We start from the raw sequence: 227,778 nt of genomic DNA, 5'->3' as shown, positions 1-227,778 counted from the left end.
GCCGTCGCTGGTCGCTGGTCGCTGGTCGCTGGTCGCTGGTCGACTTGGTGACCGGTTCGGCGTCAAGAACCTCTACCTGGCCGGATTGGCGGTGTTCACCGTCAGCTCATTGTGGTGTGGCGTGTCGGGCACCATCGAAATATTGATAGCGGCTCGGGTGGCCCAAGGCATCGGCGCCGCGTTGCTCTACACACAGACATTCACCATCGTCACCCGGGCTTTCCCGCCGGAACGTCGCGGAGCGGCGGCGACCGTTTGGGCTGCGGCCGCCGGCTTTGGCAATCTGGTCGGTCCGCTGCTCGGCGGCGCGCTGGTCGACACCCTTGGGTGGCAGTGGATCTTTTTCGTCAATGTCCCCGTCGGCGTCGTCGGATTGGTGCTGGCCGTGCGGTTTGTGCCCGCACTGCCGACGCACACGCGCCGGTTCGACCTGATCGGTGTGGGGCTATCCGGACTCGGCTTGCTCCTCATTGTCTTCGGGCTGCAGCAGGGCCACGCGGCCGGCTGGTCGCCATGGATCTGGGCGATGATCGTCGTGGGCGTCGGGTTTGTGACCGTATTTGTCTACTGGCAATCGGTGAACACCAGCGAGCCACTGATCCCGCTGCGGATCTTCGGCGATCGCAACTTCGCCCTGTGCAGCTTCGGTGTGGCGGTGATCGCGTTCGTAGCGGCGGCGATGATGCTGCCTGGCGTGTTCTATATGCAGACGGTGCGGGGCTTGTCGCCGACTCGTACGGCGCTGCTGATGGCGCCGCTGCCCATTGTCGTCGGCTTGTTGACCCCGTTCATCGGCAAGATCCTGGATCGGGCACACCCGCGGGCGGTGGCCGGTTTCGGCTTCTCGGTGGTGGCCATCTCGCTGATCTGGTTCGCGATCGAGATGGCCCCGGCAACCCCGGTTTGGCGGTTAGCAGTGCCGATCGCTTTCCTTGGCGTTGGAATGGTGTTCGCCTGGCCTGTGTTGACGGTTACCGCCACCCGTGACCTGCCGGCAGAGCTGGTCGGTGCGAGTTCAGGGGTGTACAACGCGGCTCGGGCGTTGGGCGCCACGCTCGGCAGCGCCGGGATGGCCGCGTTGATGACATCACGCATTGCCGCCCAGGCCCCGGCCATCCACGACGACGCGTATACCTCCGCGGCGGCGGCAACCGAAGGCGTCGCCCTGCAGCTGCCCGAGTTTGCGCGTGAGCCGTTCTCGGCCGCGATGTCGCAGTCACTGCTGTTGCCCGCGTTGATCGCACTGCTCGGCGTCGGCGCCGCCTTGCTCATGTCCGACTTGCGCGCGCCGCGGTCAACCCTTGCGCAAGGGCTTTGATGGGTCGGCGTCGATAGTCTCGAGGTAGTGGTCCAGCCAGCGGTCCAGCTGACGATAAGCGGTCAGTCGAGGTTGTGGCAGGGACAAGAACACATCGTGTTTGGCGTCCGGCACCGGAATGACGGTGCTGCGGTTCCCGATGCAGCCGGCCCAGCGGGCGATTTGTGTGACGTCGAGAACCGCGTCGCCGCGTTCCACGGCGGTCGGGTCGGCGCTGTCGGGCACGCTGTGGTCCGAACGCAGGATCAGATTGGGCACGCCGACGTCCAGCCCCCGATGCAGCCGCGCCTGGCCGCGGCGTATGGCACTGAACCAGCCGGCGGTGACGGGAAAGCCGCCCAGCGGTTTCCACTGCAGGTTGAAGTCGAACTCACCGTGGTAGTCCCGGTGCAGGCCGGAGCCGTAGCCGGGCTCACTTCGCGCTCGGAGCACCCACATGGGGCGCACCCGCGATACCGCACCGATCGCGGCGGAAATCACGCCCAGGCGCAGGACCGCCGCGCCCTGCAGGTCCAGCCACGGGCTGTTGAGCACCAGGCCGCCGACGCCCCCGTACGCACCCAGCCGGCGCCGACGCAGCCGGTCCAGCCATAGCGACACGATGAGCCCGCCGGCCGAATGCCCGTAGACGAGGACCTTGGCGGCACCTGCCGAGCCGGTGCGCTCGCCGATGACCGCCAAGGCGCGCTGCAGTTCGACGTCGTATTGCGCCAGGTCGGTGGTGAAGTGCGGGGTTTGGCCAGGCCGGTGCGAGCGGCCGCACTTTTGCAGATCCAGCGCGTAAAAGGCGAAGCCGCGGTCGGCGAAGTGGTCGGCCAGAGCGGTATTGAAGAAGTAGTCGGTGAAGCCGTGCACCGCCAGAACCGCGTGTGCCGAGGGCGCGGCGTTCGCCCGGCGGACCAGGGTCGCGACGATGTCGCCCTCGTCGACGGGATCGGTTCCGAGCGGGATCGTGTACTGCTCATAGCCAGGCAGTACATCGGGTACCCAGCCGCTCACGAGGTCAGCTTAGAGGCTGATCACCGAAGCGCGGGCGACTAGGTGGGGCAGCGGCGTTTGCTGGTCTGCGCCGTCGCAATTGCTGCTTGCGCCCCGAGGTCTGCCGGCCCGACGGCAGCGGTTTGGGTGGGGCCCATACCCGGCGGGATAACCTGAGAACCTGCACAACCGCGCGAACACGAAGGACCAACGATCCGGTGTCAGAGTCAGCCAGAACCGACGTCGTGCTGGTGGGCGCGGGCATCATGAGCGCCACGCTGGGCGCGATGCTGCGACGACTGGAACCGGACTGGTCGATCACCCTCATCGAGCGCCTGGACGCCGTCGCAGCAGAAAGCAGTGGCCCCTGGAACAATGCCGGCACCGGGCACTCCGCGCTGTGCGAGTTGAACTACACGCCACAGCGACCCGACGGTTCCATAGACATTTCCAAAGCGGTGCGGATCAACGAGGAATTTCAGGTCACCCGCCAGTTTTGGGCGTACGCGGCGGAGAACGGCATCCTCAACGACGTGCGCAGCTTCCTCAACCCACTCCCGCACGTGAGCTTTGTGCACGGTGCCGAGCGGGTCGACCAGCTGCGGCGGCGTCGCGACGCGCTGGCCGGCAACCCGTTGTTCGCCGGCGCCGAGTGGATCGACGACCCGGACGAGTTCGCTCGCCGACTGCCTTTGATGGCCGCCAAACGTGTTTTCTCCGAACCGATTGCGCTCAACTGGGCCGCTGACGGTACCGACGTTGATTTCGGCGCACTGTCTCGACAGCTCGTTGGCTATTGTGTGCGCAACGGCGCGGTGGCCCTGTTCGGTCAGGAGGTCCGCAATCTGGTTCGACAGCCCGACGGTGGTTGGATGCTGACCGTGGTCAACCGTCGCACCGGCGAAAAGCGCAAGCTGAAAACCAAATTCGTGTTTGTCGGTGCGGGGGGCAACGCGCTGTCGTTGCTGCAGCGGTCGGGCATCAAGGAAATCAACGGTTTTGCCGGCTTTCCCATCGGCGGCCGCTTCTTGCGTACCGCGAACCCGGCGCTCACCGCGGCACACCGGGCCAAGGTGTACGGCGTTCCGGCGCCGGGGGCCCCGCCGCTGGGTGCGCTGCACCTGGACCTGAGGTATGTCAACGGTAAGTCCTGGCTGATGTTCGGGCCGTTCGCCGGATGGTCGCCGAAGTTCTTGAAGCGTGGCCACTTGCGCGACCTACCTGGTTCGATCAAGCCCAACAACATACTGTCCATGGTTGGAGTCGGTGTCACTCAAGTGACACTGTTGAACTACCTGATCGGCCAGCTGCGTCTCTCCGAGCCCGACCGAGTCACGGTGCTGCGCGAGTTTGTTCCCAGTGCAGCGGATTCGGACTGGGAATTGATTGTGGCAGGTCAGCGAGTGCAGGTGATCCGTCGGGACAAGCGCAAAGGTGGTGTGCTCGAATTCGGTACCACGGTGGTCGGCGAGGCCGACGGCAGTATTGCGGGACTACTTGGGGGGTCGCCCGGGGCCTCGACGGCGGTGCCGATAATGCTTGAGGTGTTACAGCGATGCTTTACCCATCGGTACCAGTCCTGGCTGCCAGCACTCAAAGAGATGGTGCCGTCGTTGGGGGCGAACTTGTCTGAAGAGCCGGTTTTGTACGACGAGGTGCGGTCCTGGAGCAGCAGGGCGCTGCAGCTGGATGCGTCATGAGCGAAGCGCTGCGCCGTGTCTGGGCCAAAGACCTTGACGTACCAACCCTTTACGAATTGCTCAAGTTGCGGGTCGAGGTGTTCGTGGTCGAGCAGGCCTGCCCCTATCCGGAGCTGGACGGCCGTGATCTGCTCGCCGAGACCCGCCACTTATGGCTGGAAACCGCCGATGGCGAAGTGATTTGCACGTTGCGGTTGATGGAGGAACACGCCGGGGGCGAGAAGGTGTTCCGGCTTGGCCGGCTGTGTACGAAACGTCAGGCCCGCGGGCACGGGCACTCCACCCGGCTGCTGCGGGCAGCCCTGGCCGAGGTTGGCGACTACCCGTGCCGGATCGACGCGCAGGTCTACCTGGCCGAAATGTATGCGCGGCACGGATTCGTTCGTGACGGGGACGATTTCATCGACGACGGTATTCCGCACCTGCCCATGTTGCGGCCCGCGCACGGTCCCGCGGCGCAGTCATGAAGGCCTATCCATTCAGCGCGATCGTTGGACACGACCAGATGCGACTGGCGTTGCTGTTGTGCGCCGTTCGTCCGGAGATAGGCGGCGTGCTCATTCGCGGCGAGAAGGGCACCGCGAAATCAACAGCCGTGCGCGGGCTCGCCGCGCTACTGTCCGCCGCTACCGGCAGTTCGGGTCCCGGGCTGGTCGAAATGCCGCTGGGAGCCACCGAGGACCGGGTGGTCGGCTCGCTGGACCTGCAGCGCGTCTTGCGCGATGGCGAACACGCCTTCGCGCCGGGACTGCTAGCCCGCGCCCACGGGGGAGTGCTCTACGTCGACGAAGTGAACTTGCTGCACGATCATCTGGTCGACATCTTGCTCGACGCCGCCGCGATGGGGCGGGTGCACGTTGAACGGGACGGCATCTCACATTCGCACGAGGCCCGTTTCGTCCTGATCGGCACGATGAATCCCGAAGAAGGCGAACTGCGTCCACAACTGCTGGACCGGTTCGGGCTGACCGTCGACGTGCACGCGTCCCGCGATGTGGACGTCCGCGTGGAAGTCATTCGCCAGCGGATGGCTTTTGAAGCCGACCCGGACGCCTTCTGTGAACGCTATGTGGGCCCCGACGCCGAGCTGGCCCGCCGTATCGCCGAGGCGCGGGACATCGTCGACACGGTCGTGTTGCCCGACCACGAATTGCGCCGGATCGCCGCGTTGTGCGCGGCGTTCGACGTCGATGGCATGCGAGCGGATCTGGTGCTGGCCCGAACGGCCACCGCTCATGCGGCGTGGCGCGGCGCACCGGCCGTCGAAGAACAAGACGTGCGGGTCGCCGCGGAACTGGCATTGCCCCATCGCCGTCGTCGGGACCCATTCGACGATCACGGTATCGACCGCGACCAGCTCGACGAGGCACTGGCACGGGCCGGAGCGGAGTCGCAGGGTTCGCCCGAGCCGGAGCCCGACCCGCCGGGTGGAGGCCAGTCAGCCGGCCAGGATTGCCCTCCCCAACAACAGAACTCGAACGCCGGGCCCCAGCAGGCGCCCAAGCCCAGCGCCGGGCCGTCCAAGGTGTTCCGCACCCGCGCGCTGGTTGTGCCCGGGGTCGGCGAAGGTGCGCCCGGGCGGCGCTCGCGGGCGCGCAACGGCTCCGGCAGCGTGGTAGCGGCCGCCGACGGTAGTGACAGCAATTCCGGCGCCCGTGGGTTGCACCTGTTCGCCACCTTGCTCTCGGCCGCCGAAAACGCCACCGGATCGGGGCCGCTGCGCCCGCAGGGCGCCGACATCCGCCGGGCGGTGCGCGAGGGGCGTGAGGGCAACCTGGTGATCTTCGTCGTGGACGCTTCGGGATCGATGGCTGCCCGGGATCGGATGGCGGCGGTCGGCGGCGCGACCATGTCGCTGCTGCGCGATGCCTACCAGCGCCGGGACAAGGTCGCGGTGATCACGTTCCGCCAGCATGAAGCCAAGATCCTGCTGCCACCCACCTCGTCGGCGCACATCGCCAGCCGGCGGCTGGCCCGGTTCGACACCGGCGGCAAGACTCCGCTGGCCGAGGGGCTGCTGGCCGCGCGCGAGCTGGTGATCCGGGAGAAAGTGCGCGACCGCGCCCGCCGCCCGCTGGTGGTGGTGCTCACCGATGGACGGGCCACCGCCGGGCCGGACCCGTTGGGCCGCAGCCGAATCGCCGCCGCTCGGCTTGTCGCCGAAGGCGCCACCGCGGTGGTTGTGGACTGCGAGACGTCGTATGTGCGGCTCGGACTGGCCCAGCAACTCGCCCGCCATCTCGGCGCGCCGGCGGTACGGCTCGAACAGTTGCACGCCGATTACTTGGCGCAAGCCATCCGCAGCGTGGCCTGAACTCGCGGAAGGCAACTGTTTATGCCACAGGGAAATCCGGCTCAGGTCCCCGACGACGGTCTAACTACCCGACAGCGGCGCAAAACCCCGGTGCTGGCCGTGCATACCGGTGACGGCAAGGGCAAGTCGACCGCGGCGTTCGGAATGGCGCTGCGGGCTTGGAACGTCGGCTTGGATGTCGCGGTATTCCAGTTCGTCAAGAGCGCCAAGTGGAAAGTGGGCGAGGAGACGGCGTTCCAACACCTCGGCCGGTTGCACGACCAGCAGGGGATCGGCGCGGCCGTCCAGTGGCACAAGATGGGCGCGGGGTGGTCCTGGTCACGCAAGGTCGGCAGCGACGACGACCACGCGGCCGCAGCAGCGGACGGCTGGGCCGAGATCGCGCGGCGACTGGCGGCGCAGCGCCACCAGTTCTACGTGCTCGACGAGTTCACCTACCCACTCAAGTGGGGCTGGGTGGACGTCGGGGAAGTGGTGGACGTACTGCTGGCGCGGCCGGGGTACCAGCATGTGGTGATCACTGGGCGTGATGCCCCCGCGCAGCTGATTGCGGCCGCCGACCTGGTCACCGATATGACCAAGGTCAAACACCCGATGGACGCGGGGCGCAAGGGGCAGAAGGGCATCGAGTGGTGAGCATTGCCCCGCCCCGGTGCCGCGAGCGTGCGTGTCGGCACAGCGACACGCCGCTACAAGTGGCATTTCGTGCACGCTCGCACCGGGTGCCTCGGTGAACTCAATCCCCGGCGTGGTGATCGCCGCCCCGGCGTCGGGCAGCGGAAAGACCACCGTGGCCACGGGTCTGATCGGAGCGCTCCGACAAGCGGGCCGCAGGGTCGCCCCGTTCAAGGTCGGCCCGGATTTCATCGATCCCGGCTACCACGCCCTGGCCGCGGGACGCCCGGGCCGCAACTTGGACCCGGTATTGGTGGGGGAGCGGCTCATCGGCCCGCTGTACGCACACGGCGCACAAGGTGCCGACATCGCGGTGGTCGAAGGGGTGATGGGCCTTTTCGACGGGCGTATCGAGCAAGCCGTGGCGGGCCCGGCGACGGGTTCGAGCGCACACGTGGCAAATCTGTTGGGAACACCGGTGATCCTGGTGGTCGATGCCCGCGGCCAAAGCCACAGCATCGCCGCACTGCTACATGGCTTTTCTACGTTCGACTCCAAGACCCGCATCGCCGGGGTCATTCTCAACCGGGTCGGAAGCCCCCGCCATGAGCACGTCTTGCGGCAGGCGTGCGAGCAAGCCGGTGTGCCGGTGGTGGGCGCCACCCCGCGCAGTGCCGAGCTGGAGCTTCCGACGCGGTATCTGGGTCTGGTTACCGCGGTCGAATATGGCCGTCGTGCCCGGCTGGCGGTCGAGGCGATGACAGCGTTGATCGCCCGCCATGTCGACGTGGAGGCGGTGCTGGCCGCGGCCGGCAGCAGTGTCGGCGATGCGCCCTGGGACCCGGTGACCGCCATTGGCGGGGCGCCGGCCGGCCACGCCACCATCGCGATGGCCGCCGGCAAGGCGTTCAGCTTCGCGTACGCCGAGCACGCCGAGTTGTTGCGGGCCGCCGGGGCCGATGTGGTCGAGTTCGACCCGCTAGGCGAACCACTGCCCGTGGATAGCACCGGCGTCCTGCTACCCGGCGGATTTCCCGAGCAGTTCACCGCGGAGCTGTCCGCCAACGACCAGGTGCGCCGCCAAATCAAAGAGCTGGCGCACGCCGGCGCGCCCCTGCACGCCGAATGCGCGGGCCTTATCTATTTGTCCTCCGAACTCGATGGCTACCCGATGTGCGATGTGCTGGCCGGATCGGCACGGTTCACCCCGCACCTCACCCTGGGATATCGCGACGCGGTCGCGGTTGCGGACTCGGCGTTGTATGCGGCCGGCCATCGAGTTGTCGGACACGAATTCCACCGCACCACCGTCACCTTCTCCGATCGCTACGAACCGGCTTGGGTGTATCGCGGCAACGATGCGGCAGCGGTGCGGGACGGAGTTGTACATGCCGGTGTGCATGCGTCATACCTGCACACTCATCCGGCTTCCACGCCGGAGGCGGTAGCACGTTTTGTCGCGCACGCCGCCCGGGCCGGCCACGGGATTTGATGGTGGCGACCCGCTGCGCCCGGCTCCCCGCCGCGCTGGCGGTCACCACTAAGCTTTCCGGGTGTCCGAGAGCCCCTACCTTGTCGGACTGCGTCTGACCGGCAGGAAGGTCGTCGTGGTCGGCGGGGGCACCGTTGCTCAGCGCCGTCTGCCCCTTCTGATCGCCAGCGGCGCGGATGTGCAAGTCATATCCCGTAGCGCCACCCGTTCCGTCGAGGTGATGGACAAGATCACCTTGACCCTGCGGGAATATCGCGACGGCGACTTGGAAGGCGCCTGGTACGCGATAGCGGCCACCGATGACCCCGCGGTGAACGCGGCCATCGTCGCTGAAGCCGATCGGCGCCAGATTTTCTGCGTGCGCGCCGACATCGCAGTGGAAGGAACCGCGGTCACCCCCGCGACCTTCAACCACGCGGGCCTGTCGGTAGGAGTTTTGGCCAGTGGCGACCACCGTCGTTCGGCGGCAATCCGGTCGGCGATTCGCGAGGCGCTGCAGAACGGCCTTGTCACCTCGACGAGCTATCAGAGTTCCGACGTCATCCGGGGCGGGGTCGCGCTGATCGGCGGTGGTCCGGGGGATCCGGAGCTGATCACCGTCCGGGGTCGACGCCTGCTCGCCCAGGCGGATGTCGTCGTCGCCGACCGTCTCGCGCCACCTGAACTGCTCGCCGAACTGCCGCCGCACGTGGACGTCATCGACGCGGCCAAGATCCCTTACGGCCGGGCCATGGCCCAGGACGCCATCAACGACGTCATGATCGAGCGGGCCAAGGCGGGGCGCTTTGTCGTCCGCCTCAAAGGGGGCGACCCGTTCGTCTTCGCGCGGGGCTACGAAGAGGTGTTGGCATGCACCGAAGCCGGGATTCCGGTGATTGTGGTGCCAGGTGTGACGAGTGCCATAGCTGTGCCCGCTTTGGCGGGCGTTCCGGTCACTCATCGGGCCACAAATCACGAGTTTGTGGTGGTCAGCGGCCATATCGCGCCCGACCATCCCGAATCGTTAGTGAATTGGAATGCGTTGGCAGCAATGTCAGGCACGATTGTTTTGCTGATGGCGGTCGAACGAATCGAACTTTTCGTCGAGGCGCTGTTGAAAGGCGGCCGACCTGCGGATACGCCGGTGCTTGTCGTTCAGCATGGAACGACGCCCGCTCAGCACACGTTGCGGGCGACCCTTGCCGACACGCCGGAAAAGGTCCGCGCGGAGGGGATCCGACCTCCTGCGATCATCGTCATAGGGCCTGTCGCGGCATTCGGGGTTTAAAAGATTCTTAAGATTACTGTAAGGTAACCCGCTATGACGGCTCTCAACGACACAGAGCGGGCAGTCCATAATTGGACGTCCGGACGGCAGGAGCGTCCGACCTCCGCTCGCGCAACGCACGAGACGGAGACCGCCTCAGAGCGCGCGAGCAGGTATTACCCGACGTGGTTGCCCTCGCGCCGCTTCATCGCCGCGGTTATTGCGATCGGCGGGATGCAGCTGCTGGCGACGATGGACAGCACCGTCGCGATCGTCGCGCTTCCTAAGATTCAAGACGAGCTGAGCCTTTCCGACGCGGGTCGGAGCTGGGTGATTACCGCATACGTGCTGACCTTCGGCGGGCTGATGCTGCTCGGCGGCCGGCTTGGCGACACGATCGGGCGTAAGCGGACATTCATCGTCGGCGTCGCGCTGTTCACCATCTCGTCGGTGCTGTGTGCGGTCGCCTGGGACGAGGCGACATTGGTCATCGCACGGCTATCACAGGGTGTGGGATCGGCGATCGCCTCGCCGACTGGTTTGGCCCTGGTGGCCACCACGTTCCCGAAGGGGCCGGCGCGTAACGCCGCGACGGCGGTATTCGCCGCGATGACTGCGGTCGGTTCGGTGATGGGCCTGGTGGTAGGCGGGGCGCTGACCGAGGTCTCCTGGCGGCTGGCGTTCATGGTCAACGTGCCGATCGGTCTGGTCATGATCTACCTGGCTCGCACCGCGCTGCGCGAGACCAACCGCGAGCGGATGAAGCTGGACGCCGCCGGTGCCATTCTGGCCACATTGGCGTGCACCGCTGCCGTATTCGCCTTCTCGATGGGCCCGGAAAAGGGCTGGCTCTCGATCACCACGATCGGCTCGGGTGCCGTGGCGTTCGCCGCCGCTCTCGGCTTCGTTCTGGTGGAACGTACCGCCGAAAACCCCGTCGTACCGTTTGACCTGTTCCATGACCGCAACCGGCTGGTCACGTTCATCGCCATCTTCTTGGCCGGTGGCGTGATGTTCAGCCTGACCGTCTGCATCGGCTTGTACGTGCAGGACGTCTTGGGCTACAGCGCGCTACGTGCCGGTGTCGGCTTCATCCCCTTCGTCATCGCGATGGGAATCGGCCTAGGCGTGTCCTCGCAGCTGGTTTCGCGATTCTCGCCGCGGGTGCTGACGATCGGCGGTGGATACCTGCTGGTGTGCGCGATGATCTATGGCTGGGCGTTCATGCAGCGCGGTGTGCCCTACTTCCCGAACCTGGTGGCCCCCATCGTGATCGGCGGCATCGGTATCGGCATGGCTGTCGTCCCGCTGACGCTGGCGGCGATCGCCGGCGTCGGCTTCGACCGCATCGGTCCGGTATCGGCCCTCACGCTCATGCTGCAGAGCCTGGGCGGGCCGCTGGTGCTGGCCGTCATTCAGGCCGTGATTACCTCCCGCACGCTGTATCTGGGTGGCACCACGGGCCCGGTCAAGTTCATGAACGACGCACAGCTGCACGCGCTCGACCACGGATACACCTACGGCCTGTTGTGGGTCGCCGGAGCGGCCGTGATCGTCGGCGGAGCGGCAGTGTTCATCGGGTACACCCCGGAGCAGGTGGCCCACGCGCAAGAGGTCAAGGAAGCGATCGACGCGGGAGAGCTGTGAGCCTTCGGCGGGGCGCCGTAGCCGCGCGTGAGCACACGCCGGCTCGCCGCCCGGAGGTGGCCCGCTTGGTCACCCGCGGACGCACCGCCACTAGGCTAGCCGCCTGTGATTACCCGGATGTCCGAGCTGTTCCTGCGCACCCTGCGAGACGACCCCGCCGATGCGGAAGTGCCTAGCCACAAACTGCTGATTCGGGCCGGATACGTCCGGCCGGTAGGGCCTGGCCTGTATAGCTGGCTGCCGTTGGGGCTGCGAGTGCTGCGCAACATCGAACGCGTCATTCGTGAGGAGATGAACGCGATCGGTGGGCAGGAGATCCTGTTTCCCGCATTGTTGCCGCGGGCGCCCTACGAGACCACCAACCGCTGGACGGAGTACGGCGACGGCGTATTCCGTTTGCAAGACCGCCGCGGCAATGACTATCTACTGGGCCCGACCCACGAAGAGCTGTTCACCCTGACCGTCAAGGGCGAATACAACTCCTACAAAGACTTTCCACTCACGCTGTATCAAATCCAGATCAAATACCGCGACGAGGCCCGACCGCGCGCCGGCATCTTGCGGGCCCGCGAATTCGTCATGAAGGATTCCTACTCCTTCGACATCGACAGTGGCGGCCTCAAAGCGGCCTACCACGCCCACCGAGAGGCCTACCAGCGGATCTTCGATCGGCTGCGGGTGCGCTACGTCATCGTGTCGGCGGTGTCCGGTGCGATGGGCGGCAGCGCCTCAGAGGAGTTCTTGGCCGAGAGCCCAGTCGGCGAAGACACCTTCGTGCGGTGTGTGGAGTCGGGGTACGCGGCCAACGTGGAGGCGGTCGTCACCGCGCGCCCGGAAAGCCTGCCGATCGATGGGCAGCCCGACGCCGTGGTCCACGACACCGGCGAGACCCCCACCATCGCCACCCTGGTGGCCTGGGCAAACGAGGCGGGTCTGGGGCGTGAGGTGAGCGCCGCGGACACGCTGAAGAACGTCCTGATGAAGATCCGTCAACCGGGCGGGGAGTGGGAGCTGCTGGCGATCGGCGTGCCGGGCGATCGCGAGATCGACGAGAAGCGGCTGGCCGCGGCGCTGGACCCGGCCGAGTACGTCTTCCTCGATGACGACGATTTCGGCAAGTACCCGTTCCTGGTCAAGGGCTACATCGGTCCGAAGGCGCTACGAAGCAACGACGTTCGATATCTTCTCGACCCGCGGGTGGTCGACGGCACCAGCTGGATCACCGGGGCCGACGAACCCGGTCGCCACGTGGTCGGCCTGGTCGCCGGCCGCGACTTCACCGCCGACGGCGCCATCGAGGCCGCCGAGGTGCGCGAGGGAGATCCCGCCCCGGACGGCGCCGGTCAGTTGGTCATGGCCCGCGGAATCGAGATCGGTCACATTTTCCAGCTCGGCCGCAAATACACCGACGCCTTCACCGCCGATGTGCTCGGTGAGGACGGTAAGCCCGTGCGGCTGACCATGGGCTCCTACGGCATCGGTTTATCGCGGCTGGTTGCGGTCATCGCCGAACAGCATCACGACAACCTGGGCTTGCGCTGGCCGGCGGAGATCGCGCCGTTCGGTGTTCATCTGGTGATCGCCAACAAGGACGCCGAGGCGCGGGCTGGGGCCATCGGGCTTGCCGGCGAACTGGATGGCCTCGGCGTCGAGGTGCTCCTCGATGACCGCCAGGCGTCGCCGGGAGTCAAGTTCAAGGACGCTGAGCTGCTGGGAATGCCCTGGGTGGTCGTCGTCGGGCGTGGTTGGGCGGACGGGGTGGTGGAGCTGCGCGACCGCTTCGGTGGGCAGACCCGCGAGTTGACGGTTGGAGATTCGCTGGCCACCGACATCGCGGCGGCCATTTCGGGCTAAGCCAACGCCTGGCTACTCGTCCCCGCCCGGAAAGGCGGTGGTGATCGGCCAGGCGCCCAGCACCTTGCTCCAGCGGGCGGCCAGCACCGCGCTCTGGGTCAGCGCCGTGCTGGCGAATGCCCGATCACCGGCGGTGTCGGCGTATTCGACGACTGCGCGCCAGGCCGTTGCACCGTCGTTCTCCATCCGGGCGGCCAGCCGCGCGGCGTCGGCGGCACTGCTCACCACGTTCGGCAGCTGGTACCCGGCGGCGGCGACCGGTGCGTTGACCTTGCGGGAGGTCAGCATGGCGATCACGTCATCACGGCGTTGACGGTGTTGGTTGTGCGCCTCCACCACCAGGTCGTTGACGCTGGGTGGCGATAGCGCTGACACGATGCCGTAGCCATAGATGGTCGCGTGCTCGACGGCGAGCGCATCGCAGAGCGCCGCGGTGTCGCCGTCTTTGTCGGCGGGGGAGCGCTTCGGGTTGGCGCCGAAGCTGGGTTCGGAAGAGGTCATATCGATGGCCCTCCGGGCAGCAGCGCGACCTGGTAGGACGCGGTGCAGGATGCGGCGATCGAGGCGAGCAGCCCGGCACGGTAGCCCTCCGTCGTGGTGACCAGGCGATTGGCGTCCTCGGCGGACTGGCGCAGTGTGTCGACCACCTCGGACAGGGGCGGGGGCGGGGGCGGCGGTGGTGGCGCCGGCGGCTCGGTGGCGCTGGGGCTGGGACTCGAGCTGCTCGTTTCGCTGGTCGCCGATACCAGCTTGCCGGCGGCGCGGGCGATCTCGGTGGCCAGCGCGCGCGCATGGGCGGCCCGTTGGTTGGCGACCACGGTCAGGGCGGCGGCGATCTGTGGTGGATTGCCGATCGCCCCGGCGGCGGCCGAGGCCAGCGCACTGTCATGGCGGGCCTGCTCCAAAGGCGCCAGCAGCTCTTCGACGGCTGGTGGCTTGGGCGGGGACTCGCCGCAGGCGGAAACGACCACCCCGAGTGCAGCGAGAGCGGCACCGCCGGCGAGCACACCCCGCCTGTTGAGGACGGTTACTGCTCGGGACACAGCAACATCCTGCCATTGAGATCAAGCGGGGCTCGATCAGGGACGATTAGCTTCCGAGCTTGACGGCGGGATCTGCGCGCCGACGCGGATTCCTGGCGTATCGTTGGTAGCTGGTTCCGGTGAATCGTCGGCTTTTTGGTGCCGGTGGGACGCTGGTACCGCCCTGGCGGCGCCATCCGCCAGATGACCGGACAACTCAAGATGAGGAGCTCGCCGTGACCACCGGGCTACCTTCGCAGACGCAGGTGATCGAGCTACTCGGTGGAGAGTTCGCGCGCGCCGGTTACGAGATCGAGGATGTGGTCATCGACCACCGCGCTCGTCCACCGCGGATCACGATTGTCGCCGATGGTGACACCACCCTGGACCTGGACACCATCGCCGTGCTGTCGCGCTCCGCGTCGAGCTTGCTCGACAGCCTGGACAACATCGGCGACAGTTACGTGCTTGAAGTCAGTTCGCCCGGTATCGATCGCCCGCTGACCAGCGAGAAGCATTTCCGCCGTGCTCGTGGCCGCAAGGTCGAACTGACCCTGGCGGACGGATCGCAGCTGACTGGCCGCATCGGCGCGCTGCAAAGCGGTTCGCTGGATCTGGTGGTTCGGGCCGGGCGGGAGTGGAAAGTCCGCGAGATCCCACTTGCCGAGGTGGGGAAAGCGGTTGTGCAGGTGGAGTTTTCGCCGCCGAATCCAGCTGAACTGGAACTCGCGACTACAGGTAGGGCCGCTGGGACGGAGGTCGAGGCATGAACATCGACATGGCGGCACTGCATGCGATCGAGGTCGATCGGGGCATCTCGGTCAATGAGCTGCTCGAGACGATCAAATCGGCGCTGCTGACCGCCTATAGACACACCCAAGGCCATCAGACCGACGCGCGCATCGAGATCGACCGCAAGACCGGCGTCGTGCGCGTGATGGCCCGCGAGACCGATGACGACGGCAATGTGATCAGCGAATGGGATGACACGCCCGAGGGTTTTGGCCGCATCGCTGCGACAACCGCACGCCAAGTCATGTTGCAGCGGTTCCGGGACGCGGAAAATGAGCGCACTTACGGGGAGTTCTCTACCCGCGAGGGCGAGATCGTCGCGGGTGTGATTCAGCGCGATAGCCGAGCCAACGCTCGTGGGCTGGTCGTGGTTCGGATGGGAAGCGAGACCAAGGCCTCCGAGGGCGTGATTCCCTCTGCCGAACAGGTTCCTGGCGAGAGCTACGAGCATGGCAATCGGCTGCGCTGCTACGTCGTGGGCGTTAGCCGCGGTTCTCGGGAGCCGCTGATCACGCTGTCTCGTACCCACCCCAATCTGGTGCGCAAGCTGTTCTCCCTGGAAGTGCCCGAGATTGCGGATGGTTCGGTGGAGATCGTGGCGGTCGCCCGCGAGGCCGGACATCGCTCCAAGATTGCGGTTCGGTCCAACGTTCCGGGGCTGAACGCCAAGGGCGCCTGCATCGGACCGATGGGTCAACGCGTCCGCAACGTGATGAGCGAACTTTCCGGAGAAAAGATCGACATCATCGACTATGACGAGGACCCGTCGCAGTTCGTCGCCAACGCGCTGTCCCCGGCGAAGGTGGTCTCGGTGTCGGTGATCGATGAGACCGCACGGGCGGCTCGCGTCGTGGTACCGGACTTCCAGCTGTCCCTGGCCATCGGCAAGGAAGGCCAGAACGCGCGGTTGGCGGCCCGGCTTACCGGCTGGCGGATCGACATCCGCGGCGATTCGCCGGAGCAGTCGGCGGAGCACCCGGAACGGGGCGCCAGCCGCGGCTTGGCGCACGACTACTAGGGGACATGCCCCGGTTTTGGCGCCGGCCCGGACAACGGGTCCACGGGCGGTTCGGGCAATCGGTTCGGTGACGCTAGACTGAGCCGTGATCCAGCGCAAGCCTTCGGCCATGGCGCACGGGCGTCCGGATATCCCCTGCGGACCGGTGCGGACGTGTGTCGGGTGCCGGAAGCGAGAGTTGGCCGTCGAACTGCTTCGAGTGGTGGCTGAGTCGACCGGGAACGGCAACTATGCCGTGATCGTTGACACAGCTAGGGGGCTGCCGGGACGGGGTGCGTGGTTGCACCCGGTGCCGCAGTGCGTACAACAAGCGATTCGGCGACGGGCTTTCACCAGGGCGCTGCGCATCACCGGGTCACCGGATATATCCGCGGTGGTCGAGCACATCGGTGGTTTGGACGTGCCCGGTCCGCCGAGCAACAGAACAGGTAGCAAAGAACATGAGCACACCGTGAAGTCCCGATGACAATGTGTCATAGCTAAACCCCGAGGCGCGGCCCACGACTGTCGCCTCATGGACAGGAGATGTAGTGGCAGGTAAGGCCCGCGTACACGAGTTGGCTAAGGAACTCGGTGTAACCAGCAAAGAAGTGCTCGCCCGGCTGAGTGAACAGGGCGAATTCGTCAAGTCGGCCTCGTCGACGGTGGAAGCTCCCGTGGCCCGCAGGCTGCGTGAATCGTTCGGTGGCGGTAAGTCGGCGCCGGCGAAAGGCTCAGACACGGGTGCCGCCAAAGGTGTGGCCAAGGCCCCGCAGAAGGTGCCGGGTGCCAACCCCGCGGCCAAGGCTGCGGACAAGTCTCTGGACGCCGCTCTGGACAAGGCAGTAGGCAACGGTACCCCGGCGCCCGTTCCGGCCCCCGCGCCGACGGCTACGCCTACCCCTGCGCCCGCGCCCGTGCAACCCGCGGACTCCGGTGTGGCACCGCCGGCCGCGACGCCGGCGGCCCCTGCTGCTTCGGCAGCGCCCGCGCCGCCGAAGGCGCCGCTTCCCGGGCAACGGCCTGCGCCGACACCGGGCAAGCCGGCCGCTCCGCAAGCGCCTCACCCGGGCATGGCTCCGGGGGCACGGCCGGGTCCGGTGCCCAAGCCGGGAGTTCGTACTCCCCGCGTCGGCAACAACCCGTTCTCCTCGGCGCAGCCGGTTGATCGGCCCATTCCGCGCCCGCAGGCGCCGCGTCCCGGGGCGCCGCGCCCAGGGGCGCGGCGCCCCGGTGGCGCTTCTCCCGGCAACATGCCTCCGCGTCCCGGCGGCGCTTCCGGTGGGCCTCGCCCACCGCGTACCGGCGCGCCGCGGCCCGGTGGTGGTCGTCCTGGTGGGCCAGGTGGCGGCCGGTCAGATGGTGGCGGCGGTAACTACCGCGGCGGAGGCGGCGGCGTTGGCGCCGCACCTGGAGGCGGCTTCCGCGGCCGTCCCGGTAGCGGTGGTGGCGGTGGCCGTCCCGGCCAGCGCGGCGGTGCGGCCGGTGCTTTCGGCCGTCCCGGCGGCGCGCCCCGGCGCGGCCGTAAGTCCAAGCGGGCCAAACGCGCCGAGTACGAGAACATGCAGGCGCCGGTCGTCGGCGGTGTGCGGTTGCCGCACGGCAACGGTGAAACCATCCGTCTGGCGCGCGGAGCATCGCTCTCCGACTTCGCGGACAAGATCAACGCCAACCCGGCGGCACTGGTTCAGGCGCTGTTCAACCTCGGCGAGATGGTCACGGCCACCCAGTCGGTCGGCGACGAGACCCTCGAGCTGCTCGGCAGCGAGATGAACTACAACGTCCAGGTGGTCAGTCCCGAGGACGAGGACCGCGAGCTGCTGGAATCCTTCGATCTGACCTACGGCGAAGACTCCGGCGACGAGTCCGAGTTGCAGACCCGACCGCCGGTAGTCACGGTGATGGGTCACGTCGACCACGGCAAGACCCGACTGCTGGACACCATCCGCAAGGCCAACGTCCGCGAGGGCGAGGCCGGTGGCATCACCCAGCACATCGGTGCCTACCAGGTCAGCGTGGACCACGATGGCACCGAGCGGTTGATCACCTTCATTGACACCCCCGGTCACGAGGCGTTCACCGCCATGCGTGCCCGTGGTGCCAAGGCCACCGACATCGCCATCCTGGTGGTCGCCGCCGACGACGGTGTGATGCCGCAGACGGTTGAGGCCATCAACCACGCACAGGCCGCAGACGTGCCGATCGTGTTGGCGGTCAACAAGATCGACAAGGAGGGCGCCGACCCGGCCAAGATCCGCGGTCAGCTCACCGAATACGGTTTGGTCGCTGAGGATTTCGGTGGCGACACGATGTTTGTCGACATCTCGGCCAAGCAAGGCACCAACATCGAGGCGCTCGAGGAGGCGGTGCTGCTTACCGCCGACGCGGCCCTGGATCTGCGGGCCAACCCCGACATGGAGGCCCAGGGTGTGGCGATCGAAGCGCACCTGGACCGTGGTCGTGGCCCGGTGGCCACCGTGCTGGTGCAACGCGGCACGCTGCGGGTCGGCGACTCGGTGGTCGCCGGCGACGCCTACGGCCGCGTGCGCCGGATGGTCGACGAGCACGGCGAGGACGTGGAAGAGGCGCTACCGTCGCGTCCGGTCCAGGTGATCGGCTTCACCTCGGTCCCCGGTGCCGGTGACAACTTCCTGGTCGTGGGCGAGGACCGGATCGCCCGCCAAATCGCCGACCGGCGCAGCGCTCGCAAGCGCAACGCGTTGGCGGCGCGCAGTCGCAAGCGGATCAGCCTGGAAGATCTGGATTCGGCGCTGAAGGAAACCAGCCAGCTCAACCTGATCCTCAAGGGCGACAACGCCGGTACTGTCGAGGCGCTGGAAGAGGCCCTGATGGGTATCGAGGTCGACGACGAGGTGGCCCTGCGTGTCATCGACCGCGGTGTCGGTGGCATCACCGAGACCAACGTCAACCTGGCGTCGGCTTCGGATGCGATCATCATCGGTTTCAACGTGCGTGCCGAGGGCAAGGCCACCGAGCTGGCCAACCGCGAAGGTGTGGAGATTCGCTACTACTCGGTCATCTACCAGGCGATTGATGAGATCGAGAAGGCCCTGCGCGGCATGCTCAAGCCGATCTACGAAGAGGTCGAGCTCGGGCGCGCAGAGATCCGGGCGCTGTTCCGGTCCTCGAAGGTCGGCCTCATCGCGGGCTGCATGATCAGCTCCGGTGTGGTTCGCCGCAATGCGAAGGCCCGGTTGTTGCGAGACAACATCGTGGTCGTCGAGAACCTCTCGATTCACTCGTTGCGTCGGGAGAAGGACGACGTGACCGAGGTCCGCGAGGGATTCGAGTGCGGTATGACGCTGGGCTACTCCGACCTCAAAGAGGGCGACTTCATCGAGTCCTACGAGCTGGTCCAGAAAGATCGCTCCTGATGGGGCGCGAGCATGGCTGACCCGGCGCGAGCGCGCCGGCTGGCCAAACGGATCACCACGATCGTCGCGTCGGCGATCGAGTACGAGATCAAGGATCCGGGGCTGGTCGGGGTGACCATCACCGACGCCAAGGTGACGGCCGATCTGCACGATGCGAGGGTGTACTACACCGTGATGGGGCCGACGTTGGACGATGAGCCGGACTACGCGGCCGCCGCGGCGGCACTGGAACGGGCCAAGGGGGTGTTGCGCACCAAGGTCGGAGCTGGCACTGGCGTGCGCTTCACCCCGACCCTGACGTTCACCCGGGACGTCACGTCCGACACCGTGCACCGGATGGACGAGTTGTTGGCCCGTGCCCGCGCCGCCGACGCAGATCTGGCGCGGGTGCGAGTCGGTGCCAAGCCGGCGGGGGAGGCCGATCCCTACCGCGACAGGGGATCGGCCGACGAACCGTCGGATGCCGGGGGACTGGTCATTCGAACTAGCGACGGGCTCGAGGCTGAGAACACCGGTGACGACTACCAAGCCGAAGATTGAGCAGATGCGATGTCCGGGGGTGCGCGTCGACGCCGTCGGCGCGGCCGAGCTGCTTTCGGCCGCCGACAGCATCGCGGTAATCGCCCATGTCCACCCCGACGCCGACACGATCGGCGCGGGGCTGGCCCTGGCGTTGGTGTTGGACGGGTGTGGCAAGCAGGTCGAGGTGAGTTTCGCCGCCCCCGCCACGCTGCCTGAGTCGTTGGCGTCGCTGCCCGGTTGCGCCCTGCTTGTCGATGCCGACGAAATGCGCCGCGACGTCGACTTGGTGGCGACCGTCGACGTCCCCAGCATCAAGCGTCTCGGTGGGCTCAGTGACCTGGCTGATCCGGCCCGCAGCGTGCTGGTCATCGATCACCATGCGTCCAACGCCGAGTTCGGCACGGCCAACTTCATCGATTGCTCGGCCGACTCGACCACCATGATGGTGGCCGAGATTCTCGATGCGTGGGGCAAGCCGATCGGTCTGGACGTCGCGCACTGCATCTATGCCGGTCTCACCACCGACACCGGGTCGTTTAGGTGGGCGAGTCCGCGCGGCCTGCGGCTGGCGGCCCGGCTGGTGGACATCGGCGTGGACAACGCCGCGATCAGCCGATCGCTGATGGATACCCACCCGTTCATGTGGTTGCCGATGCTCTCCCGGGTGCTCGGCTCGGCGCAGCTGCTGCCCGAGGCGGTAGCCGGTCGGGGATTGGTCTACGCGGTCGTCGAGCACCAGGAGTTTGCGCGGGCGCGCGCCGAAGAGGTGGAGAGCATCGTCGACATCGTGCGCACCACCCGGCAGGCCGAGGTCGCGGTCGTTTTCAAAGAGGTCGACCCCCAGCAGTGGTCGGTGTCGATGCGGGCCAAGAAGGACATCGATTTGAGCGTGGTCGCCTCAGCGTTCGGTGGTGGGGGCCACCTACTGGCGGCGGGGTATTCGACCACCGGCTCGATCGATGACGTCGTGGCGTCGCTGCTCGCAGCGCTGGGCTGACCCTCTTTGCGGGAAATGGGGCCCGACGCCGTGCGGCCCGACGCCGGCGGCCGCAAGATCGCAGCGCTGGCGTTGCCCGCGCTGGGTGTGCTGGCCGCCGAGCCGCTGTATCTGTTGTTCGATACCGCAGTGATAGGTCGGCTTGGGGCTTTGGCCCTGGCGGGTCTGGCCATCGGCAGTCTGGTTCTGGGCCTGGTCGGTTCCCAGGCGACGTTTTTGTCCTACGGCACGACGGCGCGTTCGGCGCGCCACTACGGGGCGGGCGACCGGGTGGCGGCGGTCGCCGAAGGCGTGCAGGCGACCTGGTTGGCGGTGGCGCTCGGGCTGTTGACCATCCTCGTGGTGCAGACCGCCGCGGTGCCCCTGGTGTCGGTGATCGCCGGGGCCCGCGCGGGTAGCGGCGATATCGCGGGGGCGGCGCTGCCCTGGCTGTGGATCGCCATTTTGGGCACGCCGGCGATCCTCATCTCGCTCGCGGGCAACGGCTGGATGCGGGGCGTGCAGGACACCGTTCGGCCGCTGCGCTACGTGGTTGCCGGTTTTGGGTTGTCGGCACTGCTGTGTCCGCTGCTGGTGTACGGCTGGCTGGGCTTGCCGCGAATGGAACTGGCCGGCTCGGCGGTGGCCAATCTGGTGGGGCAGTGGCTGGCGGCGTTGCTGTTCGGGGGCGCGCTGCTCGCCGAGCGGGTGTCGTTGCGACCCGACCGCCACATAATGCGGGAGCAATTGGTGCTGGCTCGCGATCTGATCGTGCGGACGATGGCGTTCCAGGCGTGTTTTATCTCGGCCGCGGCGGTGGCTGCCAGGTTCGGCGCTGCCGCTCTGGCTGCACACCAGGTGGTGCTGCAGCTGTGGGGCTTTTTCGCCCTGGTTCTCGATTCACTGGCCATTGCGGCCCAATCGCTGGTGGGGGCGGCGCTGGGGGCCGGGGACGCCGCACACGCGAAGTGGGTGGCATGGCGGGTGACAGTGTTTTCGCTGCTTGCCGCGGGCATGTTGGCGGCGGCTTTGGCGCTGGGGGCCCCGGTGCTGCCCGCGCTGTTCACCGACGATGCGGCGGTGCTCGCGGCGGTCACCGTGCCGTGGTGGTTCCTTGTTGCGCAGTTACCTTTTGCCGGAATCGTTTTCGCACTCGACGGGGTGTTGTTGGGTGCTGGTGACGCCGCCTTCATGCGTACCGCGACCGTGGTCAGCGCGCTGGCGGGGTTCTTACCGCTCATCTGGCTGTCGTTGGTGTACGGCTGGGGGCTGGCGGGCATCTGGTCGGGCCTTGCCACCTTCATCGTGCTGCGGCTGATTTTCGTCGGATGGCGGGCGATGAGTGGTCGGTGGGCTTTGACGGGGACGGCTTGACTCGCCCGGCGCCGATCTTGGATCTTGACGAGAACTCCCCGGCAACCGCCGATACACTGCGCCGGTGACGACGACGCGGCCACGGCGGAACCGGTCGTGGCGGGATTACGCGCTATTCGTCGCTTTGGTGGGCCCCAACCTGGCATTGTTGTTGCTGTTCGTCTACCGCCCATTGGTCGACAACATCAGGTTGTCGTTCTTTGACTGGAATATCTCCGATCCCACCGCGGAATTCGTCGGACTCTCCAACTACATCGAGTGGTTCAGTCGTCCGGACACCCGCCAGATCGTGGCCAACACGGCGATTATCACCACCGCAGCGGTGGCCGGATCGATGTTGCTGGGACTGTTGCTGGCGATGCTGCTCGACCAACCGTTGCGCGGGCGAAACCTGTTGCGCTCAACGGTCTTCGCATCGTTTGTGATCTCGGGTGCGGCCGTCGGTCTGGCAGCCCAGTTCGTGTTCGATCCACATTTCGGTCTGGTGCAAGACTTGTTGCACCGGGTCGGGGTCAACGCTCCGGACTTCTAGCAGGACACGCCCTGGGCGTTGTTCATGGTGACGGTCACCTATGTGTGGAAGAACCTCGGATACACCTGCGTGATCTATCTGGCGGCGTTGCAGGGCGTGCGTCGAGATCTATTGGAGGCCGCAGAAATCGACGGCGCGAGCCGGTGGACGAGCTTTCGGCGGGTACTGCTGCCGCAGTTGCGGCCAACCACCTTCTTCCTGTCGATTACCGTGCTGATCAACTCGCTGCAGGTGTTCGATGTAATCAACGTCATGACCCGCGGCGGACCGGAAGGAACCGGGACCACAACGATGGTGTACCAGGTGTATCTGGAGACCTTCCGAAACTTCCGCGCCGGCTACGGCGCCACCATCGCAACGATGATGTTTCTTTTCCTGTTGGTCGTCACCTACTACCAGGTGCGAGTCATGGATAGAGGGCAGCAGCAGTGATGTCCTTGCGCCCGCGCGGCTCGAGGGCCATCGTTCGTGCGCTCGGCTATGTCGCCATGTTGTTGGTGATGGCTGTGGTGGCCGGGCCGCTGCTGTTCGTGTTCTTCACCTCGTTCAAGGAACAGGCGGACATCTACTCACAACCGACCAACTGGTGGGCGCCGCACTGGTATCCGCAGAACTATTGGACGGCCACCCGGCAGATCCCGTTTTGGACCTTCCTGCGTAACTCGGTGATTATCACCTCGGTGCTGGCTGTGGTGAAGTTCGCCCTCGGTGTGTTCAGCGCATTCGGCTTGGTGTTTGTCCAGTTCCCGGGCAAAACCCCGGTGTTCTTGTTTATCATTGCCGCGCTGATGGTGCCCAACCAGATCACCGTCATCTCCAACTACGCGCTGATCGCTCAACTGGGGCTGCGCAACACGTTTCCCGGCATCATCTTGCCCCTTGCCGGAGTCGCGTTCGGAACCTTCCTGATGCGCAATCACTTTTTGTCGCTGCCCAGCGAGGTCATCGAGGCCGCGCGGATGGACGGGGCGCGTTGGTGGCAACTGCTATTTCGAGTGGTGTTGCCGATGTCCGGTCCCACCATGGTGGCCTTCGGCATCATTACAGTCGTCAACGAATGGAATGAATACCTGTGGCCATTTCTGATGTCCGACGACGAATCGGTGGCGCCGCTGCCGGTGGGGCTGACCTTCCTTCAGCAGGCCGAGGGCGTGACGAACTGGGGTCCGGTGATGGCAGTGACACTGTTGGCGATGTTGCCGATCCTGGTCATCTTCATCGGATTGCAGCGGCGCATGATCAAGGGCCTCACCTCGGGTGCGGTTAAGGGTTAGTGGGCCATGAACTCCATGCATCGCAGACGGTTTCTGTCGCTGGCAAGTGCTGCCGCGGCCGGAGTGACGGCCGGATGCGCCGGGATCACCAACAACGTCTCGATCAAGTCGGGGCCCGGACCGATCTCGTTCTGGTCCAATCATCCGGGTCAATCATCCGGCGTGGAGAAGGTTCTGATCGACCGTTTTCAGCAGCAGTTTCCCGGCTTGTCGGTCAAATTGGTCGATGCCGGCATGGACTACGACGAAGTGGCGGAGAAGTTCAACGCCGCACTTATCGGCGACGACGTGCCCGATGTGGTTGTACTGGGCGATATCTGGTGGTTTCACTTTGCCTTGAGCGGCGTGATTTCCCCCCCTCGATAAACTATTTCGCCAGATCGGTGTGGACACCTCTGATTATGTGGACACACTGCTGGCCGACTACGAGTTCAACGGACGGCATTACGCGTTGCCCTATGCGCGCTCGACGCCGCTGTTCTACTACAACAAGGCGGTATGGCAGCGTGCCGGATTGCCCGATCGCGGGCCGAACAGTTGGCAAGAATTCGATGACTGGGGTCCGCGGCTACAACGCGTCGTCGATGAACGGCAGTGGGCCCACGGCTGGGCCAATGCCGAATTGATCTCGTGGACGTTCCAACGAGTGAACTGGACCTTCGATGGTTCTTACTCGGATCTGTGGACGCTGCGATTCACCGACCCCGACACCATCGCGGCCGGCAACTTTTACCGGGACAGCATCCATACCAAGCGTTATGCGGCGGTCGCCAACAACATCGCCAACGAATTCGCCACCGGAATCATGGCCTCCGCGGTCGCCTCGACCGGCTCGCTGACCGGCATTACCCAGATGGCCAAATTCGACTTTGGTGTGGCGCCCATGCCTACCGGCCCGGGCGGAGCCCCCGGATGCCCGACGGGTGGGGCGGGCCTGGCGATTCCCACCAAGCTCTCCGACGAACGCAAGCGCAACGCACTCAGGTTCATCGAGTACATCACCAACCCGGTCAACACCGCCTATTTCAGTCAGCGCACCGGATATCTGGCGGTGCGAAAGTCGGCAGCCGATGTCCCCAGCGAACAGAAGTATTTGGCGGATCATCCGCGCGCCAGAGTTGCGATCAACCAGCTTCCCCACACCCGCCCGCAGGACTACGCGCGGGTTTTCCTGCCCGGTGCCGATCGAATCATCTCCGCCGGGCTCGAGTCCATCGGGTTGCGGGGAACAAACGTGGCAAAGACATTCGCAAGTATTGAAAGGCAGCTGCAGATCATTCTGGACCGACAGATCGTGCGAAAGCTTCGCCAGCATGGCTAAAGTGCAGTACTCCGGGGTCACCTATCGGTATCCAGGCAGTGGTGCGCCCGCTGTGAACAACCTGGACCTCGAGATCGCCGACGGCGAGTTTCTGGTGCTGGTCGGCCCTTCCGGTTGCGGCAAATCTACCATACTGCGGGTGCTGGCCGGACTGGAATCCGTTGAAAGCGGTCGTATCACTATCGGTGATACGGATGTCACCGACCTTCCGCCGCGGGCCCGCGATGTCGCGATGGTATTCTAGAACTACGCGCTTTACCCGAATATGACGGTGGCGCAGAGCATGGGATTCGCGTTGCGCAATGCCGGCATGTCGCGAGCGGACACTCGGCAACGAGTTCTCGAAGTTGCCAGCATGCTGGAACTGACCGAGCTGCTGGATCGTAAGCCGTCGAAGCTCTCGGGTGGACAACGCCAGCGGGTGGCGATGGGACGAGCCATCGTGCGCCGGCCGCGGGTCTTTTGCATGGACGAACCGTTGTCGAATTTGGATGCCAAGCTGCGAGTGAGCACCAGATCGCACATCTCGGGGCTGCAACGTCAGCTGGGCACCACCACCGTGTACGTCACACACGACCAGGTGGAGGCCATGACAATGGGCCATCGGGTCGCCGTACTCAAAGACGTTGTGCTGCAACAGGTTGACACGCCCCGGGAACTGTATGACAACCCGGTGAACACTTTCGTCGCCACTTTCATCGGGGCGCCGGCGATGAACCTCATCGAGGCTCCGGTCGCCGATGGGGTGGCGCGACTGTCCGGTCTGGTGATACCGGTTCCGCGCGGCGCCGCCGATCGGGTGCTGATTGGCGTCCGGCCGGAGTCCTGGGATGTGGTTGGAGGCGATGGGACCGCAGCATTGGGTGTTCGCGTCGAACAGGTCGAGGAACTGGGCTTCGAATCGTTCATCTACGCAACCCCCGTCGCCCAGGACGGGTGGTCGTCACGGACCCGGCGGGTCGTGATCCGGTCCGACCGCCACACCACCGTCGGTGCAGGGGACTCGTTGTCGATCGCGGCCGATCCGCAGGAAGTGTGCTTCTTCGATAGTCGAACCGAGTCGCGCATCCGTTGAGCAGTACCGGTGCTATCGCGGACCCGATGTCATCGGTCAGCAACCCCCAGAAGTGCTTGCTCGGTGTCCTGGTCGACCAGGTCGGCGTTGATGGCCATAGCGGCGAGCAGGCCAGAAGACGCCGAGTTGACCACGTGAGCCGAAATATCGGCCGCGTTGCCGGCGGCGTAGACGCCGGGCACCGAGGTACGGCCGCTGCCATCGGTCTGCAGATTCTCGCCGAAACCCGACGGGTGGGTCACCAAGCGAAGCCCCAGCGGGTCTAGGAAATCGGTGTTGGCGACCATCCGCGGCAACAGCGCGAGCGCTGCCAGCGCGACGCGGTTGCCGTCGGCGAGCGCGACGGCCTCTAGCCGCCCGTCGCTGCTGACAACCTCGGTGACCGGCGAGGTTACGACTTCGATCTGGCGGGCGTGCAGCCGGGCTCGCTCGGGTTCGCTCGGATCGACTGCGCCGTTGAGAAAGAGCGTGATCCGCGGACTCCACTGTCGGAACATGAGGGCCTGATGGACCGATTCGGGCCCGGTCGCCAGGACGCCGATCGGCTGGTCTCGCACCTCCCACCCGTGGCAGTACGGGCAATACAGCACATCGGTGCCCCATAGCTCGGCCAGGCCGGTGATGTCGGGCAAATGGTCCACCAGCCCCGAAGCGATAAGCAGCTTGCGTGCGCGAATCGTGCTGCCGTCTGTGATGGAAAGCTCGAACATCGATCCGTTGCGGTGTGCCGCCACGACCTGGCCCTGGCGGAGTTGGCCGCCATAACCCGCAATCTCGGCATGACCGGCGGAAATGAGATCCGCGGGGGCACAACCGTCGCGGGTCAAGAAATCATGGACCCCGGCTGACCGCGCATTGCGCGGTTGCCCGCCATCGATGACCAGGACGGATCTTCGGGCTCGGGCGAGCGTTAACGCACTGCTCAATCCGGCTGGACCGCTACCGATGACGACGACGTCATAGGGATCGGTCATCTGGCAAGGATCCCTGCAGTTCTGCGTTCAGGCAAGCGCGGTGTGATCGCTACCGCACTTGGGAACGTCCGCGATTGAGGACAGCCTCGCGGTTGGCCGCGATATCGTCGCCGCTGGTCCGGAATTCTCTAGCGGCAGTTGCTTCCAGCCACAGCCCCTGCGCGGTCGAAGACTCATCGATGCGGTGGTAGGACGCGAGTAGCGCTCGGACCGCGTTCTGGTTGTTGCCAACGATGGACGCCGCGACTTGGCGCGCGGCGGGCAGCAGTTGCTGGTGCTCCAAGACCTCGGTGACCAGGCCCGCGCGCAGCGCGTCGGTGGCCGAAAGGTAGTCCCCGGTGAGGCTCATGCGCCGGGCCAGGCCCACGCCCACCTTCTGGGGCAACCGCACGCTGAGGCCCCAGGTGGGCAACAGCCCGACTCGCGCGTGGGTGTCGGCGAAGCGTGCCTGCTCGGAGGCGATCAGGATGTCGCAGTACAAGGCGAGTTCGAGTCCGCCCGTCACCGCGGCACCGTTGATGGCTCCGATCACCGGCTTGGTGAGGGCCGGCCAGCGCGGCGAGATGTCGGGCAGTGCTGATTGCCCGCCGAGCTCCTTGAGATCCAGTCCGGCGCAGAACACCGGATCGGCGCCGGTGAGGATGATGACGTCGACGTCGTCGTCGGTCTCGGCCGCGGCGAGAGCCGCGAAAAACTGATCCCGCAGGGCCGCCGATAGAGCATTGCGTGACTGCGGGCGGTTGAGGGTCAAAGTGAGCACCCGCTCAGCAGTATCAATCAGCAGGATTTCTTTGGTCATGATTTCACCGTAGTCGGCGCTGGCAAGGACCCCTATCCGGCTGGTTGGCAGGAAGGGGCCGCAGCCCTCGGCGCCGAATTTGGAGTGGCTGGGTGGTGTATCAACGGTGAACAGTGTTGAACCCACTTGGGTTTCGCGTGAATAGACGCTACCATTTCCTGCGAGCGGCCAATTACTGCATATAGCAACTGTTTTTTAGGAAAACTGTTGACGGCCTCGCTTTTTGGGTGCCTGCGGCACAGCCGGCGCAGATCTCGTAACCGCTGCTACTTCCGAGGTGAGGAGACGAAGAGATGGATTTTGGGCGCAGACCGCCTGAAGTCACCTCCGCGCTTATGTATATGGGTCCGGGGTCGACGTCGATGACCGCTGCGGCATCGGTCTGGAACCGCGTTGCCGCGGAGTTGGATTCGGCGGCGACCAGCTATGAATCCCTGGTCATCGGGCTGGTCGAGGAAGGGTGGCTGGGCCCTGCATCGGTGGCGATGGCAGATGCGGTCGCGCCCTATGTGGTCTGGATGCGGGCCACCGCCGCACAGGCCGAGCACACGGCGATGCAGGCCAGAGCCTCGGCGGCGGCCTACGAGACCGCGTTTGGTGCGGTGGTACCACCGCCGCTGATCTCGGCGAATCGGGTGCGGTTGGCCGAGCTGATCGCATCGAATGTCTTCGGTCAGAACATCGCGGTGATTACCACCTTGGAAACCGAGTACGGCCAGATGTGGGCTCAAGACGCCGCGGCCATGTACGAGTACGCTGCGGCCACCTCGTCGGCCACGGAGTTGACCCCGTTCACGCAGCCGCAGCAGATCGTTAGGGCCGGCGCCGGTTCCGGTCAGATCGCTGCGGTCGCACACTCGGCGGCAACATTGGCCGGCACCAGTCAAACAACGCTGTCGCGGCTAATTTCGGAGATCCCCAAGGCGTTGCATGGCATTGTTGCGCCAATTGCAGCCTCGACCACACCAGACTCCCCGCTGGGTTGGCTGTGGCAAATCTTGTTCGGAACGACTTTCCCCACCTCGATTTCGGCGCTGCTCACCGATTTGCAGCCATATGCCAGCTTTTTCTACAACACCGAGGGCTTGCCCTATTTCAGCATTGGGATGGCGAACAACTTCATTCAGATGAGCAAGACCCTGGGATTGCTCAGCGGCACTACCGCGGCGGCCACTGGCGGCGCCGCCAGTGGGTTATCCGGTCTGGGCGGCCTGATTGACGGCGGCGGGCAGGTATCGGCACATCTGGGGCACGCCGCGTCGCTGGGGCGGTTGTCGGTGCCGCCGTCGTGGGCGCAGTCCGTCCCGGATCTCGAGTCCATGCCAGCGCGCATGCCGATCGAGACGCTCAAGTTCGCACCCGATGGTGGAGGCGCCGGGAACCTGTTGGGGGGCATGCCGCTTGGCGGTCCCGGGCTCGGCGCGTCCGGTTCGGGTCCCCGATACGGTGTCCGCCCCACCGTGATGGCACGCCCACCCTTTGCCGGTTGAAACGTGATCGCGACCAACGTGATAACGGTCCCGCCCGACGGCCAGGACATAAGTGCTGACCCAACCTATGGCGATGTTACCGATGCAGACGTTCCTGTATTCAGGCGACCGCATCCAATCAGGAAAGCGCTGATGGCGCATGCCGACTATGGGGCACGACCACCCGAAATCAACTCTGCGCTGATGTATTTCGGCCCAGGCTCGCGATCCATGCTGGCGGCCGCGGCGGCATGGGATGCGGTGGCCTTCGAGCTTGGTGTGCTGGCCTCCGGCTATACATCGGTGATTTCCGAGCTGACGAGTGGGCCGTGGGTCGGTCCGGCGGCGGCTTCGATGGTGGGTGCGTCCGCCCCGTATGTGGCATGGTTGCGCGCCAGCGCCATCCGGGCCGAACGGACCGCCAGTCAGGCGCGGTCGGCCGCGGCCGCCTATGAGGCGGCATTCGTCATGACCGTGCCCCCGCCCGTGGTCGCGGCTAACCGGGTCTTGTCGACGAAGCTCATCGTCACCAACTTCTTCGGTCAGAACACCCCGGCGATCGCGGTCACGGAGGCCCAATACGCCGAGATGTGGGCCCAGGACGCCGCCGCGATGTACGGCTACGCCGCATCCTCGGCGACCGCCACCAGGCTGACTCCCTTCGTGCCGCCGCCCGCGACGACCAACCTGCCTGGACCACTGTGGCAAGCATCCGCGATGGGAAAAGCCGCCACCACAACCGCGGTGGCTGGCGGGTCAGCGCTGTTGGCGGCGACCCGGCGACCCGTCGCCTTCCCGCGGCTCGCGGCGTTGGCGCAATGGCTCGAAGCGCACCTGCCCGGCATCACGCCCGCCGAAAGGACCACGGTGGTCCGGCTGTTGGGGCAAAGCTACTTCGCCCTGGGGATGGTGCAGTTTTCCACATCGATAGCGCTGCAAGCCATTCCCGGGACCGCCAGTGGCGCCGGGGGCTCGGGATCCTCTGTCGTTGACAACTGGGGGTCGATGCTGCACGGCGCCCATGGCGGGGCCGCCGCGGAGTTCGAGGAGGATTTGGGCACGCTGACCCGCCCGGTGTCGGCGGCAATGGGCAAGGCGCGGTTGACGGGATCCCTGTCGACGCCGAGCAGTTGGGGTGCTGGGGTTCGAGAATTCGCCAACGCCGCCGCCGATGAGCAGCTCGACCTGGCCGGCTCGGTGGCGAGTGCGAAGTCGAACGCATACCTGCAGGGCATGCCGATGACAGCGGCCGGCAGGAATACCGCCGTGGCTGAGCAGAAATACGGATTCCGCTATCGGGTGATGCAACGCACTCCTGCTGGCGGGTAGCGGGGTCGCGCGGACCCATGGTGCTTATCGTGGAGTTATGTGCCGGAACATCACCGAACTGTGCGGGCTGGAGCCGCCGGCCACTGCCCAGGATATCGCGGCCGCGGCGCGCCAGTATGTGCGCAAAGTCAGCGGGATCACCCATCCCTCGGCTGCCAACGCGGAAGCGTTTGAAGCCGCGGTCGCCGAAGTCACTGCGACCACGACACGGTTGCTCGCCGGGCTAGCCCCCCGGCGGCAGCCGCCAAAGACGGTTCCGCCGTTGCGCCGACCAGAGGTGGTGGCGCGGTTGGCGGGCTCGCAATCGCCATGACGCCCGCGCTGAAGGAGTGGAGCGCCGCGGTGCACGCGCTACTGGACGGGCGCCAGAAGGTGCTGCTGCGCAAGGGTGGCATCGGTGAGAAGCGATTCGAGGTTGCGGCGCAAGAGTTTTTGCTGTTTCCGACGGTGGCGCACAGTCACACCGAGCGGGTTCGACCCGAGCACCGGGATCTACTGACCGCCGCCGCTGCCGATAGAATCGACGACCACCTGCTGATCCGTGCGGCAGCGAAAGTTGTTGCCGCACTGCCCGTCAACCGTCCGGAGGGGCTGGGAGAAATCGAGGATCTGCATATCTGGACCGCAGAGTCGGTACGGTCCGAGCGGCTCGACTTCCGGCCCAAACACAAGCTTGCCGTGCTGGTGGTGCCGGCGATCCCGCTCGCCGAGCCCGTGCGGGTGCGCCGTGTTCCGGAGTTCGGGGGGTGCACCAGTTGGGTCCAGCTACCGATTGCGCCGAGCAACGCGTCGCCGGTGCACGACGAGGCGCTGCTATCGCAGGTCGCTGCCCGCGTCCGTGATGCCGTCGGCTGACTGGCCGGCGCCTGAAACCCGCAACGTCAACTCCGATCGGTTACCACCAATTCACGCAATCCGACATGTTGCTGCGCTGGCCCGGTGACTTCCAGTTTCACGTAGCGGGCTAGGTCCTGTCTGCTAATTGCGGACGCGGTGGTAGGTGATGATGGCGGCCAGGGTGGCACCGCTGAGGTAGGTCAGGGCGTATTTGTCGTAGCAGGTGGCGACCGCGCGCCAGTGTTTGAGCCGGTTGAAGCTTCGCTCGACGGTGTTGCGGTGCTTGTAGATTCGGCCTGAGAACCCCGGAGGCCGTCCTCTGTTGCGGCCTTTGGCTTTGCGGCGGGTGATCTGGTCGCTGCGCTCGGGGATGGTATGGGCGATCTTGAGCCGGCGCAGCTGTGCCCGCGTCGAGTCATGGGAGTACGCCTTGTCCGCCAGCAGGTGAAACGGGGCGTATGAGTTGCTGCACCGGGCGGCCAGCAGTGGCCAAAGCATCGGATTATCACCGGCTTGACCGGCCGACAGTGCCAGGGTGACCGGACTGCACAGCTGGTCGGTCAAGGCGTGGATCTTGGTAGTCAGCCCGCCGCGGGAATGCCCAATGGCGTGGTCATCGGGCTCATGGAGATATTTCTTGTAATTCGACAGATCCCCCTGTGCGGCGCCCGGGCGCGCTCCGGCTGCGTGTTGGTGGGCGCGCACACTGGTCGAATCGACCGACAACAGTGCGCCCAGGTCGGCGTCCTCGGCGTCGAGGTCAGAGGCGATCGCCGCGAAGATCCGCGCGTAGATGCCATCGACCGACCAGCGTAGATGCCTCTCGGCCACCGATTGCCAGGGACCGAAGTGCTCGGGCAGGTCACGCCACGGAGATCCCGTACGGTAACGCCAGATAATGCCCTCCAGAGTACGTCGATGATCGTTCCACGGCCGGCCACGCCGCCGCCCCGCAGGCAACACCGCCACGATCAGCGACCACAAATCATCAGAAATCGCATGCGTCCGCATCACCCAAACAGCATCAGCCAAAACACCATTCACATTAAGCAGACACGCCCTAGCCGCGGCGGCGTAAGCTCGGTCCCCGTTTCGCTGAAATGCTCACCATCAACGGAGGTGAACAGGCGCAAGGAGCTCGGCGCAACATCAGTCCACGTCGTCGCGATCTTGGTGAGCTGCCGTGGCTGGCCCAAGTCGACGGTGAGGGAGCCCGCGGTTCCGTTGGGCGCCCAGCTGGTCGCGTTGTTGCCGTCGACCGCAGCCTCGGCGTACCGTCCCGGCTCCTCCGATGTGGCGGTCGCGGGTCGGCACCGAGCGACATCGCTGGTCGGTGTGAGATCCGGGCGCCGGGTCTCGAGGACCAGCGGCTCTTGCGCGCTCACCACATGGTCCCGGTCCGTGGCGTGCACCGTGAATGGCTCACCGTCGCGAAGGCTGACCTGTGTGGTCTGGGGCCCGATAGCGATGTCGAAGGTGCGGCCCTGCCAATGCAGGTTGGCAACTTCCACGCCGTCGGCGAGCTGCGGCGGCAGCATCGGGTCGACGACGATGCCGTCGGCGCGCAATCGCAGGCCGGTCAGACCGAAGGTGAACACCTGCGTGAATCCGCCGCCGCCGGTCAGGAAGCTAAACGCCGGAGGCCCGGTGCGCGCACTGCCACTGTCATCGCGAGTTTCCGAAAGCTGCGCGAATGGCGCTCTGAGGTATGGCAGCACGGAACGGTCCAGGTAGGTGTTGGTCGCACACCCCGGTTCGCCGGTGGCGGCCGCGTCGATTGCGTGCACGGCATCCGTCATGGCAGGACCGTCCGGGTCGGTGCGCGGTGCGTAGAAGTCGAGGGTGTTGGTCGCGGCTTCACGTGACATCGGCCACTCCAACGGATATTGGAGCAATACGGAGTCGGCCTGCTTGATCGTGCTGTCTCGGTAGCCGTCGTACTGCATAAAAACCTTGTGGCTCGGGTCGAACGGAATCCGCAGGTGTTCGGCGATCTGTTCCCATCGCGGGGGCGCCGTTTCGCCAATCAGCCGCGCCGCTTCGGTGGCGCGGGTGAGCGCCATAGCGGCGCCCGCGTTGGTGAATACGCCATCGGTGACACCGTTGCTGTACTCGTCGGGCCCGGCGACGTTGGCAACCGAGTAGCTCCCGTCACGATTGACCCGCACGCGGCCGGCCCAATACTCGGCGACCGCCTGCAGGACCGGCCAGCCGTCGTGGCGTAGCCATCGCCGGTCGCCGGTGGCCAGGTAGTACTGCCACATGGCAAACCCGACGTCACTTTGCAGATGGTTTTGGGTCAGGCAGTGTGGCGGATCCCAGCTGTGGCAGTCGGCGTATACATCGCCGGTGTCCGCACTCGTCCACGGGTAGAAAGCGCCCTTCTCGCCGATCGATTGCGCGTTACGGCGCGCTGCCGGCAGCGTTGTCACCCGGTAATCGATGATGTTGCGCGCGATTTCGGGGTGCGCGAGCAGCAGGTTCGGGTACATCCACAGCTCGGTATCCCAAAAGATCAGCCCGGCGTAGTTGTCACTGCTCAGCCCGGCCGGCGCGACGCTGCTGGCCTGACCCTCACGGATGCTGGACAGCAGGGCGTAGTTCGTTGAACGCAACGCGTCCTGCAGCTGTGGACGCCCGACAACTTGGACGTCGCTTCGCCACAACCGCGACCACTGCTCGGCATGCGTCGCGAACACATTGCCCCAACCGCGCTCGGCCGCATCCCGGGAGAACCGCACCGCGGTCGAGGCATCTCGGCGCCTGGTGTCCACACCCACGAACTTTGCGAATTCGTAGGTGTGACCCGGCTCGACTTGGAAATCGACGGCATGCTCAGCGGTCAGACCGTCGGCGCGGTGGTGGTGTTCGCGCACCTTTGCTGACGGACCGGCCTGCAGCGTTGACGCGACCGCGCCGTTCACACCCACCCCGTCGGTGGAAAAGCCGACATGAATGGTGTTTTCGTTGGCACCAGACCCGGTCGGCTGTACCCGCCGTGCTCCGGCCCCATCGATTCGGTCGACGACCTGAGCCGGTCCGCTCCAGTGCGGCGTCATCTTCAGGCGCACCGCCCCGACGTGCGGGTTCGCTCGATCGGCCAGCACCTGGTACTCCAGGTCCGTCGCACGCCCGTCTGGTGTCGTCCACGTCAACGACGTGCGCAGTAGCCCGCACCTGAGGTTGAGCGTCTGCCGAAAATTCGACACCTGCTTCGGGGACACTTCGGGCGAGTACTTGTGGGCGCCTTGCTGTACCTCCAACGTCGACCACGTGGGTATCGCCGCGATGGCACGCCGGGGCACGGAGCTCTGCTTGGTCGGAGCCACGGAGTACAAGCCCGCGGTGAAAGCGCCGCCGAAACGCGGTGTGAAGAGGGGGAATCCGGTCTCCTCACCGGTCTGCGCATACCCCATGCCCGCCGGCGGCACTTGTTGCGACAGGTAGCCGTTGCCGACGAAGGCGTGCCGGCCATACGAGTTGTCGAACTCGTCAGACGTGAACTCCCAACCTGGTCCACCATCGCAGCGATCGGCCGCTGCCGGGGTCGCCTGGCTCGGTGCCACGGCGGAAGCGGTCAGCATCCCGGCCGCAACAACGGTGCAGAATCGGGTGAAGAGCCGACCGCGGCGCGCTCGAGTCTGAAACGCCGGGGTCACATCGGCCCGGTGGGCATTCTGGTCGGCCTTCACGTGAGCGAACCCCCAGGTGAACGTCGTGCGCCCGGCACGGTGGGCCGTTCGACTCCGAAGTCGGCTGCCCTGAGGGCGGATCGCGCGGCGGTGGGCACCACAGCGCCCGCGCCGCCCAGCGAACAACTGGTCAATACCTCGATCATGTAACGCACCAAATCGTCAATAGTTCCATCATGGGTGGGCTTGACCCCGTCCAATCGGTACGGGTCCGGCGGCTTGCGCCGTGTGAGCAAGTCGGTCTTGAACTCGACGGGAGCCGAGCATACCCAGAGCCGGTCGCGGACGCGAACCACACAGGCAGCGCGGGTCTTCACCTCAGCCAAATCGCGCGACGCTGCAATCAATGACGGGCAGATATCCCAAATGCTATGGAAAGCAGTGCTATTGAGGTGCAGAGGCGGAAACGGCCGGCTCCAGATTTTGCTGACCGACCGTGCCGCGGCGGAGGAGTTCAGGGATGCTGGCGCCCGCGTTGGGCGCTCATCGATCGTTGACGTGCTGCACTGCGCTACTGCGCATTTCAATCCGCGGTCGGCGCATCTCCGGGCCAAGCCCGTCGAGCCGCCATTTCGGCTCTCTCGGCCGAATCGCATTGACTGCCAGGCTAATTCGTCTCAATCCCAGATCCCGTGCGGACGCGTCATTCGGGTGATTCGTCGCTGCCCGCGTCCGTGATGTCGTTGGCTGACTGGTCGACACCGAGCAGCAGCCGCGACTGGCCGAAGTACACCGAGTGGGTGGCCGGTTGCACCTGCCGTCCGGTCAGGGTCGGCTCGTCGGTGCCCAGGTGGCGGGCATAACGCGGGAACCAGCTGCCCGCAATCAAGACGCGAATACGCGAGCCGGCCTTGAAGCGGTGAGCGATCGGATCGAGTTCGATGCGGACCGTTTCGGGCGCGTCGCCCAGTCGCTGGTAACCGTCACTGACGTTGCGGGATCGCCCGTTGCTGTCGACCTCACTGATCCGGACAAACACGTCGACGTTGGGATTGTCCGAGCTGTGGGTCAACTCGATCACCGGGTGCCCGTGAATCCACAGATCATGGGTCAGCGCGGAGCCGGTGAAGGTGAGCACGTCATTGCGTGAAGCGAGCCGACTGTCGTTGCGATAGCCGGCTTTGGAGGACAACAGCGGGCCGCCGATGGTCGGGGTGGGATCGGTGGGGTCGTAGCGGAACGTTGCCGGTGTCGTTGCGTCGGGCGGCGCGATCTCGCTGAGGCGGCCGGTGGGGTGCAGGTAGAGCTCATGGTCAGTGGTTTTCGGCGGCCAGTCCGAAAGGTGGCGCCAGCCCTCGCCGGTCACGTAGACGCGAACCGCGTCGGGCCGGCGCAACTCGCCCGTGCCGCCCAGGTGGGTGTCGAGCCAGTCCAACGTTTCTTGTGCGCCGACGGTCAGCCCTTTGCTGAGTAGCTGCGAGTGGGTCCATGGGCCGATGGTCAGCGCGACGTCCACGCCGCGGTCGCGCAGATGCCGATACTGCTGCAACGTCTGTTGCACAAAGACGTCTTGCCAACCGCCGACCAGAAGTACCGGAACCTGCACCCGGTCCAATGCGTCCTGGGAGCGCATCCGGTCCCAAAACGGATCGCTGTGGTCGGTGTGCTCGACCCACGATTCGAACCACGGCGCCCCCGTACCGAGCAGCTTCCTGGCCGATTCACCCATCGGTAATTCGGCCGCCGCTCGCGCCACCCGGCGCGGGGCGGTCAGTTGGCGGATTCCGGTCCGGATGCGCACCGGATCTTCCTGGCGGGCGACCAACTCGCTCCAGCCCAGGAAGTCGTTGATGGCAAACGAGCCGGTTCCCCAGACCGAGGACCGTAAGTCGTGGGGGCCCGCGGTGATCACCGCCGCGGCCAGCTCCGGAGGCGGATCCTGCAACAACGCCCACTGGGTGAACCCCAGGTAGGACACCCCGATGGTGGCGAACCGGCCGGTGAACCAGGGCTGCCGGCGCAGCCACTCGACGGTGTCCGCGCCGTCGGCCGCCTCGTTGACCATTGGCTCGAACTGCCCGGCGGACCCGAAGGTTCCCCGCACGCTCTGCAGCACGACTTGGTAGCCGCGGGCGGCATACAGGCGGGCGAACACCAACGAGAACGGAAATCCGCGCCCGTAGGGTCCGCGGACCAGCACGGTCCCGGCAGGTCGCGACGTAGTGGGGCAGTAGTGGTCGGCCACCAGGTGGACACCGTCGCGCATCGGGACTCCGACGCGGCTCACGGTGTAGCGGGTGGTCGCGCGCGGTAGGCCCAATAAGCCGCCGAGAGCGCCGCCGGCCGCGCTGCCGCCGACTCGTTTGGTCAAGGCGCGCAGCGTGGGCTGCCCGACGTCGGTCGAAGTGATGCTCATATCCCCAGGTTAGCCACGCTCGCTAGCGGAGCTAGAAAACGTAGTAGGGGGCAAGTTCATTTGCCCGCTGCAGGTTGGTTGCCTGGCAGTCGACATCGGGCTCGGAGTAGACGGTGGAGTAGTAGAGCGACTGCTGGATCACCCCGTAGCTGGTTTTGAAGGTGACCATGCAGGAGGAGAACCAGAAGTTGTTGTGATAGGTCGGCTTCATCACCCAGTACTGAGCCGCCCGGTGGCCCGCGATAGTGGTCTCGATGGCATCCGGCGGCAGGGTCTGAGCGTAGCTGCGCCAGACGATCGTTTCGACGGCCATCTGGTAGTTGCCCGCATCGAAGTGGCACCGCAACCCATCCTCGTGTTCGGGCGGCGTGTAGGCCAGACCGAGTCGCTGCACGGCGTCGAACGGGATGTCTTCGCACGCGTCGAACGGGCGTACGTTGTTGGTCTCCACGATCGGGCTCTTCATCGTGCTCGACAGCGGCGCGGTGGTTGAGCGCAGATCGATGCTTTCGCCTCTGGTGGGGGCCGGCGCGACGCCCTGCCAGCCGATCACCGCCGCTGCGACCAGTGCGCCAAGCGCTCCGGCCAGACGCACTTTGGTAAGCACGACACCCCCTGCCTTTGGGCGGTCCCTTTGCCCGGAGTGTACAAGTCGGCTCCGCGCCGCCACAGTCAAACGAGAACTTGTTCTAGTCCGGGGGGTTGATTTCTTGGTGGCCAACTCGAGCGTGGCGCAGCTCGAATTTCGCCCTGACCCGCGATGAAGTGCGCTTGGTGGCGCCCAGCGCAAGAATGTCTGGGTGTTTGAGATCAACCCGGAGCAATGGGTGCGCTCAGCGGCGCATGTCACCGGGCAGGGGGAGGACTTGGCGGCCGGACATTTGTCGTCCGATCATCGGATCCAGGCCGCTCAGTCCGGGTGGCAGGGCGCGTCGGCGCTGGCTCTCAATGCCGCCATGGACGACTGGCTGGAAATGTTGAGGGCGTTGTTGAGCAGAATCGGCGATCATGCACGCGGCCTGCATCAAGCCGCCGTCGCGCATACGGCGGAAGAGGAGGAGCGGGCCCGCGCGCTCGCCCAAGTGGGCGTTGGTTGTGATCGGTGTCGCTGACGGTCGCCGATATCGATCGGTGGGACGCGCAAGCGGTTCGGGAAGTGTTCCACGCGGCCACCGCCCGAGCCCAGGTAAGCTTGGAGGTGTCGCGTCAGCTGGCCACGCTGTCGATTTTTGCCAACTCCGGTGGCAAGACCGCCGAGGCTGCCGCGCGTCAGAACGCGGGACTTCGCCGCGATCTCGACGCCCACGGTAATGAAGCGTTGGCAGTTGCGAGGGCGGCGGATCGGGCCGCTGATGGGATTGTGAAGGTCCAATCGGAGTTGGCCGCGTTGCGCAAAGCCGCCGCGGCCGCCGAACTGCAGATCGATGCGCTGAGCAACCGGGTGGTGCCGATTCCGGGCTTGCGCCACACCGAGTCCGAATGGGCGCGGGTGCTTGCCAAGCAAGCCGAGCTGCAGGCTGACCTGGGGGCGATTGTGGTTGAGGCGAACACCATCGACGAGGAATTGGCGTCAGCGGTCAACATGGCCGACGGCGATTCGCCCATCCCGGCCGAGGCTGGTGCGCCGGTCGGACCCGAGGGGCTGACACCGACTCAGCGGGCCAGCGATGCCAACGAGGAGCTGTTGCGTGAGGAACGCGCCAAGCTGCGAGCCCGGATTGGGCAGTTGCAGGGGCGCTATGACCAGCTGGCGGCGCGGGCCGCCAGCGACTACAACAACGGCATCCTCGACAGCGATGCGATGGGCCAGCTCGCCGCCCTTGACGATCAGCTGACCGCCGCCAAGGGCCGGCTGGGCGATCTCGATGCGGTTGATCAGTCCTTGAGCCGCGCCCCGGAAACGTACTTGGCCCAGTTGCGGCTTCCGGACGACCCGCACCAGCAGGTGCTGGCGGCGGTGGCTGTTGGCAATCCGGACACCGCAGCCAATGTTTCGGTGACCGTGCCCGGAGTCGGTTCCACCACCCGGGGCACCTTGCCGGGCATGGTTTCCGAGGCACGCAACCTTCGGCTTGAGGAAATGCGGCAGTTGAAGAATTCCGGCAAACCGACGTCGGTCGCCACGATCGCGTGGATGGGCTATGAGCCGCCCCCCAACCCGCTCGATACCGCAAGTGCGGGTGACCTGTGGCAGACCATGACCGATGGGCAGGCACGTGCGGGCGCCGGCGATTTGTCCAGGTATTTGCAGCAGGTGCGCGCCAATAACCCCTCCGGCCACCTCACCGTGTTGGGGCACTCCTATGGCTCGTTGACGGCGTCGCTAGCTCTGCAGGACCTCAACGCCCATGGCGCGCATCCCGTCAACGATGTCGTGTTCTACGGTTCACCCGGCCTGGAGCTCTACAGCCCGGCTCAGCTGGGACTCGAGCACGGGCATGCTTATGTCATGCAGGCGCCGCACGATTTGATCACCAGCGTGGTGGCCCCGCTGGCCCCGCTACACGGTTGGGGGCCGGACCCGTATCTGACTCCCGGGTTGACGGAGTTGTCGTCATAGGCCGGTTTCGATCCCGGCGGGATCTGGCGGGACGGGGCGTATGCCCATGGCGATTATCCGCGAGTCTTCCAAGATGCCGCCGGGCAGCCACAGCTGCGGATGTCGGGCTATAACCTGGCGGCGATCGCCGCTGGGCTGCCGGACAATAAGGTCGGCGCGCCGCTGCTCCCGCCGGTTCTGGGCGGCGGGATGCCGGCAGCGCCCGGCCACGTATTGGCGGGAGGGCATTGATGCGGTGGCGGCTGGTGGGGTTGTTGGCGCTAATTTGTGTGCTGGTGCTGGGGTGCGGTCCCAGTGGTTCTGGTGGTCTTGGGCGTGGTGGTGAGCAGGAGGGCCCGTTGAGTCCGGAGAAGGTTGCTGAACTGGAGAACCCCTTGCGGGCCAAGCCTTCTTTGGAGGCGGCCAAGGATCAGTACCGCGCGGCGGTGACCCGGATGGCCGATGCGATCGCGGCCCTGGTGACGGGGTTGACCTGGTCGATGGATGTGGACAGCTGGAATCATTGCGGTGGCGAGTACGTCTAGACCACCGCCAAAATGGCGTATTTCATGGTCGGATTCAGCGGGCCGATTCCCGACGACAAGTGGCCGCAGGCTGTTCAGATTGTCAAAGATGGTGGGCAGCAATTCGGCGCCACCACCTTTGGGGTGATGAAGGACAAGCCGGGCGACCATGACGTCTACCTCGCTGGGCACGGGGGCGTCGAGTTCAAACTGGGCACCCAGGTGGCCTCATCGCTCACGGCACAGTCGGACTGCCGGATCAGTGAGACCCACACACCCAGCCCACCGCCGACCCCTTAGCCTGGGGCCTTGAACCCCGCCGCTGCACCCGAGGTGTGCGGGACCCAAGGATTTCGTCTCCACTTCACCGGGTCGTTAGGCTGGTGAGTCGTGACAGGACACGAATCGACCGGCGGGGCGCAGCCGACGTTGTGGGCTGTCTCCGATCTGCACACCGGTCACATGGGCAACAAGCCGGTCACCGAGTCGCTGTACCCCTCCTCGCCAGAGGACTGGCTGATCGTCGCCGGCGACGTTGCCGAGCGCACCGACGAGATTCGTTGGTCGCTGGACTTGCTGCGGCGGCGATTCGCAAAGGTGATCTGGGTGCCTGGAAACCATGAGCTTTGGACGACCACCCGCGATCCGATGCAGATTTTTGGCCGGGCGCGCTATGACTACCTGGTCAACATGTGCGACGAAATGGGCGTGGTGACACCCGAGCACCCCTTCCCGGTATGGACCGAACGGGGTGGCCCGGCCACCATCGTGCCGATGTTCTTGCTGTACGACTACTCGTTTCTGCCCAGCGGCGCGACCACCAAAGCCGAGGGCATGGCCATCGCGAAGCAACGCAATGTGGTGGCCACCGACGAATTCCTGCTCTCGCCCGAGCCCTATGCCACCCGGGATGCCTGGTGCCGCGAGCGGGTTGCCGCTACCCGCGCCCGCCTCGAACAGCTCGACTGGATGCAGCCCACCGTGCTGGTGAATCACTTCCCGCTGCTGCGCGAACCGTGTGACGCGATGTTCTACCCGGAATTCTCGATGTGGTGTGGAACCACCAAGACGGCCGACTGGCATACCCGCTACAACGCGCTGTGTTCGGTCTACGGCCATCTGCACATCCCGCGCACCACATGGCATGACGGCGTGCGCTTTGAAGAGGTGTCGGTGGGCTACCCGCGGGAATGGCGTCGACGCAAGCCCTACAGCTGGCTGCGTCAGGTGTTGCCGGACCCCCAGTACGCGCCGGGGTACCTCAACGACTTCGGCGGTCATTTCGTGATCACTCCGGAGATGAGGGCGCAGGCCACCAAGTTCCGGGAAAGACTGCGGCAGCGGCAGGATCGGTGACAATCAGCATGTTGGTGTCGTCGGTTCTACCCGGCACCGTGGTCGATGATCTGGCGTATGCGGAGCTGTACTCGGACCCGCCCGGCCTGGTGTCGCTGCCCGAAGAGGAACCACTGATCGCCAGGTCGGTTGCCAAGCGGCGCAACGAGTTCATCACCGTCCGCCACTGTGCTCGCGTCGCGTTGGGCGACCTCGGTGTGCCGCCGGTGCCGATTCTCAAGGGCGACAAGGGGCAACCGTGCTGGCCCGACGGCGTGGTGGGTAGCCTCACCCACTGCTCGGGCTACCGCGGTGCCGTGGTCGGTCGCAGCGCCGCGGTGCGTTCGGTGGGCATCGACGCCGAACCGCACGACGTGTTGCCCAACGGCGTGCTCGATGCGATCAGCTTGCCCGAAGAGCGCGACGAGATACCGTCGGCAATGCCGGACGGCCTGCACTGGGACCGAATACTGTTCTGCGCCAAGGAAGCAACCTACAAAGTATGGTTTCCGCTGACCAATCGGTGGCTGGGATTCGAGGACGCGCACATCACCTTCGAGGCCGATGCCTCGGGGCGGACCGGCCGCTTTGTCTCCCGCATCTTGATCGATCCGAGTGCGCTGTGGGGCCCGCCCCTGACGACACTTCACGGTCGATGGTCGGTTGAGCGCGGGCTGGTGCTGACCGCGATCGTGCTATGAGCCGGCAGAACGCCGGTCCCGGCTTTGGCCCGGGCATCGTTGTGGTCGACAAGCCGGGGGGAATGACCAGCCACGACGTGGTTGGGCGCTGCCGCAGGATCTTCGGCACCCGCCGGGTCGGCCACGCGGGAACCCTGGACCCGATGGCCACCGGTGTGCTGGTGATCGGCATCGAGCGTGCCACCAAGATCCTTGGCCTGCTGACCGCCACCTCGAAGTCGTACGCTGCCACCATCCGGTTGGGCCAGACGACCTCCACCGAGGACGCCGAAGGCGAGCCGCTGGCCTCGGCGTCCACCGAACATGTCGCACCCGAGGCGATCGCCGCGGCGATCTTGGATTTGACCGGCGACATCAGACAAGTTCCGTCGGCGGTCAGCGCGATCAAGGTGGACGGCCGGCGCGCGTATCAACTGGCCCGGGAAGGCCAGACGGTCGAGCTTGCGGCGCGCCCGGTGCGCATCGACCGATTCGAGCTGATGGATCTGCGACGCGGCGCCGATGTGGTCGATATCGACGTCGAAGTCGACTGCTCGTCGGGGACCTACATCCGCGCCCTGGCGCGCGATCTTGGTGCGGCGCTCGATGTGGGAGGTCATTTGACGTCGCTGCGGCGCACCCGCGTTGGTCACTTCGACCTGTCCCAGGCCGCGTCACTCGACGAGCTGGTCGAGCGGCCGGCGCTGAGCCTGACCCTCGATCAGGCCTGCCTGCTGATGTTTCCGCGCCGCGACCTCACCGTCGACGAATCTCAGTCCGTGGGCAACGGTCGTCCCCTTGAACCGGCCGGAATCGACGGCATCTACGCCGCCAGCGATGCCGATGGCCGGGTGATTGCGCTGTTGCGCGACGAGGGACGCCGCACCAAGTCGGTGGTGGTGATCCGCCCGGCGACGATGTAGGGGACCCGCCCCTAAAGTCGATGCGGCCGGGTTGCACACTGTGCAAGAGGGGTCGTTCCGGCCTTTCAGCCGCTAAGGGGGGCCTGGAAGGGTAGTAGGGGTAAAGATGCCTAACAACGGTTCGAACAGGGTTTTTGTCATCGGCGTCGGCATGACGAAGTTTGAGAAGCCGGGTCGTCGTGAAGGCTGGGATTATCCCGACATGGCGCGCGAGTCGGGAACCAACGCGCTCAATGACGCCGGCATCGAGTACCGCGAAGTCGAGCACGCCTACATCGGCTATGTCTATGGAGAGTCGAGGTCGGGCCAGCGGGCGCTCTACGAACTGGGTATGACGGGCATTCCGGTCGTCAACGTCAACAACAACTGCTCCACCGGTTCCACCGCGTTGTTCCTGGCGGCACAGGCGATCCGCGGCGGACTCGCCGACTGCACCGTCGCGCTGGGCTTCGAGAAGATGAAGCCGGGCTCGCTGTCCTCGTCCTACGACGACCGCACGCAACCGATGGACAAACACGTCAAGGTGCTGGCCCAAATAGCCGAATTCGCGTTTCTGTTGGCTCCCTGGATGTTTGGGGCCGCCGGACGCGAACACATGCAGCAGTACGGCAGCACGGCCGAGCACTTCGCCAAGATTGGCTTCAAGAACCACAAGCATTCGGTCAACAACCCGTTCGCGCAGTTCCAGGAGGCCTACACGCTCGACGACATCCTGGCGTCGCGGATGATCTACGAGCCACTCACCAAGCTGCAGTGTTCGCCGACCTCCGACGGTTCGGGGGCGGCGATCCTGGCGTCGGAATCCTTCGTCGACAGCCACGGGCTGGCTGGGCGAGCGGTCGAGATCGTCGGCCAGGCCATGACCACCGACTTCGCGTCGACCTTCGACGGCAGCGCCAAGAACCTCATCGGATACGACATGAATGTCCAAGCGGCACAGCGCGTTTACCAACAATCTGGACTTGGCCCCGAAGATTTTCAAGTGATCGAGCTGCACGACTGCTTCTCGGCCAACGAGTTGTTGCTCTACGAAGCGCTGGGCCTGTGCGGCCAAGGTGAGGCACCCAAACTGATCGACAACGGCGACACCACCTACGGCGGACGTTGGGTGGTCAACCCTTCGGGTGGGCTGATCTCCAAGGGGCATCCGCTCGGTGCGCCCGGTCTGGCCCAGTGCTGCGAGCTCACCTGGCAGCTTCGTGGCACCACCGACAGGAGGCAGGTCGACAACGTCACGGCCGCGCTACAGCACAATATCGGGCTCGGTGGCGCCGCCGTGGTCACCGCCTACCAGCGCGCCGAACGCTGAGCGGCGAGCGGGCGGCGAGGCGGCTCCGATGATCGAGTGGTCTGACACAGATCTGATGATGCGCGACGCGGTTCGTCAATTCATCGACAGGGAGATTCGGCCAAATCTGGATGAACTGGAAACCGGTGCGCTATCGCCGTATCCGATCATGCGCAAGCTGTTCAGTCAGTTCGGTTTGGATGTGCTGGCAGCCGAATCGGTCAAGTCGATATTGGACGCCGAGCGCGCCAACCAAGGCGAAAAGCGGCACCGAACCAGCGGTTCGGGTGGCCTGGGGCCCCAGGCGTCGATGGCCGCGGTGCTGGTGTCCGAGCTCGCCGGAGTCAGCATCGGCTTGCTGAGCACGGTCGCGGTGAGCCTTGGATTGGGCGCGGCGACCATCATGAGCCGCGGCACGCTGGCGCAGAAGCAGCGCTGGTTGCCCGAGTTGATGACGCTGGAAAAGATCGCGGCGTGGGCGATCACCGAGCCGGATTCCGGCTCGGATGCGTTCGGCGGCATGAAGACTCACGTCAAACGTGACGGCGCCGACTACATCCTCAACGGTCAGAAGACTTTCATCACCAACGGTCCTTACGCCGACGTGTTGTTGGTGTACGCCAAACTCGACGAGGCCGGAGCCACGTCCTCGGACCGGCGGGACCGGCCGGTACTCATCTTTGTGCTCGAATCGGGTATGGAAGGCCTCACGCAAGGCAAGCCATTCAAGAAAATGGGCATGATGTCCTCGCCGACCGGCGAGTTGTTCTTCGACAACGTGCGGCTGACTCCGGACCGTCTGCTCGGCGAGAGTGAACACCACGGCGACGGTGACGGACGTGAGAGCGCCCGTGCCAATTTCGCTGTGGAACGTCTCGGGGTGGCGCTGATGGCGCTGGGCATCATCAACGAATGTCACCGGTCGTGCGTGGACTACGCAAAGACTCGTACGTTGTGGGGCAAGAACATCGGGCAGTTCCAACTGATCCAGCTCAAGCTGGCCAAGATGGAGGTGGCCCGAATCAACGTCGAGAACATGGTCTTTCAGACACTCGAGAAGCTCAAGGCGGGCAGGGAACCGACACTGGCCGAAGCGTCGGCGATCAAGCTGTACTCCTCCGAAGCCGCCACCGACGTCGCGATGGAGGCCGTCCAGTTATTTGGCGGCAACGGCTACATGGCCGAGTACCGGGTGGAACAGCTTGCGCGCGATGCAAAGTCGCTGATGATCTATGCCGGAAGCAATGAGGTCCAGGTAACTCACATCGCCAAGGGCCTACTTGGCTGAGGTCGGATCAGACCGATCAGGCCACCACCCAGATCGCTCGCGCCGCGGGGCTCCCCAAATCGACCGTGTTCGCGGCGCCTTCGGCCGATTCGATCGCCACCGAGATCATGCCGGCGAATTCACGCCGGGTCAGGACCCGCAGCTGCGAGTCGAGGTTGATCCCGACACTGTCGAAATACCGCAGCATCTCCGGGTCGGCATCGGATATGCGTGCCACGGTCGCGGTGTCACCATCCCGACAGGCCCACAGCTGGCGGGCCGGTGGGGTGGGCACTTGCCCGTCGGAGGCGGGAATGGGATCACCATGGGGATCCCGCCGCGGGAAGCCCAGCTTCGCGTCGATCCGGGCCACCAGGCGATCCGATACCGCGTGCTCGAGCACCTCGGCCTCGTCGTGCACCTCATCCCAGCCGTAGCCGAGCTCATTGACCAGGAAGGTTTCCAAGAGCCGGTGCCGGCGCACCATCGCCAGCGCGGCTCGCCGCCCCGAGTCGGTCAGGGTCACTGCACCGTACTTTTCGTGGTCAACCAGGCCCTGCTCGGCGAGTTTGCGTATCGACTCCGAAGCGGTGCTGGCCGACACGCCGATCTTCTCCGCCAGCATCTTGGTGCTGACCCTTTCCCGCGACCACTCCTGAGCCGTCCAAATGACTTTCAGATAGTCCTGGGCAACCGTGGTGAGACCGCCAGGCTCCTCGTCAGCCCTCACAAGGAGAAAGTTTAGGCAACCCACGCCTGATCGGCGGTCCAGCCCGCCAAACGAGCGTGTCCCGGTGGGCCCCGATGACCGTCCGAGCGCGCGCCGAACCCGCTCGGACAGCGGCGCCAAGACCCGCCAACCCCAGCGATGCTGTACGCCGCGGTCCCATCGCGCCGTAGGCTTGCGGTTGTGCAGCGGTGGCGTGGCCAGGACGAGATCCCCACGGACTGGGGCAGATGCGTGCTCACCGTCGGGGTATTCGACGGTGTGCACCGCGGGCATGCCGAGTTGATCGCGCACGCCGTGAAGGCCGGTAGGGCGCGCGGCGTGCCGACCGTGATGATGACCTTCGATCCACACCCGATGGAAGTGGTCTACCCCGGCAGCCACCCGGCGCAGCTGACGACGCTGACCCGTCGCGCTGAGTTGGTCGAAGAGCTGGGCATCGACGTGTTCCTGGTGATGCCGTTCACCACCGATTTTATGAAGCTCACACCGGATCGCTTCATCCACGAACTGCTGGTCGAGCGCCTGCGCGTGGTCGAGGTCGTGGTCGGTGAGAACTTCACCTTCGGCAAGAAGGCGGCCGGCAGCGTCGACACCCTGCGCCACGCCGGCGAGCGATTCGGGTTCGCCGTGGAGGCCATGTCGCTGGTGTCCGAGCACCACAGCAACGAGACCGTGACGTTCTCGTCCACCTACATCCGGTCGTGTGTGGACGCCGGTGATGTCATGGCGGCCACCGAAGCCCTGGGCCGCCCGCATCGCGTCGAGGGCGTCGTGGTCCGCGGCTACGGGCGTGGCGCCGAACTGGGGTTCCCCACCGCTAACGTTGCGCCCCCGATGTATTCGGCCATACCGGCCGACGGGGTCTACGCCGCCTGGTTCACCGTCCTGGGACACGGCCCGGTGACCGGCGCGGTCATACCGGGGGAGCGTTACCAGGCGGCCGTCTCGGTCGGGACCAACCCGACTTTCTCCGGACGCACCCGCACGGTCGAGGCGTTTGTCCTGGACACCGCCGCGGACCTCTACGGTCAGCACGTGGCGCTGGACTTCGTTGCCCGCATCCGAGGCCAGAAGAAATTCGCTTCCGTGCCCGAACTGGTCGCCGAGATCGGGGCGGATACCGAACGGACCCGGGTCCTGCTGTCGACCGGCTGACCCGCGGCGTTTGTGTCTGTCGGCCACACCGCTGCTAGACTGCCCGACGACATCGGCGCGTGCTGCGGTTCGCGGTGGCCGCGCCGGCTAATCCCTGATCGCGGACCAATTGATGGAGATGTTTCGTGGCGCTGACTGCCGAGCAGAAAAAGGAAATTCTGAATTCCTACGGTCTTCATGAGACCGACACCGGATCCCCGGAGACGCAGATTGCGCTGCTGACCAAGCGGATCTCTGACCTCACCGAGCACCTCAAGGTGCACAAGCACGACCACCACTCGCGGCGTGGACTGCTGCTCCTGGTGGGGCGCCGGCGCCGGCTGATCAAGTACATCTCCCAGATCGATGTGCAGCGCTATCGCTCGCTCATTGAGCGGCTGGGCCTGCGTCGCTGACCCCCGGCGCGATGCGCGCCTTGTTCTTGGCCGTGCTGATGGCTCTGGCGGTGCCGGCATCCGGCGTCTTGGTGGGTTGCTCGTCAACCACCAAGACCGCTGACCTGGCGGTGGGTGACTGCCTCAAACTTGCCGGACCGCCGGACCGGCCGCAGGCCACCAAGGCCGCGTGCGGCAGCGAGGACTCCAACTTCAAGGTCGTTGCCGTCGCCAAGGATGGGACCGACCGCACGGAGTGCCCGGCCGACGTGGATTCGTCGTACTCCAGCCGCAACGTGCTGGGCGGCGCAAACAGCACCCTGTGCCTGGACGTCGACTGGGTGCTGGGCAGTTGTATGAGTGTCGACCCGGACCACAAGACCGACCCGTTTCGAGTGGGCTGCAACGACGCGTCGGCGCCGCACCGGCAACGGGCTACCCAGATTCTCCAAGATGTCGCATCCCCGGTCACCGTGGATCAGTGCGCCAGCGGTGTGGGCTACACCTACACCGAACGGCGGTTCGTTGTCTGTGTGGAGGACGTCGGCGGCAGTTCCCAGACGTAGTGGGTGAGTTTGATCGTTCCATCAGGAGAAGTCGATGCCCTTCCCGGTCGCTGAGAAGTACATCCTCGACACCGAGGAGAAGCTCGGAGTTACCTTCCCCGCGGCGTTCCGGGCGAAGGTGATGGCCGATAACGGTGGAGCTGTCGAGACGTCCTCGGACGTCTGGGACTTGCACCCCTTCTTCGACACGAGCGACTTCTTCGACACGAGCGACAAACAGCGGCTGAAGCGGACCTGCAATGACATTGTCCGCGAGACGGCAAGCTCCAAGGAATGGTTCGGCTTTCCGATCAACGCCGTCGCCATTGGGGCCAACGGTTGCGGCGACCGGCTCGTCTTGTTGCCTGGTGTGAATGGTTCGGCATTGCGCGACGAGGTGTTCTGCTGGGACCACGAGTTGGGCGAGCTCGAGAAGGTCGCCGACGATTTCGCGGAACTGGAATTGGCTTAGACCCGGAGCCCTTGATAATCATCGACAGGTTCCCATCATGGCCGGGCATCGTGGCGAATTGGCCGGTGTACAGTGAGGAAGTTCTGGGCCCATTCGGCCCAGGCACTGTGGTGCGGTTCACGCAGATCCGCGTGCGCCGTTCCAGCGAGTCGCTACGTATGTCCGAGGGAGCAGCCCTGCCTGTATCGGGCGGTCTTCGGTAGTGGCTGCCGGGCACCCCGGATCTGGGGAAAGTCCGGCCGCTTCGATCGACGGCCGTAGCCGCATCCAGGCCGGCCCATCTGGGTCCGCGAGGAGTCCTGCAAACTCATCGGGTTACGTGTGACGCCGCGAAACAGCTGAATAACCCAGAGAGGGCCGCACGGACGTTATGTCTGTAGCTGAAACTGAAGAAGGCGTGTTCGAAGCAACCGCCACCATCGACAACGGGAGCTTCGGCACCCGCTCCATCCGTTTCGAGACTGGCCGATTGGCCCAGCAGGCCGCCGGCTCGGTGGTCGCATACCTCGACGACGAGAACATGTTGCTGTCGGCGACCACCGCCAGCAAGAACCCCAAAGAGCATTTCGACTTCTTTCCGCTGACCGTCGATGTCGAAGAGCGGATGTATGCCGCCGGCCGCATCCCCGGTTCGTTCTTCCGTCGTGAGGGCCGCCCCTCCACCGACGCGATCCTGACCTGCCGGCTCATCGACCGCCCGCTGCGGCCGTCGTTCGTCAACGGACTGCGCAACGAGATCCAGGTCGTGGTGACGATTCTGAGCCTGGACCCCAACGACCTCTACGACGTGGTGGCGATCAACGCCGCGTCGGCCTCCACCCAACTGGCCGGGCTGCCGTTCTCTGGTCCCGTCGGGGGCGTGCGGGTGGCCCTCATCGACGGCCAGTGGGTCGCATTCCCCAACGTGGAGCAGCTCGAGCGCGCCGTGTTCGACATGGTGGTTGCCGGCCGGATTGTCGGCACCGAGGAAGACGGCACGCCCGACGTCGCGATCATGATGGTCGAGGCCGAGGCCACCGACAAGGTCATCGAGCTGGTTGAGGGTGGCGCCCCGGCGCCGACCGAGAGCGTGGTCGCGCAGGGTCTGGAAGCGGCCAAGCCGTTCATCGCGGCGCTGTGCACCGCGCAGCAGGAGCTGGCCGACGCATCTGGGGCCACCGCCAAGACCGGTGCCGAATATCCGGTGTTCCCCGAATACGGCGACGACGTCTACTACGCGGTGTCCTCGGTGGCTACCGATGGACTGGCCGCGGCGTTGACCATCGGTGGTAAGGCCGAACGAAACCAGCGCACCGAGGAAATCAAGGCCGAGGTGCTCGAACGGCTGGCCGACACCTACGAGGGCCGGGAAAAAGAGATCGGCGCCGCGTTCCGCTCGCTGACCAAGAAGCTGGTACGGCAGCGCATCGTCACCGATCACTTCCGCATCGACGGCCGCGGCATCACCGACATCCGCGCATTGTCGGCCGAAGTCGCCCTGGTTCCGCGGGCCCACGGCAGCGCGCTGTTCGAGCGCGGTGAGACCCAGATTCTCGGCGTGACCACGCTGGACATGGTCAAGATGGCGCAGCAGATCGACTCGCTGGGGCCGGAGACCACCAAGCGGTACATGCACCACTACAACTTCCCGCCGTTCTCCACTGGTGAGACCGGCCGGGTCGGTTCGCCCAAGCGACGGGAGATCGGGCACGGTGCGCTGGCGGAGCGGGCGCTGATGCCGGTGCTGCCCAGCGTTGAGGAATTCCCGTACGCCATTCGCCAGGTATCCGAAGCGCTGGGTTCCAACGGCTCGACCTCGATGGGGTCGGTGTGCGCTTCGACGCTGGCGCTGCTCAACGCCGGTGTGCCGTTGAAGGCGCCGGTGGCCGGTATCGCCATGGGCCTGGTGTCCGACGATGTCGAGGTGGACGGCAAGACCGAGCGCCGTTTCGTCACCTTGACCGACATCCTGGGCGCCGAAGACGCGTTCGGTGACATGGACTTCAAGGTCGCCGGAACCAAGGACTTCGTCACGGCACTGCAGCTGGACACCAAGCTCGACGGGATCCCGTCGCAGGTTCTGGCCGGTGCGCTGGCCCAGGCGAAGGATGCGCGCCTGACCATCCTCGAGGTCATGGCCGAGGCCATTGACACGCCCGACGAGATGAGCCCGTACGCGCCTCGGGTGACCACCATCAAGGTTCCGGTGGACAAGATCGGTGAGGTGATCGGGCCCAAGGGCAAGGTCATCAACTCGATCACCGAGGAGACCGGCGCGCAAATCTCCATCGAGGACGATGGCACCGTGTTCGTCGGCGCCACCGACGGGCCGTCGGCTCAGGCTGCCATCGACAAGATCAACGCCATCGCCAACCCGCAACTGCCCACCGTTGGTGAGCGGTTCCTGGGCACGGTGGTCAAGACGACCGACTTCGGTGCGTTTGTGTCGCTGCTGCCCGGTCGCGATGGCCTGGTGCACATCTCCAAGCTGGGCAAGGGCAAGCGCATCGCCAAGGTCGAGGACGTCGTCACTGTCGGCGACAAGATGCGGGTGGAGATCGCCGACATCGACAAGCGCGGCAAGATCTCGCTGGTGTTGGTGGCCGAGGACGACGATTCAGCCGCTGCGGCGGCCGCCGATTCCCCGGCGCCGGCCGATGCCGCCACGGCAAGCAGCTGACCCTGCGGCCGTCCCGGCACTGCGCCGCACCACACTGCCGGGCGGTCTGCGGGTCGTCACCGAATACCTGCCTGCGGTGCGCTCCGCGTCGGTCGGGGTCTGGGTAGGGGTCGGGTCGCGGGACGAGGGCACGACGGTGGCCGGTGCCGCGCACTTCCTCGAGCACCTGCTCTTCAAGTCGACCCCGACCCGCACCGCGGTGGACATCGCTCAGGCGATGGACGCCGTCGGCGGGGAGCTCAACGCGTTCACCGCCAAGGAGCACACCTGCTACTACGCGCATGTGCTCGACAACGACCTAGAGCTGGCCGTGGAACTGGTGGCCGACGTGGTGCTCAACGGACGCTGCGCCGCCGACGATGTCGAGCTGGAACGTGACGTCGTTCTCGAGGAGATCGCGATGCGCGACGATGACCCCGAGGACGCACTGGCGGACATGTTCTTGACGGCCATGTACGGTGACCATCCGGTCGGCCGGCCGGTGATTGGCAGTACACAATCCGTCTCGGCGATGACGCGAGCCCAGCTGCACTCGTTTCACATGCGCCGCTACACACCGGATCGGATGGTCGTCGCGGTAGCCGGCAATGTCGACCACAACCAGGTGGTCGGGTTGGTGCGCGAGCACTTCGGGCCACGCTTGGTCCGCGGCCGCCGGCCCGTCGCCCCGCGCAAGGGCACGGGCCGGGTCAACGGCACCCCGCAGCTGGTGCTGGCGGACCGGGAAGCCGAACAGACCCACGTGTCGTTGGGAGTCCGCACGCCCGGACGTGGCTGGGAGCACCGCTGGGCTTTGTCGGTGCTACATACCGCGCTGGGCGGCGGATTGAGCTCGCGGCTGTTCCAGGAGATCCGCGAGTCCCGCGGTCTTGCCTATTCGGTCTATTCGGCGCTGGACATCTTCGCTGACAGTGGAGCGCTGTCGGTGTATGCCGCCTGTCTTCCGGAACGTTTCGCCGAAGTGATGCGCGTGACCAGAGAGGTGCTGGAGGCGGTGGCACGCGACGGCATCACCGAGTCCGAATGCCGTATCGCCAAGGGCTCGCTGCGTGGCGGGCTGGTGCTGGGGCTGGAGGATTCCAGCTCGCGAATGAGCCGTATCGGCCGCAGCGAATTGAATTACGGTAAGCACCGCACTATCGAGCACACTTTGCAGCAAATCGATCGGGTCACGGTCGACGAGGTCAACGCACTGGCCCGCCGGCTGCTGGTGAAACGATATGGCGCCGCGGTTCTCGGCCCGTATACCTCGAAACGACAGCTGCCGCAACAACTTCGAGCGATGGTAAATTAGGTCGATGGTACTGGGTTTCTGGGACATCGCGGTACCCATCGTGGGTGCTCCGATGGCGGGCGGCCCAGGAACCCCGGCCTTGGCCGCGGCCGTGTCGAACGCGGGCGGGCTGGGCTTCGTCGCTGGCGGGTATCGGACCGCCGACCAGTTCGCCGATGACATCTCCGCTGCGCGGGCCGCCACCACCGGCCCGATCGGAGCCAATATCTTTGTGCCCCAGCCCAGCGTCGCCGACTGGTTGCAGCTGGAGTACTACGCAGAAGAACTCGCGGAGGTCGCCGAGTACTACCACGTCGAGGTGGGACAACCCATTCACGGCGATGACGACGAGTGGGAACGCAAGCTCGAAGCCGTGGCCGACATTCGTCCGGAGCTGGTGTCGTTCACCTTCGGTGCGCCGCCGCCCGATGTGGTCCGTCAGCTCAGTGCGCTGGGGTTGTTGGTTTCGGTCACGGTGACGTCGGCTTATGAGGCCGGGGTGGCCATCGTGGCCGGCGCTGACAACCTGGTGGTTCAGGGCCCCGGCGCGGGCGGGCATCGCGGTACGTTCGCGCCGGATACGGAGCCGGGCGAGGAGTCCCTGCACCAACTACTCGATCACATCGGCCATACCCACGATGTGCCGCTGATCGCGGCGGGCGGTCTTGGTACCGCCGACGAAGTCGCAGCCGTGCTGCGCAGGGGAGCGGTTGCTGCACAGGTGGGGACGGCGCTGTTGCTTGCTGATGAAGCGGGTACCAGCTCGGTGCACCGAGTTGCCCTGAAGAACCCGGAGTTCGACTCCACGCTAGTCACCCGTGCTTTCTCCGGCCGCTATGCACGAGGGCTGGCGAACAACTTCACTCGACTGCTTGACCGGGTCGCGCCGCTTGGCTATCCGGAGGTCAATCAGATGACCAAGCCCATCCGGGCGGCGGCGATCGAGGCGGACGACCCCCACGGAACAAACCTGTGGGCAGGGACGGCCTACCGGGCGGCCCAGGCGGGACCGGCGGCCGACATCGTTGCGGCCCTGGCGCCGGACGTGTGGTCGCTGTAGGTCCGGCCCAACGGCCCCGACGCGACACTGGCCACCTGCATGGTGGGCAGGTGGCCAGGGTCGGTTGTGATTCGGTTAGCCGAGCACGCTCGCCGGGTCGGTGAATGGCAGGTCGAGGTCGGCGGCCACGTGATCTGCCAGCAGCGCGCCTTCGTGAGTCGAAAGGCCTTTAGCCAGTGCGGAATCCGAGAGGCAGGCCGCTTGCCAACCCAGGTCGGCGAGCTTGAGCACGTAGGGCATGGTCGCGTTGGTTAGCGCGTAGGTCGACGTGCGGGGCGCGGCGCCGGGTATGTTCGCGACGCAGTAGAACACCGTGTCGTGGACGGTGAACGTCGGCGACGTGTGCGTGGTCGGCCGGGAGTCCTCGAAGCAGCCGCCCTGGTCGATGGAGATGTCCACCAGCACGGCGCCCTTCTTCATCCGCGCTACCAGCGAGTTCGGAATCAACTTGGGTGCCTTGGCGCCGGGCACCAGCACGGCCCCGATCAGCAGGTCGGCGTTGACTGCCGCATCCTCGAGGTCGAGGGTCGACGAGTAGCGGGTCCGGACACGACCGCCGAACTCCGCGTCGATCTGGCGGAGCTTGTTGATGTTGACATCCAGCACGGTGACCATCGCGCCCGTGCCGTTGGCGACGCGGGCGGCGTTGTAGCCGGCCGTGCCCGCGCCGATCACCACGACGTCGGCCGGCTTGACGCCGGGGACGCCGCCCATCAGCACGCCGCGACCGCCGTGGGTGCGCATCAGGTGGTAGGCGCCAGCCTGGGCGGACAGGCGCCCGGCGACCTCGCTCATGGGGGCCAGCAGCGGCAATGCGCCGTCGGCGGTCTGCACCGTCTCGTAGGCGATGGAGGTGGTGCCGGACTGCAGCAGGGCATCGGTGCAGGCGCGCGAGGCGGCCAGGTGCAGGTAGGTGAACAGGGTCTGGCCCCGGCGCAGCCGGCCGTACTCGGACTCGATCGGCTCCTTGACCTTGAGCAGCAGGTCCGCATCCGCCCACACCTGGTCGGCGGTGCTGATCAGCTGGGCACCGGCGGCCTTGAAGTCGGAGTCGGAGATGGCGGAGCCTTCTCCGGCACCGGCCTGGATCAGCACCTCGTGGCCGCGCTTGGTCAAGGCGGCGACGCCGGCCGGGGTGATCGCAACCCGGAATTCGTTGTCTTTGGTTTCGGTTGGAATACCGACTCGCATATTCGCTCCTGCCGATTTGGTGGGGGTTTGACGGGCTTGTGTGACGCGGTTCCATAAGTGTGAAAAAACTTCGGAAGTTATGCAATTACACTGATGATAATTCTGTAATGTGGATGCATGTCTGATGACCTAACGGGATCTAGCGGCCGAGGGGGAGACTCGCCGAAGGATGTTCGGCCCGCTGCTCTTGACGACATGGACCGCAAGATCCTGCTGCTGCTGCATGGCGATGCCAGGATCACCAACAATGCCCTGGCCCAGGCGGTCGGGATCGCGCCTTCGACATGCCACGGCCGGGTTCGCCGACTGGTCGATCTCGGCGTGATCCGCGGGTTTTACACCGATATCGACCCCGTGGCGGTGGGCCAACCGCTGCAGGCGATGATCTCGGTCAGCCTGCAGGCCAACGCCCGTGGCAAGATCCGCAGCTTCATTCAGCAGATCCGCCGCAAGCGACAGGTGATGGATGTCTACTTCCTGGCCGGTGCCGAAGACTTTCTGTTGAATGTCGCCGCTCGGGACACCGATGACCTGCGCTCATTTGTGGTGGAGAACCTCAACGCGGACATCAACGTCGCGGGCACCCAAACGTCGCTGATCTTCGAACATCTACGCGGGGCCGCGCCCCTTTAGGCCGGTCCGCCCTGGTTATGATCACCCAATGACCAAGCCTTCTGTGGCGGCCACTGTCGAGATCGATGCCACCCCCGAGCGGGTGTACGGACTGATCAGCGACCTGAGGACACTGGCGTCGCTGGCCGAGGAGGCGGTGGCGATGGAACTGCAGAAGGGCGATGGAGTCGGTAAGGGGGCCGTGTTCGTCGGCCACAACCGAAACGGTGGCCGGCGCTGGAAGACGACCTGCACGGTGACCGACGCGGAACCGGGCCGGATCTTCGCGTTCGATGTCCACTCCATCTTCATTCCGGTGTCGCGGTGGCAGTACGACATCGTCGGTGCCGATGGCGGTTGCCGGGTCACCGAGAGCACCTGGGACCGGCGGCCCGGGTGGTTCCGCAAGGTGGCCGGCCTGGCGACCGGGGTCAAGGATCGGGCCGCAACAAACGCCGAGCACATCGCGACCACGCTGCAGCGCCTGAAGCAACGTGCTGAGGCTGGCGACTGAGTTCTTCACCATCGGGGGATTGCATCACTATACTTGCGAGCACGAGTTGTCTATTGAGGCGACATTTGAGGCGTTAATGTAAACGTCCAAGGCAAGGGGGCCTTATGTTCACCGTCGATAACCGCGCAGTGGGGCCGCACTCTGGAGAATCGGGTGCGGCAGACCACGAGCGTCTCGTTCTGGAGGCTCGCGATGTCGAGTTCGACTGGGCGAACCTGCCGTTTCATTACGTGCCCAACGAGCCGCTGCCGACCCATGTGCTCAACGTGCTGCACCTGCTGCTGCCCGCCGGCGAGGAATTCTTTGTCGAGGTGTTCAAGAAGACGTTGCCATTGATCAAGGATGATCAGCTGCGGCTGGATGTGCAGGGGTTCATCGGCCAGGAGGCGATGCACTCCCAGGCACACTCCGGTGTGCTGGCCCACTTCGAGGCCCAGGGCGTGGACGTGACGCCTTATACCGACCAGATCAGGTGGCTGTTCGGGAAGCTGCTGGCGGAGAAGCCGGGACGCAATCCGCGACAACGGCACCGCTGGCTGCTGGAGCAGGTCTCCTTCATCGCGGCAATCGAGCACTACACCGCCGTATTGGGGGAGTGGATTCTGAACTCGCCGCAACTCGACGTGGTCGGCACCGACCCGGTGATGCTGGACATGCTCCGGTGGCACGGCGCAGAAGAGGTCGAGCACAAGGCGGTGGCGTTCGACACCATGAAGCACCTGCGCGCGGGGTATTGGCGGCAAGTGCGTGCGCAGCTGGCCGTGACGCCGGTGATGCTGTCGCTGTGGATTCGCGGGGTCCGGTTCATGTATACGGTGGATCCGCTGCTGGCGCCGGGCACCAAACCACGGTGGCGGGACTACGTCAGGTCCGCGCGTCGCGGTCTGACGCCCGGCCCGTGGCGACTTATCCGGGTGGTAGGCGACTACTACAAGCCGGGCTTTCACCCCTCGCAGTTGGGTGGACTCGAGCGGGCCGTCGACTACCTGGCCGTCTCTCCCGCCGCCCGGGCGTCGCACTGAGGTCAATGAACACCGCTTCGCGAACGGGAATCACCGCATCCGACGGCGCCACCCTGGCCGTGTATCACTACACGCCGTTAGATCCGCAGCGCCCGACCATTTTGGCCATTCACGGCTGGCCCGATAACCACCACCTGTGGGATCCGGTGGCCGAGCTGCTCGGCGATCGCTACAACGTGGTTGCCTATGACGTGCGCGGCTCCGGCGAACCATCCTGTCCTGCCAGTCGTTCCGGATACCGGCTGGAACAGCTGGTTTCTGACACCGGCGCGGTGATCGACAGCCTGGGCGTCGATCGGGTGCACCTGCTGGCACACGATTGGGGCTCGATTCAGGGCTGGGCTGCGGTGACCGCCGACTCGGTCATGGAAAAGGTTGCCTCATTTACCTCTATCTCGGGCCCGCACCTGCAGTACGCGGGTGCGTTCCTGCGCTCGGGGCGCACCCCCCCCCGCTCGGTGGCCCAGGTTGCCAGGCAGCTTGCCAGTTCGGGATACATCGGGTTCTTCTTGTGCCCGGTAGTGCCGGAACTCTTCTTCCGTTCCGGCATCGGGGTGAAACTCGTTGGGGTGTTTGAGCGTATCGGTCAATCGAGCACCCGCAGTCAGCGTGGTCAGACGCCGCGCTCGATCGGGGACTATGTGAACGCGCTCAACCTCTATCGGGCCAACATGCCCGCCGGATTTGTCACCGATGGGTCGTCACTCCCGCAGACCAGCGTGCCGGTTCAGGTGCTGGTGCCCAGGAAAGACATGTTCGTGACACCGGCTCTGCAACGTTTCACCGGCGCGATTCCGGGCGGCGGCAGGGTGGTCCCGATCGAGGGCGGGCACTGGGTGGTGACCTCGCGTCCGGACGTGGTCGCACGGCTGACCGCCGACTGGGTGGACCGGGTCGTTGCGGGTACGGGCGACGCCGCGGCGACCGTGGTGCGCGCGGGTCCGGGTGAGGTGCGCGGTCAGCTCGCTTTGGTCACCGGGGCGGGTGCGGGCATCGGCCGGGCCACCGCGGTGGAGCTGGCGCGCCAGGGCGCCCGCATGGTGATAATCGCCGACCGTGACCTTGCCGCGGCCAACGAGAGCGCAGCACAGGTGCGCGCCGCGGGCGCGGCGGCGGCCGTGTACCGGGTCGATGTCAGCGACGAAACGGTGATGAACGACCTTGCCGCGCAAGTCCTTGACGAACATGGTGTCGTCGACATCCTGGTGAACAACGCCGGAATCGGGATGGCGGGCAGGTTTTTGGAGACGACCCCGCAGCACTGGGACGCGATCCTGGGGATCAATGTCGGTGGCGTCATCAGCGGGAGCCGAGCATTCGGCGCCCAGATGGTGGAGCGCGGTCAGGGCGGAACGATCATCAACATCGCGTCGGCCGCCGCGTATCTCCCGTCGAAATCGATGGTCGCCTACAGCACCACGAAGGCCGCCGTGCTGGGGTTCAGCGAAGCGTTGCGCGCCGACCTAGCCGACGAAGGCATCAGCGTCACAGCGGTGTGCCCGGGCTTCGTCAACACCAACATCGCCAAGAGCACTGTCTACGCCGGGATGTCGACCGAGCAACAAGAGCGCGCCCGGCAGAAGGCGGACGCGGCCTATCGGCGTCGTAATTTCACCCCGGAAGCGACCGCAAAGGCGATCGTGAAGGCCATCAGGTCCGGGCCGGCCGTGTTGCCGGTGGCCGCGGAATCCAAGGTGGGCTACGCGATGCGGCGCATCAGCCCGTCGATGATTCGGATGTTCGCACGCTTGGACATCCGGCAGCGGTAGAAAGTTGGGGGATATGGCGGTGTCGGAGAGCAGCTGGACCAGCAGGCCCGCCGATCTGTACGGTCGCAGCCACCGAGATCGCTTTGCCACCGCATTGTGGGGTGTGCGCACCATGTTCGGTGGATTCGCCCGGTTCTCGCGGTGGAATCCGTCGCGGGTAACGCCGGTGGGCCGGACACATCGCGCCAGGGTGGTTGAGCGCGAACTCGTCGCGCCCGACGTGGTCGCGCTGACCCTGGCAGACCCGGACGGCGGATTGCTTCCGTCCTGGTCACCCGGGGGGCACATCGACGTGCAGCTGCCCTCTGGCCGGCGCCGCCAGTATTCGCTGTGCGGCCCACCGGGGCGCCGCATCGACTACCGCGTCGCGGTGCGCCGCATCGCCGACGGGGGCGGCGGTTCCATCGAGATGCACGCCGCTTACCAACCGGGAGACATCCTGGTCTTCGAGGGGCCGCGCAACGCGTTCTATCTCGGTGCTGCCGAGCACGACATGCTCTTTGTGATCGGCGGCATCGGGGTGACTCCGATTCTGCCGATGGTCGCGCTGGCCCAGCAGCGCGGCGTCAATTGGCGCGCGATGTATGCCGGTCGCAGCCGCGAGTACATGCCCCTACTCGATGAGCTCGTGGCTGTCGCACCGGAGCGGGTGTCGGTGTGGGCCGACGACGAACACGGCCGCTTTGCCCAAGTGGAAGATCTGGTGGCCGGGGCCGGACCGAAGACGGCCGTCTACGTGTGCGGGCCACCCCCAATGCTGGAGGCGGTACGCGCGGCGCGTGCTGAATATCCTTGTGCACCTTTGCACTACGAACGATTCAGCCCGCCGCCGGTCGTGGACGGGGTGCCGTTCGAGCTGGAGCTCGCGCGCACCGGCGAGGTGCTGAGCATCCCGGCGAATCGGACAGCGCTGGACGTCATGCTCGACCGCGATCCGACGACCGCGTACTCCTGCCAACAGGGATTCTGCGGCACGTGCAAGGTCAAAGTGCTTGCCGGACAGGTTGATCACCGTGGCCGGGCGGCGCAGGGTGACGACGAAATGCTGGTCTGCGTTTCGCGGGGGCACAGCGCTCGGGTCGTCATCGACGCCTGAGCGACTCAGGGTGTCCGAGAATTCTTCAGGTAACCCGCCAGCGCATTGGTGAGCGCGCGTCGTGCCAGCTCGAGGTCGGCGTAGGAACCCAGTTGTCGCTCTGACACCAGCCCCCGCATCGCGCCGGGAATGAGGGCGGCGACCTCACGCACCCGGTTGGGGTCGACATCGAGATCGGCGAAGGCGTTCTGGCACGTGTCGAGCCAGCTTCTACCCCAGGAGAACAGCTCGGCCGCGGTGCGGGGATAGAGGCGCTCGAGTTCGCCTGGGTCTCGGGGCAGCGCGGCGCGCAGGTTCTCTATTGTGCGTGAATCGGCCGATGCCAGGCCGTGAAACAGGGTCTCGATGACGGCGGCAACTCGCTCCTGCAGGGGCCGGCCGGACTGCAGCGGCTTCGACAATGCCAACATCGACCCCGCACGCCGCTCGGCGGTGCGGTGCAGTACGGCGGCCCAGAAACCGTCGACGTCGCCAAACTGGTATTGCACCGCACCCCAGGTGGCTCCGATCTCCTTGGCGATGCGGTTGGCCGAAACCGAGCCCGGATCCCCGGAAGCAAGTGACGTCAGCGCCGCTTCGAGCATGCTCTCGCGGGTGGCGTTGCCGCGCCGGTTGGGGCGTCTGCCTGCGACTCCGGCCCGAGTCATGTGCCGATGGTATCGGCTGTCGCGATGGCAGTAGGGGCAAATTCACATTTTCATAGAAGGTGCTGTGATGTTTTGGCGGGGCGGCCTATCATTCGTACGAAGCCGCCAAGGAGGACTGCTCAGATGGCCAAGCCGCCGCTGTCGATGAAGCCGACCGGATGGTTCCAGGTCGCCTGGTCCGACGAGATCGGCGTGGGTGACGTACGCACCATGAAGTACTTCGACCAGGAATTGATCGCCTGGCGGGCCGAGTCGGGCCAGCTCATCGTGATGAACGCCTATTGCGAACATCTTGGCGCCCACCTCGGCTACGGCGGCAAGGTCGTCGGCGAGGTGCTGCAGTGTCCGTTCCATGGGTGGCAGTGGAATCAGCTGGGTCGCAACGTGTGCATTCCGTATCAGGACCGGCCAAATCGAGGGCGCCGCATTCGTACCTATCCCGTGGTAGAGCGCAATGCGTCGGTCTACCTTTGGCACGATGTCGAAGGCCGTGCGCCGTTCTTCGACGCCCCGGATGTGTTCGCCGGCTTCAACGATGGCAGCAGCGCCGCCGACTACTATCCGCAGCAGCGCCTCTACCGGCAAACATTGGAACTGCATCCGCAATACGTGCTCGAGAACGGGGTGGATTTCGCGCACTTCAAGTACGTGCACAACACTCCGATAGTGCCGGTGTTCACCCGCCACGACTTCGACGGCCCAGTGTCTTTCGTCGACTTCACCATCACCTTCGAAGGCGATGACGGCCAGCGGATCGAGGACATCAACAGCGGCGTGGAGGCGATCAACGGCGGCCTGGGAGTGGCGGTCACCAAGAGCTGGGGCATGGTCGACAATCGCACCATTTCGGCGATCACGCCGGTCGACGAATCCACTTCCGATGTCCGGTTCATGGTCTACATCGGCCGTACCCCTGGTAAGGATCCGGCCCGAGCCGAACTCAAAGCTGCCGAATTCGGCCGGGAAGTGATCCGTCAGTTCGAGCAGGACATCCAGATCTGGGCTCATCAGCGTTACTGCGACCCGCCAGCGCTAACCACTGATGAACTCGCCGGATTCACCGCAATTCGCCGATGGGCCAAGCAGTTCTATCCCGACGGCGTCGGCGGCAGCGCCGCCGAGGTGTATGCAGCGTTGCAGAAAGGCTGAACCGAATGAGTGCACGGCCCCAACCGATTCGGGTCTTTCAGGTCGCCACCGGCAACGTCGGTCGCGAGATGATCAAACGGCTGCAAACCCGGCCCGACCTGGAGCTGATCGGGCTGCACTGCTATTCGCCAGACAAGGTCGGCGCAGATGCCGGGGAACTGGCCGGTATCGGCCCGATCGGCGTAACGGCCACGGGCAGCGTCTCCGACATCGTCGCGGCCAAGCCGGATGTGCTCACGTTTCACGGTGTGTTCCCCGACGAAGACCTCTATGTCAAAGTGCTCGAGGCGGGCATCAATATCGTCACCACCGCCGACTGGATCACCGGGTGGCACCGCGATCACAACCATCCACATCCATCGGGCAAGCCGGTGACGCGGCTGTTGGCCGAGGCGTGTGAAAAGGGCGGCGCCACGTTCTACGGCACCGGCATGAACCCCGGCCTGAACCAGATCCTGGGTGTGGTGTGCTCAGCTGATGTGGCCGAGATCGAGAACGTCACCACGATCGAGTCCGTCGACGTGTCATGCCACCACTCCAAGGAGACCTGGATCGAGGTCGGTTACGGTCAACCGGTTGATGACCCGGACATTCCGGCCAAGCTGGAGAAGTACACGCGGGTCTTCGCCGACAGCGTGCTGATGATGGCGGACTGTTTCGACTTGCCGCTCGACGAGGTCAAGTTCAGTTACGAACTCGGGGCCTGCACCAAGGACGTCGACCTGGGCTGGTACACGCTGCCCAAGGGCTCACTCGGCGGTAACTATCTCAAGTATCAGGGCATGGTCGGCGGGGTGCCGCGAGTGGAGACACACCTGGAGTGGCAGATGACGCCGCACACCGACCCGAGCTGGAACATCAAGGGCTGTTACATCACCCAGATCAAGGGCGACCCGTGCATCTGCAACAAGCACATGATCTTCCCGAAAGCCGGTGTGGACCTGTCCAACCCGGACAACTTCGCCTCCATCGGCATGACGGTTACCGGGATGCCCGCCCTCAACTCGATCAAGTCGGTGGTGGCGGCACGGCCCGGCTTGATCACCAGCGCTGAGCTTCCATTGCGCGGGTTTGCCGGGCGGTTCAAGAACTAGCCCCGGTCAGGGCCCCTCGTCGTCGAAGAGGCGTTCGGGGTGATGGTAGTCATTGGTGCGTGCGCCGCGGTCGAGCTGTGGGGGCGGGATCCATGCGGTCCGTCCGTTGGGGAATTTCGTTGTTCGCCAGCCATTTCCGGCCAGCTTGTGATCGGGTTTGCAGGCAAAGGTGAGTTTGTCGACGTCGGTTGGGCCGCCGGCCGCCCACTCGTCGGTGTGGTGCACTTCGCACCATTAGCCGGGCACGTCGCAGCCCGGGTGGGTGCAGCCGCGGTCCTGCGCGTAGAGGACCAGCCGCTGATCGGCCGAGGCCAGTCGGCGAGATCGTCCGAGATACAGGGAGCGATTTGAATGTTCGTCGAAAACCGCCAAGTAGTGATATGCGCGGCTGGCCATCCGGATCACGTCGCGCATGGGCACAAACGTCCCACCGCCGGTCACCGCGCGGCCCGTGCCCGAAGTTAGTTCCCGCAGCGTGGTCGACACGATGACCGTCACCGGCATTCCGTTGTGAGCATCGAGTTTTGGATCGCCCAGCCGGCCGTCGAGCAGGGCGTTGAGGGCGTCGTGGCGGCGCTGGGCGGGGCTGCGCAGATCTTTGGCGGTGCCCTCGTCGGTGGGTTCGCCTTTGACGCAGGGTGTTTCGTCATCGGGGTTGCACATGCCGGGTGCGGCGAACCGGGCCAGCCACGCATCGAGATGGGCACGCAGTTGCGGGGTGGCGATGAGCTTGCCGATGCTCATGCCGTCGGGGCGTTGAGCGCACCAGGTAAAGCCACGCTGGCGGGCCCGGTCGGCGTCGGAGAACTTTCCGTCGGGATTGATCAGCACCGCGGCGCGGTTGGCGACCTTTTCGAGTTGGTCGGGCCGCAGCTGCACCGCTTGCCGGGCCAGAAATTGTTCTGCTTGTCTGACCGTGTCGGCCGGTGTGTCCCGGGGGAGATCGCGCACGAAGGCCGCTATTACCTTTACGTGCTGGCCATCCAGCAGGCCCCGGCGCCACACCTGTGCCGTGGCGGGCAGTTCCGCCGGCAGTGATTGGCCGGTCAGCGTGATGCGCGGTGATAGTTGTTGGGCATCGTGAACCCGGCGACGGGCTTCGGCGCAGCTGATGCGCAGCCAGTCGGCGACCACCTTGTAGACCGGGCCGCCGATGTCGGCCGGATCTTCGGCGGCCAGGCCCGCGATTACGTCGTGGCTGACCACCGCTTGGCGTCGTCGCGCGTTCTCCAGCCGCTGCAGCGCGCGCAGCCGAGCGGCGGGCTCGAGGTGGCCAAGGTCGGCTTCACCGATCGCCGCCACCGCCGCATCCAGCGCGTCCAACAAGGTGGCTATCGAATTCATGTTCGAATTCTATGTGTGCGTGGCAACACGGGTGCGGCGGTCAACGGCCGCTGTGGATGAACGCCGGACTGTGGATAACGGTGCCGGGTCTAGGGTGAAGGCCATGCGAGTAGGCGTATTGGGAGCCAAGGGAAAAGTCGGTGCGACGATGGTTTCGGCGGTCGAGTCCGCTGCGGACTTGACCCTGTCCGCCGAGGTGGACGCCGGTGATCCACTGAGTACCTTGACCGAGACAAACACTGAGGCCGTCATCGACTTCACCCACCCCGACGTGGTGATGGGCAACCTGGAGTTCCTGATCGACAATGGAATTCACGCCGTGGTCGGAACCACAGGTTTCACCGCCGAGCGGATCGCGCAGGTGCAATCATGGCTGGCCAAAAAGCCCAGCACGGCAGTGTTGATCGCGCCGAATTTTGCTATCGGGGCGGTGTTATCCATGCATTTCGCCAAGCAGGCTGCGCCGTTCTTCGACTCCGCTGAGATCATCGAACTGCATCATCCACAAAAGGCGGACGCACCATCGGGCACGGCCACCCGTACCGCAAAGCTGATCGCCGAGGCGCGGGAAGGCCTGGCGCCCAACCCCGATGCCACCAGCACCAGCCTGCCGGGAGCTCGTGGCGCCGACGTCGACGGGATCCCGGTGCACGCGGTGCGCTTGGCCGGACTCGTCGCTCACCAGGAGGTGTTGTTCGGTACGCAGGGGGAGACGCTCACAATCCGCCACGACAGCCTGGACCGGACATCGTTTGTGCCCGGTGTGCTGCTGGCGGTGCGTCGGGTCCGGGAGCGTCCCGGCCTGACCATAGGTATTGAGCCGCTGCTCAACCTGCAGTGAGTGACCATGAGTGACACTGTGCGCACCGTGCGTGTTCAGGTGCTGATCGCCTTCATGTGCGTAGCCCTGCTGGCGTATTTCGTCATGCTCGGCCGGCTTGCGTTCGCGATGATCGGCTCGGGTCGCGCGGCCGCGGTGGGGCTGGGGTTGGCGCTGCTGATCATGCCGCTGATCGGGTTATGGGCGATGGTCGCGACGCTGCGAGCTGGATTCACGCATCAGAAGCTGGCCCGCCTCATCGCCGAAGAGGGACTGGAACTCGACGCCGACGGGCTGCCGCGGCGCGCGTCGGGCCGGATCGAGCGCGATGCGGCTGACGCGTTGTTCGACACGATGCGCGCCGAGTTGGAAGAGGACCCGCAAAATTGGCGGCGCTGGTACCGGCTGGCCCGTGCCTACGATTACGCGGGGGACCGCCGCCGTGCCCGCGAAGTCATGAAAACCGCTGTCGAACTGCAGGCGCGGCAGTGAGCAAGCGATTGTTGATCGTGCACCACACCCCGTCGCCGCACTGCCAGGAGATGTTCGAGGCGGTGGTGGCCGGGGCGACTGACCCTGAGATCGAGGGTGTGGAGGTCGTCCGGCGGCCCGCGCTGACCGTCTCACCGGTAGAGATGCTCGAGGCGCACGGGTACTTGCTGGGCAGCCCGGCGAACCTTGGCTACATCTCGGGCGCGCTCAAGCACGCGTTTGACCAGTCCTACTACCAACTGCTCGACTCGACGCGAGGTCGGCCCTTCGGGGCCTGGATGCACGGCAATGAGGGCACCGAGGGAGCCCTACGTGCCATCGACGGCATCACCGCCGGGCTCGGGTGGGTAAAGGCCGCCCAGACCGTCGTGGTGATGGGTAAGCCGACCAAGGCAGATGTCGACGCGTGTTGGAACCTCGGCGCGACGGTCGCGGCGCAATTGATGGAGTGAGTCCCGTGCTGCCGTGATGTGCGTGTCGGTCGCATCCGTTGTCGGGCAGGTGCTCCGTGTCCGCGGTGTCGAGGGCCTCCGTGTCGCAGACGCCTCGGCGCTGCCTCGCATTCCCCGCGCCAACACCAATGCCCCCTCGATCATGATCGGAGAGCGCTGCGCGGACTTCCTGCTCGCACAATCGGCGACAGCTACGCCGAGACGGCAATTGTGTCCGGCAAGGAACTCGGGTGCAGGCAAACTTCGAGTGCGTTGCGATAAGAAGCTGCAATCGGCGCGCTTGAGCCCGCATTGGCGGGCAGGCTGTTGGATAATGGATGCCACACCTGGAGCACAGAACGCCAATATCCCCGGCTAGAACGAGAAATGGAATCCCAAGTGGATTTTGGAGCTCTACCTCCGGAGATAAACTCCGCGCGAATGTACTTCGGCGCGGGAGCGGCTCCGCTGCTGGGGGCCGCGGCGGCATGGAACGACATTGCTGTCGAGCTGAGCACCGCCGCGTCCGCCATCGAGTCGGTCATCACCCGGCTCAGTTCCGATCAGTGGTTGGGCACCGCGTCGCTGTCGATGGCCGCCGCGGCACAGCCGTTGCTGGCCTAGGTCCTGTCTGCTAATTGCGGACGCGGTGGTAGGTGATGATGGCGGCCAGGGTGGCACCGCCGAGGTAGGTCAGGGCGTATTTGTCGTAGCAGGTGGCGACCGCGCGCCAGTGTTTGAGCCGGTTGAAGCTTCGCTCGACGGTGTTGCGGTGCTTGTAGATTCGGCCTGAGAACCCCGGAGGCCGTCCTCTGTTGCGGCCTTTGGCTTTGCGGCGGGTGATCTGGTCGCTGCGCTCGGGGATGGTATGGGCGATCTTGAGCCGGCGCAGCTGTGCCCGCGTCGAGTCATGGGAGTACGCCTTGTCCGCCAGCAGGTGAAACGGGGCGTATGAGTTGCTGCGCCGGGCGGCCAGCAGTGGCCAAAGCATCGGATTATCACCGGCTTGACCGGCCGACAGTGCCAGGGTGACCGGACTGCACAGCTGGTCGGTCAAGGCGTGGATCTTGGTAGTCAGCCCGCCGCGGGAACGCCCAATGGCGTGGTCATCGGGCTCATCGAGATATTTCTTGTAATTCGACAGATCCCCCTGTGCGGCGCCCGGGCGCGCTCCGGCTGCGTGTTGGTGGGCGCGCACACTGGTCGAATCGACCGACAACAGTGCGCCCAGGTCGGCGTCCTCGGCGTCGAGGTCAGAGGCGATCGCCGCGAAGATCCGCGCGTAGATGCCATCGACCGACCAGCGTAGATGCCTCTCGGCCACCGATTGCCAGGGACCGAAGTGCTCGGGCAGGTCACGCCACGGAGATCCCGTACGGTAACGCCAGATAATGCCCTCCAGAGTACGTCGATGATCGTTCCACGGCCGGCCACGCCGCCGCCCCGCAGGCAACACCGCCACGATCAGCGACCACAAATCATCAGAAATCGCATGCGTCCGCATCACCCAAACAGCATCAGCCAAAACACCATTCACATTAAGCAGACACGCCCTAGTTGAGCTACACCGCTGAATCCTCAGCACTTGCTGCGGCGCAGGCCGCGGCGTCGGTGGCTGCCTTCGAAACCGCATTCGCCATGACAGTGCCCCCGGCCGAGGTTGCGGCGAACCGAGCGCGGCTGGCGGCACTGATGGCGACCAACATCTTTGGGCAAAATGTGCCGGCTATCGCGGCTACCGAGGCACGTTACGGCGAGATGTGGGCCCAAGACGCGTCGGCCATGTACAGCTATGCGGCCTCTTGCGCGGGTGCCGTAAGACTGAATCCACTGACCCGGCCGTCGGAGACCACCAATCCGGGCGGGATCGCCAGCCAGGCGGCCGCGGTCAGCCACGCTGCCGCCTCTGTTTCGGTGCAGCAGGCGGGTTTCGAGAACCTGATCAGCACGGTCTCCGATGCCGTCATGAGCCTGTCGGCTCCCGTGACATCCTCACCGCATGTGACGTCACTCGGCGCTTTCATAGAGGACATCATCTTTCTGGATATTCCGCGGTTCGTAGAGTCCGCGTTTCACGGCCTGGGCGCGACCGCGGACTATGCCACCATGATCGCTGCCAATCTGCTGACCCTGCAGACCAGCGCCAATACCGCAACCTCCGCGGGCGGGGTCGCCCCGGCGGCCGCGGCGGGATCCGCACTGGCCCAAACGGTCACCTCCGCGGGCGTTGGCGATGCATCCTCGGTCGGTGCGCTGTCGGTGCCGGTGGGCTGGACTACCGCGGCACCGGCTGCGACCGGCGGCGCCGCCTCCGACGGCACGGGCTGGGCGGTTCCCGACGAGGACGTGCCGAGCCCGGCGGGGATGGTCGCCGGCACCAACGGTGCTGGTGCGCGGCCAGGCCCGCGGTACGGAGTCAAACCGAGGGTGATGCCGAAGAAAGTCCTCGTCTGACCTGAACCTGGACTACGCAGCCGGCCGCTCCTACCGTTTGTTGATATGGGGCAACAACGACACCGGTGAGCGCTGATGTAGTAGCAAAAGGATTGGGATATGAGTTCGGTCATCGAAATCTCCCGCGACCACAACCCGTTCCCGCGGCTAGGGGTTTGCGTCGATCGCAACGGTGTCGCGCGCTACGACGAACTGCCGGCCACCCTGCTGGAAATGCTCGCCGAGCAGTTCGACAGCCGTCCCGACGCCATGGCGGTGATCGAAGTCGGTGGCGACCGGTTGACCTACCGCCAGTTGTGGTGCCGCGCATCGCGAGTGGCCGGAGGGCTGCGGGCCGACGGCCTGAAACCAGGTGACCGGGTGGCCGTGCGATACCCGGCGGGCATCAATTGGGTGCTGGCATTTTGGGGGGTACTGATGGCCGGGGGGATCGCGGTTGCGGTCAACACACGCTCGGCCCGCCCCGAGGTCGAATTCGTGCTAAACGACTGCGGGGCACGCATCGACCTGGCACCACAGGACGCGCTGCCCGATGGCGATCCGTATCTCACCGAGCAACTCGGCCCGCGTGATGTCGCAGCGCTGTTCTACACGTCGGGCACCACCGGACACCCCAAGGGCGTGCCAACAACTCACGAGGCGTTCCTGGCCAACACCGAGAACGGGCTCAGATGTCTCGGATTGGCAACGGATCTCGGTGAGCAACTGCGCACCCTGATCACGGTGCCGTTGTTTCATGTGACAGGCTGCAACTCACAGCTGTTGACGGCCGCCCGGCTTGGCGGCGTCGCGGTGATCCTGCCTGCACTCGACCTTGACCAGGCGCTCGTAACGCTTCTCGCAGAGCGGATCTCGCTCCTGGTGACCGTCCCGGCGGTGTATTCTTTACTGCTGCGGCACAAGGATTTTGGCGCTGCCGATGTTTCGGGAGTCCGCCAGGTCTGCTACGGGGGTGCGCCGACAGCGCCGTCGCTGGTGCGGCGGGTGAAGGAAGCGTTTCCGCGGGCCACGGTGTTGAATGGATACGGCATGACGGAGTCCGCCTCGCTGATGACCGTGCTGCCCGACCCGGAGGCCGTCGAGCACGCCGATTCGGTCGGATATGCGGTTCCTTCGGTGGACCTGGGGGTAATTCCGTTGCGCGACGGCGGGACCGGTCCAGGTGGGCTGGTAGGCGAGCTGGTGGTGCGTAGCGCCAATGTGACGGCGGGCTACTGGAATCGGCCGGAGGCCACGTCGGCGACGATCGTGGACGGCTGGTTGCATACCGGCGACGTGGTCCGCGTCGACGATGCGGGTCGGGTGCACGTCATCGATCGACTCAAAGACATCATCAACCGGGGTGGGGAGAACGTCTCGAGTGTCGAGGTCGAATCCGTGTTGTTTTCCGCGCCCAGCATCGCCGACGCGTGTGTGTTGGCCGTGCCCGACGAGGTGATGGGGGAGAAGGTCGGAGCGGTGCTGTTCGGGGGCGCCGACCCGATCGATGTGGCCGCGGTGCTGCAACACTGTCGGGCCCAGCTCGCGGACTTCAAAGTTCCGCAATACGTGACCGTGGTGACCAATCCGTTGCCGCGCAACGCCGGAGGCAAGCTGCTCAAGGCCAAGCTTCGCGAGCAGATCCAGTGGGGCGCGGCCTTGCGGTGACTGACGCGCGCGCACGGCCCGCAGAAATTTTTTCGCCACAAGGCTCAATTCGGTGCGGTCGGCCGTGCCAAGGTGACACGCTCGAATGGACAGTGTTAGCGCTGTCGGCGTCGGCGTTAAGAAACCGTAAATGGATTCCTCGCCTGCGTCTTTGGGCCGGAAGTTCGGGGGTGCATATCACTAGCCTTATCTCAGTGCACAGGAGCCAATCAGAAAATAATCAGAAAGTATTTAGCAAATGTACAGGAAATTCGGTCGCGGCACTGAGCCGGAATGTTTCACAAGGAAGGAGCAATAGATGTCTTTTCTGACTACACAGCCCGAAGAGCTGGCCGCAGCGGCGGGCAAGCTGGAGACCATCGGTGCGACGATGGATGCGGAGAACGTGGCCGCCGTGGCTCCGACCACGACCGGAGTCATTCCCGCGGCAGCAGACGAGGTGTCGGCGCTGCAGGCGTCACTGTTCACCGCCTACGGAACCCTGTATTAGCAGGTCAGCGCCGAGGCGGCGACCCTCTACGACATGTTCGTCAGAACGCTCGGGGTCAGCGCTGGCACCTATGCGGCCGCAGAGACGGCCAATTCGTCGGCGGCCGCCTCTCCGTTGTCGGGGATCATCGACGCGCTCGGCGCATCGACGCCCGCATCAGACATCGCGAACATCGTGAATATCGGGGCGGGGAACTGGGCCTCGGCTTCGTAGGACTTGCTCGCGCTGGCTGGTGGCGGCTTGCTTCCGGCCGCGGTTCAGGCTGCCGAAGGCGATGTCGCGCAAGCCGCCGGCAGCGCGGAATCCGCCGCTGCGGCGGCCGGGGCCGCCTCACTCGGCGAGGCCCCGATCGTGGCCGGTGTGGGCGGGGTGTCGGCCATGTCCGCGGCATCCGCGTCGCCCAGTTGGGCCGGGCAGGCGACCTTGGTCTCCAGTACGAGTGCCGGCGCCCTGCGGGGCGCGGGCTGGACGGTTCCGGCGCCACAAGCAGCGCCGGGAACCGTCATTCCCGGAATGCCGGGACTGGCCGCGGCTACTCGCAATAGCGCGGGATTCGGCGCCCCACGCTACGGCGTCAAACCCATCGTCATGCCAAAACCGGCGGCCGTCTAGCAAACGAATAACTAGACCACTGCCAGCAACCAAGAACGCCGAATTTCGGATAATCAGGGGATAGGAAAAATGGATTTCGGAGCTTTACCACCTGAGATCAACTCCACACGCATGTACGCGGGCGCGGGTGCGACACCAATGATGGCCGCGGCGGTGGCGTGGAACCGGCTGGCCGTCGAGTTGGGTACCACGGCCGCCTCCTTCGAATCGGTGGTCACCCAGCTGACCACCGAACAATGGATGGGGCCGGCATCCACGTCGATGGCGGTCGCGGTTCAGCCGTACCTGGCCTGGCTGACCTATACGGCGGAATCCGCGGCACACGCAGGTGCGCAAGCCACGGCATCGGCGGCCGCGTTTGAGGCGGCGTTTGCCGCGACGGTTCCCCCGGCCGCAGTGGCGGCCAACCGGGCGCAGTTGGCGATGCTGGTATCGACGAACATCCTGGGCCAGAACACGCCCGCCATCGCGGCCACCGAGGCCCAGTACGGCGAGATGTGGGCGCAGGACGCGTTGGCGATGTACGGGTACGCGGCGTCCTCGGCGGCCGCCGGCACGCTGAATCCTTTGACCACGCCCGCGCAGATCGCCAACCCGGCCGGGCTGGCGAGCCAGGCGGCCGCCGTGAGCCAGGCCGCCGCGGCCACCACCGTCGACCAGGTGGGCCTGGGCAATCTGATCACCAACGTGCCAGGGGCGGTCATGGGTCTGGCATCCCCGGCGGCATCACTGGTCGATGCGACCGGGCTGAGCACCCTGGTTCAGGACATCAGCAGCGTGCTGGGGACACCCTTCCTGCAGAACGCCATCAACGGTGCGGTCAACACCGCGGCATGGTTCGTCATGGCGGCCATCCCCAATTCGGTCTTCCTCGGCCACACCCTCAACGCCATGGAGACCGCGGGCGCGCCCGTGGCTGCCGATCTTGCCCCAGCCCTCGCGCCCGCGGCGGGCCTAAGGCATGCGGTGGCGCCGTTGAGCCTCGGTGGGACCGGCGTTGAGGCGGGTCTGGGGCAGGCCGCTGGGGTGGGCAAGTTGTCGGTTCCGTTCGGTTGGTCCAGCGCCGCGCCCGCGCTGACCTCTGGCACCACGGCGCTGGACGGCAGCGGCTGGGCCGTACCCGAGGAAGCCGGGCCAATAGCGGCGATGCCGGGTGGACCGGGAATGGCAGTGGCAGGCAAGGGCGGGGGCTTTGCCGGGCCACGCTATGGATTCAAACCCACCGTCATGCCCAAGCAGGTTGTCGTTTGATCCCCACTGACCTGAAAAACCGACGGGACTCATGACTCTGCTAATCGCGAACCGCGGTGAGATTGCGCTGCGAATCATCCGCACGGCAAATGAATTGGGAATCGCGACGGTGGCGGTGTATGCCGAAGACGACGCCGAGACCCCACACGTGCACGCTGCCGATGAGGCGATCGGTTTGCCTGGCAAGGGCGCATCCGCCTACCTGGACCGAGCGGCGATCCTCGCGGCGGCCGCGAAGGCCGGGGCCCGCCTGATCCATCCCGGCTACGGATTTCTCAGCGAGAACTCCGAATTTGTATGGGCCTGCACGGCCGCGGGATACACGTTTGTCGGGCCGGACGCCGACGTACTGGACCTGGTGGGCAACAAGGCCTCTGCCCGTGGCGTCGCGACTGCCGCCGGAGTGCCGGTATTGGCCGCGACCGAAGGGCCGAGCAGCGGCGAGGACGTCCGTGCCTTCTTCGCTGACCAGGATGGCGGCATCATGATCAAGGCGCTGGCCGGCGGTGGAGGCCGCGGAATGCGCAAGGTCGAGTGCGGTGACCAGATCGACAACGCATACCGGCAGTGCGCGGCCGAAGCGCAACTCGGATTCGGCAGTCCCGCGCTGTTCGCTGAGGCGTTGCTGCACAACGCGCGCCACATCGAGGTCCAGGTGGTCGCCGCCCCCGTCGGGCACCAAACACGTGCCCTGGCTCTTGGGGACCGGGACTGCAGTATCCAGCGGCGCTACCAGAAGCTGGTTGAAATAGCGCCAGCCCAGCAACTTTCGGACCTGCTGCGGCGTCAGCTGCATCAGGCCGCCGCGCGGTTGTGCGCCAGGGTAGGCCCGCGCGGGGTCGCCACGGTCGAATTCTTGGTTGCGGGGGACAAGTTCGTTTTTCTCGAGATCAATCCGCGAATTCAGGTGGAACACACCATCACCGAAGAGGTCACCGGGGTGGACCTGGTGGCCGCACAGTTGGCGATCGCCGGCGGCGCCTCCTACTACGAACTGGGTCATCAGCTCGGACTACCCGCCGGTATCGCCTCTGACGGCAGTGAAGTCATCGGCGAGCCCGCCGTGCGCCGCGGGATCGCCATCCAGACCCGGATCAACATGGAGACCCTCGCCGCTGACGGCTCGGTCTCGCCCGCTACCGGCACCCTGAACGTGTTCTCGCCGCCAAGCGGTCGGGGCGTGCGGGTCGATACCTATGGCCGGCCAGGCCTGGTCCCCAGCCCGCTCTACGACTCGCTGCTGGCCAAGGTGATCACCCACGTACACGGTTCTTCGTTTCCGGCAGCGTTGCGCAAGGCCCGGACCGTGTTGTCCGATTTCAGCATTGAGGGCATCGCGACCAACGCCGGTCTGTTGCGAGAAGTGCTCTCGGATGACCGTCTTGTGTCCGGAGTGGTGCCGACGACCTTCCTCGACGAGATACTCCCGGCGCTGGTAGAGGAGGCGCAGTCACAGCAGCGCGAGGTCCGTGTGGTGGCCCTCGAGTTGTACCCCGGTGAACAGGCGATGCGCGCCCAAATGGCGGGCACCGTCGTCGAGGTTCCGCCCGAGGGCGTCGATATCGGCGCCGGTGACCAACTGGTGGTTCTGGAAGCGATGAAAATGCAGCATGTGCTGGCGGCGCCGGATCGGCTTCACACGGTCCGGATACTGGTGACGCCCGGTCAGGTCGTTGCGACGGGCGACCCGCTAGTAGTCTTCAGCCGCACCGATGCTGGAGAAGACGTCGAATCATCCTTGGCGGCAGTCGATCTGGATCGCTCGCGGGCCGATCTCGAGGAGGTCCGCGCGCGCCACCGGCTGACTCTGGACGAGGGCAGGGAACTCGCCGTCGGCAAGCGGCACAAGCAAGGCCGACGCACGGCGCGGGAGAACATCGCCGACCTGGTGGATGCCGGAAGCTTCGTCGAATACGGTGCACTGGCGATCGCGGCGCAACGCAGCCGGCGCTCCGAGGAAGACCTGATCGTGAGCACTCCGGCCGACGGCCTGGTGGCCGGGCTGGCAACCATCGGGGCGGATCGCTTCGGAAACAACGCCGCCGAGGCGGTGGTGGTGTCCTATGACTACACCGTGCTGGCCGGAACCCAAGGCATGCGCAACCACGCCAAGACCGATCGTGTCTTCGGACTGGCCGCTCGAAAACGGATTCCGGTCGTGCTGTTTGCCGAGGGCGGTGGTGGCCGGCCGGGGGACACCGACCTCGGCAACATTTCCGGACTCGATGTGCCGACCTTCCGCATGCTGGCCGGACTCAGCGGGCGGGTGCCGTTGGTGTCGATCGTTTCCGGCCGCTGCTTCGCCGGCAATGCCGCACTCGCCGGAGTATGCGACGTGATCATTGCGACCCCGGACGCCAACATCGTGATGGGTGGTCCCGCAATGATCGAGGGCGGTGGGCTCGGGGTGTACCCCCCGGAGGCGATCGGCCCGATCGACGTTCAACGACGAAACGGCGTGGTAAGTCTGGTCGCCCGCGACGAAGCCCATGCGGTGTCGCTTGCCAAACGGTATCTCGGCTACTTCCAGGGCAAGGTCGAGGGTTGGCAGGCGCCGGATCCGCGGTTGGCCCGCCAGGTGGTGCCGGAGAATCGGTTGCGCGCCTACGATGTTCACCGTGCGATCGAGTCCATTGTGGACGTCGGTTCGGTATTGGAGTTGCGCGCCGACTATGGGGTGGGCATCGTCACCGCACTCGTTCGGATCGAGGGTGTTGCCTACGGGTTGATCGCCAATAGCAGTCACCACCTCGGTGGTGCCATCGATGCCGAAGCATCGGATAAGGCGACCGACTTCCTCATGCTCTGCGAATCGTTTCGGTTGCCGGTGATCTCACTGTGTGACACGCCCGGGTTCATGGTTGGGCCAGACGCGGAAACGCAAGCCTCGGTCCGCCGGTTCGGTCGGATGTTTCTGGCCGGCGCACGGTTGACGGTGCCGCTCGGAATGATCATCTTGCGCAAGGGATATGGGCTGGGAGCCATGGCGATGGCCGGCGGCTCCTTTCATGCCCCCGAATTCACCATCGCCTGGCCCACCGGGGAGATCGGCGGCATGGGCTTGGAAGGGGCGGTCCGCCTTGGCTTTAGTAAAGAACTCGCGGCGGCCGCCGACGACATCGAGCGCCAAGAACTCTTCGATCGTCTTGTTCAGGCCGCCTACCAACACGGCAAAGCGCTACGGTCGGCCACCACATTCGAACTGGATGACGTGATAGACCCGGCAGAGTCCCGGGCCTGGATCACCAGACTGCCGGGACGCTGACGGTTCGCGCGGCTAGTTATCCGTGGCCGGAGCCGCAACCGACGCCGGGGATGCAGCCCTGGCCGCCCGGCACGCCACCGGGTCCGGAGAACTGGCCTCCGGAGCCGCAACCGACGCCGGGGATGCAGCCTTGGCCGCCCGGCACGCCACCGGGTCCGGAGAACTGGCCTCCGGAGCCGCAACCGACGCCGGGGATGCAGCCTTGGCCGCCCGGCACGCCACCGGGTCCGGAGAACTGGCCTCCGGAGCCGCAACCGACGCCGGGGATGCAGCCTTGGCCGCCCGGTCCGCCGCCGGGGCCACCGTTGACCCCTCCGGATCCGCAGTTGCCGTTGCTGTCGCAGCCGCTGCCGCCGGGCTGTTCGGTGGCGAGGAAAGTGATTGCTGTGGTGGTCGCTGCCGGGCCGGCCGCCGCGACGGCATCGGCTGTGACAACCGGTGCTGCGGCGATCGCAGTAGCGACAGCCCCAGCCACCACCAGTGGTTTGATGAGGTGTGATTTCGCTAACATCCTTATCGCATACCACGCGCGCGCCTGCCCGAAACATGGCAGCAGGGATTGAGTGCAACAGGTGCCCGTCAACGATGTTATTGACTGAGTCCGGCTCACCGACAACCGAAGGCACACCACGATGACCTCACTGGATCTGACCGGCCGCACCGCGATAATCACCGGAGCCTCAAGGGGTATCGGGTTGGCCATCGCACAACGTCTCGCCGGCGCGGGCGCCAACGTGGTGCTCACCGCGCGCAAGCAGGAGTCCGCCGACGCCGCCGCCGCTGAGGTGGGTGAGCGGGCGGTGGGCGTCGGCGCTCACGCGGTCGATGAGGAGGCCGCGCGAGGGTGCGTCGACCTCGCGCTCGAGCGCTTCGGCAGCGTGGACATCCTGATCAACAACGCGGGAACCAACCCGGCCTACGGTCCGCTGATCGAGCAGGACCATGCCCGGTTCACCAAGATTTTCGATGTCAACCTGTGGGCCCCGCTGATGTGGACCTCGCTGGTGGTCAAGGCCTGGATGGGCGAACACGGCGGCGTCGTGATCAATACCGCCTCGATCGGCGGAATGCACCAATCGCCGGCCATGGGGATGTACAACGCCACCAAGGCCGCCCTGATCCATGTGACCAAGCAGCTCGCGCTGGAATTTTCACCGCGGGTGCGCGTCAATGCGATCTGCCCCGGTGTGGTGCGCACCAAGCTCGCCGAAGCGCTGTGGAAAGACCACGAGGACCCGCTGGCGGCCAACATCGCGCTCGGACGGATCGGGGAACCGGTGGATGTCGCCGAAGCCGTCGGCTTTTTGGTGTCGGACGCGGCGAGCTGGATCACCGGCGAGACCATGGTGATTGACGGCGGTCTGCTGCTCGGCAGCGCGGCGGGTTTCCAGTCCCGGCCGGGCAGCGCCTCGTGACGGCCGCCGACGACCTGCAATCGCGGGTCCAGACTCTGCTCGACGCGCACCCCCCGGCCACCAGTGACCCGCGCGAGTTTCTCGGTGCACGATTTGACGCCGGGCTGGCCTGGGTGCATTTTCCGGTCGGGTTCGGCGGGCTCGACCTGCCGCACACCTACCAGGCGCAGGTCGACAAGCAGCTGGCCGCCGCCGGTGCACCGCCGGCCGGCGGCGGGCGAAACATCATCGGCATCGGCATGGCGGCACCGACCATTGCCGCGTTCGGCACCGCGGAGCAGAAACAGAAGTTCTTGCGCCCGTTGTTCACCGGAGAGCATCTCTACTGCCAGTTGTTCAGCGAGCCCGGGGCCGGATCCGACTTGGCCGCCGCGGCAACCCGCGCCGTTCGCGATCCACACCGCCCCCAGGACTGGATTGTCAACGGGCAAAAGGTATGGACGTCGATGGCGCAACATGCGCAAATGGCGATCCTGGTCGCGCGAACTGACCCCGACGTGCCCAAACACGCCGGTCTGACCTATTTCCTGTGCGACATGACCCAACCGGGGATCGACATCCGGCCACTGCGCCAGATCACCGGCGAAGCGGAGTTCAACGAGGTGTTCCTGACTGACATCCGGGTGCCCGACGCGAACCGGCTTGGTCCCGAAGGCGGTGGCTGGCGGGTGGCGACCACCACTCTCAACAACGAGCGCGTCGCTATCGGCTCCCGAACCGGTGTCCCGCGGGAGGGCGGCATGATCGGCAAGGTCACCGAAGCGTGGCGCGCCGAACGGGCACTGCGCAACCCGGCGATGCACGACGACATGATGCGGCTGTGGGTCGAGGCGGAGGTGCTGCGGCTGGCCGGTGAACGGCTGCGCCAGCAGGCCGCCTCGGGTCAGCCCGGGCCGGAGGGGGCGGGCATGAAGGTGGCGTTTGCCCGGCTCGCGCAACAGATCTCGGGCTTCGAACTGGAATTACACCCCGAATCCGGTCTGCAGTACGACGACTGGACGCTGCGCAGACCCGACACGGTTGATCTCACCGGACGCGGGCCCGGTTACCGCTACCTGCGGGCTCGCGGTAACTCGATCGAGGGAGGCACCTCAGAAATCCTGCGCAACACCATCTCCGAGCGGGTCCTGGGATTGCCCGGCGAACACCGCGTGGACAAGACCCTCGCCTGGAAGGACCTGGACCGATGAGCACCGGGGACTTGCTGTACTCCGACACCGAGGAGGCGCTGCGGGCCAGCGTTGGGCAGTTGTTCGCCGAGCGCTGCCCACCCGAATCGGTGGTGGCCGCCTACGACTCGCCTCCGGCGGATTTCGCCAAGCTGTGGCGCACGCTGGCCGCCGAGCTCGGGGTCGCGGGTTTGCTGGTGCCCGAGTCCCTTGGTGGGGCCGGCGCCAGCGCGCGCGAGGCGGCGGTAGTCATGGAGGAAGTCGGCCGGGCGGTAGCGCCGGTCCCGTTCCTGTCCAGTGCGGTACTGGGCACCGTCGCGTTGCTGCATTCCGGGGAGACCGAGACCCTCTCGGAGCTGGCGCAGGGTGAGCTCACCGCGGCCCTGGTGGTGCCGTTGGCCACGGCGCCGGGTGACCCCGTTGCCGGGGTGAGTCGTGGCAGCGCCGGGCTGTCCGGGCGAGTCTGCGGCGTGGCGGGTGCCCGGGAGGCCGACGTGCTGGTGGTGCCGGTCGCCGGGGCCGACGGAGTGGAACTGCATACGGTGCGCGCCAATGCGCCCGGCGTCGAGATAGTGCCGTTGCTGGCCTTCGATATGACCAGACCCCTTGCCGACGTTGTGTTTTCGGGGGCCGCGTCCGCACCGGTCGGTCTCGGCTCGGCGGAGGCCGCGCTGGCTGAGGCGTTGCAGACAGGTGCCGCGCTGCTGGCCTCCGAGCAGCTCGGGATTGCGCAGTGGTGCTTTGACACCACGCTGGCTTACACGAAGCAGCGCAAACAGTTCGGCCGTGCCATCGGTTCCTATCAAGCGATCAAACACCGGCTGGCGGACCTGTGGCTGGAAGTCGGCTCAGCGCGGGCTGCGGCCCGCTACGGCGCCGACACCTGTGCTCGCGGTGATGAGGACGCGGCGATTGCGGCGGCGATCGCCGCGGCCTACTGCGGTGATGTCGTGGTGCACGCCGCCGAGGAGTGTGTGCAACTACATGGCGGCATCGGGATGACCTGGGAATATCCGGCCCATCTCTACCTGAAGCGAGCCAAGAGTGACCAGTTGGCGCTCGGCACCGCGTATCGCCACCGCGGTCGACTGGCCAAGCTGGTCAACCTCCCGGTGAGCTGAATCCTGCGGCGGGGCCGGGGGGCCTAGCGGGACAGCGTCGCGGCGAACAGGTCGGTCATCGCGGTCCAGTGCCGCTGCGCGCAGGCTTCGTCGTAGGGCGGGTTATCGGGAACCGCGAACCCGTGCGCGCCCGGGTACCACTCGATGGTGTGCTCGACACCCGCAGCCGTCAGCGCCTTCGCCAATTGTTCGGCGTGGTCGGTGGTGAACGACGGGTCGTTTTGGGCGCCGCCCACATACAGCCTGGCGGTCATCCGGTCGGCCAACAGATGCGGGCTGTCGGGATTGTCGGTCACCAGGCCACCGCCGTGAAAGGACGCCGCGGCGGCCACCCGGTCCGGCTGCCGGCCGGCCAGCAGCACCGAGATCCGCCCACCCATGCAGTAGCCGCATACACCGAAACGCTCGCCGCTCACCTGCGGGCGAGTGGCCAGGTAGTCGAAGTATGCGCCCGCGTCGCGGGTGACCCGGTCCGGCGTCAGGGTTCCGAGCATGAACATGAGTCGAGCGCGCTCGTCCGCGTCGCCGAACACCGTTTCCATGGCGAACGGCGTCCAATCGCCCTCGCGGTAGTACACATCGGGCAGCAGCACGACGTAGCCGTGGCCGGCCAATGTGGCCGCCATCTGCTCGAAGGTCTCGCGCACCCCGCCGGCGTCGGGAAACATGATCACGCCTGGCCAGGGACCCGGGCCGGCAGGAGTGAACAAACGGACCGGGCAGGTGCCGTCGGGAGTGGAGACGCTGTCACTGATTATCGGCATGGCACCCGTTCTACTCCTGGTAGATCGCCCCAGCTTCGGCGGCGCCGTCGCGCCGTGCCTGGCTTCGTTGGGCTCGCGATCACCGCTAAGCTGACCGCGTGCCGATCGCGACGCCTTACGAGGATCTGTTGCGCAGGGTGCTCGAAACGGGCACCGCCAAATCCGACCGCACCGGCACCGGGACCCGCAGCCTGTTCGGCCAGCAGATCCGGTACGACCTCGGTTGCGGTTTCCCCTTGCTGACCACCAAGAAGGTGCACTTCAAGTCGGTCGTTTATGAGTTGCTGTGGTTTCTGCGCGGCGACTCCAACGTGGGCTGGTTGCAGCAGCACGGTGTGACCATCTGGGACGAATGGGCCGGCGAAACAGGCGATCTCGGCCCAATCTACGGAGTTCAGTGGCGATCCTGGCCGACTCCGTCGGGTGAGCACATCGACCAGATCAGTGCCGCATTGGAACTGCTGCGTACCGACCCCGATTCGCGGCGCATCATCGTGTCGGCCTGGAATGTCGGCCAGATCCCGCAAATGGCGCTGCCGCCGTGTCACGCCTTCTTCCAGTTCTACGTCGCCGACGGCCGCCTGAGCTGCCAGCTGTATCAGCGCAGTGCCGACCTGTTTCTGGGGGTGCCCTTCAACATCGCCAGCTACGCCCTGCTCACCCACATGATGGCCGCTCAGGCCGGTCTTTCGGTCGGCGAGTTCATCTGGACTGGCGGCGATTGCCACATCTATGACAACCACGTCGAACAGGTCGCCGAGCAACTGCGTCGCGAGCCCCGGCCCTATCCGAAACTAAGCTTTTCGCAACGGGATTCGATCTTCGACTACACTTACGAGGACGTCGTCGTGCAGGATTATGATCCCCATCCCGCGATCAAAGCTCCCGTCGCTGTATGAGGCGCAGATGACGTCGGTGGGCCTGATCTGGGCTCAGTTCACCTCCGGGGTCATCGGCCGTGATGGCGGCATCCCGTGGCGACTGCCCGAGGATCTCGCGCACTTCAAACGGCTCACCATGGGGCACGCCGTGGTGATGGGCCGCCGGACCTGGGACTCCCTGCCCGCCGCCAACCGGCCACTGCCGGGCCGGCGAAATGTCGTAGTGACCCGCCAGACTGGTCTGGTGGCGCACGGAGCGCAGGTGGTGGGTTCCCTCGAGCAGGCGTTGTGTCCGGCCGAGCCGGATGCCGAGACATGGGTGATCGGTGGTGCCCAGATCTACGCGCTGGCGCTGCCCCTGGCGAACAGGTGTGAAGTCACCGAGGTCGACGTCGACTTACCGCCCGAGGACGAGGACGCCCTGGCCCCCGTGCTCGACCAGACCTGGGCTGGCACCTCGGGGGAGTGGCTGGTCAGCCGCTCGGGACTGCGATACCGGATGCACAGCTACCGCCGACTATGAGCACCTTGACCGTTGCCCAGGCCTGCCGGGTGGCGGTCGCCGCACAGGGGTTCGCCGAACCCAAGCCGGCCGGCCGGATCAACAAGGCACACCTGAGGCGGCTGATCTCCCGGATCCAGGTGCTGCAGCTGGGTTCGGTGTCGGTGGCGGTGCGCGCCCACTACGCGCCGGTGTTCAGTCGGCTCGGGCCCTACGACCGGGAGGTGCTCGACCGGGTCGCGTGGGGCCCGCCCTCGTCGCGGCTGCTCGCCGAATACTGGGCGCACGAGGCCGCGCTGATGGCCGTCGATGACTGGCCGTTGCTGCGCTGGCGGATGCGGCAGTACCGGCACGGCAGGTGGGGCACCGAGATCGTCAAGGCCAACCCGCGCCTGGTGGACGACGTCGTTGCCGCCGTTGCCGAACTCGGCCCGTCTAGCGCGGGACAGATCGAAGCTCACCTGGCAGCGGAGCCGCGCGGGGGCAAGGGGCCATGGTGGAATCGCAGCGACACCAAATGGGTTGCCGAGGCGTTGTTCGCGTCCGGCGTGCTCACCACCGCCACCCGGTTGGGCTTCGCTCGTCACTACGACCTGGTGGAAAGGGTGTTGCCGCCCGAAGTGCTGGCCCGGCAGGTCGACGATGACGAGGCGGTTCGCGAACTCATATTGCGGGCGGCCTCCGCGCTGGGGGTGGGGACCGAGGCCGACATCCGCGACTACTTCCGGCTGTCCGCGCAGCAGGTCAAGCCCGCGCTCGCCGATCTGGTAGCCGCCGGTGAGGTCGAGCCGGTGCAGGTGCAGGGTTGGTCGGCCCCGGCATATCTGCGGGCGGGCCGATCCCTGCCACGACCTGATCGCGGCACCGCACTGTTGTGTCCGTTTGACCCGCTGATCTTTTTCCGGCCCCGGGTGCAGCGCCTGTTCGACTTTCACTACCGCATCGAGATCTACACCCCGGCCGCCCAACGCCAATACGGCTACTACGTCTGGCCGCTGCTGCTGGACGGGCAGCTGGTGGGACGGGTGGACCTCAAGGCCGACCGTTCCACCGACACCCTGCTGGTGGTGGGCGCGTTCGCCGAACCCGACGCATCGGGGCCGCGGGTCGCCGCGGCACTCGCCGGTGAGTTGGCGTCGATGGCGCCGTGGCTGGGATTGAGCGGGATCAGCGTGTCCGGACGGGGTGATCTGGCCGGGGAGCTGGCGATCGCCGTCAGGCGGACCGGCTGATGGCACCGTCGACGATGAAAGAGCTCAAAGACACGCTCTGGAAAGGCGCCGAGAAGCTGTGCGGGTCCATTCCGGCCAGCCAGTACAAAGACGTCATTCTCGGCCTGGTCTTTCTCAAGTTCGTTTCCGATGCCCGAGACGAGCGCAAGCAATTCGTGGTGCCCCCGGCAGCGCGCTGGGAAGCGTTGGCCGGCAATGCGAAATCACCGGACATCGGCCAGCTCATCGACACGGCGATGCTGTCGGTAATGACGGCCAATCCGTCGCTGGCCGCGACCCTGCCGCAGCTGTATCACAAGGGCGATCAGCGGCGGCTCGGCGAACTGGTCGAGGTGCTCGGCGCGGCGCGATTCAGTGGCCGGCCAAGCCATCTCGCGCGTGACCTGATGGGTGAGGTGTACGAATACTTCCTCGGCAACTTCGCGCGCGCGGAGGGACGACGCGGCGGCGAATTCTTCACCCCACCCAGCGTCGTTCGAGTGATCGTGGAGATTCTCGAACCCTCGAGCGGTCGGATCTATGACCCGTGCTGCGGATCGGGCGGGATGTTCGTGCAAACCGAGCGCTTCATCTGCGCCCACGACGGGGACCCCGCGCAGATATCAATCTACGGTCAGGAGAGCGTCGAGCAGACCTGGCGGATGGCAAAGATGAACCTGGCCGTCCATGGGATCGATGATGCGGGCCTGGGCGCGCGTTGGGGCGACACCTTCGCCACCGACCAACACGACGGCGTGCCGATGGACTACGTGATGGCCAATCCGCCCTTCAACATCAAGGATTGGGCCCGCGACGAACAGGACCCGCGTTGGCGGTTCGGCACTCCGCCCGCCGCAAATGCGAATTTCGCCTGGATTCAGCACATCCTGTCCAACCTCGCGCCGACAGGTCAGGCCGGGGTGGTGATGGCCAATGGCTCGATGTCATCGAAAACCAATGGAGAGGACAGGATTCGCGCTGGAATCATTGATGCAGACCTGGTCTCATGCATGGTCGCCCTGCCGACGCAGCTGTTTCGCAGTACCGGAATTCCGGTGTGTCTGTGGTTCTTCGCCAAGGACAAGAAAGCTCGTTCGGGCCAGGTGCTGTTCATCGACGCGCGCGGGCTCGGGAGCATGGTGGACCGCTGCGAGCGAACCCTGACCGATGACGACGTAGCCCGCATCGGCGATACCTATCACGGCTGGTTCGGATCCGCATCAGCCGTCGCGAAAGGTACTGTTTACCAGGATATTCCGGGATTTTGCAGGTCAGCATCGTTGGATGAAATCCGCGCCGAGGGGTACGTGCTCACGCCGGGGCGCTATGTGGGGACTGGAGCGTCCTGTGCTGACGGCGAACCGATCGGCGACAAACTCACAAGGTTGACCACCCAGTTGCTGGCCGTGCTGGATGAATCGACAAAACTGGACGAGGCGGTGCGTGCGCAGTTGGGGCGGGTGCGGTGGAGGTGAGGCTCGGCGAGCACCTCGAATTCCGCAGCGGCAGTTGCTCTCCGCCGCGACGCGCCCGGGGCCGGTTTCCCGTATACGGTGCGAACGGGCCGATCGGCTTCGCGGCCGAACACAACGTCAGCGGTCCGCTGATTGTGGTGGGGCGCGTTGGATCCTATTGCGGCAGTGTGCGCTACTGCGATTCCGATGTCTGGGTCACCGATAACGCCTACGTTTGCCGTGCCAATGACCCTGCGGAAACCCGGTACTGGTATTACGCACTGCAGACGTGCCGGCTCAATGAACACCGGGCGGGATCCGGACAGCCGTTGCTGAATCAGCGGACTCTTCGCGAGGTCTCGGTCCACGTTGCCCAAGCACCTGAGCGTCGGCGAATCGCCGAGGTGCTGGGCGCCCTGGACGACAAGATCGCCAACAACGAGCGGGTCATCGAGGCCGCCGAGGCCCTGATGGTCGCGATGGTCGGGTCGGTCGATGCGCGCGTCGCGCTGTCGGGCCTGGCGCGCCGGTCGACGAAGTTGGTCAATCCCGCTGACTTCGACGACGTTGTTGCCCATTTCAGCCTTCCCGCCTTTGATGCGGGGCGCACGCCCGTCCGGTTGCCGGGGCATCGGTCAAAAGCGTCAAGTTCCACTTGTCCGAACCCTGTGTGCTGTTCGCGAAACTGAACCCCCGAGTACCGCGAATCTGGAACGTGGTGCGCCTGCCGCCCCAGATGGCGCTGGCCAGCTGCGAGTTCGTCGTATTGAGCCCGCTCGGGGTGGATACCTCGGTGCTGTGGTCGGCGCTGCGTCAACCCGAAGTCTCAACCTCACTGGCACAGCTGGTCGCCGGAACATCGGGAAGTCACCAGCGCATCGGGCCCAAAGACCTGCTCGACCTTCAGGTGCCAGACGTCCGGCGCTTGGGAGCCGCCCAGTCCGCGACGATCACCGATCTGGGCGCGTTGTGTCATGCCCGCCGTGGCCAGTGCGCGCAGCTGGCCGCGCTGCGCGACGCGCTGCTACCGGGATTGATCACCGGCGAGGTCGCCGTCAGTGGGGGAGAGCTCCTCCTCGCGTCGCCGCTCGGCACGCCTTAAGGTGAGCGCCGTGGCCGAGACTGCGCCGCTACGCGTACAGCTGATCGCCAAGACCGAGTTCTTGGCGCCCCCCGACGTGCCCTGGACCACCGACGCCGACGGAGGCGAGGCGCTGGTCGAGTTCGCCGGCCGCGCCTGCTACCAGAGCTGGTCCAAGCCCAACCCCAAGACCGCGACCAACGCCGGTTACCTGCGCCACATCATCGACGTCGGGCACTTTGCCGTGCTCGAGCACGCCAGTGTGTCGTTCTACATCAGCGGCATCTCGCGATCGTGCACCCACGAGCTGATCCGGCACCGCCACTTCTCCTACTCGCAGCTATCCCAGCGCTACGTGCCCGAAGGTGACTCGCGGGTCGTCGTGCCGCCGGGGTTGGAGGACGATCCCGAGCTGCGCGAAATCCTGATCGCCGCCGCCGACGCCAGCCGTGCCACCTACACCGAACTGCTGATCAAGCTGGAAGCCAGGTTCGCTGACCAGCCCAACGCCGTCCTGCGGCGCAAACAGGCTCGCCAGGCCGCTCGTGCCGTGCTCCCCAACGCGACCGAAACCCGGATCGTGGTCAGCGGTAATTACCGAGCGTGGAGGCACTTCATAGCCATGCGGGCCAGCGAGCATGCCGATGTGGAGATCCGGCGGCTGGCCATCGAGTGCCTGCGTCAGCTCGTCGCGGTGGCGCCAGCGGTGTTCGCCGACTTCGAGGTCACGACCCTGGCCGACGGCAGCGAGGTCGCCACCAGCCCGCTGGCCACCGAGGTCTGAGTCCGGCCCTGGCGCGAGCGTGCGTATCTGGGCAGCCTTCGCGGCGTGTCGGCGGACAAACACGCACGCTTGCGCCGGTGCAAAAAAGATTGCTGCCGCCAGGTAATCTTGGGAACCGTGAGCACCGTCGGATTCGACGTTCCCGCACGCCTGGGAACACTGCTGACCGCGATGGTGACACCATTCGGCTCCGACGGCGCCCTTGATCTTGGCGCGGCGGCGCGACTGGCTAATCACCTGGTGGACCAGGGGTGCGATGGACTGGTGGTTTCCGGTACCACCGGCGAGTCGCCCACCACCACCGACGACGAGAAGCGTGAGCTGCTCAGAGTCGTCTTGGAAGCGGTGGGCGACCGGGCTCGGGTGATTGCGGGGGCCGGCACCAATGACACCGCGCACAGCATTGGGCTGGCGAAGGCCGCTGCGGCCGAAGGCGCCCATGGTCTGTTGGTGGTGACCCCGTATTACTCCAAGCCGCCACAATCGGGGCTATTGGCGCACTTCACCGCGGTGGCCGATGCGACCGAGCTGCCCGTGCTGCTCTACGACATCCCCGGGCGGTCTGCGGTGCCGATCGAGTCCGAAACAATCCGCGCCCTGGCAAAGCACCCGAACATCGTCGGCGTCAAGGACGCCAAAGCGGACCTGCCCAGCGGTGCCCAGATCATGGCCGACACGGGACTGGCCTACTACTCCGGCGACGACGCCCTCAACCTGCCCTGGCTGGCCATGGGCGCCATCGGCTTCATCAGCGTGATCGGTCATCTGGCGGCTGGCCAGCTACGGGAGATGTTGTCGGCATTCAGTTCCGGGGACGTCGCCACCGCCCGCAAGATCAACGTCGCGGTCAGTCCGCTGTGCAACGCGATGACCCGACTGGGCGGGGTGACGCTGTCCAAGGCCGGCTTGCGGCTGCAAGGTATCGAGGTCGGTGACCCGAGGCTGCCGCAGGTCGCCGCCACCGCTGATCAAATCGACGTGTTGGCCGCTGACATGCGCGCGGCCTCCGTGCTTCGGTGAATCCCAGGGTGAGTCGACGGTGAACGAAGAACTTCCCCCACCAGCGCCGTTGGCTTCCGGGGGGTTGCGGGTCACCGCGCTGGGCGGCATCAACGAAATCGGCCGCAACATGACGGTGTTCGAGCATCTGGGGCGGCTGCTGATCATCGACTGCGGTGTGCTGTTCCCGACCCACGACGAGCCGGGCGTCGATTTGATCCTGCCCGACCTGCGCCATATCGAGGACCGCCTGGACGACATCGAGGCGCTGGTGCTCACGCACGCGCACGAGGACCACATCGGGGCTATCCCGTTCTTGCTCAGGTTGCGTCCGGACATCCCCATCGTCGGATCCAAGTTCACCCTGGCGCTGGTTGCGGCCAAGTGCCGCGAATACCGGATCAAACCGGTGTTCGTCGAGGTCGCAGAGGGGCAGAGCAGTCGACACGGCGTGTTCGAGTGCGAATACTTCGCCGTCAACCACTCCGTGCCGGATGCCCTTGCGATCGCCGTCTACACCGGCGCGGGAACCGTGCTGCACACCGGTGATATCAAGCTTGATCAGCTGCCCCTCGACGGTCGCCCCACCGACTTGCCGGGCATGTCGCGCCTCGGCGATGCCGGTGTTGACCTGTTCCTGTGTGATTCGACCAACTCCGAGATCCCCGGTGTCGGGCCCTCCGAAAGTGAGGTGGGTCCCACCCTGCACCGGCTGATCAGGGGTGCCGACGGTCGGGTCATCGTGGCGTGTTTCGCCTCAAACGTCGACCGGGTGCAGCAGATCATCGACGCCGCGGTGGCACTGGGCCGGCGAGTTTCCTTCGTGGGGCGCTCCATGGTGCGCAACATGGGCATCGCCAGGGAACTGGGCTTTCTGCGGGTGGACGATTCCGATGTGATCGACATCGGTGCCGCCGAGATGATGCCGCCCGAACAGGTGTTGTTGATTACCACCGGCACCCAGGGCGAACCGATGTCGGCATTGTCGCGGATGTCGCGCGGTGAGCACCGCAGCATCACGCTGACTGCCGGTGATCTCATCGTTTTGTCGGCGTCGCTGATCCCCGGCAACGAGGAAGCGGTTTTCGGCGTCATCGATTCGCTCTCCAAGATCGGCGCCAGGGTGGTCACCAACGCCCAAGCCCGGGTGCACGTTTCCGGCCATGCCTACGCCGGTGAGCTGTTGTTCCTGTACAATGGGGTGCGACCACGCAACGTCATGCCGGTGCACGGAACCTGGCGAATGCTTCGGGCCAACGCCAAGCTGGCCGCCAGCGCCGGGGTGGCGTCGGAGTCAATCCTGTTGGCGGAGAACGGGGTCAGCGTCGATCTGGTGGGGCGCAAGGCTTCGATCGCCGGTGCGGTCCCGGTTGGCAAGATGTTCGTCGACGGTTTGATCACCGGCGATGTCGGCGAAATCACCCTGGGCGAGCGGCTGATCCTGTCGTCGGGTTTTATCGCGGTGACCGTGGTCGTGCACCGGGGCACCGGGCGTCCCGCGGCTGTGCCGCATCTGCATTCGCGTGGATTCTCCGAAGACCCCAAGGCGCTGGAGCCCGCCGTGCGCAAGGTCGAAGCCGAGCTGGAATCTCTGGTTGCCGCCAACTTCACCGATCCGATCAGGATCGCGCAGGGGGTGCGCCGCACCGTCGGAAAATGGGTCGGTGAGACCTACCGCCGGCAGCCGATGATCGTGCCCACGGTCATCGAAGTCTGAGGACCGGCCGCTTCCGGCCCGGCTCAGAGTTTTTCGGCGTAGGCCGACCATTCGATCTGAGATGCGTTGAGCTTGCGGCCGGCCGGCTCGACATAGCGCTGGACGAGCTCGTCGGGCCCCGCCTGTTCCACCAGCCGCCAGCCGTATTCGGCAAGAAACTCGGGGACCTCGTCGGGCAGCAAGCCGAAATGCCACAGTTGACGCCGTTGGCGCACCGAGCGGTACAAGGTCCGGGTGCCGTAGCGATTGGTTCCGTCGATGAAGTCGCGGCGGACGTAGGTGAACACCAGGCGACTGCCCGGTGCCGCCGCGCGCAGCCCCTCCAGGGTCCGCCGGACGGTCTCTTCGGTGAGGTATTGGGTGACGCCCTCGCAGATGAAGAACACCCGGAAGTCGGTGAGGTAGCCATGTTCGGCCAATGCGGTGAGCAGGTCGTCATGCTCAAAGTCCAACGCCACCAGCCGAACCGACAACGGTAGTTCGCCCAGCACCCGTCGCACCGTCTTGGCCTTGCGAGCGATGTTGACCGGCAGATCCACTTCGAAGATCGGAATGCGCACCTTGCGGGTCAATCGGTAGGCGCGGGTGTCCAGCCCGGCGCCCAGAATCGCCACCGCATCGACGTCGTCGAGCGCCTCGCCAAGTTTGTCGCCGATGAATCGTTTGCGGCAGGTCAGATTGACCCAGAGCCCGCTGCCGGACCACTCCGACCAGCGGATGAAGAGGCGCCGAATGCCGGCCGGTCGGGTCGCGCTGACCAGCCACCGCAGCGGTCTGGGCAGGAACAGATCTGCCAGGTCGTCGTCGACCAGGCGGTGCTCGGCGGGCTCGTTCTGTTCGACAGCCGACAGCACCATCGGGCCGAAGGCGTTCTGCGCAGAGGGATTTCGGGTCATCAACTACCTCTTGTTCACACAGCCGGCATCCACCGGCAGGGCGACGCCGGTGATGTAACGGGCCTCGTCGGACACCAGCCAGGCCGGCGCACCGGCGATGTCATCGGCTTGCAGGATCTGCACCGGCAGCGCGTTGCCCGCGCCGGGGCCGGAGCCGGTCTCGGCGACCAGGTCGGCGAGCCAGCGCCGGATGAACTCGTTGTTGATCATCGGGGTATCCACCCCGGATGGGTGTAGCGAGTTGACCCGGATGCTGTGCGGTGCAAGCAGGTTCGCGTATACGCGCATCAACCCGACCAACGCGTGTTTGGAGGCGGCGTAGCCGATGGCGCCGGCCTCCGCGCTGCTGATGCCAACCAATCCGGCCGCCGAGCTGATCACAACGATCGACCCGCCCCGGCCCTGTTCGATCATGGTCGGTATCGCGACCTCGACCGTGTAGTAGACGCCGCTGAGGTTGACGTCGATAACGTCACGCCAGCCGTCGTCGCCGGACTGCATCGGTGCGATACCGGCGTTGGCCACCACAATGTCGACCTGGCCCAATTCGTCGATCCCGGCTTGCAGGGCCGCGGCCAGTGCTTCCCGATCCCGGACGTCGGCCTGGCTGGCCACGATGCGGGCGCCGGTGTCCTCGACGAGCTTGACGGTGGTTGCCAATCCCTCGGCGGTGCCCAGCGGATACGTCACGCTGGCGATCTGGTCACACAGGTCGACCGCGATGACATCTGCGCCGTCGCGGGCCAGTCGAAGCGCATGCGCGCGACCCTGCCCGCGCGCTGCCCCGGTGATGAAGGCAACACGGCCGCTCAGTGGGCCGTCCAGTGGCCGGCTCATCACTGACGGAGTTGACCTTTGTCGGGATCTCCCGCGGGGATCGGCGCCAGCATCTTGATGTCCGGCGCCCCGGCCAGGTGTTCGCCGGCCGCGGTGAACATCTTGGCCACCGCGGGCGCGGTGCTATGGGCGGTCAGTGCCTCCGCGTCGGCCCACTGTTCGATGAAAACGAAGGTTTCGCCCGTTTGATGCAGCGAGTAGAGCTGGCAGCCGGGTTCGCCGTGCACCTCTTCGACCGCCGTGGTGAGGATGTCGCGGACGGCGTCGACCGACTCCGGCTTGACGGTCAGCGTGGCGACGACGACGACGGGCATGCTGGGACCTCCCGGGGAGACTGCGGCGGGTTTTTGGTGGTGTGACCGGGCATGACTTTGGTCACCTTTGGCCACCCTACTCAGGCCCGAAGATAACGAGGCGGGCACATGCTGGTGAAGCCTGCGTTACCAGTGTGGCAAGTGGTGCAGATGATGCAATTGCGACTAGTCTTGCTGGCATGGCTAGTAAGACCGCTGCGCGCTCCGGAGCCCGAACGAGCAGGTCAAAGGCCGCTTCAGGGGGCGCTTCCCGAGGTGGGAGAGCTACTGCCTCCGCCGGGCCGGCAAGGCCGGCGAAGGGGACCAGAAAGCCGGCGGGCAAGCCGGCCAAGCGGGTAGCCAAGCCGATCCCGCGGCGCAATCAGTCCGTGTTCAAGGTGGCCGGGCTCGCGGGCGGCCGAGCCATGCGCGCTACCTGGATGATGGCGGCCAAGGGCACCGGCGGGGCGGCGCGGTCGATAGGGCGGGCTCGTGACATCGAACCCGGGCATCGCCGTGACGGCGTGGCGCTGGTGGTGCTGGGCATTGCGGTGGTCGTCGCCGCGAGTTCATGGTTCGACGCCGCCCGCCCGGTCGGCGCGTGGGTGGATGCGGTACTGCGAACGTTCATCGGCTCGGCGGTGGTGTTGCTCCCGATCGTTCTTGCGGGCACGGCGATAGTGCTGATGCGCACCGAGCCGAACCCCGACACCAGGCCCCGGCTGATTCTCGGGTCCAGCCTGATCGCGCTGTCTTTCCTGGGTTTGCGGCACTTGTGGGCGGGTTCGCCGGAATCCCCGGAGTTGCGCCAGCGTGCCGCGGGGTTCATCGGATTCACGATCGGTGGACCGCTATCCGACGGGCTGACCGTGTGGATCGCCGCTCCGTTGCTGTTCTTCGGGGCGCTGTTTGGACTATTGCTGTTGACCGGGACCACAATCCGCGAGGTTCCCGATGTGCTGCGTGGTCTGTTCGGAACCCGGCTGCTGCAGCGCGAGTACTTCGATGACGAGTTCGACGACGGCGATGACTACGAGGGCTACTCGGATTTCGCCGGTGATGATGCCGACACGGTGGAAGTCGCGCGTGAGGACTTCTCCGACGGCTACTACGACGAGGTGCCGCTGCGGCCCGACGAGGAACTGCGGGCCTGGCCCTCGCCGAACACGGAGCCCGACGGCGAAATCGGGGAGCCGGATGCGCCGACCGTTCCAGAACCTGCCGTCGCGCGCGGCGCCGGCAAGGCCGGAAAGTCCGGCCGCAGCGCCCCGGCGGAGAAGCAGGAAACCCTGGTACTCGACCGTGTAGTCGAGGGGCCCTACGCACTGCCATCGATGGAACTGTTGGTGGCGGGAGATCCGCCCAAGAAGCGCAGCGCCGCCAACAGTCACATGGCCGGCGCCATCGGGGATGTGCTCACCCAATTCAAGGTCGACGCGGCGGTCACCGGCTGCACCCGCGGTCCGACCGTCACGCGGTATGAGGTCGAGCTTGGGCCCGGCGTCAAGGTGGAGAAGATCACCGCGCTGCAGAAGAACATCGCCTACGCGGTGGCCACCGAGAGCGTGCGGATGCTCGCTCCCATCCCCGGCAAGTCGGCGGTCGGCATCGAGGTGCCCAACACCGACCGCGAAATGGTGCGGCTGGCCGACGTGCTCACCGCTCCGACGACCCGCCGCGACCACCACCCGCTGGTGATCGGCCTGGGCAAAGACATCGAGGGCGATTTCATCTCGGCCAACCTGGCGAAGATGCCGCACCTGCTGGTCGCCGGTTCCACCGGGTCCGGAAAGTCCAGCTTCGTCAACTCCATGCTGATCTCCCTGCTGACCCGGGCCACCCCGGAAGAGGTCAGGATGATCCTGATCGACCCGAAGATGGTGGAACTGACCCCTTACGAAGGCATTCCGCACCTGATCACCCCGATCATCACGCAGCCAAAGAAGGCGGCGGCCGCTCTCGCATGGCTGGTCGAGGAGATGGAACAGCGCTACCAGGACATGCAAGCGTCCCGGGTGCGTCATATCGATGACTTCAACGAGAAGGTGCGATCGGGAGCGATCACCGCGCCACTGGGCAGCCAGCGGGTGTACAAGCCCTATCCCTATGTCGTTGCGATCGTCGACGAGTTGGCCGACCTGATGATGACCGCGCCGCGTGACGTCGAGGAAGCCATCGTGCGGATCACCCAGAAGGCCCGCGCCGCCGGCATCCATCTTGTGCTGGCCACCCAGCGGCCCTCGGTCGACGTGGTCACCGGCTTGATCAAGACCAACGTGCCGTCCCGGCTGGCGTTCGCCACATCCTCACTGACCGACAGCCGGGTGATCCTGGACCAGGCGGGCGCGGAAAAGCTGATCGGTATGGGTGACGGCCTATTCCTGCCGATGGGCGCCGGCAAGCCGATCCGGTTGCAGGGCGCGTTCATCACCGACGAGGAGATCCACGCCGTTGTAACCGCGTGTAAGGATCAGGCGGAGCCCGAGTACACCGAGGGTGTCACCAACGCCAAGCCCACCGGTGAGCGCACCGACGTCGACCCGGACATCGGTGACGACATGGACGTGCTGCTGCAGGCCGTGGAGTTGGTGGTGTCCAGTCAGTTCGGCTCCACCTCGATGTTGCAGCGCAAGCTGCGGGTCGGGTTCGCCAAAGCCGGCCGACTGATGGACCTGATGGAGACGCGCAACATCGTCGGGCCGAGCGAAGGCTCGAAGGCCCGCGAGGTGCTGGTCAAGCCCGATGAATTGGCCGGAACGCTGGCCTTGATCAGGGGTGGGGGGGCCGACGACGCGCCGGACGAGGATTGATCGGTGACGGTTTAAAGCACCAACAGCATCCGGGTGTTGCCCAAGATGTTGGGCTTGATGTAGCTCAGATCCAGAAACTCTGCGACGCCGATGTCGTAGGAGCGGCACATCTCTTCGAACACCTCCGCGGTCACCGGCGTGCCCTCGATCTCGGTGAACCCGTGCGCGGTGAAGAATTCGGTCTCGAAGGTCAGCACGAATAGTCGCTCTAGCTGCAGTTCCCGGGCCACCTCGAGCAGCCGGTCGACAATCGCGTGACCGATGCCGTGCCCGGTCATAGCGGGATCCACCGCGACGGTGCGGACCTCACCGAGGTCCGACCACAACACGTGCAGGGCCCCGCAGCCGATCACGTTGCCCTGGATTTCGGGGTGTTCGGCAACCCAGAATTCCTGAACCGCTTCGTAAAGCGTGACCAGGTTCTTCTCCAGCAGGATCTTCCCCGCATAGGTATCGACAAGCTTTTTGATCGCTGGGACATCGGACGTTCTGGCACGCCGGACCACCGGCCGGAAATCCTGTTGACTTTCGGTCACGGGAAAACAGTATCGACATCGGCGACGGGGCGGCTGGTCAACCGCTATTCTGTTGCGGTGTCAGGGCAGCCGCAAACAGGTCAGGTGCCGGGAACCGCAGGGATTGCCAACCTAGCCAACGTCCTGACTGGCCTGCGCTTTGTGCTGGTCCCCATTTTCTTGTACCTCCTGTTCTATGACGGAGGTCACCAAACGACTTTCCGGATAGCGGCATGGGCGGTATTCGCGGTTGCCAGCATCACCGATCGATTCGACGGACTGCTCGCCCGCAACTACGGCATGGCGACCGAATTCGGGGCGTTTGTCGATCCGATCGCGGACAAGGCCCTGATCGGGGCGGCACTGATCGGGCTATCGATGCTCAACGACCTGCCGTGGTGGGTCACGGTGTTGATCCTGGCCCGCGAACTCGGGGTGACCGTGCTGCGGCTGGCTGTCATCCGCCGCGGTGTCATTCCCGCCAGCTGGGGCGGCAAGCTCAAGACCGTCGTCCAAGCGGTGGCGATCGGGCTGTTCGTCCTGCCGCTTTCGGGCCCGCTGCACATGGCGGCGGTGGTCGTGATGGCCGCCGCAATCGTGCTCACGGTGGTGACCGGGGTCGACTACGTGGCATCGACCGTCCGCGAAATTCGTGCCGGAAAACGCGCGTCGTAAGCCAGCGGGAACCACACCAGCTCACTCCGCGTTCATCTAAGAACCAGTGCTCTCGGGCGCTGCTGGTCGGGCGCTTGAACCGCGTTTGGGCGCGTGATTTGGTCGTCATGGATGTTGAAGGCAGATGGAGGAGAGCACGATGGCGTCATTGGTGCGCGAGGTCATTGGCGACGTGTTGCGCGGGGAGCGAACTTCACAAGGCCGGACGTTGCGGGAGGTGTCAGACACCGCTCGGGTGAGTCTGGGGTATCTGTCCGAGATCGAGCGTGGCCGCAAGGAGCCGTCCAGCGAATTGCTCAATGCGATCTGCGACGCGTTGCAGGTCCCGCTGTCTGAGGTGCTCATCGGTGCGGGTGAGCGGATGGCGCGTGAAGAACGCGCGATCCAGACCGCGCCGACCGGAGCCACCATCGATGCCGGCACTAGATTGGTCATTCCCCAGGTAGCGTCGCTGGCGGTGGCCTGAGCGCGGCGCAGCCGATCTGGTGTCGATCAGTTATTGGATCACGGGTGGGGAGATCGGCCCGGACCCACTAAATTGAGCGGCAGGGTAAGTGTGCTGAGCTCAATCGGGCCCTACCCGGGACCACTCAGCCCACAAGAAACGAAGGCGGAGCTAACCGATGGCCAATCCGTTCGTCAAAGCGTGGATGTACCTCATGGCGCTGTTCAACTCCAAGATTGACGAGCACGCCGACCCCAAAGTGCAGATTCAGCAGGCTATTGAGGAAGCCCAGCGTACCCATCAGGCGCTGACCCAACAGGCCGCACAGGTGATCGGCAACCAGCGCCAGCTGGAGATGCGCCTCAACCGCCAGCTGGCCGACATCGAAAAGCTACAGGTCAACGTGCGTCAGGCGCTGACGCTGGCCGACCAGGCCACCGCCGCTGGCGACGCGGCCAAGGCGGTCGAGTACAACAACGCCGCCGAGGCGTTTGCCGCCCAGCTGGTGACCGCCGAGCAGAGCGTCGAAGACCTCAAAGCGCTGCACGACCAGGCCCTCAATGCCGCGGCTCAGGCCAAGCGGGCAGTCGAGCAGAACTCGATGGTGCTGCAGCAGAAGATCGCCGAACGCACCAAGCTGCTGAGCCAGCTGGAGCAGGCAAAGATGCAAGAGCAGGTCAGCTCATCGCTGCGGTCGATGAGTGAGCTTGCCGCCCCCGGCAACGTCCCCAGCCTCGATGAGGTGCGGGACAAGATCGACCGCCGGTATGCCACCGCACTTGGTCAGGCCGAACTCGCCCAAAGTTCGGTGCAGGGCCGCATGCTCGAAGTTCAGCAGGCCGGCGTGCAGATGGCCGGTCATTCCCGGCTGGAACAGATCCGGGCCTCGATGCGCGGCGAGTCGCTGCCGGCGGGGGGCGCAGCCACTCCCGGCGCCACTGGGGCCGCCGAAACCGGTGGGGCGGTCGCAGAGAAACCTTTTGGTCAGCAGTAGGGCGGAGAGTCTCACATGGCGGTGAAGTCGGCTCAGCGCGGCCAGCGGCGTGCGTTGCTGCAGCGGGGCCTCGACTTCGTGGGTGATCTGTCCGACTTCGCCGCCCGCAAGATCAGCGCTGCCACCGATCCGCGAGCTCGCCAGCTGCGCCGCCGCCGCCGCGCGCTGCGGTGGGCGCTGATCTTCAGCGCCGGCTGCGTCTTTTGGGCCGCGGTGACGGCGGTGCTGGCAGCGTGGGGCTGGTTCGCGTTGCTGCTGCAGATCACCGGAGCGATCGCGGTGGTGCAGGTGATTCCCGCGACGTTGCTGTTCTTCCGCTACTACTGGCTGCGGTCGGAGCCCTTGCCGTCACAGCGGCCGACCACCACCCGGCGGTTGCCGCCGATGGGTTCGGCCGCCCGCCCCGCGATGGCCGCCCTGGGCGCCTCCGAACGTGGATTCTTTTCGCTGTTGGGTGTAATGGAACGGGGTGCGCTGGTACCTGCGGCCGAAATCCAGGACCTGACCGATGCGGCCAACCACAGCGCCGCGGCGATGGCCGCCACGGCTGCCCAGGTGGTATCGATGGAGCGGGCGGCGCAGTATTCGGAATCCTCGCGTGGCCAACTGGTGCCCACCATCAATGCCTTTACCGCCCAACTAGGGCGTGTCTGCTTAATGTGAATGGTGTTTTGGCTGATGCTGTTTGGGTGATGCGGACGCATGCGATTTCTGATGATTTGTGGTCGCTGATCGTGGCGGTGTTGCCTGCGGGGCGGCGGCGTGGCCGGCCGTGGAACGATCATCGACGTACTCTGGAGGGCATTATCTGGCGTTACCGTACGGGATCTCCGTGGTGTGACCTGCCCGAGCACTTCGGTCCCTGGCAATCGGTGGCCGAGAGGCATCTACGCTGGTCGGTCGATGGCATCTACGCGCGGATCTTCGCGGCGATCGCCTCTGACCTCGACGCCGAGGACGCCGACCTGGGCGCACTGTTGTCGGTCGATTCGACCAGTGTGCGCGCCCACCGACACGCAGCCGGAGCGCGCCCGGGCGCCGCACAGGGGATCTGTCGAATTACAAGAAATATCTCGATGAGCCCGATGACCACGCCATTGGGCGTTCCCGCGGCGGGCTGACTACCAAGATCCACGCCTTGACCGACCAGCTGTGCAGTCCGGTCACCCTGGCACTGTCGGCCGGTCAAGCCGGTGATAATCCGATGCTTTGGCCACTGCTGGCCGCCCGGTGCAGCAACTCATACGCCCCGTTTCACCTGCTGGCGGACAAGGCGTACTCCCATGACTCGACGCGGGCACAGCTGCGCCGGCTCAAGATCGCCCATACCATCCCCGAGCGCAGCGACCAGATCACCCGCCGCAAAGCCAAAGGCCGCAACAGAGGACGGCCTCCGGGGTTCTCAGGCCGAATCTACAAGCACCGCAACACCGTCGAGCGAAGCTTCAACCGGCTCAAACACTGGCGCGCGGTCGCCACCCGCTACGACAAATACGCCCTGACCTACCTCGGCGGTGTCACCCTGGCCGCCATCATCACCTACCACCGCGTCCGCAATTAGCAGACAGGACCTAGGCGGACTCGGTGGTGAAGACGGTTTCGCGTCACGACAGCCCGTTATTGGAAAGCCCGGCCTACGGTTCCTGGCTGCTCGGGGATCTGAACGAAAACCAGCGTGACCGTCGGATCCGCATCCAAGGCATGTTGACCGCTGTCATTGCGGCCACGAACGTCATTGGAATCTGCGTCGGATTGGTACTGGCGACCGTGGCCGCGCCGCCACCACACGTGTTGTCAGACGCCCCGTTGTGGATCACCTTTGCGGTCATACCGTCCTACGTCGTGATTGCATTTGCCCTTGGCAGCTATTGGCTTACCCGGCGAACCACGCAAATGTTGCGCTGGGCAATCGAGAAACGAGCACCCAGCCCCACCGACCAGCGCAATACACTACTGGCCCCATTTCGGTTTGCCATCTTTCATCTCCTGGTTTGGGGGGCCTTCACCATCCTGCTGACCGCCCTCTACGGCATGGCCAACAGCATGTTCATCCCGAGATTCCTTTTTGCGCTGAGATTTTGCGGTCTTGGCGTCACCACCGCCAGCTATATGTTCACCGAGTTCGCGCTACGCCCGGTGGCAGCCATGGCGTTAGCCGCAGGACCACCACGGCTACGCTGGGCCCCGGGGATCAGGGGCCGAACGATAGTCGTCTGGTTCACCGGTTCCGCCGTACCGCTGATTGGCATGAGCTTGGTGGCGATCTTCGATGAATCACTATGGCAAATTAGCCAAGCCGAGTTCGTGTTACCGGTCACGGTCGTAACGTCGGCAATGCTGGCGCTTGGCTTGCTACTGATGTGGGTCCTGTCCTGGCTCACCGCGACACCGGTCAGGGTGGTGTGCGCGGCACTCAAACGCTTCGAGATGGGCGATCTGCCGGGCGATTTGGTGGTATTCGACGGAACCGAACTTGGCCAGCTGCAGCGCGGTTTCAACGCCATGGTCGCCGGGCTGCGCGAGCGTGAACGGGTACGGGATCTGTTCGGCAGGCACGTCGGGCGGGAAGTCGCTGCCGCTGCCGAACGCGAACGCCCCAAGCTGGGCGGGGAGGATCGCCACATCGCGGTCGTCTTCATCGATATCGTCGGCTCCACGCAGCTGGTGACCACCCAGCCTCCCGCCGAGGTGGTCAAACTGCTCAACCCGTTCTTCACCATCGCGGTCGATGAAGTGGACCGCCACCACGGCCTGGTGAACAAATTCCTGGGTGACGCCGCACTTGCGATCTTCGGCGCCCCGAACCGTCTCGAGTAGCCGGAAGACCAGGCGCTGGCCGCCGCGCGTGCCATCGCCCGACGGCTGGCCGCCGAAGTTCCCGAATGCCAGGCCGGGATCGGGGTGGCGGCAGGTCAAGCCGTCGCCGGCAATGTCGGCGCCAACGAGCGGTTCGAGTACACAGCGATCGGCGAGCCGGTGAACGAGGCGGCCCGACTCTGTGAACTGGCCAAATCGTTCCCCGGCCGGCTACTGGCATCGTCGGAGACACTTGCCGGTGCCAGCGAAAGCGTCAGGGCCCAATGGTGTTTGGGCGACTCGACGCTGCTGCGTGGGCTGGGCCAGCCCACGCGGTTAGCGACGCCGATCGAAACCGCCGAGCTAGGGCGTGTCTGCTTAATGTGAATGGTGTTTTGGCTGATGCTGTTTGGGTGATGCGGACGCATGCGATTTCTGATGATTTGTGGTCGCTGATCGTGGCGGTGTTGCCTGCGGGGCGGCGGCGTGGCCGGCCGTGGAACGATCATCGACGTACTCTGGAGGGCATTATCTGGCGTTACCGTACGGGATCTCCGTGGTGTGACCTGCCCGAGCACTTCGGTCCCTGGCAATCGGTGGCCGAGAGGCATCTACGCTGGTCGGTCGATGGCATCTACGCGCGGATCTTCGCGGCGATCGCCTCTGACCTCGACGCCGAGGACGCCGACCTGGGCGCACTGTTGTCGGTCGATTCGACCAGTGTGCGCGCCCACCGACACGCAGCCGGAGCGCCCGGGCGCCGCACAGGGGATCTGTCGAATTACAAGAAATATCTCGATGAGCCCGATGACCACGCCATTGGGCGTTCCCGCGGCGGGCTGACTACCAAGATCCACGCCTTGACCGACCAGCTGTGCAGTCCGGTCACCCTGGCACTGTCGGCCGGTCAAGCCGGTGATAATCCGATGCTTTGGCCATTGCTGGCCGCCCGGTGCAGCAACTCATACGCCCCGTTTCGCCTGCTGGCGGACAAGGCGTACTCCCATGACTCGACGCGGGCACAGCTGCGCCGGCTCAAGATCGCCCATACCATCCCCGAGCGCAGCGACCAGATCACCCGCCGCAAAGCCAAAGGCCGCAACAGAGGACGGCCTCCGGGGTTCTCAGGCCGAATCTACAAGCACCGCAACACCGTCGAGCGAAGCTTCAACGGGCTCAAACACTGGCGCGCGGTCGCCACCTGCTACGACGAATACGCCCTGACCTACCTCGGCGGTGTCACCCTGGCCGCCATCATCACCTACCACCGCGTCCGCAATTAGCAGACAGGACCTAGGCGCCGGCGTGCGTCAGTACAACGAGATGGTGACCGCGGCAGCGCAATTGGTTTCGTCGGCCAACGGTGCCACCGTGGCCGAGGCGGTGTCGCAGCAGCGCTACCGCCACGAACTGGTCGGAGCTACCGATCGCCTGGCCGGCTGGGCGCAGGCCTTCGACGAACTGGGTGGGTTACCGCGCCGCTAAGTGTGCACCTACATGCGTGCCTTCAGCGCTGGGATCACCGCGCCGGCCACCCCGCGCAGCAATGCCTTGGTCATGTCGTAGAAATCGAAGTAGTCGCGCCACAGCGTGATGCGCCCGTCGTGCACCTCGAACACGCCGCAGACCCAGAACTGAATTCGCAGCGGGCCGAGAATCAATGCATCGGTGCGTTCGGTGAGTACGGCGGCGCCATCGGCGGCGGCGCGATGGATCTTCACCTCGAACCCCATGCGCCCGTCCATCTGGCGAAATAGCCGCATCGCCCGGCTCCGGCCACGGATCGTCGGCAGTCCGACGTTCTGGTACACCAGGTGGTCGTCTAGGGCCGCGTTCGCCGCTTCGTAGTCCGCGTCCTGAAGCGCACTCAGAAAGCCCTCGACCGTGCGGATGTTGTCGGTGCTTGTTTGAGTCAGCTCGGTCATGGTTGCCAGCGTAGGCGAGCGGGGGCGACTGCGGTGCCTGGGCACTGGCTGGGCGCTGTGGCAGGGTAGGGCGGTGCGTATCGCAGTGGTCGCCGGGCCAGATCCCGGGCATTCCTTTCCCGCGATTGCGCTGTGCCGACGCTTTTTGGCGGCCGGCGATACTCCGACGCTGTTGACCGGCGTGGAGTGGTTGGATACCGCTCGGGCAGCCGGCGTTGACGCGATTGAGTTGGCGGGGCTGGTCGCCACCGAAGAGGATCTGGATGCCGGTGCCAGGATTCATCGCAGGGCCGCTCAGATGGCCCTGCTCAACGCTCCGGCGCTGTCCGACCTGGCGCCCGACCTGGTGGTGTCCGACGTGATCACCGCCTGCGGTGGAATGGCGGCCGAGCGGTTGGGGATCCCCTGGATCGAGCTCAACCCGCATCCGCTGTATCGGCCGTCGAAAGGCCTGCCGCCGATCGGCAGCGGTCTGGCGCCGGGCACCGGAATTCGCGGCCGGCTGCGCGACACCACCATGCGGGCGCTGACGGCGCGGTCCTGGCGTGCGGGCCTGCGACAGCGCGCCGCCGTGCGGGCCGAGATCGGCCTGGCAGAACATGATCCGGGCCCGCTGCGGCGATTGATCGCCACGCTGCCCGCCCTCGAGGTGCCGCGTCCGGACTGGCCTGCCGAGGCGATCGTGGTTGGCCCGTTGCACTTCGAACCGACCGATCAGCTGCTGAAAGTCCCTGCCGGTTCGGGTCCGGTGCTGGTCATCGCGCCGTCCACGGCATTGTCCGGAACCGCCGGACTGGCCGAAGTCGCGCTGGAGTCGCTGATTCCGGGCGACACGCTGCCGTCGGGATCGCGGCTGGTGGTCTCCCGGCTCGGCGGCGACGATCTGGTGACACCGTCGTGGGCGGCGGTCGGCCTGGGCAGCCAGGCCGAGCTGTTGACCCACGCCGACGTGGTGATCTGCGGCGGCGGTCATGGGATGGTCTCCAAGACGTTGCTGGCCGGGGTGCCCCTGGTGGTGGTTCCCGGCGGCGGGGACCAGTGGGAGATAGCCAATCGCGTGGTACGCCAGGGCAGCGCTCGGCTGATCCGGCCGCTGGGCGCTGATGCGCTGGCGGCCGCGGTGAATGAGGTACTGTCGTCGCCCGGTTACCGGGAGGCGGCGCAACGGGCCGCCGCCAGCATTGCCGACGTGGCCGATCCGGTGCAGGTCTGCCACGAAGCGCTGGCGCTTGCGGGATGACCGGATTTGCTGGCCGGCCAGTATGTTGGCTGGCGTGCGGCTGACAGAGTTTCACGAGCGGATCACGCTGCGGTTTGGTGCCGCCTACGGCGCATCGGTTCTGGTCGACCACGTCTTGACGGGCTTCGACGGCCGGACCGCAGCCCAGGCGATCGAGGCGGGTGTGGAGCCTCGCGACGTGTGGCGGGCGTTGTGCGCTGACTTCGATGTTCCCCGTGAGCAGTGGTGATCTAGGCGCCCGCTAAAGCGGGCAGTCGCCGCATTTCCCCGCGCCGGGCAGGCGGTAGTAGAGACAGCAACTGTTGCGCCGGAAGCTCAGATCGGCGCCTGCGATCACCCCTGATCCGGCCAGGCGGCCCATGCTCAGCAACTCGGCGGTGGTGCTGGCTACGGACTGGCGCAAGTCCGGTCGCGCCGAGATCAGCGCGCGTGACGCCCCGACGAGCGCCGACGCGATGTTGCCGGACAGGAGCGCGGGCGCCAACTTGGCGCGCAGGCCCGCTGCGAACGGTTCCATGTGGTCCTCGATGACGACGCGATACAACAATTCCGGGGACGGTGCGGCGGGCTCACCGATGGGTTCGGGCAGCCGCAGCAGCGCGGCGTTGTCGGCACGCTGCAGGTTGGTCAGGTCGGGAACTACGCCCTGGCTCAAGACGCATGCGAGCACTGGTGACCACAGCCGGGCGGCATGGCCGAGATGCACCAGGGATGCGCCGATTCGCACCTCTGGCGCGCCATAGCGCTCGATGGTGGCGTCGATCAAGTCCGAGAACCCGTTGGCATAGGCCTGGGTGACCGGATGCCATCCCGTTGGGTCGCCGCCCACGGTCAGCCCGAAAAAACCTCCGTAGGAGGCGATTTCGGCCAGCTCGGCGGAGATGTTCATGCGTCCATCGGTAGCCGATGTTGCCACACGCGGCGTGTCGAAACTTGAATCGAACAGATGTTCGGCTACTGTGGTCATCGCTCGAAGACGCGATCTGTCGGTGGCCTTCTTTAGTGTCACAGCCAACCGACCGATACCGGTCATCGAACACCGACTATAGGAGAGGCACGATGGCGCAAGCTCCCGACCGCGAAAAGGCACTCGAACTGGCGATGGCCCAGATCGAGAAGAGTTATGGCAAAGGTTCGGTGATGCGCCTTGGCGACGAGGTACGGCAACCGATTTCGATCATCCCGACCGGCTCCATCGCACTCGATGTCGCCCTGGGCATCGGCGGTCTGCCACGTGGCCGGGTGATCGAGATCTACGGCCCGGAATCCTCGGGTAAGACCACCGTGGCATTGCACGCGGTGGCCAACGCCCAGGCCGCCGGCGGCGTCGCGGCATTCATCGATGCCGAGCATGCGCTGGATCCCGAGTACGCCAAAGAGCTTGGTGTCGATACCGATTCCCTGCTGGTCAGCCAGCCGGACACCGGTGAACAGGCGCTCGAGATCGCCGACATGCTGATCCGTTCGGGGGCGCTCGACATCGTGGTGATCGACTCGGTGGCCGCACTGGTGCCACGCGCGGAGCTCGAAGGCGAAATGGGGGATAGCCATGTCGGCCTGCAGGCCCGGCTGATGAGCCAGGCGCTGCGGAAGATGACTGGCGCATTGAACAATTCGGGAACCACGGCGATCTTCATCAACCAGCTCCGCGACAAGATCGGGGTGATGTTCGGCTCACCCGAGACGACGACGGGTGGAAAGGCGCTGAAGTTCTACGCGTCGGTGCGCATGGATGTGCGTCGGATCGAAACGCTCAAGGACGGCACCAATGCGGTCGGCAACCGCACCCGGGTCAAGATCGTCAAGAACAAGGTCTCGCCACCGTTCAAACAGGCCGAGTTCGACATCCTCTACGGCCGGGGTATCAGCAGGGAAGGCTCGCTGATCGATATGGGTGTGGATCATGGCTTCATCCGGAAATCCGGTGCGTGGTTCACCTACGAGGGCGAACAGCTCGGGCAGGGCAAGGAGAATGCCCGCAACTTCCTGCTGGAGAACGGCGAAGCGGCCAACGAGATCGAGAAGAAGATCAAAGAAAAGCTCGGTATCGGTGCAGTGGTGACTGATGACGGTGTCCTTCCCGCCCCCGTCGACTTCTGAGCCATCTCGCGAAGAGCAGGCGCGGGCGTTATGCCTGCGCCTGCTCACCGCGCGATCCCGGACTCGGGCAGAGTTGGCCGGTCAGCTGGCGAAACGTGGCTACCCCGAGGACGTCGGCGATCGCGTGCTGGATCGGCTTACCGCGGTAGGTCTGGTCGACGACGCCGACTTTGCCGCGGACTGGGTGCAATCCCGTCGGGCCAATGCGGGAAAGAGCAGGCGCGCACTGGCCGCTGAGCTGCAGGCCAAGGGGGTCGACCAGGATGTGATCGGCACCGCGCTGGCCGGACTCGACGCGGGTGCCGAGCGAGGCCGGGCCGAGCAACTCGTCAGGACCAAGCTCAGGCGCGAAAAGCTGACCGATGATGACGCCCGGGTGACCCGCAGATTGGTGGCGATGCTGGCGCGTCGTGGCTACAGCCAGACTGTGGCGTGCGAGGTGGTCGTCGCAGAACTGGCCGCCGAACGAGATCGCCGGCGGGTCTAGCCCGACTCCGTCCGGGAGGGGCTCGGCCACCGGCCGACACGCTGTCGGCCAGCCGGCCGCCGTACCATGGCCCCGTGACTTCGACGGTGGCGCACGGCGCCGGGTCTGCCGGCCCGGTCGATGATGCTGAGCCCATGTCGGCGCGCACGTATCAGGTCCGCACCTACGGCTGCCAGATGAATGTCCACGACTCCGAACGAATGGCGGGCCTGCTCGAAGCCGCCGGCTACCGTCGTGCGGCCGAGGGCACCGATGCCGATGTCGTGGTCTTCAACACCTGCGCGGTACGGGAAAACGCCGACAACAAGCTCTACGGCAACCTCAGCCACCTGGCCCCGCGCAAGCGCACCAGTCCGGACATGCAAATCGCCGTCGGTGGTTGCTTGGCCCAGAAAGACCGCGACGCGCTGCTGCGCAAAGCGCCCTGGGTTGACGTGGTTTTCGGTACCCATAACATCGGGTCGTTGCCCGCGCTGCTCGACCGCGCCCGGCACAACCGGGTGGCCCAAGTGGAGATCGCCGAGGCGCTGCAGCAGTTCCCGTCGTCGCTGCCGAGCGCCCGCGAGTCTGCGTACGCCGCTTGGGTATCGATCTCGGTCGGCTGCAACAACACCTGCACCTTCTGCATCGTGCCGTCGCTGCGCGGCAAAGAGATCGATCGCAGCCCGGCCGACATCCTGGCCGAGGTCCAGTCGCTGGTGGATACCGGTGTAGTCGAGATCACCCTGCTGGGGCAGAACGTCAACGCCTACGGCGTCTCCTTCGCTGACCCCGCACTGCCGCGCAACCGGGGCGCTTTCGCCGAGTTGCTGCGGGCCTGCGGAGACATCGACGGGCTGGAGCGGGTCCGGTTTACCTCGCCGCACCCGGCCGAGTTCACCGATGACGTCATCGAGGCCATGGCACAAACACCCAACGTGTGCCCCGCCCTGCACATGCCCCTGCAGTCCGGATCGGATCGGGTGTTGCGCGCGATGCGGCGCTCCTACCGTGCCGAACGCTATCTGGGCATCATCGAGCGGGTTCGGGCTGCCATGCCGCACGCGGCCATCACCACGGATCTGATCGTGGGATTCCCGGGTGAGACCGAACAGGACTTTGCCGCCACCCTTGATGTGGTGCGGCAGGCCCGGTTCTCGGCCGCGTTCACCTTCCAGTACTCCAAGCGCCCCGGGACCCCGGCGGCCGAACTCGACGGGCAGTTGCCCAAAGCTGTTGTGCAGGAACGGTATGAGCGGCTGGTCGAGTTGCAGGAGCAAATCTCGCTGGAGGGCAACCAGGCCATCGTCGGACAGCGTGTCGAGCTGCTGGTGGCCATCGGAGAAGGACGCAAGGACACCCTGACGGCGCGCATGAGCGGCCGGGCGCGCGATGGGCGCCTGGTTCACTTCCGCGCCGGTGACGGGCCGGTTCGCCCCGGCGACATCGTCACCGTGGAGGTCACCGACGCCGCTCCGCACCACCTGATTGCCGACGGGGGCATTCTGGCCCACCGCCGTACCCGTGCCGGTGACGCGCACGCCGACGGACAGACTGTTCGGGGAATCGGCCTGGGCATGCCCGGCATCGGGCGGCCCGTGGTTCCCGTTGCGGCCGAAGCCACCCCATGCGGATCGGCGGGCGGATGCGGATCGGCGGACGGGGCTGGATCTAGCGCGGGTGACCCGCAATGAACGGAGAGGTTGACGTGGCGGATTTCGACGCCTACCGGTCTGAAATCGAGGCGGCAGAACGCCGGGTGGCGCGTGAGATCGACCCCGGCGCCAGAGCTTTGGTCGTCGCGATCCTCGTGTTCGTGCTGCTGGGGTCGTTCATCCTGCCGCACACCGGAAACGTGCGCGGATGGGATGTGCTGTTCAGCAGCAATGGGGCCACTGACGCCGCGGTGACGCTGCCGTCGCAGGTGTTCGCCTGGTTGACACTGGTATTCGGCGTGGGCTTCTCGATGTTGGCGTTGATGACACGACGCTGGACGCTGGCGTGGGTGGCTCTGGCGGGTTCGGCGTTGGCCAGTGGCACCGGGCTGTTGGCGGTGTGGTCGCGCCAGACCGTGGCCGCGGGTCAACCGGGTCCGGGCGTCGGGCTCATCGTGTCTTGGATCGCGGTGATCCTGTTGACGTTTCACTGGGCACGGGTGGTGTGGCAGCGCACGATAGTGCAGCTTGCCGCGGAAGAGCAGCGTCGTCGCGTGGTCGCCGAACAACAGTCGCAGACCTTGTTGGACAGCTTCAACACACCCGATGAGTCAGACGGGACCGCGGCCGAAAAAGACCAGGACTAGGTTTTGCGGGTCAGCGCGTCGGCCGCGGCTGCCGCCCACTGCCGCCACTGTTCGGCGTTGGCTTTTGCCTGTTCGGCTTCCTTGGTCTTTCCCGCCGCGGCTGCCTTGGCGGCTTGCTGTTCGAACTGCTCGACTCGGGCCTGGAACTGCTCGGCGCGCGCTTGAGCCTGTGGATCCGACCAATTGGATTCGCCGGCTTCGCGCACCTTTTTCTCGACCGCGCGCAACCGACGCTCCAATTCGGCGGTGCGCTCGCGGGGCACCCGGCCGATCGCGTCCCACTTGTCGGTGATGGTGCGAAGCGCTGCTCGCGCGGCGTCGAGGTTGGTGGTGTCGAGCTTCTCCGCCTCGACGAGCAGGGCCTCCTTGGCGGTGGCATTGGCGCGGAACTCGGCGTCTCGCTCCGCGGTAGCGGCGTTGCGCGCGGTGAAAAAGGCATCCTGGGCGGCTTTGAAACGACGCCATAACGCGTCGTCGACGTCCTTGCTGGCGCGTCCCGCCGCTTTCCATTCGGCGAGTAGTTTGCGGAATTCAGCGCTGGTGGGGGCCCAGTCCGTGGAGTCGGACAACTCCTCCGCGCGCTCGCAGAGCCGCTCTTTGCTCTGCTTGACCCCAGATCGCTCACGGTCGAGTTCGGCGAAATGCGAGCCCCGTCGACGGTTGAAGGTGTCACGGGCCGCCGAGTAGCGCTTCCACAACGCGTCATCGACTTTGCGGTCCAGGCCGCTGATCGTCTTCCATTCGTCGAGGATCGCGCGCAGCCGGTCGCCGGCGGCCTTCCATTGGGTCGAGTTGGCGGCCAGTTCCTCAGCCTCGGCGGCCAGCGCCTCTTTGCGCGAGGTCTGGGCGGCCCGATGTTCGTCTCGTTTGGTGCGGTCGGCGACGGCCATGCTGTCGGCCTGTTCGCACAGGCTGGCCAGCCTGGTGGCCAGCGCATCGAGGTCCCCGAGCACCGACGCGGTCGGCAGTGTCTCGGCCAGCGCTGCGGCGTTGGCGCGGATCTTGCGGGCGTCGCCGGTACCGGCGGCCAGCCGCTCCTCCATGAGCGTGATCTCGGTGTTCAAGTCGTCGAAACGCCTGCCGAAATGCGCAAATGCGGCCTCGGCGTCCCCGGCCAGCCAGGACCCGACGATGCGCTCGCCGGCGGTGGTGATCAGCCACACCGTGCCGTCGTCGTCGACACGACCGAACCGGTGGGGATCGCTGGGCGCGGATACCACCACCGGATGGGCAGCGGGTCGGGGCGAGGGCCTGGGGCCGGGCCTGGGTCCCGGCCGCGGTCCCGGCCGTGGGCCGGGGCCCGAAACCGTCGGGTGCAAATCGTTGCCGCGGGGTTCGTCAGCCGTCATGCGCTCGTCACCTACCCTTTGCACCCTCTGCGCGGTCCGTATCCCGCGCACCTGCCGCGCGAAGCGGCACCCAATATCCGATCTGCAGCTCTGATGGGGCCGACGGCTTCACCAGAGGGCACAGACCGGTTCTAACAGTTCCAACAGTATTGAAGCAGCTTGCCCCCGCCATACACCGACACCTTGGTCGGTGTTGGTCAACTGCCGATCTGGACAGTTTCACAAACGAGGCCGGCTATCGCGAGTGCTTTTTCCACCAGCTGTAGAGCTCTTCGAGGTTGGGGCCCCGCGGATCGCCCTTGACCACGCTGATCATCAACTGGGCTTCGTTTGTCCACACCACCGAGGGACTGCCCTCCTGGATCGCGCAGAAGATCATGCCGCCGACCTGTGGGCTATCGGGATGGTGCCAGGCGGTCGGTGACTTCTTCTCGCCTGGGCAGTCGACCATGATGTCGGTGCGCAGCAGGCCGTCGAAATACTGGCGCAGCGTCGCTGTTTCCCCGAACAGCGTGTACACGCCCCGGGACGGGCCCCAGGGTCGACGTTCTTGTCGCAGGTGACCCTGGCCAGCGAGTCCTTGGCCGGCAGAAAGGCCCGGCAGGTGCCCGGTGCGTAACCCAGTGGAAGCGTGCTCAGTGGGCGGGCCAGCGCGTCCGCCGACGCCGGCGAGGGCGCGCTGGGCGAAGCCGTCGACGGGCTGGTGGAAGCGCACTCGGACTTCGGCCGGAAGCTGAGCCAGATGCCCTGGGCGGCGAAGACGATCAGGGCCACCAGGGCGGCGGCGCCGAGCAGCATCCACGGGTTGCGCAGGCGTGCGGCCAAGGAGTGTGGGCCTGGGCCCGACGGTGATGTGTCGCTCGTCTGCTTCGGCGGTTGCGGGGGCGTCGGGGGAACTGGGGGAGTCGGGGGTGTCAGGGGCGCCGGGGGTGCCTGTGGCGGTGGTGCGGCCGTCAGATCGCCCCAAGAACTCGTGCTCGCGTCGAATAACGGGACGTTGGCTTCCGATGTGGGGAATGACGGAATCGACAGGGGCCCGGAGATCCTCAGGTCGGGCTGCGAAGTCGATGCGACCGGGGTGGGTGCCGACGGTGACGCCGTCGACGGGCTCGCAAAGGTGATCCCGGCCTCTGCCGCGGCGTCGGTGTGCAGGCCACCGGCCTCCTCACTACGTTTGAGGATGCGAAATTCTTGAGCCTGGTGCGGTGCGCTGAGCGCTTGGTGCGCCGCCGCAGCCAGTTCGCCCGCGCTTGCGAAGCGGTCCTCCGGGCGTTTGGCCATTCCGCGCGCGATCACCGCGTCGAACGTGGCGGGGATACCGGGCCGCAGCTGGCTGGGACGCGGGATGGGCGCCATCAGATGCGCGGTGATCAACATGCCTGCGCTGTCCGCCCGATATGGCGGGGTTCCGGTCAGGCACTCATGGAGCACGCAGGTCAGCGAATAGATGTCGGCACGCTGATTCACTTCGGCGTCGGAAAACCGCTCCGGGGCCATGTACCTCCAGGTCCCCACCGCGCTGCCGATCTGCGTCAGTTTCTCGTCGGTCGCCGCACTGGCGATCCCGAAGTCCACCAGGTAGACGAAGTCATCCTGGGTCACCAGGATGTTTTCCGGTTTCACATCCCGATGCATCACGCCGGCCGCGTGGGCGGCGTCCAATGCGGAGGCGACCTGATGCACCAGCGCCACCGCCCACGGGGGTGTCACCGGACCGAACCGTTCCAGCAGCAGCGCCAGGTGGGTGCCCTCGATGAGGCGCATGTCCAGGTAGAGCTGCCCGTCGATTTCACCGTAATCGTGAATGGGCACCACGTGCGGCTCTTGCAGCCTGCCCGCGTTGCGGGCCTCACGCTGCATCCGCATGCGAAACACGGGATCGTGGCTGAGCGACTCCGACATCAACTTCAGTGCCACCACGCGCTGTCTCACGGTGTCCACGGCCTCGTAGACCTCGCCCATGCCGCCGGTGCCAAGCTGTCGTTTGAGGTAGTAGGGCCCGAAGCGGGTACCTACTCGCGAGCATCGCGCGGAGGCGCTCATCGCCTACTCCTCAAACCAGCGGGTAATCGCACCGGCAAGCCACACTCACCGGCCGACCTGCCGACCGCATACCCCGGTCTAGCAACCATGACGGTAATTGCTCACCATTGTGGACGCACCAAAACTGCAGCATCCGTCCTATAGCTGCAACCGTTCCGTTAGTTGCGCTGTGTGCTCGCGCGGGAATTTGGGCAGGTCGGATCGGCATAGCCGGCGCCCCGATCGATTTTGTGAATTGCGGTGATCGGGTGTGCGCGGCTGCTGGCGTGCGGACCGTCCAGCTGGTGTCGCGGCCGACCGGTCGGCTGCGAAATGCGCGGCCCGACGCCCGTGTGAGGCAACCATTTCTATGGGATCGCGCGATTGAGATGCTTAACCAGCACACACGGGTAATTATTGAACAACTGCCTAACGGAAGGTTTACGCAGACAGCTTGCAGCTGAATGCGGTGGGAGGTCACCAAATGGCCAATGTCGAAGTCTCGGCGTCGCTGGCCCTGGGCGCGGCGTTGCTGGCCGGGGTCGGCTACGTGGTGCTGCAGCGGTCAGCGCAGCAGGTCACCGAGGACGAGGTTGGTCACTTCACGCTGCTGCACCTCTCGCTACGCCATGGTCAGTGGTGGCTGGGCAGCGCCGCGGCTCTGTCCAGCTTCACCCTGCAGGCCATCGCGTTGACCATGGGGTCTGTGGTGCTGGTGCAGTCGCTGCAGGCGACCGCGCTGCTTTTCGCCCTGCCGATCGATTCTTGGCTTACTCAGCATCGGATCACCGCTCGAGAGTGGATGTGGGCGATCTTGCTGGCCGGCGCGGTGGCGGTCATCGTGACGGCAGGGCATCCCACGGCTGGCCACGCGCGCGCCCCGCTGTCGACCTGGGCGGTGGTTGCCGCGGTGATGATTCCGGCCTTGGTGGTCTGCGTGGTAGTGGCGCGGGTTACCTCCGGTGCCCTGTCGGCGGTGCTACTGGCGGTCTCTTCGGCCGCTGCGCTGGCCGTGTTCACGGTGTTTACCAAAGGCGTTGTCGCGCTCATCGGCACCGGCTTCGGGCCGCTAGTGCGCGCCCCCGAGTTCTACGCCTGGATGACGGTGCTGCCGATCGGTCTGATGCTTCAGCAATCATCGCTGCGGGCCGGCTCGTTGACCGCGTCATTGCCGACCATCACCGTGGCCAGGCCGGTGATTGCTTCGCTGTTGGGGGTCACGGTGCTCGACGAGGTGCTACAGACCGGAGACTTGGGCGTGTTTGTGTTGCTGGTTGCCGTTGCCGTGGTGATCGTGGCCACCGTGGCGATGGCTCGCGACGAAGCCGCCATGATGGCGCCCGCCGACAATCTCAACGCGGCCGGCCAGCTTGCCATGCCGTAGCCGTGTGAACCGAAACACATCTGGCACACAGGTTCTGCATAGCTTCCTAAAGAGTTGCCGCTGTTAGGTGGGTGCACGGTGGGTATTTGGGATCGGTTCGAATCCAGCTAGTTGCCAGCCCGGCGGGGTAAGCCTGGTTGAGAACACCACCAAAACGGGTAATGGATACCGGATGTACGAACGGTTTCCTGAGGGCGAGTTTTGGCGAGGAGGTTGGCCATGACGACGACGGAGATCGCGGCTGTTCTCGCGCTGGGTGCCGCGTTCGCATCCGCGCTGGGCAACGTGACGCGTCAGCGTTCCGCTCAGGAGATCACCGACGAACAGGTGGGCCACCTGGAGCTGTTCTGGCTGTCACTGCGCGACTCGCGCTGGTGGCTGGGAGCCCTCGGCGCGATTGCGAACTATCTGCTGCAGGCCGCCGCCCTGACGCTGGGATCGGTGGTGCTGGTGTCGGCGCTACAAGTGACGGCGCTGTTGTTCGCGCTGCCGATATACGCCCGTGTTACTCGGCGCCGGGTGACACGCTGGGAGTGGACCTGGGCTGTGCTGTTGGCCGTTTCGCTGGCGGTGGTGGTCATCGTTGGCGACCCGGATGTCGGCGTGTCGCGTGGTTCGCTGGCGACCTGGATGGTGGTGGCCTCGGTGCTGGGCCCGGTAATGGTGTTCTGTGTGCTTGGCGCACGGATCTGGTCAGAATCGGTGGCAGCGGTGCTGCTGGCGGTGGTCTTGGGGTGTTCGTTGGCGCTGTTCGCCGTGCTCACCAAGGCGGTCGTCGAAGTGGTCGGCGGGGGAGCCGGCGCACTGTTTCGCGCGCCGGAGTTCTATGTCTGGATCGCCGCCGCGCTGGGCGGAATGATCTTCCAGCAGTCCTCGTTTCGCGCGGGCACGTTGACCGCCTCGTTGCCGACGGTGGTGGTGGCCAAACCATTGATGGGCGCGGTGCTGGGCATGGTCGTCCTGGGCGAAACACTCGATACCACCGGCCCCGGGCTTGTCGTGGTGGCCTTTGGAGTGGTCCTGGTGCTCGTCGCGACGATAGCGCTGGCCCGCGGAGAGGCCGAGAAGGTGGCCGAAGAGGCGGTCGAGAGTGGCCATATTCCGGCAACGATGCCCCACCGGGCGGTCACCATGCACTTCGGGCCCGCCGACGACGACGTGCAGACCGACCGGTTGCGCAGGGCGCCGGCGGGTTAGCCCCAACCGGTCGAACCGGCGCGCGCCGAGACACTAGTTTGGTGACGTGCTGAGCGCCATCGCGATCATCCCGTCCGCGCCCGTGCTTGTCCCCGAACTGACCGGACTGGCCGGCGCCGAAGTGGCCGACCTGAGGTCGGCGGTGGTCGCAGCGGCGAGCTCGTTGCCGAACCACTGGGTTGGCATCGGGGTCGGCCCCGAAGATCAGGTAGCCGGCCCCGACGCGGTCGGGACTTTTGCGGGCTTCGGGGTAGACGTGCAGGTCCGCCTTGCCCCAGCGCTTGGCGAGCAACCGGGTCCGCCGTCCGACCTTCCGCTCTGCGCATTGCTGGCGGGTTGGGTTCGCGGTCAGATACGGCCCGCCGCCACCGCGAAAATCCAGGTCTACGCCCACGGCCGGGAATCCGAAGACGCACTGGTGCAGGGCAAGCTACTGCGCGCCGAGATCGACCGGACGGCCGATCCGGTCGGTGTGCTCGTCGTTGCCGACGGCGTCAATACGTTGACCCCAAGCGCGCAGGGCGGCTATGACCCCACCGGCGCCCCGGCCCAACTGCTCCTTGATGACGCGCTGGCCGGCGGTGACGTCGCCGCCCTGGCGCGGTTGCCCGAACGAGTGCTCGGGCGACCCGCGTTCCAGGTGCTGGCCGGCCTTTGCGGTGCCGGGCCCCGGTCGGCCACGGAGCTCTATCGCGGGGCACCTTTCGGTGTGGGGTGCTTCGTTGGTGTCTGGCAGCCATGAGACCACTGGCGATCATCGGCCCGACGGGCAGCGGAAAGTCGCAACTGGCGCTCGACGTGGCCGAGCGGCTGGCCGGCGAGGTACCCGCGGAGATCGTGAACGCCGACGCGATGCAGCTCTACCGCGGCATGGACATCGGCACCGCGAAGCTGTCGGTCGCAGCGCGCCGTGGCATCCCGCATCATCAACTCGACGTCCTCAACGTCGCCGAAACGGCGACCGTCGCCCGCTACCAGCAGGCGGCGGCGGCCGACATCGAGGCGATCATCGCGCGCGGGCATGTGCCGATCGTGGTGGGCGGTTCCATGCTCTACGTCCAGTCGCTGCTCGACAACTGGTCGTTTCCGGCAACCGATCCGGCGGTGCGGGCCAGATGGGAAGAATGTCTGGCCGAACTCGGGGTCGGCGAGCTGCACGCCGAACTGGCTCGGCGCGACCCGGCCGCCGCCGCCACGATCCTGCCCACCGACGGTCGCCGCATCGTGCGCGCGCTCGAGGTCATCGAGCTCACCGGGCAGCCGTTCGCCGCATCCGCGCCGCGCATCGGCGCCGCCCAATGGGGCACCGCGATTATCGGGTTGGATTGCGACACAAGAATTCTGGATGATCGGCTGGCGGTGCGCACCGATTCGATGTTCGAGCGGGGCCTGGTCGAGGAAGTGCGCGTGTTGCTGCGCGCGGGTCTGCGCGACGGGGTGACCGCCGCGCGTGCGCTGGGTTATGCCCAGGTGCTCGCGGCTCTCGACGCCGGCGGCGGCGCGGAGCTACTCGACGACGCACGTGAGCAGACCTATTTCGGTACCCGCCGTTACGTCCGACGGCAGCGGTCGTGGTTTCGCCGGGACCACCGAGTGCACTGGTGCGACGCCGGCGCAACCGGTCCCTCCGATCGCGTCGCCATGGTCGATGAGGCGCTGCGGGTGTGGCGGCACGTAACCTGATCTGGTGATCTTCGCCAAGGGCCACGGCACCCAGAACGATTTTGTGCTGTTGCCTGACGTGGCGGCCCGGCTGTCGCTGACCGCCGCCCAGGTTGCGGCGCTCTGCGATCGCCGCCGGGGTTTGGGCGCTGATGGCATCCTGCGGGTCACCACCGCGGATGCGGCCGTGGCGGCCGGTGTTCTGCACCGTCTGCCCGACGGTGTCAGTCGGGGCGACTGGTACATGGACTACCGCAACGCCGACGGGTCGACCGCTCAGATGTGTGGCAACGGCGTGCGAGTGTTCGCCCATTACCTGCGAGCCAGCGGGTTGGAGACGCGCGATGAGTTCGTGGTCGGGTCACTGGCCGGCCCGCGGCCGGTTACCGTGCACCACGCCGATCAGACCCACGCCGACGTCACCGTCGACATGGGCAAGGCCAACAAGCTGGGGCCGGGGGAGGCCGTCGTTGGCGGCAGGCGGTTATCCGGCGTGGCCGTTGACGTCGGCAATCCGCACCTGGCATGCCTTGATCCGGGGCTGACACCGGAGCAGCTGGCAGCGTTGGATGTGGGGGCCCCGGTGAGCTTCGATCACGCGCAATTTCCCGAGGGCGTCAACGTCGAGGTTCTCACCGCGCCGGCCGCCGGCGTGGTGTGCATGCGTGTTCATGAACGCGGCGTTGGTGAAACCCGCTCCTGCGGCACCGGCACCGTCGCCGCCGCCGTCGCCGCGCTGGCGAGCGCAGGACAGGAGACCGGCACGCTGACCGTCCGCATTCCCGGCGGGGATGTCACGGTCAACATCACCGATGCGACCAGCCTGCTGCGCGGGCCGTCGGTGCTGGTCGCCAGCGGTGAGATCAGCGAGGAATGGTGGCGCGATCTACGGCGTTAATTCAGGTGCGCGACACCCATCCACCGTGCACTATTGCTAATTGCCTATGACATATTCCGAATTTCCCGATTCCGTTCGGCGGGCTTCTCAGCCCGCCGCCGAGCCCAGCATCGGCGAGCTCGCCCTCGAAGACCGGTCCGCGCTGCGCCGCGTCGCCGGGCTGTCGACCGAGCTCGCCGACGTCTCCGAGGTCGAGTACCGACAGCTGCGACTGGAGCGTGTGGTGTTGGTCGGCGTGTGGACCGAAGGTACCGCGGCCGACAACCAGGCGAGCCTTGCGGAGCTGGCCGCACTGGCCGAAACCGCCGGTTCCCAGGTGCTCGAAGGGCTTATCCAACGTCGTGACCGGCCCGACCCGTCCACCTACATCGGCTCGGGCAAGGCCGCCGAACTCCGCGAAGTGGTGGTGGCGACCGGGGCCGACACCGTCATCTGTGATGGCGAATTGTCACCGGCCCAGCTGACCGCCCTGGAGAAGGCGGTCAAGGTCAAAGTCATCGACCGCACCGCGCTGATTTTGGACATCTTTGCCCAGCACGCGACCAGCCGAGAGGGCAAAGCCCAGGTTTCGCTGGCTCAGATGGAGTACATGCTGCCGAGGCTGCGCGGCTGGGGTGAGTCGATGTCGCGGCAGGCCGGTGGCCGAGCCGGTGGCAGCGGCGGCGGGGTCGGCTTGCGCGGCCCGGGTGAGACCAAGATCGAGACCGACCGTCGTCGCATCCGGGAGCGGATGGCCAAGCTACGGCGCGAGATCAAGGCGATGAAGCAAGCCCGCGACACTCAGCGCAGCCGGCGGCTGCACAGCGACGTGCCCTCGATTGCGATCGTCGGCTACACCAACGCCGGCAAGTCCAGCCTGCTCAACGCGCTCACCGGCGCCGGGGTCCTGGTGCAGGACGCGTTGTTCGCGACACTGGATACAACCACCCGGCGCGCGGAGTTCGATCCCGATTCCAATGGTGCGCGGCCCTTTCTGGTCACCGACACCGTCGGTTTTGTGCGCCATCTGCCCACCCAGCTGGTCGAGGCGTTTCGGTCCACGCTGGAGGAGGTCATCGACGCGGATCTGCTGTTACACGTCGTCGACGGGTCCGACCCGAACCCGCTGGCCCAGATCAACGCGGTGCGCCAGGTGATCTCCGAGGTCATCGCCGACGGGGCCACAGACGGTGGTGATGGCAGTGATGGGAGGACCGGCAGTGCCGGCGCCGAGGCGCCGCAGGAGCTGCTGGTCGTGAACAAGGTGGATGCCGCCGGTGACTTGGCATTGGCCGAGCTGTGTCACGCTCTGCCCGGCGCGCTGTTCGTCTCCGCACACACCGGCGACGGTATCGATGCGCTCTGGCGCAAGTTGGCAGAGCTCGCCGCTCCCACCGATACCGCCGTGGATGTGGTGATCCCATATGACCGCGGTGACCTGGTGGCGCGCATGCACGCCGATGGGCGGGTGCAGCAGGCGGAGCATCAGCCGGAGGGCACCCGGATCAGGGCCCGGGTGCCTGGTGCACTGGCGGCCACTTTGCGGGAGTTCGCTGCATCGTCTGCCGGGCCGGGGGAGTAACGACCGCCCGGGTTATCGCCGCAAATTCGCGTTGGCCTGCCACTTGTTGCGACCGGATGTCCGATAACGGCCCCAACAGGCCTACCAACCGTATGGTTGGTATACGGTGTGCAGCAAGATTATCTTCGGCGGAGGTCTATTCATGGGCAGTGCCATCAAGTACCAGCGCACTCTATTCGAACCTGAGCACGATCTATTCCGTGAGTCTTACCGCGGCTTTCTGGAGCGCCATGTAGCGCCATATCACGACGAATGGGAAAAGGCCAAGATCGTCGATCGCGGTGTGTGGCTTGAAGCCGGCAAACAAGGTTTCCTCGGCATGGCGGTAACCGAGGAGTACGGCGGCGGGGGCAACCCCGACTTCCGGTACAACACGATCATCACCGAGGAGACCAGCGCCGGGCGCTATAGCGGCATCGGTTTCGGGTTGCACAACGACATCGTGGCCCCCTACCTGCTGGCGTTGGCCACCGAAGAGCAAAAGCAGCGTTGGTTGCCGAAGTTCTGTACCGGGGAGTTCATTACGGCGATCGCGATGACTGAGCCGGGAACCGGCAGTGACCTGCAGGGCATCAAGACCCGCGCCGTCAAGCAGGGTGATCATTACCTGCTGAACGGTTCAAAAACCTTCATCACCAACGGGATCAACGCGGACTTGGTGATCGTGGTAGCTCAGACCGATCCCGAGAAAGGCGCCCAGGGCTTTTCGCTGCTGGTGGTCGAACGCGGGATGGAAGGCTTCGAACGGGGCCGTAATCTCGACAAGATCGGCCTGGATGCCCAGGACACCGCGGAACTGTCCTTCTCCGACGTGCAGGTGCCGGTCGAAAACTTGCTTGGCCAAGAGGGAATGGGCTTCATCTACCTGATGCAGAACCTGCCCCAGGAGCGCATCTCCATCGCCATCATGGCCGCCGCCGGGATGGAATCGGTGCTAGACCAGACGCTGCAATACACCAAGGAACGTAAGGCATTTGGCAGGTCCATCGGCAATTTTCAGAACAGTCGCTTTGTCCTGGCTGAGCTGGCCACCGAGGCCACCATGGTCCGCATCATGGTCGACGAGTTCATCGAGTTGCACCTTGACGGCAAGTTGACGGCCGAGCAGGCCGCCATGGCCAAGTGGTACTCCACCGAGAAGCAGGTGTCCTTGAACGACCGCTGCCTGCAGCTCCACGGGGGGTACGGGTACATGCGCGAATATCCAGTTGCCCGAGCCTATCTGGATTCACGGGTGCAGACGATTTACGGTGGCACAACCGAAATCATGAAAGAGATTATCGGCCGCAGCCTGGGTATCTAGCCGCACCGCGGCGTGGCTCTGACGGGTCTCACTCGCGCGCTTCGCGCGCGTTGTGGGCCTGTTGCAGCAGCGTTGTCAGCTCAGTGTCCTGCTGCACTTGGGCGCGGTGTTTCAATGGGAGTGAGCTGATTTCGTCTTCGGCCTGCAGCAGCGCTGCGAAGATCCCTTCGCGTTCGACTGGATCCGCCGGGTGATGCAGATCGAGATACTCCAGGGCGTGTCGACGGGCTCGGGCAGCGGCGTTTTCCCTGCGTCCGCGTACCGAAACCAATGACGCCACCGTTGTGAGAAGTAGGACGACGACAATCACGGTCAACGACATCGCGGTGCTCATCTCCACGGTCGTGACCGGCCTGCCCCGGTTGATGAATGCAATGGTGTTGTGATGCAACGCTTCTAGCATCAGCTTGATGCCGATGAAGCCCAGAATCGTCGCTAGACCGTAGGGCAGATAGATCAGCCGGTACAGCAGATTGTCGATCAGAAAGTAAAGTACAACTGTCGCAGACCCAACAATGAGAACGCGGTCGCGGCGAACACCAGATAGACGTTCTGGGTCAGGCCAAACAGCGCCGGCACCGAGTCGAACGCGAACAGCAAGCCGCTGCCGCCAACCTCGAGCATTACCAGAAGCAGCGGAGTCATGACCCGACTTTCGTTCTCCACGATAAAAAATCGGTCGCCGTTGTAGTTCTGGGAGGTACGCAGGAACCGATTGGCCAGGCGGATGGCGAGATTGTCGGCGTCGCGGCTTTCCGCTGCGGCGGGTTTGGCGAGGTTACCCGCCATGATCAGCAGCGTCAGACCGAACACATAGAAGGCCGCGTTGAAGTGTTCGATGAGTGCGCCACCGAGCAGGATGAAACCGGTGCGTGCGATGAGTGCGAATGCAACACCGAACAGCAAGACCTTCTGCTGAGCGACCCGTGGGACCCCGAAGCTGCTGATCACCACCAGGAAGACGAATAGGTTGTCGACAGAAAGGGCTTCGTTGCTCAAGTAGCCCGCGAAGTATTCGATCCCCATGCCGATGCTGCCGAAGATCACCACGCCGACACCGAACATGATCGCAACCCCGACGTAGATCGCTGACCATAACGCGGCTTCACGCAGCGTCGGCACGTGGGTATGACGTACGTGAAATACGTAGTCGAACAGCATCAGAGCCGCGACCATCACGATCGTGAGGGCCCAGACAATAGTGGGAACACCCATTTCCAGCCGGGTTTCCTCTCGCGGTGTAAGTCGAGTTAGGCTCGTGCGCACGGTAACCTAATCGCCGTGCGGGTAGCAGTTCGGTTCATCGCGAAAGGAGCTCGGCCCCGCATCGATTCGACATCAGCTGGGTATCCGTTTCGTAATATCTGCGAATTGACTTCGCATTTGTCATTCGTTGGAGCAAAGTAATGCGGGCCCCTGGCAGCGATGCGGATCGTAGCTAGAGGACGGCCCAAGGGTGGCGGTCCATTGAAACGCTAGGCGGGGCAGCGGCATCGGCTGGGAGGCTTGGTGAACGGGCAGAGAGGTCAATTGAGCAGGCTGATTGGGCGTGCATTGCTCAGCTTGGCGGCTTCGGTGGTGGCAGTCACGTTGCTGGCGCCTACCGCGACGGCGTCGCCGATCGGCGACGCCGAAGCCGCCATGATGGAAGCCTGGGACAAGGCCGGCGGCGATACGTCAACACTCGGTGCCCGCAAGGGCGACGTTTATCCCGTCGGTGACGGATTCGCGCTGGACTTCGACGGCGGCAAGATGTTCTTCACCCCGCAGACTGGGGCCAAGTACATGTACGGCCCGATTCTGGCGAAGTATGACGAGCTAGGCGGTCCGGTAGACAGCGATCTGGGCTTTCCGACGATTAATGAAGTCCCCGGTCTGGCCGGCCCCGATAGCCGGGTGAGCACCTTCTCCGCCAGCGACAACCCGGTGATCTTCTGGACGCCCGACCACGGGGCGTTCGTCGTGCGTGGCGCGATGAACGCCGCGTGGGACAAGCTGGGCAGCTCCGGCGGTGTATTGGGTGCCCCGATCGGGGACGCGACATTCGACGGCGAGGTCACTTCGCAGAAGTTCACCGGCGGCGAGGTGTCCTGGAACCGGCAGACCAAGGAGTTCACCACCACCCCGACGGTACTGGCCGATCAGCTCAAGGACCTGCAGGTGGCGATCGACCCCACCGCGGCCATCAATATGGCCTGGCGCGCCGCCGGCGGCGCCACCGGCTCGTTGGGCGCCAGGAAGGGCGCCCAGTACCCGATCGGCGGCGACGGTATCGCCCAGGACTTCGAGGGCGGAAAGGTCTTCTTCAGCCCGGCTACCGGTGCGAACGCGGTCGAGGGCGAGATTCTGGCGAAGTACGAGTCGCTGGGTGGGCCGGTGAGCAGCGACCTTGGTTTCCCCACCGCCAACGAGTCTGACGGCGGCATCGAGCCGGCGAGCCGGGTCGCTGCCTTCTCGGCGGCCGACAAGCCGGTGATCTTCTGGACGCCCGATCACGGCGCCTTCGTCGTGCGCGGAGCCATGAAGGTCGCCTGGGACAAGCTCAAGGGTGCCACCGGGAAACTGGGTGCACCGGTCGCCGATCAGACCGAGGCCGGCGATGTGGTGTCGCAGAAGTTCACCGGCGGCACGATTTCGTGGAACCGGGCGACCAATAGTTTCAGCACCGACCCGGCGAACCTGGCGCTGCTGCTCTCGGGCCTTCAGGTGTCCGGCCAGAATCAGCCCAGCACGTCGGCGGCGCCCCCGCACAGCAAGAAGTTCACCTGGCATTGGTGGTGGCTGGCGGCCGCCATCCCGGTGCTGCTGCTGGTGGGATTCCTCGTGGTGATGGCTGTTGGCCTGCGCCGGCGTCGCGCCGGCCAGGAGACCCACGGCTATGAGCCGGCCGAGCACGATGCGGAATCCGGCTACGACGCCATCGGTGGCCAGTGGCCCCATGACGAGTTGGACTTCGGTTCCGAACACTTCCCGCCTGATGATCACGATCTGGCGCATGCGGCGTCGGACTCCGGCGCCGGGGCCCGGGTCAGCTGGCCGCGTGGTGGTGGCCCTGCCTACGGCGAGGAGATGCCGCCCTCGTTCCACGAAGATTTCGAGCGGGACGAGTTCGCACACGAGGACTTCGAACATGAAGACTTCGAGGATGAGGACTTCGAGCACGAAAACTTCGAACACGAGGACTTCGGGGCCGATGACGAAGACCCCGACGCGGTGGACACCACACCCACCCCCGTGATCTCCATCGCCGACTTGGCCGAAGCGGTGCGGCAGGAGACCGCCGTGCCGGAAACCGCGGTCACCGAGGCCTTCGGGCTACCGCACCGGTATGTTCCGGAACCTGTCGTTCCGGAGACCGCGGCACCGGAGGCAGCGGTTCCGGAAACCGCGGTCCACGAGGACGATTTCCCGAAAAGCTTCATGCCCAGCGGTGGTACCGCAGACGCCACGACCGAGATCCGCGTGCTCCCGGAAGCGGCCGGATCGCCTCGTCTACCCAGGGCCGGACGGCACGCCGCGGCCGAAACGGCGGAGGATGACTCCGAGGACGAGGTCACCGTGCATGCTTGGCAAGCCCATGCCCCAGCGGCCGCCGCAGCTGGGCCAAGCGCGGGGGCGCGACCGACGATCCACATGCCGCTCGACCACGACCCGTACCAGGCGCCGGAGGGATATCCCATCAAGGCCAGCGCCCGCTTCGGCCTGTACTACACGCCGAGCAGTGCGCTGTACTACGACACCCTTGCCGAGATCTGGTTCGCCACCGAAGCGGCCGCGCAAGCCAACGGTTTCATCAAGGCCGACTAGAGGGCCGCACTGCCCGTGGTGGTTGGCACCCCGGGTGCCGCTATATCTTGCGGATAACCGTGACCACCTTGCCGAGCACGGTCGCGTCATTGCCGGGGATCGGATCAAAGGCGGGGTTGTGCGGCATCAGCCATATCTGGCCTCCCGCGCGCTTGAACGTCTTAACCGTCGCCTCGCCGTCGATCATCGCCGCAACGATATCGCCGTTGTCTGCGACGTTCTGCTGTCGCACCACCACCCAGTCGCCGTCACAGATCGCGGCTTCGACCATGGACTCCCCGACAACCTTGAGCAGAAACAATGTTCCCTGGCCAACCAGCTCACGCGGTAGCGGGAACACATCTTCGACGGCTTCCTCGGCCAGAATCGGTCCGCCGGCCGCGATGCGTCCCAGGACCGGGACAAACGTGGGTTCCGGCAGCGCGTCCGAACCCGCGACATCGGTGACCGGGGCGGCGGTCACCGTGTCGTCAGCGCCACGCACGTCGACGGCGCGGGGACGATTGGGGTCGCGGCGCAGATAGCCCTTGCGCTCCAGGGTGCGTAGTTGGTGCGCGACCGACGAGGTCGACGTCAAGCCGACGGCATCGCCGATCTCCCGGATGCTCGGTGGGTATCCGCGATTGTTCACCGACGTCCGGATGACGTTCAAAATGGTGCGCTGCCGCTCCGTCAACGCCGTGTCTACTGATTGCGCGCGATTGTCCGCTCCACTGGCTCCGTCGCTGGCTCCGTCACTCGCCCCGTCGACCGTGGTGTCGCTGCTGTCGCTCATGGGACTGAATGTAGCCGCACGGCGCCCAAGAATCAAACATGTGTTCGACCAGTGTGTCGCGGGGTAGTGGTATACCGCAGGTGTCCGCCGCGGCGGCTCCAACTGCTGAATCACAAAGGTGTAACTCGGCGCGGGGTCGGGTATGCGCAGCACATGGGAGTTGGTTGCGACCGGCAGGTCTTGTCGGTGGCTTGCTCTAGCGTTTTGCTCGGGCGACACGCCTCGATCAAATGTTCGGTAAATCGAACACGTGAGCGACTACAGTGTCGAACACTTGAGCGACAAACCGTCAGCCGGAGGAACGAACATGACACTCATGCAGGCAGTCCAGCCCGTCTCGCCCGCCGCGCCCGTCCGGTTGGGCACCCGTGAGGCGCGCAGGTTCATTCGGGGGCCGGTCGGGGGGGCCATCCACGAGCCTGTCACCGGCCGGGGCAGGCTGGCCACGTCGCGGCGGGTCCGCCCATCGCGCCCGGCTGTTGCCCCGCTGAGCTACCGGGGCACCGGTGTGGCGCTGTCGGCCACGGCCCATCGCCGGCGTCCCGCTTCGGTTGCGACGACGGTGGGCCTGGCGCTGCTCGCCGCGATCATCACGCTCTGGCTGGGGTTGTTCGCTTACTTCGGCGAGATGGCCAATGGCGGCTCCGCCAATATGTCACCCGTCTCATCGAGCGTGCCGGACCGGCTCGCGGTGGTCCGGGTGGACGCGGGGGAGTCGCTGCAGGACGTGGCGGCTCGAGTCGCTCCGGGCGCGCCGGTTCGACAGGTCGTCGAGCGCATCCGGGAATTGAACGCGTTGGGCTCGTCGATGCCGGCTTCCGGGCAGACGCTGATTGCGCCGGTTGGCTAGCGCACTCCGATGAACAGCGAAAACCGCTCCACATCAACGCTCCTCGGCTACCGCGGCGTCGAGCGGAGGTGGATTGCGACGGCGTTGGCAGTGCGGGGGAGCGCGCAGGTACTCTCGGAAAGGTCCGAGGTACCGCATTGTCAGGACGCCGAAGGAGCGGCCATGCATTGTCCGTTCTGCCGGCATCCCGATTCCCGGGTGATCGATTCGCGGGAAACCGATGAGGGCCAGGCCATTCGGCGTCGCCGGTCATGTCCGGAATGTGGGCGACGATTCACCACTGTCGAAACCGCCGTCCTTGCCGTGGTCAAGCGCAGCGGTGTCTCAGAACCATTCAGCCGGGAGAAAGTCATCAGCGGGGTGCGCCGGGCGTGCCAGGGGCGCCAAGTTGACGACGACGCGCTGAACCTGCTTGCCCAGCAGGTGGAGGACTCGGTTCGCGCCGCTGGCTCGCCGGAAATCCCCAGTCACGAAGTCGGCCTGGCCATCCTTGGGCCGCTGCGTGAACTCGACGAGGTGGCTTACCTGCGATTTGCATCGGTGTATCGCTCGTTCTCCTCGGCCGAGGATTTCGAGCGCGAAATCGAGGCGTTGCGCGCACACCGCCAGGTTCCGACTTCGAGCTGAGCCATTGCCGCCTCGTTAGGCTGGCCCCATGCCTGCCGACTTGCACCCGGATCTTGATGCGCTGGCCCCGCTGCTGGGCACCTGGGCGGGACAAGGTGCCGGCGAGTATCCGACGATCGAGCCGTTCGAATATCTTGAAGAGGTTGTGTTCTCTCATGTAGGCAAGCCGTTCCTGGTTTACGCACAGAAGACCAAGGCCGTTGCCGACGGGGCGCCGTTGCATGCGGAGACCGGATATCTGCGCGTGCCGAGATCGGGCCAGGTCGAGCTGGTTCTGGCTCATCCGAGTGGCATCACCGAAATCGAGGTGGGCACCTATTCGGCAAGCGGCGGGGTGATCGAGATGGAAATGGTCACCACGGCCATCGGCATGACCCCCACGGCAAAAGAGGTGACCGCGCTGAGCCGATCCTTCCGGATGGTCGGAGACGAGCTGTCCTACCGGCTGCGCATGGGCGCGGTCGGACTGCCGCTGCAACACCATCTGGGAGCCCGCTTGCGCCGAAAGTCCTGATCCGCCCGGTCAGTCGACGTGCGTCACGCCGTCGCTGACGACTCGTCCGGCAACCGCGACCCAGCCTTCGGCACTCCAGGTCGTGTTGATTATTGATCCCTTGCCCTGGGTGATGGTGAGGTCGCGGCTGAGGTAGTCGGTAAGCCGCATTGCGGCGGAACCGGTTGCTTCGTCTTCCTCGACTCCCAGGTTGGAGGCGAACATCCGCGACCGCAGTTCACCGGCGGGCTCGTCGGTCCATGTCCATAGATAGTGCGCCGTGTCATCGGCAAAGTCAGAGGGGTCGGCGGCCGCGAGGGCATCAGGGGAATCCAAGTCGTGGATAGCGAATTCGGGTGCCCACTCCGCGCGGGGGCTGATCGTGGTGAGGTCGCGGTCGTGATGCACCTGCACGAGACCGGCCGGCACCTGCAGGGTGTTCACCGGTGTTCCCTGCTCGCGCAGCCACCAGGACGCACCAACGGTCGGGTGGCCGGCGAATGCGATGTCGGTGCGGGGGGTGTAGATGGTGGCGTGTGCGGTGTGCGAGCCGGTGGCCGGAAGGTCGACGAAAACTGTTTCGCTGTAGGCCAATCGGCTCGCCAGATGCTGCCGGTCACGGGGTTCAACCTTGCTTGCGTCGACCACCCCGAGTGGATTCCCGAAGTTGCCGGTTGGATCGGTGAAGACCCGCAACACCGTTAAGTCGATGCCCATGGCCCGACTCTACGACGCCCTCCTAGGCGTCGGCATACGGGCTGGTCAGGTGGCGCTGCGTTCGTCAGAACCCATGGCGCTGAGCACCGCCACGCGGGTGTCGGCCGGGCCCGAAACGGTTCGTTCACCGCCGCCGGTGCGCAGCAGTTCCCGAAGCGCCGCTTGATCGTATTCGGGAGGCTGGGTGCTGTCGATGAAGCGCAGGACGATGTCGATAAAACGAGCGGGGTCGTCGTGGAACGGGAAATGTCCGGATCCCTCGAAGACCTCGAGTTTGGATCCTGGCATGGCCGCGTGTGCCATTTCGGCGTGGCGGACCGGGACCACGGCATCTCGACTGCCCCAGATGATCTGTACCGGGATGGCCTGGGTCAAGTAGCAGCGATCGAGCATCGTGACGATCTGGCCGCGCCAGTCGACCACGGCCCGCAATGTGCGGGTGAAAGCCGACGAGGCCGTTGGTTCGGGGAGGTCGTCGAGTATTCGCAGCACATTGGGAAGGTCTTGCCCGAGCGCGGTGGAGCCGAGTGCCATGCCCAACACTTTGCCGGCGAGCTGAACCGTCGGCAGGACCATGGGCAGCCGCAACAACGCCAACGCCTCGGCACCCATCGGCAGCGAGGCCAAACGGAAGACGACGTTGACATCCTTGGTAACTCCACCGGCCCCGACCAGAATGAGTCGGTCCACCAACTGTGGGAACTGGTACGCGAATTGCATGGCAACGCCGCCGCCGAGCGAATGGCCGATGATGGTCACTCGCTCGATGTCAAGCACGCTGAGCAGGTCGCGCATGCCGTTGGCATAGGCCGCGATCGAGTAGTCGGCGCGCGGCTTGTCGGACCTTCCGTGCCCCAGCAGATCGGGGGCGATGACGGTGAACCGCTGGGCGAGCTTGGCGTGAATACCGGTCCAAGTGGTGGAATTGTCGCCAATCCCGTGGATTAGCAGGATCGCGGGACCTGACCCGGCGATCCGGAACGCTCGCTTGTATCGGTGGATGGTGCGGAACTGAAGCGACGGCGCAGTCACTTCCCGCACCGGGCGAAGATTGCGCTTGCGCTCGGTCATCTCGGCAACCTCATTGTCTGGCCGACTGGGGCGTATTTTTGGGGGCGTTATGGCTGGTCGTCGTCGTCGAACTTCTTCTCTGCCTGCTGGGCCAAGAATCGTTCGAACTCCGCGCCCAGCTCGTCGCCACTAGGCAGATCCTCGTCGCGCGTTAGCAGTGATCTGTTTTCCTGGGCGTCGATGAACGCATCGTACTGGCGCTCGAGGGCTGCCACCACTTGAGCGACTTCCGCGCTTGCCTGAACTTGCTCATCGATCTTGGCTCCGACCTGCGTCGATGCGGCTGTTAGTGCGGCTAGAGGAAGGTCCAGTGAACCGGTCTTGGCCACCTGTTCCAGCAGCGCCTGCGCGGCCGCGGGGTAGTCGGTTTGGGTGAGGTAGTGGGGGACGTGCACGGTGAATCCGACGACCTCGTGGCCATGCTGGGCCATCCGGTACTCCAACAGGTTGGATGCGCTCGCCGGAACCTGGATTTCGGAAATCCACGGTTGGAAGTCCGCGATGAGCTCCGGGTTGTTGGAGTGAGCGGTCATCGTGACGGGACGCGTGTGCGGGACGGCCATGGGAACGGTGCCCAATCCGATGGTCTGGCGCACCCCCAGCCGCTCGGCCAGCAGGCGAACAGCGGTGATGAACCGCTCCCATTTCAGGTCGGGTTCCATCCCGGCCAACAGCAGAAACGGTGTGCCGACACTGTCACGCAGTGCGTAAAGGCTCAGCTCTGGATCGTCATACTTGGTGAAGTGGTCGGTCTTGAACGTCATCAACGGTCGCCGTGAGCGATAGTCCAATAACTCGTCGATGGCGAACGACGCGACCAGCTCGGTGTCCAAGCCATCCTTGAGGTGGGTGGCGGCTAGCCGGATCGCATGACCGGCGTCGGAGAAGCCCTCCAAAGCGTGCACCAACACCGGACCGCGGCCATCGGACGTCGACAACTGGGGCGCGGGGAACTCGAGCTCATACATGCCGGATTGGCCCGGCTGGTAGTCCTGCGCCTCGCCTGGGTCTTGGTCATGCGTCATGGGTGTTGCCTCCTCTCGGGGGTCGGACCAGGGTGCCTTGATCAGTGTCTCGCAAATCAGTGGGCACCAGTGATCCAATTACAAACTCGTTTGTTCGTTTCATACATAACGCGCGAGCGCACGGCTGTATTCGCTGTCGCCGGCGTCATGCGGTGGCGCGGGTTGCTGACAAGTGTATTGGCGAGGTGAAAGCGATCCGCATCCGCTTGCCGCCCGGCGGTGGGGCCAGACGGGTCAAGATGGGTGTCGATGCGCAACCTGGCTGCGGTGATTTGCTTGTGGGGCGGCCTGGCGCTGCTACTGAGTTGCTGCGGGCGGCCAACCAGCCAAGCCCCCAGCGCCGGTGAGCGGTCTGAGCAAACTTCCTTGCCCGGGCAGCGGTCCAGCCCGCCCGCCAACCAGGCCGCGGTCGCCGTCCCGGTGGATCCGGACCCGCGGGTGGGCGCTATCTTTCTCTTTGACGGGCCGGTGCACATCTGCACGGGCGCGGTGTTGCATTCGACCAGCGGTGACCTCGTCCTGACCGCCGCGCATTGCCTCCTGGGCGGTCACACGGCGGCGTCCTTCATCCCCGGATTCGGCGGCGCCGACCCGCCGCCGTCGAGATGGAAGATCGACCAGGTCTATTTCGATCCACGCTGGATCGCCAACCAGGATCCGCGCGCCGACTACGCGATCGCGCGCGTCAGCGGCGATGGATCGCTGCAAGCACGGGTCGGCTCCGCGCTGCTGTTGGGCCGGGCCCCGGCGCGGGGCGCCCCGGTGACCGTCAGCGGCTACCCGGCGGGTCTGGATGACACGCCCATCGCCTGTTCGGCGAACACCGAGGTCACCGAGGGCGGGTTTCCGGAATTGTCATGCGACGGCCTGGTGGCCGGCACCAGCGGGGCGCCCTGGGTCAGTGCTGGGACCGTCACTGGGGTAATCGGTGGTCTAGAAGGCGGTGGCTGCACCGAGAGCGTCTCGTATTCGGCACCGTTGGACGAACACGCCGCTGCTCTTCTGGTTCGTGCCGAAGCCGGCGGACCCGGCGACGACCCGCCAGTCGAGTTCGACGACGCGTGCTTGTGAGGCCCGATCAGCGGCGGAACTGGTTGAGCGCCCGGACCTTGTTCATCACGTCGAGCGCGGCCACCTTGTAGGCCTCGGAGAAGGTCGGATAGTTGAACACCGCCTCGACCAGGTACTCGACTGTGCCGCCGCAGCCCATGATGGCCTGCCCGATGTGCACCATCTCGGTGGCGCTGGTGCCGAAGATGTGCACGCCCAGCAGGGTGAGATCTTCGGTGGAGACCAGCAGCTTGAGCATGCCGTAGGAGTCGCCGGCGATCTGACCGCGGGCCAGCTCGCGGTAGCGTGCCACGCCCACCTCGTAGGGGATCGAGTTCTTGGTCAGCTCCACCTCGGTGGCCCCGACGTAGGAAATCTCGGGGATGGAGTAGATGCCGATCGGCTGCAGTTCGGTGATGCCGTCGGTGGGTTCGCCGAATGCGTGGTAGGCGGCGAGACGGCCCTGCTCCATCGATGTTGCGGCTAGGGCCGGGAAGCCGATGACGTCGCCCACTGCGTAGATGTGTTCGACCTTGGTCCTGAACTTGTCATCCACCCAGATCCGCCCGCGACCTTCGACCTCGAGTCCGGCGTTGGCCAGATCCAGGTGGTCGGTCTGGCCTTGGCGTCCGGCGGAGTACATGACCGTTTCGGCGGGGATCTGCTTGCCGCTGGCCAGGGTGGTGACCGTTCCCGCTGAGCCGACGTCGACCGCGGTCACCTCTTCGCCGAACCGGAATGTCACCGCCAGATCGCGCAGGTGGAATTTCAGCGCTTCGACGACCTCGGGATCGCAGAAGTCGAGCATGTTGTCCCGCTTCTCGACGACGGTCACCTTGGTGCCCAGCGCGGCGAACATCGACGCGTACTCGATCCCGATCACCCCGGCGCCCACCACGACCATCGAGGCCGGCAGCGACTTGAGATCCAGGATCCCGTCGGAGTCGAGGACCTTGTCTTCGTCGAACTCGACCCCGGATGGCCGGGCCGGCCTGGTGCCGGTGGCAATGACGATGTAATCGCCTGTCACCGTGGTCTTTTCCCGGTGTGTCTGGTCTTCGACCACGATGCTGTGCGGGTCGACGAAGCGGCCATGGCCGACGATCAGGTCGACCCGGTTGCGCATCAGCTGGCTACGCACCACGTCGACTTCCTTGCCGATCACGTGCTGAGTCCGTGCCAGCAGGTCGGCGGGGGTGATTCGGTCCTTGACGCGGTAGCTGGCTCCGTAGAGTTCGCGCTGGTTCATGCCGGTGAGGTAAAGCACCGCCTCGCGCAACGTCTTTGACGGGATGGTGCCCGTATTGACGCATACCCCGCCCAGCATGCGGCCGCGCTCGATGATCGCGACGGATTTACCCAATTTGGCCGAGGCGATGGCGGCCTTCTGGCCGCCAGGCCCAGAACCAATAACCACCATGTCGTATTCGCGCATCGACCCCATGGAATAGACAGTAGAACGCACAGTGGGCAATTCGTCCACAGGAGGGCAGTTGGGTCGCCTGGTGTGTGCACCGGCTGACGGTGTGCAGGGCCAGCGTTGAGGCCTATGACGAAGCATCGATCTGAATTTGAACTGAATCGTCCTGCCGCACTTATTGCGGCGCTTCCGGCCATTCTCTGATTCGTGCCGGAAAAGTCTCTGGTCTTGGTATCGCTGGATGACGGCGAACTGGGTTCGGTGCTACGCGCCGACTTGTCCGAGGACCTTGTTGACCGGGTCGAGCATCTCGCCGAGGTCGCGGGAGCGGCCGATCCGCAGGCTGCCATCGCGGTGATCGTCGACGAGGGCGGCGCGCAGTGCCCGGCGTGCAACGAGGTGTACCGGCGAGTGTGCGCGGCGCTCGCCGAGGCGCTCTCGCAACACAACGTGGTGCTGCGGGCGGCGCATGTGGTGGACCAGATCGCGGTGGGCGGACGCTGGCATTGCGTCGATGGGTGCGGCTCTAGCGGGCTGATCGACGACCCGGCGGCGTCGCCGCTGGCCGTTGCGGCTGTGTTGGACGGGCGCCGTCTCTACCCACGGCGTGCCGACCTGCAAGCCGTCGTCGAGCTGGACGAGTCGGCGCGTGCCGGCGAGTTGGCCGGGGCGCTCGCCGAACACGCGGCCGAGCGGGAGATCTCCCACCGGGCCGACCCGTCGCGATGCGCCCGCCGGGACGTCGAGAGCGCGATGGCCGCCGCCGCGCGGGTTGCCGACGGGCAATCTCTGTCGGAGGTGGAGCTGGCGAGGCTGGGATGCGCGCTGACCGACGTTCAGGTCCGCGACACGCTGTATGCCTTTGCCGTCGGTGAAAACGCGGATGAGGCCGAATCCTTGTGGGGCGTGCTGGCGCGGGCGCTCCCGGCGCCATGGCGGGCCGAAGCGCTGGTCTTGCTCGCGTTCAGCGCCTATGTGCGCGGTGATGGACCGCTGGCCGGGGTTTCGTTGGACGCGGCGCTGCGCTGCGCGCCAGGACATCGCATGGCCGGCATGCTGGACACGGCGCTGCAGTCCGGTCTGCGCCCCGAGCACATCCGTGACCTCGCGGTCACCGGTTACCGGCTGGCAAAGCAGCTGGGGGTGCAGTTACCTCCGCGGCGGGCATCGGGTCCCTACGGTCGATGCGCCGGCTAGGTCAGACCTTCTCGACCTTGACCGCGTGTGCCATCGCGTGGGGCAGGGTCACGTTCTCGTGTCCCGGGATGAGGATGGTCACCCCGCCGGCCGGGCTGGTTTCGACGGTCACGCGCGCGTTGGGTACCACGCCGGCGTCCTTGAGCCGGCTGATCAAGTCGATATCGCCCTGAACGTGCTCGGTGAGCTGGCGGACGACCACCGCGACCGGTGATCCCGACGGCAATTCGGTCAACCGCACCAAGTTGGCTTCGTAGGAGTCGGACTCCGGTCCCACACCGAGGTCAAGCAGACCCGGAATCGGATTGCCGAAGGGGGAGGTGGTGGGGTTGTTGAGCACCTTGACCAGACGCCGTTCGACGTCTTCGCTCATCACGTGCTCCCACCGGCATGCCTCGGCGTGCACCTCTTCCCACGGCAACCCGATGACATCGACGAGCAAACGTTCGGCCAAGCGGTGCTTGCGCATCACCGCGACCGCCAGGGCCCGGCCCTTGTCGGTCAATTCGAGGTGGCGGTCGCCGGCGACGCGCAGTAACCCGTCACGCTCCATCCGCGACACGGTCTGGCTGACGGTGGGCCCACTTTGCTCGAGCCGCTCGGCGATCCGGGCGCGCAATGGGGTGACACCCTCTTCTTCGAGGTCATAGATCGTCCGCAGATACATTTCGGTGGTATCAACCAAGTCGTTCATTCAGCATCCTCCGTTGCCGCCGAGTCTACTTGGCCAGCTGCTTGCATGGTCTGCCAAAACACCCCACCGCAGCAGTGTGCCCGCCGCGTATAGCGGCGGGCACACCGTCTCGTACCTAGCCTCTCAACCTAGCGGGCAACGGGCTGACTACTCAACTGGCGTATGAGCGCAGCCGGTCGGCGCGTTCGCCGTGGCGCAGCTTGCACATCACGTCCCGCTCGATCTGACGTACCCGCTCGCGGGAAAGACCGAACAGTTTGCCGATCTGGTCCAGGGTGCGCGGCTGGCCGTCATCGAGGCCAAAGCGCAGCCGGATCACCTGATGCTCACGCTCGTCGAGGGTGGCCAGCACGCTGCGGATGTCGGTGTGCAGCAGTTCGGCGATGACCGCGTTCTCCGCGGACATGGCCTCAGCATCTTCGATGAAGTCGCCCAGCGGGGCCTCTTCCTCCGAACCGACCGGCATGTCCAGGCTCACCGGGTCGCGGCTGTGCTCCAACAGGTCGTTGATCTTCTCGACGGGAATGCCGGATTCGGCGGCGAGTTCCTCGTCGGTGGCTTCGCGGCCCAGATTCTGGTGCATCTCACGCCTGATCCGGGCCAGCTTGTTGACCTGTTCGACCAGGTGGACCGGCAGCCGAATGGTGCGGCTCTGGTCGGCCATGCCGCGGGTGATGGCTTGACGGATCCACCAGGTGGCGTACGTCGAGAACTTGAATCCCTTTGTGTAGTCGAACTTCTCCATCGCGCGGATCAGGCCCAGGTTGCCCTCCTGGATAAGATCCAGCAACGGCATGCCCCGACCCGTGTAGCGCTTGGCCAACGACACCACCAGCCGCAGGTTCGCTTCCAGTAGGTGGCGGCGCGCTTCCGTGCCATCGCGCACCACGGCGGCGAGTTCGCGTTTGCGGTTGTCGCCGAGGCGCTTGCGGGTTGTCAACAGATGCTCCGCGTAGAGCCCGGCCTCGATGCGCTTGGCGAGTTCCACCTCGCCCTCGGCGTTGAGCAACGCCGTCTTGCCGATGCCGTTCAGATACACGCGCACCAAGTCCGCTGCAGGGCTTTGAGCGTCCAGATCGCTGTCAACCCGGCCTACGATGCCCCTTGCTATGGGCTGTGCCATTTCGCCCTCCCGATCGGCTTGTGCTGTCATGAGGATTAACGACAGGTTCCACCGCAGAGTTCCCGCGCAGCTGTCATCTCACACCCCGTGACGTGCAGGAATGTGCCGCCGAACTGAGAATTTCCTGAGAAATGTGTCGCCGGGTCGGTTGACCGGAACCCGGACTAGCCCCGCTCGTCGAAGCGCTGCGCGTCCCACCGTGGCGCGGGGTCTTCCAGCCCGTCGTCCAACGCCAACCGCTCAGCGGTGGGGAACAGGGGGGTATGCCGCCGGGCGTCGTCGAAGCGGCGGGGCTCATCGGAGCTACGCGGCGGCCGGTCGTTGGCGATGAGTACGGCCATCCATGGCAACGGCACCGAAGCGGCCACGATCAGCAGTGAAATCAAACCGTTGTGCCGCAGGCCGTAGGCGATCGCGGCAAGGATCAGCGCCGGGATCCGAAAGGCCATCAGGGTCAGGTACTTGCGCACTCGCGCTCGGTGCTGCACCTCGTAGGAGGGCGCAGCGCTGGTGATCAACACTGGGCGTTGCTTGTCGTCGAAGTCGTCGAAGCTCAACTCCGAGTCTCGCGTCATACCTCCACTCTCCCACATCCGGTGGATTCCGGCAGGAGCCAGTCAGGAGGCACAATGTCATACATGGAGACGCAGACGATCGAACGTCCCGATACCGAAGAACGCGTCGACGACGGGACCGGCAGCGACACCCCCAAATTCTTCCACTACGTCAAGAAAGACAAGATCGCCGAGAGCGCGGTCATGGGCAATTACGTGGTGGCGTTGTGCGGTGAGGTCTTTCCGGTGACTCGGGCGGCCAAGCCGGGCTCGCCGGTCTGCCCGGATTGCAAGCAGATCTACGAACAGCTCAAGAGGGACTGATCAAGACGGCGGGTCGACCGCGGTGTTGGACTGCGGTGACTCCGAATCCGCGGACCCGGTGGCCGCAGCCGTGCGTGCTCGCAGCCAATTGCGCAGCCGGTGCGCGTGGGTTGCCGGTGCCGGCCATTCCTCTTGGATGGCGGCGTTGAGTTCGGCGCCGATCATGACCGCAAAACCGCCGAAGAACGCGAACAGCAGGAAAGCGATCGGGGTGGACAGCGCACCGTAAGTATAGCCGGTGTGAGTGATCCATCCCAAGTAGAACCGCAGCCCCAACGTGGCGATGAGAAACACCGCCATCGCCAGCACGGCACCCAGGATGAGTCGATGGGTCGGCAGCGGCACCGGCAGCGATACTCGGTACAAGATGATCACCCCGACGGTCAGTACCGCGATCAGGGCCGGGTAGTAGCCGAAGTGCATGAGGTTGGACATGCTGTCAGGGATGTGTTCGCTCACCTTGCGCGGGCCCATCACCGCCACTGGCGCCGAGATGACGATGAACAGCAATCCCACGACGTAGAGAAAGAGTGCGAAGAACCGCTGGCGCACCGGATGACGCAGGGGAGTCTGGTCATGGGCCTCGACGATGGCATCGACGTAGGACGAGATCGCCGATGACCCCGCCCACAGCGAGATCAGGAAACCCACCGATACCACTTCACCACGAGCGTTGGCGGTGATGTCGCGGATGGTGGGTTCAATGATCTCGTCGACCACGCTGGGGGAGAAGAAGCGGTGGGTCATCGAGATGATCGTTTTTTCGATCGCGGGCAACGTGTCCTGCCCGAACAGCGGAGCCACGTAAGCCAAACTGCCCAAAATTCCCAACAGCAGCGGCGGCAGCGACAGCGCCGACCAGAAACCCGCTTGCGCCGACTCGGAAAAGATCGAGTCGTCCCAACTCTTGGAGAGGGTTCTTAAACTAATACGCCAGATGTGATGGCGGGACGGCTTGGGGACTTGGTCGCTCATACCAGTCCAGCATTACCGAAGACTGCTCGGTCAGCCGACGTTGGCTCCGGGCTGGCTCGGTGCATCTAGTCGCCGCTGACCTCCAGCACTGCGGCTAGCTCGAGCAGCTTGGCCTCATGCTCGTTGGCGTGATGCTGGCAGAAGAGAAGTACGGCTCCAGAAGGCAGCTTCGCACGCACCCGCGCTGCTGCACTGCAGCGGTCGCAGCGGTCTGCTCTAGTCAATTCGGGACTGGTCAGAGTTGCGTTCATGGCTTCTCCGTTCCTGGCGTGAGTTCACTCTGTCAGACGTATGGGGATTTCGCCTTGTTCCCCGACCGCTGTGAGGTGTGTCGTTTCTCACGAGTTTTTGACCTGCGGGTCGGGCAAGCTGACGGTATGTCTGCGACGGTCGGTTCGCTGGTGCACATGTGCGGTGCCGAGGAGTGGTTGCACGCTCGTCACCATGGGTGCATAACGCCACAACCTGGTGCCGAGTTCATCCACCTGTCGACGCCCGAACAGGTGCACCTTCCGGCGAATCGACTGTTCCACGGCCGTCCAGACTTGGTTCTGCTCCACATCGACCCTGCTGCGCTGCAGTCACCGGTGCGGTGGGAACCAGGCGTTCCAACGGATCCGGCCTCGATGCTATTCCCGCATTTGTATGGGCCGCTGCCGGTGCAGGCGGTGGTCGGGGTGACCGCCTACCGGCCAGGCCCCGACGGCACCTTCGGGTCGGTCTCGGGGCTTGGCTGCCCGCCTGGCGACTGCACGTAGGCGTCGGCTTCGATCTCGACCAGCAAGTCGGGCGCGATGAGTGCGGAGACCTCGACCATGGTGGCTACCGGACGGGTGTGGCCGAAGACCTGCGCATGCACGTCGCCGACTTCGCGCCACCGTGAAATGTCGGTCACGTAGATCCGGGTGCGGATCACATCGGCGAGGCTGGCCCCGGCATCGGTGAGTGCGACCTCGATGCGCCGCAGGGCGTCTCGGGTTTGCGCGGCGATGTCACCGGCCGGGCCATTGCCGGTCGTTCCGGCCACCGCGACATGGGGGCCGATGCGAACTGCGCGCGAGTAACCGACGGCCGACTCGAAATCCGATTCCGACGAAATGATGGTGCGGCTGGTTGACATGCGCGTCACAGTAGGACCTCAGTGGCACTGAGTGCAGCTCAATTTCTTGAGCCGCAGTTCAAGCCGATGCAGCGGGAGGGCAGGCCGAGATGTGTTGGCAGGCCGCGGCCGGGCTCAGGAGTTGCTGGCGTACTGCTCGAAGATCTCGGAGAACTCGAAGGGCGTCTGTTCCACTCCGCTGCCGTTGTTGTTCGATACCCCGATATCGCCCGTCTGGTCGCGCGGAAGCTGCCACATCGACAGTTGGCCGATGTTGTTGTCCTGCGCGAGCGAGGCCAACGTTTGGGCGTCGGCGAGGGTGAAGATTTCGCTGGTGTCATCGTTGACGCCGATCATGGGCGTCACGCCGAGCATGGCCCACGCCTGATCGCTGCTGAGCGAGGGATACAGCGTCATCAGCTGACCATGAGTGGCGGTCGCGGCGTCGATTGCCGCGGTGCCCATCTGGGTGGTGCCGTCGTAGTAATCCATCGCCATGATGTTCACTGTCGACACGTTCACGCCACTGCTGATCGCGGCATTGATCGGCGCCATGCCCTCAGCGGTCAGACCCGAGGGCGCCACCGGAACGGTGTAGGAGACCGTTACCGGGGTCCCGTTGGCCGTGCCCCACGCCTGGGAGAGCGCGATCGCCTGGGCCTGCAACGTCAGTGCCGAGCTGTTGGTCAGAATGGCGCCTTCGTCGTCGAAGTCGATGCTGTAGATCCCATAGGTGATCATCACCTCTTGATACTGCGCGGCCAACTGGGCGGCGGTGAGAGAGTTGTTCGCGGCGTACACAGCGAGCGGGGTGCCGGCCTGGCCACCGAAGGAGATGGTCCCGTTGATGCCGGCGTTGGTCATGTTGGTGATCTTGTTCTCGATGTAGGAGATTTGGGAGCCGCCGGTGACGTCGTAGGCGTTGTACCCACCCCAAGCAGCTTGGCCATTTGTGGTGTCGGCGGTGATGAACGCGAGCGTGACGTCTGTGATGCCCGCGTTGGCGGCGTCCGAGAAGTTGTATCCGGATCCATCCGGGTAGGGCCACAGCGTGATGTCGACGTAAGGCTTGTACACCCCGGTAGAGCCTGTCCCGGTGATGCCGGCACTGCCGTTGCTGCCGTTAAGGCCATTGTGACCGCCGGTGCCGCCCAGCAGCGCGTGGTTGACGCCGCCGGTACCGCCCACGCCACCCTGGCCACCGAGCCCGCCGCCCGCGCCGCCGGCACCGCCGTTGCCGCCGTTTCCGCCAGTGCCGCCGGTACCGCCCAACAGCGCCTGGTTGGCCCCGCCGGCCCCGGCATCACCTCCAGCAGCGCCGATGCCGCCGAACCCGCCGCCTCCGCCGGTGCCGCCGGCGCCACCGGTCCCGTCTAGTGAAAGAAGCTGACGGTTGGCCCCGCCGATGCCACCGGCACCGCCGGTACCACCGGCGATGTCGCCGCCTGGGGCGCCAGTGCCACCGGCGCCACCGTTACCGCCTCCGATCAGCCCATTGGCTCCGCCGGCGCCACCGTTACCGCCAGGCCCGCCGGCGATAGTGGCGTCCCCGCCGACGCCCCCGTCGCCCCCGCGGCCCCACAGCCCCGCCGATCCACCGGCCCCGCCGGCGCCGCCGGGCGCACCCGAGCCGCCATTGCCTCCATTGCCCCACAGCCATCCGCCGTCACCGCCGTTTTGCCCGGTGCCCGGGGATCCGTTGGCTCCATCGCCGATCAGCGGGCGCCCCGTCAGCGCCTGGCTAGGGGCGTTGATCACCGCCAGTAAGCTCTGCTCGAGATTCTGCAGCGGCGAGGTGCTGGCTGCTTCGGCTGCCGCGTAGGCGCCACTCAATGTCTCGACAAACTGGTCATGAAAGGCCGAGGCCTGCGCACTGAGCGTCTGAAACTGCTGGGCATGGCCGCTGAAGAACCTTGCGATCGCCGCCGAGACCTCGTCCTGTGCCGCGGCCAACACCTGCGTTGTCGAGGGCGCAGCCGTCAAATTCGCCGACCGAATGGCGATGCCGATCCCGGCCAGGTCCGACGAAACCGTGGTCAGAGCCTCGGGCGTGGCGAACACATAGGACGGCATGGGCGACCTCCCGGGGAGCGTCAGTACTGCCAAAGAACACGATGTGTACGCCGAACACTATGCCCTGGTGCACCGGATCTCAGCAATCGCTGGCGGGTCGCAGCTTTTCGACACCTCAGGTAGATGGCGACGCCAACGGTCCCCACAACGCGCGGCGCGCGCCGGAGCTGCGGGAGAACCGCTGATCCTGCGCGCTTACACGGGATGTCAGTCCAGGTAGTCGCGCAGCACCTGCGAGCGGCTGGGGTGGCGCAGCTTGGACATCGTCTTCGACTCGATCTGGCGGATGCGTTCCCGGGTGACGCCGTAGACCTGGCCGATCTCGTCGAGCGTGCGCGGCTGGCCGTCGGTGAGACCGAAGCGCAGACGTACGACGCCGGCCTCGCGCTCGGAGAGCGTGTCCAGCACCGACTGCAGCTGGTCTTGGAGCAGGGTGAACGACACGGCATCCACCGCGACGACCGCTTCGCTGTCTTCGATGAAGTCACCGAGCTGGCTGTCGCCTTCGTCACCGATGGTCTGGTCCAGCGAGATCGGTTCCCGGGCGTACTGCTGGATCTCCAGCACCTTCTCCGGGGTGATGTCCATTTCTTTGGCCAGCTCCTCCGGCGTGGGCTCGCGGCCCAGGTCCTGAAGCAGCTCGCGCTGGATGCGGCCCAGCTTGTTGATCACCTCGACCATGTGCACCGGGATCCGGATGGTGCGGGCCTGGTCGGCCATGGCACGGGTGATGGCCTGGCGGATCCACCACGTCGCGTAAGTGGAGAACTTGTAGCCCTTGGTGTAGTCGAACTTCTCGACCGCACGGATCAGGCCCAGGTTGCCTTCCTGGATGAGGTCCAGAAACGCCATCCCGCGGCCCGTGTAGCGCTTGGCCAGCGAGACCACCAGACGCAGGTTGGCTTCCAGCAGGTGGTTTTTCGCACGATCACCGTCGCGGCAGATCCACATCATGTCGCGGCGCTGGGCTGCGGGCAGTTTTTCGCCGCGGTCTGTCAACTCAGCCATCAGCTGTGTCGCGTAGAGACCGGCCTCGATGCGCTTGGCGAGCTCAACCTCTTCCTCGGCGTTGAGCAGCGCCACCTTGCCGATCTGCTTGAGGTAGGCGCGGACCGAGTCGGCGGATGCCGTCAGTTCGGCGTCCTTGCGGGCCTGGCGCAATGCCTCCGACTCGTCCTCGTCCCAGACGAAGTCCCCCGAAGCCTTGTCTTTCTCGCTGGGCTCGGCGATCTCTTCTTCATCGCTAGGGGTTCCCGGCGCCGCGGCCGCGGGTGCCTTGGCCCCAGTGCCGTCCTCGGCGTCGTCGCCCTCTTCCGAATCGTCGTCGCCCTCGGCCTCGTCGGAGGCCGCTTCGTCCTCGTCTTCGAGGTCATCCAAGTCGAGGTCGAGATCGTCGGAGGAGTCGACGTCGATGTCCGGATCGGCATCAAGATCGTCAGCGGTGTCCAGATTGGTGTCTAGGTCCGTCGCGCCTTCGCCCGGCGCCTTGGTTCCGCGGGCGGCCTTGGTGCCTCTGGCCGACGGGCGCGTCTTCTTCGGGGCGTCGCCGGTGGTGGCGTCGTCGGCTTGACCTGTTGTTTTTGCGGCCCGCTTGGCGGGGGCCGCGCCGTTTGCGGTCTTCGTCGGTCGCTTGGCCCCAGCCTTGGCCGGGGACTTGGTGGCGGTGCGTTTCACCGGCTCACCGGTCTCCGGGCTTGCCTTGGTCGCTGCCACATACACCCCTTCGGTGGTACTCACTTCCGGCTGCGGCTGGGCGTGCTTAACCGAAAGTGTCTGTTTATGTCGAATGTCGGCGTTGATACCAGCGTGAATACTCGCTCGCTATCGGTTGGGCTGTCGCCGACGACCATTGTAACTTCACTGCGCGCGTGCACCGCCCGAGCGGGCAGAATTCAGTGCGTCACATCGGTGCTGGAGGCCATTGCCGCGCCGACAATCCCGGCGGTGTTCTGCAGGGTCGCCGCCACCACCGGCGTGCGGTTCTCCAGCAGGTGCACCCACTTGTCGGCCTTGCGGCTGATGCCACCGCCGACGATGAAAAGGTCAGGCCAGATCGCGTTTTCGATGGCTACCAGGACCCGCGTCACCTGCTTGGTCCACTTCTCGTAGCTCCAGTCGTTTTTCTCCTTGACCGACGACGCGGCCCGTTGCTCGGCCTCCTTGCCGCCGACCTCGAGATGGCCGAATTCTGTGTTGGGTATGAGCGCGCCGTTGTGAATGACCGCCGACCCGATGCCGGTTCCGAAGGTGAGGAGCACCACCAGGCCGGGCTGGTTGTTCCCGGCGCCGTACCGTTCCTCGGCGAGTCCGGCCGCATCGGCGTCGTTGAGGATCGTCACGTCCTGGCCGTTCAGTTCGGCGCTGATGACCTCGCGCGCGTTGGTACCGATCCACGACTTGTCCACGTTGGCCGCCGTCTGAACGATGCCGTGGGTGACCACGCCCGGGTAGGTCACCCCGAGCGGGCCGGTCCAGCCGAATCGATCGACCACCTCGGCGATGGTCTTGGCAACCGCTGACGGAGTTGCGGGCTGTGGGGTCGCCAGCTTGATGCGCTCGCCGATTAGCTGGCCCGTGTCCAGGTCGACGATCGCGCCTTTGATGCCGCTGCCGCCGACGTCAATCCCGAATCCGCGATGCGGCTGTGCGGCACCGGCGGTTTGGGCCATTGGGTCGGTGCTGGTCATCGGATCTCCTCGGCGAGACGTGGCGAGACGTTTTGTGTCCGGATCACCTTAGCCCGGCGACAAACCAGGCTTGGCCTGGTGAGGAGCGGGCTGTTTGGGGTGAGCCCGGCGACAAACCAGGCTTGGCCTGGTGAGGAGCGGGCTGCGCGGGGCGACCGTGATGCGATAGAGCGGTGACACGACCTGACAACGACCCTGCGCGGCTGCGCGTGGTGGCTGAGACCCTGGCCGCCGAGGCGGCCGAATTCGTGCGCAGCCGGCGCGCCGAGCTGTTTGGCGCCCATCCGGCCGCGGCTGACGAGTCGGACGCGGTGCGGGCCAAGAGCACCCCGACCGACCCGGTGACCGTCGTCGACACCGATGCGGAACGGTTGCTGCGCAGTCGACTGGCGCAACTTCGGCCCGGGGACCCGATCGTGGGGGAGGAGGGTGGCGGTCCCGCGGATTCGGCGCCGGCGCCCGACGATGCCGTTACCTGGGTGCTGGATCCCATCGACGGCACCGTGAACTTCGTCTACGGCATCCCGGCCTATGCGGTGTCGATCGGCGCCCAGGTGGGTGGCGTGTCGGTGGCCGGGGCGGTCGCCGACGTCGTGGGCCGCAGCGTGTATTCGGCGGCGCTTCGCCAGGGCGCCCACGTCACCGACGAGCAGGGAACCCGCGAGCTGCGCTGCACCGCGGTGGAGGATTTGTCGATGGCGTTGCTGGGCACCGGGTTTGGCTACTCGGCGGGACGCCGGGCCACCCAGGCCGCCCTGCTGGCCCGGATGCTGCCAATGGTCCGCGACGTGCGCCGGATCGGTTCGGCGGCGCTGGACCTGTGCATGGTCGCGGCCGGCCGTCTCGACGCCTACTACGAGCACGGGCTGCAGTTGTGGGATCGCGCCGCGGGAGCGCTGATCGCCGCCGAGGCCGGAGCGCGGGTGGTGTTGCCCGCCTCGGATGTCGTTGGCGCCGGTTTGGTCGTCGCCGCCGCGCCCGGGGTCGCCGATGAGCTGGTGGGGGTCCTGAAGCGACTCAATGCGCTCGAACCCCTGGACTGAGTCGGCTAACAGCTACTGGCGTGGATCTTTGCTATCAGGGTTGGGTCCGGCGGTTGGGTGGCGCCCGGGCGCAGGCTGCTCAGCACCGCGTCAATGTCGTCGTTGTGCGCCAGGGTGGTGAAGTCGGTGCCCAGGACGAGGTCGACGGAGTCGTCGGCCCGGCCGTCGTTGAACAATTCGGTGCACGGTGCGACCAGCCATACCGCCGCCGCGGTCGCTTGTCCGGCGGTGCCGAATCGGATCTGGCCTTGGCAGTCCAGCCGGGTGTCGGCATAGACGGGGTCGTTTGCTGCGGTCGGCTGGGTGAATCCGAGGTCTTTTAGCGCCCCAGCGACGTCGGCGGCTTGACCGCCCCGGCCGCTGGCGTTGAGCACCCGGACTTTGGTCTCGCCCAGTTGTGCGGGTGTGACGTCCGTCATTTCGGTGCGCGATACCCGCTCACCGAGTTTGACCGTTGCCGTCGCGTCGGCCGGTTGGGGCGGCGGGTTGCACACCGCGGCCTCGGTGATGTCCGGTGGGCGGGTCAGCGCGACTGTCCACACCACACCGGTCAAGACCACCAGCAGAATCACGACGATGATGGCGGGCCGGGGGTTGCGTCGCCGGAATGGCCGACCGTGTTTGTCGAAGGCGGTACCCTCGGTGATTTGTGCGACCACACGTGCACTCTAGTCCGCACGCTGACCGCACCGTTTAGGCCTGATTACAAGGGCCGATTCAAAGATGTGACGTAAATCACAGTTGAATCAAGCAAGATACGGGCACGAATCGTTTGGTGGATGCGTTCGACGCTGGTACAAAGCGTTGCTTGAAGTGATGAGGGCATGCGAGGGGACGGAACAATGCCTACCGACTATGACGCTCCACGGCGGACAGAGTCTGACGACGTGTCAGAGGATTCGCTGGAGGAGCTGAAGGCTCGACGGAACGAGGCCGCCTCGTCGGTGGTCGACGTGGATGAATCGGAATCCGCTGAGTCATTCGAGCTGCCAGGTGCTGACTTATCCGGCGAAGAGCTGTCGGTGCGTGTCATTCCGAAGCAGGCTGACGAGTTCACCTGCTCGAGCTGCTTCCTGGTGCAACACCGCAGCCGCCTGGCCAGCGAGAAGAACGGCTTGATGATCTGTACCGACTGCGCCGCCTGATCGGTCAGCTGCGCAATGCGGATAGGACCCGCTCGGGGTGGCGACAGCTCACCAGCCAGTACGGCGTCGGGTCGTCTGGGTCGTCCAGAACGAGTAGAACCATGGGCCCGACCCACGCTCGGTGCAGGACGTACGCTGCTGGGTCGAGTTGACGGCCCAGGGCCGCGGACTTGGCCGTGCGTGGAACTTCGGCGGAGCGGGCGATGGCGGTGATGGGCAGATGCGCCTCGCCGGCCCATAGCTCGACTTCGCCATCCGCGCCGGCGATGACTCGGATCTCGACTCGGCCTAGCCACAGCAATGCGGCGGCCGCCACGGTGAACAAAATCGCGTACGGGAGCCAGTCCGCGAGAGCGGCTATACCCAGATTGACCTCGAACGCGATGAGTCCTGCCAGTGCGAAGCCCAACGGCCACCACCACCAGGGGACCCAAAGTCGTTCGCGATATCGCACGCTGTGCGGCGCGACGCGCGTTTCGGACATCCGGTCAAGAGTAGTCTGTGGCCCCGTGTCGAACAGTCTCGCCGTTGTGCGTCTTGACCCCGGGCTTCCGCTGCCCAGCCGCGCTCACGATGGCGACGCGGGGGTAGACCTCTACAGCGCCGAAGACGTGGTGCTGCCCCCGGGGCAGCGGGCCCTGGTGCGCACGGGTGTTGCGGTCGCGATTCCCTTTGGCATGGTGGGTCTGGTCCATCCCCGCTCGGGGCTGGCCTCCCGCGTCGGGCTCTCGATCGTCAACAGCCCGGGCACCATCGATGCGGGGTACCGGGGCGAGCTCAAGGTCGCGCTGATCAATCTCGACCCGGCCACACCAATCGTGGTCAACCGCGGTGACCGTATCGCTCAGCTGTTGGTGCAGCGGGTCGAGTTGCTAGAGCTGGTCGAGGTTTCGACCTTCGACGAGGCCGGGCTGGCCGCGACATCCCGTGGTGATGGTGGTCATGGTTCCTCCGGCGGACATGCGAGTTTGTGATGGCATTCGGTAGACGCACCCGTAAAGGCGACAGCAGCGGCAGCCCCGTGGAACCCGATGGACCCGCAGCGCGCGAGGCCGGCGAACCGGCTGCAGATGACGTGGGCCTGGTAGGCCCGTTCGACATCGAAGACTTCGACGACCCGTCGGTTGCCCAGCTGGCCCGACTCGATCTGGGATCGGTCTTGGTTCCCATGCCGGAAGGCGGCCAGGTCCAGGTCGAACTGACCGAGAGCGGAGTTCCCAGCGCCGTGTGGGTTGTCACGGCCAACGGTCGCTTCACCATCGCTGCCTATGCGGCGCCCAAGTCCGCCGGCCTGTGGCGTGAGGTCGCATCGGAGCTCGCCGACTCGCTGCGCAAGGATTCGGCCGAGGTATCGATCAAGGACGGCCCGTGGGGTCGGGAAGTGATCGGCGCCGCCTCCGGGGTGGTGCGCTTCATCGGTGTCGACGGCTATCGGTGGATGGTCCGGTGTGTGGTCAACGGTCCGTACGAGACCATCGACACGCTGACCGATGAGGCCCGCGAGGCGCTGGCCGACACGGTGATCCGCCGCGGCGACACGCCGTTGCCGGTGCGCACCCCGCTGCCTGTGCAGTTGCCTGAGCCGATGGTGGAGCAACTGCGGCAGGCTGCGGCGGCCCAGCACGAGCAGGGACAGCAGGGACAGCAGGAGCCCGATCAGCCGGCACCGCGGCGCGGGGCGGAAGGATCTGCCATGCAGCAGCTGCGCAGCACCACCGGCGGCTAGGCGTACCCAGCGCTCAAATATCGGCCAGAGCGGCCAGGCAGGCGGCTCCCAGCGCCGAAGTGTCGGCCCCCATCTGCTCCAGCGTCACCGTCCGCAGGGCGGCGTGCGCCGCGGCGGACACCCAGTCGAGACCGACCTGCAGCGGATGGATCGGATCATCGGTCGCGGCGGCCACCCCCAGCGGCACGGTAAGGCGGCCCAATTCGCTGCTGCTTGGCGCCACGTAGCCGGCCGCCTGTTCCATCGCGTCGGGCAGCTGCGGCCATTGCACCTGCCAGGATCGAGCCAGCTCGTCGGCCAACCAGGGTGGGCTGGATGCCCGCATCTGCGTTGTTGTGGTGGCCAGGCCGTCGCGACGCAATTGCGCTGCCGTGTAGCGCGCCGCGTGGGCGGCCGGCGCCGGCCCAGGTTCCCCGGTCCATGCGGGCAGCGCGGCCAGCACGGCAACGCACCGGTCGGGATGGGCCAGCGCCCACGCGACGGCCACAGCGGCACCGATCGACACGCCGCCCACGGCGATCGGACCGGCCTGGGCGGCCTCATCCAGTGCGGCCAGATAGCCCTCGATTAGGTGTTCTGGCTGCGGCGGCGGTGTCACCAAGATGGCTTCCACGCTTTGCAGCGGGCCGGAAAAGGCCCGGTAGACGTAGTCGTCGTCGGAGCCGGTTCCGGGCAGTAATGCGACGGGTACACCGCGCAGATCGACTGGCACCCCACGATAGTGCCCGGTCATTTCAGGTACTCCAACGTTGGTAGGGCGATCCGTGTGGCGGACGGGAACTAACAGGTCTACGGTGACCGTTGGCATTGTGGAAGCTGTGCTAGCTAGTGCCACTAGCTAGCACAGCTTCCAAACGACGTTGGAGTGTCAGGAGAGGCCATGGGGGCCGAAGGTTATCTGCGCCGGCTCACCCGTCGGTTGACGGAGGACCCGGAGCAGCGCGACGTCGAAGAATTGTCCGACGAAGTCGTCAATACCGGAGCGCAGCGGGCTATCGACTGCCAACGCGGCCAGGAAGTCACGATGGTAGGCACGCTGCGCAGTGTGGAAACCAACGGCAAGGGTTGTTCCGGCGGTGTTCGGGCCGAATTGTTCGACGGGAGCGACACCGTGACGTTGGTGTGGTTGGGTCAACGCCGGATCCCCGGCATCGACTCGGGCCGCACATTGCGGGTGCGGGGACGGCTGGGCAAGCTCGAGAACGGGAGCAAGGCCATCTACAACCCGCATTACGAAATCCAGCGGTGATCATCGCTTTGGTGGCGGAGGCGGCCGGTGAGCGCTAACCGCGTCAGCGCCGAGAGCTTGCTAGCACAGGCCGGCGGGGTGAGCGGGCTGGTCTACTCGTCGGTTCCGGTAGTGATCTTCGTCGCAGTGTCCAGTATCGGCGGACTCTTGCCCGCCATCGGATCGGCGCTTGCCGCGGCCGGGTTGGTGCTGCTGCTGCGCCTGATCCGGCGCGAGTCCACCCAACCTGCGGTCTCCGGGTTCTTCGGGGTCGCCGGGTGCGCGCTGGTCGCCTACCTGGTGGGGCAGTCCAAGGGCTACTTCTTGCTCGGCATCTGGATGTCGCTGCTGTGGGCGGTCGTCTTCGCCCTGTCGATTGTTGTTCGTCGGCCCGTGGTCGGTTTTCTGTGGAGCTGGACCAGCGGGCGTGACCAGGGCTGGCGTGAGGTGCCCCGCGCCGTCTACGCGTTTGATGTCGCAACGCTGGGCTGGACGCTGGTGTTCGCGGCCCGGTTCATCGTCCAGCGGCTTCTCTACGATGCCGACAAGACGGGCTGGCTAGGGGTTGCGCGGATCGGGATGGGCTGGCCGCTGACCGCGGTGGCGGCGCTGGCGACCTATGCGGCGATCAAGGCGGCCCGGCGGGCCATGCTGGCCGTTGACGAGCCCGAGGCCGCAGAAGTCGCTGCCGTCGACACCGAGGCCTGTCGGGAGCTCTAGACCCCGGTTCGGACGCATTTAGGGCGCTGAGAGCCCCTGTACCGCGTTGAGCGTGCTCGGCGGGCTCTCCATGGGCCCGTGGGCGCCGGCGGGGCGTTGAGTGTCCTTGGAGGGCTTTGAGTGTGCGCTGAGGGCGGCGCTGCCCCCGTTGCATCGCCACCGGCGCACAGTGCGCGCCGTAATCGCACATTGGCTCGCGCAACGACAGCGCGCGGGTGGCTAGCTCGACGGCAGCAACAGCTGGCTCAGCTCTTCCTCTGCCTCGGTGACCGCGACGAAGAGCAACTCGTCGCCACCTTCAAGGGGTTCATCGGCTTGCGGGACGATGACGCGGGGTCCGCGCAGGATCGTGACCAGCACCGCATCCCGCGGTAGTTGCAGTTTGCGCACCGGTTTACCGCCCCAGGGCGTGTCGTCGGGCAGGGTGATTTCCACCAGGTTGGCCTGACCCTTGCGGAATTCCATCAGCCGCACCAGGTCGCCGACGGCGACAGCCTCTTCGATCAGCGAGGCCAACATGCGGGGCGTCGACACCGCCACGTCCACGCCCCAGGCATCGGTGAAGAGCCACTCGTTGCGGGGATCGTTGACCCGGGCCACCACCCGCGGCACCGCGAACTCCGTCTTGGCCAGCAGGCTGAGCACCACGTTGGCTTTGTCATCGCCGGTGGCGGCGACCACGACATCGAAATCTTCGAGATGAACCGACTCCAGCAGGCTCAGTTCGCAGGCATCGCCCAGCAGCCAATGCGCGGCCGGAATGGCGTCGTCGTCGACGTGGTCGCTGTTGCGTTCGATCAGGGTCACGTCGTGGGCGTTTGCGATGAGTTCGCGGGCGACTGAGCGGCCGACCGCGCCGGCGCCGGCGACAACGACTTTCATTTGCCCCACCCCTCAACCCCGGCTGCGCCGATGTGTGCGTCGCGGGCGCGGCTCATTTGGCGGTCCCCGACTCGAAATCCTCGCTCGGCGGCAGCGCCGCGATGGCGACGGCCTCGGCTGCCCGCCCGGAGATGGCGGCGACATAGACCTGGTCACCGGCCTGTAGCACCGTTTTCGGCTCGGGCAGCACGCCGGTGCCGAAACGGAGTAGGAACGCGACCCGGGCACCGGTGGCCTGCTGCAGGTCGGAGACGCGGCAGCCGACCCAGTCCTCGTGCAGCACTACTTCACAGACCGCGACGGTGCCGGTGGGATCGCGCCACTTGGCGGTCTCTGTCTCCCGGAGCAGGGCGTTGAGCAGGCGGTCGGTTGTCCACGGCACCGTGGCGATGGTGGGAATGCCGAGGCGTTCGTAGACCTCGGCGCGCTTGGCGTCATAGATCCGCGCGACGACGCGTTTGACGCCGAAGGTCTCCCGTGCCAAACGCGCCGAGATGATGTTGGAGTTGTCGCCGGAGGACACCGCGGCGAAGGCGTCCGCGCCCTCGATTCCCGCGCTGAGCAGCACATCTCGGTCGAATCCCTGACCCAGAACACGCTCGCCGGCGAATTCGGCACTGAGCCGGTTGAAGGCAGTGCTGTCGCGGTCGATCACCGACACGTCGTGGCCGATTCGCGACAGTGCATCGGCCACCGAAGAACCGACTCGGCCGCAGCCCATCACTACCACTCGCACTTGACGTCCTCTCGGCCGTATCCCTCGCGTCGAACGCAATCGGCAACCACACTGGCCAGCCGATTCCCCTATGGAAAATTCTCGCCTAGGGAACGCTACCGTCAACGCCGATGGGGCTTACCCTTGGCTCTCGTGTCCAAACTTTCCACGGCCGCGCGCCGGCTGCTAATCGGCCGGCCGTTTCGCAGCGATCGGCTTAGCCACACGCTATTGCCAAAACGGATCGCGTTGCCGGTGTTTGCCTCCGACGCGATGTCCTCGGTGGCATACGCCCCGGAGGAAATCTTTCTGATGCTGTCGGTGGCGGGCCTGGCGGCCTACTCGATGGCGCCGTGGATCGCGCTGGCGGTGGCAGCGGTGTTGCTCGTCGTGGTCTCCAGTTATCGGCAGAACGTGCACGCCTACCCATCCGGCGGCGGAGACTACGAGGTCGTCAGCACCAACCTCGGGCCCACCGCCGGCCTGGTGGTGGCCAGCGCCTTGATGGTGGATTACGTTCTCACCGTTGCGGTCTCGATAGCTTCGGCGATGTCGAACATCGGCTCGGCGATCCCATTCGTCTATGACCACAAGGTGTTCTTCGCGGTGGCCGCCATCCTGCTGGTGACGGCGTTGAATCTGCGCGGCGTCCGCGAATCAGGGCTGGCATTCGCCATCCCGACTTATGCATTCATCATCGGGATCAGCGCCATGCTGGGCTGGGGCTTGTTCCGGATCTACGTGCTGGGCAATCAGGTACGCGCCGAATCCGCTGGATTCGTGATGCACGCCGAGCACGGCAAGGTGGTTGGCATCGCGCTGGTCTTTTTGGTGGCGCGCTCGTTCTCCTCCGGCTGTGCGGCGCTCACCGGTGTGGAGGCGATCAGCAACGGGGTACCGGCCTTCCAGAAGCCGAAGTCGCGCAACGCCGCGACCACGCTGCTCATGCTGGGCGCCATCGCGGTGGCCCTGCTGATGGGTGTGGTTGCGCTGGCCGTGCAGACCGGGGCCCAAGTCGTCGACGACCCGGATACCCAGTTGACCGGTGCTCCGGACGGGTACCAGCAAAAGACGCTGGTCGCCCAGCTGGCGCAGGCCGTATTCGGCAGCTTTCACCTCGGCTTCCTGATTATCGTCGCGGTGACTGCGCTCATCTTGGTGCTGGCCGCCAACACCGCCTTCAACGGCTTCCCGGTCCTGGGCTCGGTGCTGGCTCAGCACAGCTACCTGCCCCGCCAACTACACACCCGCGGGGATCGCTTGGCGTTTTCCAACGGCATCATCTTCTTGTCCGCGGCGGCCGTCGGGGCGGTCGTCGCTTTCCGGGCTGAGCTGACGGCGCTGATCCAGCTCTACATCGTCGGCGTGTTCATTTCGTTCACGCTGAGCCAGATCGGAATGGTCCGGCACTGGACTCGCTTGCTGCGCACCGAAACCGATGTCGCGGCCCGGCGCAAGATGGTGCGCTCCCGGGTGGTCAACTCGGTTGGTCTGGTGTCCACCGGGGCTGTCCTGTTGATCGTCCTGGTCACCAAATTCCTTGCCGGCGCGTGGATCGCCATTGTGGCCATGGGTTCGGTCTTCATTCTGATGAAGATGATCCGAAGGCACTACGACACGGTCAATCGGGAACTGGAGGAGCAGGCCGCCGCCCATGACAACGAGGTGGTGTTGCCCAGCCGCAACCACGCCTTGGTGCTGGTCTCGAAGTTGCACTTGCCCACGCTGCGGGCCCTGGCCTACGCGCGGGCGACCCGTCCGGATGTGCTCGAGGCGATCACCGTCAGTGTCGATGATGTCGAGACCCGTGAGCTGGTGCGGCAGTGGGAGGACAGCGACGTCAGCGTGCCGCTGAAGGTCATTGCTTCGCCGTATCGCGAGATCACCCGTCCGGTATTGGATTACGTCAAACGGGTCAGCAAGGAATCGCCACGCACCGTGGTGACGGTGTTCATCCCGGAGTACGTGGTGGGCCGGTGGTGGGAGCAGCTGTTGCACAACCAAAGTGCCTTCCGGCTCAAGACGCGGCTGCTGTTCATGCCCGGGGTGATGGTCACCTCGGTGCCATGGCAGCTGACGTCGTCGGAGCGGATCAACACGTTGGAGCCGCATGCGGCTCCCGGCGACATGCGGCGGGGCATTTTCGATTGAACCCGAATCAGGCACTTGAACTGAACCTGGTCACCGGTGCGGCCGCCAACGGCGGTAGCTGCGTGGCCCGCCACGAGGGGCGAGTGGTCTTCGTCCGCCATGCGCTACCGGGGGAGCGGGTGCTCGCCAGAGTCACCGCGCAACGCGGTTCCTATTGGAACGCAGAGGTTATCGAGGTCATCGACCCGTCGCCGGACCGGATCGGGTCGTTGTGCCCCATCGCCGGGGTGGATGGTGCCGGGTGTTGTGATCTGGCTTTCGCGGCCCCGGACGCGGCCCGGGCGATCAAGTCGAGCGTGGTTGGCGAACAGCTGCAACGCGTTGGCGGATTCAGCTGGTCCGGCGCGGCTGAGCCGCTCTCGGATGCCGGCCCGACGGGGTGGCGTACCCGGGTTCGGCTCGAGGTGGGAGCGGACCATTGCGTGGGTTTCCACCGCTACCACAGCAACGAACTGGTCACCGATCTGGGCTGTGGGCAGCTGCCCGACGGGATGCTGGACGGGCTGGCGCAGCGGTCGGCCAAGGCCGGTTGGCCGGCCGGGGCGCAACTGCATGTGGCGCTCGGTGACGACGGGGCACGCCACTTAGTGCTCACAGTGCGCCGGGGCCGGCGAACCGACGCCAAGGTGGTCGAGGGCGACCCGCGTGTGCTGCAGCGGGTGGGCGGGCGCAGCTGGCGCATTCCGGCGACGGCGTTCTGGCAGTCACACCGCGACGCAGCGAAGGTGTACAGCGGCCTGGTTGCGGACTGGGCCCAACCTGGTGCCGGCATGACCGCCTGGGATCTCTACGGGGGAGCTGGTGTTTTCGCGGCGGTGCTCGGTGACGCGGTGGGGGAGTCGGGACGGGTCTTGAGCGTGGACACCGCGCGCGCGGCCTCGGCCGCGGCCCGCGTCGCCTTGGCTGATCTGCCCCAGGTCGAGGTGGTCACCGATTCGGTGCGACGGGTGCTGGCGGCTCAGGACGGTGGCGCCGATATTGCGGTGCTGGACCCGCCCCGACCGGGCGCCGGGCGTGAGGTCATTGATCTGCTGGCCGGTGCCGGAGTACGCCGTGTGGTTCACATTGGTTGTGAAGCAGCGTCTTTCGCTCGCGACCTCGGCTTGTATCGGGGCCACGGGTACGGCGTCGACGCCATCAAGGTGTTTGATGCCTTCCCGTTGACCCATCACGTGGAGTCCGTTGCGCTGCTAACCCACTAGCCCGTTGGGCGTCGGGGCCGAATGCGCGCGCGCCGAGGCCCGAAGCGCCGCGAACTTGATTATGCTGGCGACGGCGCTCCGGGAAGTCTGGTCGGAACTGGACGAAAGGAGCGCGCATGCGCGACCCCGAGCCGGCCGTGTCCGGCGCCGTGGGCGAGGTGATCCGGGTCCGTGGACTCACCTTCGCGTATCCGAAAGCGTCGACACCCGCGGTGCGCGGCATGGATTTCAGTGTCGGCCGCGGTGAAATCTTCGGCTTTCTCGGTCCCAGCGGTGCGGGCAAGTCGACGACGCAACGAATTCTGATCGGGCTACTGCGTGGCCACGGCGGTGAAGTGGCGGTGTGGGGCAAGGACCCGGCGAGCTGGGGCTCCGACTACTACGAGCGCATCGGCGTGTCGTTCGAGCTGCCCAATCACTATCAGAAACTCACCGGGCTGGAGAACCTGCAGTTCTTCGCTTCGCTTTACAGCACGCCGACGCTGGATCCGATGCAGCTACTCGAGGCGGTTGGATTGGCCGACCACGCAGATACCCGGGCGGGCAAGTACTCCAAAGGCATGCAGATGCGCCTGACGTTCGGCAGGGCGCTACTCAACGACCCCGAGTTGCTCTTCCTGGACGAACCGACTTCGGGGATGGATCCGGTGAACGCCCGCAGCGTGAAGAACATGATCATGGATCTGAAGGCACGCGGGCGCACGGTGTTTCTCACCACACACGACATGGCGACGGCGGACGAGCTGTGTGACCGGGTGGCCTTTGTCGTCGACGGGAGCATCGTCGCGTCTGACCGGCCCGCCGAGTTGAAGATCGCCCGCAGCCAGCGCCTGGTCACGGTCGAATATCGAGGCAACGGCGGTGGTTTGAGCGCCGCGGAGTTTTCGCTGGACACGCTGGCCGACGACCCGGCATTTCACGCGGTGCTGCGTGAACATCAGGTCGAGACGATCCACAGCAGGGAAGCCAGCCTCGAGGACGTATTCGTCGAAGTCACCGGCCGGCGGTTGTCGTGAGCCGCTTGAGCACGGCGCTGCGGCTGGAGCTGACGCTGCAAAACCGTCAGCGGTTCCTGCATGCCGCGGTGTTTTCGGGGTTGATCTGGCTGGCGGTGCTGCTGCCGATGCCGGCCGACTTGCGTTCGGTTGCCGAACCTTACGTGCTCTCCGGTGACATCACCATCATCGGGTTCTTCTTTGTCGCCGGCACGGTCTTCTTCGAAAAGCAGGAGCGCACGCTGAGCGCGGTGATCGCCACCCCGCTGCGGTTCGGGGAATATCTGGCGGCCAAACTGGCCGTCCTGCTGATGGTTTCGGTCGGGGTGGCGGTGGTGGTGGCCACCATCGCGCATGGGTTTTCCTACTCGCCCGCGCCGATGATCGTCGCGGTGGCGCTGGGGACGTTGTTGATGCTGCTGGTGGGGTTCATCAGCTCGTTGCCATTCGCCTCGATCAGCGACTGGTTCCTGGTGGCGACGATCCCGCTGGCCGTAATGAATCTGCCGGTGCTGTACTACTCCGGGGTGTGGCCGCACCCGGTGCCGTATGCCATTCTCACCCAGGGGCCGCTGTTGCTGCTCGGCGCGGCCTTCGGTCAGCTGACCCTGGCGCCCTGGCAAATCGGATACGCGCTGTTGTATCCGTCGGTGTGTGTCGGGTGCTGTATCGAGTGGCTGAGGCAAGTTTCGCCCGTTACGTCGTCGCTGCGGCGGGTAGCTGGTGAGCGCCCCGGCCGGCGCGTCGATACGCGCACTGATCGCGTTTGGGCGCAACGACATCCGCGGTACCTATCGTGAGCCGCTGTTGGTCATGATCGTGGTCGCACCCGTCATCTGGACCAGCGCAGTCGCGCTGCTGACGCCGCGGGTGACCACGATGCTGGCCGATCGCAACGGGTTCGACCTGAGGCCCTACTATCCGCTGATCCTGACCGCATTCCTGTTGTTGACCAGCATCATCATCGTCGGTGGTTTGGCGGCGTTTCTCGTTCTCGACGAGGTGGACGCCGGCACGCTGGCCGCGCTGCGGGTCACCCCGGTGCCGCTGTCGACCTTCTTTGTCTATCGTGCCGCCACCGTCATGTTCGTCACCACCATCTATGTGGTGGCAACGTTGTCGCTCAGCGGCATACTCGAGCTGCGGCTGTTGCCCTCGCTGATCCCGATCGGCCTGCTCGCGGGACTGTCGGCGGTGGTGACCCTGCTGTTGATTCTGGCCGTGGCCAACAACAAGATTCAGGGTCTGGCCGCCGTCCGCGCGCTGGGGATGCTGATCGCGGGATTGCCCTGCCTGCCCTGGTTCATCCACTCCAACTGGAACTTCGTGTTCGCGGTGTTGCCCCCGTATTGGCCGGCCAAAGCGTTCTGGCTGGCCAGCGATCACGCCACCTGGTGGCCGTACCTGGTGGCGGGAAGCGCCTACAACCTGGCGCTGGCCTGGGCGCTGTTCCGCCGTTTCCACGCCAAACACGTGGCCTCGGTGTAGCCGGGTCAACTCCAAACGAAGTAGCGCAGCCACAGGTAGGCCGCCGCCACCAGCAGTGAGATGGTGGTGACCACGATGCCTTTGCGGGTGAATTCCCAGAATGAGATGGGAGTGCCTGCCCGGCGGGCGATTCCCAGCATCACGACGTTGGCGCTGGCGCCGACGGCGGTGAGGTTGCCACCGAAGTCGGCGCCCAGGGCCAGCGCCCACCACAGCGCGTCCGGGTTGACCTGACCGGGCATCACCGCGACCAGTTCGGTGACGATCGGCGTCATGGTGGCGACGTAGGGGATGTTGTCGATGATGCCCGACACCGGAGCCGACACCACGATGATCAAGAAGACGGTGAATAGCTCGTTGCCGCCGGTCAGTTCGATGGCCCCGCGTGCCAACTTGTCCACGACGCCGGTCTTCACCAGAGCCCCGACCATGATGAACAGTCCCGCGAAGAACAGCAGCGTTTCCCACTCGACGCTGGCCAGATAATCGCGGCCGGCCAATCCGGAGATGATGATCAGCACCCCCGCGCCCAGCAGTGCCACCACCGAGGGCTGGATGTGCAGCACCGGATGGCCGACGAAAGCGGCGAAAACCGCCAGCAGCACCACGCCGCATTTGATCAGCAGCTTGCGATCGCTGATCGCTTCGCGTTCGTTCAGCGACATGACGTCGGCGACCCGTTCCGGCTCGACGGTGATCGAGCCGAACAGGCGGGGCAGTAGTGCGACAAAGATGACCAGCACGATAAGAACTACCGGAGCCATGTTGATCAGGAAGTCGTTGAAGGTCAGCCCGCCCTTGCTGGCGATGATGATGTTCGGCGGGTCGCCGACCAGTGTCGCCGCGCCGCCGATGTTGGATGCGAAAACCTCGGCGATCAAGAACGGAGCCGCGTTGATCACCAACCGGTCGCAGACCAGCAGCGTGACCGGGGCGATCAGCAGCACCGTGGTGACGTTGTCCAACAGGGCCGATCCGAATGCCATCACCAGGACCAGCAGGATCATGATGCGGGTTGGGGAGCCTTTGGCACGTTTGACGGCCGAGATGGCGATGTACTCGAAGACACCGGTCTGCCGTAGCACGCTGACGATGATCATCATCCCCAGCAGCAAAAAGATGACGTCCCAGTCGATTCCGGTGTCGTGCGAATAAAACACGTCGTGGGAGTCAACGATCCCGATCGCGAGCATGATCGCCGCACCCACCAGGGCCGCCCGGGTCTTGCTGACCCGGTCGCTGGCGATGAGCGCGTAGGTGACGACGAACACCCCGATCGCAATGGCGCTCACGGGATCTCCTCAAAAACGTTACCGGGTGTCTGCACTGGTCAACTCAGCACGAAGTAGCGCACCCAGAGATAGATGGCGGCCAGCACCAGTGACATCGTGGTGACCACAATGCCCTTGCGGGTGAATTCCCAGAAAGAGATGGGATTGTCCGCCCGCTTGGCGATGCCGAGGACGATGACATTGGCGCTGGCCCCGATAGCGGTGAGGTTGCCACCGAAGTCGGTGCCCAGGGCAAGGGCCCACCACAACACGTCCGGGTTGCCCTTGTCGACCAGGACCGGCACCAATTCGGCGACGATCGGCGTCATGGTGGCCGCGTACGGAACGTTGTTGACGATGCCGCTGATCACCAGCGAGGCGGCCAGGATCACCATGGTCGCCAGCAGTGTGTTGCCGCCGGTCGCGGTCACCGCCATTTGCGCGACCTGCGTGACCACACCGGTTTTCACCAGCGCGCCGACCATGATGAACAGACCCACGAAAAACAGCAGCGTGTCCCACTCGACGCTGGACAGATAATCGGAGTGGTCCAGCCGGGAGACGACCACCAGAATGCCGGCACCGATCATCGCCACCATGGACGGCTTCACGTGCAGCGCAGAATTCGCGACGAATGCCGCGAACACCAGGAGCAAGACGATGCCGCACTTGATCAGCAGGCCGTGGTCGCGGATGGCCTCCTTCTCTTCCAACGACATCACGTCGGCGACTCGCTCGGGGTCGGCCTCGAATGCGTCGGGGAACAGGCGCGGCAGCATCAGGATGAACACCGCCATCACGATGACCACGATCGGAGCCAGGTGGATCAGGAAGTCGTTGAACGTCAGCCCGCCCTTGCTGGCGATGACGATATTGGGCGGGTCACCGACCAGCGTCGCGGTGCCGCCGATGTTGGAGGCAAACGCTTCGGCCATCAGATACGGCGCCGGGTTGATCACCAGCCGGTCACACACCAGCAGGGTGACCGGGGCGATCAGCAACACCGTGGTGACGTTGTCCAGCAGCGCCGATGCGACCGCGGTGACGATCACCAACAGGATCATGATCCGCAGTGGTTTGCCGCGGGCCCGCTTGGCCGCCCAGATAGCGACGTATTCGAACACACCGGTCTGGCGCAGCACGCTGACGATGATCATCATGCCGAGCAGCAAAAAGATGACGTCCCAGTCGACCCCGGTCTCGTGGGAATAGAAGACGTCCTCGGAATTGATGACCGGCAGCATCACCACGATCGCCGCACCGGCCAACGCCACTAGGGTCTTGTTGACGCGTTCGCTGGCGATCAGCGCATAAGCCACCACAAATATGGCGACCGCGACAATGCTCATCGAGTCGCTACCTGTGCCTTTACCCGCAGACCGTCTATCGCTGAATCCGTTGAGATCAAGGCCTTAGCGCCGCTCCCAGAAGGCGCGATGCCGTGATCACCCCGTGCAACTTGCCGTTCTTGACCACCGCGAGCAGCGGGCTGCGCAACCGAGCCATCAGCGCGGCCACCTCGATGATGGTGTCGTCGGCATTGACCGGCGGAACGTCATTGAGGTGATCGGGCAACACATCGCTGACCTTCTTGCCGCGCAATTTCTCCGCGCAGCGGTCTGCCATCGATTCGTTGAGCACACCGGCCAGCGATGGGTCGTCCTGGACATAGCGGGGAACGATGAATCGGACCACCTGCGACGCCGGTAACACCGCGTAGGGACTGCCGGTTTTCTTGGTAACCAGCAACCCGGGCAGGCGGTGCTCGGCCAGCGTGCGTGCGGCCTCGAGTGCGTCTGAGTCGATGCTGATTACCGGATACTCCTCGGCGATGTCCTCGGCGCGCATATGGTGACCATACGTTGCCGGTGTGGTCAGGGTTAGCTCATTTGCGCCCATCGTGTTCTTTCGCGTCGTAAGTGCTTGCAGGACAATCAGACGCCGACCAGGCTTCCCGGCTCACCGGTCTCCGACGCTATCAAGCCGTCGAGATGATGGGCGGCGGAGGTCAATGATGGCTCCGACGCGCAGGCGCTGCGTACACTGGCGGGATGCTGGAACAGATCCGTGGTCCCGCTGATCTGCAGCACCTGTCTCAGGCGCAGTTGCGTGATCTGGCCCAGGAGATCCGAGAGTTTCTGGTGCACAGGGTCGCCGCCACCGGGGGACACCTGGGACCGAATCTTGGGGTCGTGGAGCTGACGCTGGCTTTGCACCGGGTGTTCGACTCGCCCCATGATCCGATCATCTTCGACACGGGTCACCAGGCCTACGTGCACAAGATGCTGACCGGCCGCGCCCAGGACTTCGAAAGCCTGCGCAAGAAGGGCGGGTTGTCGGGTTATCCGTGCCGGGTCGAGAGCGAACACGACTGGGTGGAATCCAGCCACGCCAGCGCGGCGCTGTCCTACGCCGACGGTCTGTCCAAGGCGTTCGAGCTGAGCGGGCTCCGTAATCGGCATGTGGTTGCGGTGGTCGGCGACGGCGCGCTCACCGGCGGCATGTGCTGGGAAGCGTTGAACAACATCGCAGCCTCGCACCGGCCGGTGGTCATCGTCGTCAACGACAACGGGCGCAGCTACGCGCCCACCATCGGCGGGGTCGCCGATCACCTGGCCAAGCTGCGGTTGCAGCCGGCCTACGAACAGGTGCTGGAGAAGGGCCGAGACGTGGTACGGGCGGTGCCGCTGGTCGGCGAAGTCTGTTACCACTTCATGCACAGCGTCAAGGCCGGTATCAAGGACTCCCTGTCGCCGCAGTTGCTGTTCACCGACCTCGGGTTGAAGTACGTCGGCCCGGTCGACGGACACGATGAGCGGGCGGTAGAGGTCGCGTTGCGCAGTGCCCGCGGTTTCGGTGGCCCGGTGATCGTGCACGTGGTCACCCGCAAGGGAATGGGTTACGGCCCGGCCGAGGCCGACGTGGCCGAGCAGATGCACTCCACGGTTCCGATCGACCCGGCCACCGGGCAGGCCACCAAGCTGGCGGGCCCGGGCTGGACGACGACGTTCGCCGATGCCTTGATCGAATACGCCGGCAAGCGCCGCGACATCGTGGCCATCACCGCCGCGATGCCGGGCCCCACCGGTTTGACCGCGTTCGGCCAGCAGTTCCCGGACCACCTGTTCGACGTCGGTATCGCCGAGCAACACGCGATGACGTCGGCGGCCGGGCTGGCGATGGGCGGAATGCACCCGGTCGTCGCGATCTACTCGACGTTCCTGAACCGCGCATTCGACCAGATCATGATGGATGTCGCGCTGCACCAGCTGCCGGTCACCATGGTGCTCGACCGGGCCGGGATCACCGGTTCGGATGGTCCCAGCCACAACGGCATGTGGGATTTGTCGATGCTGGGCATCGTTCCCGGAATGCGGGTAGCCGCGCCCAGGGATGCCGCCCGGTTGCGGGAGGAACTTGGCGAGGCGCTCGAGGTCAGCGATGGTCCGACGGCGTTGCGGTTCCCCAAAGGCGATGTGGGCGAAGATATTCCGGCACTGGAACGGCGCGATGGCATGGATGTGTTGGCCGTGCCGGCTAGCGGCTTGAACCACGACGTGCTGCTGATAGCGGTAGGTGCATTGGCGTCGATGGCGCTGGCGGTGGCCAAACGGCTGCACAACCAGGGGATCGGGGTGACGGTGATCGACCCTCGCTGGGTGTTGCCGGTGGCCGATGGGATCGGCGACCTGGCGGTGGCGCACAAGCTGGTGGTGACGCTGGAGGACAACGGCGTCAACGGTGGCGTCGGGTCAGCGGTGTCCGCTGCGCTGCGGCGTGCCGAGATCGACGTGCCCTGTCGCGATGTGGGGTTGCCGCAGCAGTTCTTCGAGCACGCCTCGCGTGGTGAACTGCTGGCCGACCTGGGGTTGACCGATCAGGACGTGGCCCGCCGGGTCACCGGTTGGGTTGCCGCGCTGGGTGCTTGCGTTTCGGAAGCCGAGATCAAAGAACATCTCGACTAGGGCGTGTCTGCTTAATGTGAATGGTGTTTTGGCTGATGCTGTTTGGGTGATGCGGACGCATGCGATTTCTGATGATTTGTGGTCGCTGATCGTGGCGGTGTTGCCTGCGGGGCGGCGGCGTGGCCGGCCGTGGAACGATCATCGACGTACTCTGGAGGGCATTATCTGGCGTTACCGTACGGGATCTCCGTGGTGTGACCTGCCCGAGCACTTCGGTCCCTGGCAATCGGTGGCCGAGAGGCATCTACGCTGGTCGGTCGATGGCATCTACGCGCGGATCTTCGCGGCGATCGCCTCTGACCTCGACGCCGAGGACGCCGACCTGGGCGCACTGTTGTCGGTCGATTCGACCAGTGTGCGCGCCCACCAACACGCAGCCGGAGCGCCCCGGGCGCCGCACAGGGGGATCTGTCGAATTACAAGAAATATCTCGATGAGCCCGATGACCACGCCATTGGGCGTTCCCGCGGCGGGCTGACTACCAAGATCCACGCCTTGACCGACCAGCTGTGCAGTCCGGTCACCCTGGCACTGTCGGCCGGTCAAGCCGGTGATAATCCGATGCTTTGGCCATTGCTGGCCGCCCGGTGCAGCAACTCATACGCCCCGTTTCGCCTGCTGGCGGACAAGGCGTACTCCCATGACTCGACGCGGGCACAGCTGCGCCGGCTCAAGATCGCCCATACCATCCCCGAGCGCAGCGACCAGATCACCCGCCGCAAAGCCAAAGGCCGCAACAGAGGACGGCCTCCGGGGTTCTCAGGCCGAATCTACAAGCACCGCAACACCGTCGAGCGAAGCTTCAACGGGCTCAAACACTGGCGCGCGGTCGCCACCCGCTACGACAAATACGCCCTGACCTACCTCGGCGGTGTCACCCTGGCCGCCATCATCACCTACCACCGCGTCCGCAATTAGCAGACAGGACCTAGCGGGCGCCCGGTTCGGTCTCGGGTTCGGCGGCATTGGCCAGCGCCGCGGCCAGGGCGGGTACCACCAGCTCACGCTGCCAGACCCGGGCTTGCCCGGTGGCCAAGAATTCATCGATGGTGCTGGTTATCTCGGCGGCGGCCACCGGTGCCCAGTCCCAGCACAGGCGCCGCACCAGCTCGGGCGTGACCAGGTTCTCCGTCGGCACTCCCACCGAATCCGACACCTCGGACAACGCCGCGCGGGCGGCCTCCAGGCGCGCGGCAGCTTCGGGTTTGCGTCGGCTCCACCGCGCCGGAACGGGCGGCCCATTGGAGGGTTCGGCCACTTCCGGCGGATGCTGGCTCTTGCGCGCGACGTCCAGGGCCCCGAGCCACATCGTCGCGTTGCGGCGCTGGTTGCGCCCGCCGAACACCGGCAATGACACCAGGTCGTCGACCGACTTCGGGTCGGCGAGGGCGGCATCGATGATCGCCGAGTCCGGCAGAATCCGGCGGGGCGCGATGTCACGACGCTCGGCGATGCGGTCTCTGGTTATCCACAACTCGCGAACGGCGGCCAGACCTCGCCGGTCACGCACTTTGTGGATCCCCGAGGTTCGCCGCCAGCGGTCCGGCCGGGCGGTGGCCGGCACCCAACGTGATTCGAACGTCCGCAGATACTCGAATTCTTGCGCGGCCCAGTCGGATTTACCTTGCTCGGCCAGCACCCCCGAGATCGCCGAGCGTAGCTCGATGAGCAACTCCACGTCCAACGCGGCGTAGTTGAGCCAGTCCGACGGCAGCGGACGCTTGGACCAGTCGGCGGCGCCGTGGCCTTTGACCAGGCCCATGCCGAGTAGCCGCTCGACCATGGTCGCCAGGTTCACCCGGTCGTACCCGGCCAATCGCCCCGCCAGTTCGGTGTCGTACAACGCCGACGGACGCATCCCAACCTCGGCCAGACAGGGCAGGTCCTGGTCGGCCGAGTGCAGGATCCACTCGTCTTTGGCCAGCACTTCGGCCAGCGGTTGCAGCACGGTCAGCGGGTCACCGCCGTGGCTGACCGGGTCGATCAGCACCGTTCCGGCGCCGGCCCGCCGGATCTGGATCAGATAGGCCCGATTGGAGTAACGAAAGCCCGATGCGCGCTCGGCGTCGACGGCAAAGGGCCCGCTGCCGCGGTCCAGGAGTGTCGCGGCCGCCTCGATCTGGCCGGCGGTCACGGAGAGTTCCGGAACCCCGCTCGCCGGGCTCAGCAGGGGAGTGGCTTCGGGTGCTGTGCCCTCCGGCGGTTCGTTCCCCTCAGGAGATAGGGCTGAGCACATATCAGGCGCGCGACCTCGAGCCCAGGTCGACGACCCCGGCCGGCGGCAGGCCCGCGGCGTGCTCGAGGACAGCGCAGAACGCCTCGACGTGGCTGCCTAGATCGGGTGTGGTCGCCGTCCACGACGCTCGTAGCTCGAGCTGATGGGCGCGCGGCGGTCCGGAGATGTCGCCGTAGCGCACCGATGTGGTGGCGGTGACGGTGCCGCCGAGCGCGGTCACGTGTTCGGTGCGTGATTGCAACGCCTCCACCAGCCAACTCCACGCCACTTCCGGTAGCAGCGGATCGATCGCCTCGTGCGAGTCGAGATCGGCCTGAATGTAGGCAACCAGGCGAATGGTGCCGTCCCACGCGTCAGAACCATCAGGGTCATAGAGCAGAATCAGCCGTCCGAAAGCGTCGCCTTCGGATCGTTCGGGCACGATGTCGAGCTCGGGATGCTTGACTTCGGCCCCCAGGGCATAGCTGTACGGGGCCAGCCGCTGTGGCGGGCGGATGGGGCCGAGTTCAATCTCGGGCCGCACGGTGACAGCGTTCATCGCCGCTACCGCCTCGCGGAAAGGGGTCGGTTCGGCTGAGGTCACAAGCGCCGCTCCTTTCCCCCGCAAGCGGGAGGTGCCCCCCCAATCGCTGCGCCCCGTCTTATCGTCGGCGCGGTTCACAGAATTCGACGGTAGACCCATCGGTCGACACGCGGGGACAGGCGCGCCGCTTCGTCGCCGGCTAGGGCCCCTCGGTGCGGTCGGTAAACCGGGCGGGACGCTTCTGCCGGTGCGCGGCCAGGCCTTCCTGCACGTCGGGGCCGGTGAACCCGAGAAACTCCAGGCCAAGCGACGTTTCGAAGGTCGGCCCGAACATCCGGTACCAGTGATTGAGGCTGCGCTTGGTCCAGCGGATCGCGTTTTGCGCCCCCTGCCCCAGATTCTCGGCCAGCCGGGTGGCGGTGGGCAGCACCTCATCGTCATCGACGCACGTCGAGACCAGGCCGATGCGTTCGGCTTCTTCGCCGGACAGTGTCTCGCAGGTGAGTAGGTAGTACTTGGCCTTGGCCATGCCGACCAGCAGCGGCCAGCAGATGGCGGCGTGGTCACCGGCCGCCACCCCGAGCTTGGTGTGGCCGTCGATGATTTTCGCGGTTGCGCTTGCCACCGAGATATCGGCGAGCAGCGCTACCACCAGACCGGCGCCAACGGCCGGGCCGCGAATCGCCGAAACCACCGGCTTGTCGAGGTTGCCCAGGTTTAGCACCAGGTCACGGGCCTCGCGCAATGCGGATTCGGCCTTCGTAGTCGCCGATCGTTTCGTCGATGAGCTCAAAACTGCCCCCGGACGAAAACGCTTTGCCCTCACCACGAACCAGCACCACCCGCACGTCGGGGTCACGGTCGATCACCGGCCAGACGTCGGCGAGGTCGCGGTGCATCTGCGGTCCGACCGAATTCAGCCCGGGGGAGTCCAGCACCAGATTCAGCACGCCGTGCTCACCCGGCTCGAAGCGAAGGCTGGGGAAATCTTAGTAGGTGAGTGGCATGCGGCGCTCCTGACCGTTGATGGTTGCCAGCTGGTTGCCGTCGTGATGTTACGCAGCGGCCCGATGGCCTGCGGGGCCGCCCAAACCGCCTCATGGCAGCCCTCATGGCAGCATTGAGGCCGATGAGTACCCGTCGCGACCTTCCGCAGTCGCCTTATCTGGCCGCGGTGGCCGGCCGCAAACCCAGCCGAGTACCGGTGTGGTTCATGCGGCAGGCCGGCCGCTCACTGCCGGAATACCGGGCGCTGCGCCGCCAGCACAGCATGCTGGCCGCCTGCTTCGAACCCGAGGTGGCCTGCGAGGTCACCATGCAACCGATCCGCCGCTACCACGTCGATGCCGCGATCCTGTTCTCCGACATCGTGGTACCGCTGCGCGCGGCCGGTGTGGACTTGGACATCGTGGCCGATGTCGGACCCGTCATCGCTGCGCCGGTGCGTACGGTTGCCGATGTCGACGCGATCCAACCCATTGACCCCCAGTCGATTGCGCCGGTGCTCGACGCGGTTGAGCTGTTGGTCGCCGAGCTGGGTGACACTCCGCTGATCGGATTCGCCGGAGCGCCCTTCACGTTGGCCTCCTACCTGGTCGAGGGCGGACCCAGCCGCCACCATGCCTGGACCAAGGCGATGATGTTGGCCGAGCCCGCGACCTGGCATGCGTTGATGACCAAGTTGACCGACCTGACCATCGAATTTCTGCTCGGTCAGATCCGTGCTGGGGTGGATGCCATCCAGGTGTTCGACTCGTGGGCGGGAATGTTGTCGTTGGCCGACTACCGCCAGTACGCGTTGCCGCACAGCGCACGGGTATTCGCCACGCTGGCCGAGCATGGTGTTCCGATGACGCACTTCGGGGTCGGCACCGCTGAACTGCTGGGTGCGATGTCGGAGGCGGTCAAGCCGGGGACGGCGAAGGTGGTCGGCGTGGACTGGCGCACCGCGCTGGCCGATGCCGCCGCCCGGGTGCAACCCGGCACTGCACTGCAGGGCAACCTGGATCCGGTGGTGCTGCTGGCGGGCTGGCCCGCGGTGGAACGCGCCGTGCGCGCCGTCGTCGACGATGGACGTCGGGCCGTCGACGTGGGTGCGGCCGGGTACGTCTTCAATCTGGGGCACGGGGTACTGCCGCAGACCGATCCGGGGGTGCTGACCGACCTGGTGTCACTGGTTCACTCGCTATGACGCCGGGCTCGTATTGTGTTGTGGGCGGTGGAATCTCGGGCCTGACCGCGGCCTTCCGGTTGCGGCTGGCGGTCGGTGAAGACGCCTCGATCACCCTGTTGGACCCCAGCGATCGGCTGGGCGGAATCTTGCGCACCGAGCGGGTCGGCGGACAGCCGATGGATCTGGGTGCCGAAGCGTTCGTGGTGCGCCGTCCGGAGATGCCCGCCCTGCTCGCCGAACTCGGTCTGTCCGGGCTGCAGCGCTCCACCACGGGCGCCCGGCCGCTGATCTACAGCTGCCAACAGCTGCACCCGCTGCCAACGGGCACCGTGATGGGGATCCCGGCTTCGGCGCGCTCGCTTGCCGGCCTGGTTGACGACGCCACGATTGCCCAGATCGAGGCCGAACCGGACCGGCCGCTGCACTGGCGCCCGGGCGGCGATCCCGCGGTGGCCGAACTGGTGGCCGAGCGGTTCGTCGAGCAGACCGTGACCAGGTCGGTCGATCCGCTGCTGTGCGGCGTCTATGCGGGCTCGGCCGCCACGATCGGTGTGCGCGCGGCCATCCCGGCGGTGGCGGCGGCGCTGGACCGCGGCGCCACCAGCCTGACCGAGGCGGTTCGGCAGAGCTTGCCACCGGCCGGTGCCGGTCCGGTATTCGGCGCCTTGGCGGGCGGCTATCAGGTGCTGGTCGAGGAGCTGGTCGCGCGCAGTGGGGTGCAATGGGTGCAGGCCGCGGTCAGCAAGATCGAACCCGGTTGGACGCTGCACGACGATGCCGGCCGGCGCTGGCACGCCGACGCCGTCATCTTGGCCATCCCGGCCCCGCGCCTGGTGCGGATCCTCGACGGTGTCGACGGGGTGGATCCACGCAGCGTCGCGGCCGCGAGCCGGGTGCGCAGTGCCTCCTCGGCAGTGGTGGCGCTGGCGGTGCCAGCAGATACCCCCTTCCCGCAGTGTTCCGGGGTGCTGGTGGCCAACGGTGAGCCGTTGCGGGCCAAGGCAATCACGTTGTCGTCGCGGAAATGGCGTATCCAGGGCGACGTCCAGCAGCTGCGGATTTCGTTCGGGCGGTTCGGCGACGACCTGGCCGAGCGCGTGTCCGACCACCAGCTCCTCTCGTGGGCGCGCGACGACCTGGCCACGGTGTTTGGTGTGACGGTGGATCCCATCGATTCACGTGTACAGCGGTGGATCGAGGCGATGCCGCAATACGGTCCCGGTCACGGGGAGCTGGTCGCGCAGGTGCGGGCCGGGCTGCCCCCGACATTGGCCGTGGCCGGCAGCTATCTGGACGGAATCGGGGTGCCGGCCTGTGTCGGGGCGGCGGGCCGCGCGGTGGACGGCGTCGTTGGGGCGCTCAACCCGCAAGTGGCACGATAGGTGCCATGGCACGCCTCGACTACGACGTCCTGAACGCAACCATTCGGTACCTGATGTTCTCGGTGTTCTCTGTGCGGCCGGGCGAACTCGGTGACCACCGCGAAGCCGTGATCGACGACGCTGCGACGTTTTTCAAGCAGCAGGAGGAACGCGGCGTCTTGGTGCGCGGCCTCTACGACGTCGCGGGCCTGCGGGCGGACGCGGATTTCATGATCTGGACCCACGCCGAGCACATCGAAACGTTGCAGGCAACCTATTCGGACTTTCGGCGCACCACCACCTTGGGGCGGGCCTGCACTCCGGTGTGGAGCAGCGTCGGGCTGCATCGCCCGGCCGAGTTCAACAAGAGCCACATCCCGGCATTTCTGGCCGGCGAGGAGCCCGGCGCCTACATCTGCGTGTATCCGTTCGTGCGCTCCTACGAGTGGTATCTGCTGCCCGACGAGGAGCGACGTCGCATGCTCGCCGAGCACGGCATGGCCGCGCGTGGCTACAAGGACGTTCGGGCCAACACGGTGCCGGCGTTCGCACTGGGCGACTACGAGTGGATCCTGGCGTTTGAGGCCCCCGAATTGGACCGCATCGTCGATTTGATGCGTGACCTGCGGGCCACCGACGCCCGACGGCACACCCGTGCGGAGACGCCGTTCTACAGCGGGCCGCGGGTGCCCGTCGAGCAGCTGGTGAACTCGCTGCCATGACCGCCCCGGATCCGACCGACCCCACCCGCTTCGAGGAGATGTATCGCGACCAGCGGGTGGCACACGGCTTGCCGGCGGCCACACCGTGGGACATCGGCGGCCCGCAACCGGTGGTTGAGCAGCTGGTCGCGCTGGGCGCGGTCAAGGGGGAGGTGCTCGACCCGGGCACCGGGCCCGGCCACCACGCGATCTATTACGCGTCCAAGGGTTACTCGGCGACCGGCATCGACGGATCGGCGACCACCATCGAGCGGGCCCGGGACAACGCGGCCAAGGCCGGGGTGTCGGTGAACTTCCAGGTGGCCGACGCCACGAGGCTGGAAGGCTTGGACAACCGATTCGACACCGTCGTCGACTGCGCCTTCTATCACACCTTCCGCACCGCCCCCGAGCTGCAGAGGGCCTACGTGCAGGCGCTGCGGCGGGCGACCAAGCCGGGCGCACGGCTCTACATGTACGAGTTCGGCGCCCACCAGGTCAACGGATTGACCGCGATCCAACCGCTACCGGAGGAAAACTTCCGCGAGATGCTGCCACTTGGCGGTTGGGAGATCACCTATCTGGGGCCGACCACCTACCGCACCACGGTGAGCATGGAGACGCTGGAAACCATGGCCGCGCGAAACCCTGAGGTGGCTGACCAGGTCGTGCCCTTGGTGGAGCGGGTCAAGACGATCCAGCCCTGGCTGACCGACGGCATCGCGCATGTCCCGTTCTGGGAAGTCCACGCCACCCGGCTGGACTGACCGGCCCCGCTATTGCGCTGTTTTAGTCGGTGGGAACCAGGCGCAGCGAGATCGAGTTGATGCAGTACCGCAGATCCGTCGGTGTCGGATACCCCTCGCCGGCGAACACATGGCCCAGGTGGCTGTGGCAGTTCGCGCACAGCACCTCGGTACGCAGCTGGCCCAGTGAGTGGTCGGGACGCAGGATCACCGCCTCGCTGGCCGACGGGTCAAAGAATGACGGCCAGCCGCAATGCGATTCGAACTTCTCGGTACTGCGAAACAACTCCGCGCCACAGGCCCGGCATTGGTAGATGCCTTGCGTCTTGGTGTCGGTGTACTCGCCGGTGAACGGCCGTTCGGTGCCGGCCAGACGCAGCACGTCGTACTCCCGCTGGCTGAGCCTCTTGCGCCACTCGTCTTCGCTGAGTTGCAGTTTCGGACGCTGCGAGCCTGCGTCGGAGGAGGTCATGCGTCCACGCTAGCGCGCTCTCGCTCGGCGGTCAGCCACGCCGGATCGATCCCGCTATCCAACCCCGGTCTTCGGCCTTGGCGTCCAGGTAGCGGAAATACAGCACGGTGAACGTCACGATCAACAGCAGCGACCACCCGTAGGTGATCTTCAGATACTCCAGGGCGCGGCCCCACCTCATCCAGTTGAACAGCAGCCAGCGATCCAGCGTCATGAAGCCGTAGATCCCCAGCCACGCCGGCCAGTTCCGGATCACCGAGTTACGCAGCGTGATCGTCATCAGGAACGGGAACAGCATCATCGAGTAGTAGCCCTGGGCCAGCGACATCGCCAGCCACGACCACAGCAGCAGCACACCCGAGGATGTGGTGAACCACAACAGGGGATCGCGGGTGCGGTAGTAGCGGTACAACAGCCACAAGCTGGCGATCGCGATTGCGGTGAACAGCAGCCGCAGGAACAGGATCAACCAGTTCGGCAGGCCGAAGTAGATGCCATTGCCCTGGATCGAACTGTTGAAGTAGTCGCGGGTGCTCAGGATGTAGGGCAATGTCCGCGTGAAGAAGTCCATCGGATGATTGATCAGCGGCAGGGCGGCCACGTTGATGGCGATGGGGATCACGATGGCGGTCACCAGCGTGCGCCACTGGCGGTTGAGCAGGGGCAGCAGCAGCAGCGGGCCGAGTAGTGGTTTGAGTACCAGCGTGAATCCGATGGCTATCCCGGCCCACCATTGATGACTGACCCGGCCGTCCAGCAGCCACCGCAGGAACAGCACCTCGAGCAGCAGAATGCAGCCGTTGATGTTGGTGAAGACCAGGGTGTTGGTCACGGTCTCGGTGGCGAACATGGCCAACACCAGGGCGGGAGCGGCGACCGAGGTCAGCGTGAAGTTGAACAGCCGCAGCAACAGGTACGCCGCCAGCAGGATGGCCGCTGTGTTGATAGAGATGAACAGGTAGCGCGACGGCGCGAAGGGCAGGTACCCGAACGGGGCCATCAGCAGTGTGCCGCCCGGCGGGTAGAGATAGTGCGGGTCGACGTAGTCGAAATGCTCGTTGTAGATATCCCAGCCGCGGCGGAAGTTGAGCACCGCCCGATACACCGGCTTGAAGTCGTCAGTGATGTTCCCGTTGGTGGTCAGCACGATGGCGCGATGCAGTACCGACAAAATGGCCGCCGGCCACAGCACCGAGCGCAATATCGTAGACGCGCTCGGTGGGCCGGTACGGGGACGGAATGCGGCTTGCATGCATTCACGCAAGCCGGTTCGGGTCGAGTCAGCCGCGGTCACCAGCGCACCGTACACCGGGGCGGCCGAGCCGGTTTCAGGCGGGACAGTAGGTGTCGGTGCCCGGCAGTTCGCCGTCGTTGAGATAGCCGATCAGCGGCGGTACCGCGCAGGACGAATAGATGCTGGCACCGTGTCCGATGCCCTGCCACATCACTCGCTTGCTGGCGGCGTTGGCGTTGATGATCGTGGCCGCGGTCTGGGCGACGCCTTCGTTGCCCACGATCGGGTCGTTCTGCACCCCCAGCAACAGCACGTTGACCTTGAGGCTCTTGGGGGCGTCGGTTGTCGAGCCGCTGGGCCAGTGCACGCACTTGACCAGGTTGAGTGCGGCGACCGTGCCGAATTGCGGATAGATCTTGCCCCAGGCGACCACCAGTTCGCGAACCCGGTCCGGGGTGGGGCGATTCACCGCGTCGCTGCACGAGCTGACGAACTGGCCGTCGGTGTGCTGCAGGGCATCGGCCCGGTTGATCAGGTTGGACAGCTGGTTCATGTCACCCGTGCGGGCGGCCACCAGCGCGTCCGCCAGGCTGGTCGTGGTGCGGATGCGGTCCGCGGTGGGAAAGCCCAGGGCGGTGGTGATGGCGGTGGCTATCGAGGCCACCGACTCGCCGCCGGGGCCGTTGTCGGAACGGGCGTCGTTCAGCAGTGCGGCGACGGCGCCCTTGGGATCGGATCCGAGCGCGCAGTGCACCGCGACACACTGTGCGTCGAACGCATCCAGCGCCGCTTGCTGACCCTTGACCTGTTGTTCAGCGGCGGCTTCGGCGCTGACCCCCAAAGCCACCGGGGAGTCGAGGATCAGCCGGGCGACCTTGTCGGGTCGTGATCCGGCGTAGGTGAGGGCGACCTGAGCGCCGTTGCCGATGCCGACCAGCGCCAGTGCCGGCACATCCCACAGATTGCGCAGCCGCTCGATGTCGGATGCGGCGTGTCCGTTGTCGTAGGCGGATGCGCCGGGGGCGATGGCGTCGGTGCAGTCGGTGGTGGCTTCGTTGGAGATCGTCGAAAGGTTGGCCACCGGGTCATCGCCGGTCTGGAACTGCGACTGATCACGCATCTCGGTGCGCTCGTAGTGGTCGCGGCAGTCGATCGGGCTCGACATGCCCATCCCACGGCGGTCGATGGCAACGATCGGGTGGGTGCGCAGCACGTCGGCACCGGCATGGGACAGCCAGACCGGCAACTGAGTCGACGACGGCAGGTCGGAGCCGGTGGTGAAGACCAGGGGCCCGGCGTCGCGTGGCGTCTGGCCGGAGCGGGCGCGCACCACGCCGATACTGACGGACCCGGATCCGCCGTTGACCGGATCCAGGTCGTTGTCGAAGGTCGCGCACTCCAGCCTGGTGCCGGGGGCGCCCTGAACGCCGGCATCGGAATAGACCTGTGAGGTGCAGTCGGTCCAGGACAGATCGTTCTTGGGCGCGGCGATCGGCGGCGGGCCGCTGGGCGGTGGTGTGGTGGTGGCGGCGCCTTGCGGGCGCGCGCCGGTATTGGTGGCAAAGCGCGGGTCAGCGCCCAGTACCGGAACGCAGGCAGCCAGCACTGTGGTCACCGAGAAGGCCACCGCGACGCGAATCGGGGTGGACGGGAGGCGCCGACTCATGCCGACAACAGTAACCACTGCGCTCAGCGATGCTGCGCGACGTGCAGTTCAGGCTCGAACGTAGCGGGTGTAGAGGTACCCGGCATCGTCGGTGATGACGTGGGCGCAGTGCATCCGGGTTTGCAGCTGGCCCGGGCCGGACGCGATGCGCCGGGGCAGACCACCCACCACAACGGGGGCGATGGTCAGACACAATTCGTCGAGCAGATCCTGCTCGATCAGCGATCCGAACAGCGTTGGTCCGCCCTCGGTGAGGATGCGGCGCATGCCCCGCCCGGCGAGTCTGGCCAGCAGCAGGCCCTCGTCGACCCGGTGGGGGTCCTTGCCGGAGCAGTCGACCACTTCGGCGAGGCCGGTCAGCCGCCGGCGGGTGTCGTAGACGGCCGCCGCGGCGGTCAGTACCAGCGGTGGTACCTCGGTGCGGGTGAACACGGGCAGATCCCGGTCCAGCTGACCCGTGTTGGTGGCGATCGCCAGTTGCGGGACTTCGCTCTGTCCGCGGGCCTGCCGCTGCTGGCGTTCCGCGACGCCCAGTTGCGCACCGGAATAGCCCTCGATGCGCACCGTGCCCGCGCCGACCAGGATGACGTCGGCCAGCTCACGCAGCAGAACAAACACGGCTCGGTCGCCCGGTCCCGCTAGGCCGCCGCTGGTGCCCCCGACGGTCGCGCCGCCGTCGAGGCTGGTGATGAAATTGGCCCGCAACCAGGTGCCGCTCAGCTTCGCCGGATAGCCGTAGAACTCGGGCAGGTCCTCGTCGGTGAGTTGGCGGTCGGTTCCGAGCAGCGTCAGCTGTGCATCGGCGGACCGGCCTGAGGTTGGGTCAGGCATGGGCAGACCTCCACGTCGGCTATGAAGTTGATTGCAACACGCCGCTACAGTGCCAGCATGCACGGGTCCACTTCTGCGGGTGCTTGGGGAGGGGTGGCGCATCTGGTGGACCGTCATCCGTCGGTGTCGCCAGAGCGGCTGATTGCCCAATTGCGGCCGCCCCCAACCTTCGCCGAGGTGAGCTTCTCGACGTATCGGCCGGATCCCGCGGAACCGACCCAGGCCGCCGCCCTGGTGGCGTGCCGGGAATTTTGCCAGGAGGCGGTGCAGCGCCGGGCCGGCCGCAAGAAGCTGTTGGGCAGGCGTGAGGTGTTGCCCGGGGTGGGGCTGTACCTCGATGGCGGATTCGGTGTGGGTAAGACCCACTTGCTGGCCTCGTCCTACTACCAGCTGCTCGGCTTGGGGCCGGACGCACCGGAACAGCCCAAGGCGTTCGCGACCTTTGGTGAGCTGACCCAGTTGGCGGGCGTTTTCGGCTTCGCCGAATGCATCGACCTGCTGGCCAATCACACGGCCGTGTGCATCGACGAGTTCGAGCTTGATGACCCCGGTAACACCACGCTGATCTCCCGGATGCTCTCGGCGTTGGTGCAGCGGGGCGTGTCGGTGGCCGCCACCTCCAATACGCTGCCCGAACAGCTGGGTGAGGGACGCTTTGCCGCCCAGGACTTTCTGCGCGAGATCAACACGCTGGCAAGTATTTTCACCACGGTGCGGATCGAGGGGCCGGACTACCGCCACCGTGGCCTGCCGCCGGCGCCGCGGCCGTTGTCCGATGATCAGGTCGCCCAGCGCGCTGCTACGGTGCGCGGCGCGACCCTCGATGACTTCGACGCCCTGTGCGCCCACCTGGCCACCATGCATCCATCGCGTTATTTGACCCTGATCGACGGTGTGAGCGCGGTGTTTCTGACCGGTGTGCACCCCATCGAGGACCAACATGTTGCGCTGCGGCTGGTGGCGCTCACCGATCGGCTCTATGACGCCGGCATCCCGGTGGTGGCATCCGGGGCCAAGCTGGACACCATTTTCAGCGAGGAGATGCTGGCCGGCGGCTACCGCAAGAAGTATCTACGTGCCACCTCACGACTGTTGGCTTTGACGGCCCCGGTCAGCGAAGCTCGCGAACCATGATGTAGTCGTTCTCTTGGTGGGGGCCCAACTGAAATGTTCTGGTGCCACTCACCGTGAATCCGCGTTTGGCGTAGAAGCGTTGGGCCCGTTGGTTTTCCTGGTTCACCCCGAGCCATACTTGGCGGGCTCCCCAGTCTTGGGCGGTAGTGAGCGCATTGTCCATCAGCGCCTTGGCGGTTCCGGTGCCGTGCTGGTCGGGCAATAGGTACAGCTTGGACAACTCGACATCGCAGTCGTCGGTATCGGCGCGAACGAGCATGGCGTAGCCCACAATTCGGCCGCCAGCGCGAGCGGCAAGAATGGTGCGCTGCGGATCGTTGAGATATTCGGCGAACCGGTCGCCCGACAAGTTGGTCTCGATGAACGACGCGACGTGTTCGGCCGGTGCCGACGGCGGACAAGCCAGCGGGAAGGTGCGCGCGGCCACAGCACCCAACTCGGCGGCGTCGACGGGGCCCGCCGCGGCGATCTGGACGTTCAGCTCAGAGGTTCCACTGTGCGAGGTGCTGGCCGGTCTTGCGGTCCAGCAGCACGACGACGGAGACCGGATCGCGATAGGCGTCCCAGTACACCCCGCCGCGCACGATCGAGCCTTGTGGTGCGTTGCCCAGTGCGGCGTCCAGCCAATCCGGTGCGTCGCAGGGGCGCGGCTTGTAGGCGTCGGCGAATTGGGTGACGCCGTCGAAGCTGAAATTGGTGGCCATGATGAAGGAATTGGGCACCCGGACCGCACGGACCGTCACGTCGGCGCGGTTCACCGAGCTGCCGGGGAAGCTCTTTACCGGCACGCCGCTGCGGGTGTAGCCGAATCCCGGCGGTGGATCGACCGGTACCACGTTGCTCAAGGTGACATCGGCGACGTAGGTGCCGGTATCGACTCGAAGCGTGTCACCGATGTGTCCGATCGGCGCATCGCCGGCCCAGGCGCGGGGAGCAGCCGAGTTCAATGCCAGCACCCCGGCACCGGCGGCGAGCAAGACGGCAAAGACGGGGGCCGCGAGAACGACGAGGGCGGAGCGAACAACCTTCGGCCAGCGGTGCATGTTTGCCTCCTCGGCGCCCTGTTCTGCGACCTTCGCATGATTACACATGCGGCAATGCGAAGGGGAGGGGTTAAGTCTTCAGGACTTGCCGGGCCGGCCGTCAGGTCCGTGGCCGGTCAACGATTCGAGTGCGCTGCTCAGATCGGCCTCCGCACGTGACTTCTCGACACCGGATCGGTGTAGCGGTCCGGCTCCGTCCTCGAGTTCGAGCAGCGCGAGCAGCATGTGCTCGGTGCCGATGTAGTTGTGGCCGAGCCGAAGGGCCTCACGGAAGGTCAGTTCCAGCACCTTGCGCGCCGGCCCACTGAACGGGATGAGGGCAGGGGTTTCGCCGGTGGCCGCGGGTAGGCGCACCGACGCGCGCAGGGCCTCGGTGTCGATCGCTTGCATCCGCAGCAGCGCGGTGGCCAGCGCGGCGGGGTCGGCCGGCACTCCCAGCAGCAGGTGGTCGGGGGTGATCTCGTCGTTGGCGCCTTGGTGGGCGGCGTTTTGGGCGGCGACCACCGCGCTGCGAGCGCGTGGCGTGAAGCGTCCGAAGCCTTGCTCCGGGTCCAGCGTGGTGGCTTCGGCTCGGGGGACGAATCGCTTCTGTGCGGCCTGTTTGGTCACTCCCATGCTCTTGCCGATGTCGGTCCATGAGGCTCCGGAACGACGCGCCTGGTCGACGAAGTGTCCGATCAGATGGTCGGCGATCTCGCCGAGGTGTTCGGCGGCCAGGACCGCGTCGGTCAGTTGGTCCAGCGCGTTGGTGTGGACCTGTTTGATCGCGTCGATCAGTTCGTCGAGGCGGACGGGATAGGTGATTTTCGTCGACTCGGCCACTGTCGTCAACGATAGGTTGACGACAGCGGTTTCGTCAACGCTAGGTTGACGATCTTGGCGTGTTCTCCGGGATGCAGGGATGGCGCCGGTCTGGGACCATCAGGGGGATATGAAGCTCTTGGTTGGGGTGACAGGGTTGGCCGTCATTGTCGGCCTGGCCGCACCCGCACAGGCCGATGCCAACGATGACGCATTCCTGGTTGCGCTGGGAAAGGCCGGCATCACCTATCCGGACGCGGCGCGGGCGATCGCGGCCGCCAAATGGATATGTCAGCAAGTGAACAACGGGACTCAGACGGTCGACGTCGTCAAGCAGGTGCAGAGCTCCAACTCCGGGCTCCAAGAAGATGGCGCAGCCAAGTTCACCGCGATCGCGGCCAATGCCTATTGCCCCACGATCCTTTCCGGCCACGGCGCAAACCCTCCCGGCTGAGCCCGCTAGGCCATTGCGCGCTCTGAGCCGGGCAAATCAGGCAAGCTGGACGGATGAGACCGACGCTGGCCGCCGCGGCCCTAGTCGGTGCAAGCGGTCTGGTCGGCTGGGGTGGTGCCCGGGCCCTGGCCCGCCGAATCGAGCGCAATCCCGACCCGTTTCCCAGGGAACGGTTGCTGGCCGAACCCCAAGTTGAGCGGGTCGCGATCACCCGCCCCGACGGGACCGTGCTGCATGCGTTGGTGGCAGGCCGGGGGACGCCGGTGATTTTGGTCCATGGCTACTGCGCCAGCCTCATCGAGTGGAATTTCGTCTGGGACGAACTGCTGGCCCGGGGCCTGCGGGTGATTGCCTTTGATCAGCGCGGCCATGGCCGGTCGACACTGGGCGCCGAGGGAATCGGATCGGAGCCCATGGCCGACGATCTTGCCGCGGTGCTGCACCACTTCGACATCCGCGACGGCGTGCTGGTCGGACATTCGATGGGGGGCTTCGTCAGCATCCGCGCCCTGCTCGACCATGGTGCCCTGGCACAGCGGCTGTGCGCGGTGGTGCTGTTCGCCACCTGGGCGGGCCGGGTGCTGGACGGGGCTCCGCAGAACCGCCTGCAGATCCCGCTGCTGGAACGCGGGATCCTGCAACGGCTGCTGCGCAGCAGGACCATCGCGGTGCTGTTCGGGGCGGCACAGTGCGGGGCGCGTCCGTCACCGGCAATGATCTCGGTATTCCTCGACTGGTTCCATCAACATCTCGACCGGCACGGACCGCACCTACCCATCGTGCGGGCGTTCTCGCGCGAGGATCGCTATCCACGGCTGGCCGAGATCTCGGTGCCGGCGGTGGTGATGGTGGGCTCCTCGGATCGCACCACCCCGCCCAGCCACTCGCACCGGCTGGCCGCCGGAATTCCGGGTGCCCGGCTGGTCACCGTGCCCGGCGCGGGACACCTGCTGAACTGGGAGGCGGTTGACGAGCTGGCCGAAGTCGTCGAATCCTTTGCGGCGCAGCGGTGATGACGGCCGGCGAGCAATATTTCGACCTCGGCAGTTACCACCGGCCGGTCCAGACCCCCTCCGCCCAGGCGCAGGTCTGGTTCGACCGGGCGATGGTGTGGGCGTACGCGTTCAATCACGAAGAGTCGATCCGCTGCTTTGAACGGGCGCTGGGCCTTGATCCCGGCCTGGCCATTGCGCGGTGGGGGATCGCCTACGCGGTGGGCCCGAACTACAACAAGCCGTGGGCGGCATTCGACCCCGTCGATATGACCACGTCACTGGCCCGCGCACGCATGGAGCTGTCCCTGGCCGCCCAAGGGCGGGCCAGTCCGGTCGACCAAGGCCTGGTCGCGGCGCTGCAAGCCCGCTTCCCGACCGACGACCCCGACGACGCGGAGGCGCTGCGCGCCGGCCTGGGCGCCTACGCCGACGCAATGGCCGCGCTGGCCGCCGCCTATCCGGCCGATGTCGACGTGCAGGCCCTGGCCGCCGACGCGCTGCTCAACGTCACCGCCTGGGCCCTGTGGGACACGGCGACCGGGGAGCCGGCCGCCGGCTCGCGGGTGCTCGAGGCCAAGCGCCTCCTGGACCAGGCACTGGCCACCCCCGCGGGCCGGGCCCATCCGGGAGTCCTGCACCTGTACCTGCACGCCATGGAGATGTCGGCGACCCCCGAGGTTGCCCTGCCGGCGGCCGACCTGTTGCGCGGCTTGGTGCCCGACGCCGGGCATCTGCAGCACATGCCCAGCCATATCGACGTGTTGTGCGGCGACTACCGCAGCTCGGTGCTGGCCAATCTTGCTGCGGTGCGGGCGGATCGGCGGTTCGTCAGTCGCGAGGGCCCGCTGAACTTCTACTCGCTCTACCGCGCGCACGACCTGCACTTCATCGTGTACTCGGCGATGTTCGAAGGGCAATCGCAGATCGCGCTGCGGGCCGCCGACGAGCTGGCCGGCCAGCTGGGGGCCGAGCTGCTATCGATCGAGTCTCCGCCGATGGCCGACTGGCTCGAGGCGTTCGTGCCGCTGCGGACCCACGTGCTGGTGCGGTTCGGCAGCTGGCAGGAGCTGATCGCACAACCACTGCCGTGCGACCGGGACCTCTACTGCACCACGACGGCCACGATTCACTATGGCCGTGGCGTCGCCCTGGCGGCCACCGGCCAACTCGCTCAGGCCCATGCCGAGCGCGCCGCGTTCGTCGAGGCATGCGCGCGGGTGCCGGAGTCGCGGTACCTATTCAACAACACCAGCCGCGACATCCTCGCGGTGGCCACGGCCATGCTCGACGGTGAGATCGCCTACCGCGACGGGCGTTTCGACGAGGCCTTCGCTCACCTGCGGCGCGCGGTGACACTCGATGACACGCTGCCCTACGACGAGCCTTGGGGCTGGATGCAGCCCACCCGGCATGCGTATGGGGCGCTGCTGCTCGAACAGGGCCATGTCGAGGAGGCGGCCGCGGTGTATGCCGCCGATCTGGGACTGGACCCCACCCTGGCCCGGCCGTGTCAGCATCCCGGAAACGTTTGGAGCCTGCACGGGTATCACGAGTGCCTGCAGCGGCTCGGTCGAACCGGGGAGGCCGCCATCATCGGCCAGCAGCTCGCGCTGGCCACCGCGCGTGCCGACGTGCCGATCCGCGCCTCGTGTGCGTGCCGAGTTACGGCGTGCTGCGACCAGTGACGGGGTCGCCGCCCAGGCGCGCGGGCAACCTTCGCCGTGCTATCCGATAACCTAGGGCCGCGGCGGCGGCGAGGCCGGCGCCGATAGCGAGGTCCTTGACTTCCTGGGTGGCCAGCGTCACGACGACGCCCGCGATTGCCAGCAGCGGCGGCAGCGGCCACAGCGGCATCCGAAAGGGCCGCACCAAGTCGCGGTCTCGAAGGCGACAGACGATCGCCGACGACGCCACCAGCAGATACACGATGGCGATGATCACGCCGGTGAACGTGATGAGCTTGGGCAGCGACATGAAGACGCACAGCAGGCCGTTGCCGAGGAAGAGGAAGAGGAATCCGTGCACCGGGACCCGCGACCGGGTTGACAGTCGACCGAACAGAGGTTGCAGCCGTCGCGGCAGCATCCCATCCCTGGCCGCGGCGTAGTAGACGCGCGCATACCCGAGGATTGCCGCCAGGCCGGTATCGAACATCGCCACCACCACGCCGGCGACCAGAACCGTCGCGCCGGCCGGACCCATCATTTGGCGAGCAAGAAACTCGACCGCAGAACCATCGGTGATGGCGGCGGGAATGTCGCGGATGGCCAGGGTCGCGGCGATCACCGCGACGCACTCGACCACGACGGCCAGGACCGCGGACAAGACCACGGCGTGCGGAATCGCGCGTCGTGATCCCGCCGTCTCTTCGGAGAAATACAGCGGCCAGTCGTAGCCATTGAAGGCAAACAGCGCCGGACCGACGGCAGCGAAGATGCCGGCGATGCCGACACCAACGAGGGCGCCGCCGGGCCCGGCCGTCACCGGCTGGGTGAACGGGTTGGTGACCGCGGAAGCGTGCGCGAAGGCCACGACGGTGAAGACGATGATCACGGCCAGTTCGAGGGCCAGCATGGCCGCGACGACCCAGCTGGCCGGGGCGATCTTCCCGATCGATAGCGCCGTGATGAGCGCCATCATCCCCAGCGCCAGCCACTGCACCGGTACGGCGGCGCCGATCAGCGACGACAGATACGTCGCCGCGGCGACCAGGATCGCGGCCGTCGAGACCACTCCGAGCAGCAGGAACAGCACGCTGGTGACGCCACCCGCTACGGGGCCGATGGCGCGGCGCACGATGGTGTAGGCGCCGCCGGCGGAGGGAAAGACCGAGCCGACCTCGGCGTAACACAGCGCCATACACACCGTGATGGCGGAGCCAATGACAAACGCCCACACGACGCCGGTTCCGGCGATCTGCAGCCCGTCGCCGTAGATCAAGAACACCGACGTCGTCGGGGAAATCGCGGAGACCGCGATCGCCAGCACGTTGCGTGGCCGTAGCGCCGATGCCGCAAGAGTTGCCGGCGCGGCCTCGGCCCGCCGCTGTCGCCCTTCAGACATGAGAACTACGTACACCTCCGCCGCAGAGACGACCGTCTCTGCGGTTCGAACGGTAGGCGACGGTGTGGCCGAATTCGACCACGAGAATTGATGAGCAGTGCTAAGTAGAACCTTCGAACTGCGCTGACTCTGGTGCGCGATACTGGGATTGAAGTAGGCGATCTCGGGGTTTTCGGTTTTATATCGTGACCAGCGCAAATTAGCTTCTGAGCTGGCAACACTTTGCACAGTATCGCGTGCATTAAGCGGAAGCAAGCGGAACATAATGTATGTTCGTATGGCACGTATTTGGCACGAGAAACGCGATACTGGGTGATCAATGGAAATGTCCAAGAAGCGCTCGTTCGGTAACATTCGCGCGCTGCCGTCCGGCTGATGCCAGGTCCGCTTCACCGACCCCGACGGTAACTACATCACTGCGCCGAAGACCTTCGCCGCAGTGATCGATGCTGAAGCCTGGCTGACCGACCGTCGTCGCGAGATCGACGCGAAACTGTGGAACCCGGCCGTAGTTGCCAAGCCCGACAGCATCACGTTCAGTGCTTACGCGAGCGCGTGGCTTGCGGGCCGTCAAGTTGCCGGGCGGCCGATCAAGCAGCGGACGCGTGAGCCTTACCAGGACATCCTTTATGGCCATCTGTCAGGGGCCTTCGGTAACCGGCAGCTTCGCTCGATCAAGCCCAAAGATGTTCGCGAATGGTACGCGGCCACACTGACAGACCGGCCGACAATGCGCAGCCACGCCTACAGCCTGCTGCGGACCATTCTCGGAAGCGCGGTCAACGATGAGCTGATCGAGGCCAACCCCTGCCGGATTGTTGGGGCCGGGCGCGCCAAGCGTGTGCACAAGATACGGCCCGCCAGCGTGGAGGAACTCGCGGTGCTCACCAACGCCATGCCCGAGCGGCTGCGGCTGATGGTCACGCTGGCGTCATGGTGTGCGCTGAGGTTCGGCGAGACCGTCGAGCTGCGCCGCGGCGACGTCGACCTGTCTCAGGAAGTGATTCGCATCGAACGAGCGGCGGTGCGCACCAACGGCGGTACTTTCGAGGTGACCACACCAAAATCTGAAGCCAGCGTGCGCGACGTGGCCATCCCGCCGCACATTATTCCGCAGATTGAAGATCACCTATCGAGATACGTTGGCAACAAGCGTGATTTGCTACTGTTTCCGGCACAGCACGGTGGCCACCTGGCGCCGGCCACGCTGTCTCGACACTGGTACAGGGCGCGCAAGGCGGCCAAGCGGGACGATCTCCGCTGGCACGATCTGCGGCACTCTGGTGCTGTGCTCGCCGCCGCCACTGGCGCCAGCCTGGCCGAACTCATGGCCCGGCTTGGGCACTCGACTCCGCAGGCGGCGATGCGCTACCAGCACGCCGCCCAGGGGAGGGACCGCGAAATCGCAGCGCTGCTGTCTAAACTGGCGAGCGATGGAGGAATGTGATGGGCGACGAGATCGCGGGGTATTTCCCGTGGCACGCGGACTGGTGGCGTGCTCATGCGAGCATGCCACCGACGCTCATTCTTCGGTGCGGAATTGGCGGTTGTGGGAACCGGGTCGGCGAGGTGAAGACAGACGGTGACGACGTTGTTGTCCTGATCTACCACAGGTTTGGTGACCGCACCGTCCCATTTACGCCCCGCGTCACCGAGGAGAGCCTAGGGTTTTCACCCGGGACCGTGCTGCGAGAAGCCAACACTGGCGAGACTCTCACGGAGCGGCAAGACCGAAAGTTCGAAGAACTGGACGCCGAAACTATCCGCTACGTTGACGTCAACACGCGAGTGGCCAAGCGCTACAACGCTAAACCTGTCGCTATGCCGATCGAAGTTCTCGGGCATATCGTCTGCCCAGACTCACGTCACGGCATCGTTGATCTGCCTGACCCCGACAGCACGATTGCTGACATCCGCAAACTGCTCACCAGTCCGATGGTCGGACACGCTAGCAAGCGACCGTACGTGATATTCCGCGATAATCCCGTAGAGTAACTTCTGAAGCCCCGCGGTGTGCGGAAGCCCGGATCGTGAGACTGGGATTAGGTGTAGGCAGCCGAAACAGCCGAAGGAAGGCTAGTTTCGTTGTTCCTGATTCAATCCGTCCCCGGTATGTCTCAATCCTGCAAGCCGCTGAGTATCTCGGCGTAACCACTCGCTGTATCCGCGCAATGATCGCGGATGGTCGCCTTGTGGGATACAGATCCGGTCGCCGACTTGTCCGGCTGCGGGTCGACGAAATCGACGCCGCCATGAAGCCTTTCGGCGGTGCTGCGTGAGCGGGCCCCCAACTGAAGACGGGGCCCCGGAGGGCCCCGCCGGAAGTCGTGGCCGCCTAACCACACCAACCGATTCCGAGAATACCGCGCGAGACCGACGGTGCGTATTCGACGCGCTCGCGGGTATGCGCCGGCGACGCGAGACCGCTCATCGCTCTATCCCGTTGGACTGCGGATGCAGAGATCCCTGGCCCTGTCGTTGTACGCAGCCGCCGTTGACCGAGCGCATGGTCGATGGCTACCGGGACGCGGCATTGCACGTGTTGCGCACTGGCTGTATCCCCCTGCTGCCAATCGAAGCCCGCCGGGCCTTGTGGCGGCGCGGTGGTGCCGATCGGGTGCTCGCCGAACTTCTTCACGACGCTTGCGGCGGCGAGGTCGCGTAATGGAGCCCGCCGAGATCTTGGCCGCCTACGACGGGGCCTTTGACGGTGATCCCGGTCCGTCGGAGCCAGCCGGCGTTGAGGGCGTGAGTCTGGCTCGCGCCCCCGCTAACGGTCACCATGTTGTCGGTGCCGACAAAATGCCTGCGCACAAGCGCTATCCAACGCTGGACTGGCACAAGCTGTTCGAAGGCGCTCCTGATGACATTGCCTGGTTGGTGCCTGACTTCATCGCTCGCGGACAGTCGTACTCGCTAGTCTCGCCCGCGAAGGCGGGCAAGTCGCTGCTCGCGTTGGATGTTGCCGCGGCGATCGCGGCCGGGCGCTCCGCACTGGGCAGTCCCCGTCAAGCGCCAGTGCGAGTGCTCTACGTCGATCATGAGAACAGTCGCGATGACCTCGTTGAGCGGTTGCGAGACATGGGTTATCGGCCCGAGGATCTGAGTGGATTACGTTACCTGTCGTTCCCGACGATGCCACCGCTCGACTGGCCCGCCGGCGGCGCCGACATTGTCGACGTGGCCGAACATCACGGAGCAGATCTGGTCATCATCGACACAATCGCGCGCGTGGTCGCGGGCGAGGAAAACAGCGCCGACACCTACCGTGCTCTCTACCGGCACACACTGGCGCCGCTGAAGGCCAAGGGACGTGCCGTAGTCCGGCTCGATCATCGGGGCAAGGACCGAACCGCGGGTGCCCGCGGTTCGTCGGCCAAGAACGACGACGTGGATGTGGTGTGGCAGCTCAGCCAGCAGCCGATGCCTGATGGCGAGGCGAGCGTGAGACTCTGCCTTGAGCGTCAACGCGGCAGTGCGCACCCCGACGAGATCTACCTACATCGACGGGTCAGCCCACACCTGCGTCACGTTGCTATCACGCCGAAACTCACGTTCTCCGAGCGCGAGCGAATCGGCCAGTGTATCGAGGCAATGAAGGACCTGCACCTGCCGATCGAGACGGGCGCGCGCAAGGCGCGCCTTGCTCTGAGAGAGCGCGAATACAAGTTCGGCAACACGATCATTGCCGCTGCCGTGAAGGCCCGGAAGACCGCTGAAATGTGTCCCGAAGTCGACCGGGACACGTACCAGGAGGTGTTCGGTGAATGAGTGTCCGCAGCCCATTCTGTTGGCGCCAACAAAATGGCAGGTCAGACGTATCCCCGATGCCATTGGGACACATCGGGACACGTGCCGGCTGTGGCCTGACCCCGATCGGTTGATCCACGGCTTGTGAGAGTCTTGTGGCCCACGTTGTGGGCAGGAAGGCTCGACAAGATCATGGCGACGAGGAAACGGCACAGTCCGGAGCAGATTGTGCGCAAGCTGATGACCGCGGACGGGCTGTTGGCCGAGTGCAAGGACACCGCGGCGGTCTGCCGCGAGCTGGGGGTCTCTGAGGCTACCTACCACCGGTGGCGCAACCAGTTCGGCGGCCTGAAGGCCGAGGACGCTAAACGGCTCAAGGACCTCGAACGCGAGAACGCCGCACTCAAAAGGTTGTTGGCCGATGCCGAGTTGGAGAAGGACGCGCTGTGGGAGATCGCCCGGGGAAACTTTTAGGCCCGGAGCGCCGGCGGGCGGCCGTTCGTCATCTCCAGCGCGTGCTGGGGGTCAGCGAGCGGTTTGCCTGCCGCGTCACCGGACAGCACCGCGCCACCCAACGCCACGAACCGGTTGCGGGCACGCCGGCCGATCCGGACGCCGCTCTGAGGGAGTGGCTACGCGACTACGCCAACAAGCATCCTCGTCGCGGGTTCCGACCGGCCTACCACGATGCCCGCGGCGAAGGCTGGGAAGTGAACCATAAGAAGGTGCAACGGCTTTGGCGTGAGGAAGGACTGCGGGTCCCGCAGCGTCGCAAGTGCAAACGGCACGGCACCTCCACCGCCCCGCCAGAGGTAGTCGCCGATGCACCCGATCGGGTGTGGGCGGTGGACTTCCAGTTCGACGTGACCACCGATGGGCGGCCGATCAAGATCGTGTCGATCATCGACGAGCACACCCGCCAATGCCTCGGCGGTATGGTCGAGCGCAGCATCACCGGTGATCACCTCACCGAGGAGTTGGGCCGCATAGCCGCCGGGCGCGGGGCCTTACCCGCGGTGCTGCGGTGTGACAACGGACCCGAATTGGCTTGCAGCGCAATGGCAGACTGGGCCGAGGGCCAGGTCGGACTCCACTTCATCCCGCCCGGCGAGCCATGGCGCAACGGCTATGTTGAGTCGTTCAACTCCCGCATCCGCGACGAGTGCCTCAACATCAATAGCTTCTGGTCGCTGGCCCAGGCCCGTGTCGTCATCGGCGACTGGAAGCACGAGTACAACCATCATCGGCGGCATTCATCGCCGTGATGCATCAAGTCAAGATGCCTGCGAAACCTGGTTCATGCATCAGGTAAGGAATGCCCGCGAAATCGGGGTCAGGTGGTGGTCTTGCTTTTGATGCGGATGCCGGCTTTGAGGGCGGGTAGAGCGGCGGGTATGGCGGCGAGGTAGAGCTGTTCGGTCTTGTCTTTGGCGAGTCTGAGCAGGGCGGCTTGCAGGTCGGCGTTCTGGTGGGCGATCGCGGCGGGGTTGAGGCTGTCGCGGTAGGTGAGCAGCTCTGTTTGTTGGGCCGCTGAGAGGACTCCGGCGGCCAGCAGCCGGTCCAGGGGGTCTGGGGCTTGTCGTAGAGCCGGCGGCGGTGACCGTCGCGGCTGCAGCCGTAGCCGATGGGTTTGATGGTGGGGGTCAGGTAGTTGAGCCGGTCGTTGACCAGGTGCCACAGCCGGTTGAGCACGGCGCGTTCTTCGTCGGTGTCGTAGCGGTAGTAGAACCCGTAGCGACGCACGAGGTGGTTGTTTTTAGACTCGATGGTGGCCTGGTCGTTCTTCTTGTAGGGCCGTGAGCGGGTGAAGAAGATCTCCATGTCCGCGGCCCACTTGATGACCGCCTTATTGAGGAATTCGGTGCCGTTGTCGAAGTCCAAACCCGTTACCTTATAGGGGATTTTAGTAATTCCGGTTTTGAGGGCGCCCAGGATGTGGGGGTGGGCGTTGTTGCGCACCGTGCGGGTGAACACCCAGCCGATGTGCATGTCGGTGAGGTTGACCGTGCGGGCGAACTCACCTTTCAGTGTCGGGCCGCAGTGCGCCACGGTGTCGCCTTCGAAGAACCCCGGAGATTCTTCGGCCTCATCGCCTGCTTTGCAGATGGTGATCGAGGACCGCAGCAGCGGGAGGGTTTCGTCGTCGACACACCCGAGATCTGGTCGCGGGCCTTGGCGCCGCGCAGGTAGCGGTCGATCGTGGCGCTGCTCATCGCCAACAGCTCGGCACGCACCGCCGGGCCGTAACGGTCACGGCCGTCCACCAGTTCGCCGTGGCGTTCTAGAGCATCCAACTGAAGTGCCATGGAAGCGGCCAGGTACCGGCCGCACTGCCCGCCTGAGGCCGCCCACACCTTCTGCAACACCTTGAGCGCATCCTAGAGTACTTCGGATTGCGTTGCCGGCGAGTCCGTTTGGCGACCTGCCGACCCGCTCCCGGCGGCGCGGCCGCCGCCCTCAACCGCCGCCGGGCGTTGTCACGCGACCAGCCGGTGACCGCCACCACCTGATCCAGAATCTGCCCCTTGTCCGCCTTCGGCGCCTCCACATACCCCCTGGCGAACTTCGCGGTGATCTCGGCCCGAGACGACATCGACAGCCCACTTCCCATGCCTGCTGAGGATCGACCGTTTCGCGGGCATTTTTACGTGATCCACCGAGGGCGCTTCACGGGCATTTTCGTGATGCTTGCCGATCGCTGGGCTACCTACCGCCTGCCCGCTATGCTTCCGCCTGTACCCACCGATGAATGACTCTCGTTCGCCGCGGACCAGTTCACGGGGTCAGGCCACGCTGATGTTGCCCCGGGCCGGCGCCGGATCGCGGAGTTGGAGCGGCCGAAAGCTGTGGAGCGGCAACGCGAGGGCCGTCAACTCGGGGCGCGGGTAACCAACGACAGCGCTTTACTCCCCATGGGGAGTAAAGCGACCTCCGAGCGAAATGCTCACCAAACCGATGCTGCCGTCGGTGAAGCGCTCGGTGTCTCCCGCGGCCACTACCAGCGTATCAAGCGGATAGACGACGCAAAAAGCGCCAGCCCTACCCCCCCCCTGTCTGCTCAGGGCGAAAATATTGGAGCGTTTACAAAGCGTCACAAAGCTCTCAGTCGAGTTTCCGCGGGAAGGAAAGTGGACTCTCCTTCCGCCCCGCGGCGTCCTGTGAGCCTCGCAACTTCATCCCGGCTGAGTCCTCCGCGATTCAAGAGCGTTTGACCGATGTTGCGGGCCAGCTCAGGTGATTCGGGGGCGATTTCCTCTGATCCGGGTTCGATTCGCTTCCAACCGCGCGCATTCAGCATCCGGTAGAAACTTGTCCGCTCGACGCTGGATAGTTTGCCCATCCTGTATGCATGCTCAACGATTGCCTGCATCGAGACGCCCCACACCTTCTTGAGTGCAAGTAGCCGCGCGGGCTTGAGATTCCGAAGGTCTGGCCCTATTACATGACTAGGCATCAGGAACTCAGCGGCGAAGTCATTGGCCTGCGCCTCGACGTCCGAATCGATGTAGTTGGAATGAAGCACAATGTGGCCGAGCTCGTGAGCCAGGGTCCAGCGTTTGCGGTCTGGCGGCAGGTCAGCGTTTAGCAAGACCACCGGGTACTCGCTCGCCCATTGCGACAGGCCGTCGATTCGTCGGGTACCGAGGTGTTCCTCAATCACTATTACGCCAGCGGACTCGATCCACCGCGTCAGGTTCCTCACCGGGCCGATCGGCATTCGCCACTGCGCTCGAAGCAATCGAGCAGCGGTCGCGGGCGGTGTTTCGTCCGGATCGAATGTCGCCACATGGTTCGTGGGATTCATTGGTACGCGGCGTATCAAGAATGCTGTTCGCATTCGGTAGAGGTTGAGTTTCGATTCGGCGGACTTCCAATCGGAGACCTTTGTCGTCTTTTGGCGACGCATGTGTGCGTCGGCCGCAATTGCTCCAGTCAGGCGGAAGGGGTGGGTGAGGAAGTCCGGTGAGACGTCGAGAACCTCGCTGATCCGGTCGATGATGTCGTCGTCGGGCTCGCGCAGGTCATTCTCGTAGCGTGACAGGGCAGCTTGGGTAATCCCCAGGCGGTCTGCGAGTTCTTCCTGCGTGAGTCCGGCGGCTCGGCGGGCGGTCAGAATAACGTCGCCGATCTGGTTCATGACCCGTCCGCAGCGTCCTCGTCGTCCTCTGTCGCAACATCACTGAGATCCAGCTGGGGCAGCTGAGGATCAATTGGCTCCCAGGTGATGTCGGTAGCCGACTCGCCGCCATGGGAATTTAGCGTGACTGACCAGATTGGTTTGTCCTTGCCGTCGCGGAAAGACAAGATCGCATCGCCGATCTCGCCAAGTTCAGGTTGCCAGATGTAGCCCATCGCAAGTGTCCACACTTCGAGGCCGGGGAGTGTGGGCGTGGCGCGATTGGCCCAAAATGCCAAGGCGCCCTTGGTCGGGAAACTTTCAATCTTGAGCTTGCCGGTATGGCGCTTGAAGCGTACGACGTAGTTGGTACCAAAGTGGATCTGCCTGGTCGGTTCTCTGTCGACAACCGTGACTCCTGGGTGATCGTGCACCTGGCTCACCATGCTGTCCCAGACACGTTCGTGAATGAAGTTGGCCACGAACCGTTTCGAGAAGTTGACGAACCACTCTGGTTTGAAGCCCTCGAACTCGGAGAGGTCGACCCGTGCCACTTCGATGGACTTGATGAACGCCACAAGGAATTTGTCACCGAGGTCGTCGACGACCTGTTGCGGATCAAGGTATTGGGACATACCAGAAAATATACCGGCAAGCCCCGACAGAAATGCCCGTTTTGCACGTGTGGTGCCCTGTGCGGTGTGGCCCGCGCGCACAACCCAACGAATCGCTTGTCGCCTGCGAGCCCCGTTACTCCGGCAGCTTGAGCCGGTCAATCGCCTCGGCGCGCTTGGGGTCCGACACCTGCACGTAGATGGCGGTGGTGTTGAGGTTGGCGTGACGTAGCAGCGTCTGGGCGGTGCGCAGGTCGGCGCCATCACCAACCAGGTTGGTGCCGTACCAGTGGCGGATGCGGTGTGCGGTGCCGCCGGGAATGTCGGCGCGGTCCATCGCCTGACTGATGATCTGCGACACGGCGCGGTGCGTGATCGGCTGGCCGGGTCGGCGGGCGTTGCCGGGGAACCACCAGCCCTTGCGCGGCATTCGCTGTGTGGCCTCGCAAGCAGCGGGTGTAGAGGCAGCGTCGCGGTCACGTTGCCCTTGCCGGTCACCGTCAGTGTGCGTGCCACTGGGTCGACATCCTCCCCGCGAACCTTGGCGATCTCGTGGACGCGCAGACCGGCCAGTGCCGCCAACAGGATCATCACCCGGGTGCGGTGGTGCATGCGCAGCGAGAGCAGGTCGCGCAACTGCTGATCGGTGATCGGGCGAGGCATGCACTTCGGGGCTTTCGGCCGAGACAGCCGGGCGGTGATGTCCATGCCACCGTTGCGTCCCCACCACGTGTAGAAACAGGCGATGCCGCTGAAGTACGCGGTGCGGCTCGCCGGCTTGAGGGCCGGACGGGCCAGGAATCGGGATACGTCGATCGGCTGCATCTCGACAACGGTTTTGCCCGCGTTCCGTTCAAGGTGCTGCAAGGTGTTGAGCGCGTGGACCACGTAGCGGTCCGAACGTCCGGCCCCGCGCATCTCGATCTCCCAGGCTTCCAGCGGCGGCAGCCCACTATCGTTTCCGCCGGTGTCGGGTACCAGCCGTAGCGCGGCGCTCATATCGCACCGCCCATCGCGTCCAGCGCGTCGGCAGCCTCGACCAGCATGGCCGCCAGCTTGCGGGCCTGGGAGCTGCTGAACTTCGGTTCGTCGCCAAGGTAGGCCGAGATGTAACGGGTTACCGTGCCATCGCACTGCTGGTCGCCGTCGATGTCCACGGCCATACTCGGCTCGCGGGACTCGCGCCACACCAGCAAGCGAGAGTAGCCGTCACGCTTGAGGTTTTTCTCCCACTTCCCGACCCAGGTTGCGTCGGCCGGTACCGGAATGTCGGCGCACGCGATATCGACCAGGCGGCCCTCTATTTCGAGGCGCGCGCGATCGAGCAGCACGGCGGTTGGCATGGCCAAGTTTTCGAGGTGTTCGAAGGCGGCCCGCTCGTCGGCGCTGAGCTGGTCGGCAAGGTCACGCCAGGTGGTCGCGGTGTTGTCGTTGGTGGTGGGCATGCCGGTGGATCCTGTGTAGGTAGCCCGAAGGTCGCCCAGTTCTACTTTGGCACGTATCTGGCACGTCGCCTCATGCGAGGCTCAAAAACTGCCTCTGAGCTGCGCAAACGCTGGTGCGCGATACTGGGATTGAACCAGTGACCTCTTCCGTGTCAGGGAAGCGCTCTCCCGCTGAGCTAATCGCGCTGGGGGGATCAAATCTGGAGGTGGAGACGGGAATCGAACCCGTGTGCACGGCTTTGCAGGCCGTTGCCTCACCACTCGGCCACTCCACCGCTGGGGATTGATGCCACTTGCACCTTCGAGCGGATGACGGGATTCGAACCCGCGACCCTCACCTTGGCAAGGTGATGCGCTACCAACTGCGCTACATCCGCGCGCAACGGGCGAGATCGTCGTCCGGTGCGAAGCAAGACATTAGTCCACTTGAGCGGACGGGCACAAATCGCGAGGTCCTTTGGGGCGCTTTGGTGGTCGCCGGCTCAGACGGCGCGTTCATTGACGCCGTGGATCGTGCTAGTCTTCCTCCTCGTTGCCGTTCGGCGCCGGTCCCGTGGCTCAGTGGGAGAGCGTCCGCTTCACACGCGGAAGGTCGCTGGTTCGATCCCAGCCGGGACCACAAGGTTTGTTTATGGGTTTTCTTCACCCATGCCCGATGCGAACTTGCAGTCAAGCACCGGCTTAGGCGCCGCGAGCGGTCGTCGGGCAGCGGTCGGTGGTGGTTACCCGGTTGCCCCGTCTGCGCCGAACAGCACTCCGCCTTTGCCTGCGGCGCCAGCGGTCCCGTCGGTCCCGCCGGGGGCGGCGGTGCCGCCCGCTCCGCCGTTGCCGCCGTTGCCGATCAGCTGGGCCCTGCCGCCGTCGCCGCCGTCCCCGCCCATGCCTGGCCCACCGCCACCGTGCGCGCCCGTGCCACCGGCTCCGCCGTTGCCGTACAGGAACCCACCGGTTCCGCCACCAGCACCGTCGCCGCCGTCGCCGCCCGCGCCGAGGGTGGTGTCGACGCCCTCCCCGCCGTCCCCGCCCTGCGCGCCGGCGCCGCCCTGCCCGCCGGCGCCCCACAGCCCGGCGCTGCCGCCCACGCCGCCGCTGCCACCGCGACCACCGGCTACCCCGCTCTCCGCGATGTCAACGCTGCCGCCCATGCCGCCGGTGCCGCCGGCGCCGCCATCGCCGTAGAGCTGGCCGCCGTGCCCGCCGGCACCGCCGGCCCCACCCGCTCCAGCCGACAAGGCGAAGTCGTCGCCGCCGCCCTGCCCGCCGTTGCCGCCGGCGCCGCCCTGGCCGAACAGCCCCGCGGCTCCACCGATGCCACCGTTGCCGCCCTGACCGCTGGGCGCACCGAGGCTGCCGCTGGCGCCGATTCCGCCGATTCCGCCGGCTCCGCCGTTACCGACCAGCCAGCCGCCGCTTCCCCCGGACCCGCCGGCGCCGCCGGGTGCGCCGATCCCTGCGGGGGGCAGGCCACTCGCGCTGTAGCCGGCGCCGCCGGCGCCGCCATTGCCGAATAGCCGGGCCGCACCGCCGCTGCCGCCGCTACCGCCGGCGCCACCCGCCGCGCCGCTGTCGGGCCCATCCAGCCCGCTGCCACCGGTGCCGCCGATTCCGCCGGCCCCGCCGTTGCCGTATAGCCAGCCCCCGGTTCCGCCAACCCCGCCGCTGCCGCCGGTCGCGCCGGTCGCGCGGGTCTGGGCGGCCGGGCCGTAGCCGGCGCCGCCGGCCCCGCCGGTGCCGATGAGTCCGGCCGATCCGCCGCTGCCGCCGGTGGGATGCGCGGCGGTCCCGACGCCACCCGCCCCGCCGTTGCCCCACAGAAGTCCGCCGTCGCCGCCGTTCTGCCCGGGCGCGCCCGCGGTGCCGTCACCGATCAGGGGCCGCCCCAACAGGGCTTGGGTGGGCGCGTTGATCACCCCGAGCAGTTGTTGTTCGACAGCTTGCAGCGGGTTGGCGCTGGCCGCCTCGGCGGCCGCATAGGAGGCCCCGGCGCTGTTGAGGGCCGTGACGAACTGCTGGTGGAACCCGGCCATCTGGGTGCTCAGGGTCTGGTAGTCCAGGGCGTGGCCGGAAAACAGTGCGGCCACCGCCGCGGAGATTTCGTCGGCGCCGGCGGCCAGCACGCCGGTGATCGGGGCCGCAGCGGCGCCGTTGGCGCTCTGCAGTGCAGTGCCGATGCCGGCCAGGTCCGTGGCTGCGCCCGCCAGCATTTCCGGGGCCGCGATCACATACGACATCGGTGTCCTCCCAGCCCCTGGCCGTGTCAGAGGGGCACTGTTTCGTTGGCGAATAGTCGCAGCCGTCAATACTAGGCAAGACCATTCGCGAATTCAGGGTTTTGGCGGTTTCTGCAGAGTATTTAACCGCCATTTGATGAGCCGGTACATTGCCGCAATTCGTGACCGTCACGAACGGAAATTCCTATTGTGGAATGCCATTCCAATTATTCGGATGCAAAATTTGCTAGCTGCGACTCCGCTCGGGTGCGATTGATCTATCTGCCTGCTTGGCGGCGCGTCGGCAGCGTCTCGGTGCGTCAGGTGTTTGTTTGCTGATCAGCTAGGGTTCGTGTGCGATCACAAGCGCTGCGTGTCGACGTCTGCTGTTGCTGAGTTAACGGCTAAAAGCCTTGCGGGCCAGGGGGATAACGCCATGGTCAATGGCATGCCGATTCGGCAAAAAAAATCCCGCTCTATCCCGGCCCCGGACCGCCCGGTAGGCGCGCCGCGGCACCTGGCTACCCCTGGGGCACGGCAAGGCCGCGGCAGCGGAACCGGTCAGGCCGCGAAGTACCCGCTGACCCCGACGGTAAAAGTCGGGCAGTCGGCGCCGAAGAGGTCCACGGTGAAGGTCACCTGTTTGCCGGCGGCGACGAAATCATCCGGCTCAGCAAATGCGTCTGCCTCGCTAAGCAAATTGTTGCCGTCAAAGCAGTAGGCCGCGACGGAGAATGAGCCCTCGACGGATTTCCCGGTGTTGTTGATGGCCGCTCCGACGATGGAATACGGCGTCATGTTGGCCTCGGTGGCCTTGAGCAGTGCCGTGCCGGACAGGTCCGCATCGGCGGTGGTGCTGTTCACCGAGAACTCGTACTTGGCATCCGGGGGTGGAGGTGGCGTCCTGTCGTCGAAGTAGATGAACGCAAGGCCCACCTCACCGGACTTCACCCGCGCGGGGATCGTGCCCTGGCTGCTGCCGGTCTTGATGACGGTGCCCTCACTGCGGACCAGCCCCGTCCAGTCGATGAATGAGATCGTCTCGCTCGTGTTGTTGCGGAAGGCAAACGGGAGCTTGGCCGATCCGCCCTCATGCACGGTCAGCGGACCGACTTGAACGACGGACATCTTGTTCGGCTCGCCCTCGGGGAAGCTGGGGTGCGCCGAACCGGCAAGCAGGCCGCCGGCGTTGAAGGGCAACGGTTCGGCGCTCAATTCTGGCGCAGTGGTGGTTTCCGGCGCTGACGACGAGCCATGAGCCGCGGGGTGGCCCGCCCGTCCGGACCCGCCACAGGCGACGAGGAACAACGACAGGAAGCTGGGAATGGCGACCCGCAGTATTTGCCCCGGCCCGGGAGTGGTACCGGCCTCACGCATATGGATCGCCGGCGGGCTGGCTCGTGAGCTGGCTCATTTGACAGGTCTCCTCGGCGGGCGATTTCGCACCGGCAGTAACGATCCCGACAAAACCTAGCAAACCTCGCCTCGGAAGAGGCCGAAATGGCTATCCCCGGCAAATCTGTGCGGTATCGGGATGCTCGTTGAGCAACTCGGCGATCAGGGCTCGCACTCGTTCGCCGATGTCGTCCCGGATCGGCCGCACGACGTCGAGGGGCTGGCCGGCCGGGTCGGCCAGCTTCCAGTCGCGGTAGCTGACGCCGGGGAAGTACGGGCAGGCGTCGCCGCAGCCCATGGTGATGACGACGTCGCTGGTCTGTACCCACGCCCCGGTGAGCACCTCGGGTGTGTTGGCGGTGATGTCGATGCCCAGTTCGGCCATCGCTGCTACCGCGACGGGATTGATGCGGTCAGCGGGCTCGGTACCGGCCGAGCGAACCTCGATGCGATCGCCGGCGAGGTGGCGCAGCCATCCGGCGGCCATCTGCGAACGTCCGGCGTTGTGTACGCAGACGAACAAGACGCTGGGCTTGATCATGTCGTGCTTGCGCCGGTGGGGGCCGGACCGTGGTAGCGGTTGCGCAGCGCCAGGGACACATAGACCAGTCCCACCAGAACCGGCACTTCTATCAGCGGGACGACGACTCCGGCCAACGCCTGACCCGAGGTTGCGCCGTAGGTGGCGATGGCCACGGCGATGGCCAGTTCGAAGTTGTTGCCCGCGGCGGTGAATGCCATGTTCGTGGTGCGTTCGTAGCCCAGGTGCAGCGCCGCGCCCAGCAGGTAGCCGCCGCCCCACATGACGGCGAAGTAGACCAGTAGCGGCAGCGCGATGCGCGCGACATCCTGGGGGCGATTGGTGATCTGATCGCCTTGCAGCGCAAACAGGATCACGATGGTGAACAGCAGGCCATAGAGCGCCCACGGCCCGACCTTGGGCAGAAACCGGGATTCATACCAGTCCCGGCCTTTCGCCCGCTCGCCCAACCGCCGGGACAGGTATCCGGCCAGCAGCGGGATACCAAGGAAGATCAGCACCGATTTGGCGATCTGCCACGGCGAGGTGGAGATGGTGGTCTGCGTCAGATGCAGCCAACCCGGAAGCACTGACAGGTAGAACCAGCCCAGCACCGCGAACATCGCCACCTGGAAAATCGAGTTCAGCGCGACCAGCACCGCGGCCGCCTCGCGATCCCCGCGGGCCAGGTCGTTCCAGATGATCACCATGGCGATGCAGCGCGCCAGTCCGACGATGATCAGGCCGGTTCGGTACTCCGGCAGATCCGGCAGCAGCAGCCAGGCCAGTGCGAACATCAGCGCCGGGCCGGCCACCCAATTCAGCAGCAGGGAACTGATCAACAGCTTGCGATCACCGGTGACGCTATCGAGGCGGTCGTAGCGCACCTTGGCCAGTACCGGATACATCATGATCAGCAGGCCCAGGGCGATCGGGAGCGAGATCCCGTCGACCTGAACCCTTTCCAATGCCGTGTTCAGGCCTGGAATCCAGCGCCCGAGTAGCAACCCGGCGGCCATCGCCAACCCGATCCACACCGGCAAGAACCGGTCCAGGGTGGAAAGCTTGCCCACCACCGCGGGCGCGGGCTGGTGGTCGATGGTGCCGGTCATGCCGATGTCTCCAGCTTGGTTGCGCTGTCCGCGTGAACGCTCAACAGCCGCGACAGCGCGTTGAGTGCTTCCGGGACCACGGCGTAGTACACCCACGAGGCGCGCCGTTGTGAGGTGAGCAAACCCGCGTCCCGCAGCACCTTGAGATGGTGGGAAATCGTGGGCTGGCCCACCTCTACTCCGGCGGAGATGTCACAGACGCAGGCTTCGCCTCCGGCATGACTTGCTACCGAGCTCAGCAGCTGCAACCGCACCGGATCGGCCAATGCTTTGAATCGGGCCGCCATTTCGACCGCTGCGCTGGCCTCGAGCGGCTCACGCAGCAGCGGCGCTGCCACGCAGCACGGCGTATCCATTTCGACATGATTCGACATACATCGATATTGATGGCTATCGAATCCGATGGCAAGTGGGGCGCTCGGCCCAGCCGCCCCACCCGCCACGGGTCATCACCTAGCAGCAGGATGTCGCGGCCGCGGTCTGCGCGCCGCAGCACCCGCCCGCCTCACCCGCGTCGCTCTCCTGGTCGGCGGGGTGTTGCGGACTGGTGCCGAAGGTTTCGGAGTCGGCCAGCACGGTGTATACCTCCCAGCGCTCACCGCCGGGGCCGGTCACCCACACCTTGTCTTGGGTGGCAAAACAACACGTCGTGCCCATCTCTTCCTCGGTGAACATTCCGGTCTTGGCCAAACGGGCGATCTCGGCATGCACGGTGTCGCTATCGCCGACTTCCACGCCGAGATGGTTGAGGGTGCCGCCAGCGCCGGGGTTTTCCAGCAGCACCAGCTTCAGTGGGGGATCGGCCACCGCAAAGTTGGCGTATCCGGGTTTGCGTTTAGGGCGTGTCTGCTTAATGTGAATGGTGTTTTGGCTGATGCTGTTTGGGTGATGCGGACGCATGCGATTTCTGATGATTTGTGGTCGCTGATCGTGGCGGTGTTGCCTGCGGGGCGGCGGCGTGGCCGGCCGTGGAACGATCATCGACGTACTCTGGAGGGCATTATCTGGCGTTACCGTGCGGGATCTCCGTGGTGTGACCTGCCCGAGCACTTCGGTCCCTGGCAATCGGTGGCCGAGAGGCATCTACGCTGGTCGGTCGATGGCATCTACGCGCGGATCTTCGCGGCGATCGCCTCTGACCTCGACGCCGAGGACGCCGACCTGGGCGCACTGTTGTCGGTCGATTCGACCAGTGTGCGCGCCCACCACACGCAGCCGGAGCGCGCTCCGGGCGCCGCACAGGGGGATCTGTCGAATTACAAGAAATATCTCGATGAGCCCGATGACCACGCCATTGGGCGTTCCCGCGGCGGGCTGACTACCAAGATCCACGCCTTGACCGACCAGCTGTGCAGTCCGGTCACCCTGGCACTGTCGGCCGGTCAAGCCGGTGATAATCCGATGCTTTGGCCATTGCTGGCCGCCCGGTGCAGCAACTCATACGCCCCGTTTCACCTGCTGGCGGACAAGGCGTACTCCCATGACTCGACGCGGGCACAGCTGCGCCGGCTCAAGATCGCCCATACCATCCCCGAGCGCAGCGACCAGATCACCCGCCGCAAAGCCAAAGGCCGCAACGGAGGACGGCCTCCGGGGTTCTCAGGCCGAATCTACAAGCACCGCAACACCGTCGAGCGAAGCTTCAACCGGCTCAAACACTGGCGCGCGGTCGCCACCCGCTACGACAAATACGCCCTGACCTACCTCGGCGGTGTCACCCTGGCCGCCATCATCACCTACCACCGCGTCCGCAATTAGCAGACAGGACCTAGTCGGTTCGGCGTTAAACAGCTTGGAATAGAATGTGATTGCCGCGTCAAGGTCATCGACATTGAGGGCAAGCTGAACACGGGACATCGGGTGAAACCTCCGGCTGGTTAGACATATATCAAAGTGGCGCCGCTGCCCAGTGTCGTCGATTTTTTGATATATGTCAAGATGTCTGGCAGGGTGAACTTGTGCCCAAGTCCCTGCCCGTGATCGACATCTCCGCACCCGTTTGCTGTCCCCCGGTGGCCGCCGGACCGATCGGCGACGACGACGCCTTGGGGGTGGCTTTGCGGCTCAAAGCCCTGGCGGACCCGGCGCGGGTCAAGATCATGTCGCTGCTCTTCGGTTCCCCGGCCGGGGAGGAGATCAGTGGCACCCTCGCCACCGCACTCAACCTCAGCGACGGCACCGTCAGCCATCACCTGACCCAGCTGCGCAAGGCGGGCCTGGTGGTCTCCGAGCGCCGCGGCATGCACGTCTTTCACCGAGTACATACCGAGGCCCTGCAGGCGTTGTGCGCGGTGCTGAGCCCCGACTGCTGCACCTGAGCCGGCCGGGGTCGCCGCACGGCGAGGCGCTACCCGGCGCGATGGCATACCGTCAGCCTTGGCAGGTTGTCCAAAACAACACGGAGGATGGCAGACGATGAGCTTTTCCGACGGGCTGGGCGTGTTGAAACTCGAATGCCCGCAAGGTCATCCGGTGGGCAGGATCCTCAAAGAGGCCGCGCATCAGTCGGTCCAATTCGACCCCGGTGCACAGGTCGGGCCTCGCCGATTCTGGCCGGACGAAGACGGGCAGGGCCAGTTCAAAGCGCACTGCCGCTATTGCGACAAACCCGTGGGGGACTCCATCGCGACGCTGCAGAACAAGTACAACGAATTGCTCGCCGACCCCGCCCAGATGTACGCAACCGCGACGGTCCCGTACCTGTAGCCACCGCCCCGGCGGGCCGACGGGAGGACTTAGGATTCGCCAATGGGCGGTTCAGTCACTCCTGACGAGGCGATCGAAGCGATCCGGGGGACCGGGGGAGCGTGTCCCGGTTACCGGGCGTTGCACGCCAAGGGAACCCTGTATCGCGGCACGTTCACCGCGACTCCCGAGGGGGCCGGGCTTTCTCGCGCCAAACACCTCGACGGCGCCACCGTGCCGGCGCTGATCCGGTTTTCCAATGGATCGGGCAAGCCCGCCCAGCGCGACGGTGCGCCCGGAGTGCGCGGCATGGCAGTGAAATTCACACTGCCGGACAAGTCCACCACCGATGTGTCGATGCAGACCGCGCGGCTGTTCACCTCGAGCACGCCGGAGGGGTTCGTAGATCTGCTCAAAGCGCTGCGGCCGAGCCTGACCACCCCGGCGCGCATTGCGAAGTATCTGGCCACCCATCCGCGCGTGCTGGCCGCGCTGCCGATCCTGGGTGCGGCGAACAGAATTCCGGCCAGTTACGCCACCTGTGAATATCACGGGCTGCACGCTTTTCGCTGGGTAGCCGCTGACGGCAGTGCGAGATTCGTTCGCTACCACATGATTCCCGCGGTCGGGGAGAAATTCCTGTCGCCGCTGGCGGCCCGCAACCAGGGCGTCGACTTCCTCACCGACGAACTGCAAACCCGCCTTGCGGCTGGGTCGGTGCGGTTCTATTTTCGCGTCCAAATCGCCGGCCCGGGGGATTCGATCGTCGATCCGTCGGTCCCTTGGCAGGGTTCGGACATGGTCACCGTCGGCACCCTTGACGTCACTGGCGTTGACACCGAACGCGAACACGACGGCGATATCGTCGTGTTCGACCCGATGCGGGTGACCGACGGCATCGAAGCCTCTGATGACCCGGTGCTTCGCTTTCGCACACTCGCGTACTCGGCGTCGGTCAAGTTGCGTACCGGTGTGGATCGCGGCCCGCAGGCCCCGCTTGAACCCAACGGGGCCGGGCGCTCAATCCGATGGGGCGGGCACCGCTAGGGCGGCGTCCACCGACCGGTAGACGGGCAGTGCGTCGCTGAGCCCGCACGCCGCCACGATGCGAGTCACGCGGGTGTGGGCGGCACTGGCGATGCGCAGCTCGACGCCGCGGGTGCGACATTAGTCGGCCTGCTCGGCCAGAACCTCGAACGCGCAGCAGCCCATGAAATCAAGGCCGCTCACGTCGACGATGAACAATCCCGGCGACGGGGCACTGGCGGCCGTCTCGGCGACCAGCTGGCGCCAGGTGTGTTCGTTGGCCGCGTCCACCTCACCGCCCGCGTGGATCAACACCGCGGCCGTGCGGAAGTCGGTGGTTGCTCGCAATGTGCTCTGCGGGTCGCCCAACTCGCGGACCAGCCGAATGCTGAGCATTGGGTGAGGGGTGAAGGGTTCTGCGATATCCACGCTCATGGTGCGCTCCTAATCGACTGGCGTCGTAACGCCGCGATAGATGCCCGTCCTGCGCGTCTGAAGACAGACTTTCGTCGCTCGAATCTCATTTCTATAACAAGACAGGGCGGTCTGTCTACCTCTTCCGCCTGAGAGTATGGTTAATCCTCGCTATGGCAATCCCGGAGGCCACCACGCCGGCTGTGTCGGCTCGCGAGCGCATTTTGGGGGCCGCATACGATCTGTTCAGTCGGCGCGGCATCCGGGCCGTCGGCACCGATGAGGTAATCGAACGTGCCGGGGTGGCCAGAGCCACGCTCTATCGGCACTTCGCCACGAAGGACGACCTGGTGCTGGCGGTGCTGCAGCGTCGCGAAGAACTCTGGACTTTCGGTCTGATCGAGCAGAAGTCACGGGCGCGCGGCAACACGCCCGAGGAACAGTTGCTGGCGATCTTCGACGTCCTGCACGAGTGGTTCCAAAGCCGCGACGGCTACGAAGGCTGCTCATTCATCAACGTGTTGCTCGAACTGGGGGCCGATCACCCCGCCGGGCGGGCGTGCATCGGCCACATCGACCACGTCCGCGGCATCGTGCGTGAACGAGCGGTGGCCGCAGGGCTGCACGATGTCGAGGATTTTGCCTGGTCCTGGCACATCCTGATGAAGGGCGCCATTATCTTGGCGGCGGTGGGTGACCCGGATTCGGCCCGCCGCGCCCAGCGCATGGCCCAGGTGCTCATCGAACAGCACCGCGCGGCCGGTGCGGCGGCCTGCTAGTCAGGCCAGGTCAAGCCCCGGCGATCTGCGCCTTGCGGTGGTGTTCTTCCTCCAATTCGGCGATTGCCCGGGCGGTGCGTTCGCGCAGCAGGATCGCCGCGATGATGCCGCCCACGACGGCGATCACCAGACCGACCCAGGAGAACCGCTGCAGCCAGTGTTCGGCCGCCATGCCTGCGTAGTACACCAGCGCGGTGGTGCCGCCCGCCCAGCAGATTGCCCCGCACACGTTGGCGGTCAGAAACCGCGGGTAGTGCATCTTCAGGGCACCGGCCAGCGGGCCGGCCAGGATCCGTAGCAGCGCGATAAAACGACCGAGGAAGACCGCCCGAGAGCCCCAGCGACTGAACAATCGTTCGGCGAGCGCGACGTGCCCCGGGCCGAAGTGCTTGGGAAAACGCCGGCCGAGCCGGTCGAACAGCGGCATGCCGAACCGGCGTCCGATCGTGTAACCGATCGAGTCGCCGATCACCGCGCCGATCACGGCGGCCGCTCCGACCCCGACCGGATTCACGGCCAACTCGTGATGCGATGACAGCAGGGCGGCGCTGACCAACACGATCTCCCCGGGAAGGGGAATGCCCAGGCTCTCGACCCCGACGACGGCGCCGACCAGGATGTAGACCGCTAGTGGCGGAATTGTGTGCAGCAGGGCTTCCACATCCATGGCTAAAGGATGCCTGACGGACGCGAGATGTGCGTCCGAAACGCAGCCGAGCAATGTATCGGCGCGTCCGCGCCTCGGTCGCGACCAGCAAATTCCGGCCGACTCGCCGGTGGTTCGGCGAATTCGCGCAACTGGCGCCAAGTTCAGCCGCAACTCGCCATGCAGATCGGGGTCGGCGTTATAGCGTTGCTAGTGGCCCAGACGTTGGCTTGAACGAGCTCAGGAGAGCCGGTGGAATACAACATCGCCCAGGTATTCTCGGCGGTGGCCGCTGCCAACCCGGACCGAGACTGCATCGTCTACGGGGATCGGCGATTCACCTTCACTCAAACCGAACGGCGTGCCCGCCGCTTGGCTCGGGCGCTGCACCAGTGGGGTTTCGGCGCCAGCCGGGAACGGTCGCAATTGGCGCCCTACGAGTCGGGTCAAAGTCACCTCGGCCTGTATATGACCAACTGCAACGAGTTCCTCGAAGGGATGATCGGCGCGTATCAGGCGCGGGTCGCCCCGTTCAACATCAACTATCGCTACGTTGCTGACGAACTCGCGTACTTGCTGCGCAATGCCGGCGCGGATGCGGTCATCTACCACGCTCGGTTCGGTCCGACGTTGGCCGAGACGTTGGAGAAGGCCGGCGGTGAACCGCAGCTGATCCACGTGGACGACGAGTCCGGAAATGATCCGCTGCCCGGCGCGGTGCGCTATGGGGAGCTACTGGTGTCGGTATCCGACGAGCCGCTGGACGTCGAGTTGTCGCCGGACGACCTGTACATGCTCTGCACCGGCGGCACCACCGGGATGCCGAAGGCGGTGCTGTGGCGTCAGCACGACATCTACATGAACTCGATGGGGGGACGAACGTTCGGCACCGGCGAGCTGGTGACCGGGCTCGACGACATCGTCGAGCGATCCCGGCAAGGAGGGCCGGGCTCGATGACGGTCGCGCCGCTCATGCCCGGCGCTGCGCAATGGGCGGCGTTCATCAGCCTGTGCGGCGGCCGGCCGTTTGTCATGCCGCAAATGGCCACCCGCTTCGATCCAGCCGCGGCGTGGGCGATGGCGGCTCGGGAACGGGTGATGTCGCTATCGATTGTCGGCGACGCCTTCGGCCGGCCATTGCTCGACGAACTCGAGTCCGGCGACTACGACCTGTCCGCCCTGTCGGTGCTCATTTCGGGTGGAGCCGCGCTCAGCGCCGGGGTCAAGCAGCGCTTCGTCGATCTGTTGCCGCAGCTGACGATCCTGGACGCGGGCGGGTCATCGGAATCGGGATCACAAATGGTCCAGGTATCCAGTCGGGTGCTTCCCGCAAGCGGACGCTTCGACCCGATCCCGGGTGCGGTGGTGGTCAGCGAGGATTTGACCAGAATCCTCACGCCGGGGGACAGCGAGATCGGCTGGCTTGCCCAGCAGGGCGTGATACCGCTGGGCTACCTCGGTGACAAAGCCAAGACCGCGCGGACCTTTCCCGTCATCGAAGGAATCCGGCATTCGGTTCCCGGCGACCGGGCGCGCTGGGACGCCGACGGCACGATCGAGTTACTGGGCCGGGATTCGGTCACCATCAATTCCGGTGGCGAGAAGATCTTTGTCGAGGAGGTGGAGGCCGCGATCGCCGAGCATCCTGCCGTCTATGACGTCGTGGTGACGGGGCGTCCCAGCCCGCGCTGGGGACACGAAGTCGTCGCGATCGTGCAGCTGGCCGAGGGGGCGGACCCAGACCCCGACAGCATCATCGGGGAGGCCGCGCGACACATCGCCCGCTACAAGCTGCCGAAGGAGATTGTCTTCTGCCCCAAGGTGGAACGTTCACCGGCCGGCAAGCCGGATTACCGGTGGGCCAAAGCCACCGTCGCCCCGCAAGATTGAGGCTGCGGCTCAGGGCAGGAAGCGCTTGCGCAATCGGTCGAAAGCCGTGGGTTGCGGGCAGGCTTGGTAGGTCTCGTAGAGTTCGCGCGCCAACTCCCGAACCGGGCTCGCGGTGGTATCCAGCTCGAAGTCGTACTCGGCATCGCGGTGGGCAGCGCGCGCGCTGCCGCGGTTCCATCCCGCATAGCGGTCGCCGCGCTCTTCTTCCCGGCGGGCGCCTTCTTCATCGGAGACGTGAACCCCGACCATCCAGACCTGAACGCCTTCGAAAATCTGGAGTGCATCGATGAGCCACTCCCGTTTCCAGATCACGTCATCGGCGACGACATTCATGCCGTTGTCCAGGTAGGCCCTGATTGCGTGGTAGCGCGCATGCATGGCCTGGTCCAGGATGGGCCCCGGGTGCACGGTGAACCAGTCCAGCCCGTCGGCCTCGACCACGCTTTCCCAGGTGTAGTACTGCGGCCACACTCGCGCGAGGTCAAGTTGCTTGGGCGGCAGCGCCTTCCAAAACACGTCGATACCCAGGTGCATCCAGCATTCGGCCGCCAAATCCTGGAATGCCAGCGCGAGCGAAGTTTTTCCCGCGCTGGATCCGCCGTTAAGGAAGATGAGCTTGCCCTTTGCTATTTCTGTCATAGCGGCATGAGGCTATCGCAGCTGCTCACGCGTTGGGTCCGTTTGCGAGCCAGATTTGCTGGGAGAATCGCTAATAGCGCGGGTGGCGGGCGTGCCTGCGCTTTAGTTTCCGAATGAGTGCAAAGACGGATTTCGCGCGGTGGTCAGGCTTGTGATGATTTGGATACGACCTTTTCCAGAATGCCTGTCCGGTAGTTGCCCGCGGCCTAGGATCGGTAGCCACCGAGTGCCCGATATGTTGGGCGGGGGCTGCCGGTGGCACCGGGGTCGGCGGCACGGGCGGTCAGGGCGGTCAAGGCGGTGCGGGTGGCAACGGCGGGAGCGGCGGCGCAGCCAGTGGGAACGGCGCCAGCACCGCTGGCACCGGCGGCAACTTCGCGCTCGGCGGCAACGGCGGCGACGGAGGTGCCGGCGGCTCGCCGGACGGCAGTTCCGGACTGCAGGGCGACATCGGCGCGCCGGGCACCCCGGGCGGCGACGGGTAGCCGCTTTGGCCTCAGCCCCTCAGCCCCTCAGCCCGTCAGCGCCGCGCATTCACGGGCTCGAAGACGAACACTTTGCGGGTACCGGTGCGCTTGACATAGGTGTCATGTGCAGGCCACAGCGCGATCAGCCTCGGCATGTTGCGGTCCACCTCTTGCGCCGTGGCGGGTCGCGACAGATAGTCAGCAGCAGCGCCGTCAATCTCGATGCGGGCCTTCGGGTCAGCGAGCAGGTTGTACGGCCAACTCGAGGCCTTATCCAAGCCGAAGTTCTCACACACGGCGACCACGTTCGAGCCATCCCACACGTAGTGCAGCGGAACCGTTCGCTCTTTGCCGGTGCGCCTGCCTGTCGTGGTAAGCAGCATCGTCGGCATCTCGGAACCACCCATGGAGAGCCGGCCCCGGCTCAGGCGTATCAGCGCCCGGTCTACCGGCGTGCCGACGCGCTTGAAGATCGCCGCGAACCATCGGTAGTGGCCTATGCGGCGCAGCATGCTCAGGTAGAGGCCATACAGCTGGTTCGGTCCTTCATGAGGCATGGGTCAAGGGTCTCACTGGAATCGAGCTGAGCGCGTGCAAATGGGCACGACATATTGACCGGTCGTGTGTGGTCGAGCCGGCCGCGGCCTTCGGCCTGACCGCGCCGTGTGGCCGGAGCGTTCGGTCGCTCGACGTGGATTGACAGCCCACGGTGGGGGGGCGTTGCGGCACAGGGCTTTTGCCAGCTGCGATGGCTTTGGGCCGAAGGCGGTGGCATCAACCCGACCTCGCGTCGAACAGGATTTCGATTGTCTCATCGGGATTTGACGAGTTGGGAGTTCGGCCAAGCTCGGTGCGGGGATTAGGTTTTGGTATCGAAAACGGAATCTATTGGATTTCGACGGTCGGCCGGGACGGATTTCTCCGGTATGCGCCATTAACAATCTGCGGTACAGGGGATTTCAGTTTGTCGCGACTGCCAATTGCGCCGGATCGTGGGTGCGGCGATAGCTGGAGCGCGGCGTGTTTGGTCCGGTCGGGCGTTGGAGAAGGGCTTGCGGGGCAACCGAATTTCTCCGACGCGCGCACGCTGTTGGGCGAATATCCATTGTGTTATTCGCGACGGGGATAGGATTTGATGCTGCCCAGCGCTCGATCATCGCTTGTCCTGTATGGGAGGTTGGCAGATGTCGTTTGTGATTGCTGTTCCGGACGCGGTCACGGCCGCGGTCTCGGATCTGGCGAACCTCGGATCGGTGCTCACAACGGCCAATGCCGCTGCGGCGCTGCCGACAACGACCGTCGTGGCAGCCGCGGGTGATGAAATATCGGCGGCCGTCGCGGCGCTGTTCGGGTCCTACGCCCAGGGCTACCAGAGCCTGAGCGCTCAGGCCGCCGCGTTTCACGAGCGCTTCCTCCAAACACTTTCGGCCGGCGCCGGCGCCTACACGGCCGCCGAGGCCGCGAATGCCTCGCCGCTGGATCAACTGATGGGTGTGGTGAACGCCCCCGCACAGGCCCTATTGGGGCGCCCCTTGATCGGCAATGGCGCCAACGGTGCCGATGGCACCGGCGCTGCCGGAGGCGACGGCGGGATCCTGCTTGGCAATGGGGGCAATGGCGGCTCGGGTGCGGTGGGTCAGGTCGGCGGGACGGGCGGCGCGGCAGGACTATTCGGCAATGGCGGCACCGGGGGTACCGGTGGCGAGGGCGCCGCCGGCGGCCTGGGCGGACGGGGCGGGCTGCTGCTGGGCAACGGCGGGGCAGGCGGAGTGGGCGGGGTTGGCGCCACCGGGTTGGTCGGCGGTACCGGCGGGGCTGCCGGATTCTTGGGCAACGGCGGGACCGGGGGCGCGGGCGGGGCCTCGAACATGGGTGGTGACGGGGGTATGGGTGGCACCGGTGGCACCGGTGGCTTCTTCGGCAACGGCGGGTTCGGTGGCGATGGTGGCGACGGTGCCGTCGGCGGCGCGGGCGGTGCCGGCAGCTTCCTCGGCGGCGGCGGTGTCGGCGGTACCGGAGGGGTCGGGGCGGCCGGTGGCGACGGCGGTGCCGGCGGAACGCTACTGGGTGACGGCGGTAACGGCGGGCAAGGCGGAGCCGCCATGACCGGCATCCTCGGCGGTTTGCCCGGCCAGGGCGGCAACGGCGGAAACGCGAACTGGTTCGGCTCGGGTGGTGCCGGTGGCCAGGGCGGCACCGGTCTGCCGGGGACAGACGGGACTAATCCGACCCCGGGTGCCACAGCCGGTACCGGTAGCGCCGGCGCTGACCAAAGCAACAACGGCAACGTAACGGGAGACAACGGGAATCCCGGTGACGCCGGCACGGGCGACGAAATCGGCGGCACCGGCGGTGCGGGTGGGCTCGGCGAGTCGACCGACGGTAACTCGGGCACCGGCGGTATGGGCGGGATCGGTGGTGCTGGTAGCACGCTGCAAGGGGCAACCGGCGGTAATGGCGACACCGGCGGTGCCGGCGGCAACGGCGGGCGTGGCGGGATGTTCATCGGCAACGGCGGCGCCGGGGGCACCGGCGGCACCGGAGCGGCCGGCTATGCGGGCGGTACCGGAGGTGACGGCGCTGTCGGAGGCGTCGGAGGGCTCGGTGGCAACGGCGGGACCGGTGGTGCTGGAGGTGCCGGCGGCACCGGCGGCGCGGCCGGGTTCATCGGGATCGGGGGCAACGGAGGCGCCGGCGGTATTGGCGGCGTCGGGGGAATCGGAGGCATCGGCGGGGCCGGTGGGGACGGCGGTATCGGCGGCGCGGCCACCACCACTTCGGGAACGACGACCGGTGGCATCGGTGCCAATGGCGTGCTCGGTGGCGATGGCGGAACCGGTGGCGACGGCGGCGCCGGCGGCACTACCGGCGGCAGCGGTGGCGCCGGCGGCGTGATCGGGTGGGCTGGTTCGACCGGCGCTACCGGCGCCGGCGGTACCGGCGGGCAGGGCGGCCAGGGCGGTGCCGGCGGCAGTGGTGGCAACGGCGGCACGTCCCAGACCGGTGGTACCGGCGGCGCCGGTGGTGACTTGGCACTGGGTGGTCAGGGCGGTGCCGGCGGCAGTGGTGGCAACGGCGGCACGTCCCAGACCGGTGGTACCGGCGGCGCCGGTGGTGACTTGGCACTGGGTGGTCAGGGCGGTGCCGGCGGTGCGGCCGGTGGTACGGGCGGCGACACCGGTCTCGACGGCCTTCTCGGGGTGCCCGGCAGCAGCGGCCAGACCGGAGAGATTGTTCCGTGATGGTCGCTGGGCATCCCGGCGTCTCGTGACTTTCGCCCCTACTGCCGGCGGGTTCGGTGGTGGTGGCATCGAATGTGTCTGCAAGACAAAGGAGACGGCGATGACAGGAAACACCACCAACGCCAAGTCCTGCCACGTGGATGTGCTGATCGAAGAGCGCGACGAGCGCACCCGGGCAAAGGCGCGACTGGTCTGGGGCGACCAGACGCTGGTTGGTATTGGCTTGGCCAGGCTTGACCCGGCCGATGAGCCGGTGGCTCAGATCGGCGATGAACTCGCGATCGCCCGAGCGTTATCCGACTTGGCCAATCAGCTGTTTGCGGCGACGTCGGCCGACATCCAAGCCAGCACGCACGAGCCGGTTTCCGGCCTCCACCACTGAATCGCTGGCTATCGCAGCGGGTGCTAGCGCTGGCTAGTGATGGTGCAGGTGGCCGAGGAACCAATCACGCGCCAGTGTCGCTACTTGCTCGAGGGCGCCAGGTTCTTCGAAGAGATGAGTGGCACCGGGAACCACAACCAGCTCACACGGCGCCGGGATCGCCGCTTGCGCTTGCCGGTTCAACTCCAGGACGGCCTCGTCACTACCACCGACTATCAACAGCGTGGGAGCGTGCACTTCGCGCAACGCGTCGCCCGCGAGATCGGGCCGCCCCCCGCGGGACACCACCGCCTGCACCTTGACGCCGGGATGCGCGGCCGCGATCAGAGCCGCGCCGGCGCCAGTGCTGGCCCCGAAGAATCCCACCGGCAGCGCCGCGGTGTCCGGTTGTACCGCCAGCCACCCGGTGACGTCGACCAATCGCCGGGCGATTAATCCGATGTCAAACACGTTGGCGCGGTTACGTTCTTCCTCGGGCGTCAGCAAATCCAGCAGCAGAGTCGCCAGGCCGGCCTGGTTGAGTACCTCGGCCACGTAGCGATTGCGCGGGCTGTGGCGGCTGCTGCCGCTGCCGTGGGCGAAGACGACGATGCCGGTGGGGCGGTCGGGAATGGTCAGGTGCCCGATCACCGAGACCGGGCCCGCCAACACCCGAACCTCATCGTCTCGCCGCGCAGGATCTGCCGGCTGATGGCCCGCACCGAATTCGCTACGGGCCCGATCCAGTAGCGTCACCACCTCCTGATCGGAGGTCTGGGTGAAGTTGTCGTATCCCTGTCCGACGGCAAAGTAGGGCGTGGGCGTTTCCAGGCACACCACCTCGTCGGCGTATTCAGTGAATCGAGGTGCGGTATCGGTAGCACCGATGGGAACGGCCAGGATGACCCGGCTGGCGCCCTGAGCGCGCGCGACCTGGCAAGTGGCCGCGGCGGTGGCCCCGGTCGCGACGCCATCATCGACGATCACCGCGATCCGCCCCCGCAGCGGGATCGGATGGCGATCGCCACGGTAGCGCTGCACCCGGCGCTGCAACTCGGCCCACTGCGCGGTCTCGACCGCGGCCATCTCCTGTTCGCCGAGCCCAGCCTCGTGCACCACGGCACTGTTGATCACCTGCACACCGCCCTCGCCGATGGCCCCGAAGGCGACCTCGGAATGCAACGGCACACCGAGCTTGCGCACCAGCAGCACATCAAGTGGCGCGTGTAAGGCTTTGGCTACCTCGAAGGCCACCGGGACACCGCCACGCGGCAGACCCAGCACCACAATGTCTTGACCACGTAGGAATTCCAGCCGGCGGCTCAACTTGCGGCCGGCGTCGATGCGATCGCTGAACTGCCTCATACCTCGGGTGTCCTTCAACCAACGCGAGCGTAACGCCAGGGCCGAATATCACGCCAGAGTTCGGCAAGCATCACGAAAAATGCCCGTGAAGCGCCCTCGGTGCATCACGTAAAAATGCCCGCGAAACGGTCGATCCTTGGCAGGCATGGGAAGTGGGCTGTCGATGTCGTCTCGGGCCGAGATCACCGCGAAGTTCGCCAGGGCGTATGTGGGGGCGCCGAAGGCGGGCAAGGGGCAGATTCTGGATCAGGTGGTGGCGGTCACCGGCTGGTCGCGTGACAACGCCCGGCGGCGGTTGAGGGCGGCGGCCGCGCCGCCGGGAGCGGGTCGGCAGGTCGCCAAACGGATTCGCCGGCAACGCAATCCGAAGTACTCCTAGGATGCGCTCAAGGTGTTGCAGAAGGTGTGGGCGGCCTCAGGCGGGCAGTGCGGCCGGTACCTGGCCGCTTCCATGGCACTTCAGTTGGATGCTCTAGGTCCTGTCTGCTAATTGCGGACGCGGTGGTAGGTGATGATGGCGGCCAGGGTGGCACCGCCGAGGTAGGTCAGGGCGTATTTGTCGTAGCGGGTGGCGACCGCGCGCCAGTGTTTGAGCCGGTTGAAGCTTCGCTCGACGGTGTTGCGGTGCTTGTAGATTCGGCCTGAGAACCCCGGAGGCCGTCCTCTGTTGCGGCCTTTGGCTTTGCGGCGGGTGATCTGGTCGCTGCGCTCGGGGATGGTATGGGCGATCTTGAGCCGGCGCAGCTGTGCCCGCGTCGAGTCATAGGAGTACGCCTTGTCCGCCAGCAGGCGAAACGGGGCGTATGAGTTGCTGCACCGGGCGGCCAGCAATGGCCAAAGCATCGGATTATCACCGGCTTGACCGGCCGACAGTGCCAGGGTGACCGGACTGCACAGCTGGTCGGTCAAGGCGTGGATCTTGGTAGTCAGCCCGCCGCGGGAACGCCCAATGGCGTGGTCATCGGGCTCATCGAGATATTTCTTGTAATTCGACAGATCCCCTGTGCGGCGCCCGGGCGCGCTCCGGCTGCGTGTCGGTGGGCGCGCACACTGGTCGAATCGACCGACAACAGTGCGCCCAGGTCGGCGTCCTCGGCGTCGAGGTCAGAGGCGATCGCCGCGAAGATCCGCGCGTAGATGCCATCGACCGACCAGCGTAGATGCCTCTCGGCCACCGATTGCCAGGGACCGAAGTGCTCGGGCAGGTCACACCACGGAGATCCCGTACGGTAACGCCAGATAATGCCCTCCAGAGTATGTCGATGATCGTTCCACGGCCGGCCACGCCGCCGCCCCGCAGGCAACACCGCCACGATCAGCGACCACAAATCATCAGAAATCGCATGCGTCCGCATCACCCAAACAGCATCAGCCAAAACACCATTCACATTAAGCAGACACGCCCTAGAACGCCACGGCGAACTGGTGGACGGCCGTGACCGTTACGGCCCGGCGGTGCGTGCCGAGCTGTTGGCGATGAGCAGCGCCACGATCGACCGCTACCTGCGCGGCGCCAAGGCCCGCGACCAGATCTCGGGTGTGTCGACGACGAAACCCTCCCGCTGCTGCGGTCCTCGATCACCATCTGCAAAGCAGGCGATGAGGCCGAAGAATCTCCGGGTTCTTCGAAGGCGACACCGTGGCGCACTGCGGCCCGACACTGAAAGGTGAGTTCGCCCGCACGGTCAACCTCACCGACATGCACATCGGCTGGGTGTTCACCCGCACGGTGCGCAACAACGCCCACCCCACATCCTGGGCGCCCTCAAAACCGGAATTACTAAAATCCCTATAAGGTAACGGGTTTGGACTTCGACAACGGCACCGAATTCCTCAATAAGGCGGTCATCAAGTGGGCCGCGGACATGGAGATCTTCTTCACCCGCTCACGACCCTACAAGAAGAACGACCAGGCCACCATCGAGTCCAAAAACAACCACCTCGTGCGTCGCTACGGGTTCTACTACCGCTACGACACCGACGAAGAACGCGCCGTGCTCAACCGGCTGTGGCACCTGGTCAACGACCGGCTCAACTACCTGACCCCCACCATCAAACCCATCAGCTACGGCTGCAGCCGCGACGGTCACCGCCGCCGGCTCTACGACAAGCCCCAGACCCCCCTGGACCGGCTGCTGGCCGCCGGAGTCCTCTCAGCGGCCCAACAAACAGAGCTGCTCACCTACCGCAACAGCCTCAACCCCGCCGCGATCGCCCACCAGATCGCCGACCTGCAAGCCGCCCTGCTCAGACTCGCCAAAGACAAGACCGAACAGCTCTACCCCGCCGCCATACCCGCCGCTCTACCCGCCCTCAAAGCCGGCATCCGCATCAAAAGCAAGACCACCACCTGACCCCGATTTCGCGGGCATTCCTTACCTGATGCATGAACCAGGTTTCGCAGGCATCTTGACTCGATGCATCACGGAGTTCGCCACGGCGTTACGCCCGCGACATCGCCCGTCAGGCTTTACGAACTCTGGCTGGCCAATCTGTCGCTTGCCGGATATCGCAGCAGCGCGCCCACCCCGTCGGCGGGCGCCATCTGACCATCGGCTCGAACCAGCGAGGCGTCGGCCGCGATCGCGCTGAATGGCAAGGCTTCATCGGCACGGGCAATCCGCACCGCGGGCTGGCCGAGCTCGGACAGCACGTCGGCGTTGGGTGTGATCGTGGTGAGTGCGGCCCCGGTTACCACCGTGGCATCGCGCAGCTCACCGACGATCAGGGTGTCGACCTCGCCGTTGCGCAGGGCCGCGCAGACCGCTGACAGTCCTTCGGTGGCCAGCCCCGAACGCCGCCCCAGCTCCGCTTCGAACCGCTGTGTCACCTCGGCCATTTCGGTGTCGCGCCGGCGAGCGAACTCGGCAAGGGTGAGCTCGTTGATCTCGTCCTCACCAATGCTGCTGTTGCGTGCCCCGCCATGCAATTGCCACACCCGCTGGGCCGCCCGGTGCGGCAGTGCCGCAACCAGGTCGGAGCGGGATCGGATCTCACCGGAGACGAACACCACCTCGGGGTCGGCCTCGTCCACCAGTTGGGTGAGGTGGTCGGCGACGGCACGGTAGTTCATCCGGGCGGCCTCCTCGGCGGTGTGCTGAAAGTCGCCATAGCCCTTCCAGCCGGCCGTGGCCGGTTTGTGGATGGGGTGGCCGCCGCCGTCGATGCTGGTGCAGCTGAACGTGTCACCGCGATACAACCGGACGTCGGCGCCGGCGTGATCCACCGCCGCGAACACGTAGGTCGGTCGCCGAATCTCGCGGTCGATCAGCGGCACCAGGTACGGTTACTCGGACAGCCGCACCACGGTTACCGGCGGTGGGCTGATGAGCTGTTCGTTGACCAGCACCTTGTCGCTGGTCGCCACCACCGCCCGGCCCCGCCGCCCGACGGCAGGGCGGTGGTGGCACACCGCCTCTTCGAGCCGGCCGATGAGCTGATCGTCGGCCTTCAGACCGTCGAGGTGACGCCGGATGTCGCGCCATGTCGCTTCCAGCCGCTCGGCGGCATCGGCGGTGTTGTGTGAATCATCGAAATACACCGAGGCGAATGGACCAGTCGCAGTTGTTAGCCAATGGAGGCGATCTGATTGCATACCAAACTTCTCCGCTGTGTCGTTTATGTTGTTGTGATACTTGCTGTCTCGTCGGCGCGCGAGCTCAGCCGGTCTTGGGTGCCGGGCCCGTTGGTTGCTGGTAGAGAGCCGAGATCTCGTCGGCGGACTTGTCCAGAACCACCTTGCGGCGCAGCTTCATGCTCGGCGTCAGGTCACCGGATTCGATGGACAGCTCGCGGTCGAGGACGGCGAATTTCTTGATCTGCTCCCACCGGTTGAGCTCGGCGTTGAGTGTGTCGATGTAGCCCGCGATCAACTCGCGTGTCTTGGGGTCGCGGGTTAGCTCCGCGAAGGACTTGCCGGCCAATCCATGCCCCGCGGCCCACTCGGTGATCGCTTCACTGTCCAGACTGACCAGGGCCACGCAATAGGGCTTGGCTTCACCGACGACGATCAGCTCGCCGACGTAGGGGCACAGACCTTTGAACCTCACCTGGATTGCGGCAGGTGCGACGTACTTACCTTGTGAGATCTTGAACATGTCCTTCTTGCGGTCGGTGATCCGCAGGTAGCCGTCGGCGTCGATCTCCCCGATGTCGCCGGTGTGAAACCACCCCTCGTGGTCGAGCGCCTCCTCGGTGGCCTCGGGCAAGTCGTGGTAGGACGTCATCAAGCCAGGCCCCCGCAGCAGGATCTCGCCATCCGTGGCGATCTGTGCCTCGGTAGCGGGAAACGGCCAGCCGACCGTGCCGAACCGATAGGCGTTGGGGCGGTTGATAAAAGACGCCGCGGCGGTCTCGGTCAGCCTGTAGCCTTCGAGCACGGTGATACCGATCGCGTCGAACCACTGCGCGACGTTGCGGTCCAGTGCGGCGGCCGCCGAGACGAAGAAGCGGATCCGGCCGCCGAAGCGCTCGCGAATGGTGGAGAACACCAACCGGTCGGCCAGCTGGTAGGCCAGCCTGGACAGCAGTGAAGGCTGGCGGCCCGCTTGCCGGGAGGCCGAGACTTTCAATCCCACACCGATCGACCAGTCGAACACCGCTTTCTTGAGCCCGCCCTGCTCGGCGACCATCTGCTCGATCCGGGCGTGAGCCTTTTCGAAGATGCGCGGTGCCGCCTGCATGACGGTGGGATGCAGCTCCGCCAGATTGTCGACGATCCGGTCGACCCGCCCGTCGATCGCGGTGGGGAACCCGATGAGCAGCGGCAGCGAAAGCATCACCTTGCCGAATGCGTGGGCCAGCGGCAGCCACAGAAAGTTCAGGTCGGCCGGGCCGAGCACGTTGAGGGCATCGATCGCCGAGGCGGTGTATGTCCAAGCCCCGTGGGTCAACCGCACACCCTTGGGCCGTCCGGTGGTTCCGGAGGTGTAGATGAGGCTGGCGAGCTGGTCGGGGCCGATCGCGGCGACCCGCTGGTCCACGGCGGCGGGGGAGTCGGCAAGCAGCTGCTTGCCCAGTTGTTCGAGTTCGGCGAGCGTGATCACCCAGCTGCCATCACCCTCGCCGTCGATCACCACCACCCTGGCCACCTCGGGCAGCTCTGCGCGGTGTTCGACCAGCTTGTCGACCTGGGTCTGGTCCTCGGCGACCACGACTCGACTTCCAGAGTTCGCCACGATGTAGGCGACGTCGGCGGCGATGGTCGTCGGATACACCGTGGTTGTCGCCGCCCCGGCGCACATCACGGCGAAATCGACGAGCACCCACTCGTACCGGGTCGACGATGCCAGCGCGACCCGATCCTGCGGGGCGATGCCCAACGAGATCAGGCCGGCCGCCAAGCGGCCTACCCGCTCGCCAACCTGCTCCCAGGTGACGCTCTCCCAGTCGTCACCGTGGGGATAGCGGAACGCTTCGGCGCTCGGGGAGGCGGCCACGCGGTCTAGGAACATCCGCGCCACCGATGGTGGCCGGTGGTCGATCTTGGCGATGTCGGGCCGCTCGTGGGCCAACGTGGGATGCATCACGCAAACCACCTCTCACCAGTGCAAACATCGACGACGAGCTGGATCTCTAGTGGGCCTGGCAAGCAGTGCATAACGCATCTCTTCTGTCGCTAGATGACACTTTCGATGCTTCTGCGGTTGCCTGGGCCGGGGTAGGGCCCAAAGTCATCCAGGCGATTGGCAATTGTCCTTTGGTGTCCTTGGGGCCCGTGACCTGCTCGGGACGTAAGACCCTAACCGGCGTTTTGGGCGACCTGTTAGCTTTGGCGCCATGGCGAAACCGGCCGGCGATGACGCACAGGTGAGCCCAGGGGCCCGGCAGGTCAACCCGCTTGGCCTCGGGGGCTTGGGCAGCGTGGTCACACCCTTCGTGCACACCGGCCGCTACTTCGCCGAGTCGTGGCGCGACTACCTCGATCAAGACTCCGACGGGCTCCCGATCGCCCGGCCCACCATCGCCCTGGCGGCCCAGGCGTTTCGGGACGAAATCGTGCTGATGGGGCTCAAGGCGCGTCGCCCGGTCAGCGATCCACACGTGTTCGAGCGAATCGATGACGAAGTGGCGCTGGCCCTGCAGTTCTACGGCGATCAGGGCTGGCTGCAGCGCCCGCGGACATTCTTCGCCGACCCCCTGCCCCCTCCGAGGTCACGGTCCGCAAGGTCAAGGGGCGCAAACGCTCCTTCTACCGGATGTTCTTCGACAGCGGGTACACCCCGCTGCCGGGTGAGCCGGGTGGCCAACGGTGGCTGGGGTGCACCGCGAACAATCGGGAGTACGCGCTGTTGCTGCGCCACCGGGAACCGCGCCCCTGGCTGGTCTGCGTACACGGCACCGAGATGGGCCGCGCCCCGCTCGATCTGGCGCTGTTCCGGTCCTGGAAGCTGCATCGCGAGTTGGGCCTAAACATCGTCATGCCGGTGCTGCCGATGCACGGTCCCCGGGCGCGTGACCTGCCCAAGGGCGCGGTATATCCGGGCGAAGATGTTCTCGACAACGTCCATGCCACCGCTCAGGCCGTGTGGGACATCCGTCGGCTGATCTCCTGGATCCGGATGCAGGAGCCCGAATCGCTGATCGGAATCAACGGTCTGTCGCTCGGCGGCTACATCGCGTCCTTGGTGGCCAGCCTGGAAGACGACCTGACCTGCGCGATCCTCGGTGTGCCGGTCGCGGATCTGGTCGATTTGCTGGGCCGCCACTCGGGTTTTGGTCGCGATGACCCCCGCCGCGAGACGGTGGCGCTGGCCGAACCCATCGGCCACATGATCTCGCCGCTCGCCCTGACCCCGCTGGTGCCCAGGGCCGGGCGCTTCATCTATGCCGGCGTCGCCGACCAGCTGGTGCATCCGCGGCGGCAGGTAGCCCGGCTTTGGGAACACTGGGGCAAGCCCGACATCGTCTGGTATCCGGGCGGACATACCGGGTTCTTCCGATCTCGGCCGGTGCAGCAGTTCGTCGAGGATGCGCTGCAGCAGTCGGGCCTGCTCGACGATCCCTCGGAGCAGCGCGACCGCCCTGCCTAGTTGCGGAGGAACCAGATGCATCCGCTGGATCCGCTGGACGCATTGATGTTGACCGCGGAGTTGGTATCCAACCCGATGCATGTCGGTGCGCTGCTGATCCTGTCACCGCCACCCGGTTCCGGGGCCGACTACGTCGACCAGCTTCACCGCGAAACACTGGCTGGTGGTGAACCGATAGATCCGAGGCTGCGCCGATACCCACATCGTGGCGTGGACACCGGGGGCGTCTGGGTCTGGAGAGATGCGCAAGCCGTCGACATCGGATACCACTGCCAGCGGCGCAGCGTCGATGCCGGCCGAGACGCGTTCTGGCGGCTGATCGCCGAGCTGGACGCGCAGCGCCTCGAACTGTCCCGCCCGATGTGGATGTCGTATCTGATCGATGGTCTCGCGGATGGCCGGTTCGCGTTCTACATCAAGGTGCATCACACCGTCGTCGATGGTGTGGCGGGTTTTCAAATGATCGCCGAGGCGCTGAGCACCGATCCCGAATGCCGGTCGATGCCCCCCTTCTATGCCGACCGCCACCTTGACCACCCGCCGTCGTCGACCTCGACCGGGCTGCTGGCGCGCCTTTCTGCGCCGCTGCGTTCGCTGGCCGGTGCCGCGGCATCGGGCATCGGGCTGATCAATCACGTCGTCACCGGGCAGGCATCCACGGTCTGGGATAGCTTGATCGGGCACACGACGGTGCTGCCATTCACCGCGCCCTACACGCGGTTCAACGGCCGCTTGGGCGCTCAGCGTGCCGTCGCGGCGGGCAGTTGGTCGCGGCACCGGATCGAGGCGATACAACGGGCGGCCGATGTCACGGCCAACGACGTGGTCACCGCGGTGATCGCCGGCGCGCTGCGCCGCTGGTTGCTCGCCCATTGCGAACTGCCCGATTACTCCCTGGTCGCCATCTGCCCGATCACCGTGCGTGATCGCGAGCATCCTTCGGCACCCGACGAGCACGCCAACATGTTCGGTCTTTGGTTGTGCCCCTTGGGCACCGATCTGCCAGATCCGCACCGGCGCCTGGATCTGATTCACCGGTCGATGTCGGAGGGCAAGCACTGGGTGAGCGCGCGGGGATCGGCGGCATCGTTGCTCACCACGGCGGCCAGCATCGCTGCCACCGTTATCTTTCCGCTGCTGCCGTTCACCCCGAAAATCCGCACCGGATACAACCTTCCGATTTCCCACGTTGGGGGCCCACGCGCCGAAAGGTATTGGAACGGAGCACACGTCGACGAGATGTATCCGGTGTCGACCGTCTACGACGGTCAGGCGCTCAACGTCACCACGTGTTCCTACGCTGACCGGATCGGGTTCGGCTACGTCGCGGGCCGCGAGGTGATGACCGATATCGACACCCTCATCCCGCTGACCGAGGAATGCCTGACCGAGCTGGAATCTGGTGTGGGCGTGCCACCCCGACTGTCGGGGCACATCGGCTAGCACATGGGGGACCATTGGCCCTGGTCAATGAGCATGCCGTGCTCGCAGACTGGGGATATGGGCACGACGACGAAACGGATTGCTGAAGCCACAGCCTCGTTGGCGCTGCTTTACGCCGCGCGACGCTACTACCGCAACTGGGGCGCGACCAAGCAAGAGGCTCAGATGCTGTTGCCCGGTGACAGTTTGGTGGGGGATCCGGCGACTCAGACCACCGAGGCGTTGTGCATCGACGCGCCCGTGTCGGCCGTGTGGCCCTGGCTACTGCAGATGGGGCAGGACCGGGGTGGCTGGTACGGCGGCGAGCGACTGAAAAACCTTGCCGGCCTTGGCTACCACGACGCTGATCGCATCCATCCGGAATGGCAACACCTTGCGGTAGGCGATGTGGTTCGACTGGCTCCGCCGGGGTGGCTGGGATTGCCGGACGGACTGACGTTGCGTGTCCCTGCGATCGAGCCCGAAAAGTACCTGGTGCTCAACGCGACCCAGCCGGACCAACGCTGGAACGCGGTCTGGTCATTTCACGTTCAGCCGCACTGGGAAGATCGGGTACGTCTGCTGACGCGCGCCAGGATCGCCCTGCGCCACCCGGGGGAGATCTTTGCCCTGGAGCTGGCCAGGCCGCTGATCTCGCTGGGCACCCGGGGTCTGCTGCTGGGAATCAAGCACCGAGTTGAACGTCTGGCCCCTGCCCAGCCGCAGCCGGCCGGCGATCGGAAGGCCGAACGGCCCTAGCGCAGTCCGCCGGCTCGCCCTACGTTCGGGAGTAGGTGGATCGCGTTGGTGAGCGTTGCGGGGCAATCCGCCAGGTTGGAGGTAGCGCGGTGAGCGACGAGATCCCATTGGGACGAATCGCCGGCTTTGCGGTGAAGGTTCACTGGAGCGTCCTGGTCATTCTTTGGCTATTCACCTGGAGTCTGGCCACAACATTGCCGGAAACGGCCAAAGGCTATGGCGCGGTGGTCTATTGGATAGCCGGCGGGTGCGGGGCACTGGTGCTGATGGCCTCGTTGTTGGCCCACGAGCTCGCGCACGCCATCGCGGCGCGGCGGGCCGGGGTACCCGTGGGAAACGTCACGCTCTGGCTGTTCGGGGGAGTGACCACCCTGGGCTGGGAAGCCAAAACTCCAAAGGCGGCTTTTCGGATCGCATTCGCGGGCCCAGCCACCAGCCTTGCCCTGTCCGCGATGTTCACCGCGGTGGCCGTCGCCCTGGCGATGGTGCGAACGCCGGATCTGGTGGTCAGCGTCGTCTGGTGGCTGGTCGCGGTCAATTTGATGCTGGGCCTGTTCAATCTGCTGCCGGGGGCGCCGCTGGACGGAGGTCGGCTGGTGCGGGCCTACCTGTGGCGCCGCCACGGCGATATCGTGCGCGCCGGAATCGGTGCGGCGCGGGCCGGACGGGTGGTCGCGCTGATCTTGATCATCTTGGGGTTGGCGGAGTTTGTGGCCGGCGGCCTGGTCGGCGGCGTGTGGTTGGCCTTCATCGGCTGGTTCATTTTCGCCGCCGCCCGCGAGGAGGAAACCCGGATCTCGACTCAGCAGCTCTTTGCCGGCCTGCGGGTCGCGGACGCGATGACCGCGCATCCACATACCGCTCCCGGCTGGATCGATGTCGACGAGTTCATTGCGCGCTACGTGCTTGGCGACCGGCACTCGGCCTACCCGGTCACCGAGCGGGATGGATCGATCACGGGTCTGGTCACCCTGCGGCAGCTGCGCGAGCTGGCGCCCGAGCGGCGGGGCAGCACAACGGTCCGGGAAATCGCCCTACCCCTGCATGAGGTGCCCACCGCAACGCCGCAGGAGCCGCTGACGACGCTGCTCGAGCGGATGGCTCCGGCGGGCCGGGGTAGCCGCGCGCTCGTCCTCGACGGCGGTGCGGTGGTCGGCATCGTCGCCGCCAGCGACATCGCACGGCTGATCAACGTCTACCGGCTTGCCGGGCCGGGGGCCACGGCGGACCCCGCTGATCAGCGCGAAAAGTATTCCAACGCGGGTTGATTGGCCATCTGGTGGATTACCGAACGTGAGCAGCGCCGGAGAGGGGCAATGACATGAAACCGGTCATCGTTGGCATCGATGGTTCACCGGCGGGTATCACGGCAGTGCTGTGGGCCACCGCGGAGGCGGTCAGCGCAGGCGTGCCGTTGCGGCTGATATCGGTGCTCAAGACGGCTCATTCGTCCCCCGAAGGATACGAGCATGATCTCGCGCATGCCGAGACATCGCTGCGCGCAGCGCAATCCGCGATCGAAGCCACCGCAGCGCCGGTCAAAGTGGAGACCGACACCCCGCGCGGGCCGGCGGGTGCCGTGCTCGTCGAGGCGTCTCGCGATGCGGAGCTGGTCTGCGTGGGCTCAGTGGGGATCGGCCGCTACGCGCGAGCCATTCTGGGGTCGACGGCCACCGAGCTCGCCGAAAAGGCGCACTGCCCGGTGGCGGTCATCCGTTCGAACTCTGATCAGCCGCCGCCGGACATCAACTGGATCGTGGTGCGGGTGACCGACGCGCCCGACAACGACGCTGTGCTCGAATACGCCGCCCACGAGGCGAAACTGCGCCAAGCACCGATCCTCGCACTCGGTGGGCGTCCCGAGGAGCTCACCGACGCCGCGGACGGGGAATTTGAACGTCGCGTACAGCAATGGGGCCAGCACCATGCCGATGTGCACGTCTATCCGATCACCACCCAGGCGGGCACCGCACGATTTCTGGCCGATCACGATGAGCGGGTTCAGTTGGCGGTGGTCGGCGCCGACGAGGACGATCAGGTTGCGCGGCTGGTGGGGCCATCCGGGCACCCGATCTTTCGGCACGCCGAGTGCTCGGTGCTCGTGGTCCGCGGCTAGGGCGTGTCTGCTTAATGTGAATGGTGTTTTGGCTGATGCTGTTTGGGTGATGCGGACGCATGCGATTTCTGATGATTTGTGGTCGCTGATCGTGGCGGTGTTGCCTGCGGGGCGGCGGCGTGGCCGGCCGTGGAACGATCATCGACGTACTCTGGAGGGCATTATCTGGCGTTACCGTACGTGATCTCCGTGGTGTGACCTGCCCGAGCACTTCGGTCCCTGGCAATCGGTGGCCGAGAGGCATCTACGCTGGTCGGTCGATGGCATCTACGCGCGGATCTTCGCGGCGATCGCCTCTGACCTCGACGCCGAGGACGCCGACCTGGGCGCACTGTTGTCGGTCGATTCGACCAGTGTGCGCGCCCACCAACACGCAGCCGGAGCGCCCCGGGCGCCGCACAGGGGGATCTGTCGAATTACAAGAAATATCTCGATGAGCCCGATGACCACGCCATTGGGCGTTCCCGCGGCGGGCTGACTACCAAGATCCACGCCTTGACCGACCAGCTGTGCAGTCCGGTCACCCTGGCACTGTCGGCCGGTCAAGCCGGTGATAATCCGATGCTTTGGCCATTGCTGGCCGCCCGGTGCAGCAACTCATACGCCCCGTTTCACCTGCTGGCGGACAAGGCGTACTCCCATGACTCGACGCGGGCACAGCTGCGCCGGCTCAAGATCGCCCATACCATCCCCGAGCGCAGCGACCAGATCACCCGCCGCAAAGCCAAAGGCCGCAACAGAGGACGGCCTCCGGGGTTCTCAGGCCGAATCTACAAGCACCGCAACACCGTCGAGCGAAGCTTCAACCGGCTCAAACACTGGCGCGCGGTCGCCACCTGCTACGACAAATACGCCCTGACCTACCTCGGCGGTGTCACCCTGGCCGCCATCATCACCTACCACCGCGTCCGCAATTAGCAGACAGGACCTAGGCCGGCGACTCGCGCGCCACGATCACCGGCACGCGGGCCAGTTGGGCAACGGATTCGGCCACCGAACCCACCACCATTCCGGCGAATCCACCGCGTCCGCGGCTACCGACGACGACCAGCTGGGCTTCGCCGGACAGCTGCACGAGCTGGCGGGCCGGCTGATCACGCGCGACGACGCGGCTGACGCTCACATCGGGATATTGCTCTTGCCATCCCGCCAAGCGCTCGGCCAATACCTGTTCTGCCATCGACTGCGTTGCCGGCCAATCGATTCCCGGCCAATCCGAGACATTGACGTCACTCCAGGAATGCGCCGCCACCAGCCCGGTATGGCGGCGCGATGCCTCATCGAAGGCCAAGCCGGTGGCGAATTCCGATGCCCGGGAGCCGTCGATGCCCACGAGCACCGGCGCCGCGGCGCGATCCGGCGCCGAGGCGTCCTCGTCGTGGACGATGGCCACCGGACAGTGCGCGTAGCGCAGCAGCCCGGAACTGACTGAGCCCAGCGGCCGGCCCGGCCAGCGCCCGCTGCCGTGGCAACCGGTTACCACCATCTCCGCGTCCTTGGACATGTCGACCAAGGCGGGAACGGCGGCGGAAGGCACGATTTCGCTACCCAGCCCCGCGGGACCGCCGCGCTCGGCGGCCTCCTCGATGACCTTGAGCGCGTCCTCGACCAGTTGGTGGCCGTGATCGCGCTGCCAGCGGGCCAGGCCGGGCGGCAATGGCTTGTTCAACCACGTCGCGACGTCGGGAGAGATCGCGTGAACGAGCGTCAGCGGGGCTTTTCGCAGCTCAGCTTCACGCGTTGCCCACTGGATGGCTACCTTCGCGGCCGGTGAATCGTCGATACCGACGATGATTCCCAATCGTTGGTTCTGGGAGGACATGGCGTGTCCTTTGTTGGCGGGTCAGCCGGCTCGGCCGAATTGGCGGGCCGCTATCCACGACTCTAGCGACGAACGGTCACCACGGTCAGAGCGGTTTGTCACTCGCACGGGGGGCCGGCGCTACGGCCGTCAACTGCCCGATGCCGAGGGCTTGTAGGCCACGATGGCTACCGCCGCCATACGGTCCCGGTGTTTGTGGAATGTGCTGCGCATCATCAGTACTCGTTTGCGCGCGGCCGGCTGGGTGAGCAGGTTCTTGGCAAAACGCAGGGCCCCTAACAGGCCCTCATCGGCGATGATCCGCCGTGGCTGCAACAGCGCCATCGGCGCGGTTGCCACGTGGCTGACGACCAGCCCGTGTCCGGCCAGTAGCTGGGACCATTCGGCCACCGTCAACGGCCGGGCGTTGACTTTGATGGACCGGGCCAGCGCCTGGCGGACCTCGGTGCTGATTTCTTCGGGCACGTCGTCGGGCGTCAGCGCCAGCTCGTGGATGGCGTAGCGCCCGTGGGGGCGAAGCACCCGCGCCGCCTCGGCGACGATCGCGTGTTTGGCCGCATCGCCCTGCATGGTCAGCATCGCCTCGCCGATGACGACATCAGCGCTGGAGTCCGGCAATCCGGTGTCGGCCGCGTCGGCGACTCGCACGTCACCGTGCCCGGCCACAATTGTGCGCACCAGGTTCGCCGCATCGGGATCGGCTTCGGCTCCGACGTAGGACCGAGGATGGCGGGCCAGGATCTCGCTCGCGGTGCGGCCCAGGCCGGGCGCCAGTTCGAGCACGTCGGCATGGTTGACGTCGGCGCGGGCCAGCAGGGTGCGGGTGAGTTCGACACCGCCGGGGCGCAGTACCCGTTTGCCCAGCCGCGCCAGCAGCCAGTGCCCCTGCAGATGGTCGTCGCTGCGATTCGACAGCGGGAGGGGCTGTCCGGATTCGCCCTGAGTGCCGGCCATCAGGCGGTGGGTCGGGTCGGTAGGCCCACAACCAGCGGGCGCCGTGGATGGGCGGTGCAATGCCAGAGCGCGGAGGCGGAATACGGGTCGATGATGCCCTCCTTGTTACTCGGCCGGCCGATCCCGGATAGCGCGGATCAAGACCTGCAGGTCGGGTCCAGTATGCATGCCGAGGTGTCCACCGTGCGCCTAGGCAGCAGCACCGGAGAGCTGCGGATCCTCGTTGGGTTTGCGGGGCGCCGTGGCAACCGGGCTGCGTGGGCGCACGTACCGTGCCCAGGTCAGCGCGGCCGCGCAGAGGTAACACACCAGGAACGCCCAGAAGGCCGGCGTCTCGGTGCCGCTGTGCACATATGACTGGCGCAGCGCCAGGTTGATCCCAACGCCGCCCAGTGCGCCCACCGAGCCGGCGAACCCGATCAGTGCCCCCGACATGATGCGTGCCCATTGGCGGCGTTGCATATCGCTGATGTCCAGGTGCTGACTACGCTCCGCAAAAATCGACGGGATCAGCTTGAACACGGTTCCCTTGCCCATCCCGCAGAAGATGAACAACGCGATGAAGCCGCTCACATAGCCGATCAGCGTCGCAGCTGTCATGCGCCCGCCGGCGCCGCGGCTGTGGTCGGCGTGTGTGCTGACTGCGACCAGCAGTGCGGCACTGAGGATCATGGCGACGAAGACCCCCAGGGTGACGCGGCCGCCACCGAAGCGGTCGCCCAATTTGCCGCCGACTATGCGCGCCAGCGACCCCAGCAGCGGGCCGACGAAGGCGATCTCGGCGGCGTGCAGCGACGCCTGTGCGGTGCTCTGTCCGCCGGCCAGCAGGTTGAACTGCAGCACCTGACCGAAGACGAAGGCGAAGCCGATGAACGAGCCGGAGGCGCACATGTAGAGAAACGAGACGCCCCAGGTGTCGGGCACCGCGAGAACGGATCGCACATGCCCGACCTCGATCACGTGGGTCAAGTTATCCATGAACAGGGCTGCGCCGAGGCCGGCGATGGCGATCAGCACCAGGTAGACGGCGCACACCCAATATGGAGCTTCATGGCCGGCGGTCGCCAGCACCAGAAGGCCGACCGCCTGGATGGCGGCCACCCCCAGATTGCCGATCCCTCCGGTCAGGCCTAGAGCCACGCCCTTGAGCCGTTGTGGGTAGAAGGCTTCGACGTTGGCCAGGGATGCGGAGTAGTTGCCGCCGCCCAGGCCGCTCAGGGCGGCACAGACCAGGTATGGCCACAGCGGCAGTCCGGGGTTGGCCAGCAGCACGATTGCTCCGACGGTGGGCACCAGCAGTACCAACGACGAGAACGTCGCCCAGTTGCGGCCACCGAATCGGGCGGTGGCCATCACGTAGGGGATCCGCACGCAGCCGCCAACCAGCGTCGCGGTGGCGCCCAGCAGCAACTTGTCTGCGGCCGAGATGCCGTAGACGGACTGCGGCATGAACAGCACCATTACCGACCAAAGGGTCCAGATCGAGAAACCGACATGCATGGTGGCGATGGAGAAGACGAGATTGCGCCGGGCGATGGCCTTGTTGCCGGCTTCCCACGCCTGGACATCCTCGGGGTCCCAGTGCGCGATGTGACGTGAGCGTCCCATGCAATCCCTTCCGCTCCGTGTCGTGGAGACTGGGCCCAGGGCTTTTAATCGTAGCGGTTGAGGTCGCGCGCCGTCACTGCGCCGATCCGGACGTCAAGTACGTTGTCGTACAGAACTTTTGCCACCTCGCTAGTTTTTATAAAGCATGTTTTTTTATAAAGCATGTTGGATAAACTTCGGAACCATGACGTCTGTGATCGGAAAACCCTGCATCGATGTGATGGATCGGGCCTGTGTGGAGGAGTGTCCGGTCGATTGCATATACGAGGGTGGGCGCTCGCTGTACATCCACCCCGACGAATGCGTGGACTGTGGCGCCTGCGAGCCCGTGTGTCCGGTCGAGGCGATCTACTACGAGGACGACCTGCCGCAGGAGCTGCACCCGCATCTCGCCGACAACGTGGCGTTTTTCACCGAAGCCCTGCCCGGCCGGGACGGGCCGCTGGGTTCGCCGGGCGGGGCTGCCAAGATTGGCCGACTGGGTGTTGATACTCCATTCGTGGCGGGTCATCCCCACGTCGCAGATGCTTAAGATTCTTAAATGGGAGAGGGTCGGATCGCCAGAACGGGCGGGGAGTCGGCGGGGCGTCGCCGCGCGGTGCTGCGGGTATTGCGTGCGGTCGGCCATCCGCTGAGCATTGTCGCGATCGCCGAGCACCTGGGAGTGCACCCCAACACCGTGCGCTTCCACCTCGACGGCTTGGTCGATGACGGTCAGGTGGAGCGCGTGCAGCCCAGCCGTCGCGGCCCCGGACGCCCGCCGCTGATGTTCCGGGCGGTCCAGCAGATGGACCGCGGTGGCGCTCGCCACTACCAGCTACTCGCCGAGATCCTCAGCAACGGCCTTGCCGCCGAAAGTGATTCGGTTGACAAGGCGCTGGCCGCCGGCCGCGCCTGGGGCGAACGTCTGCAAGCCCCGACGACCGCCCACAGTGCCGAGAAATCGATCGATCACTTGGTCGGCGTCCTCGACGGACTCGGGTTCGCTCCCGAGCGCCGAGTCTCCGACGGCCAGCAACAGGTTGCCCTGCGACACTGCCCGTTTCTGGAACTTGCCGAGAACCGGTCGGGCGTGGTGTGCCCAATTCACTTGGGCCTCATGCGCGGGGCGCTGGAAAGTTGGGGGGCGACCGTCACCGTCGAGCGGCTCGACTCGTTTGTCGAACCGGATCTTTGCTTGGCCCACCTTTCGCCGGAAGGAGCCCTCAGTTGAGCACCGCAGCGGCGACCCAAATCGCCGTCACCTTCGTATGGCTTGGCATGGTGCTGGCCATCTCGTTTCTGGAAGCTCCGCTGAAGTTCCGGGCGCCGCACGTGACGCTGCAGATCGGGCTTGGCATCGGCCGGTTGGTCTTCCGCGCGCTCAATATCGTTGAGGTCGTCTTCGCGCTGGTCCTGGCGGCAATAGCGGTGTCGGGCCCGGCGCCGCTGCGGATTATCGTGGCGTTCGGTGTCGTGGTCGCAGCGCTAGCGGTGCAGTTGCTCGCGGTGCGTCCCCGTCTGACCCGCCGGTCCGATCAGGTGCTGGCCGGGTTGGATGCGCCCCGCTCCCGTGCGCACTACGTGTACGTCGGTTTGGAAGTGGTCAAGGTGGTCGCCTTGATCGTTGCGGGAATACTGCTACTGAACGGCTGAAAGGACTCACCGATGGAATCGCTTTCGCTGACCGCACTCGCCTCCGAAAAGCTGGCCGAGGCAAAACAGTCACACAGCGGACGGGCCGCCCACACGATCCACGGCGGACACGCCCACGAATTGCGCCAGACCGTGCTGGCACTGCTGGCCGACCACAATCTCGGCGAACACGACAGCCCGGGTGAGGCGACCCTGCAGGTGCTACAGGGACATGTGCGCCTCACCACCGGCGATGACGCCTGGGACGGCAAGACCGGCGACTATGTCGCGATTCCGCCGCAGCGGCACGCGTTGCACGCCATCGAGGATTCGGTGGTGGTGTTGACCGTGCTCAAGTCCCAGCCCGGCGCCCACTAGGGGTGCTCGCTACCGGCTGGTCACGGGGCTTCGGCCTGCGGGTTCCCATCGTCAACGCCCCAATGGGCGGAGTCGCCGGTGGCCGGCTCGCCACCGCTGTCACCGCGGCCGGTGGACTGGGCATGATCGGCATGGGAAGCCGGGCCACCCGGGCGGCCTTGGCCGAACAATTGCGGCAGTTCAGCGGCAGGTTCGGGATCGGGCTGGTGGACTGGGTGATGCGCAATGAGGCGGGGCTGCTCGAGGATGCGCTTGCCGCCGGGCCCGCCCTGTTGTCGGTCAGTTTCGGCACCGACTGGTCCTGGGTCGGCCCGGCCCGTGACGCCGGAATCCCTACCATCACACAGGTTTACGACGCTCTGGGGGCCCGGCGTGCGGCCGATGCGGGGGTGGACATCGTGGTGGCGCGCGGAGCCGAGGGGGGTGGTCATGGCGAGGTGCGGCTGGGAACGCTGCCGTTGCTCGACGCGGTCCTGGCCGCGGTCTCGGTGCCGGTATTGGCCGGCGGCGGCATCGCCTCGCCCCGAAGCCTGGCCGCGGTGCTGGCCGCCGGTGCCGCGGGGGCCTGGGTAGGCACGCGTCTGGCGGCGTGCCCCGAGGCGCTGACGGGGGAGCCGAGCCGTCAGGCTCTGATCGCGGCGCGCGAAACCGACACCAGCACTACCCGGGTCTTCGACGTCGCCGACGGCCTGCCCTGGCCCCAGCGGTTCCCATCGCGGGTGTTGACCAACGACTTCGTCGCGCGCTGGAACGGCAATGAGACGGCACTGGCCGCCGATGCGGATGCTCGTGCCGAGCTGGCCGCTGCCAGCGCGACCGAAGACCTGCGGGTGGCGCCGGTCGACGCGGGCCAGGGAGTTGGGATGATCCCCGACGGCGCGCCGGCCGGCGAGGTGATCGAGCAGATGTGCTCGGGTGCGCGGGAGCTGTTGGCGCGATGGGCGTGACCGCGCGTTGTCGCCGGCTGGGCTGACGCCGCTTACACCCCGCGCAAGTAGCGTTTGGCGATGATGCGTTGAGTCAGTGCCACAAACGGGCCACCGGCCTTGCTCCACCAGGTCGCCGGCCGGGAGAACGACGACACCTCCGCAAATACCCCGGAAGTGTCCGGGTCGTAGCGAATGGCGAACCGTTCCTCGCCGCATTCCGGGTGCCCGGGCAGCGTGCCGTAGGCAAATCCGCGGATATCGGGTTCGTCGATGACGTAGACCACGCGGCACGGCGCGCGCAACACACCCATCATCTGGATCACCGCCACCGTCGAAACAGCGACCGTATCCGAGGTGGCTCGCACCGCCAGTCCGGCGCCACGCTGCATGCCCCAATGCATCACCGCGTGGGCGGCCTCCTCGAAACGCTTCCGGCCGGTGCCGATCTGGTCGGACACACTGAGGTGGGCGTATCCCGGGGGCAACTGTCCGGCCGCGGTGGCGCCCACTTCCGGGTAGGTCAGTTGTTGCCCGGAAAGCGCGCGAAGGTC

At 65.9% G+C, this 227,778-nt stretch carries 204 protein-coding genes, 4 tRNA genes and 29 pseudogenes (2 of these 237 running past the window's edge); 149 read left to right on the top strand and 88 right to left on the bottom strand.

What is annotated here, in order from left to right; all coding sequences use genetic code 11:
• Positions 1–1,318, top strand: the 3' portion of a protein-coding gene (locus G6N41_RS23805) for an MFS transporter (protein ID WP_198967995.1). The gene continues 206 nt to the left of window position 1, outside the view; the window shows 1,318 of its 1,524 coding nt (coding positions 207–1,524); its start codon lies off the left edge, out of view; its stop codon occupies positions 1,316–1,318.
• Here G6N41_RS23805 and G6N41_RS23800 read toward each other — a convergent pair.
• Positions 1,295–2,317, bottom strand: a complete 1,023-nt coding sequence (locus G6N41_RS23800; RefSeq protein WP_198965850.1) for an alpha/beta hydrolase — start codon at positions 2,315–2,317, stop codon at positions 1,295–1,297. The genes G6N41_RS23805 and G6N41_RS23800 overlap by 24 nt on opposite strands.
• Before the next feature lie 197 nt (positions 2,318–2,514).
• Between G6N41_RS23800 and mqo the strand changes: the two genes are divergently transcribed.
• The 8 genes from mqo to G6N41_RS23760 all read left to right on the top strand — a co-directional run bounded on the left by mqo (position 2,515) and on the right by G6N41_RS23760 (position 13,164).
• Positions 2,515–3,996, top strand: a complete 1,482-nt coding sequence (gene mqo / locus G6N41_RS23795; RefSeq protein WP_198965849.1) for a malate dehydrogenase (quinone) — start codon at positions 2,515–2,517, stop codon at positions 3,994–3,996.
• Entirely contained in the window at positions 3,993–4,463 is a 471-nt protein-coding gene (locus G6N41_RS23790) for a GNAT family N-acetyltransferase (protein ID WP_198965848.1), read from the top strand. Before mqo ends, G6N41_RS23790 begins: the two co-directional genes overlap by 4 nt.
• Positions 4,460–6,310: a magnesium chelatase subunit D family protein gene (locus G6N41_RS23785; protein WP_198965847.1), complete on the top strand. Its 1,851-nt coding sequence runs from the start codon at positions 4,460–4,462 to the stop codon at positions 6,308–6,310. Before G6N41_RS23790 ends, G6N41_RS23785 begins: the two co-directional genes overlap by 4 nt.
• 21 nt (positions 6,311–6,331) lie before the next feature.
• Positions 6,332–6,946, top strand: a complete 615-nt coding sequence (gene cobO / locus G6N41_RS23780) for a cob(I)yrinic acid a,c-diamide adenosyltransferase (RefSeq protein WP_198965846.1) — start codon at positions 6,332–6,334, stop codon at positions 6,944–6,946.
• A gap of 103 nt (positions 6,947–7,049) precedes the next feature.
• A complete protein-coding gene (locus G6N41_RS23775) occupies positions 7,050–8,417 on the top strand; it encodes a cobyrinate a,c-diamide synthase (protein WP_198967994.1) in 1,368 nt (455 codons plus the stop codon).
• Positions 8,418–8,478: 61 nt separating this feature from the next.
• Positions 8,479–9,684 (top strand): uroporphyrinogen-III C-methyltransferase, encoded by a 1,206-nt coding sequence (gene cobA, locus G6N41_RS23770; RefSeq protein ID WP_198965845.1) that lies wholly within the window; start codon positions 8,479–8,481, stop codon positions 9,682–9,684.
• A 33-nt stretch (positions 9,685–9,717) separates the two neighbouring features.
• Positions 9,718–11,310, top strand: a complete 1,593-nt coding sequence (locus tag G6N41_RS23765) for an MFS transporter (RefSeq protein WP_198965844.1) — start codon at positions 9,718–9,720, stop codon at positions 11,308–11,310.
• 105 nt (positions 11,311–11,415) lie between these two features.
• The gene (locus G6N41_RS23760; RefSeq protein ID WP_198965843.1) at positions 11,416–13,164 is read left to right on the top strand and encodes a proline--tRNA ligase; all 1,749 of its coding nucleotides are present in this window, start codon (positions 11,416–11,418) and stop codon (positions 13,162–13,164) included.
• Between the two features lie 12 nt (positions 13,165–13,176).
• On the opposite strand, the gene G6N41_RS23755 is transcribed toward G6N41_RS23760, so the two are convergent.
• Positions 13,177–13,665 carry a ferritin-like domain-containing protein gene (locus G6N41_RS23755; protein WP_198965842.1) on the bottom strand — a complete coding sequence of 163 codons (489 nt, stop codon included), beginning with the start codon at positions 13,663–13,665 and terminating at the stop codon, positions 13,177–13,179.
• Entirely contained in the window at positions 13,662–14,207 is a 546-nt protein-coding gene (locus G6N41_RS23750; RefSeq protein ID WP_198965841.1) for a hypothetical protein, read from the bottom strand. The genes G6N41_RS23755 and G6N41_RS23750 overlap by 4 nt, the downstream gene beginning before the upstream one ends.
• A 215-nt stretch (positions 14,208–14,422) precedes the next feature.
• Between G6N41_RS23750 and rimP the strand changes: the two genes are divergently transcribed.
• The 11 genes and pseudogenes from rimP (at position 14,423) to G6N41_RS23695 (ending at position 26,444) form a co-directional block, all read left to right on the top strand.
• Complete coding sequence (rimP, locus tag G6N41_RS23745) at positions 14,423–14,956, top strand: ribosome maturation factor RimP (protein ID WP_036455796.1); 534 nt, start codon at positions 14,423–14,425, stop codon at positions 14,954–14,956.
• Entirely contained in the window at positions 14,953–15,996 is a 1,044-nt protein-coding gene (nusA, locus tag G6N41_RS23740) for a transcription termination factor NusA (RefSeq protein WP_198965840.1), read from the top strand. The genes rimP and nusA overlap by 4 nt, the downstream gene beginning before the upstream one ends.
• Before the next feature lie 109 nt (positions 15,997–16,105).
• Positions 16,106–16,462 carry a YlxR family protein gene (locus G6N41_RS23735; RefSeq protein WP_179953036.1) on the top strand — a complete coding sequence of 119 codons (357 nt, stop codon included), beginning with the start codon at positions 16,106–16,108 and terminating at the stop codon, positions 16,460–16,462.
• A gap of 64 nt (positions 16,463–16,526) precedes the next feature.
• Complete coding sequence (gene infB / locus G6N41_RS23730; protein ID WP_198965839.1) at positions 16,527–19,370, top strand: translation initiation factor IF-2; 2,844 nt, start codon at positions 16,527–16,529, stop codon at positions 19,368–19,370.
• A gap of 12 nt (positions 19,371–19,382) precedes the next feature.
• On the top strand, positions 19,383–19,910 hold the full coding sequence (rbfA, locus tag G6N41_RS23725; protein WP_198965838.1) for a 30S ribosome-binding factor RbfA: 528 nt from the start codon (positions 19,383–19,385) through the stop codon (positions 19,908–19,910).
• Between the two features lie 4 nt (positions 19,911–19,914).
• Entirely contained in the window at positions 19,915–20,889 is a 975-nt protein-coding gene (locus G6N41_RS23720) for a DHH family phosphoesterase (protein WP_198967993.1), read from the top strand.
• A gap of 15 nt (positions 20,890–20,904) precedes the next feature.
• Positions 20,905–22,242, top strand: a complete 1,338-nt coding sequence (locus G6N41_RS23715) for an MATE family efflux transporter (RefSeq protein ID WP_198965837.1) — start codon at positions 20,905–20,907, stop codon at positions 22,240–22,242.
• A gap of 64 nt (positions 22,243–22,306) precedes the next feature.
• Positions 22,307–23,206, top strand: a pseudogene (locus tag G6N41_RS23710) (carbohydrate ABC transporter permease).
• Positions 23,206–24,048, top strand: a complete 843-nt coding sequence (locus G6N41_RS23705) for a carbohydrate ABC transporter permease (protein ID WP_198967992.1) — start codon at positions 23,206–23,208, stop codon at positions 24,046–24,048. The pseudogene G6N41_RS23710 and the gene G6N41_RS23705 overlap by 1 nt, the downstream one beginning before the upstream one ends.
• Before the next feature lie 6 nt (positions 24,049–24,054).
• Positions 24,055–25,369 (top strand): annotated as a pseudogene (locus tag G6N41_RS23700) (ABC transporter substrate-binding protein).
• Positions 25,362–26,444, top strand: a pseudogene (locus G6N41_RS23695) (ABC transporter ATP-binding protein). The pseudogenes G6N41_RS23700 and G6N41_RS23695 overlap by 8 nt, the downstream one beginning before the upstream one ends.
• Positions 26,445–26,473: 29 nt before the next feature.
• Here G6N41_RS23695 and G6N41_RS23690 read toward each other — a convergent pair.
• Entirely contained in the window at positions 26,474–27,418 is a 945-nt protein-coding gene (locus tag G6N41_RS23690; RefSeq protein WP_198965836.1) for an NAD(P)/FAD-dependent oxidoreductase, read from the bottom strand.
• 49 nt (positions 27,419–27,467) lie between these two features.
• Entirely contained in the window at positions 27,468–28,217 is a 750-nt protein-coding gene (locus G6N41_RS23685; protein ID WP_198965835.1) for an enoyl-CoA hydratase, read from the bottom strand.
• A 293-nt stretch (positions 28,218–28,510) separates the two neighbouring features.
• Between G6N41_RS23685 and G6N41_RS23680 the strand changes: the two genes are divergently transcribed.
• The 4 genes from G6N41_RS23680 to G6N41_RS23665 all read left to right on the top strand — a co-directional run bounded on the left by G6N41_RS23680 (position 28,511) and on the right by G6N41_RS23665 (position 31,870).
• A complete protein-coding gene (locus tag G6N41_RS23680; RefSeq protein ID WP_198965834.1) occupies positions 28,511–29,707 on the top strand; it encodes a PPE family protein in 1,197 nt (398 codons plus the stop codon).
• Between the two features lie 132 nt (positions 29,708–29,839).
• On the top strand, positions 29,840–31,015 hold the full coding sequence (locus G6N41_RS23675; RefSeq protein WP_198965833.1) for a PPE family protein: 1,176 nt from the start codon (positions 29,840–29,842) through the stop codon (positions 31,013–31,015).
• 37 nt (positions 31,016–31,052) lie between these two features.
• Complete coding sequence (locus G6N41_RS23670) at positions 31,053–31,328, top strand: DUF2277 family protein (protein WP_198965832.1); 276 nt, start codon at positions 31,053–31,055, stop codon at positions 31,326–31,328.
• Positions 31,325–31,870 (top strand): DUF1802 family protein, encoded by a 546-nt coding sequence (locus G6N41_RS23665; protein ID WP_198965831.1) that lies wholly within the window; start codon positions 31,325–31,327, stop codon positions 31,868–31,870. Before G6N41_RS23670 ends, G6N41_RS23665 begins: the two co-directional genes overlap by 4 nt.
• A 123-nt stretch (positions 31,871–31,993) precedes the next feature.
• On the opposite strand, the gene G6N41_RS23660 is transcribed toward G6N41_RS23665, so the two are convergent.
• From G6N41_RS23660 to G6N41_RS23645, 4 genes are all read right to left on the bottom strand, one after another.
• The gene (locus G6N41_RS23660; RefSeq protein WP_407663845.1) at positions 31,994–32,866 is read right to left on the bottom strand and encodes an IS5 family transposase; all 873 of its coding nucleotides are present in this window, start codon (positions 32,864–32,866) and stop codon (positions 31,994–31,996) included.
• A gap of 26 nt (positions 32,867–32,892) precedes the next feature.
• Positions 32,893–35,544, bottom strand: a complete 2,652-nt coding sequence (locus tag G6N41_RS23655) for a glycosyl hydrolase family 65 protein (RefSeq protein WP_198965830.1) — start codon at positions 35,542–35,544, stop codon at positions 32,893–32,895.
• 643 nt (positions 35,545–36,187) lie between these two features.
• Positions 36,188–37,900, bottom strand: coding sequence for a CocE/NonD family hydrolase (locus tag G6N41_RS23650; protein ID WP_198965829.1), 1,713 nt, complete (start codon positions 37,898–37,900; stop codon positions 36,188–36,190).
• Positions 37,901–37,931: 31 nt separating this feature from the next.
• On the bottom strand, positions 37,932–38,507 hold the full coding sequence (locus tag G6N41_RS23645; RefSeq protein ID WP_198965828.1) for a DUF3558 domain-containing protein: 576 nt from the start codon (positions 38,505–38,507) through the stop codon (positions 37,932–37,934).
• A gap of 193 nt (positions 38,508–38,700) precedes the next feature.
• Here G6N41_RS23645 and G6N41_RS23640 point away from each other — a divergent pair, with 193 nt between their 5' ends.
• The 8 genes and pseudogenes from G6N41_RS23640 to G6N41_RS23605 all read left to right on the top strand — a co-directional run bounded on the left by G6N41_RS23640 (position 38,701) and on the right by G6N41_RS23605 (position 46,477).
• On the top strand, positions 38,701–39,012 hold the full coding sequence (locus G6N41_RS23640; protein ID WP_198965827.1) for a WXG100 family type VII secretion target: 312 nt from the start codon (positions 38,701–38,703) through the stop codon (positions 39,010–39,012).
• Positions 39,003–40,691, top strand: a pseudogene (locus tag G6N41_RS23635) (alpha/beta hydrolase family protein). The gene G6N41_RS23640 and the pseudogene G6N41_RS23635 overlap by 10 nt, the downstream one beginning before the upstream one ends.
• Positions 40,691–41,263, top strand: a pseudogene (locus G6N41_RS23630) (LppA family lipoprotein). The pseudogenes G6N41_RS23635 and G6N41_RS23630 overlap by 1 nt, the downstream one beginning before the upstream one ends.
• Positions 41,264–41,353: 90 nt before the next feature.
• Complete coding sequence (locus G6N41_RS23625) at positions 41,354–42,319, top strand: metallophosphoesterase family protein (protein WP_198965826.1); 966 nt, start codon at positions 41,354–41,356, stop codon at positions 42,317–42,319.
• Entirely contained in the window at positions 42,316–42,999 is a 684-nt protein-coding gene (gene pptT / locus G6N41_RS23620) for a 4'-phosphopantetheinyl transferase PptT (RefSeq protein WP_198965825.1), read from the top strand. The genes G6N41_RS23625 and pptT overlap by 4 nt, the downstream gene beginning before the upstream one ends.
• Positions 42,996–43,901 (top strand): tRNA pseudouridine(55) synthase TruB, encoded by a 906-nt coding sequence (gene truB, locus G6N41_RS23615; RefSeq protein WP_020728343.1) that lies wholly within the window; start codon positions 42,996–42,998, stop codon positions 43,899–43,901. Before pptT ends, truB begins: the two co-directional genes overlap by 4 nt.
• A 106-nt stretch (positions 43,902–44,007) precedes the next feature.
• Positions 44,008–45,210, top strand: coding sequence for a lipid-transfer protein (locus tag G6N41_RS23610; protein ID WP_198965824.1), 1,203 nt, complete (start codon positions 44,008–44,010; stop codon positions 45,208–45,210).
• A gap of 28 nt (positions 45,211–45,238) precedes the next feature.
• A complete protein-coding gene (locus G6N41_RS23605) occupies positions 45,239–46,477 on the top strand; it encodes an acyl-CoA dehydrogenase family protein (RefSeq protein WP_198965823.1) in 1,239 nt (412 codons plus the stop codon).
• Between the two features lie 16 nt (positions 46,478–46,493).
• Here the strand turns inward: G6N41_RS23605 and mntR are convergent, their stop codons facing one another.
• Complete coding sequence (mntR, locus tag G6N41_RS23600; protein ID WP_198965822.1) at positions 46,494–47,186, bottom strand: manganese-binding transcriptional regulator MntR; 693 nt, start codon at positions 47,184–47,186, stop codon at positions 46,494–46,496.
• 180 nt (positions 47,187–47,366) lie between these two features.
• On the opposite strand from mntR, the gene G6N41_RS23595 reads away from it, so the two are divergent.
• The 7 genes from G6N41_RS23595 to G6N41_RS23565 all read left to right on the top strand — a co-directional run bounded on the left by G6N41_RS23595 (position 47,367) and on the right by G6N41_RS23565 (position 54,724).
• Entirely contained in the window at positions 47,367–48,341 is a 975-nt protein-coding gene (locus G6N41_RS23595) for a bifunctional riboflavin kinase/FAD synthetase (RefSeq protein WP_198965821.1), read from the top strand.
• A gap of 125 nt (positions 48,342–48,466) precedes the next feature.
• On the top strand, positions 48,467–48,736 hold the full coding sequence (gene rpsO, locus G6N41_RS23590; protein WP_198965820.1) for a 30S ribosomal protein S15: 270 nt from the start codon (positions 48,467–48,469) through the stop codon (positions 48,734–48,736).
• An 11-nt stretch (positions 48,737–48,747) separates the two neighbouring features.
• A complete protein-coding gene (gene lppU, locus G6N41_RS23585; protein WP_198965819.1) occupies positions 48,748–49,281 on the top strand; it encodes an LppU family putative lipoprotein in 534 nt (177 codons plus the stop codon).
• Between the two features lie 34 nt (positions 49,282–49,315).
• Positions 49,316–49,732, top strand: coding sequence for an SMI1/KNR4 family protein (locus G6N41_RS23580; protein WP_198965818.1), 417 nt, complete (start codon positions 49,316–49,318; stop codon positions 49,730–49,732).
• A gap of 370 nt (positions 49,733–50,102) precedes the next feature.
• Positions 50,103–52,391 (top strand): polyribonucleotide nucleotidyltransferase, encoded by a 2,289-nt coding sequence (locus G6N41_RS23575; RefSeq protein ID WP_198965817.1) that lies wholly within the window; start codon positions 50,103–50,105, stop codon positions 52,389–52,391.
• Positions 52,369–53,685: a M16 family metallopeptidase gene (locus tag G6N41_RS23570; RefSeq protein WP_012393718.1), complete on the top strand. Its 1,317-nt coding sequence runs from the start codon at positions 52,369–52,371 to the stop codon at positions 53,683–53,685. Before G6N41_RS23575 ends, G6N41_RS23570 begins: the two co-directional genes overlap by 23 nt.
• A 4-nt stretch (positions 53,686–53,689) precedes the next feature.
• Entirely contained in the window at positions 53,690–54,724 is a 1,035-nt protein-coding gene (locus tag G6N41_RS23565) for a nitronate monooxygenase (RefSeq protein ID WP_198965816.1), read from the top strand.
• Positions 54,725–54,799: 75 nt separating this feature from the next.
• On the opposite strand, the gene ald is transcribed toward G6N41_RS23565, so the two are convergent.
• Positions 54,800–55,915, bottom strand: a complete 1,116-nt coding sequence (gene ald, locus G6N41_RS23560) for an alanine dehydrogenase (protein WP_198965815.1) — start codon at positions 55,913–55,915, stop codon at positions 54,800–54,802.
• Between the two features lie 117 nt (positions 55,916–56,032).
• Here ald and aldR point away from each other — a divergent pair, with 117 nt between their 5' ends.
• The 5 genes from aldR (at position 56,033) to G6N41_RS23535 (ending at position 60,928) form a co-directional block, all read left to right on the top strand.
• Positions 56,033–56,548: an HTH-type transcriptional regulator AldR gene (gene aldR / locus G6N41_RS23555; protein WP_198965814.1), complete on the top strand. Its 516-nt coding sequence runs from the start codon at positions 56,033–56,035 to the stop codon at positions 56,546–56,548.
• Positions 56,549–56,576: 28 nt separating this feature from the next.
• On the top strand, positions 56,577–57,041 hold the full coding sequence (locus G6N41_RS23550) for an SRPBCC family protein (RefSeq protein WP_198965813.1): 465 nt from the start codon (positions 56,577–56,579) through the stop codon (positions 57,039–57,041).
• Between the two features lie 104 nt (positions 57,042–57,145).
• Complete coding sequence (locus tag G6N41_RS23545) at positions 57,146–58,063, top strand: metal-dependent hydrolase (protein ID WP_198965812.1); 918 nt, start codon at positions 57,146–57,148, stop codon at positions 58,061–58,063.
• Positions 58,064–58,068: 5 nt separating this feature from the next.
• Positions 58,069–59,832, top strand: coding sequence for an SDR family oxidoreductase (locus G6N41_RS23540; protein WP_198965811.1), 1,764 nt, complete (start codon positions 58,069–58,071; stop codon positions 59,830–59,832).
• 13 nt (positions 59,833–59,845) lie between these two features.
• On the top strand, positions 59,846–60,928 hold the full coding sequence (locus tag G6N41_RS23535; protein WP_038579283.1) for a PDR/VanB family oxidoreductase: 1,083 nt from the start codon (positions 59,846–59,848) through the stop codon (positions 60,926–60,928).
• A gap of 5 nt (positions 60,929–60,933) precedes the next feature.
• On the opposite strand, the gene G6N41_RS23530 is transcribed toward G6N41_RS23535, so the two are convergent.
• Positions 60,934–61,575, bottom strand: a complete 642-nt coding sequence (locus G6N41_RS23530) for a TetR/AcrR family transcriptional regulator (protein ID WP_198965810.1) — start codon at positions 61,573–61,575, stop codon at positions 60,934–60,936.
• Between the two features lie 123 nt (positions 61,576–61,698).
• Between G6N41_RS23530 and G6N41_RS23525 the strand changes: the two genes are divergently transcribed.
• Positions 61,699–62,724, top strand: coding sequence for a Rieske 2Fe-2S domain-containing protein (locus G6N41_RS23525; RefSeq protein WP_020728353.1), 1,026 nt, complete (start codon positions 61,699–61,701; stop codon positions 62,722–62,724).
• Positions 62,725–62,729: 5 nt separating this feature from the next.
• Positions 62,730–63,818, top strand: coding sequence for an NAD(P)H-dependent amine dehydrogenase family protein (locus G6N41_RS23520; RefSeq protein WP_198965809.1), 1,089 nt, complete (start codon positions 62,730–62,732; stop codon positions 63,816–63,818).
• A 6-nt stretch (positions 63,819–63,824) separates the two neighbouring features.
• On the opposite strand, the pseudogene G6N41_RS23515 reads toward G6N41_RS23520, so the two are convergent.
• A pseudogene (locus G6N41_RS23515) lies at positions 63,825–65,162 on the bottom strand (HNH endonuclease signature motif containing protein).
• Between the two features lie 103 nt (positions 65,163–65,265).
• Here G6N41_RS23515 and dapB point away from each other — a divergent pair.
• The 5 genes and pseudogenes from dapB to G6N41_RS23490 all read left to right on the top strand — a co-directional run.
• Positions 65,266–66,003 carry a 4-hydroxy-tetrahydrodipicolinate reductase gene (gene dapB, locus G6N41_RS23510; protein ID WP_020728356.1) on the top strand — a complete coding sequence of 246 codons (738 nt, stop codon included), beginning with the start codon at positions 65,266–65,268 and terminating at the stop codon, positions 66,001–66,003.
• A gap of 6 nt (positions 66,004–66,009) precedes the next feature.
• Positions 66,010–66,474, top strand: a complete 465-nt coding sequence (locus tag G6N41_RS23505) for a hypothetical protein (protein WP_198965808.1) — start codon at positions 66,010–66,012, stop codon at positions 66,472–66,474.
• 50 nt (positions 66,475–66,524) lie between these two features.
• Positions 66,525–66,926, top strand: coding sequence for a flavodoxin family protein (locus tag G6N41_RS23500; protein WP_198967990.1), 402 nt, complete (start codon positions 66,525–66,527; stop codon positions 66,924–66,926).
• Between the two features lie 31 nt (positions 66,927–66,957).
• Positions 66,958–67,104: pseudogene (locus tag G6N41_RS29185) on the top strand (GMC oxidoreductase); the annotation flags it as partial.
• A gap of 200 nt (positions 67,105–67,304) precedes the next feature.
• Positions 67,305–67,523, top strand: a pseudogene (locus G6N41_RS23490) (PPE domain-containing protein); the annotation flags it as partial.
• A gap of 16 nt (positions 67,524–67,539) precedes the next feature.
• Here G6N41_RS23490 and G6N41_RS23485 read toward each other — a convergent pair.
• Positions 67,540–68,412 (bottom strand): IS5 family transposase, encoded by an 873-nt coding sequence (locus G6N41_RS23485; RefSeq protein ID WP_407663844.1) that lies wholly within the window; start codon positions 68,410–68,412, stop codon positions 67,540–67,542.
• A 50-nt stretch (positions 68,413–68,462) separates the two neighbouring features.
• Here G6N41_RS23485 and G6N41_RS23480 point away from each other — a divergent pair, with 50 nt between their 5' ends.
• The 5 genes and pseudogenes from G6N41_RS23480 to G6N41_RS23460 all read left to right on the top strand — a co-directional run bounded on the left by G6N41_RS23480 (position 68,463) and on the right by G6N41_RS23460 (position 76,624).
• Positions 68,463–69,359 carry a PPE family protein gene (locus tag G6N41_RS23480; RefSeq protein ID WP_259593265.1) on the top strand — a complete coding sequence of 299 codons (897 nt, stop codon included), beginning with the start codon at positions 68,463–68,465 and terminating at the stop codon, positions 69,357–69,359.
• Between the two features lie 99 nt (positions 69,360–69,458).
• Positions 69,459–71,006: a class I adenylate-forming enzyme family protein gene (locus G6N41_RS23475; protein ID WP_198965807.1), complete on the top strand. Its 1,548-nt coding sequence runs from the start codon at positions 69,459–69,461 to the stop codon at positions 71,004–71,006.
• Between the two features lie 298 nt (positions 71,007–71,304).
• Positions 71,305–72,108 (top strand): annotated as a pseudogene (locus tag G6N41_RS29840) (PPE family protein, SVP subgroup).
• A 69-nt stretch (positions 72,109–72,177) separates the two neighbouring features.
• Positions 72,178–73,359, top strand: a complete 1,182-nt coding sequence (locus G6N41_RS23465; RefSeq protein WP_198965806.1) for a PPE family protein — start codon at positions 72,178–72,180, stop codon at positions 73,357–73,359.
• A gap of 31 nt (positions 73,360–73,390) precedes the next feature.
• Positions 73,391–76,624, top strand: a complete 3,234-nt coding sequence (locus tag G6N41_RS23460) for an acetyl-CoA carboxylase family protein (protein WP_198965805.1) — start codon at positions 73,391–73,393, stop codon at positions 76,622–76,624.
• A 169-nt stretch (positions 76,625–76,793) separates the two neighbouring features.
• Here the strand turns inward: G6N41_RS23460 and G6N41_RS29650 are convergent.
• Positions 76,794–77,114 (bottom strand): annotated as a pseudogene (locus tag G6N41_RS29650) (PE-PGRS family protein); the annotation flags it as partial.
• A gap of 142 nt (positions 77,115–77,256) precedes the next feature.
• Here G6N41_RS29650 and G6N41_RS23450 point away from each other — a divergent pair.
• The 3 genes from G6N41_RS23450 to G6N41_RS23440 are packed head-to-tail and all read left to right on the top strand — an operon-like array spanning position 77,257 to position 80,329.
• A complete protein-coding gene (locus G6N41_RS23450) occupies positions 77,257–78,039 on the top strand; it encodes an SDR family oxidoreductase (protein WP_198965803.1) in 783 nt (260 codons plus the stop codon).
• Positions 78,036–79,229: an acyl-CoA dehydrogenase family protein gene (locus tag G6N41_RS23445; RefSeq protein WP_198965802.1), complete on the top strand. Its 1,194-nt coding sequence runs from the start codon at positions 78,036–78,038 to the stop codon at positions 79,227–79,229. The genes G6N41_RS23450 and G6N41_RS23445 overlap by 4 nt, the downstream gene beginning before the upstream one ends.
• Positions 79,226–80,329, top strand: coding sequence for an acyl-CoA dehydrogenase family protein (locus G6N41_RS23440; RefSeq protein ID WP_198965801.1), 1,104 nt, complete (start codon positions 79,226–79,228; stop codon positions 80,327–80,329). The genes G6N41_RS23445 and G6N41_RS23440 overlap by 4 nt, the downstream gene beginning before the upstream one ends.
• 23 nt (positions 80,330–80,352) lie before the next feature.
• On the opposite strand, the gene G6N41_RS23435 is transcribed toward G6N41_RS23440, so the two are convergent.
• Positions 80,353–81,093 carry an alpha/beta fold hydrolase gene (locus tag G6N41_RS23435; protein WP_038579293.1) on the bottom strand — a complete coding sequence of 247 codons (741 nt, stop codon included), beginning with the start codon at positions 81,091–81,093 and terminating at the stop codon, positions 80,353–80,355.
• A gap of 98 nt (positions 81,094–81,191) precedes the next feature.
• Between G6N41_RS23435 and G6N41_RS23430 the strand changes: the two genes are divergently transcribed.
• From G6N41_RS23430 to G6N41_RS23395, 8 genes and pseudogenes are all read left to right on the top strand, one after another.
• The gene (locus G6N41_RS23430; protein ID WP_198965800.1) at positions 81,192–81,992 is read left to right on the top strand and encodes a thymidylate synthase; all 801 of its coding nucleotides are present in this window, start codon (positions 81,192–81,194) and stop codon (positions 81,990–81,992) included.
• 7 nt (positions 81,993–81,999) lie between these two features.
• On the top strand, positions 82,000–82,497 hold the full coding sequence (locus G6N41_RS23425; RefSeq protein ID WP_198965799.1) for a dihydrofolate reductase: 498 nt from the start codon (positions 82,000–82,002) through the stop codon (positions 82,495–82,497).
• Positions 82,494–83,708: a winged helix-turn-helix domain-containing protein gene (locus G6N41_RS23420; RefSeq protein ID WP_198965798.1), complete on the top strand. Its 1,215-nt coding sequence runs from the start codon at positions 82,494–82,496 to the stop codon at positions 83,706–83,708. The genes G6N41_RS23425 and G6N41_RS23420 overlap by 4 nt, the downstream gene beginning before the upstream one ends.
• Entirely contained in the window at positions 83,708–85,162 is a 1,455-nt protein-coding gene (locus tag G6N41_RS23415; RefSeq protein ID WP_198965797.1) for a class I SAM-dependent DNA methyltransferase, read from the top strand. The genes G6N41_RS23420 and G6N41_RS23415 overlap by 1 nt, the downstream gene beginning before the upstream one ends.
• Positions 85,153–86,243: pseudogene (locus G6N41_RS23410) on the top strand (restriction endonuclease subunit S). Before G6N41_RS23415 ends, G6N41_RS23410 begins: the two are co-directional and overlap by 10 nt.
• Positions 86,244–86,253: 10 nt before the next feature.
• The gene (gene thyX / locus G6N41_RS23405) at positions 86,254–87,006 is read left to right on the top strand and encodes an FAD-dependent thymidylate synthase (RefSeq protein ID WP_198965796.1); all 753 of its coding nucleotides are present in this window, start codon (positions 86,254–86,256) and stop codon (positions 87,004–87,006) included.
• A gap of 117 nt (positions 87,007–87,123) precedes the next feature.
• The gene (gene dapA, locus G6N41_RS23400; protein WP_198965795.1) at positions 87,124–88,026 is read left to right on the top strand and encodes a 4-hydroxy-tetrahydrodipicolinate synthase; all 903 of its coding nucleotides are present in this window, start codon (positions 87,124–87,126) and stop codon (positions 88,024–88,026) included.
• 19 nt (positions 88,027–88,045) lie between these two features.
• Complete coding sequence (locus G6N41_RS23395) at positions 88,046–89,722, top strand: ribonuclease J (protein ID WP_198965794.1); 1,677 nt, start codon at positions 88,046–88,048, stop codon at positions 89,720–89,722.
• A 23-nt stretch (positions 89,723–89,745) separates the two neighbouring features.
• On the opposite strand, the gene G6N41_RS23390 is transcribed toward G6N41_RS23395, so the two are convergent.
• From G6N41_RS23390 to G6N41_RS23380, 3 genes are read right to left on the bottom strand one after another with little or no spacing between them, the layout of a single operon-like run.
• Complete coding sequence (locus G6N41_RS23390; protein ID WP_198965793.1) at positions 89,746–90,618, bottom strand: SAM-dependent methyltransferase; 873 nt, start codon at positions 90,616–90,618, stop codon at positions 89,746–89,748.
• A gap of 3 nt (positions 90,619–90,621) precedes the next feature.
• A complete protein-coding gene (locus G6N41_RS23385) occupies positions 90,622–91,455 on the bottom strand; it encodes a mycofactocin-coupled SDR family oxidoreductase (RefSeq protein WP_198965792.1) in 834 nt (277 codons plus the stop codon).
• Positions 91,455–91,769 carry a putative quinol monooxygenase gene (locus G6N41_RS23380; RefSeq protein ID WP_020724793.1) on the bottom strand — a complete coding sequence of 105 codons (315 nt, stop codon included), beginning with the start codon at positions 91,767–91,769 and terminating at the stop codon, positions 91,455–91,457. Before G6N41_RS23380 ends, G6N41_RS23385 begins: the two co-directional genes overlap by 1 nt.
• A gap of 179 nt (positions 91,770–91,948) precedes the next feature.
• On the opposite strand from G6N41_RS23380, the gene G6N41_RS23375 reads away from it, so the two are divergent.
• Complete coding sequence (locus G6N41_RS23375) at positions 91,949–94,558, top strand: DNA translocase FtsK 4TM domain-containing protein (RefSeq protein ID WP_198965791.1); 2,610 nt, start codon at positions 91,949–91,951, stop codon at positions 94,556–94,558.
• Between the two features lie 11 nt (positions 94,559–94,569).
• Here the strand turns inward: G6N41_RS23375 and G6N41_RS23370 are convergent, their stop codons facing one another.
• Positions 94,570–95,094, bottom strand: a complete 525-nt coding sequence (locus tag G6N41_RS23370) for an amino-acid N-acetyltransferase (protein WP_011741175.1) — start codon at positions 95,092–95,094, stop codon at positions 94,570–94,572.
• A gap of 57 nt (positions 95,095–95,151) precedes the next feature.
• Between G6N41_RS23370 and pgsA the strand changes: the two genes are divergently transcribed.
• The 8 genes and pseudogenes from pgsA to G6N41_RS23330 all read left to right on the top strand — a co-directional run.
• Positions 95,152–95,748, top strand: coding sequence for a CDP-diacylglycerol--glycerol-3-phosphate 3-phosphatidyltransferase (gene pgsA / locus G6N41_RS23365; protein ID WP_036455463.1), 597 nt, complete (start codon positions 95,152–95,154; stop codon positions 95,746–95,748).
• 139 nt (positions 95,749–95,887) lie between these two features.
• Positions 95,888–96,214: a transcriptional regulator ClgR gene (gene clgR, locus G6N41_RS23360; protein WP_036455803.1), complete on the top strand. Its 327-nt coding sequence runs from the start codon at positions 95,888–95,890 to the stop codon at positions 96,212–96,214.
• A gap of 157 nt (positions 96,215–96,371) precedes the next feature.
• A complete protein-coding gene (pspA, locus tag G6N41_RS23355; RefSeq protein WP_198965790.1) occupies positions 96,372–97,187 on the top strand; it encodes a phage shock protein PspA in 816 nt (271 codons plus the stop codon).
• A gap of 15 nt (positions 97,188–97,202) precedes the next feature.
• A pseudogene (pspM, locus tag G6N41_RS23350) lies at positions 97,203–97,829 on the top strand (phage shock envelope stress response protein PspM); the annotation flags it as partial.
• Positions 97,830–97,876: 47 nt separating this feature from the next.
• Positions 97,877–98,748 (top strand): annotated as a pseudogene (locus tag G6N41_RS23345) (IS5 family transposase).
• Between the two features lie 23 nt (positions 98,749–98,771).
• Positions 98,772–100,370, top strand: a pseudogene (locus G6N41_RS23340) (adenylate/guanylate cyclase domain-containing protein).
• Positions 100,371–100,396: 26 nt separating this feature from the next.
• Entirely contained in the window at positions 100,397–101,266 is an 870-nt protein-coding gene (locus tag G6N41_RS23335; protein ID WP_407663843.1) for an IS5 family transposase, read from the top strand.
• A 10-nt stretch (positions 101,267–101,276) separates the two neighbouring features.
• Positions 101,277–101,468, top strand: a pseudogene (locus tag G6N41_RS23330) (phage shock envelope stress response protein PspM); the annotation flags it as partial.
• An 8-nt stretch (positions 101,469–101,476) separates the two neighbouring features.
• Here G6N41_RS23330 and G6N41_RS23325 read toward each other — a convergent pair.
• Entirely contained in the window at positions 101,477–101,908 is a 432-nt protein-coding gene (locus G6N41_RS23325) for a limonene-1,2-epoxide hydrolase family protein (RefSeq protein ID WP_038579306.1), read from the bottom strand.
• A gap of 73 nt (positions 101,909–101,981) precedes the next feature.
• Between G6N41_RS23325 and G6N41_RS23320 the strand changes: the two genes are divergently transcribed.
• Positions 101,982–103,148 carry a glycosyltransferase gene (locus G6N41_RS23320; protein ID WP_198965789.1) on the top strand — a complete coding sequence of 389 codons (1,167 nt, stop codon included), beginning with the start codon at positions 101,982–101,984 and terminating at the stop codon, positions 103,146–103,148.
• Between the two features lie 34 nt (positions 103,149–103,182).
• Positions 103,183–103,377, top strand: coding sequence for a DUF3046 domain-containing protein (locus tag G6N41_RS23315; protein ID WP_406682451.1), 195 nt, complete (start codon positions 103,183–103,185; stop codon positions 103,375–103,377).
• 12 nt (positions 103,378–103,389) lie between these two features.
• Here G6N41_RS23315 and G6N41_RS23310 read toward each other — a convergent pair whose 3' ends face one another.
• Positions 103,390–104,037 carry a (2Fe-2S)-binding protein gene (locus G6N41_RS23310; RefSeq protein ID WP_036455807.1) on the bottom strand — a complete coding sequence of 216 codons (648 nt, stop codon included), beginning with the start codon at positions 104,035–104,037 and terminating at the stop codon, positions 103,390–103,392.
• A 170-nt stretch (positions 104,038–104,207) separates the two neighbouring features.
• Between G6N41_RS23310 and recA the strand changes: the two genes are divergently transcribed.
• The 4 genes from recA (at position 104,208) to G6N41_RS23290 (ending at position 108,016) form a co-directional block, all read left to right on the top strand.
• Entirely contained in the window at positions 104,208–105,248 is a 1,041-nt protein-coding gene (gene recA, locus G6N41_RS23305; protein WP_198965788.1) for a recombinase RecA, read from the top strand.
• Positions 105,214–105,735 carry a recombination regulator RecX gene (recX, locus tag G6N41_RS23300; protein ID WP_198965787.1) on the top strand — a complete coding sequence of 174 codons (522 nt, stop codon included), beginning with the start codon at positions 105,214–105,216 and terminating at the stop codon, positions 105,733–105,735. The genes recA and recX overlap by 35 nt, the downstream gene beginning before the upstream one ends.
• Positions 105,736–105,869: 134 nt before the next feature.
• Positions 105,870–107,408, top strand: a complete 1,539-nt coding sequence (gene miaB / locus G6N41_RS23295; protein ID WP_231609041.1) for a tRNA (N6-isopentenyl adenosine(37)-C2)-methylthiotransferase MiaB — start codon at positions 105,870–105,872, stop codon at positions 107,406–107,408.
• Positions 107,405–108,016 carry an Rv2732c family membrane protein gene (locus G6N41_RS23290; RefSeq protein WP_012393766.1) on the top strand — a complete coding sequence of 204 codons (612 nt, stop codon included), beginning with the start codon at positions 107,405–107,407 and terminating at the stop codon, positions 108,014–108,016. The genes miaB and G6N41_RS23290 overlap by 4 nt, the downstream gene beginning before the upstream one ends.
• Here G6N41_RS23290 and G6N41_RS23285 read toward each other — a convergent pair.
• The 3 genes from G6N41_RS23285 to G6N41_RS29835 form a co-directional block, all read right to left on the bottom strand.
• The gene (locus tag G6N41_RS23285; protein WP_081650995.1) at positions 108,013–109,365 is read right to left on the bottom strand and encodes a DUF349 domain-containing protein; all 1,353 of its coding nucleotides are present in this window, start codon (positions 109,363–109,365) and stop codon (positions 108,013–108,015) included. The two genes, G6N41_RS23290 and G6N41_RS23285, sit on opposite strands and share 4 nt — an antisense overlap.
• A gap of 235 nt (positions 109,366–109,600) precedes the next feature.
• The gene (locus tag G6N41_RS29165) at positions 109,601–109,744 is read right to left on the bottom strand and encodes a hypothetical protein (protein ID WP_231608684.1); all 144 of its coding nucleotides are present in this window, start codon (positions 109,742–109,744) and stop codon (positions 109,601–109,603) included.
• Positions 109,741–111,408, bottom strand: a complete 1,668-nt coding sequence (locus G6N41_RS29835; protein ID WP_269469268.1) for a serine/threonine-protein kinase — start codon at positions 111,406–111,408, stop codon at positions 109,741–109,743. Before G6N41_RS29835 ends, G6N41_RS29165 begins: the two co-directional genes overlap by 4 nt.
• A 463-nt stretch (positions 111,409–111,871) precedes the next feature.
• On the opposite strand from G6N41_RS29835, the gene G6N41_RS23275 reads away from it, so the two are divergent.
• From G6N41_RS23275 to G6N41_RS23245, 7 genes are all read left to right on the top strand, one after another.
• Positions 111,872–112,771, top strand: coding sequence for a DMT family transporter (locus G6N41_RS23275; protein WP_198965785.1), 900 nt, complete (start codon positions 111,872–111,874; stop codon positions 112,769–112,771).
• 219 nt (positions 112,772–112,990) lie between these two features.
• Positions 112,991–113,968: a DMT family transporter gene (locus G6N41_RS23270; RefSeq protein ID WP_198965784.1), complete on the top strand. Its 978-nt coding sequence runs from the start codon at positions 112,991–112,993 to the stop codon at positions 113,966–113,968.
• 46 nt (positions 113,969–114,014) lie between these two features.
• Positions 114,015–114,710, top strand: a complete 696-nt coding sequence (locus G6N41_RS23265) for a class III extradiol ring-cleavage dioxygenase family protein (RefSeq protein ID WP_198965783.1) — start codon at positions 114,015–114,017, stop codon at positions 114,708–114,710.
• Positions 114,707–115,651: a tRNA (adenosine(37)-N6)-dimethylallyltransferase MiaA gene (gene miaA, locus G6N41_RS23260; RefSeq protein ID WP_020728387.1), complete on the top strand. Its 945-nt coding sequence runs from the start codon at positions 114,707–114,709 to the stop codon at positions 115,649–115,651. Before G6N41_RS23265 ends, miaA begins: the two co-directional genes overlap by 4 nt.
• A gap of 4 nt (positions 115,652–115,655) precedes the next feature.
• On the top strand, positions 115,656–116,528 hold the full coding sequence (gene dapF, locus G6N41_RS23255; RefSeq protein WP_020728388.1) for a diaminopimelate epimerase: 873 nt from the start codon (positions 115,656–115,658) through the stop codon (positions 116,526–116,528).
• Between the two features lie 46 nt (positions 116,529–116,574).
• On the top strand, positions 116,575–118,089 hold the full coding sequence (gene hflX, locus G6N41_RS23250) for a GTPase HflX (protein WP_198965782.1): 1,515 nt from the start codon (positions 116,575–116,577) through the stop codon (positions 118,087–118,089).
• Between the two features lie 142 nt (positions 118,090–118,231).
• The gene (locus G6N41_RS23245; protein ID WP_198967986.1) at positions 118,232–119,392 is read left to right on the top strand and encodes an acyl-CoA dehydrogenase family protein; all 1,161 of its coding nucleotides are present in this window, start codon (positions 118,232–118,234) and stop codon (positions 119,390–119,392) included.
• A 28-nt stretch (positions 119,393–119,420) separates the two neighbouring features.
• On the opposite strand, the pseudogene G6N41_RS23240 reads toward G6N41_RS23245, so the two are convergent.
• A pseudogene (locus tag G6N41_RS23240) lies at positions 119,421–120,607 on the bottom strand (TerC/Alx family metal homeostasis membrane protein).
• A 294-nt stretch (positions 120,608–120,901) separates the two neighbouring features.
• On the opposite strand from G6N41_RS23240, the gene G6N41_RS23235 reads away from it, so the two are divergent.
• Positions 120,902–123,199 carry an LGFP repeat-containing protein gene (locus G6N41_RS23235; protein WP_198965781.1) on the top strand — a complete coding sequence of 766 codons (2,298 nt, stop codon included), beginning with the start codon at positions 120,902–120,904 and terminating at the stop codon, positions 123,197–123,199.
• Between the two features lie 40 nt (positions 123,200–123,239).
• Here G6N41_RS23235 and lexA read toward each other — a convergent pair whose 3' ends face one another.
• Positions 123,240–123,974, bottom strand: coding sequence for a transcriptional repressor LexA (lexA, locus tag G6N41_RS23230; protein WP_198965780.1), 735 nt, complete (start codon positions 123,972–123,974; stop codon positions 123,240–123,242).
• Positions 123,975–124,281: 307 nt separating this feature from the next.
• Between lexA and G6N41_RS23225 the strand changes: the two genes are divergently transcribed.
• The 3 genes from G6N41_RS23225 (at position 124,282) to G6N41_RS23215 (ending at position 125,965) form a co-directional block, all read left to right on the top strand.
• Positions 124,282–124,824, top strand: coding sequence for a hypothetical protein (locus G6N41_RS23225; RefSeq protein WP_198967985.1), 543 nt, complete (start codon positions 124,282–124,284; stop codon positions 124,822–124,824).
• Between the two features lie 162 nt (positions 124,825–124,986).
• Positions 124,987–125,451: a transcriptional regulator NrdR gene (gene nrdR / locus G6N41_RS23220; RefSeq protein ID WP_011741151.1), complete on the top strand. Its 465-nt coding sequence runs from the start codon at positions 124,987–124,989 to the stop codon at positions 125,449–125,451.
• A 28-nt stretch (positions 125,452–125,479) separates the two neighbouring features.
• Positions 125,480–125,965 (top strand): peroxynitrite isomerase, encoded by a 486-nt coding sequence (locus tag G6N41_RS23215; RefSeq protein WP_198965779.1) that lies wholly within the window; start codon positions 125,480–125,482, stop codon positions 125,963–125,965.
• A 9-nt stretch (positions 125,966–125,974) separates the two neighbouring features.
• Here G6N41_RS23215 and G6N41_RS23210 read toward each other — a convergent pair whose 3' ends face one another.
• The 3 genes from G6N41_RS23210 to G6N41_RS23200 are packed head-to-tail and all read right to left on the bottom strand — an operon-like array spanning position 125,975 to position 128,757.
• Positions 125,975–126,661 (bottom strand): PhzF family phenazine biosynthesis protein, encoded by a 687-nt coding sequence (locus G6N41_RS23210; protein ID WP_198965778.1) that lies wholly within the window; start codon positions 126,659–126,661, stop codon positions 125,975–125,977.
• 45 nt (positions 126,662–126,706) lie between these two features.
• Positions 126,707–127,732 (bottom strand): alpha/beta fold hydrolase, encoded by a 1,026-nt coding sequence (locus tag G6N41_RS23205; protein WP_198965777.1) that lies wholly within the window; start codon positions 127,730–127,732, stop codon positions 126,707–126,709.
• 47 nt (positions 127,733–127,779) lie between these two features.
• Positions 127,780–128,757, bottom strand: coding sequence for a proteasome assembly chaperone family protein (locus tag G6N41_RS23200; RefSeq protein ID WP_198965776.1), 978 nt, complete (start codon positions 128,755–128,757; stop codon positions 127,780–127,782).
• A gap of 243 nt (positions 128,758–129,000) precedes the next feature.
• Between G6N41_RS23200 and G6N41_RS23195 the strand changes: the two genes are divergently transcribed.
• Positions 129,001–129,828, top strand: coding sequence for a trypsin-like serine peptidase (locus tag G6N41_RS23195; protein WP_198965775.1), 828 nt, complete (start codon positions 129,001–129,003; stop codon positions 129,826–129,828).
• 7 nt (positions 129,829–129,835) lie between these two features.
• On the opposite strand, the gene sthA is transcribed toward G6N41_RS23195, so the two are convergent.
• A complete protein-coding gene (sthA, locus tag G6N41_RS23190; RefSeq protein ID WP_085979888.1) occupies positions 129,836–131,242 on the bottom strand; it encodes a Si-specific NAD(P)(+) transhydrogenase in 1,407 nt (468 codons plus the stop codon).
• A gap of 114 nt (positions 131,243–131,356) precedes the next feature.
• Between sthA and G6N41_RS23185 the strand changes: the two are divergent.
• Positions 131,357–132,424: pseudogene (locus tag G6N41_RS23185) on the top strand (DUF4192 domain-containing protein).
• 1 nt (position 132,425) lies between these two features.
• On the opposite strand, the gene G6N41_RS23180 reads toward G6N41_RS23185, so the two are convergent.
• The 3 genes from G6N41_RS23180 to G6N41_RS23170 all read right to left on the bottom strand — a co-directional run bounded on the left by G6N41_RS23180 (position 132,426) and on the right by G6N41_RS23170 (position 134,834).
• On the bottom strand, positions 132,426–133,118 hold the full coding sequence (locus G6N41_RS23180; RefSeq protein ID WP_012393787.1) for a metal-dependent transcriptional regulator: 693 nt from the start codon (positions 133,116–133,118) through the stop codon (positions 132,426–132,428).
• Between the two features lie 151 nt (positions 133,119–133,269).
• On the bottom strand, positions 133,270–134,241 hold the full coding sequence (gene sigB / locus G6N41_RS23175; RefSeq protein ID WP_198965774.1) for a sigma-70 family RNA polymerase sigma factor SigB: 972 nt from the start codon (positions 134,239–134,241) through the stop codon (positions 133,270–133,272).
• Positions 134,242–134,405: 164 nt separating this feature from the next.
• Positions 134,406–134,834 carry a DUF3099 domain-containing protein gene (locus tag G6N41_RS23170; RefSeq protein WP_198965773.1) on the bottom strand — a complete coding sequence of 143 codons (429 nt, stop codon included), beginning with the start codon at positions 134,832–134,834 and terminating at the stop codon, positions 134,406–134,408.
• Positions 134,835–134,879: 45 nt separating this feature from the next.
• Here G6N41_RS23170 and G6N41_RS23165 point away from each other — a divergent pair, with 45 nt between their 5' ends.
• The gene (locus G6N41_RS23165; protein ID WP_020728402.1) at positions 134,880–135,119 is read left to right on the top strand and encodes a DUF3039 domain-containing protein; all 240 of its coding nucleotides are present in this window, start codon (positions 134,880–134,882) and stop codon (positions 135,117–135,119) included.
• Here G6N41_RS23165 and G6N41_RS23160 read toward each other — a convergent pair whose 3' ends face one another.
• Together G6N41_RS23160 and G6N41_RS23155 are read right to left on the bottom strand one after the other, a co-directional pair.
• The gene (locus G6N41_RS23160; RefSeq protein ID WP_198965772.1) at positions 135,120–136,094 is read right to left on the bottom strand and encodes a YihY/virulence factor BrkB family protein; all 975 of its coding nucleotides are present in this window, start codon (positions 136,092–136,094) and stop codon (positions 135,120–135,122) included.
• A 65-nt stretch (positions 136,095–136,159) separates the two neighbouring features.
• The gene (locus G6N41_RS23155; RefSeq protein WP_011741138.1) at positions 136,160–136,345 is read right to left on the bottom strand and encodes a DUF7455 domain-containing protein; all 186 of its coding nucleotides are present in this window, start codon (positions 136,343–136,345) and stop codon (positions 136,160–136,162) included.
• Between the two features lie 126 nt (positions 136,346–136,471).
• Here G6N41_RS23155 and G6N41_RS23150 point away from each other — a divergent pair, with 126 nt between their 5' ends.
• A complete protein-coding gene (locus G6N41_RS23150; protein WP_012393791.1) occupies positions 136,472–136,852 on the top strand; it encodes a DUF952 domain-containing protein in 381 nt (126 codons plus the stop codon).
• Here the strand turns inward: G6N41_RS23150 and G6N41_RS23145 are convergent.
• From G6N41_RS23145 to ppgK, 4 genes are all read right to left on the bottom strand, one after another.
• Complete coding sequence (locus G6N41_RS23145; protein ID WP_117426674.1) at positions 136,780–137,214, bottom strand: RidA family protein; 435 nt, start codon at positions 137,212–137,214, stop codon at positions 136,780–136,782. The two genes, G6N41_RS23150 and G6N41_RS23145, sit on opposite strands and share 73 nt — an antisense overlap.
• Positions 137,215–137,328: 114 nt before the next feature.
• Positions 137,329–139,266: a PE domain-containing protein gene (locus G6N41_RS23140; protein WP_198965771.1), complete on the bottom strand. Its 1,938-nt coding sequence runs from the start codon at positions 139,264–139,266 to the stop codon at positions 137,329–137,331.
• A gap of 207 nt (positions 139,267–139,473) precedes the next feature.
• Positions 139,474–140,985 carry an RNA polymerase sigma factor gene (locus tag G6N41_RS23135; RefSeq protein WP_231609040.1) on the bottom strand — a complete coding sequence of 504 codons (1,512 nt, stop codon included), beginning with the start codon at positions 140,983–140,985 and terminating at the stop codon, positions 139,474–139,476.
• 173 nt (positions 140,986–141,158) lie between these two features.
• Positions 141,159–141,953, bottom strand: coding sequence for a polyphosphate--glucose phosphotransferase (ppgK, locus tag G6N41_RS23130; protein ID WP_020728408.1), 795 nt, complete (start codon positions 141,951–141,953; stop codon positions 141,159–141,161).
• A 173-nt stretch (positions 141,954–142,126) separates the two neighbouring features.
• Between ppgK and G6N41_RS23125 the strand changes: the two genes are divergently transcribed.
• Positions 142,127–142,996 (top strand): inositol monophosphatase family protein, encoded by an 870-nt coding sequence (locus G6N41_RS23125; RefSeq protein ID WP_198965770.1) that lies wholly within the window; start codon positions 142,127–142,129, stop codon positions 142,994–142,996.
• Positions 142,997–143,001: 5 nt separating this feature from the next.
• On the opposite strand, the gene cei is transcribed toward G6N41_RS23125, so the two are convergent.
• Positions 143,002–143,655, bottom strand: a complete 654-nt coding sequence (cei, locus tag G6N41_RS23120) for an envelope integrity protein Cei (protein ID WP_012393797.1) — start codon at positions 143,653–143,655, stop codon at positions 143,002–143,004.
• A 183-nt stretch (positions 143,656–143,838) separates the two neighbouring features.
• Between cei and G6N41_RS23115 the strand changes: the two genes are divergently transcribed.
• Positions 143,839–144,141 carry a DUF4193 domain-containing protein gene (locus tag G6N41_RS23115; RefSeq protein ID WP_011741131.1) on the top strand — a complete coding sequence of 101 codons (303 nt, stop codon included), beginning with the start codon at positions 143,839–143,841 and terminating at the stop codon, positions 144,139–144,141.
• Positions 144,142–144,145: 4 nt separating this feature from the next.
• On the opposite strand, the gene G6N41_RS23110 is transcribed toward G6N41_RS23115, so the two are convergent.
• A complete protein-coding gene (locus G6N41_RS23110; protein ID WP_198965769.1) occupies positions 144,146–144,625 on the bottom strand; it encodes a DUF3093 domain-containing protein in 480 nt (159 codons plus the stop codon).
• Positions 144,626–144,650: 25 nt separating this feature from the next.
• Here G6N41_RS23110 and dut point away from each other — a divergent pair, with 25 nt between their 5' ends.
• The gene (gene dut / locus G6N41_RS23105; RefSeq protein ID WP_198965768.1) at positions 144,651–145,115 is read left to right on the top strand and encodes a dUTP diphosphatase; all 465 of its coding nucleotides are present in this window, start codon (positions 144,651–144,653) and stop codon (positions 145,113–145,115) included.
• Entirely contained in the window at positions 145,115–145,867 is a 753-nt protein-coding gene (locus tag G6N41_RS23100; RefSeq protein ID WP_407663667.1) for a DUF3710 domain-containing protein, read from the top strand. Before dut ends, G6N41_RS23100 begins: the two co-directional genes overlap by 1 nt.
• A gap of 13 nt (positions 145,868–145,880) precedes the next feature.
• Here the strand turns inward: G6N41_RS23100 and G6N41_RS23095 are convergent, their stop codons facing one another.
• Complete coding sequence (locus G6N41_RS23095) at positions 145,881–146,579, bottom strand: serine aminopeptidase domain-containing protein (RefSeq protein WP_231608682.1); 699 nt, start codon at positions 146,577–146,579, stop codon at positions 145,881–145,883.
• A 168-nt stretch (positions 146,580–146,747) separates the two neighbouring features.
• Between G6N41_RS23095 and G6N41_RS23090 the strand changes: the two genes are divergently transcribed.
• Together G6N41_RS23090 and G6N41_RS23085 are read left to right on the top strand one after the other, a co-directional pair.
• Positions 146,748–147,116 (top strand): OB-fold nucleic acid binding domain-containing protein, encoded by a 369-nt coding sequence (locus tag G6N41_RS23090; RefSeq protein WP_011741126.1) that lies wholly within the window; start codon positions 146,748–146,750, stop codon positions 147,114–147,116.
• 27 nt (positions 147,117–147,143) lie between these two features.
• Positions 147,144–147,815, top strand: coding sequence for a DUF3159 domain-containing protein (locus G6N41_RS23085; protein WP_020728413.1), 672 nt, complete (start codon positions 147,144–147,146; stop codon positions 147,813–147,815).
• A 219-nt stretch (positions 147,816–148,034) separates the two neighbouring features.
• Here G6N41_RS23085 and G6N41_RS23080 read toward each other — a convergent pair whose 3' ends face one another.
• Positions 148,035–148,697: a potassium channel family protein gene (locus G6N41_RS23080; protein WP_011741124.1), complete on the bottom strand. Its 663-nt coding sequence runs from the start codon at positions 148,695–148,697 to the stop codon at positions 148,035–148,037.
• Positions 148,698–148,749: 52 nt separating this feature from the next.
• The gene (locus G6N41_RS23075; protein WP_198965765.1) at positions 148,750–149,433 is read right to left on the bottom strand and encodes a potassium channel family protein; all 684 of its coding nucleotides are present in this window, start codon (positions 149,431–149,433) and stop codon (positions 148,750–148,752) included.
• Positions 149,434–149,565: 132 nt separating this feature from the next.
• Between G6N41_RS23075 and G6N41_RS23070 the strand changes: the two genes are divergently transcribed.
• The 5 genes and pseudogenes from G6N41_RS23070 to G6N41_RS23050 all read left to right on the top strand — a co-directional run bounded on the left by G6N41_RS23070 (position 149,566) and on the right by G6N41_RS23050 (position 155,248).
• Entirely contained in the window at positions 149,566–151,563 is a 1,998-nt protein-coding gene (locus tag G6N41_RS23070) for an APC family permease (protein ID WP_198965764.1), read from the top strand.
• Entirely contained in the window at positions 151,560–152,765 is a 1,206-nt protein-coding gene (locus G6N41_RS23065) for a class I SAM-dependent RNA methyltransferase (RefSeq protein ID WP_198965763.1), read from the top strand. The genes G6N41_RS23070 and G6N41_RS23065 overlap by 4 nt, the downstream gene beginning before the upstream one ends.
• Positions 152,766–152,881: 116 nt before the next feature.
• On the top strand, positions 152,882–153,781 hold the full coding sequence (locus G6N41_RS23060; protein WP_198965762.1) for an ABC transporter ATP-binding protein: 900 nt from the start codon (positions 152,882–152,884) through the stop codon (positions 153,779–153,781).
• A pseudogene (locus tag G6N41_RS23055) lies at positions 153,778–154,487 on the top strand (fluoroquinolone export ABC transporter permease subunit). The gene G6N41_RS23060 and the pseudogene G6N41_RS23055 overlap by 4 nt, the downstream one beginning before the upstream one ends.
• Complete coding sequence (locus G6N41_RS23050) at positions 154,484–155,248, top strand: hypothetical protein (protein ID WP_036455482.1); 765 nt, start codon at positions 154,484–154,486, stop codon at positions 155,246–155,248. The pseudogene G6N41_RS23055 and the gene G6N41_RS23050 overlap by 4 nt, the downstream one beginning before the upstream one ends.
• Before the next feature lie 5 nt (positions 155,249–155,253).
• Here the strand turns inward: G6N41_RS23050 and G6N41_RS23045 are convergent, their stop codons facing one another.
• Genes G6N41_RS23045 through G6N41_RS23035 form a run of 3 tightly spaced genes read right to left on the bottom strand, consistent with a single transcriptional unit; the run spans position 155,254 to position 158,367 of the window.
• Complete coding sequence (locus G6N41_RS23045; protein ID WP_198965761.1) at positions 155,254–156,540, bottom strand: ArsB/NhaD family transporter; 1,287 nt, start codon at positions 156,538–156,540, stop codon at positions 155,254–155,256.
• 38 nt (positions 156,541–156,578) lie between these two features.
• Positions 156,579–157,868 (bottom strand): ArsB/NhaD family transporter, encoded by a 1,290-nt coding sequence (locus G6N41_RS23040; RefSeq protein WP_198965760.1) that lies wholly within the window; start codon positions 157,866–157,868, stop codon positions 156,579–156,581.
• A gap of 55 nt (positions 157,869–157,923) precedes the next feature.
• Positions 157,924–158,367: a CBS domain-containing protein gene (locus G6N41_RS23035; RefSeq protein WP_012393810.1), complete on the bottom strand. Its 444-nt coding sequence runs from the start codon at positions 158,365–158,367 to the stop codon at positions 157,924–157,926.
• Positions 158,368–158,570: 203 nt separating this feature from the next.
• Between G6N41_RS23035 and dxs the strand changes: the two genes are divergently transcribed.
• Positions 158,571–160,484, top strand: a complete 1,914-nt coding sequence (gene dxs, locus G6N41_RS23030; RefSeq protein ID WP_198965759.1) for a 1-deoxy-D-xylulose-5-phosphate synthase — start codon at positions 158,571–158,573, stop codon at positions 160,482–160,484.
• Between the two features lie 46 nt (positions 160,485–160,530).
• A pseudogene (locus G6N41_RS23025) lies at positions 160,531–161,402 on the top strand (IS5 family transposase).
• Positions 161,403–161,412: 10 nt separating this feature from the next.
• Here G6N41_RS23025 and G6N41_RS23020 read toward each other — a convergent pair.
• From G6N41_RS23020 to G6N41_RS29645, 4 genes are all read right to left on the bottom strand, one after another.
• Entirely contained in the window at positions 161,413–162,720 is a 1,308-nt protein-coding gene (locus G6N41_RS23020; protein ID WP_198965758.1) for a ribonuclease D, read from the bottom strand.
• A gap of 1 nt (position 162,721) precedes the next feature.
• Positions 162,722–163,258, bottom strand: a complete 537-nt coding sequence (locus G6N41_RS23015; RefSeq protein ID WP_231608681.1) for a DUF3000 domain-containing protein — start codon at positions 163,256–163,258, stop codon at positions 162,722–162,724.
• A 184-nt stretch (positions 163,259–163,442) separates the two neighbouring features.
• On the bottom strand, positions 163,443–164,069 hold the full coding sequence (locus tag G6N41_RS23010) for an enoyl-CoA hydratase/isomerase family protein (RefSeq protein WP_259593241.1): 627 nt from the start codon (positions 164,067–164,069) through the stop codon (positions 163,443–163,445).
• Positions 163,972–164,181 (bottom strand): Clp protease/crotonase-like domain-containing protein, encoded by a 210-nt coding sequence (locus tag G6N41_RS29645; protein WP_265338842.1) that lies wholly within the window; start codon positions 164,179–164,181, stop codon positions 163,972–163,974. Before G6N41_RS29645 ends, G6N41_RS23010 begins: the two co-directional genes overlap by 98 nt.
• Positions 164,182–164,372: 191 nt before the next feature.
• On the opposite strand from G6N41_RS29645, the gene hemE reads away from it, so the two are divergent.
• From hemE to G6N41_RS22990, 4 genes are read left to right on the top strand one after another with little or no spacing between them, the layout of a single operon-like run.
• Complete coding sequence (gene hemE, locus G6N41_RS23005) at positions 164,373–165,434, top strand: uroporphyrinogen decarboxylase (protein ID WP_198965756.1); 1,062 nt, start codon at positions 164,373–164,375, stop codon at positions 165,432–165,434.
• Entirely contained in the window at positions 165,431–166,798 is a 1,368-nt protein-coding gene (locus G6N41_RS23000; protein ID WP_198965755.1) for a protoporphyrinogen oxidase, read from the top strand. Before hemE ends, G6N41_RS23000 begins: the two co-directional genes overlap by 4 nt.
• 5 nt (positions 166,799–166,803) lie before the next feature.
• Positions 166,804–167,499, top strand: a complete 696-nt coding sequence (gene hemQ / locus G6N41_RS22995) for a hydrogen peroxide-dependent heme synthase (protein ID WP_198965754.1) — start codon at positions 166,804–166,806, stop codon at positions 167,497–167,499.
• Complete coding sequence (locus G6N41_RS22990) at positions 167,496–168,245, top strand: class I SAM-dependent methyltransferase (protein ID WP_198965753.1); 750 nt, start codon at positions 167,496–167,498, stop codon at positions 168,243–168,245. Before hemQ ends, G6N41_RS22990 begins: the two co-directional genes overlap by 4 nt.
• 22 nt (positions 168,246–168,267) lie before the next feature.
• On the opposite strand, the gene msrB is transcribed toward G6N41_RS22990, so the two are convergent.
• The 4 genes and pseudogenes from msrB to G6N41_RS22970 all read right to left on the bottom strand — a co-directional run bounded on the left by msrB (position 168,268) and on the right by G6N41_RS22970 (position 172,427).
• Complete coding sequence (msrB, locus tag G6N41_RS22985; RefSeq protein ID WP_198965752.1) at positions 168,268–168,696, bottom strand: peptide-methionine (R)-S-oxide reductase MsrB; 429 nt, start codon at positions 168,694–168,696, stop codon at positions 168,268–168,270.
• A pseudogene (aftC, locus tag G6N41_RS22980) lies at positions 168,693–170,005 on the bottom strand (arabinofuranan 3-O-arabinosyltransferase). Before aftC ends, msrB begins: the two are co-directional and overlap by 4 nt.
• 19 nt (positions 170,006–170,024) lie before the next feature.
• The gene (locus G6N41_RS22975; RefSeq protein ID WP_198965751.1) at positions 170,025–171,614 is read right to left on the bottom strand and encodes an alpha/beta hydrolase; all 1,590 of its coding nucleotides are present in this window, start codon (positions 171,612–171,614) and stop codon (positions 170,025–170,027) included.
• Positions 171,615–171,644: 30 nt separating this feature from the next.
• A complete protein-coding gene (locus tag G6N41_RS22970) occupies positions 171,645–172,427 on the bottom strand; it encodes a pyrimidine reductase family protein (protein ID WP_020728436.1) in 783 nt (260 codons plus the stop codon).
• A gap of 21 nt (positions 172,428–172,448) precedes the next feature.
• On the opposite strand from G6N41_RS22970, the gene zapE reads away from it, so the two are divergent.
• Complete coding sequence (gene zapE, locus G6N41_RS22965) at positions 172,449–173,561, top strand: cell division protein ZapE (RefSeq protein ID WP_198965750.1); 1,113 nt, start codon at positions 172,449–172,451, stop codon at positions 173,559–173,561.
• On the opposite strand, the gene G6N41_RS22960 is transcribed toward zapE, so the two are convergent.
• From G6N41_RS22960 to G6N41_RS22950, 3 genes are all read right to left on the bottom strand, one after another.
• Complete coding sequence (locus G6N41_RS22960) at positions 173,539–174,030, bottom strand: GNAT family N-acetyltransferase (protein WP_198967982.1); 492 nt, start codon at positions 174,028–174,030, stop codon at positions 173,539–173,541. The genes zapE and G6N41_RS22960 overlap by 23 nt on opposite strands.
• 13 nt (positions 174,031–174,043) lie before the next feature.
• Positions 174,044–174,604, bottom strand: a complete 561-nt coding sequence (locus tag G6N41_RS22955; protein ID WP_198967983.1) for a hypothetical protein — start codon at positions 174,602–174,604, stop codon at positions 174,044–174,046.
• A 78-nt stretch (positions 174,605–174,682) separates the two neighbouring features.
• Complete coding sequence (locus tag G6N41_RS22950; RefSeq protein WP_198965749.1) at positions 174,683–175,426, bottom strand: ATP-dependent Clp protease ATP-binding subunit; 744 nt, start codon at positions 175,424–175,426, stop codon at positions 174,683–174,685.
• A gap of 127 nt (positions 175,427–175,553) precedes the next feature.
• Between G6N41_RS22950 and G6N41_RS22945 the strand changes: the two genes are divergently transcribed.
• Genes G6N41_RS22945 through G6N41_RS22935 form a run of 3 tightly spaced genes read left to right on the top strand, consistent with a single transcriptional unit; the run spans position 175,554 to position 178,539 of the window.
• A complete protein-coding gene (locus G6N41_RS22945; RefSeq protein WP_407663665.1) occupies positions 175,554–175,859 on the top strand; it encodes a DUF732 domain-containing protein in 306 nt (101 codons plus the stop codon).
• Between the two features lie 53 nt (positions 175,860–175,912).
• Positions 175,913–176,872, top strand: coding sequence for an alpha/beta fold hydrolase (locus G6N41_RS22940; RefSeq protein WP_198965747.1), 960 nt, complete (start codon positions 175,913–175,915; stop codon positions 176,870–176,872).
• Positions 176,872–178,539 carry a tetratricopeptide repeat protein gene (locus tag G6N41_RS22935; protein ID WP_198965746.1) on the top strand — a complete coding sequence of 556 codons (1,668 nt, stop codon included), beginning with the start codon at positions 176,872–176,874 and terminating at the stop codon, positions 178,537–178,539. Before G6N41_RS22940 ends, G6N41_RS22935 begins: the two co-directional genes overlap by 1 nt.
• Here G6N41_RS22935 and G6N41_RS22930 read toward each other — a convergent pair.
• A complete protein-coding gene (locus G6N41_RS22930) occupies positions 178,517–179,917 on the bottom strand; it encodes an APC family permease (RefSeq protein ID WP_198965745.1) in 1,401 nt (466 codons plus the stop codon). The genes G6N41_RS22935 and G6N41_RS22930 overlap by 23 nt on opposite strands.
• 319 nt (positions 179,918–180,236) lie before the next feature.
• On the opposite strand from G6N41_RS22930, the pseudogene G6N41_RS22925 reads away from it, so the two are divergent.
• The 6 genes and pseudogenes from G6N41_RS22925 (at position 180,237) to G6N41_RS22900 (ending at position 184,932) form a co-directional block, all read left to right on the top strand.
• Positions 180,237–181,364: pseudogene (locus tag G6N41_RS22925) on the top strand (tyrosine-type recombinase/integrase).
• Positions 181,364–181,912: a hypothetical protein gene (locus G6N41_RS22920; protein ID WP_198965744.1), complete on the top strand. Its 549-nt coding sequence runs from the start codon at positions 181,364–181,366 to the stop codon at positions 181,910–181,912. Before G6N41_RS22925 ends, G6N41_RS22920 begins: the two are co-directional and overlap by 1 nt.
• 104 nt (positions 181,913–182,016) lie before the next feature.
• Positions 182,017–182,196, top strand: a complete 180-nt coding sequence (locus G6N41_RS22915) for an excisionase family DNA-binding protein (RefSeq protein WP_198967981.1) — start codon at positions 182,017–182,019, stop codon at positions 182,194–182,196.
• 215 nt (positions 182,197–182,411) lie between these two features.
• The gene (locus tag G6N41_RS22910; RefSeq protein ID WP_231608680.1) at positions 182,412–182,582 is read left to right on the top strand and encodes a hypothetical protein; all 171 of its coding nucleotides are present in this window, start codon (positions 182,412–182,414) and stop codon (positions 182,580–182,582) included.
• Positions 182,582–183,688: an AAA family ATPase gene (locus tag G6N41_RS22905; RefSeq protein ID WP_198965743.1), complete on the top strand. Its 1,107-nt coding sequence runs from the start codon at positions 182,582–182,584 to the stop codon at positions 183,686–183,688. Before G6N41_RS22910 ends, G6N41_RS22905 begins: the two co-directional genes overlap by 1 nt.
• Before the next feature lie 171 nt (positions 183,689–183,859).
• Positions 183,860–184,932, top strand: a protein-coding gene (locus G6N41_RS22900; RefSeq protein ID WP_198967980.1) for an IS3-like element ISMyma1 family transposase whose coding sequence is annotated in 2 segments (ribosomal slippage) — positions 183,860–184,127 and positions 184,127–184,932 — 1,074 coding nt in all. Because the reading frame shifts where the segments join, the coding sequence is not laid out codon by codon here.
• Between the two features lie 4 nt (positions 184,933–184,936).
• On the opposite strand, the gene G6N41_RS29155 is transcribed toward G6N41_RS22900, so the two are convergent.
• From G6N41_RS29155 to G6N41_RS29140, 6 genes are all read right to left on the bottom strand, one after another.
• Positions 184,937–185,716 carry a hypothetical protein gene (locus G6N41_RS29155; protein WP_231608679.1) on the bottom strand — a complete coding sequence of 260 codons (780 nt, stop codon included), beginning with the start codon at positions 185,714–185,716 and terminating at the stop codon, positions 184,937–184,939.
• Positions 185,692–185,973, bottom strand: a complete 282-nt coding sequence (locus tag G6N41_RS29150) for a hypothetical protein (protein WP_198965176.1) — start codon at positions 185,971–185,973, stop codon at positions 185,692–185,694. The genes G6N41_RS29155 and G6N41_RS29150 overlap by 25 nt, the downstream gene beginning before the upstream one ends.
• Positions 185,949–186,260: a hypothetical protein gene (locus G6N41_RS29145; protein WP_231608678.1), complete on the bottom strand. Its 312-nt coding sequence runs from the start codon at positions 186,258–186,260 to the stop codon at positions 185,949–185,951. Before G6N41_RS29145 ends, G6N41_RS29150 begins: the two co-directional genes overlap by 25 nt.
• 498 nt (positions 186,261–186,758) lie before the next feature.
• On the bottom strand, positions 186,759–187,805 hold the full coding sequence (locus tag G6N41_RS22890) for a helix-turn-helix domain-containing protein (RefSeq protein ID WP_198965742.1): 1,047 nt from the start codon (positions 187,803–187,805) through the stop codon (positions 186,759–186,761).
• Complete coding sequence (locus G6N41_RS22885) at positions 187,802–188,500, bottom strand: hypothetical protein (protein ID WP_198965741.1); 699 nt, start codon at positions 188,498–188,500, stop codon at positions 187,802–187,804. The genes G6N41_RS22890 and G6N41_RS22885 overlap by 4 nt, the downstream gene beginning before the upstream one ends.
• A gap of 34 nt (positions 188,501–188,534) precedes the next feature.
• A complete protein-coding gene (locus G6N41_RS29140) occupies positions 188,535–188,828 on the bottom strand; it encodes a tyrosine-type recombinase/integrase (RefSeq protein ID WP_231608677.1) in 294 nt (97 codons plus the stop codon).
• 122 nt (positions 188,829–188,950) lie between these two features.
• Here G6N41_RS29140 and G6N41_RS22875 point away from each other — a divergent pair, with 122 nt between their 5' ends.
• The gene (locus G6N41_RS22875; RefSeq protein ID WP_198968077.1) at positions 188,951–189,385 is read left to right on the top strand and encodes a hypothetical protein; all 435 of its coding nucleotides are present in this window, start codon (positions 188,951–188,953) and stop codon (positions 189,383–189,385) included.
• A gap of 8 nt (positions 189,386–189,393) precedes the next feature.
• Here G6N41_RS22875 and G6N41_RS22870 read toward each other — a convergent pair whose 3' ends face one another.
• The 4 genes from G6N41_RS22870 to G6N41_RS22855 all read right to left on the bottom strand — a co-directional run bounded on the left by G6N41_RS22870 (position 189,394) and on the right by G6N41_RS22855 (position 190,220).
• Complete coding sequence (locus tag G6N41_RS22870; protein WP_198965740.1) at positions 189,394–189,843, bottom strand: hypothetical protein; 450 nt, start codon at positions 189,841–189,843, stop codon at positions 189,394–189,396.
• A 111-nt stretch (positions 189,844–189,954) separates the two neighbouring features.
• Positions 189,955–190,029: transfer RNA gene (locus G6N41_RS22865), tRNA-Val, on the bottom strand.
• 15 nt (positions 190,030–190,044) lie between these two features.
• Positions 190,045–190,118: transfer RNA gene (locus G6N41_RS22860), tRNA-Cys, on the bottom strand.
• A gap of 29 nt (positions 190,119–190,147) precedes the next feature.
• A tRNA-Gly gene (locus tag G6N41_RS22855) sits at positions 190,148–190,220 on the bottom strand.
• A 170-nt stretch (positions 190,221–190,390) separates the two neighbouring features.
• On the opposite strand from G6N41_RS22855, the gene G6N41_RS22850 reads away from it, so the two are divergent.
• Positions 190,391–190,462, top strand: a tRNA-Val gene (locus tag G6N41_RS22850).
• 103 nt (positions 190,463–190,565) lie between these two features.
• Here G6N41_RS22850 and G6N41_RS22845 read toward each other — a convergent pair.
• The 5 genes and pseudogenes from G6N41_RS22845 to G6N41_RS22820 all read right to left on the bottom strand — a co-directional run.
• Positions 190,566–192,074 carry a PE family protein gene (locus G6N41_RS22845; RefSeq protein ID WP_198965739.1) on the bottom strand — a complete coding sequence of 503 codons (1,509 nt, stop codon included), beginning with the start codon at positions 192,072–192,074 and terminating at the stop codon, positions 190,566–190,568.
• A 540-nt stretch (positions 192,075–192,614) separates the two neighbouring features.
• The gene (locus tag G6N41_RS22840) at positions 192,615–193,268 is read right to left on the bottom strand and encodes a hypothetical protein (protein ID WP_231608676.1); all 654 of its coding nucleotides are present in this window, start codon (positions 193,266–193,268) and stop codon (positions 192,615–192,617) included.
• Between the two features lie 289 nt (positions 193,269–193,557).
• A pseudogene (gene arsB, locus G6N41_RS22830) lies at positions 193,558–195,080 on the bottom strand (ACR3 family arsenite efflux transporter).
• A complete protein-coding gene (locus G6N41_RS22825; protein WP_198965736.1) occupies positions 195,077–195,454 on the bottom strand; it encodes an ArsR/SmtB family transcription factor in 378 nt (125 codons plus the stop codon). The pseudogene arsB and the gene G6N41_RS22825 overlap by 4 nt, the downstream one beginning before the upstream one ends.
• Before the next feature lie 79 nt (positions 195,455–195,533).
• Positions 195,534–195,917: pseudogene (locus G6N41_RS22820) on the bottom strand (ArsI/CadI family heavy metal resistance metalloenzyme); the annotation flags it as partial.
• 48 nt (positions 195,918–195,965) lie between these two features.
• Here G6N41_RS22820 and G6N41_RS22815 point away from each other — a divergent pair.
• Complete coding sequence (locus G6N41_RS22815) at positions 195,966–196,838, top strand: IS5 family transposase (RefSeq protein WP_407663842.1); 873 nt, start codon at positions 195,966–195,968, stop codon at positions 196,836–196,838.
• Positions 196,839–196,847: 9 nt separating this feature from the next.
• Here G6N41_RS22815 and G6N41_RS22810 read toward each other — a convergent pair.
• Positions 196,848–196,937: pseudogene (locus G6N41_RS22810) on the bottom strand (VOC family protein); the annotation flags it as partial.
• Positions 196,938–197,038: 101 nt separating this feature from the next.
• Here G6N41_RS22810 and G6N41_RS22805 point away from each other — a divergent pair.
• From G6N41_RS22805 to G6N41_RS22795, 3 genes are all read left to right on the top strand, one after another.
• Positions 197,039–197,398 carry an Rv2640c family ArsR-like transcriptional regulator gene (locus G6N41_RS22805; RefSeq protein WP_198965735.1) on the top strand — a complete coding sequence of 120 codons (360 nt, stop codon included), beginning with the start codon at positions 197,039–197,041 and terminating at the stop codon, positions 197,396–197,398.
• A 97-nt stretch (positions 197,399–197,495) separates the two neighbouring features.
• Complete coding sequence (locus G6N41_RS22800; protein ID WP_012393834.1) at positions 197,496–197,786, top strand: hypothetical protein; 291 nt, start codon at positions 197,496–197,498, stop codon at positions 197,784–197,786.
• 42 nt (positions 197,787–197,828) lie between these two features.
• Positions 197,829–198,812, top strand: a complete 984-nt coding sequence (locus tag G6N41_RS22795; RefSeq protein WP_198965734.1) for a catalase family peroxidase — start codon at positions 197,829–197,831, stop codon at positions 198,810–198,812.
• Here G6N41_RS22795 and G6N41_RS22790 read toward each other — a convergent pair.
• Positions 198,786–199,226: pseudogene (locus G6N41_RS22790) on the bottom strand (anti-sigma factor antagonist). The gene G6N41_RS22795 and the pseudogene G6N41_RS22790 overlap by 27 nt on opposite strands.
• Positions 199,227–199,378: 152 nt before the next feature.
• On the opposite strand from G6N41_RS22790, the gene G6N41_RS22785 reads away from it, so the two are divergent.
• Complete coding sequence (locus G6N41_RS22785; RefSeq protein ID WP_020728453.1) at positions 199,379–199,984, top strand: TetR/AcrR family transcriptional regulator; 606 nt, start codon at positions 199,379–199,381, stop codon at positions 199,982–199,984.
• A 10-nt stretch (positions 199,985–199,994) separates the two neighbouring features.
• Here G6N41_RS22785 and G6N41_RS22780 read toward each other — a convergent pair whose 3' ends face one another.
• Positions 199,995–200,651 (bottom strand): DedA family protein, encoded by a 657-nt coding sequence (locus tag G6N41_RS22780; RefSeq protein WP_198965733.1) that lies wholly within the window; start codon positions 200,649–200,651, stop codon positions 199,995–199,997.
• Positions 200,652–200,882: 231 nt separating this feature from the next.
• Between G6N41_RS22780 and G6N41_RS22775 the strand changes: the two genes are divergently transcribed.
• Positions 200,883–202,520 carry an acyl-CoA synthetase gene (locus tag G6N41_RS22775; protein WP_198965732.1) on the top strand — a complete coding sequence of 546 codons (1,638 nt, stop codon included), beginning with the start codon at positions 200,883–200,885 and terminating at the stop codon, positions 202,518–202,520.
• Between the two features lie 9 nt (positions 202,521–202,529).
• Here the strand turns inward: G6N41_RS22775 and G6N41_RS22770 are convergent, their stop codons facing one another.
• Positions 202,530–203,159, bottom strand: coding sequence for a phosphotransferase-like protein (locus tag G6N41_RS22770; RefSeq protein WP_198965731.1), 630 nt, complete (start codon positions 203,157–203,159; stop codon positions 202,530–202,532).
• 520 nt (positions 203,160–203,679) lie between these two features.
• Positions 203,680–204,183: a nitroreductase/quinone reductase family protein gene (locus G6N41_RS22760; protein WP_198965730.1), complete on the bottom strand. Its 504-nt coding sequence runs from the start codon at positions 204,181–204,183 to the stop codon at positions 203,680–203,682.
• Between the two features lie 627 nt (positions 204,184–204,810).
• Between G6N41_RS22760 and G6N41_RS22755 the strand changes: the two genes are divergently transcribed.
• Together G6N41_RS22755 and G6N41_RS22750 are read left to right on the top strand one after the other, a co-directional pair.
• A complete protein-coding gene (locus tag G6N41_RS22755; protein ID WP_198965729.1) occupies positions 204,811–206,868 on the top strand; it encodes a PE family protein in 2,058 nt (685 codons plus the stop codon).
• A gap of 100 nt (positions 206,869–206,968) precedes the next feature.
• Complete coding sequence (locus G6N41_RS22750) at positions 206,969–207,250, top strand: DUF1876 domain-containing protein (RefSeq protein ID WP_012393843.1); 282 nt, start codon at positions 206,969–206,971, stop codon at positions 207,248–207,250.
• A gap of 33 nt (positions 207,251–207,283) precedes the next feature.
• Here G6N41_RS22750 and G6N41_RS22745 read toward each other — a convergent pair whose 3' ends face one another.
• A complete protein-coding gene (locus G6N41_RS22745) occupies positions 207,284–208,594 on the bottom strand; it encodes a phosphoribosyltransferase (protein ID WP_198965728.1) in 1,311 nt (436 codons plus the stop codon).
• 163 nt (positions 208,595–208,757) lie between these two features.
• Between G6N41_RS22745 and G6N41_RS22740 the strand changes: the two genes are divergently transcribed.
• Positions 208,758–208,973: a hypothetical protein gene (locus tag G6N41_RS22740; protein ID WP_198968076.1), complete on the top strand. Its 216-nt coding sequence runs from the start codon at positions 208,758–208,760 to the stop codon at positions 208,971–208,973.
• A 107-nt stretch (positions 208,974–209,080) separates the two neighbouring features.
• Here the strand turns inward: G6N41_RS22740 and G6N41_RS22735 are convergent.
• Positions 209,081–209,952: pseudogene (locus tag G6N41_RS22735) on the bottom strand (IS5 family transposase).
• Between the two features lie 67 nt (positions 209,953–210,019).
• Between G6N41_RS22735 and G6N41_RS22730 the strand changes: the two are divergent.
• From G6N41_RS22730 to G6N41_RS22720, 3 genes are read left to right on the top strand one after another with little or no spacing between them, the layout of a single operon-like run.
• Positions 210,020–210,265, top strand: a complete 246-nt coding sequence (locus G6N41_RS22730; protein ID WP_198965727.1) for a hypothetical protein — start codon at positions 210,020–210,022, stop codon at positions 210,263–210,265.
• Positions 210,234–210,389: a hypothetical protein gene (locus tag G6N41_RS22725; RefSeq protein WP_198965232.1), complete on the top strand. Its 156-nt coding sequence runs from the start codon at positions 210,234–210,236 to the stop codon at positions 210,387–210,389. The genes G6N41_RS22730 and G6N41_RS22725 overlap by 32 nt, the downstream gene beginning before the upstream one ends.
• Positions 210,390–210,399: 10 nt before the next feature.
• Positions 210,400–210,948 (top strand): hypothetical protein, encoded by a 549-nt coding sequence (locus G6N41_RS22720; protein WP_231608575.1) that lies wholly within the window; start codon positions 210,400–210,402, stop codon positions 210,946–210,948.
• Between the two features lie 116 nt (positions 210,949–211,064).
• Here the strand turns inward: G6N41_RS22720 and G6N41_RS22715 are convergent.
• Together G6N41_RS22715 and G6N41_RS22710 are read right to left on the bottom strand one after the other, a co-directional pair.
• A pseudogene (locus G6N41_RS22715) lies at positions 211,065–212,189 on the bottom strand (Rv2629 family ribosome hibernation factor).
• Between the two features lie 64 nt (positions 212,190–212,253).
• Positions 212,254–214,119 (bottom strand): AMP-dependent synthetase/ligase, encoded by a 1,866-nt coding sequence (locus G6N41_RS22710; protein WP_198965726.1) that lies wholly within the window; start codon positions 214,117–214,119, stop codon positions 212,254–212,256.
• Positions 214,120–214,372: 253 nt separating this feature from the next.
• On the opposite strand from G6N41_RS22710, the pseudogene G6N41_RS22705 reads away from it, so the two are divergent.
• From G6N41_RS22705 to G6N41_RS22680, 6 genes and pseudogenes are all read left to right on the top strand, one after another.
• Positions 214,373–215,625 (top strand): annotated as a pseudogene (locus G6N41_RS22705) (alpha/beta hydrolase family protein).
• Between the two features lie 15 nt (positions 215,626–215,640).
• Positions 215,641–217,068: a wax ester/triacylglycerol synthase family O-acyltransferase gene (locus G6N41_RS22700; RefSeq protein ID WP_198965725.1), complete on the top strand. Its 1,428-nt coding sequence runs from the start codon at positions 215,641–215,643 to the stop codon at positions 217,066–217,068.
• A 57-nt stretch (positions 217,069–217,125) separates the two neighbouring features.
• Positions 217,126–217,806 carry an SRPBCC family protein gene (locus tag G6N41_RS22695; RefSeq protein WP_198965724.1) on the top strand — a complete coding sequence of 227 codons (681 nt, stop codon included), beginning with the start codon at positions 217,126–217,128 and terminating at the stop codon, positions 217,804–217,806.
• Positions 217,807–217,895: 89 nt separating this feature from the next.
• Positions 217,896–219,074 (top strand): site-2 protease family protein, encoded by a 1,179-nt coding sequence (locus tag G6N41_RS22690; protein ID WP_198965723.1) that lies wholly within the window; start codon positions 217,896–217,898, stop codon positions 219,072–219,074.
• Positions 219,075–219,127: 53 nt separating this feature from the next.
• A complete protein-coding gene (locus tag G6N41_RS22685; protein ID WP_198965722.1) occupies positions 219,128–219,922 on the top strand; it encodes a universal stress protein in 795 nt (264 codons plus the stop codon).
• Positions 219,923–219,968: 46 nt separating this feature from the next.
• Positions 219,969–220,840, top strand: a pseudogene (locus G6N41_RS22680) (IS5 family transposase).
• A gap of 10 nt (positions 220,841–220,850) precedes the next feature.
• Here the strand turns inward: G6N41_RS22680 and G6N41_RS22675 are convergent.
• The 3 genes from G6N41_RS22675 to G6N41_RS22665 all read right to left on the bottom strand — a co-directional run bounded on the left by G6N41_RS22675 (position 220,851) and on the right by G6N41_RS22665 (position 224,306).
• A complete protein-coding gene (locus G6N41_RS22675; protein ID WP_198965721.1) occupies positions 220,851–221,744 on the bottom strand; it encodes a universal stress protein in 894 nt (297 codons plus the stop codon).
• Positions 221,745–221,873: 129 nt separating this feature from the next.
• Positions 221,874–222,698 carry a class I SAM-dependent methyltransferase gene (locus tag G6N41_RS22670; protein WP_198965720.1) on the bottom strand — a complete coding sequence of 275 codons (825 nt, stop codon included), beginning with the start codon at positions 222,696–222,698 and terminating at the stop codon, positions 221,874–221,876.
• Between the two features lie 189 nt (positions 222,699–222,887).
• Complete coding sequence (locus tag G6N41_RS22665; RefSeq protein WP_198965719.1) at positions 222,888–224,306, bottom strand: MFS transporter; 1,419 nt, start codon at positions 224,304–224,306, stop codon at positions 222,888–222,890.
• Between the two features lie 184 nt (positions 224,307–224,490).
• Here G6N41_RS22665 and fdxA point away from each other — a divergent pair, with 184 nt between their 5' ends.
• The 5 genes from fdxA to G6N41_RS22640 are packed head-to-tail and all read left to right on the top strand — an operon-like array spanning position 224,491 to position 227,245.
• On the top strand, positions 224,491–224,838 hold the full coding sequence (gene fdxA / locus G6N41_RS22660; RefSeq protein WP_198965718.1) for a ferredoxin: 348 nt from the start codon (positions 224,491–224,493) through the stop codon (positions 224,836–224,838).
• A gap of 9 nt (positions 224,839–224,847) precedes the next feature.
• Positions 224,848–225,519, top strand: a complete 672-nt coding sequence (locus G6N41_RS22655; RefSeq protein WP_198965717.1) for a helix-turn-helix transcriptional regulator — start codon at positions 224,848–224,850, stop codon at positions 225,517–225,519.
• A gap of 47 nt (positions 225,520–225,566) precedes the next feature.
• Positions 225,567–225,941, top strand: coding sequence for a hypothetical protein (locus G6N41_RS22650; protein ID WP_085979890.1), 375 nt, complete (start codon positions 225,567–225,569; stop codon positions 225,939–225,941).
• A gap of 12 nt (positions 225,942–225,953) precedes the next feature.
• Positions 225,954–226,298: a cupin domain-containing protein gene (locus G6N41_RS22645; RefSeq protein WP_012393857.1), complete on the top strand. Its 345-nt coding sequence runs from the start codon at positions 225,954–225,956 to the stop codon at positions 226,296–226,298.
• Between the two features lie 2 nt (positions 226,299–226,300).
• Positions 226,301–227,245 carry an NAD(P)H-dependent flavin oxidoreductase gene (locus G6N41_RS22640; RefSeq protein WP_198965716.1) on the top strand — a complete coding sequence of 315 codons (945 nt, stop codon included), beginning with the start codon at positions 226,301–226,303 and terminating at the stop codon, positions 227,243–227,245.
• A 32-nt stretch (positions 227,246–227,277) separates the two neighbouring features.
• Here G6N41_RS22640 and G6N41_RS22635 read toward each other — a convergent pair whose 3' ends face one another.
• A protein-coding gene (locus G6N41_RS22635) for a DUF1990 domain-containing protein (protein ID WP_012393859.1) crosses the window boundary here: on the bottom strand, positions 227,278–227,778 show its 3' portion. 3 nt of this gene lie beyond the right edge of the window; only the last 501 of its 504 coding nucleotides appear in the window; its start codon lies off the right edge, out of view; it ends in the stop codon at positions 227,278–227,280.

Origin of the sequence: Mycobacterium shottsii (assembly GCF_010728525.1) — a bacterium.
In the GTDB taxonomy this organism is placed as follows: Bacteria; Actinomycetota; Actinomycetes; order Mycobacteriales; family Mycobacteriaceae; genus Mycobacterium; species Mycobacterium marinum.
Note: the sequence above shows the minus strand (reverse complement) of the source record. Positions and strands in the feature narration are given on the sequence as shown.

What these genes read in the sequence shown, in the direction of transcription:
- G6N41_RS23790 (WP_198965848.1), top strand. Translation starts at nt 3,993, where the DNA reads ATGAGCGAAGCGCTGCGCCGTGTCTGGGCCAAAGACCTTGACGTACCA.
- G6N41_RS23785 (WP_198965847.1), top strand. Translation starts at nt 4,460, where the DNA reads ATGAAGGCCTATCCATTCAGCGCGATCGTTGGACACGACCAGATGCGA.
- cobO (WP_198965846.1), top strand. Translation starts at nt 6,332, where the DNA reads ATGCCACAGGGAAATCCGGCTCAGGTCCCCGACGACGGTCTAACTACC.
- G6N41_RS23765 (WP_198965844.1), top strand. Translation starts at nt 9,718, where the DNA reads ATGACGGCTCTCAACGACACAGAGCGGGCAGTCCATAATTGGACGTCC.
- G6N41_RS23755 (WP_198965842.1), bottom strand. Translation starts at nt 13,665, where the DNA reads ATGACCTCTTCCGAACCCAGCTTCGGCGCCAACCCGAAGCGCTCCCCC.
- nusA (WP_198965840.1), top strand. Translation starts at nt 14,953, where the DNA reads ATGAACATCGACATGGCGGCACTGCATGCGATCGAGGTCGATCGGGGC.
- G6N41_RS23735 (WP_179953036.1), top strand. Translation starts at nt 16,106, where the DNA reads ATGGCGCACGGGCGTCCGGATATCCCCTGCGGACCGGTGCGGACGTGT.
- rbfA (WP_198965838.1), top strand. Translation starts at nt 19,383, where the DNA reads ATGGCTGACCCGGCGCGAGCGCGCCGGCTGGCCAAACGGATCACCACG.
- G6N41_RS23720 (WP_198967993.1), top strand. Translation starts at nt 19,915, where the DNA reads ATGCGATGTCCGGGGGTGCGCGTCGACGCCGTCGGCGCGGCCGAGCTG.
- G6N41_RS23715 (WP_198965837.1), top strand. Translation starts at nt 20,905, where the DNA reads ATGGGGCCCGACGCCGTGCGGCCCGACGCCGGCGGCCGCAAGATCGCA.
- G6N41_RS23705 (WP_198967992.1), top strand. Translation starts at nt 23,206, where the DNA reads ATGTCCTTGCGCCCGCGCGGCTCGAGGGCCATCGTTCGTGCGCTCGGC.
- G6N41_RS23690 (WP_198965836.1), bottom strand. Translation starts at nt 27,418, where the DNA reads ATGACCGATCCCTATGACGTCGTCGTCATCGGTAGCGGTCCAGCCGGA.
- G6N41_RS23685 (WP_198965835.1), bottom strand. Translation starts at nt 28,217, where the DNA reads ATGACCAAAGAAATCCTGCTGATTGATACTGCTGAGCGGGTGCTCACT.
- G6N41_RS23680 (WP_198965834.1), top strand. Translation starts at nt 28,511, where the DNA reads ATGGATTTTGGGCGCAGACCGCCTGAAGTCACCTCCGCGCTTATGTAT.
- G6N41_RS23675 (WP_198965833.1), top strand. Translation starts at nt 29,840, where the DNA reads ATGGCGCATGCCGACTATGGGGCACGACCACCCGAAATCAACTCTGCG.
- G6N41_RS23670 (WP_198965832.1), top strand. Translation starts at nt 31,053, where the DNA reads ATGTGCCGGAACATCACCGAACTGTGCGGGCTGGAGCCGCCGGCCACT.
- G6N41_RS23665 (WP_198965831.1), top strand. Translation starts at nt 31,325, where the DNA reads ATGACGCCCGCGCTGAAGGAGTGGAGCGCCGCGGTGCACGCGCTACTG.
- G6N41_RS23650 (WP_198965829.1), bottom strand. Translation starts at nt 37,900, where the DNA reads ATGAGCATCACTTCGACCGACGTCGGGCAGCCCACGCTGCGCGCCTTG.
- truB (WP_020728343.1), top strand. Translation starts at nt 42,996, where the DNA reads ATGAGCCGGCAGAACGCCGGTCCCGGCTTTGGCCCGGGCATCGTTGTG.
- G6N41_RS23610 (WP_198965824.1), top strand. Translation starts at nt 44,008, where the DNA reads ATGCCTAACAACGGTTCGAACAGGGTTTTTGTCATCGGCGTCGGCATG.
- G6N41_RS23605 (WP_198965823.1), top strand. Translation starts at nt 45,239, where the DNA reads ATGATCGAGTGGTCTGACACAGATCTGATGATGCGCGACGCGGTTCGT.
- lppU (WP_198965819.1), top strand. Translation starts at nt 48,748, where the DNA reads ATGCGCGCCTTGTTCTTGGCCGTGCTGATGGCTCTGGCGGTGCCGGCA.
- G6N41_RS23580 (WP_198965818.1), top strand. Translation starts at nt 49,316, where the DNA reads ATGCCCTTCCCGGTCGCTGAGAAGTACATCCTCGACACCGAGGAGAAG.
- G6N41_RS23575 (WP_198965817.1), top strand. Translation starts at nt 50,103, where the DNA reads ATGTCTGTAGCTGAAACTGAAGAAGGCGTGTTCGAAGCAACCGCCACC.
- G6N41_RS23570 (WP_012393718.1), top strand. Translation starts at nt 52,369, where the DNA reads ATGCCGCCACGGCAAGCAGCTGACCCTGCGGCCGTCCCGGCACTGCGC.
- G6N41_RS23565 (WP_198965816.1), top strand. Translation starts at nt 53,690, where the DNA reads ATGGTACTGGGTTTCTGGGACATCGCGGTACCCATCGTGGGTGCTCCG.
- ald (WP_198965815.1), bottom strand. Translation starts at nt 55,915, where the DNA reads ATGCGAGTCGGTATTCCAACCGAAACCAAAGACAACGAATTCCGGGTT.
- aldR (WP_198965814.1), top strand. Translation starts at nt 56,033, where the DNA reads ATGTCTGATGACCTAACGGGATCTAGCGGCCGAGGGGGAGACTCGCCG.
- G6N41_RS23550 (WP_198965813.1), top strand. Translation starts at nt 56,577, where the DNA reads ATGACCAAGCCTTCTGTGGCGGCCACTGTCGAGATCGATGCCACCCCC.
- G6N41_RS23545 (WP_198965812.1), top strand. Translation starts at nt 57,146, where the DNA reads ATGTTCACCGTCGATAACCGCGCAGTGGGGCCGCACTCTGGAGAATCG.
- G6N41_RS23540 (WP_198965811.1), top strand. Translation starts at nt 58,069, where the DNA reads ATGAACACCGCTTCGCGAACGGGAATCACCGCATCCGACGGCGCCACC.
- G6N41_RS23535 (WP_038579283.1), top strand. Translation starts at nt 59,846, where the DNA reads ATGGCGGTGTCGGAGAGCAGCTGGACCAGCAGGCCCGCCGATCTGTAC.
- G6N41_RS23530 (WP_198965810.1), bottom strand. Translation starts at nt 61,575, where the DNA reads ATGACTCGGGCCGGAGTCGCAGGCAGACGCCCCAACCGGCGCGGCAAC.
- G6N41_RS23525 (WP_020728353.1), top strand. Translation starts at nt 61,699, where the DNA reads ATGGCCAAGCCGCCGCTGTCGATGAAGCCGACCGGATGGTTCCAGGTC.
- G6N41_RS23520 (WP_198965809.1), top strand. Translation starts at nt 62,730, where the DNA reads ATGAGTGCACGGCCCCAACCGATTCGGGTCTTTCAGGTCGCCACCGGC.
- dapB (WP_020728356.1), top strand. Translation starts at nt 65,266, where the DNA reads ATGCGAGTAGGCGTATTGGGAGCCAAGGGAAAAGTCGGTGCGACGATG.
- G6N41_RS23505 (WP_198965808.1), top strand. Translation starts at nt 66,010, where the DNA reads ATGAGTGACACTGTGCGCACCGTGCGTGTTCAGGTGCTGATCGCCTTC.
- G6N41_RS23500 (WP_198967990.1), top strand. Translation starts at nt 66,525, where the DNA reads ATGTTCGAGGCGGTGGTGGCCGGGGCGACTGACCCTGAGATCGAGGGT.
- G6N41_RS23475 (WP_198965807.1), top strand. Translation starts at nt 69,459, where the DNA reads ATGAGTTCGGTCATCGAAATCTCCCGCGACCACAACCCGTTCCCGCGG.
- G6N41_RS23465 (WP_198965806.1), top strand. Translation starts at nt 72,178, where the DNA reads ATGGATTTCGGAGCTTTACCACCTGAGATCAACTCCACACGCATGTAC.
- G6N41_RS23460 (WP_198965805.1), top strand. Translation starts at nt 73,391, where the DNA reads ATGACTCTGCTAATCGCGAACCGCGGTGAGATTGCGCTGCGAATCATC.
- G6N41_RS23450 (WP_198965803.1), top strand. Translation starts at nt 77,257, where the DNA reads ATGACCTCACTGGATCTGACCGGCCGCACCGCGATAATCACCGGAGCC.
- G6N41_RS23440 (WP_198965801.1), top strand. Translation starts at nt 79,226, where the DNA reads ATGAGCACCGGGGACTTGCTGTACTCCGACACCGAGGAGGCGCTGCGG.
- G6N41_RS23435 (WP_038579293.1), bottom strand. Translation starts at nt 81,093, where the DNA reads ATGCCGATAATCAGTGACAGCGTCTCCACTCCCGACGGCACCTGCCCG.
- G6N41_RS23425 (WP_198965799.1), top strand. Translation starts at nt 82,000, where the DNA reads ATGACGTCGGTGGGCCTGATCTGGGCTCAGTTCACCTCCGGGGTCATC.
- G6N41_RS23420 (WP_198965798.1), top strand. Translation starts at nt 82,494, where the DNA reads ATGAGCACCTTGACCGTTGCCCAGGCCTGCCGGGTGGCGGTCGCCGCA.
- G6N41_RS23415 (WP_198965797.1), top strand. Translation starts at nt 83,708, where the DNA reads ATGGCACCGTCGACGATGAAAGAGCTCAAAGACACGCTCTGGAAAGGC.
- G6N41_RS23390 (WP_198965793.1), bottom strand. Translation starts at nt 90,618, where the DNA reads ATGACCCGAAATCCCTCTGCGCAGAACGCCTTCGGCCCGATGGTGCTG.
- G6N41_RS23385 (WP_198965792.1), bottom strand. Translation starts at nt 91,455, where the DNA reads ATGAGCCGGCCACTGGACGGCCCACTGAGCGGCCGTGTTGCCTTCATC.
- G6N41_RS23380 (WP_020724793.1), bottom strand. Translation starts at nt 91,769, where the DNA reads ATGCCCGTCGTCGTCGTCGCCACGCTGACCGTCAAGCCGGAGTCGGTC.
- G6N41_RS23375 (WP_198965791.1), top strand. Translation starts at nt 91,949, where the DNA reads ATGGCTAGTAAGACCGCTGCGCGCTCCGGAGCCCGAACGAGCAGGTCA.
- clgR (WP_036455803.1), top strand. Translation starts at nt 95,888, where the DNA reads ATGGCGTCATTGGTGCGCGAGGTCATTGGCGACGTGTTGCGCGGGGAG.
- pspA (WP_198965790.1), top strand. Translation starts at nt 96,372, where the DNA reads ATGGCCAATCCGTTCGTCAAAGCGTGGATGTACCTCATGGCGCTGTTC.
- G6N41_RS23325 (WP_038579306.1), bottom strand. Translation starts at nt 101,908, where the DNA reads ATGACCGAGCTGACTCAAACAAGCACCGACAACATCCGCACGGTCGAG.
- G6N41_RS23310 (WP_036455807.1), bottom strand. Translation starts at nt 104,037, where the DNA reads ATGAACATCTCCGCCGAGCTGGCCGAAATCGCCTCCTACGGAGGTTTT.
- recA (WP_198965788.1), top strand. Translation starts at nt 104,208, where the DNA reads ATGGCGCAAGCTCCCGACCGCGAAAAGGCACTCGAACTGGCGATGGCC.
- recX (WP_198965787.1), top strand. Translation starts at nt 105,214, where the DNA reads ATGACGGTGTCCTTCCCGCCCCCGTCGACTTCTGAGCCATCTCGCGAA.
- miaB (WP_231609041.1), top strand. Translation starts at nt 105,870, where the DNA reads ATGTCGGCGCGCACGTATCAGGTCCGCACCTACGGCTGCCAGATGAAT.
- G6N41_RS23290 (WP_012393766.1), top strand. Translation starts at nt 107,405, where the DNA reads ATGAACGGAGAGGTTGACGTGGCGGATTTCGACGCCTACCGGTCTGAA.
- G6N41_RS23285 (WP_081650995.1), bottom strand. Translation starts at nt 109,365, where the DNA reads ATGACGGCTGACGAACCCCGCGGCAACGATTTGCACCCGACGGTTTCG.
- G6N41_RS29165 (WP_231608684.1), bottom strand. Translation starts at nt 109,744, where the DNA reads ATGATCTTCTGCGCGATCCAGGAGGGCAGTCCCTCGGTGGTGTGGACA.
- G6N41_RS29835 (WP_269469268.1), bottom strand. Translation starts at nt 111,408, where the DNA reads ATGAGCGCCTCCGCGCGATGCTCGCGAGTAGGTACCCGCTTCGGGCCC.
- G6N41_RS23275 (WP_198965785.1), top strand. Translation starts at nt 111,872, where the DNA reads ATGGCCAATGTCGAAGTCTCGGCGTCGCTGGCCCTGGGCGCGGCGTTG.
- G6N41_RS23270 (WP_198965784.1), top strand. Translation starts at nt 112,991, where the DNA reads ATGACGACGACGGAGATCGCGGCTGTTCTCGCGCTGGGTGCCGCGTTC.
- miaA (WP_020728387.1), top strand. Translation starts at nt 114,707, where the DNA reads ATGAGACCACTGGCGATCATCGGCCCGACGGGCAGCGGAAAGTCGCAA.
- hflX (WP_198965782.1), top strand. Translation starts at nt 116,575, where the DNA reads ATGACATATTCCGAATTTCCCGATTCCGTTCGGCGGGCTTCTCAGCCC.
- G6N41_RS23245 (WP_198967986.1), top strand. Translation starts at nt 118,232, where the DNA reads ATGGGCAGTGCCATCAAGTACCAGCGCACTCTATTCGAACCTGAGCAC.
- lexA (WP_198965780.1), bottom strand. Translation starts at nt 123,974, where the DNA reads ATGAGCGACAGCAGCGACACCACGGTCGACGGGGCGAGTGACGGAGCC.
- G6N41_RS23225 (WP_198967985.1), top strand. Translation starts at nt 124,282, where the DNA reads ATGACACTCATGCAGGCAGTCCAGCCCGTCTCGCCCGCCGCGCCCGTC.
- nrdR (WP_011741151.1), top strand. Translation starts at nt 124,987, where the DNA reads ATGCATTGTCCGTTCTGCCGGCATCCCGATTCCCGGGTGATCGATTCG.
- G6N41_RS23215 (WP_198965779.1), top strand. Translation starts at nt 125,480, where the DNA reads ATGCCTGCCGACTTGCACCCGGATCTTGATGCGCTGGCCCCGCTGCTG.
- G6N41_RS23210 (WP_198965778.1), bottom strand. Translation starts at nt 126,661, where the DNA reads ATGGGCATCGACTTAACGGTGTTGCGGGTCTTCACCGATCCAACCGGC.
- G6N41_RS23205 (WP_198965777.1), bottom strand. Translation starts at nt 127,732, where the DNA reads ATGACCGAGCGCAAGCGCAATCTTCGCCCGGTGCGGGAAGTGACTGCG.
- G6N41_RS23200 (WP_198965776.1), bottom strand. Translation starts at nt 128,757, where the DNA reads ATGACGCATGACCAAGACCCAGGCGAGGCGCAGGACTACCAGCCGGGC.
- sthA (WP_085979888.1), bottom strand. Translation starts at nt 131,242, where the DNA reads ATGCGCGAATACGACATGGTGGTTATTGGTTCTGGGCCTGGCGGCCAG.
- G6N41_RS23180 (WP_012393787.1), bottom strand. Translation starts at nt 133,118, where the DNA reads ATGAACGACTTGGTTGATACCACCGAAATGTATCTGCGGACGATCTAT.
- sigB (WP_198965774.1), bottom strand. Translation starts at nt 134,241, where the DNA reads ATGGCACAGCCCATAGCAAGGGGCATCGTAGGCCGGGTTGACAGCGAT.
- G6N41_RS23170 (WP_198965773.1), bottom strand. Translation starts at nt 134,834, where the DNA reads ATGTGGGAGAGTGGAGGTATGACGCGAGACTCGGAGTTGAGCTTCGAC.
- G6N41_RS23165 (WP_020728402.1), top strand. Translation starts at nt 134,880, where the DNA reads ATGGAGACGCAGACGATCGAACGTCCCGATACCGAAGAACGCGTCGAC.
- G6N41_RS23160 (WP_198965772.1), bottom strand. Translation starts at nt 136,094, where the DNA reads ATGAGCGACCAAGTCCCCAAGCCGTCCCGCCATCACATCTGGCGTATT.
- G6N41_RS23155 (WP_011741138.1), bottom strand. Translation starts at nt 136,345, where the DNA reads ATGAACGCAACTCTGACCAGTCCCGAATTGACTAGAGCAGACCGCTGC.
- G6N41_RS23150 (WP_012393791.1), top strand. Translation starts at nt 136,472, where the DNA reads ATGTCTGCGACGGTCGGTTCGCTGGTGCACATGTGCGGTGCCGAGGAG.
- G6N41_RS23145 (WP_117426674.1), bottom strand. Translation starts at nt 137,214, where the DNA reads ATGTCAACCAGCCGCACCATCATTTCGTCGGAATCGGATTTCGAGTCG.
- G6N41_RS23140 (WP_198965771.1), bottom strand. Translation starts at nt 139,266, where the DNA reads ATGCCGTCCTATGTGTTCGCCACGCCCGAGGCTCTGACCACGGTTTCG.
- ppgK (WP_020728408.1), bottom strand. Translation starts at nt 141,953, where the DNA reads ATGACCAGCACCGACCCAATGGCCCAAACCGCCGGTGCCGCACAGCCG.
- G6N41_RS23115 (WP_011741131.1), top strand. Translation starts at nt 143,839, where the DNA reads ATGCCTACCGACTATGACGCTCCACGGCGGACAGAGTCTGACGACGTG.
- G6N41_RS23110 (WP_198965769.1), bottom strand. Translation starts at nt 144,625, where the DNA reads ATGTCCGAAACGCGCGTCGCGCCGCACAGCGTGCGATATCGCGAACGA.
- G6N41_RS23100 (WP_407663667.1), top strand. Translation starts at nt 145,115, where the DNA reads ATGGCATTCGGTAGACGCACCCGTAAAGGCGACAGCAGCGGCAGCCCC.
- G6N41_RS23090 (WP_011741126.1), top strand. Translation starts at nt 146,748, where the DNA reads ATGGGGGCCGAAGGTTATCTGCGCCGGCTCACCCGTCGGTTGACGGAG.
- G6N41_RS23080 (WP_011741124.1), bottom strand. Translation starts at nt 148,697, where the DNA reads ATGAAAGTCGTTGTCGCCGGCGCCGGCGCGGTCGGCCGCTCAGTCGCC.
- G6N41_RS23060 (WP_198965762.1), top strand. Translation starts at nt 152,882, where the DNA reads ATGCGCGACCCCGAGCCGGCCGTGTCCGGCGCCGTGGGCGAGGTGATC.
- G6N41_RS23040 (WP_198965760.1), bottom strand. Translation starts at nt 157,868, where the DNA reads ATGAGCATTGTCGCGGTCGCCATATTTGTGGTGGCTTATGCGCTGATC.
- G6N41_RS23035 (WP_012393810.1), bottom strand. Translation starts at nt 158,367, where the DNA reads ATGCGCGCCGAGGACATCGCCGAGGAGTATCCGGTAATCAGCATCGAC.
- dxs (WP_198965759.1), top strand. Translation starts at nt 158,571, where the DNA reads ATGCTGGAACAGATCCGTGGTCCCGCTGATCTGCAGCACCTGTCTCAG.
- G6N41_RS23020 (WP_198965758.1), bottom strand. Translation starts at nt 162,720, where the DNA reads ATGTGCTCAGCCCTATCTCCTGAGGGGAACGAACCGCCGGAGGGCACA.
- G6N41_RS23015 (WP_231608681.1), bottom strand. Translation starts at nt 163,258, where the DNA reads ATGAACGCTGTCACCGTGCGGCCCGAGATTGAACTCGGCCCCATCCGC.
- hemE (WP_198965756.1), top strand. Translation starts at nt 164,373, where the DNA reads ATGAGTACCCGTCGCGACCTTCCGCAGTCGCCTTATCTGGCCGCGGTG.
- G6N41_RS23000 (WP_198965755.1), top strand. Translation starts at nt 165,431, where the DNA reads ATGACGCCGGGCTCGTATTGTGTTGTGGGCGGTGGAATCTCGGGCCTG.
- hemQ (WP_198965754.1), top strand. Translation starts at nt 166,804, where the DNA reads ATGGCACGCCTCGACTACGACGTCCTGAACGCAACCATTCGGTACCTG.
- G6N41_RS22990 (WP_198965753.1), top strand. Translation starts at nt 167,496, where the DNA reads ATGACCGCCCCGGATCCGACCGACCCCACCCGCTTCGAGGAGATGTAT.
- msrB (WP_198965752.1), bottom strand. Translation starts at nt 168,696, where the DNA reads ATGACCTCCTCCGACGCAGGCTCGCAGCGTCCGAAACTGCAACTCAGC.
- G6N41_RS22970 (WP_020728436.1), bottom strand. Translation starts at nt 172,427, where the DNA reads ATGCCTGACCCAACCTCAGGCCGGTCCGCCGATGCACAGCTGACGCTG.
- zapE (WP_198965750.1), top strand. Translation starts at nt 172,449, where the DNA reads ATGAAGTTGATTGCAACACGCCGCTACAGTGCCAGCATGCACGGGTCC.
- G6N41_RS22955 (WP_198967983.1), bottom strand. Translation starts at nt 174,604, where the DNA reads ATGCACCGCTGGCCGAAGGTTGTTCGCTCCGCCCTCGTCGTTCTCGCG.
- G6N41_RS22940 (WP_198965747.1), top strand. Translation starts at nt 175,913, where the DNA reads ATGAGACCGACGCTGGCCGCCGCGGCCCTAGTCGGTGCAAGCGGTCTG.
- G6N41_RS22935 (WP_198965746.1), top strand. Translation starts at nt 176,872, where the DNA reads ATGACGGCCGGCGAGCAATATTTCGACCTCGGCAGTTACCACCGGCCG.
- G6N41_RS22930 (WP_198965745.1), bottom strand. Translation starts at nt 179,917, where the DNA reads ATGTCTGAAGGGCGACAGCGGCGGGCCGAGGCCGCGCCGGCAACTCTT.
- G6N41_RS22920 (WP_198965744.1), top strand. Translation starts at nt 181,364, where the DNA reads ATGGGCGACGAGATCGCGGGGTATTTCCCGTGGCACGCGGACTGGTGG.
- G6N41_RS22905 (WP_198965743.1), top strand. Translation starts at nt 182,582, where the DNA reads ATGGAGCCCGCCGAGATCTTGGCCGCCTACGACGGGGCCTTTGACGGT.
- G6N41_RS29150 (WP_198965176.1), bottom strand. Translation starts at nt 185,973, where the DNA reads ATGGCACTTCAGTTGGATGCTCTAGAACGCCACGGCGAACTGGTGGAC.
- G6N41_RS29145 (WP_231608678.1), bottom strand. Translation starts at nt 186,260, where the DNA reads ATGTCGTCTCGGGCCGAGATCACCGCGAAGTTCGCCAGGGGGTATGTG.
- G6N41_RS22890 (WP_198965742.1), bottom strand. Translation starts at nt 187,805, where the DNA reads ATGAACCAGATCGGCGACGTTATTCTGACCGCCCGCCGAGCCGCCGGA.
- G6N41_RS29140 (WP_231608677.1), bottom strand. Translation starts at nt 188,828, where the DNA reads ATGCCGCGCAAGGGCTGGTGGTTCCCCGGCAACGCCCGCCGACCCGGC.
- G6N41_RS22870 (WP_198965740.1), bottom strand. Translation starts at nt 189,843, where the DNA reads ATGCCCACCACCAACGACAACACCGCGACCACCTGGCGTGACCTTGCC.
- G6N41_RS22845 (WP_198965739.1), bottom strand. Translation starts at nt 192,074, where the DNA reads ATGTCGTATGTGATCGCGGCCCCGGAAATGCTGGCGGGCGCAGCCACG.
- G6N41_RS22825 (WP_198965736.1), bottom strand. Translation starts at nt 195,454, where the DNA reads ATGTCGAATCATGTCGAAATGGATACGCCGTGCTGCGTGGCAGCGCCG.
- G6N41_RS22800 (WP_012393834.1), top strand. Translation starts at nt 197,496, where the DNA reads ATGAGCTTTTCCGACGGGCTGGGCGTGTTGAAACTCGAATGCCCGCAA.
- G6N41_RS22795 (WP_198965734.1), top strand. Translation starts at nt 197,829, where the DNA reads ATGGGCGGTTCAGTCACTCCTGACGAGGCGATCGAAGCGATCCGGGGG.
- G6N41_RS22785 (WP_020728453.1), top strand. Translation starts at nt 199,379, where the DNA reads ATGGCAATCCCGGAGGCCACCACGCCGGCTGTGTCGGCTCGCGAGCGC.
- G6N41_RS22780 (WP_198965733.1), bottom strand. Translation starts at nt 200,651, where the DNA reads ATGGATGTGGAAGCCCTGCTGCACACAATTCCGCCACTAGCGGTCTAC.
- G6N41_RS22770 (WP_198965731.1), bottom strand. Translation starts at nt 203,159, where the DNA reads ATGACAGAAATAGCAAAGGGCAAGCTCATCTTCCTTAACGGCGGATCC.
- G6N41_RS22760 (WP_198965730.1), bottom strand. Translation starts at nt 204,183, where the DNA reads ATGCCTCATGAAGGACCGAACCAGCTGTATGGCCTCTACCTGAGCATG.
- G6N41_RS22755 (WP_198965729.1), top strand. Translation starts at nt 204,811, where the DNA reads ATGTCGTTTGTGATTGCTGTTCCGGACGCGGTCACGGCCGCGGTCTCG.
- G6N41_RS22750 (WP_012393843.1), top strand. Translation starts at nt 206,969, where the DNA reads ATGACAGGAAACACCACCAACGCCAAGTCCTGCCACGTGGATGTGCTG.
- G6N41_RS22745 (WP_198965728.1), bottom strand. Translation starts at nt 208,594, where the DNA reads ATGAGGCAGTTCAGCGATCGCATCGACGCCGGCCGCAAGTTGAGCCGC.
- G6N41_RS22740 (WP_198968076.1), top strand. Translation starts at nt 208,758, where the DNA reads ATGTCGTCTCGGGCCGAGATCACCGCGAAGTTCGCCAGGGCGTATGTG.
- G6N41_RS22710 (WP_198965726.1), bottom strand. Translation starts at nt 214,119, where the DNA reads ATGCATCCCACGTTGGCCCACGAGCGGCCCGACATCGCCAAGATCGAC.
- G6N41_RS22700 (WP_198965725.1), top strand. Translation starts at nt 215,641, where the DNA reads ATGCATCCGCTGGATCCGCTGGACGCATTGATGTTGACCGCGGAGTTG.
- G6N41_RS22695 (WP_198965724.1), top strand. Translation starts at nt 217,126, where the DNA reads ATGGGCACGACGACGAAACGGATTGCTGAAGCCACAGCCTCGTTGGCG.
- G6N41_RS22685 (WP_198965722.1), top strand. Translation starts at nt 219,128, where the DNA reads ATGAAACCGGTCATCGTTGGCATCGATGGTTCACCGGCGGGTATCACG.
- G6N41_RS22675 (WP_198965721.1), bottom strand. Translation starts at nt 221,744, where the DNA reads ATGTCCTCCCAGAACCAACGATTGGGAATCATCGTCGGTATCGACGAT.
- G6N41_RS22670 (WP_198965720.1), bottom strand. Translation starts at nt 222,698, where the DNA reads ATGGCCGGCACTCAGGGCGAATCCGGACAGCCCCTCCCGCTGTCGAAT.
- G6N41_RS22665 (WP_198965719.1), bottom strand. Translation starts at nt 224,306, where the DNA reads ATGGGACGCTCACGTCACATCGCGCACTGGGACCCCGAGGATGTCCAG.
- fdxA (WP_198965718.1), top strand. Translation starts at nt 224,491, where the DNA reads ATGACGTCTGTGATCGGAAAACCCTGCATCGATGTGATGGATCGGGCC.
- G6N41_RS22655 (WP_198965717.1), top strand. Translation starts at nt 224,848, where the DNA reads ATGGGAGAGGGTCGGATCGCCAGAACGGGCGGGGAGTCGGCGGGGCGT.
- G6N41_RS22650 (WP_085979890.1), top strand. Translation starts at nt 225,567, where the DNA reads ATGGTGCTGGCCATCTCGTTTCTGGAAGCTCCGCTGAAGTTCCGGGCG.
- G6N41_RS22645 (WP_012393857.1), top strand. Translation starts at nt 225,954, where the DNA reads ATGGAATCGCTTTCGCTGACCGCACTCGCCTCCGAAAAGCTGGCCGAG.